Origin of the sequence: Sphingomonas folli (genome assembly GCF_019429525.1) — a bacterium.
In the GTDB taxonomy this organism is placed as follows: Bacteria; Pseudomonadota; Alphaproteobacteria; order Sphingomonadales; family Sphingomonadaceae; genus Sphingomonas; species Sphingomonas folii.
Genome location: NZ_JAHXZL010000002.1, coordinates 221,859 through 441,977 on the forward strand (window position 1 = coordinate 221,859; position 220,119 = coordinate 441,977).

Annotated in this window: 228 protein-coding genes, 5 tRNA genes and 2 riboswitches (2 of these 235 running past the window's edge); of the genes, 116 read left to right on the forward strand and 117 right to left on the reverse strand. The window is 71.9% G+C overall.

All coding sequences use genetic code 11. From position 1 onward, the window contains the following. On the reverse strand, window positions 1-258 hold the 5' portion of the coding sequence (locus KZ813_RS03575; protein ID WP_219753597.1) for a CvpA family protein. Its footprint begins 303 nt before the window's first position; only the first 258 of its 561 coding nucleotides appear in the window; its start codon is at window positions 256-258; its stop codon lies off the left edge, out of view. Between the two features lie 300 nt (window positions 259-558). Continuing rightward, window positions 559-1,935 (reverse strand): DNA repair protein RadA, encoded by a 1,377-nt coding sequence (gene radA, locus KZ813_RS03580; RefSeq protein ID WP_219753598.1) that lies wholly within the window; start codon window positions 1,933-1,935, stop codon window positions 559-561. Between the two features lie 160 nt (window positions 1,936-2,095). Between radA and KZ813_RS03585 the strand changes: the two genes are divergently transcribed. Further along, window positions 2,096-2,845 carry a hypothetical protein gene (locus KZ813_RS03585; RefSeq protein ID WP_219753599.1) on the forward strand — a complete coding sequence of 250 codons (750 nt, stop codon included), beginning with the start codon at window positions 2,096-2,098 and terminating at the stop codon, window positions 2,843-2,845. Window positions 2,846-3,057: 212 nt separating this feature from the next. On the opposite strand, the gene KZ813_RS03590 is transcribed toward KZ813_RS03585, so the two are convergent. Beyond that, window positions 3,058-4,665: a phosphoenolpyruvate carboxykinase gene (locus KZ813_RS03590; protein WP_219753600.1), complete on the reverse strand. Its 1,608-nt coding sequence runs from the start codon at window positions 4,663-4,665 to the stop codon at window positions 3,058-3,060. 177 nt (window positions 4,666-4,842) lie between these two features. On the opposite strand from KZ813_RS03590, the gene KZ813_RS03595 reads away from it, so the two are divergent. From KZ813_RS03595 to KZ813_RS03625, 7 genes are read left to right on the forward strand one after another with little or no spacing between them, the layout of a single operon-like run. Next, a complete protein-coding gene (locus KZ813_RS03595) occupies window positions 4,843-5,547 on the forward strand; it encodes a response regulator transcription factor (protein ID WP_219753601.1) in 705 nt (234 codons plus the stop codon). After that, complete coding sequence (locus tag KZ813_RS03600) at window positions 5,516-7,093, forward strand: sensor histidine kinase (protein ID WP_219753602.1); 1,578 nt, start codon at window positions 5,516-5,518, stop codon at window positions 7,091-7,093. The genes KZ813_RS03595 and KZ813_RS03600 overlap by 32 nt, the downstream gene beginning before the upstream one ends. Next, entirely contained in the window at window positions 7,090-7,518 is a 429-nt protein-coding gene (locus KZ813_RS03605) for an HPr kinase/phosphorylase (RefSeq protein ID WP_219753603.1), read from the forward strand. The genes KZ813_RS03600 and KZ813_RS03605 overlap by 4 nt, the downstream gene beginning before the upstream one ends. Further along, the gene (gene rapZ / locus KZ813_RS03610; RefSeq protein ID WP_219753604.1) at window positions 7,482-8,414 is read left to right on the forward strand and encodes an RNase adapter RapZ; all 933 of its coding nucleotides are present in this window, start codon (window positions 7,482-7,484) and stop codon (window positions 8,412-8,414) included. Before KZ813_RS03605 ends, rapZ begins: the two co-directional genes overlap by 37 nt. A 29-nt stretch (window positions 8,415-8,443) precedes the next feature. Then, complete coding sequence (locus tag KZ813_RS03615) at window positions 8,444-8,851, forward strand: PTS sugar transporter subunit IIA (protein ID WP_183921381.1); 408 nt, start codon at window positions 8,444-8,446, stop codon at window positions 8,849-8,851. Further along, window positions 8,848-9,117, forward strand: coding sequence for an HPr family phosphocarrier protein (locus KZ813_RS03620; protein WP_219753605.1), 270 nt, complete (start codon window positions 8,848-8,850; stop codon window positions 9,115-9,117). Before KZ813_RS03615 ends, KZ813_RS03620 begins: the two co-directional genes overlap by 4 nt. A gap of 21 nt (window positions 9,118-9,138) precedes the next feature. After that, window positions 9,139-9,939 (forward strand): TrmH family RNA methyltransferase, encoded by an 801-nt coding sequence (locus tag KZ813_RS03625; protein WP_219753606.1) that lies wholly within the window; start codon window positions 9,139-9,141, stop codon window positions 9,937-9,939. Between the two features lie 328 nt (window positions 9,940-10,267). Here KZ813_RS03625 and KZ813_RS03630 read toward each other — a convergent pair whose 3' ends face one another. From KZ813_RS03630 to recR, 5 genes are all read right to left on the reverse strand, one after another. Further along, entirely contained in the window at window positions 10,268-10,681 is a 414-nt protein-coding gene (locus KZ813_RS03630; RefSeq protein ID WP_219753607.1) for a putative quinol monooxygenase, read from the reverse strand. A 33-nt stretch (window positions 10,682-10,714) separates the two neighbouring features. Beyond that, a complete protein-coding gene (locus KZ813_RS03635; RefSeq protein WP_219753608.1) occupies window positions 10,715-11,521 on the reverse strand; it encodes an APH(3')-I family aminoglycoside O-phosphotransferase in 807 nt (268 codons plus the stop codon). A gap of 8 nt (window positions 11,522-11,529) precedes the next feature. Further along, complete coding sequence (locus tag KZ813_RS03640) at window positions 11,530-12,939, reverse strand: DNA recombination protein RmuC (RefSeq protein ID WP_219753609.1); 1,410 nt, start codon at window positions 12,937-12,939, stop codon at window positions 11,530-11,532. A gap of 157 nt (window positions 12,940-13,096) precedes the next feature. Beyond that, a complete protein-coding gene (gene def, locus KZ813_RS03645; RefSeq protein WP_219753610.1) occupies window positions 13,097-13,630 on the reverse strand; it encodes a peptide deformylase in 534 nt (177 codons plus the stop codon). 45 nt (window positions 13,631-13,675) lie between these two features. Then, the gene (gene recR, locus KZ813_RS03650; protein WP_219753840.1) at window positions 13,676-14,272 is read right to left on the reverse strand and encodes a recombination mediator RecR; all 597 of its coding nucleotides are present in this window, start codon (window positions 14,270-14,272) and stop codon (window positions 13,676-13,678) included. A gap of 55 nt (window positions 14,273-14,327) precedes the next feature. Here recR and fmt point away from each other — a divergent pair, with 55 nt between their 5' ends. After that, window positions 14,328-15,233 carry a methionyl-tRNA formyltransferase gene (gene fmt, locus KZ813_RS03655; RefSeq protein ID WP_219753611.1) on the forward strand — a complete coding sequence of 302 codons (906 nt, stop codon included), beginning with the start codon at window positions 14,328-14,330 and terminating at the stop codon, window positions 15,231-15,233. 31 nt (window positions 15,234-15,264) lie between these two features. Then, on the forward strand, window positions 15,265-16,014 hold the full coding sequence (gene truA, locus KZ813_RS03660) for a tRNA pseudouridine(38-40) synthase TruA (protein ID WP_219753612.1): 750 nt from the start codon (window positions 15,265-15,267) through the stop codon (window positions 16,012-16,014). A gap of 486 nt (window positions 16,015-16,500) precedes the next feature. On the opposite strand, the gene KZ813_RS03665 is transcribed toward truA, so the two are convergent. The 9 genes from KZ813_RS03665 to dapA form a co-directional block, all read right to left on the reverse strand. Then, window positions 16,501-17,676 carry a class I SAM-dependent RNA methyltransferase gene (locus KZ813_RS03665; RefSeq protein WP_219753613.1) on the reverse strand — a complete coding sequence of 392 codons (1,176 nt, stop codon included), beginning with the start codon at window positions 17,674-17,676 and terminating at the stop codon, window positions 16,501-16,503. Beyond that, on the reverse strand, window positions 17,673-19,073 hold the full coding sequence (locus tag KZ813_RS03670; protein ID WP_219753614.1) for an NAD(P)H-hydrate dehydratase: 1,401 nt from the start codon (window positions 19,071-19,073) through the stop codon (window positions 17,673-17,675). The genes KZ813_RS03665 and KZ813_RS03670 overlap by 4 nt, the downstream gene beginning before the upstream one ends. Window positions 19,074-19,497: 424 nt before the next feature. Then, window positions 19,498-21,219: a dihydroxy-acid dehydratase gene (gene ilvD, locus KZ813_RS03675; protein ID WP_219753615.1), complete on the reverse strand. Its 1,722-nt coding sequence runs from the start codon at window positions 21,217-21,219 to the stop codon at window positions 19,498-19,500. Window positions 21,220-21,492: 273 nt separating this feature from the next. After that, the gene (locus KZ813_RS03680) at window positions 21,493-21,840 is read right to left on the reverse strand and encodes a response regulator (RefSeq protein ID WP_219753616.1); all 348 of its coding nucleotides are present in this window, start codon (window positions 21,838-21,840) and stop codon (window positions 21,493-21,495) included. A gap of 51 nt (window positions 21,841-21,891) precedes the next feature. Next, entirely contained in the window at window positions 21,892-24,306 is a 2,415-nt protein-coding gene (locus KZ813_RS03685) for an ATP-binding protein (RefSeq protein ID WP_219753617.1), read from the reverse strand. 10 nt (window positions 24,307-24,316) lie between these two features. Beyond that, entirely contained in the window at window positions 24,317-26,371 is a 2,055-nt protein-coding gene (locus KZ813_RS03690) for a M13 family metallopeptidase (protein WP_219753618.1), read from the reverse strand. 86 nt (window positions 26,372-26,457) lie between these two features. Beyond that, complete coding sequence (locus KZ813_RS03695; RefSeq protein WP_219753841.1) at window positions 26,458-27,009, reverse strand: DUF2062 domain-containing protein; 552 nt, start codon at window positions 27,007-27,009, stop codon at window positions 26,458-26,460. A gap of 15 nt (window positions 27,010-27,024) precedes the next feature. Continuing rightward, a complete protein-coding gene (gene smpB / locus KZ813_RS03700) occupies window positions 27,025-27,507 on the reverse strand; it encodes an SsrA-binding protein SmpB (RefSeq protein ID WP_183919879.1) in 483 nt (160 codons plus the stop codon). Between the two features lie 344 nt (window positions 27,508-27,851). Continuing rightward, complete coding sequence (gene dapA, locus KZ813_RS03705) at window positions 27,852-28,733, reverse strand: 4-hydroxy-tetrahydrodipicolinate synthase (protein WP_219753619.1); 882 nt, start codon at window positions 28,731-28,733, stop codon at window positions 27,852-27,854. 230 nt (window positions 28,734-28,963) lie between these two features. Here dapA and KZ813_RS03710 point away from each other — a divergent pair, with 230 nt between their 5' ends. After that, window positions 28,964-30,808, forward strand: coding sequence for a lytic transglycosylase domain-containing protein (locus tag KZ813_RS03710; protein WP_219753842.1), 1,845 nt, complete (start codon window positions 28,964-28,966; stop codon window positions 30,806-30,808). 45 nt (window positions 30,809-30,853) lie between these two features. On the opposite strand, the gene KZ813_RS03715 is transcribed toward KZ813_RS03710, so the two are convergent. The 5 genes from KZ813_RS03715 to ettA form a co-directional block, all read right to left on the reverse strand. Beyond that, window positions 30,854-32,494, reverse strand: coding sequence for a M28 family peptidase (locus KZ813_RS03715; protein ID WP_308461772.1), 1,641 nt, complete (start codon window positions 32,492-32,494; stop codon window positions 30,854-30,856). A 4-nt stretch (window positions 32,495-32,498) separates the two neighbouring features. Further along, window positions 32,499-33,272, reverse strand: coding sequence for an NYN domain-containing protein (locus KZ813_RS03720; RefSeq protein WP_219753621.1), 774 nt, complete (start codon window positions 33,270-33,272; stop codon window positions 32,499-32,501). 169 nt (window positions 33,273-33,441) lie between these two features. Further along, on the reverse strand, window positions 33,442-33,675 hold the full coding sequence (locus KZ813_RS03725) for a hypothetical protein (RefSeq protein WP_219753622.1): 234 nt from the start codon (window positions 33,673-33,675) through the stop codon (window positions 33,442-33,444). Between the two features lie 50 nt (window positions 33,676-33,725). Further along, window positions 33,726-34,208: a transcription elongation factor GreB gene (greB, locus tag KZ813_RS03730; RefSeq protein ID WP_219753623.1), complete on the reverse strand. Its 483-nt coding sequence runs from the start codon at window positions 34,206-34,208 to the stop codon at window positions 33,726-33,728. A 92-nt stretch (window positions 34,209-34,300) separates the two neighbouring features. Further along, window positions 34,301-35,980 (reverse strand): energy-dependent translational throttle protein EttA, encoded by a 1,680-nt coding sequence (gene ettA / locus KZ813_RS03735; protein WP_219753624.1) that lies wholly within the window; start codon window positions 35,978-35,980, stop codon window positions 34,301-34,303. A gap of 106 nt (window positions 35,981-36,086) precedes the next feature. On the opposite strand from ettA, the gene KZ813_RS03740 reads away from it, so the two are divergent. The 4 genes from KZ813_RS03740 to KZ813_RS03755 all read left to right on the forward strand — a co-directional run bounded on the left by KZ813_RS03740 (window position 36,087) and on the right by KZ813_RS03755 (window position 38,405). Continuing rightward, window positions 36,087-37,511 (forward strand): M20/M25/M40 family metallo-hydrolase, encoded by a 1,425-nt coding sequence (locus KZ813_RS03740; protein ID WP_219753625.1) that lies wholly within the window; start codon window positions 36,087-36,089, stop codon window positions 37,509-37,511. 154 nt (window positions 37,512-37,665) lie between these two features. Then, on the forward strand, window positions 37,666-37,929 hold the full coding sequence (locus tag KZ813_RS03745; protein ID WP_219753626.1) for a hypothetical protein: 264 nt from the start codon (window positions 37,666-37,668) through the stop codon (window positions 37,927-37,929). Between the two features lie 23 nt (window positions 37,930-37,952). After that, entirely contained in the window at window positions 37,953-38,216 is a 264-nt protein-coding gene (locus KZ813_RS03750) for a hypothetical protein (protein WP_219753627.1), read from the forward strand. A gap of 112 nt (window positions 38,217-38,328) precedes the next feature. Next, window positions 38,329-38,405, forward strand: a tRNA-Pro gene (locus tag KZ813_RS03755). 68 nt (window positions 38,406-38,473) lie between these two features. On the opposite strand, the gene KZ813_RS03760 is transcribed toward KZ813_RS03755, so the two are convergent. The 3 genes from KZ813_RS03760 to KZ813_RS03770 all read right to left on the reverse strand — a co-directional run bounded on the left by KZ813_RS03760 (window position 38,474) and on the right by KZ813_RS03770 (window position 41,835). Further along, window positions 38,474-39,871, reverse strand: coding sequence for an L-serine ammonia-lyase (locus KZ813_RS03760; RefSeq protein WP_219753628.1), 1,398 nt, complete (start codon window positions 39,869-39,871; stop codon window positions 38,474-38,476). Window positions 39,872-39,975: 104 nt separating this feature from the next. Further along, window positions 39,976-40,063, reverse strand: a riboswitch (glycine riboswitch). 65 nt (window positions 40,064-40,128) lie between these two features. Further along, window positions 40,129-41,145, reverse strand: a complete 1,017-nt coding sequence (locus KZ813_RS03765) for an LLM class flavin-dependent oxidoreductase (RefSeq protein ID WP_219753629.1) — start codon at window positions 41,143-41,145, stop codon at window positions 40,129-40,131. Window positions 41,146-41,235: 90 nt separating this feature from the next. Next, the gene (locus tag KZ813_RS03770) at window positions 41,236-41,835 is read right to left on the reverse strand and encodes a biliverdin-producing heme oxygenase (RefSeq protein ID WP_219753630.1); all 600 of its coding nucleotides are present in this window, start codon (window positions 41,833-41,835) and stop codon (window positions 41,236-41,238) included. 100 nt (window positions 41,836-41,935) lie between these two features. On the opposite strand from KZ813_RS03770, the gene KZ813_RS03775 reads away from it, so the two are divergent. After that, complete coding sequence (locus KZ813_RS03775; protein ID WP_219753631.1) at window positions 41,936-43,156, forward strand: NAD(P)/FAD-dependent oxidoreductase; 1,221 nt, start codon at window positions 41,936-41,938, stop codon at window positions 43,154-43,156. 174 nt (window positions 43,157-43,330) lie between these two features. Here the strand turns inward: KZ813_RS03775 and KZ813_RS03780 are convergent, their stop codons facing one another. Next, complete coding sequence (locus KZ813_RS03780) at window positions 43,331-43,681, reverse strand: tetratricopeptide repeat protein (RefSeq protein ID WP_219753632.1); 351 nt, start codon at window positions 43,679-43,681, stop codon at window positions 43,331-43,333. 280 nt (window positions 43,682-43,961) lie between these two features. Between KZ813_RS03780 and KZ813_RS03785 the strand changes: the two genes are divergently transcribed. Further along, window positions 43,962-44,132, forward strand: a complete 171-nt coding sequence (locus tag KZ813_RS03785) for a hypothetical protein (protein WP_219753633.1) — start codon at window positions 43,962-43,964, stop codon at window positions 44,130-44,132. Between the two features lie 112 nt (window positions 44,133-44,244). Here the strand turns inward: KZ813_RS03785 and KZ813_RS03790 are convergent, their stop codons facing one another. The 4 genes from KZ813_RS03790 to KZ813_RS03805 all read right to left on the reverse strand — a co-directional run bounded on the left by KZ813_RS03790 (window position 44,245) and on the right by KZ813_RS03805 (window position 46,817). Beyond that, window positions 44,245-44,673: an ExbD/TolR family protein gene (locus KZ813_RS03790; protein WP_219753634.1), complete on the reverse strand. Its 429-nt coding sequence runs from the start codon at window positions 44,671-44,673 to the stop codon at window positions 44,245-44,247. Between the two features lie 24 nt (window positions 44,674-44,697). Continuing rightward, window positions 44,698-45,171 carry an ExbD/TolR family protein gene (locus tag KZ813_RS03795; RefSeq protein WP_219753635.1) on the reverse strand — a complete coding sequence of 158 codons (474 nt, stop codon included), beginning with the start codon at window positions 45,169-45,171 and terminating at the stop codon, window positions 44,698-44,700. Window positions 45,172-45,283: 112 nt separating this feature from the next. Then, window positions 45,284-46,081, reverse strand: a complete 798-nt coding sequence (locus tag KZ813_RS03800; RefSeq protein ID WP_219753636.1) for a MotA/TolQ/ExbB proton channel family protein — start codon at window positions 46,079-46,081, stop codon at window positions 45,284-45,286. Between the two features lie 64 nt (window positions 46,082-46,145). After that, the gene (locus KZ813_RS03805) at window positions 46,146-46,817 is read right to left on the reverse strand and encodes an energy transducer TonB (protein ID WP_219753637.1); all 672 of its coding nucleotides are present in this window, start codon (window positions 46,815-46,817) and stop codon (window positions 46,146-46,148) included. 224 nt (window positions 46,818-47,041) lie between these two features. Between KZ813_RS03805 and KZ813_RS03810 the strand changes: the two genes are divergently transcribed. Further along, window positions 47,042-47,947, forward strand: coding sequence for a hypothetical protein (locus KZ813_RS03810; protein ID WP_258046381.1), 906 nt, complete (start codon window positions 47,042-47,044; stop codon window positions 47,945-47,947). Here the strand turns inward: KZ813_RS03810 and KZ813_RS03815 are convergent. Then, window positions 47,922-48,296 (reverse strand): dihydroneopterin aldolase, encoded by a 375-nt coding sequence (locus KZ813_RS03815; RefSeq protein WP_219753638.1) that lies wholly within the window; start codon window positions 48,294-48,296, stop codon window positions 47,922-47,924. The two genes, KZ813_RS03810 and KZ813_RS03815, sit on opposite strands and share 26 nt — an antisense overlap. A 198-nt stretch (window positions 48,297-48,494) precedes the next feature. Here KZ813_RS03815 and KZ813_RS03820 point away from each other — a divergent pair, with 198 nt between their 5' ends. The 4 genes from KZ813_RS03820 to KZ813_RS03835 are packed head-to-tail and all read left to right on the forward strand — an operon-like array spanning window position 48,495 to window position 51,371. Next, a complete protein-coding gene (locus KZ813_RS03820) occupies window positions 48,495-49,001 on the forward strand; it encodes a GNAT family N-acetyltransferase (protein WP_373369243.1) in 507 nt (168 codons plus the stop codon). 38 nt (window positions 49,002-49,039) lie between these two features. Next, window positions 49,040-49,603 carry a DUF1285 domain-containing protein gene (locus KZ813_RS03825; RefSeq protein ID WP_219753639.1) on the forward strand — a complete coding sequence of 188 codons (564 nt, stop codon included), beginning with the start codon at window positions 49,040-49,042 and terminating at the stop codon, window positions 49,601-49,603. Further along, window positions 49,600-50,187, forward strand: a complete 588-nt coding sequence (locus KZ813_RS03830; protein WP_219753640.1) for a CoA pyrophosphatase — start codon at window positions 49,600-49,602, stop codon at window positions 50,185-50,187. The genes KZ813_RS03825 and KZ813_RS03830 overlap by 4 nt, the downstream gene beginning before the upstream one ends. Then, window positions 50,175-51,371, forward strand: a complete 1,197-nt coding sequence (locus tag KZ813_RS03835; RefSeq protein WP_219753641.1) for a CCA tRNA nucleotidyltransferase — start codon at window positions 50,175-50,177, stop codon at window positions 51,369-51,371. Before KZ813_RS03830 ends, KZ813_RS03835 begins: the two co-directional genes overlap by 13 nt. On the opposite strand, the gene KZ813_RS03840 is transcribed toward KZ813_RS03835, so the two are convergent. The 3 genes from KZ813_RS03840 to gcvA all read right to left on the reverse strand — a co-directional run bounded on the left by KZ813_RS03840 (window position 51,341) and on the right by gcvA (window position 56,394). Then, window positions 51,341-53,038 (reverse strand): putative bifunctional diguanylate cyclase/phosphodiesterase, encoded by a 1,698-nt coding sequence (locus KZ813_RS03840; protein WP_219753642.1) that lies wholly within the window; start codon window positions 53,036-53,038, stop codon window positions 51,341-51,343. The two genes, KZ813_RS03835 and KZ813_RS03840, sit on opposite strands and share 31 nt — an antisense overlap. Before the next feature lie 130 nt (window positions 53,039-53,168). Then, on the reverse strand, window positions 53,169-55,430 hold the full coding sequence (gene parC / locus KZ813_RS03845) for a DNA topoisomerase IV subunit A (protein ID WP_219753643.1): 2,262 nt from the start codon (window positions 55,428-55,430) through the stop codon (window positions 53,169-53,171). 64 nt (window positions 55,431-55,494) lie between these two features. Further along, window positions 55,495-56,394, reverse strand: a complete 900-nt coding sequence (gene gcvA, locus KZ813_RS03850; RefSeq protein WP_219753644.1) for a transcriptional regulator GcvA — start codon at window positions 56,392-56,394, stop codon at window positions 55,495-55,497. A gap of 100 nt (window positions 56,395-56,494) precedes the next feature. On the opposite strand from gcvA, the gene KZ813_RS03855 reads away from it, so the two are divergent. The 6 genes from KZ813_RS03855 to purQ all read left to right on the forward strand — a co-directional run bounded on the left by KZ813_RS03855 (window position 56,495) and on the right by purQ (window position 60,721). After that, window positions 56,495-56,653, forward strand: a complete 159-nt coding sequence (locus KZ813_RS03855) for a hypothetical protein (RefSeq protein ID WP_219753645.1) — start codon at window positions 56,495-56,497, stop codon at window positions 56,651-56,653. A gap of 132 nt (window positions 56,654-56,785) precedes the next feature. Further along, window positions 56,786-57,988, forward strand: coding sequence for an OpgC family protein (locus tag KZ813_RS03860; RefSeq protein ID WP_219753646.1), 1,203 nt, complete (start codon window positions 56,786-56,788; stop codon window positions 57,986-57,988). Between the two features lie 50 nt (window positions 57,989-58,038). Then, complete coding sequence (locus tag KZ813_RS03865; RefSeq protein ID WP_219753647.1) at window positions 58,039-58,884, forward strand: alpha/beta hydrolase; 846 nt, start codon at window positions 58,039-58,041, stop codon at window positions 58,882-58,884. A 100-nt stretch (window positions 58,885-58,984) separates the two neighbouring features. Next, window positions 58,985-59,764, forward strand: a complete 780-nt coding sequence (purC, locus tag KZ813_RS03870) for a phosphoribosylaminoimidazolesuccinocarboxamide synthase (protein ID WP_132907417.1) — start codon at window positions 58,985-58,987, stop codon at window positions 59,762-59,764. Window positions 59,765-59,825: 61 nt separating this feature from the next. Beyond that, window positions 59,826-60,056: a phosphoribosylformylglycinamidine synthase subunit PurS gene (gene purS / locus KZ813_RS03875; RefSeq protein WP_219753648.1), complete on the forward strand. Its 231-nt coding sequence runs from the start codon at window positions 59,826-59,828 to the stop codon at window positions 60,054-60,056. Then, window positions 60,053-60,721, forward strand: a complete 669-nt coding sequence (gene purQ / locus KZ813_RS03880) for a phosphoribosylformylglycinamidine synthase subunit PurQ (RefSeq protein WP_219753649.1) — start codon at window positions 60,053-60,055, stop codon at window positions 60,719-60,721. The genes purS and purQ overlap by 4 nt, the downstream gene beginning before the upstream one ends. A 42-nt stretch (window positions 60,722-60,763) precedes the next feature. Here the strand turns inward: purQ and KZ813_RS03885 are convergent, their stop codons facing one another. Next, window positions 60,764-61,510, reverse strand: coding sequence for a queuosine precursor transporter (locus tag KZ813_RS03885; protein WP_219753845.1), 747 nt, complete (start codon window positions 61,508-61,510; stop codon window positions 60,764-60,766). Between the two features lie 58 nt (window positions 61,511-61,568). Here KZ813_RS03885 and KZ813_RS03890 point away from each other — a divergent pair. From KZ813_RS03890 to KZ813_RS03900, 3 genes are all read left to right on the forward strand, one after another. Beyond that, a tRNA-Arg gene (locus tag KZ813_RS03890) sits at window positions 61,569-61,645 on the forward strand. A gap of 322 nt (window positions 61,646-61,967) precedes the next feature. Then, window positions 61,968-63,398 (forward strand): methyl-accepting chemotaxis protein, encoded by a 1,431-nt coding sequence (locus tag KZ813_RS03895; RefSeq protein WP_219753650.1) that lies wholly within the window; start codon window positions 61,968-61,970, stop codon window positions 63,396-63,398. An 82-nt stretch (window positions 63,399-63,480) separates the two neighbouring features. Continuing rightward, window positions 63,481-63,699 carry a hypothetical protein gene (locus KZ813_RS03900; protein WP_219753651.1) on the forward strand — a complete coding sequence of 73 codons (219 nt, stop codon included), beginning with the start codon at window positions 63,481-63,483 and terminating at the stop codon, window positions 63,697-63,699. Between the two features lie 784 nt (window positions 63,700-64,483). Here KZ813_RS03900 and KZ813_RS03905 read toward each other — a convergent pair. The 3 genes from KZ813_RS03905 to KZ813_RS03915 form a co-directional block, all read right to left on the reverse strand. Next, on the reverse strand, window positions 64,484-66,334 hold the full coding sequence (locus KZ813_RS03905) for a methyl-accepting chemotaxis protein (RefSeq protein WP_258046382.1): 1,851 nt from the start codon (window positions 66,332-66,334) through the stop codon (window positions 64,484-64,486). Between the two features lie 109 nt (window positions 66,335-66,443). After that, window positions 66,444-69,014, reverse strand: a complete 2,571-nt coding sequence (locus KZ813_RS03910; RefSeq protein WP_219753652.1) for a TonB-dependent receptor domain-containing protein — start codon at window positions 69,012-69,014, stop codon at window positions 66,444-66,446. Between the two features lie 188 nt (window positions 69,015-69,202). After that, the gene (locus tag KZ813_RS03915; RefSeq protein WP_258046383.1) at window positions 69,203-70,207 is read right to left on the reverse strand and encodes a DUF2332 domain-containing protein; all 1,005 of its coding nucleotides are present in this window, start codon (window positions 70,205-70,207) and stop codon (window positions 69,203-69,205) included. Window positions 70,208-70,584: 377 nt separating this feature from the next. Between KZ813_RS03915 and KZ813_RS03920 the strand changes: the two genes are divergently transcribed. The 9 genes from KZ813_RS03920 to KZ813_RS03960 are packed head-to-tail and all read left to right on the forward strand — an operon-like array spanning window position 70,585 to window position 77,735. Beyond that, window positions 70,585-70,845, forward strand: a complete 261-nt coding sequence (locus KZ813_RS03920) for an STAS domain-containing protein (protein WP_219753654.1) — start codon at window positions 70,585-70,587, stop codon at window positions 70,843-70,845. A gap of 33 nt (window positions 70,846-70,878) precedes the next feature. After that, complete coding sequence (locus KZ813_RS03925) at window positions 70,879-73,074, forward strand: chemotaxis protein CheA (protein ID WP_219753655.1); 2,196 nt, start codon at window positions 70,879-70,881, stop codon at window positions 73,072-73,074. Continuing rightward, window positions 73,071-73,940 carry a CheR family methyltransferase gene (locus tag KZ813_RS03930; protein ID WP_219753656.1) on the forward strand — a complete coding sequence of 290 codons (870 nt, stop codon included), beginning with the start codon at window positions 73,071-73,073 and terminating at the stop codon, window positions 73,938-73,940. The genes KZ813_RS03925 and KZ813_RS03930 overlap by 4 nt, the downstream gene beginning before the upstream one ends. Beyond that, window positions 73,937-74,956: a protein-glutamate methylesterase/protein-glutamine glutaminase gene (locus KZ813_RS03935; protein ID WP_219753657.1), complete on the forward strand. Its 1,020-nt coding sequence runs from the start codon at window positions 73,937-73,939 to the stop codon at window positions 74,954-74,956. The genes KZ813_RS03930 and KZ813_RS03935 overlap by 4 nt, the downstream gene beginning before the upstream one ends. Beyond that, window positions 74,953-75,507 carry a chemotaxis protein CheD gene (locus tag KZ813_RS03940; RefSeq protein WP_219753658.1) on the forward strand — a complete coding sequence of 185 codons (555 nt, stop codon included), beginning with the start codon at window positions 74,953-74,955 and terminating at the stop codon, window positions 75,505-75,507. The genes KZ813_RS03935 and KZ813_RS03940 overlap by 4 nt, the downstream gene beginning before the upstream one ends. Window positions 75,508-75,536: 29 nt before the next feature. Then, window positions 75,537-75,911, forward strand: a complete 375-nt coding sequence (locus tag KZ813_RS03945) for a response regulator (RefSeq protein WP_219753659.1) — start codon at window positions 75,537-75,539, stop codon at window positions 75,909-75,911. Between the two features lie 38 nt (window positions 75,912-75,949). Further along, window positions 75,950-76,390 carry a chemotaxis protein CheW gene (locus KZ813_RS03950; RefSeq protein WP_183943207.1) on the forward strand — a complete coding sequence of 147 codons (441 nt, stop codon included), beginning with the start codon at window positions 75,950-75,952 and terminating at the stop codon, window positions 76,388-76,390. A 47-nt stretch (window positions 76,391-76,437) separates the two neighbouring features. Next, entirely contained in the window at window positions 76,438-77,439 is a 1,002-nt protein-coding gene (locus KZ813_RS03955) for a chemotaxis protein CheB (RefSeq protein WP_219753660.1), read from the forward strand. Next, entirely contained in the window at window positions 77,436-77,735 is a 300-nt protein-coding gene (locus tag KZ813_RS03960) for a hypothetical protein (RefSeq protein WP_219753661.1), read from the forward strand. The genes KZ813_RS03955 and KZ813_RS03960 overlap by 4 nt, the downstream gene beginning before the upstream one ends. A gap of 149 nt (window positions 77,736-77,884) precedes the next feature. On the opposite strand, the gene KZ813_RS03965 is transcribed toward KZ813_RS03960, so the two are convergent. Genes KZ813_RS03965 through modA form a run of 3 tightly spaced genes read right to left on the reverse strand, consistent with a single transcriptional unit; the run spans window position 77,885 to window position 79,927 of the window. After that, complete coding sequence (locus tag KZ813_RS03965) at window positions 77,885-78,490, reverse strand: ATP-binding cassette domain-containing protein (protein ID WP_219753662.1); 606 nt, start codon at window positions 78,488-78,490, stop codon at window positions 77,885-77,887. Beyond that, window positions 78,480-79,163, reverse strand: coding sequence for a molybdate ABC transporter permease subunit (gene modB / locus KZ813_RS03970; RefSeq protein WP_219753663.1), 684 nt, complete (start codon window positions 79,161-79,163; stop codon window positions 78,480-78,482). The genes KZ813_RS03965 and modB overlap by 11 nt, the downstream gene beginning before the upstream one ends. After that, window positions 79,160-79,927: a molybdate ABC transporter substrate-binding protein gene (gene modA, locus KZ813_RS03975; RefSeq protein ID WP_219753664.1), complete on the reverse strand. Its 768-nt coding sequence runs from the start codon at window positions 79,925-79,927 to the stop codon at window positions 79,160-79,162. The genes modB and modA overlap by 4 nt, the downstream gene beginning before the upstream one ends. Window positions 79,928-80,044: 117 nt before the next feature. Between modA and KZ813_RS03980 the strand changes: the two genes are divergently transcribed. Continuing rightward, entirely contained in the window at window positions 80,045-80,293 is a 249-nt protein-coding gene (locus KZ813_RS03980) for a KTSC domain-containing protein (RefSeq protein ID WP_219753665.1), read from the forward strand. Window positions 80,294-80,296: 3 nt separating this feature from the next. Here KZ813_RS03980 and lepA read toward each other — a convergent pair whose 3' ends face one another. From lepA to pnuC, 3 genes are all read right to left on the reverse strand, one after another. Then, a complete protein-coding gene (gene lepA / locus KZ813_RS03985; protein ID WP_219753666.1) occupies window positions 80,297-82,108 on the reverse strand; it encodes a translation elongation factor 4 in 1,812 nt (603 codons plus the stop codon). Between the two features lie 63 nt (window positions 82,109-82,171). After that, entirely contained in the window at window positions 82,172-82,687 is a 516-nt protein-coding gene (locus tag KZ813_RS03990; protein ID WP_219753667.1) for an AAA family ATPase, read from the reverse strand. Then, complete coding sequence (pnuC, locus tag KZ813_RS03995) at window positions 82,684-83,265, reverse strand: nicotinamide riboside transporter PnuC (protein WP_219753668.1); 582 nt, start codon at window positions 83,263-83,265, stop codon at window positions 82,684-82,686. The genes KZ813_RS03990 and pnuC overlap by 4 nt, the downstream gene beginning before the upstream one ends. A gap of 158 nt (window positions 83,266-83,423) precedes the next feature. On the opposite strand from pnuC, the gene KZ813_RS04000 reads away from it, so the two are divergent. The 4 genes from KZ813_RS04000 (at window position 83,424) to KZ813_RS04010 (ending at window position 85,547) form a co-directional block, all read left to right on the forward strand. Then, window positions 83,424-83,500, forward strand: a tRNA-Pro gene (locus KZ813_RS04000). A gap of 118 nt (window positions 83,501-83,618) precedes the next feature. Next, the gene (locus tag KZ813_RS20020) at window positions 83,619-83,753 is read left to right on the forward strand and encodes a hypothetical protein (protein WP_258046384.1); all 135 of its coding nucleotides are present in this window, start codon (window positions 83,619-83,621) and stop codon (window positions 83,751-83,753) included. Window positions 83,754-83,983: 230 nt separating this feature from the next. Beyond that, window positions 83,984-84,121 (forward strand): hypothetical protein, encoded by a 138-nt coding sequence (locus KZ813_RS04005; RefSeq protein WP_219753669.1) that lies wholly within the window; start codon window positions 83,984-83,986, stop codon window positions 84,119-84,121. A gap of 304 nt (window positions 84,122-84,425) precedes the next feature. Next, a complete protein-coding gene (locus KZ813_RS04010; protein ID WP_219753670.1) occupies window positions 84,426-85,547 on the forward strand; it encodes an NADH:flavin oxidoreductase/NADH oxidase in 1,122 nt (373 codons plus the stop codon). A 189-nt stretch (window positions 85,548-85,736) separates the two neighbouring features. On the opposite strand, the gene KZ813_RS04015 is transcribed toward KZ813_RS04010, so the two are convergent. The 8 genes from KZ813_RS04015 to KZ813_RS04050 all read right to left on the reverse strand — a co-directional run bounded on the left by KZ813_RS04015 (window position 85,737) and on the right by KZ813_RS04050 (window position 92,562). Continuing rightward, window positions 85,737-86,741: a Gfo/Idh/MocA family protein gene (locus KZ813_RS04015; RefSeq protein WP_258046385.1), complete on the reverse strand. Its 1,005-nt coding sequence runs from the start codon at window positions 86,739-86,741 to the stop codon at window positions 85,737-85,739. Then, complete coding sequence (locus KZ813_RS04020; RefSeq protein ID WP_308461774.1) at window positions 86,734-87,678, reverse strand: MDR/zinc-dependent alcohol dehydrogenase-like family protein; 945 nt, start codon at window positions 87,676-87,678, stop codon at window positions 86,734-86,736. The genes KZ813_RS04015 and KZ813_RS04020 overlap by 8 nt, the downstream gene beginning before the upstream one ends. A gap of 23 nt (window positions 87,679-87,701) precedes the next feature. Then, window positions 87,702-88,625 carry a glycosyl hydrolase gene (locus tag KZ813_RS04025; RefSeq protein ID WP_219753671.1) on the reverse strand — a complete coding sequence of 308 codons (924 nt, stop codon included), beginning with the start codon at window positions 88,623-88,625 and terminating at the stop codon, window positions 87,702-87,704. A 30-nt stretch (window positions 88,626-88,655) separates the two neighbouring features. After that, window positions 88,656-89,444 carry a TIGR04290 family methyltransferase gene (locus KZ813_RS04030; protein ID WP_219753672.1) on the reverse strand — a complete coding sequence of 263 codons (789 nt, stop codon included), beginning with the start codon at window positions 89,442-89,444 and terminating at the stop codon, window positions 88,656-88,658. A 56-nt stretch (window positions 89,445-89,500) separates the two neighbouring features. After that, window positions 89,501-90,682, reverse strand: coding sequence for a tetratricopeptide repeat protein (locus KZ813_RS04035; RefSeq protein WP_219753673.1), 1,182 nt, complete (start codon window positions 90,680-90,682; stop codon window positions 89,501-89,503). Continuing rightward, window positions 90,679-91,041 (reverse strand): hypothetical protein, encoded by a 363-nt coding sequence (locus tag KZ813_RS04040; protein ID WP_258046386.1) that lies wholly within the window; start codon window positions 91,039-91,041, stop codon window positions 90,679-90,681. Before KZ813_RS04040 ends, KZ813_RS04035 begins: the two co-directional genes overlap by 4 nt. A 17-nt stretch (window positions 91,042-91,058) precedes the next feature. After that, window positions 91,059-91,769 (reverse strand): AAA family ATPase, encoded by a 711-nt coding sequence (locus KZ813_RS04045; RefSeq protein WP_219753675.1) that lies wholly within the window; start codon window positions 91,767-91,769, stop codon window positions 91,059-91,061. Window positions 91,770-91,899: 130 nt separating this feature from the next. Then, window positions 91,900-92,562 carry an epoxyqueuosine reductase QueH gene (locus KZ813_RS04050; protein WP_219753676.1) on the reverse strand — a complete coding sequence of 221 codons (663 nt, stop codon included), beginning with the start codon at window positions 92,560-92,562 and terminating at the stop codon, window positions 91,900-91,902. A 71-nt stretch (window positions 92,563-92,633) separates the two neighbouring features. On the opposite strand from KZ813_RS04050, the gene dinB reads away from it, so the two are divergent. Beyond that, entirely contained in the window at window positions 92,634-93,710 is a 1,077-nt protein-coding gene (gene dinB / locus KZ813_RS04055; RefSeq protein WP_308461775.1) for a DNA polymerase IV, read from the forward strand. 190 nt (window positions 93,711-93,900) lie between these two features. Beyond that, on the forward strand, window positions 93,901-94,710 hold the full coding sequence (locus tag KZ813_RS04060) for a shikimate 5-dehydrogenase (RefSeq protein WP_219753677.1): 810 nt from the start codon (window positions 93,901-93,903) through the stop codon (window positions 94,708-94,710). Window positions 94,711-94,791: 81 nt separating this feature from the next. Here the strand turns inward: KZ813_RS04060 and KZ813_RS04065 are convergent, their stop codons facing one another. Together KZ813_RS04065 and KZ813_RS04070 are read right to left on the reverse strand one after the other, a co-directional pair. Further along, window positions 94,792-95,706, reverse strand: a complete 915-nt coding sequence (locus tag KZ813_RS04065) for an ROK family protein (protein ID WP_219753678.1) — start codon at window positions 95,704-95,706, stop codon at window positions 94,792-94,794. Further along, the gene (locus KZ813_RS04070; protein ID WP_219753679.1) at window positions 95,707-96,150 is read right to left on the reverse strand and encodes a MarR family winged helix-turn-helix transcriptional regulator; all 444 of its coding nucleotides are present in this window, start codon (window positions 96,148-96,150) and stop codon (window positions 95,707-95,709) included. A 135-nt stretch (window positions 96,151-96,285) separates the two neighbouring features. Between KZ813_RS04070 and KZ813_RS04075 the strand changes: the two genes are divergently transcribed. Together KZ813_RS04075 and KZ813_RS04080 are read left to right on the forward strand one after the other, a co-directional pair. Continuing rightward, window positions 96,286-97,194, forward strand: a complete 909-nt coding sequence (locus KZ813_RS04075; protein WP_219753680.1) for an alpha/beta fold hydrolase — start codon at window positions 96,286-96,288, stop codon at window positions 97,192-97,194. A 43-nt stretch (window positions 97,195-97,237) separates the two neighbouring features. Further along, window positions 97,238-98,443, forward strand: coding sequence for a winged helix-turn-helix domain-containing protein (locus tag KZ813_RS04080; protein WP_219753681.1), 1,206 nt, complete (start codon window positions 97,238-97,240; stop codon window positions 98,441-98,443). Window positions 98,444-98,766: 323 nt separating this feature from the next. Here KZ813_RS04080 and glmS read toward each other — a convergent pair whose 3' ends face one another. Together glmS and glmU are read right to left on the reverse strand one after the other, a co-directional pair. Next, window positions 98,767-100,590, reverse strand: a complete 1,824-nt coding sequence (gene glmS / locus KZ813_RS04085; protein ID WP_219753682.1) for a glutamine--fructose-6-phosphate transaminase (isomerizing) — start codon at window positions 100,588-100,590, stop codon at window positions 98,767-98,769. A gap of 1 nt (window position 100,591) precedes the next feature. After that, window positions 100,592-101,965: a bifunctional UDP-N-acetylglucosamine diphosphorylase/glucosamine-1-phosphate N-acetyltransferase GlmU gene (glmU, locus tag KZ813_RS04090; RefSeq protein ID WP_219753683.1), complete on the reverse strand. Its 1,374-nt coding sequence runs from the start codon at window positions 101,963-101,965 to the stop codon at window positions 100,592-100,594. A 61-nt stretch (window positions 101,966-102,026) separates the two neighbouring features. Between glmU and KZ813_RS04095 the strand changes: the two genes are divergently transcribed. The 12 genes from KZ813_RS04095 (at window position 102,027) to KZ813_RS04150 (ending at window position 113,190) form a co-directional block, all read left to right on the forward strand. Next, the gene (locus tag KZ813_RS04095; protein ID WP_219753684.1) at window positions 102,027-102,695 is read left to right on the forward strand and encodes an HAD-IA family hydrolase; all 669 of its coding nucleotides are present in this window, start codon (window positions 102,027-102,029) and stop codon (window positions 102,693-102,695) included. Next, complete coding sequence (locus KZ813_RS04100; RefSeq protein WP_258046387.1) at window positions 102,692-103,099, forward strand: VanZ family protein; 408 nt, start codon at window positions 102,692-102,694, stop codon at window positions 103,097-103,099. The genes KZ813_RS04095 and KZ813_RS04100 overlap by 4 nt, the downstream gene beginning before the upstream one ends. After that, complete coding sequence (locus KZ813_RS04105) at window positions 103,096-104,295, forward strand: sensor histidine kinase (protein ID WP_219753685.1); 1,200 nt, start codon at window positions 103,096-103,098, stop codon at window positions 104,293-104,295. Before KZ813_RS04100 ends, KZ813_RS04105 begins: the two co-directional genes overlap by 4 nt. 155 nt (window positions 104,296-104,450) lie before the next feature. After that, window positions 104,451-105,509 (forward strand): substrate-binding domain-containing protein, encoded by a 1,059-nt coding sequence (locus KZ813_RS04110; RefSeq protein ID WP_373369254.1) that lies wholly within the window; start codon window positions 104,451-104,453, stop codon window positions 105,507-105,509. Further along, window positions 105,509-106,885, forward strand: coding sequence for a phosphate ABC transporter permease subunit PstC (gene pstC / locus KZ813_RS04115; RefSeq protein ID WP_219753687.1), 1,377 nt, complete (start codon window positions 105,509-105,511; stop codon window positions 106,883-106,885). The genes KZ813_RS04110 and pstC overlap by 1 nt, the downstream gene beginning before the upstream one ends. Then, window positions 106,882-108,177 carry a phosphate ABC transporter permease PstA gene (gene pstA / locus KZ813_RS04120; RefSeq protein WP_308461776.1) on the forward strand — a complete coding sequence of 432 codons (1,296 nt, stop codon included), beginning with the start codon at window positions 106,882-106,884 and terminating at the stop codon, window positions 108,175-108,177. Before pstC ends, pstA begins: the two co-directional genes overlap by 4 nt. Beyond that, window positions 108,177-108,944, forward strand: coding sequence for a phosphate ABC transporter ATP-binding protein PstB (gene pstB, locus KZ813_RS04125; RefSeq protein WP_219753688.1), 768 nt, complete (start codon window positions 108,177-108,179; stop codon window positions 108,942-108,944). The genes pstA and pstB overlap by 1 nt, the downstream gene beginning before the upstream one ends. A 17-nt stretch (window positions 108,945-108,961) precedes the next feature. Beyond that, window positions 108,962-109,660 (forward strand): phosphate signaling complex protein PhoU, encoded by a 699-nt coding sequence (gene phoU / locus KZ813_RS04130; protein ID WP_219753689.1) that lies wholly within the window; start codon window positions 108,962-108,964, stop codon window positions 109,658-109,660. After that, complete coding sequence (gene phoB / locus KZ813_RS04135; RefSeq protein ID WP_183943664.1) at window positions 109,660-110,352, forward strand: phosphate regulon transcriptional regulator PhoB; 693 nt, start codon at window positions 109,660-109,662, stop codon at window positions 110,350-110,352. Before phoU ends, phoB begins: the two co-directional genes overlap by 1 nt. A gap of 248 nt (window positions 110,353-110,600) precedes the next feature. Further along, a complete protein-coding gene (locus KZ813_RS04140; RefSeq protein ID WP_219753690.1) occupies window positions 110,601-111,119 on the forward strand; it encodes a hypothetical protein in 519 nt (172 codons plus the stop codon). Window positions 111,120-111,198: 79 nt separating this feature from the next. After that, window positions 111,199-112,098, forward strand: coding sequence for an SDR family NAD(P)-dependent oxidoreductase (locus KZ813_RS04145; RefSeq protein ID WP_219753691.1), 900 nt, complete (start codon window positions 111,199-111,201; stop codon window positions 112,096-112,098). A gap of 66 nt (window positions 112,099-112,164) precedes the next feature. Beyond that, window positions 112,165-113,190: a hypothetical protein gene (locus KZ813_RS04150; protein WP_219753692.1), complete on the forward strand. Its 1,026-nt coding sequence runs from the start codon at window positions 112,165-112,167 to the stop codon at window positions 113,188-113,190. Between the two features lie 26 nt (window positions 113,191-113,216). Here the strand turns inward: KZ813_RS04150 and KZ813_RS04155 are convergent, their stop codons facing one another. Together KZ813_RS04155 and epsC are read right to left on the reverse strand one after the other, a co-directional pair. Continuing rightward, window positions 113,217-113,558, reverse strand: a complete 342-nt coding sequence (locus KZ813_RS04155; RefSeq protein ID WP_219753693.1) for a DUF2794 domain-containing protein — start codon at window positions 113,556-113,558, stop codon at window positions 113,217-113,219. Then, a complete protein-coding gene (gene epsC, locus KZ813_RS04160) occupies window positions 113,558-114,244 on the reverse strand; it encodes a serine O-acetyltransferase EpsC (RefSeq protein ID WP_219753694.1) in 687 nt (228 codons plus the stop codon). The genes KZ813_RS04155 and epsC overlap by 1 nt, the downstream gene beginning before the upstream one ends. 197 nt (window positions 114,245-114,441) lie before the next feature. Between epsC and KZ813_RS04165 the strand changes: the two genes are divergently transcribed. Next, window positions 114,442-115,212: a sulfite exporter TauE/SafE family protein gene (locus KZ813_RS04165; protein WP_219753695.1), complete on the forward strand. Its 771-nt coding sequence runs from the start codon at window positions 114,442-114,444 to the stop codon at window positions 115,210-115,212. A 38-nt stretch (window positions 115,213-115,250) separates the two neighbouring features. Here the strand turns inward: KZ813_RS04165 and ahpD are convergent, their stop codons facing one another. Further along, window positions 115,251-115,772: an alkylhydroperoxidase, AhpD family gene (gene ahpD, locus KZ813_RS04170; RefSeq protein WP_219753696.1), complete on the reverse strand. Its 522-nt coding sequence runs from the start codon at window positions 115,770-115,772 to the stop codon at window positions 115,251-115,253. 126 nt (window positions 115,773-115,898) lie between these two features. After that, window positions 115,899-116,444 (reverse strand): peroxiredoxin, encoded by a 546-nt coding sequence (locus tag KZ813_RS04175; protein ID WP_219753697.1) that lies wholly within the window; start codon window positions 116,442-116,444, stop codon window positions 115,899-115,901. Between the two features lie 141 nt (window positions 116,445-116,585). On the opposite strand from KZ813_RS04175, the gene KZ813_RS04180 reads away from it, so the two are divergent. Both KZ813_RS04180 and KZ813_RS04185 read left to right on the forward strand, forming a co-directional pair. Then, window positions 116,586-117,488 (forward strand): hydrogen peroxide-inducible genes activator, encoded by a 903-nt coding sequence (locus tag KZ813_RS04180; RefSeq protein ID WP_219753698.1) that lies wholly within the window; start codon window positions 116,586-116,588, stop codon window positions 117,486-117,488. 289 nt (window positions 117,489-117,777) lie between these two features. Beyond that, window positions 117,778-118,449, forward strand: coding sequence for an energy transducer TonB (locus KZ813_RS04185; RefSeq protein ID WP_219753699.1), 672 nt, complete (start codon window positions 117,778-117,780; stop codon window positions 118,447-118,449). A gap of 135 nt (window positions 118,450-118,584) precedes the next feature. Here the strand turns inward: KZ813_RS04185 and KZ813_RS04190 are convergent, their stop codons facing one another. Genes KZ813_RS04190 through pgsA form a run of 3 tightly spaced genes read right to left on the reverse strand, consistent with a single transcriptional unit; the run spans window position 118,585 to window position 119,836 of the window. Then, window positions 118,585-119,016 carry a molybdenum cofactor biosynthesis protein MoaE gene (locus KZ813_RS04190; RefSeq protein WP_219753700.1) on the reverse strand — a complete coding sequence of 144 codons (432 nt, stop codon included), beginning with the start codon at window positions 119,014-119,016 and terminating at the stop codon, window positions 118,585-118,587. Next, complete coding sequence (gene moaD, locus KZ813_RS04195; RefSeq protein WP_219753701.1) at window positions 119,013-119,264, reverse strand: molybdopterin converting factor subunit 1; 252 nt, start codon at window positions 119,262-119,264, stop codon at window positions 119,013-119,015. The genes KZ813_RS04190 and moaD overlap by 4 nt, the downstream gene beginning before the upstream one ends. Window positions 119,265-119,269: 5 nt before the next feature. Next, on the reverse strand, window positions 119,270-119,836 hold the full coding sequence (gene pgsA, locus KZ813_RS04200; protein WP_183921418.1) for a CDP-diacylglycerol--glycerol-3-phosphate 3-phosphatidyltransferase: 567 nt from the start codon (window positions 119,834-119,836) through the stop codon (window positions 119,270-119,272). A 130-nt stretch (window positions 119,837-119,966) separates the two neighbouring features. On the opposite strand from pgsA, the gene KZ813_RS04205 reads away from it, so the two are divergent. Beyond that, window positions 119,967-121,262 (forward strand): MFS transporter, encoded by a 1,296-nt coding sequence (locus tag KZ813_RS04205; RefSeq protein WP_219753702.1) that lies wholly within the window; start codon window positions 119,967-119,969, stop codon window positions 121,260-121,262. Window positions 121,263-121,736: 474 nt separating this feature from the next. Here KZ813_RS04205 and KZ813_RS04210 read toward each other — a convergent pair whose 3' ends face one another. Continuing rightward, window positions 121,737-121,910, reverse strand: a complete 174-nt coding sequence (locus KZ813_RS04210) for a hypothetical protein (protein WP_219753703.1) — start codon at window positions 121,908-121,910, stop codon at window positions 121,737-121,739. Between the two features lie 95 nt (window positions 121,911-122,005). On the opposite strand from KZ813_RS04210, the gene KZ813_RS04215 reads away from it, so the two are divergent. Next, window positions 122,006-122,530, forward strand: a complete 525-nt coding sequence (locus KZ813_RS04215; protein WP_219753704.1) for a gamma carbonic anhydrase family protein — start codon at window positions 122,006-122,008, stop codon at window positions 122,528-122,530. 283 nt (window positions 122,531-122,813) lie between these two features. After that, window positions 122,814-123,785, forward strand: coding sequence for an NAD(P)H-dependent flavin oxidoreductase (locus KZ813_RS04220; RefSeq protein ID WP_219753705.1), 972 nt, complete (start codon window positions 122,814-122,816; stop codon window positions 123,783-123,785). A 177-nt stretch (window positions 123,786-123,962) separates the two neighbouring features. On the opposite strand, the gene KZ813_RS04225 is transcribed toward KZ813_RS04220, so the two are convergent. Continuing rightward, on the reverse strand, window positions 123,963-124,424 hold the full coding sequence (locus tag KZ813_RS04225) for a DUF1465 family protein (RefSeq protein WP_258046388.1): 462 nt from the start codon (window positions 124,422-124,424) through the stop codon (window positions 123,963-123,965). A gap of 70 nt (window positions 124,425-124,494) precedes the next feature. Next, the gene (locus tag KZ813_RS04230) at window positions 124,495-124,704 is read right to left on the reverse strand and encodes a YdcH family protein (protein WP_219753706.1); all 210 of its coding nucleotides are present in this window, start codon (window positions 124,702-124,704) and stop codon (window positions 124,495-124,497) included. Between the two features lie 124 nt (window positions 124,705-124,828). On the opposite strand from KZ813_RS04230, the gene KZ813_RS04235 reads away from it, so the two are divergent. Further along, the gene (locus tag KZ813_RS04235; RefSeq protein ID WP_373369246.1) at window positions 124,829-125,059 is read left to right on the forward strand and encodes a YdcH family protein; all 231 of its coding nucleotides are present in this window, start codon (window positions 124,829-124,831) and stop codon (window positions 125,057-125,059) included. Window positions 125,060-125,137: 78 nt separating this feature from the next. Here KZ813_RS04235 and KZ813_RS04240 read toward each other — a convergent pair whose 3' ends face one another. Both KZ813_RS04240 and KZ813_RS04245 read right to left on the reverse strand, forming a co-directional pair. After that, on the reverse strand, window positions 125,138-125,596 hold the full coding sequence (locus tag KZ813_RS04240; protein ID WP_219753707.1) for a hypothetical protein: 459 nt from the start codon (window positions 125,594-125,596) through the stop codon (window positions 125,138-125,140). Beyond that, window positions 125,593-126,345: a prepilin peptidase gene (locus KZ813_RS04245; RefSeq protein WP_219753708.1), complete on the reverse strand. Its 753-nt coding sequence runs from the start codon at window positions 126,343-126,345 to the stop codon at window positions 125,593-125,595. The genes KZ813_RS04240 and KZ813_RS04245 overlap by 4 nt, the downstream gene beginning before the upstream one ends. 287 nt (window positions 126,346-126,632) lie before the next feature. On the opposite strand from KZ813_RS04245, the gene KZ813_RS04250 reads away from it, so the two are divergent. Beyond that, window positions 126,633-127,820, forward strand: a complete 1,188-nt coding sequence (locus KZ813_RS04250) for a thiolase family protein (protein WP_219753709.1) — start codon at window positions 126,633-126,635, stop codon at window positions 127,818-127,820. Between the two features lie 175 nt (window positions 127,821-127,995). Here KZ813_RS04250 and KZ813_RS04255 read toward each other — a convergent pair whose 3' ends face one another. The 18 genes from KZ813_RS04255 to KZ813_RS04340 form a co-directional block, all read right to left on the reverse strand. Continuing rightward, the gene (locus tag KZ813_RS04255; protein ID WP_308461777.1) at window positions 127,996-128,415 is read right to left on the reverse strand and encodes a Dabb family protein; all 420 of its coding nucleotides are present in this window, start codon (window positions 128,413-128,415) and stop codon (window positions 127,996-127,998) included. A gap of 247 nt (window positions 128,416-128,662) precedes the next feature. Beyond that, complete coding sequence (locus KZ813_RS04260; protein ID WP_219753710.1) at window positions 128,663-130,747, reverse strand: prolyl oligopeptidase family serine peptidase; 2,085 nt, start codon at window positions 130,745-130,747, stop codon at window positions 128,663-128,665. 235 nt (window positions 130,748-130,982) lie between these two features. Continuing rightward, window positions 130,983-131,981, reverse strand: coding sequence for a quinolinate synthase NadA (gene nadA, locus KZ813_RS04265; protein ID WP_219753711.1), 999 nt, complete (start codon window positions 131,979-131,981; stop codon window positions 130,983-130,985). A gap of 37 nt (window positions 131,982-132,018) precedes the next feature. Beyond that, complete coding sequence (locus tag KZ813_RS04270; protein ID WP_219753712.1) at window positions 132,019-132,726, reverse strand: DUF4230 domain-containing protein; 708 nt, start codon at window positions 132,724-132,726, stop codon at window positions 132,019-132,021. Continuing rightward, window positions 132,711-133,571: an MBL fold metallo-hydrolase gene (locus KZ813_RS04275; RefSeq protein ID WP_219753713.1), complete on the reverse strand. Its 861-nt coding sequence runs from the start codon at window positions 133,569-133,571 to the stop codon at window positions 132,711-132,713. The genes KZ813_RS04270 and KZ813_RS04275 overlap by 16 nt, the downstream gene beginning before the upstream one ends. 90 nt (window positions 133,572-133,661) lie before the next feature. Beyond that, window positions 133,662-135,206 carry a M56 family metallopeptidase gene (locus tag KZ813_RS04280; RefSeq protein WP_219753714.1) on the reverse strand — a complete coding sequence of 515 codons (1,545 nt, stop codon included), beginning with the start codon at window positions 135,204-135,206 and terminating at the stop codon, window positions 133,662-133,664. After that, window positions 135,203-135,571, reverse strand: coding sequence for a BlaI/MecI/CopY family transcriptional regulator (locus KZ813_RS04285; RefSeq protein ID WP_219753715.1), 369 nt, complete (start codon window positions 135,569-135,571; stop codon window positions 135,203-135,205). The genes KZ813_RS04280 and KZ813_RS04285 overlap by 4 nt, the downstream gene beginning before the upstream one ends. Before the next feature lie 671 nt (window positions 135,572-136,242). Further along, window positions 136,243-136,581, reverse strand: coding sequence for a Grx4 family monothiol glutaredoxin (gene grxD, locus KZ813_RS04290; RefSeq protein ID WP_219753716.1), 339 nt, complete (start codon window positions 136,579-136,581; stop codon window positions 136,243-136,245). A 24-nt stretch (window positions 136,582-136,605) separates the two neighbouring features. Then, window positions 136,606-136,839, reverse strand: a complete 234-nt coding sequence (locus KZ813_RS04295; protein ID WP_219753717.1) for a BolA family protein — start codon at window positions 136,837-136,839, stop codon at window positions 136,606-136,608. A gap of 5 nt (window positions 136,840-136,844) precedes the next feature. After that, on the reverse strand, window positions 136,845-137,168 hold the full coding sequence (locus KZ813_RS04300) for a DUF1476 domain-containing protein (protein ID WP_219753718.1): 324 nt from the start codon (window positions 137,166-137,168) through the stop codon (window positions 136,845-136,847). 165 nt (window positions 137,169-137,333) lie between these two features. Then, window positions 137,334-138,335 carry an NADPH:quinone oxidoreductase family protein gene (locus KZ813_RS04305; protein WP_219753854.1) on the reverse strand — a complete coding sequence of 334 codons (1,002 nt, stop codon included), beginning with the start codon at window positions 138,333-138,335 and terminating at the stop codon, window positions 137,334-137,336. Beyond that, window positions 138,298-138,927, reverse strand: a complete 630-nt coding sequence (gene leuD / locus KZ813_RS04310; protein WP_219753719.1) for a 3-isopropylmalate dehydratase small subunit — start codon at window positions 138,925-138,927, stop codon at window positions 138,298-138,300. The genes KZ813_RS04305 and leuD overlap by 38 nt, the downstream gene beginning before the upstream one ends. A gap of 136 nt (window positions 138,928-139,063) precedes the next feature. Further along, window positions 139,064-140,494: a 3-isopropylmalate dehydratase large subunit gene (gene leuC / locus KZ813_RS04315; RefSeq protein ID WP_219753855.1), complete on the reverse strand. Its 1,431-nt coding sequence runs from the start codon at window positions 140,492-140,494 to the stop codon at window positions 139,064-139,066. Between the two features lie 269 nt (window positions 140,495-140,763). Then, a complete protein-coding gene (locus KZ813_RS04320) occupies window positions 140,764-141,453 on the reverse strand; it encodes a glutathione S-transferase family protein (protein ID WP_219753720.1) in 690 nt (229 codons plus the stop codon). A 4-nt stretch (window positions 141,454-141,457) separates the two neighbouring features. Next, entirely contained in the window at window positions 141,458-142,093 is a 636-nt protein-coding gene (locus tag KZ813_RS04325; protein ID WP_219753721.1) for a 3-oxoacid CoA-transferase subunit B, read from the reverse strand. Further along, window positions 142,090-143,058, reverse strand: a complete 969-nt coding sequence (locus tag KZ813_RS04330; RefSeq protein WP_308461778.1) for an HAD family acid phosphatase — start codon at window positions 143,056-143,058, stop codon at window positions 142,090-142,092. Before KZ813_RS04330 ends, KZ813_RS04325 begins: the two co-directional genes overlap by 4 nt. After that, complete coding sequence (locus tag KZ813_RS04335) at window positions 143,055-143,771, reverse strand: CoA transferase subunit A (RefSeq protein ID WP_219753722.1); 717 nt, start codon at window positions 143,769-143,771, stop codon at window positions 143,055-143,057. The genes KZ813_RS04330 and KZ813_RS04335 overlap by 4 nt, the downstream gene beginning before the upstream one ends. A gap of 15 nt (window positions 143,772-143,786) precedes the next feature. Beyond that, window positions 143,787-144,428, reverse strand: a complete 642-nt coding sequence (locus KZ813_RS04340) for an HAD-IA family hydrolase (protein WP_219753723.1) — start codon at window positions 144,426-144,428, stop codon at window positions 143,787-143,789. A 181-nt stretch (window positions 144,429-144,609) separates the two neighbouring features. Between KZ813_RS04340 and KZ813_RS04345 the strand changes: the two genes are divergently transcribed. Further along, entirely contained in the window at window positions 144,610-146,256 is a 1,647-nt protein-coding gene (locus KZ813_RS04345) for a thiamine pyrophosphate-binding protein (protein ID WP_219753724.1), read from the forward strand. A gap of 213 nt (window positions 146,257-146,469) precedes the next feature. On the opposite strand, the gene KZ813_RS04350 is transcribed toward KZ813_RS04345, so the two are convergent. Continuing rightward, a complete protein-coding gene (locus KZ813_RS04350) occupies window positions 146,470-146,670 on the reverse strand; it encodes a CsbD family protein (RefSeq protein ID WP_219753725.1) in 201 nt (66 codons plus the stop codon). 98 nt (window positions 146,671-146,768) lie between these two features. Next, window positions 146,769-147,776 carry a sulfur carrier protein ThiS gene (thiS, locus tag KZ813_RS04355; protein ID WP_183920578.1) on the reverse strand — a complete coding sequence of 336 codons (1,008 nt, stop codon included), beginning with the start codon at window positions 147,774-147,776 and terminating at the stop codon, window positions 146,769-146,771. 100 nt (window positions 147,777-147,876) lie between these two features. Here thiS and aroQ point away from each other — a divergent pair, with 100 nt between their 5' ends. The 10 genes from aroQ (at window position 147,877) to KZ813_RS04400 (ending at window position 158,774) form a co-directional block, all read left to right on the forward strand. Further along, window positions 147,877-148,311 (forward strand): type II 3-dehydroquinate dehydratase, encoded by a 435-nt coding sequence (gene aroQ, locus KZ813_RS04360; RefSeq protein ID WP_219753726.1) that lies wholly within the window; start codon window positions 147,877-147,879, stop codon window positions 148,309-148,311. Between the two features lie 36 nt (window positions 148,312-148,347). Next, the gene (gene accB / locus KZ813_RS04365) at window positions 148,348-148,830 is read left to right on the forward strand and encodes an acetyl-CoA carboxylase biotin carboxyl carrier protein (RefSeq protein ID WP_219753727.1); all 483 of its coding nucleotides are present in this window, start codon (window positions 148,348-148,350) and stop codon (window positions 148,828-148,830) included. Between the two features lie 5 nt (window positions 148,831-148,835). Next, a complete protein-coding gene (gene accC, locus KZ813_RS04370) occupies window positions 148,836-150,188 on the forward strand; it encodes an acetyl-CoA carboxylase biotin carboxylase subunit (protein ID WP_219753728.1) in 1,353 nt (450 codons plus the stop codon). After that, the gene (locus KZ813_RS04375; protein WP_308461779.1) at window positions 150,185-150,526 is read left to right on the forward strand and encodes an ArsC/Spx/MgsR family protein; all 342 of its coding nucleotides are present in this window, start codon (window positions 150,185-150,187) and stop codon (window positions 150,524-150,526) included. Before accC ends, KZ813_RS04375 begins: the two co-directional genes overlap by 4 nt. Then, the gene (locus tag KZ813_RS04380; protein ID WP_219753729.1) at window positions 150,523-151,947 is read left to right on the forward strand and encodes a phospholipase D-like domain-containing protein; all 1,425 of its coding nucleotides are present in this window, start codon (window positions 150,523-150,525) and stop codon (window positions 151,945-151,947) included. The genes KZ813_RS04375 and KZ813_RS04380 overlap by 4 nt, the downstream gene beginning before the upstream one ends. Before the next feature lie 295 nt (window positions 151,948-152,242). Further along, window positions 152,243-154,459, forward strand: a complete 2,217-nt coding sequence (gene purL / locus KZ813_RS04385) for a phosphoribosylformylglycinamidine synthase subunit PurL (RefSeq protein WP_219753730.1) — start codon at window positions 152,243-152,245, stop codon at window positions 154,457-154,459. A gap of 221 nt (window positions 154,460-154,680) precedes the next feature. Then, window positions 154,681-155,868 carry a DUF418 domain-containing protein gene (locus tag KZ813_RS04390; RefSeq protein ID WP_219753731.1) on the forward strand — a complete coding sequence of 396 codons (1,188 nt, stop codon included), beginning with the start codon at window positions 154,681-154,683 and terminating at the stop codon, window positions 155,866-155,868. 76 nt (window positions 155,869-155,944) lie between these two features. Next, window positions 155,945-156,115: a (2Fe-2S)-binding protein gene (locus KZ813_RS20025; protein WP_258046391.1), complete on the forward strand. Its 171-nt coding sequence runs from the start codon at window positions 155,945-155,947 to the stop codon at window positions 156,113-156,115. Between the two features lie 100 nt (window positions 156,116-156,215). Further along, window positions 156,216-156,731: a bacterioferritin gene (gene bfr, locus KZ813_RS04395; protein WP_219753732.1), complete on the forward strand. Its 516-nt coding sequence runs from the start codon at window positions 156,216-156,218 to the stop codon at window positions 156,729-156,731. Between the two features lie 378 nt (window positions 156,732-157,109). Beyond that, complete coding sequence (locus KZ813_RS04400; protein ID WP_219753733.1) at window positions 157,110-158,774, forward strand: methyl-accepting chemotaxis protein; 1,665 nt, start codon at window positions 157,110-157,112, stop codon at window positions 158,772-158,774. A gap of 130 nt (window positions 158,775-158,904) precedes the next feature. On the opposite strand, the gene KZ813_RS04405 is transcribed toward KZ813_RS04400, so the two are convergent. The 11 genes from KZ813_RS04405 to KZ813_RS04455 form a co-directional block, all read right to left on the reverse strand. After that, window positions 158,905-159,318, reverse strand: coding sequence for an Hpt domain-containing protein (locus KZ813_RS04405; RefSeq protein ID WP_219753734.1), 414 nt, complete (start codon window positions 159,316-159,318; stop codon window positions 158,905-158,907). A gap of 68 nt (window positions 159,319-159,386) precedes the next feature. Further along, complete coding sequence (gene der, locus KZ813_RS04410) at window positions 159,387-160,751, reverse strand: ribosome biogenesis GTPase Der (RefSeq protein WP_219753735.1); 1,365 nt, start codon at window positions 160,749-160,751, stop codon at window positions 159,387-159,389. Between the two features lie 244 nt (window positions 160,752-160,995). Next, complete coding sequence (locus KZ813_RS04415; RefSeq protein ID WP_219753736.1) at window positions 160,996-162,318, reverse strand: PQQ-like beta-propeller repeat protein; 1,323 nt, start codon at window positions 162,316-162,318, stop codon at window positions 160,996-160,998. Continuing rightward, on the reverse strand, window positions 162,315-163,025 hold the full coding sequence (locus KZ813_RS04420) for a tetratricopeptide repeat protein (RefSeq protein WP_219753737.1): 711 nt from the start codon (window positions 163,023-163,025) through the stop codon (window positions 162,315-162,317). Before KZ813_RS04420 ends, KZ813_RS04415 begins: the two co-directional genes overlap by 4 nt. Before the next feature lie 87 nt (window positions 163,026-163,112). Further along, window positions 163,113-163,991 carry a 3-methyl-2-oxobutanoate hydroxymethyltransferase gene (panB, locus tag KZ813_RS04425; RefSeq protein WP_219753738.1) on the reverse strand — a complete coding sequence of 293 codons (879 nt, stop codon included), beginning with the start codon at window positions 163,989-163,991 and terminating at the stop codon, window positions 163,113-163,115. Between the two features lie 22 nt (window positions 163,992-164,013). Continuing rightward, complete coding sequence (locus KZ813_RS04430) at window positions 164,014-164,436, reverse strand: hypothetical protein (RefSeq protein ID WP_219753739.1); 423 nt, start codon at window positions 164,434-164,436, stop codon at window positions 164,014-164,016. Then, window positions 164,433-164,780: an ArsC family reductase gene (locus KZ813_RS04435; protein ID WP_219753740.1), complete on the reverse strand. Its 348-nt coding sequence runs from the start codon at window positions 164,778-164,780 to the stop codon at window positions 164,433-164,435. The genes KZ813_RS04430 and KZ813_RS04435 overlap by 4 nt, the downstream gene beginning before the upstream one ends. An 8-nt stretch (window positions 164,781-164,788) precedes the next feature. Next, entirely contained in the window at window positions 164,789-165,541 is a 753-nt protein-coding gene (locus KZ813_RS04440; RefSeq protein WP_219753741.1) for an aspartate/glutamate racemase family protein, read from the reverse strand. A gap of 236 nt (window positions 165,542-165,777) precedes the next feature. Further along, window positions 165,778-166,824, reverse strand: a complete 1,047-nt coding sequence (locus KZ813_RS04445; RefSeq protein WP_308461780.1) for an acyltransferase — start codon at window positions 166,822-166,824, stop codon at window positions 165,778-165,780. Window positions 166,825-167,292: 468 nt separating this feature from the next. Next, the gene (locus KZ813_RS04450; protein WP_219753743.1) at window positions 167,293-168,633 is read right to left on the reverse strand and encodes a hypothetical protein; all 1,341 of its coding nucleotides are present in this window, start codon (window positions 168,631-168,633) and stop codon (window positions 167,293-167,295) included. Between the two features lie 629 nt (window positions 168,634-169,262). Next, window positions 169,263-169,339: transfer RNA gene (locus tag KZ813_RS04455), tRNA-Pro, on the reverse strand. A gap of 181 nt (window positions 169,340-169,520) precedes the next feature. On the opposite strand from KZ813_RS04455, the gene yajC reads away from it, so the two are divergent. From yajC to cobJ, 11 genes are all read left to right on the forward strand, one after another. Continuing rightward, window positions 169,521-169,859 (forward strand): preprotein translocase subunit YajC, encoded by a 339-nt coding sequence (gene yajC, locus KZ813_RS04460; RefSeq protein ID WP_219753744.1) that lies wholly within the window; start codon window positions 169,521-169,523, stop codon window positions 169,857-169,859. Window position 169,860: 1 nt separating this feature from the next. After that, window positions 169,861-171,462, forward strand: coding sequence for a protein translocase subunit SecD (secD, locus tag KZ813_RS04465; RefSeq protein ID WP_219753745.1), 1,602 nt, complete (start codon window positions 169,861-169,863; stop codon window positions 171,460-171,462). A 195-nt stretch (window positions 171,463-171,657) separates the two neighbouring features. Beyond that, the gene (secF, locus tag KZ813_RS04470) at window positions 171,658-172,629 is read left to right on the forward strand and encodes a protein translocase subunit SecF (protein ID WP_219753746.1); all 972 of its coding nucleotides are present in this window, start codon (window positions 171,658-171,660) and stop codon (window positions 172,627-172,629) included. Further along, window positions 172,629-173,015 (forward strand): Mth938-like domain-containing protein, encoded by a 387-nt coding sequence (locus KZ813_RS04475; protein WP_219753747.1) that lies wholly within the window; start codon window positions 172,629-172,631, stop codon window positions 173,013-173,015. The genes secF and KZ813_RS04475 overlap by 1 nt, the downstream gene beginning before the upstream one ends. A gap of 152 nt (window positions 173,016-173,167) precedes the next feature. Next, window positions 173,168-173,617, forward strand: a complete 450-nt coding sequence (locus tag KZ813_RS04480) for a DUF4126 family protein (protein WP_219753748.1) — start codon at window positions 173,168-173,170, stop codon at window positions 173,615-173,617. Between the two features lie 58 nt (window positions 173,618-173,675). Further along, window positions 173,676-173,904: riboswitch (cobalamin riboswitch) on the forward strand. 172 nt (window positions 173,905-174,076) lie between these two features. Further along, on the forward strand, window positions 174,077-175,114 hold the full coding sequence (gene cobW, locus KZ813_RS04485; RefSeq protein WP_219753749.1) for a cobalamin biosynthesis protein CobW: 1,038 nt from the start codon (window positions 174,077-174,079) through the stop codon (window positions 175,112-175,114). A 7-nt stretch (window positions 175,115-175,121) separates the two neighbouring features. Further along, window positions 175,122-178,553 (forward strand): cobaltochelatase subunit CobN, encoded by a 3,432-nt coding sequence (gene cobN / locus KZ813_RS04490; RefSeq protein WP_219753750.1) that lies wholly within the window; start codon window positions 175,122-175,124, stop codon window positions 178,551-178,553. Then, window positions 178,550-179,797, forward strand: coding sequence for a ferredoxin-like domain-containing protein (locus tag KZ813_RS20030; protein WP_308461781.1), 1,248 nt, complete (start codon window positions 178,550-178,552; stop codon window positions 179,795-179,797). The genes cobN and KZ813_RS20030 overlap by 4 nt, the downstream gene beginning before the upstream one ends. Beyond that, complete coding sequence (locus tag KZ813_RS04500; RefSeq protein WP_219753751.1) at window positions 179,798-180,427, forward strand: precorrin-8X methylmutase; 630 nt, start codon at window positions 179,798-179,800, stop codon at window positions 180,425-180,427. It abuts the gene before it with no gap. Next, window positions 180,424-181,149, forward strand: coding sequence for a precorrin-2 C(20)-methyltransferase (gene cobI, locus KZ813_RS04505; protein ID WP_219753752.1), 726 nt, complete (start codon window positions 180,424-180,426; stop codon window positions 181,147-181,149). Before KZ813_RS04500 ends, cobI begins: the two co-directional genes overlap by 4 nt. Next, window positions 181,146-181,934: a precorrin-3B C(17)-methyltransferase gene (cobJ, locus tag KZ813_RS04510; RefSeq protein WP_258046393.1), complete on the forward strand. Its 789-nt coding sequence runs from the start codon at window positions 181,146-181,148 to the stop codon at window positions 181,932-181,934. The genes cobI and cobJ overlap by 4 nt, the downstream gene beginning before the upstream one ends. Here cobJ and KZ813_RS04515 read toward each other — a convergent pair. Beyond that, entirely contained in the window at window positions 181,910-182,659 is a 750-nt protein-coding gene (locus KZ813_RS04515) for a cobalt-precorrin-6A reductase (protein ID WP_219753753.1), read from the reverse strand. The genes cobJ and KZ813_RS04515 overlap by 25 nt on opposite strands. Here KZ813_RS04515 and cbiE point away from each other — a divergent pair. Genes cbiE through cobF form a run of 5 tightly spaced genes read left to right on the forward strand, consistent with a single transcriptional unit; the run spans window position 182,658 to window position 187,054 of the window. Beyond that, the gene (gene cbiE / locus KZ813_RS04520) at window positions 182,658-183,860 is read left to right on the forward strand and encodes a precorrin-6y C5,15-methyltransferase (decarboxylating) subunit CbiE (protein WP_219753754.1); all 1,203 of its coding nucleotides are present in this window, start codon (window positions 182,658-182,660) and stop codon (window positions 183,858-183,860) included. The genes KZ813_RS04515 and cbiE overlap by 2 nt on opposite strands. Continuing rightward, a complete protein-coding gene (locus KZ813_RS04525; protein ID WP_308461782.1) occupies window positions 183,842-184,216 on the forward strand; it encodes a cobalamin biosynthesis protein in 375 nt (124 codons plus the stop codon). Before cbiE ends, KZ813_RS04525 begins: the two co-directional genes overlap by 19 nt. Further along, entirely contained in the window at window positions 184,213-184,980 is a 768-nt protein-coding gene (gene cobM / locus KZ813_RS04530; RefSeq protein ID WP_219753755.1) for a precorrin-4 C(11)-methyltransferase, read from the forward strand. Before KZ813_RS04525 ends, cobM begins: the two co-directional genes overlap by 4 nt. Window positions 184,981-184,991: 11 nt before the next feature. Then, the gene (locus KZ813_RS04535; RefSeq protein WP_219753860.1) at window positions 184,992-186,281 is read left to right on the forward strand and encodes a cobyrinic acid a,c-diamide synthase CobB; all 1,290 of its coding nucleotides are present in this window, start codon (window positions 184,992-184,994) and stop codon (window positions 186,279-186,281) included. Next, complete coding sequence (gene cobF, locus KZ813_RS04540) at window positions 186,278-187,054, forward strand: precorrin-6A synthase (deacetylating) (RefSeq protein ID WP_219753756.1); 777 nt, start codon at window positions 186,278-186,280, stop codon at window positions 187,052-187,054. Before KZ813_RS04535 ends, cobF begins: the two co-directional genes overlap by 4 nt. On the opposite strand, the gene KZ813_RS04545 is transcribed toward cobF, so the two are convergent. After that, window positions 186,996-187,571 carry a histidine phosphatase family protein gene (locus KZ813_RS04545; protein WP_219753757.1) on the reverse strand — a complete coding sequence of 192 codons (576 nt, stop codon included), beginning with the start codon at window positions 187,569-187,571 and terminating at the stop codon, window positions 186,996-186,998. The two genes, cobF and KZ813_RS04545, sit on opposite strands and share 59 nt — an antisense overlap. A gap of 197 nt (window positions 187,572-187,768) precedes the next feature. Between KZ813_RS04545 and KZ813_RS04550 the strand changes: the two genes are divergently transcribed. Genes KZ813_RS04550 through cobS form a run of 7 tightly spaced genes read left to right on the forward strand, consistent with a single transcriptional unit; the run spans window position 187,769 to window position 192,014 of the window. Beyond that, the gene (locus tag KZ813_RS04550) at window positions 187,769-187,996 is read left to right on the forward strand and encodes a CbtB domain-containing protein (protein WP_219753758.1); all 228 of its coding nucleotides are present in this window, start codon (window positions 187,769-187,771) and stop codon (window positions 187,994-187,996) included. A 15-nt stretch (window positions 187,997-188,011) separates the two neighbouring features. Continuing rightward, a complete protein-coding gene (locus tag KZ813_RS04555; protein WP_219753759.1) occupies window positions 188,012-188,722 on the forward strand; it encodes a CbtA family protein in 711 nt (236 codons plus the stop codon). Continuing rightward, window positions 188,719-189,321 (forward strand): cob(I)yrinic acid a,c-diamide adenosyltransferase, encoded by a 603-nt coding sequence (cobO, locus tag KZ813_RS04560; protein WP_219753760.1) that lies wholly within the window; start codon window positions 188,719-188,721, stop codon window positions 189,319-189,321. Before KZ813_RS04555 ends, cobO begins: the two co-directional genes overlap by 4 nt. Beyond that, a complete protein-coding gene (locus tag KZ813_RS04565; protein WP_219753761.1) occupies window positions 189,321-189,734 on the forward strand; it encodes a DUF1636 domain-containing protein in 414 nt (137 codons plus the stop codon). Before cobO ends, KZ813_RS04565 begins: the two co-directional genes overlap by 1 nt. Further along, the gene (gene cobT, locus KZ813_RS04570; protein WP_219753762.1) at window positions 189,731-190,744 is read left to right on the forward strand and encodes a nicotinate-nucleotide--dimethylbenzimidazole phosphoribosyltransferase; all 1,014 of its coding nucleotides are present in this window, start codon (window positions 189,731-189,733) and stop codon (window positions 190,742-190,744) included. The genes KZ813_RS04565 and cobT overlap by 4 nt, the downstream gene beginning before the upstream one ends. Further along, window positions 190,741-191,307, forward strand: a complete 567-nt coding sequence (locus KZ813_RS04575; protein ID WP_308461783.1) for a histidine phosphatase family protein — start codon at window positions 190,741-190,743, stop codon at window positions 191,305-191,307. The genes cobT and KZ813_RS04575 overlap by 4 nt, the downstream gene beginning before the upstream one ends. Beyond that, on the forward strand, window positions 191,307-192,014 hold the full coding sequence (gene cobS, locus KZ813_RS04580; RefSeq protein ID WP_219753862.1) for an adenosylcobinamide-GDP ribazoletransferase: 708 nt from the start codon (window positions 191,307-191,309) through the stop codon (window positions 192,012-192,014). The genes KZ813_RS04575 and cobS overlap by 1 nt, the downstream gene beginning before the upstream one ends. 18 nt (window positions 192,015-192,032) lie before the next feature. Here cobS and KZ813_RS04585 read toward each other — a convergent pair whose 3' ends face one another. The 3 genes from KZ813_RS04585 to KZ813_RS04595 all read right to left on the reverse strand — a co-directional run bounded on the left by KZ813_RS04585 (window position 192,033) and on the right by KZ813_RS04595 (window position 195,773). Continuing rightward, the gene (locus tag KZ813_RS04585) at window positions 192,033-193,496 is read right to left on the reverse strand and encodes a cobyric acid synthase (RefSeq protein WP_219753763.1); all 1,464 of its coding nucleotides are present in this window, start codon (window positions 193,494-193,496) and stop codon (window positions 192,033-192,035) included. Further along, window positions 193,484-194,311: an adenosylcobinamide-phosphate synthase CbiB gene (gene cbiB, locus KZ813_RS04590; protein WP_308461789.1), complete on the reverse strand. Its 828-nt coding sequence runs from the start codon at window positions 194,309-194,311 to the stop codon at window positions 193,484-193,486. The genes KZ813_RS04585 and cbiB overlap by 13 nt, the downstream gene beginning before the upstream one ends. A 442-nt stretch (window positions 194,312-194,753) precedes the next feature. Beyond that, entirely contained in the window at window positions 194,754-195,773 is a 1,020-nt protein-coding gene (locus KZ813_RS04595) for an aminotransferase class I/II-fold pyridoxal phosphate-dependent enzyme (protein WP_219753764.1), read from the reverse strand. Window positions 195,774-195,825: 52 nt separating this feature from the next. Between KZ813_RS04595 and cobU the strand changes: the two genes are divergently transcribed. Further along, on the forward strand, window positions 195,826-196,341 hold the full coding sequence (gene cobU, locus KZ813_RS04600) for a bifunctional adenosylcobinamide kinase/adenosylcobinamide-phosphate guanylyltransferase (protein WP_219753765.1): 516 nt from the start codon (window positions 195,826-195,828) through the stop codon (window positions 196,339-196,341). 172 nt (window positions 196,342-196,513) lie between these two features. Here the strand turns inward: cobU and KZ813_RS04605 are convergent, their stop codons facing one another. Further along, window positions 196,514-198,001, reverse strand: a complete 1,488-nt coding sequence (locus tag KZ813_RS04605; protein ID WP_219753766.1) for a replicative DNA helicase — start codon at window positions 197,999-198,001, stop codon at window positions 196,514-196,516. Window positions 198,002-198,107: 106 nt separating this feature from the next. On the opposite strand from KZ813_RS04605, the gene KZ813_RS04610 reads away from it, so the two are divergent. The 3 genes from KZ813_RS04610 to KZ813_RS04620 are packed head-to-tail and all read left to right on the forward strand — an operon-like array spanning window position 198,108 to window position 199,734. Continuing rightward, window positions 198,108-198,590: a UPF0262 family protein gene (locus KZ813_RS04610; protein ID WP_219753767.1), complete on the forward strand. Its 483-nt coding sequence runs from the start codon at window positions 198,108-198,110 to the stop codon at window positions 198,588-198,590. A 32-nt stretch (window positions 198,591-198,622) separates the two neighbouring features. Beyond that, window positions 198,623-199,276: a glycoside hydrolase family 25 protein gene (locus KZ813_RS04615; RefSeq protein ID WP_219753768.1), complete on the forward strand. Its 654-nt coding sequence runs from the start codon at window positions 198,623-198,625 to the stop codon at window positions 199,274-199,276. Next, the gene (locus KZ813_RS04620; protein WP_219753769.1) at window positions 199,273-199,734 is read left to right on the forward strand and encodes a cytidine deaminase; all 462 of its coding nucleotides are present in this window, start codon (window positions 199,273-199,275) and stop codon (window positions 199,732-199,734) included. Before KZ813_RS04615 ends, KZ813_RS04620 begins: the two co-directional genes overlap by 4 nt. Before the next feature lie 154 nt (window positions 199,735-199,888). On the opposite strand, the gene cyoD is transcribed toward KZ813_RS04620, so the two are convergent. The 7 genes from cyoD to KZ813_RS04655 form a co-directional block, all read right to left on the reverse strand. Beyond that, window positions 199,889-200,263: a cytochrome o ubiquinol oxidase subunit IV gene (gene cyoD, locus KZ813_RS04625; protein ID WP_219753770.1), complete on the reverse strand. Its 375-nt coding sequence runs from the start codon at window positions 200,261-200,263 to the stop codon at window positions 199,889-199,891. Beyond that, the gene (gene cyoC / locus KZ813_RS04630) at window positions 200,260-200,907 is read right to left on the reverse strand and encodes a cytochrome o ubiquinol oxidase subunit III (protein WP_219753771.1); all 648 of its coding nucleotides are present in this window, start codon (window positions 200,905-200,907) and stop codon (window positions 200,260-200,262) included. Before cyoC ends, cyoD begins: the two co-directional genes overlap by 4 nt. Continuing rightward, entirely contained in the window at window positions 200,904-202,859 is a 1,956-nt protein-coding gene (cyoB, locus tag KZ813_RS04635; RefSeq protein ID WP_219753772.1) for a cytochrome o ubiquinol oxidase subunit I, read from the reverse strand. The genes cyoC and cyoB overlap by 4 nt, the downstream gene beginning before the upstream one ends. Then, window positions 202,856-203,737 (reverse strand): ubiquinol oxidase subunit II, encoded by an 882-nt coding sequence (gene cyoA / locus KZ813_RS04640; protein ID WP_219753773.1) that lies wholly within the window; start codon window positions 203,735-203,737, stop codon window positions 202,856-202,858. Before cyoA ends, cyoB begins: the two co-directional genes overlap by 4 nt. Then, window positions 203,734-203,949 (reverse strand): DUF5818 domain-containing protein, encoded by a 216-nt coding sequence (locus KZ813_RS04645; protein ID WP_258046394.1) that lies wholly within the window; start codon window positions 203,947-203,949, stop codon window positions 203,734-203,736. The genes cyoA and KZ813_RS04645 overlap by 4 nt, the downstream gene beginning before the upstream one ends. Before the next feature lie 82 nt (window positions 203,950-204,031). After that, a tRNA-Ile gene (locus KZ813_RS04650) sits at window positions 204,032-204,107 on the reverse strand. 53 nt (window positions 204,108-204,160) lie between these two features. Continuing rightward, window positions 204,161-205,819: a histidine kinase dimerization/phospho-acceptor domain-containing protein gene (locus KZ813_RS04655; RefSeq protein ID WP_219753774.1), complete on the reverse strand. Its 1,659-nt coding sequence runs from the start codon at window positions 205,817-205,819 to the stop codon at window positions 204,161-204,163. 210 nt (window positions 205,820-206,029) lie between these two features. On the opposite strand from KZ813_RS04655, the gene KZ813_RS04660 reads away from it, so the two are divergent. After that, window positions 206,030-206,491, forward strand: a complete 462-nt coding sequence (locus KZ813_RS04660; protein ID WP_219753775.1) for an Lrp/AsnC family transcriptional regulator — start codon at window positions 206,030-206,032, stop codon at window positions 206,489-206,491. Window positions 206,492-206,770: 279 nt separating this feature from the next. On the opposite strand, the gene KZ813_RS04665 is transcribed toward KZ813_RS04660, so the two are convergent. Further along, a complete protein-coding gene (locus KZ813_RS04665) occupies window positions 206,771-208,045 on the reverse strand; it encodes a hypothetical protein (RefSeq protein WP_219753776.1) in 1,275 nt (424 codons plus the stop codon). Between the two features lie 174 nt (window positions 208,046-208,219). On the opposite strand from KZ813_RS04665, the gene yaaA reads away from it, so the two are divergent. From yaaA to KZ813_RS04685, 4 genes are all read left to right on the forward strand, one after another. Beyond that, the gene (gene yaaA / locus KZ813_RS04670; RefSeq protein WP_219753777.1) at window positions 208,220-208,966 is read left to right on the forward strand and encodes a peroxide stress protein YaaA; all 747 of its coding nucleotides are present in this window, start codon (window positions 208,220-208,222) and stop codon (window positions 208,964-208,966) included. Next, on the forward strand, window positions 208,963-209,622 hold the full coding sequence (locus tag KZ813_RS04675; protein WP_219753778.1) for an SDR family oxidoreductase: 660 nt from the start codon (window positions 208,963-208,965) through the stop codon (window positions 209,620-209,622). Before yaaA ends, KZ813_RS04675 begins: the two co-directional genes overlap by 4 nt. Before the next feature lie 260 nt (window positions 209,623-209,882). Next, the gene (gene gyrA, locus KZ813_RS04680; RefSeq protein WP_219753779.1) at window positions 209,883-212,699 is read left to right on the forward strand and encodes a DNA gyrase subunit A; all 2,817 of its coding nucleotides are present in this window, start codon (window positions 209,883-209,885) and stop codon (window positions 212,697-212,699) included. Further along, entirely contained in the window at window positions 212,699-213,055 is a 357-nt protein-coding gene (locus tag KZ813_RS04685; protein ID WP_219753780.1) for a DUF952 domain-containing protein, read from the forward strand. Before gyrA ends, KZ813_RS04685 begins: the two co-directional genes overlap by 1 nt. 322 nt (window positions 213,056-213,377) lie before the next feature. On the opposite strand, the gene KZ813_RS04690 is transcribed toward KZ813_RS04685, so the two are convergent. Beyond that, complete coding sequence (locus tag KZ813_RS04690; protein WP_219753781.1) at window positions 213,378-213,809, reverse strand: DUF488 domain-containing protein; 432 nt, start codon at window positions 213,807-213,809, stop codon at window positions 213,378-213,380. 59 nt (window positions 213,810-213,868) lie between these two features. Between KZ813_RS04690 and trmFO the strand changes: the two genes are divergently transcribed. Then, complete coding sequence (gene trmFO, locus KZ813_RS04695; RefSeq protein ID WP_219753782.1) at window positions 213,869-215,179, forward strand: methylenetetrahydrofolate--tRNA-(uracil(54)-C(5))-methyltransferase (FADH(2)-oxidizing) TrmFO; 1,311 nt, start codon at window positions 213,869-213,871, stop codon at window positions 215,177-215,179. 73 nt (window positions 215,180-215,252) lie between these two features. Here trmFO and KZ813_RS04700 read toward each other — a convergent pair whose 3' ends face one another. Continuing rightward, window positions 215,253-215,711 carry an EF-hand domain-containing protein gene (locus KZ813_RS04700; protein ID WP_219753783.1) on the reverse strand — a complete coding sequence of 153 codons (459 nt, stop codon included), beginning with the start codon at window positions 215,709-215,711 and terminating at the stop codon, window positions 215,253-215,255. Window positions 215,712-215,777: 66 nt separating this feature from the next. Continuing rightward, complete coding sequence (locus KZ813_RS04705; protein WP_308461784.1) at window positions 215,778-216,458, reverse strand: squalene/phytoene synthase family protein; 681 nt, start codon at window positions 216,456-216,458, stop codon at window positions 215,778-215,780. Window positions 216,459-216,510: 52 nt separating this feature from the next. Between KZ813_RS04705 and KZ813_RS04710 the strand changes: the two genes are divergently transcribed. Genes KZ813_RS04710 through KZ813_RS04720 form a run of 3 tightly spaced genes read left to right on the forward strand, consistent with a single transcriptional unit; the run spans window position 216,511 to window position 219,652 of the window. Then, entirely contained in the window at window positions 216,511-218,427 is a 1,917-nt protein-coding gene (locus KZ813_RS04710; RefSeq protein WP_373369247.1) for a pilus assembly protein TadG-related protein, read from the forward strand. Next, window positions 218,424-219,002, forward strand: coding sequence for a TadE/TadG family type IV pilus assembly protein (locus tag KZ813_RS04715; RefSeq protein ID WP_219753785.1), 579 nt, complete (start codon window positions 218,424-218,426; stop codon window positions 219,000-219,002). Before KZ813_RS04710 ends, KZ813_RS04715 begins: the two co-directional genes overlap by 4 nt. After that, window positions 218,999-219,652, forward strand: a complete 654-nt coding sequence (locus KZ813_RS04720) for a TadE/TadG family type IV pilus assembly protein (protein WP_308461785.1) — start codon at window positions 218,999-219,001, stop codon at window positions 219,650-219,652. Before KZ813_RS04715 ends, KZ813_RS04720 begins: the two co-directional genes overlap by 4 nt. Before the next feature lie 111 nt (window positions 219,653-219,763). Here the strand turns inward: KZ813_RS04720 and KZ813_RS04725 are convergent, their stop codons facing one another. After that, on the reverse strand, window positions 219,764-220,119 hold the 3' end of the coding sequence (locus KZ813_RS04725) for a pyruvate dehydrogenase complex E1 component subunit beta (protein WP_219753787.1). It continues 1,084 nt past the right edge of the window; only the last 356 of its 1,440 coding nucleotides appear in the window; the start codon falls outside the window, past its right edge; it ends in the stop codon at window positions 219,764-219,766.

The window sequence follows — 220,119 nt, forward strand, 5'->3', positions numbered from 1 at the left end:
CGCGTTGACCACGATCTTGCTGAGGAAATAGGTGCCGGCGGTGAGGATCACGAACGCCAGCACCGCCGCGCCCGAGGCACTGCCGACGGTGCCCGCGAGCGCGCGCGCCAGCGGCAGGTGGAAGATCTTGAGCGCGAACACCATCGCCACCCAGGCGAACAGTGCCAGCACCTCGCCGACGAAGCCGCGCCGAAGCCCACCGAGCGCGGTCAGCGCCACCGCGGCGAGCACGGCGATGTCGAGCCCCTGAAAGTCCATGCGCGCATCCATATGGCGCCGCGGCGGCGGGGGCCAGCGCGAGTTGCGGCGCGGATGGGCGCGTCGGGATCCGGACGGGTACCCGGGATGGTGAGTTGGAGCGGGACTTCGGTCACACGCCGATCCTCCCCGGAACGGGGAGGGGGACCACCCGCAGGCTGGTGGAGGGGGCTCGCCGCGGTGGCCACGCTGCGAGAGGCTCACGATCGTCGGTGTCGCGCAGCGCGGGAAGCCCCTTCCACCGCCCGGCGGCCCCCCTCCCCACGCCGCGTAGGATCGAGGTCGTACAATGAGGGTCCCTCACCCTCTCCCCAGCAGGTGGTCGACGAATTGGCCCAGTGTCCGGAAGCCCGAGCGCCGCATCGTCTCGCCTTCCGCCGCCGCCGCGCTGTCGGGCAGCAGCGCGCGCTCGAAGCCGAGCTTGGCCGCCTCCTTGAGCCGCAGCGGCGCATGCGCGACCGGGCGCAGCTCGCCCGACAGCGCGATCTCGCCGAACGCCACCGCGTGCGCGGGCACCGGCCGCTCGCTCAGTGCCGAGACCAACGCCGCCGCGACCGCCAGGTCCGCCGCCGGGTCCTGCACGCGATAGCCGCCCGCGACGTTCAGATAGACCTCGCAGGTCGAGAAGCTGAGCCCGCAGCGCGCCTCCAGCACCGCCAGGATCATCGCCAGCCGCCCCGAGTCCCAGCCGACCACCGCGCGCCGCGGCGTCGCGCCGCTGGCGAGCCGCACCACCAGCGCCTGGATCTCCACCAGCACCGGCCGCGTCCCCTCCAGCGCGGGGAAGACGGTGGCGCCCGTCACGCCCTCGTCGCGCTGGGTCAGGAACAGGGCCGAGGGGTTGGACACCTCCGCCAGCCCGCCGCCGGCCATGGCGAAGACGCCGATCTCGTCGGTGCCGCCGAAGCGGTTCTTGAGGCTGCGCAGGATACGATATTGGTGGCTGCGCTCGCCCTCGAAGCTCAGCACCGTGTCGACCATATGCTCGAGCACGCGCGGCCCGGCGATCGTGCCGTCCTTGGTGACGTGGCCGACCAGCACGACGGCGGTGCCGCGCTCCTTGGCGAAGCGGATCAGCTCCTGCGCGCTCGCGCGCACCTGGCTCACCGTGCCGGGGGCGCCCTCGATGAGGTCGGAGTGCATCGTCTGGATCGAGTCGATCACCAGCAGCGCGGGCGGGCGGTCCTGCGACAGCGTCGTCAGGATGTCGCGCGTCGACGTCGCGGCGGCGAGCTTCACCGGCGCGTCGCCCAGGCCGAGCCGACGCGCGCGCAGTCGCACCTGGTCGGCCGCCTCCTCGCCGGAGACATAGGCGACCTCGTGCCCGCGCCGTGCCAGCGCCGCCGCGGCCTGGAGCAATAGCGTCGACTTGCCGATACCGGGATCACCGCCGATCAGCGTCGCCGAACCCGCCACCAGCCCGCCGCCGAGCGCGCGGTCGAGCTCGGCGATGCCGAAGGGCGTGCGCGGCGGCAGCGCCACCTCGGAGTCGAGCCCGACCAGCGCGATCGTGCGCCCCCCGCCCTGCAGGTTATGCTTGGCGTGGAACGGCGTGGCCGCGACCGGCGCCTCCTCCACCAGCGTGTTCCACTCGGAACAGTCGGCGCATTGCCCCTGCCAGCGGTGAGTCACCGATCCGCACGCCTGGCAGACATATCTCTTGTGCATCTTGGCCATGTTTCCTCCCTAGCGCGCACGGAACAGGAAGGGAACGACTGTTCGATGAACGAGCGGTTCACCGCACGTGCAGGGCGAGTCGCGCATCACCGGGAACCCTGTTTGAGACGCGATCGTTTCAACTTCGTCATTTTCTCGTAAACGACCATAGGAGTTTCTCGTGAAGCACTTCGCCGTTTTCGCTCTCGCTTCCGCCGCCGCCCTTCCCGGGACCGCGCTGGCGCAAGCGGCGGCGCCGGCCCAGGCGCCTGCCACGGGTGGCGCCACCGTCGCCACCGGCGCCACCGTCTATGACACGTCGGGCGGCGTCGTCGGCACGGTGGAGAGCACCGATGGGACCAACGCGGTCGTCAACACCGGCACGGTCAAGGCAGCGATCCCGCTGACGTCGCTGGGCAAGGGCGCCCAAGGCCCGGTGCTGGCGATGACCAAGGCCCAGCTCGAGGCCGCCGCCGGCCAGCAGCAGGCGCAGGCCTCGGCCGACTTCAAGGCCAAGCTGGTCCCCGGCGCGACCGTCTACGGCACCGGCGGGACGCAGCTCGGCACGATCAAGTCGGTCGACGCCAGCGGCGTGACGCTGACCACCACGGACGGTCCGGTGGTGCTGCCGACGAACGGCTTCGGTCCCGGGCCGCAGGGCATCGTGCTCGGCATGACCGCGGCGCAGCTCAAGGCGGCGATGACCGCCGCGGGCGGCGGCAGCGCGGGTGGGTCGAGCGCGACCACCACCGATAGCGGCAGCGCGGACGCGACGACGTCGTCGGCGACCACCGCGGGCGACATGGCCGCTGGCACGACCGCGGCGACCGGAACCGAGAGCGCCTCGACCCCGGGCACCACCGCGGCCTCGTCGACGACGGCGCCGGGTGCCACCAGCACCACGACCAAGAGCAAGCGCAAGCCGCGCTGACCTAACATCGCGGTGAAGAAGAGAGCGCCGCCCGCGTCGATGGACACGGGCGGCGCTTCTCTTTTCGAGTGTCGGGATGGGGTGGAGGAGAGACGGCTTCCTGGCGGAGCCTAGCGGCTCGACCCTCGCTCTCCTCCCGACCGGGCGCCCGCCCCGGGGAACAGACAGATGCCCCCGCGCTAGGGCTTTTGGCCCATCGCGGGGCGCAGCCGTCACACCGCCGCGACCGCCCGCGGCGCGGCATCGCGCACGCCCTGGTCGACGTGCTCGGCGAACTGCGCGAAATTGTCGTTGAACAGGTCGACCAGTCGCGCCGCGGCGGCGTCATAGGCGCCCTTGTCGGCCCAGGTCGCGCGCGGGTCGAGGATGGCGCTGTCGACGCCCGGCACCGCCACGGGCACCTTGAACCCGAAATTCGGGTCGGTGCGGAACTCGGCATGATTGAGGCTGCCGTCGAGCGCGGCGTCGAGCAGCGCGCGGGTCGCCTTGATCGGCATGCGGTGGCCGACGCCGTACTTCCCACCGGTCCAGCCGGTGTTGACCAGCCAGCAGTCCACCCCGCCGCGCGCGATCCGCTCCTTCAACAGGTTGCCGTAGACCGACGGGTGGCGCGGCATGAACGGCGCGCCGAAGCAGGTCGAGAAGGTCGCGTCGGGCTCGGTCACGCCCATCTCGGTGCCCGCGACGCGCGCGGTATAGCCCGACAGGAAGTGGTACATCGCCTGATCCGGCGTCAGCTTGGCGATGGGCGGCAGGATGCCATAGGCATCCGCGGTCAGCATCACGATGCTGCGCGGCGTACCGCCCATGTTGCGCTCGGACGTGTTGGGGATGAAGTCGATCGGATAGGCGCCGCGGCTGTTCTCGGCGAGCGAGTTGTCGTGGAGGTCGAGCTGCCGCGTCACCTCGTCCATCACGACATTCTCGAGGACCGTGCCGAAGCGCTTGGTCGTCGCGAAGATCTCGGGCTCGGCCTCGGGCGAGAGGCGGATCATCTTGGCATAGCAGCCGCCCTCGAAGTTGAAGACCGCGTCGTCCGACCAGCCGTGCTCGTCGTCGCCGATCAGCGTGCGCTTGGGATCGGCCGACAGCGTCGTCTTGCCCGTGCCCGACAGGCCGAAGAACACCGCGGTGCGCCCGTCGTCGCCCATGTTGGCGGAGCAGTGCATCGGCATCACGCCGGTCGGCGGCAGCAGATAGTTGAGGATGCCGAACACCGACTTCTTCATCTCGCCGGCGTAGCGGGTACCGCCGATCAGCACGAGCTTCTCGCTCATGTTGACCGCGATCACGGTCTCGCTGCGGCAGCCGTGGCGCGCCGGGTCGGCGCGGAAGCTCGGCAGGTCGATGATCGTATAGTCGGCGACGAAGCCCTTCAGCTCGCGCTCCTCCGGGCGCACCAGCATGGTGCGGATGAAGAGATTGTGCCACGCCAGCTCGTTGATCACGCGGACGCGGACGCGATGGCCGGGCTGCGAGCCGCCGTACAGGTCCTGCACGAACAGGTCGCTCTTGGCGCGCAGCGCGGTGAGGAAATCCTCCTTGAGCGCGGCGAACTGGTCGGGCGTCATCGCCTTGTTCGACTTACCCCACCAGACGCTCGACTCGGTCTCGGCGTCGCGCACGATGAACTTGTCCTGCGCCGAGCGGCCGGTGTGCTGCCCGGTCTCGACGACCAGCGGCCCGTCGGCGGAGAGCTTGCCCTCGTTGCGCGCCACCGCGGCCTCGACCAGCCGTGCGGTGACCAAGTTCCAGTGAAGCGTGGCGCGAGTCTCGATGCCCTGCGCCTCGAGCCCGGCGTCCGGAATACGATCGCTCAATGGTCCATCCTCTTCTTCGCCGCCGCGCCCTCGCCGGACGGCCTGTGCTAAACATGTTTTACGCATGGCATCGGCGCGCGTCAAACATGTTAAACATCCGCTGTTCCGTGCCTGTCGTGTGCCATTGAGCGCGCGCGCGCTTTGGACTACCCCGCTGGCTATGACCCGGACCTCTCGATGACCGCCACGATCGCGCTGGTCGACGACGACCGCAACATTCTCACCTCGGTATCGATCGCGCTCCAGGCCGAGGGCTTTCTGACGCGGGTCTATTCGGACGGCGAGGCCGCGCTGAAGGCGCTCACCGACAACCCACCCGATCTCGCCATCTTCGACATCAAGATGCCGCGGATGGACGGGCTGGAGCTGCTGCGCCGGCTGCGCGAGAAGAGCCGCGTGCCGGTGATCTTCCTCACCAGCAAGGACGACGAGCTCGACGAGGCGCTCGGACTGGCGATGGGGGCGGACGATTACATCGCCAAGCCGTTCAGCCAGCGGCTGCTGATCGCGCGGATCCGTGCCATCCTGCGCCGTACCGAGGGCAGCGCCGCGCCCGGCGGCGAGGATGCCGCGGCACAGGGGCCGATCGAGCGCGGACGGCTGGTGATGGACCCGGCGCGCCATCGCGTCAGCTGGGGCGGCCACGCGGTCACGCTGACCGTCACCGAGTTCCTCATCCTGGAGACGCTGGCGCAGCGGCCCGGCATCGTGAAGACGCGCAACCAGCTGATGGACGCGGCCTATCAGGACGACATCTACGTCGACGACCGCACCATCGACAGCCACATCAAGCGGGTCCGCCGCAAGTTCCGCGAGGTCGACCCCGGCTTCGACTCGATCGAGACGCTGTATGGCGCCGGCTACCGCTTTTCCGAGGAGTGACGCTGCCGAGCAGGCGCGCTCCTGGTCCGGCAAGGTCTCGCTCACCCCGCGCATCCTCGCGGTCAACATCCTGGCGCTGCTCCTGCTGGCAGGCGGCTTCTTCTACCTCGACACGTTCCGGAGCCGCATCCTTGACGAGCGCGCGGCGCAGGCCTCGCGCGAGGCGCGGCTGATGGCGGAGGCGCTCACCGCCATCCCCGACGCGCGACGCGACTGGCTGGTGGCGCGGCTCGCCACCGACACGGGGACGCGACTGCGGCTGTACGACGCCGGCGGCGCGGCGAGCACCGACTCGCGCGCGCTCGGCGTCGCCAATTTCCGGCTCGACGATCCCGACGACGACACACTCGCCAAGCGCAGCGCGCGTTTCCTCGACGCGGCGATCGACCGGATCGTCCGCGCCCCGCTCGCCCCTGGCTATCGCGAGCGCGCCGACGGGCGGCGGTGGCCCGACGTGCGCGCGGTGCTCGCCGGCGCGCCCGGCGCGGTGACGGTGTGGCGCGCGCCCGACCGAACGCCCGTGATCACCGCCGCCGCGCCGCTGCCCGGCGGCCGCGCCCTGCTCTCCGCGGTCAACGCGCGCGACATCACCGAGCGCGTGCGGCTCGAGCGGTTCCGGCTGAGCGTGGTGCTGCTGGTGGTGGCGGCGATCTCGATCGGCCTGTCGCTGTTCCTCGCGCGCACCATCGTCGAGCCGCTGCGCCGGCTGGCGCGCGCCGCGGTGCGGGTACGGCTCGGCCGCGCGCGCGAGGTGGTGGTGCCGCGCTTGCCCGAGCGGCGCGACGAGATCGGCATGCTCGCGCGCGCGCTCAGCGACATGAGCCTGGCGCTGCGCGCGCGGATCGACGCCACCGAGGCCTTCGCCGCCGACGTCACGCACGAGCTCAAGAACCCGCTGGCGTCGCTGCGCTCGGCGGTGGACGCGCTCGGCCATGTCCGTGACCAGGCCGCGCAGGCGCAGCTGCTCGCCATCGTCGGGGACGACGTCCACCGGCTCGACCGGCTGATCGGCGACATATCCGACGCGTCGCGGCTCGACGCCCAGCTCAGCCGCGCGACCTTCGAACCGGTCGACGTCGAGGCGATGCTCGTCGCGATGGTGGCGCAGCGCGAGACGCGCGGCGTGGCGCGCGGCGTGCGCGTATGGCTCGACGCGCGCGATCACGGTGAGCTCCGCGTGCTCGGCGAGGGCGCGCGGCTTGAGCGGGTCTTCGCCAACCTCATCGACAACGCCATCTCCTTCTCGCCCGACCGCGGTGTCGTCAGCGTCGCGGTGCGGCGCGATCGCTCGATGCTGGAGGTGCGGGTCGAGGACGAGGGCCCCGGCGTGCCCGAGGAGGCGCGCGACGCGATCTTCCAGCGCTTCCACTCGGTGCGCCCGACGCAGGAGGGGTTCGGTGAGCATAGCGGGCTGGGTCTCGCGATCGCGCGCACCATCGTCGACGCGCACCAGGGCCAGATCGGCGTCGAGTCGCGCGATGACCGGCTCAGCGGCGCGCGCTTCGTCGTGCGCCTGCCGCTCGCCGAGCGGGTCGCGGCGGCGTGACCGCGCCGGTGACGCTCCACGCCACCGCGGTGGCGCTCGGCGGGCGCGGGGTGCTGCTCACCGGTCCCTCGGGCGCGGGCAAGTCCGATCTGGCGCTGCGGCTGATCGACCGCGGCGCCGAGCTGGTGGCGGACGATTACACGATGCTGGTGCACGACGGCGCCTCGCTGGTGGCGGGCTCGCCCGCGACGATCGCGGGGCAGATGGAGGTCCGCGGGCTCGGCATCGTCGACCGGCCGTACCGGCCGGTGGCGCCGGTCGCCCTCGTGGTGACGCTCGGCGAGGAGGGCGAGCGCATGCCCGAGCCGCGCTGGATCGAGCTGGCCGGGGTCGCCCTGCCCGAGATCGTGATCGACCCGCGCTGGCCCTCGGCACCGATCAAGGTGGAATGGGCGTTGGCACGGCTGAAGGAGATGCCGTCGTGACCGAGGTGCTGCTGATCACCGGCATGGCCGGGGCGGGCGTGACCACCGTGCTCAAGACGCTGGAGGACCTCGGCTGGGAGACGGTGGACAGCGTGCCCTTGTCGCTGCTCACCCGCGTCGTCGCGCTGCCGCCCGACAGCGGCGAGACCCCCCGCCCGCTCGCCTTCGGCTTCGGCACGCGCACGCGCAACTTCGACCCCGCCGCGGTGCTGCGCCGCTTCGAGCAACTGCGCGAGGAGCCCGGGGTCGAGGTCGGCATGCTGTTCCTCGACTGTTCGGAGGGCGAGCTGGCGCGCCGCTTCGCCGAGACGCGCCGGCGCCACCCGCTCGCGGACGACCGCCCCGCCGCCGAGGGGATCGCGCTGGAGCGGCGGCTGCTCGAGCCGCTGCGCGCGCGCGCCAACCGGCTGATCGACACCACGCGGCTGACCAGCAACCAGCTGGCGCAGGAGATCCGCCGCACCTTCCGCCGCGACGGCACCGTCGGCACGACGCTGACGATCGAGTCGTTCGGCTTCGCGCGCGGCGTGCCCGCCGGCGTCGACCTCGTCTTCGACATGCGCTTCCTGCGCAATCCGCACTGGGTGCCCGAGCTGAGACCGCGCACCGGGCTGGACCCCGAGGTGGCCGCCTATGTCGCGGCGGATCCGGCCTATGATGAGGCAGTCGGCCGGATCGAGGAGTTGCTCCTGCTGCTCGTCCCGCGCTATCACGCCGAGGGCAAGCCCTACGTCACCGTCGCCTTCGGGTGCACCGGCGGCAAGCACCGCTCGGTGCACGTCGCCGAGCGGGTCGGTCGTCGGTTGCGCGAGGCGGGCTTTTGTCCCACCATCACGCATCGTGACCTGGCGGCGGCACCGCAGGATGCGCTCGAAGGACGACCATCGCGTCAATGAACGAAGTATCGAAGCCCATGCTCGGACCCGTGATCGGTCTCGTGCTCGTCACCCACGGCCGCCTCGCGGACGAGTTCGTGACGGCGATGGAACATGTCGTCGGCCCGCAGGGACAGGTGCGCACGGTCGCGATCGGCCCCGACGACGACATGGAGGCGCGCCGCGCCGACATCGCCGGCGCGATCGCCGAGGTCGATTCCGGGCGCGGCGTGATCGTGCTGACCGACCTGTTCGGCGGGACCCCCTCCAACCTCGCCATCTCGCTGATGGAGCGCGGGCGGATCGAGGTGATCGCGGGGATCAACCTGCCGATGCTGATCCGGCTCGAGTCGGCGCGCAAGGCGATGACGGTCACCGCCGCGGTCGCCGCGGCGCGCGAGGCCGGTCGCAAGTACATCTCGGTGGCGTCGGAAGTGCTCGGCGAGGCGGCGGCGTGACGGTCTCGCGTACCGTGGAGGTGACCAACCGCCGCGGCCTGCACGCGCGCGCCAGCGCCAAGTTCGTCACGCTCGCCTCGGGCCAGCCCGCGCCGGTGAAGGTCGCCAAGGGCGACTCGGAGGTGGTCGGCACCTCGATCATGGGGCTGATGATGCTCGGCGCGGCCAAGGGCGACCAGATCACGATCAGCGCCGAGGGCGATTCGGCAGAGCACGTCGTCGCGACCATGTGCGCCTTGGTCGAGGGCAAGTTCGGCGAGGACTGAGGTCCGCGCCGCCGCCCGCTCATGCCCCGCACCGTCACCGCTTACTCCAACCCGCTCGTCAAGCGAGTCCAGGGCCTTCGCGACAAGCGCCATCGCCGCGAGGAGGGGCTGTTCCTCGCCGAGGGGCTGCGCATCCTCACCGAGGCGCGCGAGACCGGGCGCGTGCCGCGCTACCTCTTCTTCGCCGCGGCGAGCGCGCGCCACCCGCTGGTGGTCGCGCTGGTCGAGGCGGTCGAGGCGCGCGGCGGCGAGGCGATCGAGACCATCCCCGACATCCTCTCCAAACTGTCTGGCAAGGACAATCCGCAGGCGGTGGTGGGCGTGTTCGAGACGTTCGAGACGCCGCTCGCCGCGCTCGACCGCCACGCCGCACCGATCTGGCTGGTGGCCGAGCGGCTGCGCGACCCGGGCAATCTCGGCACGATCCTGCGCACCGGCGACGCGGTCGGCGCGGGCGGGCTGATCCTGGTCGACGAGTGCGTCGACCCCTTCTCCACCGAGGCGGTGCGCGCCAGCATGGGGGCGCTGTTCACGGTGCCGATCGCGCGCGCACCCTGGGGCGACTTCCTCGCGTGGCTGCGCGGCGGCGCGGGGCAGCTGGTCGGGCTGAGCCTCCAGACCGAGCACGGCTACCGCGACGCGCGCTACGCCGCGCCGACCTTCCTGCTCACCGGCAACGAGGCGCAGGGGCTGCCCGAGGCCTACGAGGCCGAGTGCGACCTGCTGGTCAAGCTGCCGATGCGGGGCAAGGCCGACAGCCTCAACGCCGCGGTCGCCACCGCGGTGATGGCCTATGAGGTGCTGTCGCAGCAGCGCGGGTGACCGACGCGGCCTCGGCGCGCGCGCGGGCGTCGAGTGGCCGACGCGGGTGCGGGCAGGCGTGTCCGGCGCGCCGTTCCGGCGGACCGCAGGGGACGGACGATGGGTCGACTCCCGCGCCAATGTTGCGAATGTTGAGTCGCTGGCGCGGATCGCGGCAGGGACGCAGGTCGGACCGGCCCCGCGGCGGGCCGCCACGCCGCCGATCAAGGCGGGATCGCGGCGGGCCGGTCGTCGTGCGCGGCGGAGGGTGAGCGGCGGCGAGCCCATGCCGGTGCGATACCCGCTCCGAGGCAGCGTAGGACAGGTGTCGGGCGGCTCGCCCACGCCCTCACAGGCAGGTGACCGGGCCGCCCTCCGCGCCCCTCGACTTGGCGCAGAGCAGGATCGGCCGCGTCTCCACCAGCCGCAGCGACCGTACCATCCGCTCGGTCGAGCTCTTGTATCGCAGGAAATGCGGCGAGCGGATATGTGCCTCATAGGCGGCGCGGCTGGCATAGACCTCGAGCAGCCGCACCGCGGTCGGCCGCTCCGCCAGCGCGACCGAGTGGAGCATCAGCACGCCCGGCTCGAGCCGCACCGACGCCTCCTGCTCCTCGGCGAGGATGCGCTTGTACGAGTCGAGCTGCGCCGGATCGATCTCGAGCTCGGCGATCCGCACCATCGGGGCCGCCTCGGGCGCCGCGACGGCGGCGGTCAGCGCGGCGGCAAGCGAGGCGGTCGCGGCGAGGACAGTCAGGCTCATCGGCTTACTCCGGACATCGCGCGGTGCTCCGCTTCAGAACAGTTCGTCCAGCAGCAGGTGAAAGTCGAGCCGCTGTTCATCGAGCGGACGCGCGTCATAGCGATCGAGGAAGCGGTCGCGCAGCGAATGGTCGAACTCGCCGAGGCAGTTCCACATGATCGCGACGTCTTGGTAGCGGTCGGCGACACCGACGCGACCGAGATCGATGCAGCCCGTCACCGCACCATCGCGGAGCAGGAGATTGTCGAGCGAATAGTCGCCGTGCGTCACCACCGGCTCGGGCGCGACAGGCTGGAGCGCACCGAGCGCGGCCCAGACCTGCTCGGCGCTCCAGCCCGCGCGCGCCGGGTCGAATTCCTCTTCCTCGACCAGACCGGCGTCGATCCGCGCGCGGGCATGTCGGAGGCGGAGGCGATGGTCGGCGACGAAGGGACAGTCCGCGGCCGGGATCGCGTGCAACTGCCGGAGAAAGTCGGCCAGCGCGTCCACGACGGCGCCACGCTGCCCCGGCGCCCGCTCCAGCAACTGATAGGCGGTCTCCCCCTCCAGCATGCCGGTGACGAGCCATGCCGAGGCCGCGTCGCGAACGAAATGGATGAGCGGCGGCACCGCGATGCGGGGCGACAGCCAGACCAGCCGAGCCATCTCGTCGGTGACGTCGTCCGCGACCGCGCCGACACCGTGCTTGAGGTACAGGTCGGGGCCGCCGGCGCCACCGCGGAGGTGATAGACCGCCCCGCCCGACTCACCGACGGTGTCGCGCGCCCAGCGATAGCCCTCGAGCGCCTCGGCGAGCGAAGGCGGTAGCGCCGCGGGCGCACACGGGACCTCGCGCTCCATCGGCTCGGCTACTCCGCCGCGTCCTCGAGCGCGTCACCCAGCAGCGCCTCGGGCGCGCTCGTCGCCAGCTTGGTGAGCGGGCGCGCCGCCTGCTCGCCGACCGGCAGCGGCTCGATCGTCTTGTTGCCCGTGTCCACGTTGAGCGCCTCGAAGCGTCGCGCGCTGGTCAGCACCTGGCTCTCGAGACTGCCCACGAAGCTATTATAGGCGCCCATCGCGGTGTCGAGGTTCTTGCCGAGCCGCGCCACATGCGTCCCCATCGTCGCCAGCCGCGCGTAGAGTTCCTTGCCCAGCGCGCCGATCTCCTGCGCCTCGCGCGCGAGTTTCTCCTGCCGCCACACCGCCGAGACGGTGCGCGCGATCGCGATCAGGTTGGTGGGTGTCGCGAGCAGCACGCGCCGATCGAAGGCGAAGTCCCACAGGGTCGGGTCGTGCTCCAGCGCGGCGGAGAGGAAATGCTCGCCGGGCACGAACATCACGACATATTCGGGCGCGTCGCTGAACTGGGTCCAATAGGCCTTCGCGCCGAGCGCGCTGACGTGCGCGCGCATCGACTGGGCGTGCGCCGCGAGCCCGAGCTGGCGCTCCGCCTCGTCGACCGCGCCGAACGCGTCCTGATAGGCGTTGAGCGAGACCTTGGCGTCGACGATCAGCGACTTGCCGCCGGGCACGCGGACGATCGCGTCGGGGCGCAGTCGAGCGCCGTCCTCGCCCGCGACGCTGACCTCCATCTGGAAGTCGGTATGCTCGGCGAGCCCGCACGACTCGAGCACGTTGCGCAGCTGCTGCTCGCCCCAGCGCCCGCGCGCCTTGGGGGCGTTGCGCAGCGCGTTGACCAGTTTCGCCGCCTCGCCCGAGACGCGCTCCTGGCCGAGCCGCATCTGCTCGATCTGCCCCTTCAGGTTGCTGAAGGAATCGCGCCGCTCGGCCTCGATCTTGGCGACCCCCTCCTCGTAGCGCTGGAGCCGGTCGTTGACCGGCTGGAGCAGCGCCTTGAGCCCCTGCCCGGCCTGCTCCTCGGACTGGCGCAGCCGCGCCTCGGCGCGCTCGAGGAACGCCTTCTGCGCGTCGGTGAGCGCGGTCTGCGCGGCGTCGCGGAAGCGCGCGCTGAGCTCGTCGGCGGCGAGCCTGAGGTCGGCGATGCGCTGCTCGGCGGCGCGCCCCTCCGCGGTGAGGCGCGCCACCTCCAGCCGCGCCGCCTCGCGCTCGTCGCGTGCCTGGACGAGCTCGGCGCGGAGCGGCTCGGCCGCGCGCGCGCGCTCCTCCGCGGCGGCGAGGTCGGCGATGGCGCGGCGGAACAGCTCGGCCTGGGCGTCGCGCTCGGCGCGCAGCCGCTCGGCCGCGGCGCGGGTCAGCAGCCAGCCGGCGAGACCGCCGAGCGCGAGCGCGATCAGCGCGACGGGAAGAAGGTCGGTCATGGTCGGAACATAGATCGAACGTGGGCGCGGTCGCAAGCGGCAGGTGCCGGGCGCGCGACATCGGCCACGGCGCTGCTCTCACGCACGCGGGGGTCCAGGGCGGCGCCAGCGGTGATGCGGCGCGCCGCACACCGATCGGCCGGCCCACCCGGGCACGTCACCCCCCTCGGCGCAGCTTATCCAGCTTCTTCAGCAGCATGCCCCGCTTCAGCCGCGAGATATGGTCGATGAACAGCACGCCGTTGAGATGGTCGATCTCATGCTGCATGCAGGTCGACATCAGGCCCTCGAACTCGGCCTCGTGGCGCTCGCCCGCGGTGTCGAGCCAGGTCACGCGACAGCGCTCGGGGCGGGTCACCTCGGCATATTGCTCGGGGATCGACAGGCAGCCCTCGTTGTAGCTCGACTCTTCCTCGCTCACCCAACTGATCTCGGGGTTGATGAAGGCCTGGGGCGCGCGGGCGGCCTCGGGCGGCTCGCCCTCCTCCAGCTCGCGCTCCTGCAGGTCGATCACGACGATGCGCCGCAGGATGCCGACCTGGATCGCGGCGAGCCCGATGCCGCGCGCGTCATACATCGTGTCGAACATGTCGGCGACGATGCCGCGCACCTCGTCGTTGACCTCGGCGACGGGCGCGCAGGTCTCGCGCAGCCGCGCGTCGGGTACCTCTACGATCGGGAGAATGGCCATGCGCGCGAGCTAGGGGCGCGCCCGGGAGGCGTCAAGCGAGCGCGCTCACCCCACGGGGCGACGCGCGCGCAGCGCCTGCGCCAGCGTGCCCTCGTCGAGATAGTCGAGCTCGCCGCCGACCGGCAGGCCGTGCGCCAGCTGGGTCAGCCGCACTGGGAAGCGCTCGAGCCGCTCGGCGAGATAATGCGCCGTCGTCTGGCCCTCCAGCGTGGCGTTCATCGCCAGCACCACCTCGTCCACCCCGCCGCCGGCGACGCGCGCGAGCAGCGGCTCGATCGCGAGGTCCTCCGGCCGCACCCCCTCCAGCGCGGAGAGCCGCCCACCGAGCACGTGGAAGCGCCCCGGGAACAGCCGCGAGCGCTCCAGCGCCCAAAGGTCGGCGACGTCCTCCACCACGCACAGCGAGCGGTCGTCGCGGCGCGGGTCGGCGCAGATCGCGCACGGGTCGGTGGTGTCGACGTTCCCGCAGGTCGAGCAGGTCGACAGCCGCTCCTCCACGGCCACCAGCGCCGAGCGCAGCGGTGCCAGCGCGCCCTCGCGCTTCTTGACGAGGTGCAGCACCGCGCGCCGCGCCGAGCGCGGGCCGAAACCGGGGAGGCGCGCCAGCGCGTTGGTCAGCGCCTCGATCTCGGGGGATGCCATGCGGAACAGATAGGGGGTTGCGTCGCGCCGCGCCAGCGTGTCGAGAGCTGGCGCCATGCGGATCATCTTCATGGGAACCCCCGAGTTCGCGGTGCCGACGCTCGACTCGCTGGTGGCCGCGGGGCACGAGGTCGTCGCGGTCTATAGTCAGCCGCCGCGGCCGGGCGGGCGGCGCGGGCGCGAGCTGGTGCCCTCCCCGGTGCAGCGGCGCGGCGAGGCGCTCGGGCTGGCGGTGCGCACGCCGGTGACGCTGCGCGACGCGGGCGCGCAGGCCGCGTTCGCGGCGCTCGGCGCGGACGTCGCGGTGGTCGCCGCCTACGGCCTGATCCTGCCGCGCGCGGTGCTGGAGGCGCCGCGGCTGGGCTGCCTCAACGTCCACGGCTCGCTGCTGCCGCGCTGGCGCGGCGCCGCGCCCGTGCAGCGCGCGATCCTCGCCGGCGACGCCGAGACCGGGGTCGGCATCATGCAGATGGAAGCGGGGCTCGACACCGGCCCGGTGCGACGGGAGGGTCGGACCGCCTGCGCCGGCAAGAGCGCGGGCGCGCTCACCGCCGAGCTCGCCGCGATGGGCGCGCGGCTGATGGTGGAGGTGCTCGCCGATCCCGACCGTCACCCGCCGCGACCGCAGCCCGAGGAGGGCGTCACCTACGCCGCCAAGATCAGCAAGGAGGAGGCGCGGCTCGACTTCACCGCCACCGCCGCGCAGGTCGAGCGCCAAGTGCTCGCCTTCGACCCCGCGCCAGGCGCGTTCCTCGAACATGCCGGCGAGCGGATCAAGGTGCGCGCCGCGCGCGCCGAGCATGGTGCGGGGCCGCCGGGCGCGGTACTCGACGACTCGCTGCTGGTGGCGTGCGGCGCCGGCGCGATCCGGCTGCTCCGGGTGCAGCGCGCCGGGCGCGGCGAGATGGAGGCGGGCGAGCTGCTGCGCGGCTTCGCGCTGCCGCCGGGCACGATGCTGTGACTCGGGTCCCGCCGCCGCGGGGCGCGCCGCGGTGACCCGCTTCGCGCTCACGGTCGAGTTCGACGGGCGGCCGTTCATGGGTTGGCAGCGCCAGGCGCACGGGCCGAGCGTGCAGCAGGCGATCGAGGAGGCGGCGCACGCGGTCACCGGCGAGACCGTCGCGGTCCACGCCGCCGGCCGCACCGACGCGGGGGTTCACGCCACCGCGATGCGCGCGCACCTCGATGTCGCCAAGCCGCTCACCGCCTTCCGCCTCGGCGAGGCGCTCAACGCGCGCCTGCGCCCCGCGCCGGTGGCGATCATCGCGTGCGAGGTCGTCGCGGACGACTGGCACGCGCGCTTCTCCTGCCTTGGGCGCTCCTACACCTATCGCATCGTCAACCGCCGCGCTCCCCTGACCGTGGAGCGCGGGCTGGCGTGGCATGTCGCGCAGCCGCTCGACGTCGCGGCGATGCACGCGGCGGCGCAGCTCCTGGTCGGGCGACACGACTTCACCACCTTCCGCTCGGCCCATTGCCAGTCCGCCAGCCCGGTGAAGACGATCGACTCGATCGCGGTGCGGCGCGACGGCGACCGGCTCGCGGTGGACGTCGCGGCGCGGTCGTTCCTCCACCATCAGGTGCGCTCGATGGTGGGCTGCCTCGCGCTCGTCGGGCTCGGGCGCTGGGACGCGGACGACCTCGCCGACGCGCTGCGCGCCGCCGATCGCGCGCGGCTCGGGCTCAACGCGCCGCCGGACGGCCTGTACTTCGTCGGGGCGCGCTACCCGGCGGCAGGATAGTTCACACGAGGACGCGGCGACGCGAAGGGCGGCGAAGTCGGTCAGGCTCCCTCGCCTGCGTCGGGGGTGCCATCCGAAAGGCGCCAGACGAGTCGATCACGCGGAGGCGCGGAGGCGCGGAGCGCTCCAGGGTCTGATCCACCTCTATCGATCCGTGCTCAGGCGAACGCCGGAGCCCAGAGCCGCAGGCGTGACGCTCGTGGCTCTGTGAGCTCATACGCCCGCAGGAGCACCCCGCCGTTTCACATCAGGTGGATCAGCCTCTCACGCTTTGTCCCCGGACATCGAGTGGCGGAAGCCTCTGACAGACTTCCGTGCGCTGGCCGAAGAGCGCGTCGAGGAGTGGCCCGTCGGGTCCTCGCGTCCTCGCGCGAACGATCCTCTCACGACCGCCGACCGCGACAGGCAACCTATACGACGCCGGCACCCTCTCTGCGCCTCCGCGCCTCCGCGTGAACCATCACGCCCCGGCGAGAGGGAAGGCCGTCACCCGGCGCGCGACAGCCTCGCCGCCAGCTCGACATGCGTCGACCAGCGGAACTGCCCCACCGGCTGCACCCAGTCGAGCCGGTAGCCGGCCTCCACCATCTCCTTAGCATCACGCGCGAAGCTGCTGGGATTGCACGATATGTAAGCGATCACTGGCACCTTGCTGGCGGCCAGCTGCGCGGCCTGCTCGCGCGCGCCGGCGCGCGGCGGGTCGAGCACCACCGCGTCGAACCGGTCGAGCTCGGCCGCGGTGAGCGGGCGGCGGTACAGGTCGCGATGCTCGGTGAACACCGGCCGCCCCGCCCTTCCCGCTGCCGCCTTGAGCGCGAGCAGCGCGTCGCGCCCGCCCTCGGCGGCGTAGACCCGCCCCGGCATCGCCAGCGCGAAGGTGCCGAGCCCGGCGAACAGGTCGGCGACGGTGCCCGGTGCGCCGACCGCCTCGCGCGCCGCCGCGACCAGCGCCGCCTCGCCCTCGCGCGTCGCCTGGAGGAAGGCGCCGGGGGGCAGCGGCACCGCGACGCCGCCGAGCGTCACCGTGGCCGGCTCGGGCTCCCAGCGCGTCTCGGCGCCGAGTCCGTCGTCGAACGCCACGCGCGCCACGCCGTGCGCCTGGGCGAAGGCGGTGATCGAGTCGTGGTGCTGCAATCCCTCGGGCGCGACACCGGTGACGAGCACGTCGGGTCCCTGATCGGCGAGCGCGAGATGGACGTCGAGCCGGCGCCGCGCCCTGAACGAGGCGAGCAGCCGCTTGAGCGGTCTGACCAGCGCGAACAGCTCGGGCGCGAGCACGTGGCATTCCTGCAGGTCGACGAGCTGGTGGCTCTTCTCCGCGCTGAAGCCGAGCCGCCCCGCCGGCTCGAAGTGGAGCGTCGCGCGGCGCCGCGTGCGCGGCGGCGACAGCAGCGGCGCGCGGATCGGCGCGGCGAGCCCCTGTGCCGCCAGCGCCGACCCGATCCGCTCGGTGATGAAGCCGGCCCAGGCCGGATCGTCGAGATGCTGGAGCTGGCACCCCCCGCACGCCGGAAAGTGGCGGCACGGCGGCACCTGATGGTGCGGGCCGGGCAGCACGCGGCCGTCGTCGGCGAGCGTGTCGCCGGGCGCGGCGAAGGCGGCGTAGCGGCCGTCCGCGGTGACGCCGTCGCCGCCGCCGGCGACCTTGACGATCAGGCTCACGCGCGAGTCTCCCGGATCACCGCGGCGAGCGCCGGCGCCAGCGCCTCGGCGAGGTCGTCGGCCAGGAAGGCCGCGCCGAGCCGCCGCGCCGCGGCGGCGTGGAGCCACACCCCGGCACCGGCCGCGTCGAGCGGGTCGCCGCCGCCCGCGAGTCGCGCCGCGATGGCGCCGGCGAGCACGTCGCCGCTGCCCGCGGTGGAGAGCCAGCTGCTCGCCTCGCCCGCGAGCAGCGCGCGACCGTCGGGCGCGGCGATCACCGTGTCGGGCCCCTTGTAGACGACGACCGCGCCGGCGCGCTCGGCCGCGGCGCGCGCGGCGACGAGCTTCGACCCGCCGGTCGCCCCGAACAGCGCGCGGAACTCGCCCGCGTGCGGCGTGAGCACGATCGTGCCGCCGCGCGCACGCAGCCGCTCGGGGGTGACGAGGTGGAGCGCGTCGCCGTCGATCAGCAGCGCGCGGTCGCTCGCCAGTGTGCGCTCGAGCAGGTCGCGCGCGTGATCGTCGCGGCCGAGCCCGGGGCCGACCACGAGCGCGCCGATCCGCGCGTCGGCGAGCGGATCGTCGCGCTCGTGCGAGCGGCGCACCAGCGCGTGCGGCGGCTGCGGGATGGTCGCGCCGAGCAGCGTCACATAGCCCGCGCCCGCGCGCATCGCGGCGCGCGCGGCGAGCTCGCCCGCTCCCGCCATCCGGCCCTTCACCACCGCGACCATCCCGCGGCTGAACTTGTGGCTGTCGACCGGGGGCGCGGCGAGGGCCGGCGCCGCCAGCGCGCGCGCGTCTCCGCTCAGCCCGAGGTCGAGCGGCAGCACGCGCACCGCGCCGCAGCGCGCCGCGGCGGGCTGGAGCAGATGCGCCGGCTTGGCCGCGCCGAGCGCGAGCGTGACATGGTAGCGCGGCACCGCGCCGAGCAGCGCGCCGTCGTCGCTGGCGACGCCGCTGGGCAGGTCGACCGCGATCGCCAGCGCCGCGCCGGCGACGAGCCGCGCCAGCGCCGCCGCCTCGCCGGCCGCGAGCCCGCGGCTGAGCCCGGTGCCGTAGAGCGAGTCGACCAGCACGGGCGCGGGCTCGGCCGCGGCGAGCGGCTCGACCGCCGCGCCCCAGGCGTCGCGCGCGGCGATCGCGGCGGCGCCGCGCGGTTCGGCCGCGGCGGCGACGCGGACGGTGCGGCCGAGCGCGCGCAGTCGCGCCGCGGCGAGATAGCCGTCGCCGCCGTTGTTGCCCGGGCCGCAGACCACCAGCACCGCGTGCGGCCCAGCGAGGCGGTGGACCGAGTCGCCGACCGCGCGGCCGGCGCGCTGCATCAGCGACCCGATGCTGGTCCCCGCGGCGATCGCCGCCTCCTCGGCGGCGCGCATCGCCGCGGCGTCGAGCACGATCGTGCCGTCGAGCGGCGTCATGGCGTCCATTTCCTCATGTCACGGCGCGGGCGCGGTCGGCGCGGGCGCGAGCGGCACGTCAGAGCCGCATGGCGACGCGCGTGTCAATGCGGGGTGATGCTGCGGACCGATAATGCGGGTTATGCGGGCGCTTAGCGGGCGTCGCCGCGACTGGCTTCGATCACCCGTCGATGGCGTCGGACAGTCGCAGGAGGCAAGCCGCGCCTTTTACACCTTCCGTCATCCCGCGCTTGATCCGGGATCTAGGCTTCCATCGGAGCAACGGCTTCCGACTACGCGCCCGCATGGATCCCGGACCAAGTCCGGGATGACGGAAGGAAGTGACGCGGCTGGCTTCCTGAGCCGGGTGACGGCACCTCCGCCCCTTTGCCCCTCAGGGCCGTGACACTGACGGTGGCGGCGCAGTCGGCGCAGGGCGCTCCCCTCAGATGTCCGCGAACACGTGGCGCTCGGCCCTGGCACCCGGGTGAGTCACCGCGCCCTGGTACGCCGGCCCGACCGTGCGCGCGTAGCGCCACAGCGCGCCGGCGCCATAAGCGTTCTCGCGCGCCTGCCAGCGCGCGCCGCGTTCCGCCAGCACCGCGTCGTCGACGAGCAGGTCGATCGTCCCCGCCTCGGCGTCGATGCGGATCGGATCGCCGTCCTCCACCAGCGCGATCGGGCCACCCTCGGCCGCCTCGGGGCCGACATGGCCGATGCAGAAGCCGCGCGTGCCGCCCGAGAAGCGACCGTCGGTGATCAGCGCCACCTTCTCGCCCATGCCGAGGCCGTAGAGCGCCGCGGTGGTCGACAGCATCTCGCGCATGCCGGGGCCACCCTTGGGCCCCTCGTAGCGGATCACGACCACCTCGCCCTCCGCGATCGCGCGCGCCTCGACCGCGGCGAAGGCGTCCTCCTCGCAGTCGAAGCAGCGCGCCGGCCCCTCGAACTGCAGCCGGTGCATCCCCGCGACCTTGACGATCGCGCCGTCGGGCGCGAGCGAGCCGCGCAGGCCGACCACGCCGCCGGTCGGCGTGATCGGGGTGCGGACGTCGTAGATCACCTTCTGCTCGGGGTTCCACGTCACCTGATCGATGTTCTCGCCGAGCGTGCGCCCGGTCACCGTCAGGCAGTCGCCGTCGAGCAGCCCGCCCGCGAGCATCGTCTTCATCAGCATGTAGACGCCGCCCGCCTCGTACATGTCCTTGGCGACATACTTTCCGCCAGGCTTAAGGTCCGCGATGTAAGGTGTTGTTTTGAAAGCCTCAGCAACGTCGAACAGGTCGAAGTCGATGCCCGCCTCGTTCGCCATGGCCGGGAGGTGAAGCGCGGCGTTGGTCGAGCCGCCGGTCGCCGCCACGACGCGCGCGGCGTTGACGAAGGCGGCGCGGGTGCAGATGTCGCGCGGGCGCAGCTGGCGGGCCACCAGCTCCATCACCTGCGCCCCCGCGGCGACCGCGATCTGCTCGCGCGTGGTATAGGGCGCGGGCACCATGTTGCTGTTGGGCAGGCTGAGCCCGATCGCCTCGCCGACACAGGCCATCGTGTTGGCGGTGAACTGACCGCCGCACGCGCCATGGCCCGGGCAGGCGACCTTCTCGAGCTCGTGCACCTCGGACAGCGGGCAGGCGCCCGCGGCGTATTTGCCCACCACCTCGAACACATCGACCACGGTGACGTCGCGGTCGTGGAAGCGACCCGGCAGGATCGAGCCGCCGTAGACGAAGATCGAGGGCACGTTGAGCCGCAGCATCGCCATCATCATGCCGGGCAGCGACTTGTCGCACCCCGCGAAGCCGACCAGCGCGTCGTAGCAATGACCGCGCACGCTGAGCTCGACCGAGTCCGCGATCACCTCGCGGCTGACCAGCGAGGCCTTCATGCCCTGGTGCCCCATCGCGATGCCGTCGGTGACGGTGATGGTGTTGAAGCGGCGCGGCATGCCGCCGCCCTGCTCGACCCCGCGCCGCGCCGCATCGGCCTGGGCGTCGAGCGTGGTGTTGCAGGGGGCGCTGTCGTTGCCGGCCGAGGCGAGCGCCACGAAGGGGCGCGCGATCTCCTCCTCGCCGAGGCCCATGGCATAGTAATAGCTGCGGTGCGGCGCGCGCTCGGGGCCGACCGACACGTGGCGGCTCGGCAGGCGGGACTTGTCGAAGGTCTGGGTCATGTCGCGCACGCCTATGTCGCGGGAGGGGGCGTTCGCGCAAGTATGTTGTGGCGGAGAGGGTGATCGGACGGTCGGTCACGCAAGGAGCGTGTGCACGGGCGTCTCTCTGCGCCCGTCATCCCCGCGGAGGCGGAATCCAGACACTCGGGGTGGCGCTGACGAGGAAACGCTGCGAGGCGAGGAGCCTGATCGACGGGATGTCTGAGAGCATTGGAGGGAACCACGAGCATCGCTCAGCCCCCGCCGCGGCACGCCGCCGACTGGCGCCCATCCTCACCCCAGATCGGCGAGCGCCTTCTCGACATTGTCCATCGTGAACGGCTTGGCCAGCCGCGGCCGCTCGCGATGCGCGGGCGCGATCTCGTCCCCGCCGCCGCCGGTGGCGAAGACGAACGGGATGTCGCGCTCGGCCAGCGCGTCGGCGATGGCGAAGCTCTTCTCGCCGCCGCGCAGGTTGACGTCGAGGATCGCGGCGTCGAAGCCGCCGGCCTCCACCAGCGGCAGCGCCGCCTCCACGCTGTCGGCGGTGCCGGCATGGCCCTTGTCGAGCGCGTCGAGGAAGTCCTCGAGCATCATCGCGATGAGGGGTTCGTCTTCGACCAGGAGCACGCGCATCGTCATGCCGCGTGCCATAGCGTGCTCGCGCGCGCGTGCAACAGCGCGTTGGCCCCGTTATGATCCGCCGCGGGCCTCCTGCGCCACCAGCACGTCGCGCGTCGCCTCGGCGAGCTGCTGGACCGAGAAGGGCTTGGGCAGGAAGGCCACGTTGTCGAGGTCGATCGAGCGGCGCAGCTGCTCCTCGGCATAGCCCGACATGAACAGGATCGGGATGTTGGCGTGGACCTGGCGCAGCTGGCGCGCCAGCGTCGGCCCGTCCATCACCGGCATCATCACGTCCGAGATCACCAGCGTCGGCCGGTCGACCCCCTGCATCAGCTCCAGCGCGGCCTCGCCGTTCTCGGCGGCGAGCACCGTATAGCCCTGGCGCGCCAGCGCGCGCTCGGCCACGGCGCGGACCATGTCCTCGTCCTCGACCAGCAGGATCGTGCCGCTGCCCCACAGGTCGCCCGAGCGCTGCCGCGAGGTCGGCTTGCTCGCCGCGGGGGCCGCGCCCGCCTCGGCGGCGCCCGCGGCATAGACCGGCAGGTAGATGGTGAAGGTGGCGCCCTGCCCCGGCTTGGAGTCGGCGAAGATGAAGCCGCCCGACTGTTTCACGATGCCGTAGACGGTCGACAGCCCCAGCCCGGTGCCCTTGCCGACGTCCTTGGTGGTGAAGAAGGGCTCGAAGATCTTGGGCAGCACCTCGGGCGGGATGCCCGTGCCGGTGTCGGACACGTCGAGCGCGGTATAGTCGCCGATCGGCACGATGTCGCTGCCGCGGCGGCGGATCTCGGCGATCGGGACGGAGCGCGTCTGGATCGTCAGCTTGCCGCCGCTACCCTTGCTCAGCATCGCGTCGCGCGCGTTGACCGCCAGGTTGACCACCACCTGCTCGAGCTGGCCGGGGTCGGCGCGCACCGGCCCCAGGTCGCGGCCGTGCTTGACCTCCAGCGTCACCGTCTCGCCCATCAGCCGGCGCAGCAGGTTGGACACCTCCGAGACGACGTCGGGCAGCTGCAGCACCTGCGGGCGCAGGGTCTGCTGGCGCGAGAAGGCGAGCAGCTGACGCGTCAGGCTGGCGGCGCGGTTCGAGTTGGCGCGGATCTGCTGGATGTCGTCATAGTCGCTGTCACCGGGCGAGTGACGCATCAGCATGAGGTCGCAATGGCCGATGATCGCGGTGAGGATGTTGTTGAAATCATGCGCGACGCCGCCGGCGAGCTGGCCCACCGCCTGCATCTTGGTGGCCTGTGCCACCTCGCGCTTGAGCCGGTTCTCCTCGCCATTGTCCTTGAGGCTGAGCAGCACCGCGGCGTCGCCCAGCCCGCGCGCGGCGGCGATCGAGAGCGCGACCGGCTCGTCGGGATGGTCCTTGAGGCGCACCGCCAGGTCCATCGGGCGCCCGCCGCCGCTGGCGCGGCGGATCGCGTCGGCCACCGCGGCCTTGTCCTCGCGCACCACCAGGTCGCCCGGGTAGGTCGGGGTCGCGCCGGGCTCGACGCTGGCGGCGCGCGCGAAGGCGCGGTTCATCTGGGTGAACCGCCCCTCGCGATCGACCAGCGCGACGCCGAACGGCATCAGCATCAGCAGACCCTCGAGGTCCTCCGCCGCGCCGCCCCCGGCGATGTTGCTGTCGGCGTCGACCATGGCCACCAGGATCGGCGCGTCGCTGTCCTCGCCGAGCGGGATCTGGAGCAGCCGCATCGGCGTCGCGCTCGCCCCCTCGGCGAGGAAGCGGACGGTGCCGCCCGGGTCCTCGCTGAGGAAGCGCGCGAGGTCCTCGTCGACGATCGTGCCGTCGGCCGTGCCGGTCGCGCGCGTGCGCAGCACCGCGTTGGCGGAGAGGACATGGCCGTTGGCGGTGATCAGCGCCGCCATCACCCCGGCCGCGCCGAGCTGGTGGCCGAGCCCGCCGTCGATCGATTCGAGCAGCCGCGCCACCTGTCCGGTGGGCGCGGCGGCGCCGAGGAAGCGCCAGATCAGGAAATCCTGCTGCTGCCCGGTGCGCGCGATCACCGCGTCGATCGCGCCCGCGGCACCGCGCAGCCCCGCGCGCGCGCTGCCGTCACGCCACGCCGCGCGCCCCGCCACCGCGAGCTGCCCGGCGCCGTCGCCGACCAGCGGCAGCGCGGGCGGCGTGGGGAAGCCGCCGAACAGCTGCTCGTAGCGGTCGTTGGCGCAGACCAGTTTGCCGCCGCGATCGGTGATCGCGACCGCGTCGTCGCTCGACTCGGCGAGCGAGCGGACCAGCTCCCAGTCGTGCTCCACCGCGGGCCCGGCCACCTCGGGCGCGCGCAGCCGCATCGCCGCGACCGCGACGCCGACGAGCACCAACGCGGCGGCGACGAAGCCGCACGCCACCGCCATGTCGCCGATCAGCCACAGCACCAGCGCCGCGGCCACCGCGCCGGCGAGGAGCGCGATGCCGAGCGCGCCGCGCTGGCCGCGCCACCAGCCGCGCGAGTCGAGCGAGGCGAGCGGGATCATCGCGCCGCGCTCACCAGATCGTCACGCGCGCGTCGGGCGCGAGGTACAGCTTCTGCCCCGGGGTCGCGCCGAACGCTTGGTACCAGGGCGCCATGTTGCGGACGATCCAGGCGCGCTGCTCGGACGGCGCGTGCGGGTCGGTGAGCAGCCGCTGCGCCAGATTGGCCTCGCGATAGGTGCGGCGCCATACCTGCGCCCAGCCGAGATAGAAGCGCTGGTCGCCGCTGAAGCCGTCCAGCACCGGCGCGGGCCTGCCATCGAGCGAGGCGAGATAGGCGTCATGCGCGGCGGCGAGGCCGGCGAGGTCGGCGGAGTTCTCGCCGAGCGTGAGCGCGCCCTTCACGTGGCGGCCGGGGAGCGGCTCATAGGCGTCATACTGCGCCACCAACCGGTCGCTCAGCGCCTTGAACCGCTGCACGTCGGGGTCGGTCCACCATTGCGTCAGCCGGCCGCCGGCGTCGTACTTCGCACCCTGGTCGTCGAAATGATGGCTCATCTCGTGGCCGATCACCGCGCCGATCCCGCCGTAGTTCACCGCCGGGTCGGCGGCGGGGTCGAAGAAGGGCGGCTGTAGGATCGCGGCGGGGAAGGTGATCGCGACCAGCCCGAAATTGGCCTGGGCGTTGACCGTCATCGGCGCCATGCCCCATTCCCAGCGCCGGATCGGCGTACCGAGCTTGGCGCGATCGTCGTCGTGGCGCCACTGGTTGGCGCGCAGCGCGTTGCCGAAGGCGTCGCCGGCGCGCACCTGCAACCCCGAATAATCGTGCCAGCGCTCGGGATAGCCGATCCGCGGGGTGAAAGCGGCGAGCTTGGCATGCGCCTTGACCTTGGTCTCGGGGGCCATCCAGGCGAGCGAGTCGATGCGGCGGTTCATCGCGGCGATGATGTTGCGCACCATCGCGTCGGCCGCGGCCTTGGTCGCCGGCGGGAAGTAGCGCGCGACATAGACCTTGCTGACCTCGTCGGTGAGCGCGGTGCTGGTGAAGGCGACCGCGCGCTTCCAGCGCTCCTGCTGCTGCGGCGTGCCGTTGAGCACCGTGCCCTGGAAGGCGAAGCTCTCTTGGTCGATCGCGCGCGGCAGCACGTCGGCATAGGTGTCGAGGCTGCGCACCAGCAGCTGGTCCCGCAGCACCGCTACCGGGGTCGCGGCGAGCAGCCGGGCGATGCCGGTGATCGCGCTCGGCTGCGCGACGATCAGCGTGTCGGTCGCGGCGCGGTCGGCCTTGAGGAAGCCGGCGACGTCGAACCCGGGCGCGGCGCGCTGCACGTCGGCGAGCGCCATCTTGTTGTAGGTCTTGTCGGCGTCGCGGCTGTCGACGCGGGTCCAGTGCGCGCGCGCGACCTCGGTCTCGAACGCGACCAGCGCCGCGGCGCGCGGCTCGGCGTCGGGCTCGCCCGCGAGCGTCAGCAGCCTGGCGCAATGCGCCTGATAGGCCGCCTTCGCCTCGATCAGCCTGGCGTCGTCGCTGAGATAATAGTCGCGGTCGGGCATCCCCAGCCCGGACTGGACCAGGGTGACGGCGTAGACGTCGGGCCGCTTGTCATCCTGCCCGACCGCGACGCCGATCGGCGTATCGACTCCGGCGCGGTCCGCCTCGGCGAGCAGCGCGGGATAGGTGGATCGGTCGACCGCTTTGATCCGCGCCAGCCAGGGTTGGATCGGCGCGAGCCCGGCCTGCTCGATCGCGTCGGTGTCGAGATAGGCGGCATAGGCGCGCCCGATCGCCGAGTTCGGGTCGCGCCGCGCCTGCTCGAGGATGCCGCGGGTGCGCTCGCGCGACAGGTCCTGCAGCACGTTGAACGCGCCATAGTTCGACTCGTCGGCGGGGATGGCGGTGGCCTTGGCCCAGGCGCCGTTGGCGAAGGCGTAGAAATCGTCGCCGGGCGCGACCGAGCGGTCCATGCCCGCGCTGTCGAAGCCGAAGCTGCCGTAGCGCGGTGCGTGCGCGGTCGGCGTGGGGGACGTCGTCGCGCCGTCAGGGCTCGGAGGCACCGCCTGGGCGAGCAGCGCGGCGGGGAGGAGAGCGAGCAGCGACGTCGCGGCCGCGGCGGTCAAACGCATGTACGTGGCACCCTCTCGTCTGTCGCAGATGGGATGCGCGCTCTCTTAACCACGCGGGGGGCGCGGCGCCAGCGTCGCGAGCGGGCTCAATGGCAGCCGCCTTGGCGCGGCGGGTCGCGGCGATGCCGCCACTTGCGCGCGATCCACAGCCGCCAGCCGAGCGCGGCCAGCGCGTAGCCGAGCGCGGCGGCCACCGCGGTGAGCACCAGCAGGCCGAGCACCAGCGGCGGCCCCGCATCCCACAGCCATTGCAGCCAGCCGGTCGCCGCCTCCGCCACCGGCTGCGCCACCGCGGGCGCGTTGGAGCGCAGCAGCCACGCCCCGATCTGATAGGCGGCGAACAGGATGAAGGGCGTGGTGAAGGGGTTGGTGATGAAGGTCACCAGCGCCGCGACGGGGACGTTGGCGCGGAACGGCAGCGCGATCAGCGCCGCGATCGCGATCTGCGCCACGGGGAAGAGGATCCCCGCCACCATGCCCAGCGCCACCCCGCGCGGCACCGAGCGGCGCGTGAAGCGCCACAGCTCGGGCGCGAGCACGCGATGCGCCACCGGGCGGAGCAGCCGGCTCCGCTCCATCGACTCGCGCGTCGGCAGGTTGCGGCGGCTCCACGCCGCGATCCGGTCCCACGCGGTCATCGGTCGCGTCGGCACTCAGCTATGCTCACGCAGCACGCGCCCCGCCTCGCGCTTCCACTCGCGCTCCTTGATATGCTCGCGCTTGTCGTGCGCCTTGCGGCCCTTGGCGAGCGCAAGCTCGACCTTGGCGCGGCCCTTGCCGTTGAAATAGACGGTCAGCGGCACGAGCGTCATGCCGTCGCGCGCCACCGCGCCGTGCAGCTTGTTGATCTCGCGCTCGTGGAGCAGCAGCTTGCGCGGGCGCTTGGGCTCGTGGTTGAAGCGGTTGCCGTGGCTGAACTCGGGGATGTTCGAGTTGACCAGCCAGACCTCGTCGCCCTTCACCTCGGCGTAGCTCTCCGCGATCGATCCCTCGCCGAAGCGCAGGCTCTTCACCTCGGTGCCGCTGAGGACGATCCCCGCCTCATAGGTGGTGTCGATCGCATAATCGAAACGCGCGCGGCGGTTCTCGGCGACGATCTTCTTCTTGTCGAAGGTGGCGGGCTTGGGACGCGACATGCGCGCGATGTAGGCGCAGCCGCGCGCCAGGGCAAAGGGGACGTGCAGGCTGGTCGAAACGGGGTGGGACGATCACCTGAGCCGCGAGATTTTCCGGCCGCGTCCCGTCGTCATCGCGCGACGGCGTCCGTTCCCCTTCGTACGTCATCGCCTCATTGATACGTCATCCCCGCGCGGGCGGGGATCCAGACGCGCGGACCGTTCCGCTCCATCGCTGACGTCGGCGTTTCTGGATCCCCGCCTTCGCGGGGATGACGGAAGAGGGACGCGGGATGGCGTAAGAGGGGCGCGGGGATGACGTAAGAGGGGCGCGGGCGACGAGAGAGGACGCCTCCCCTCGCGTCTCACAACCCCGCGTGGGACAGTGCCGCGTCGACCGCCGCCCGGCTCGCCTCGCCCGGCCAGATCATCGGCAGCCGCAGTCCGGCGGGGAAGCCCGGCCGCACCCGAGTCATCGCATATTTCACCGGGCCGGGCGAGGCGTCGCTGAACAGCGCGGCGTGGAGCGGGAAGAGCCGGTCGTGCAGCGTCAGCGCGCGCGCCATGTCCTTCTCCGCACAGGCACGCTGGAAGTCGGCGCTGAGCCGCGGCGCGACGTTGGCGGTGACCGAGATACACCCCACCCCGCCGGTCGCGTTATAGGCGAGCGCGAGATCGTCGTTGCCCGAGAGCTGGCAGAAGTCCGCCCCCAGCGCGGCGCGGTGCAGCGACACGCGCTGGAGCACGCCCGACGCGTCCTTCACCGCGACGAACACCCGCGGGAACGCGGCGACGATCCGGGCGAGCGTCTCGGGCAGGATATCGGTCACGGTGCGCGCGGGCACGTTGTACAGCACGATCGGCAGCGGCGTGTCCTGCGCCAGCGCCTCGAAGTGGCGGAAGATGCCCTCCTGCGACGGACGGTTGTAATAAGGGGGAACCATCAGCGCGGCGTCGGCGCCGGCCTCCCGCGCGGCGCGCAGGTTGGCGGCGGCGACGCGGGTGTCGTTCGAGCCCGCGCCCGCGATCACGGGGACGCGCCCGCGCGCCTGGTCGACGCAGACCCGCACGATCGCGAACTGCTCCTGCTGGGTCAGCGTCGCGGCCTCGCCGGTGGTGCCGCACGGGACGAGCGCCGACGAGCCCTCGGCGACCTGCCACTCGATCAGCTCGCGATAGGCGCGCTCGTCGAACGCGCCGGCCGGGTCGAACGGGGTCACCAAAGCGGGGATGGAACCGGAGAACATGAGGTGAATTTGCTCCTGCGACCGATTTGGGGGCGCCGTTCAGCGCAGATACGGCTAGGGTCGCTAGTCTGTCCACCGGTCGCGTCGGTCAGAGAGTGAAGGCAGGTTCGTTGATCTTCGTCGTAGCAGCAGCAGGCGCCGCGGTCCTCGCGGCGGGACAATATGGTAGCGTCTCGGTGCCGCAGGGTGCACCGGCCCCGGCACCCGGCCCGGCCGCACCCCTCCCCGGCATGGCGCAGCCGCTGGCGCAGTGGAAGGTGCTCCAGCAGACCGACGCGCTGCCGTTCGACAGCTATGTCAGCTTCCTCACCGCACACCCCGGCTGGCCCGGCGAGGCGGCGATGCGCCGGGCGGTGGAGCGCAAGGCGTCCGACCCGAACGTCGCGCCCGCGGGCGTGGCGGCCTATTGCCGCCGCTGGGCGCCGCTGACCGCCGCCGGCTGGGTCGCCTGCGCGCGCGCCTATATGGCGGGCGGCGCGAGCGCCCAGGCGCAGGAGGCGGCGCGCACCGCGTGGCGGCTCGGCTCGCTCTCGGCGCAGGACGAGGCGGCGGTGCTCGGCCAGTTCGGCGCGGCGCTCACCTCCTCCGACCACGACCGCCGCTTCGACGCGCTGCTGTGGCAGGGCAACGTCTCGGCCGCCGCGCGCGTGCTGCCCTACACCAGCGCGGCGGCGCGACCGCTGTTCACCGCGCGGCTCGCCTTCCGCAGCGACTCGCCCGAGGCCTCGTCGCTGGCCGCGGGCGGCGACTCGATCGGCGCGCGCGACCCGGGTTACATCGCGGACAAGGCGACGTGGCTGCGCGACGCGGGCGCTTCGCCCAGCGCGCGCTCCTGGCTGGCGCGGAGCCGCAGCGGCATGGCGCTCCCGGGCAACGTCGAGAAATTCTACGAGGTGCTGCTGGTCAACGCGCGCGCCGCGGCGGCCGACAACCAGTGGCAGACCGCCTATGACATCGCGCGCCAGATCGACGACGCCTACCCGCCGGGCACCGACGTCTCGACCAAGGGCTATGGCGAGCGCGACGATTACACCTCGCTGGCGTGGCTCGCCGGCCAGGCCGCGACCCGGCTCAACCGCGCCGCGGACGCGCGCGCGATGTTCGAGCGCTACGGTCGCGCCAGCCAGGCGCCGCAGACGCGCGCCAAGGGCTTCTACTGGGCGGCACGCGCCGCCGAGAAGGCGCGGCAGCCCGACACCGAGGCGCTGTTCGAGCGGGCCGCGGGCTACCGCGACCAATATCACGGCCAGCTGGCGATCGAGCATCTCGGGCGCCGCCTCACCGCCCCGCCCGCGCCGCCCACGCCCGCGATCGACCCGGCCGCGCGCCAGGCCTTCTACGCGCGCGAGATCGTCCGCGCCGCGCAGTTCCTCGGCCAGACCGGGCAGTATCAGGACCAGACCGCGTTCGTGAAGCAGATCGCGGCGGTCGCGAAGGGCGACACCGACCATTATCTCGCCGACGAGCTGTCGCGCCAGCTACGCCGCCCCGATCTCGGCGTGCTGGTCGGGCGCAGCGCGATGCAGAACGGGCTGACCGAATATAGCGCCAACGGCTTCCCCACCGTGGCGGTGCCGGGCGGCTACGAGGACCAGTGGACGATGATCCACGCGGTGGCGCGGCAGGAGAGCCAGTTCGACCGCACCGCGCGCAGCCCCGTCGGCGCATCCGGGCTGATGCAGCTGATGCCCGCCACCGCGCGCGAGCAGGCGGGCAAGCTCGGCCTGTCCTACGACGCCGGGCGGCTGGTCACCGACACGGGCTATAACATCCAGCTCGGCTCCAGCTATTTCCAGCGCATCTTCGGGCTGTACGGCAGCTACCCGCTGGCGATCGCGGCCTATAACGCGGGACCGGGCAACGTGAACAAATGGCTTCGCGCCAACGGCGACCCGCGCACCGGCGGGGTCGACATGGTCGACTGGGTCGAGGCGATCCCGTACTCGGAGACGCGCAACTACGTGCAGCGCGTGCTCGAGAACGCGGTGGTGTACGACCTGATGAACCCGCCGCGGGCGCGCAGCCGCGGGCCCAACAACCTGAGCTGGTACCTGGGGCGCAGCCGCGGCGGCTGAGGTGCCACCCGACCCGCCGGCGGCGGGTCGGACGGGGCGCGCCGATCACTTGCGCGCGGCGGCGCTCTTATCGCGGGTGGCGGCGAACTCGCTGCCCGCGCTCCAGCTCGGCCAGACGCCGGGCCGCGCCAGCCGCGACCCGACCGCGTGGAAGAGGTCGACGTCCATCGCCGCGCCGCGCAAGTCCCAGCGCGCATCCCAGCTGTCGCAGGTCTTGTGGTAGCAGGCCATATACTCGTCGAGCCACGTCTGCCCGGCGGTCCGACCGCCCTGCGCCAGGTCGGGCGCGCCGCCCAGCGCCATCAGCAGCAGCGCGGGCACGCCGCGCCGCACCGTGGAGAAATGGTCGGCACGATAGAACAGGCCGCGCTCGCTGAACGTCTCGGGCGTGATCGTCCGCCCCTGCGCGCGCGCCGCCGCGGCCAGCAGCGGGTCGAGCGTCGACTGGCCGGGGCCGACCAGCACCACGTCCTTGGCCGGCCCCGCGGTCTGCAGGATGTCGAGCGTCAGGTTGGCCGCGGTGGTGGCGAGCGGCATGGTCGGGTGAGTCGCGTAATATTCGGAGCCGAGCAGCCCGCGCTCCTCGCCGGTCCATAGTGCGAAGACGAGCGAGCGCTCGGGCGCGGGCCCCGCCTTGAACAGTCGCGCCAATTCGACCACCCCGGCGGTGCCGAGCGCGTCGTCGTTGGCGCCGGGGCGGAGCGTGCGCCCGCTCGCGTCGGGCGGCCCGTCGCCATAGGCGTCCCAGTGCGCCGCGAACATCACCGACTCGCCGGGGCGGGTGCGGCCGGGGATCTTGGCGAGCACGTTGGCGCTGGTGATCCGCTCCACCTTCACCGTCGCGGCGGCGGAGAAGCTCCTGCCCATCGCCACCGGGCGGAACGACGACGAGCGTGCCTTCACCCGCAGCGCGGCGAGGTCGAGCCCGGCGGCGGCGAAGAGGCGCTCGGCGGCGTCATGCTCGATCCAGCCCTGCAGCGGCACGCGCGGGTCGTTCGCGCCGCGGACGATGTCGTAATTCTCGCCGTTGGAGGCGTTGACCGTCGACCAGGGGTAGCCCGCGCCGGCGGTGTCGTGGATGATCAGCGCCGCGGCGGCGCCCTGCCGCGCGGCCTCCTCGAACTTGTAGGTCCAGCGCCCGTAATAGGTCATCCGGCGATCGCCGAACCGGCCCTTGGCGTCGTCGCTGGGCTGCGCCTCGAAGTCGGGATCGTTGACGAGGAAGACCAGCGTCTTGCCGCGCAGGTCCATCCCCTTGAAGTCGTCCCATCCGGCCTCGGGCGCGCGCACGCCATAGCCGACGAAGACCAGCGGGGAGTCCTTGATCGCGATGGTCTCGGCGGGGCGCACGCTGGTGACCGCCACTTCCTTGCCCTGCGTCAGCGTCATGTTACCGACGCGCATCGCGGCCGCGGGCGCGACGCGAGTGTGGATCAGCGGCACCCGCTGGAGGTATTGGCCGTCGGGTCCTGCCGGCGCGAGCCCGAGCGCCTTGAAGCGCGCGACGAGCCAGCCGAGCGTCCGCTGCTCGCCCGGGGTCCCCGGCGCGCGGCCGCCGAAGTCGGGCGCAGCGAGGGTGTGCACGTCGGCGGAGAGGCGCTTCGGGTCGGCCTTGGGCGCGGTCTGCGCGTGCGCGGGCGCCGCGACCAGGGCGAGCGCGGCGAGGGAGGCGAGGCGTCGGGTCACGAGATCAGTCCTTCCAGCGCACGTAGACGTGGTTCTCCCGGCGATCGACGTCGATCGAGGGGATCGCGTCGACCAGGTCGGAGAGCCGCTTGTACCCATAGTTGCGCACGTCGAAGCTCGAGCGGTTGGCGGCGCGCTGCCCCAGCGCGGAGAGGCCGACGAAGCCGTCCTTGTCCTGCTTGAGCGACTCATAGGCGTCGTGGAGCAGGTGGAGCAGCTCGGGATCGTCGACCGTGCCGTTCGAGCGCGCGGCCGAGGCGGCGCCGATCGCGGGCGGCACCGACTGGTCGAACGGCACCTCGACGCGCCGCGCGCGCTTGGGCTTGGTCGTCTCGAGCAGCGCGTTGACGTCGATGAAGCGCGTGCAGGCGTTGCGAAAGCCCTCGGGCGTGTTGCTGTTGCCGAAGCCGTAGACGTCCAGCCCGTCCTGCCGGATCCGCGTGGCGAGCGGCATGAAGTCGCTGTCCGACGACATGATCCCGAAGGCGTCGACGCGACCGCGGTGGAGCAGGTCCATCGCGTCGATCGTCATCTTCATGTCGGTGGCGTTCTTGCCCCGCGTGAGGTCGAACTGCTGCTGCGGCTCGATCCCATGTTTGACGGTCATGTCGCGCCAGCCCTTGAGCGCCTCCTTGACCCAATTGCCGTAGACGCGGCGGACGTTGACGCTGCCGAACTCGGCGAGCGCGGTGAGCACCGGGTCGAGCGCGTGCCAGGACGCGTTGTCGGCGTCGATCAGCAGCGCGATGTTGCGGGTGGGGAGGTCGTCGGCGGCCATGGCGCTGCATCGGCGGTGCGGCGACGCAGGTCAACGGTTATGAGGGTCCGACGTCTCGTCCGTCGCGATCGCGCCAACACCTTTTAGAGACGCGTCGGGCCGCGCGCCCCTCCGCGATCAAGCGGCGGCGCGCGACGCGGGACCGACCCGACCTAGCCCGGAACCCGGCTCACTCCCTGTCGCTGCGAGACGCCACGCCGGCGTCGATATCGTCCTGCTTGGTCGCGCGTACCTTGCCGTCGGGATCGTCGACCTGGCCGAGGTCCGCGGCGCTGCCGACCTCGCGCGCCAGCGCCCCGCCGCCGCTGCTCGGCACCGCGGCGCCGCCGGGGATCATGCCCTCGATCACGGGCTTGTCGTCATGGTCGCGCGCGCTCTCGGTGCGCGGGTTCTCGCTCGCCATCGTCACTCTCCTTGCTTCAGGATCAACGGCGTAGCGAGGGGGACCGTTCCTCAGCCGGGGGGATAGGAGACCGCCACGATCTCATAGTCGCGCTCGCCCGCGGGCAGATGGACGCGGCGCAGGTCGCCCACCGCGGCGCCGCGCAGCGCGCGCGCCAGCGGCGCGTTCCAGCCGACGCGGCCCGCCCCGGCATCGGCCTCGTCGTCGCCGACGAGCGTGAGCACGCGCTCGCGGTCGTCCTCGTCGACGATCGTCACGGTGGCGCCGAACCAGACGCGCGCGCGGTCGGGCTGCCGCGCCGGGTCGACCACCTTGGCCGCCTTCATCCGTTTCGACAGCCAGCCGAGCCGCCGGTCGATCTCGCGCAGCCGCTTGCGGCCGTAGATATAGTCGCCGTTCTCGGAGCGGTCGCCGTTGCCCGCGGCCCAGGCGATCGTCTCGACCAGCGCGGGGCGCTCGGTGGCGAAGAGCTGGTCGTACTCGGCGCGCAGCGCGGCATAGCCGGCCGGTGTGATGTAATTGGGGCGGTCCATCCGCGCAGCGCTAGGGCATGCGCGGCGGGAAGGGGAAGAGGGAGAGCGGCGCGACGATGCGGCGAGCACCGCCCCGCGCCGCTCCCCTGCCCTCAGCGGGTCAGCTTCTTGTACGCGAGCCGCGTCGGCCGGTCGGCGGCCTCGCCCATGCGGCGGCGCTTGTCCTCCTCGTAGCTCTCGTAATTGCCCTCGAACCACTCGACGTGGCTGTTGCCCTCGAAGGCGAGGATGTGGGTGCAGAGGCGGTCGAGGAAGAAGCGGTCGTGGCTGATCACCACCGCGCAGCCCGCGAAGGTCTCCAGTGCCTCCTCCAGCGCGCGCAGCGTCTCGACGTCCAGGTCGTTGGTCGGCTCGTCGAGCAGCAGGACGTTGCCGCCTTCCTTGAGCATCTTGGCCATGTGGACGCGGTTGCGCTCACCGCCCGAGAGCTGGCCGACCTTCTTCTGCTGATCGGGCCCGCGGAAGTTGAACGCGCCGACATAGGCGCGGGTGCCCAGCTCCTGCTTGCCGAAGCGGAAGACCTCCAGCTCGTCCGAGATCTCCTGCCAGACATTCTTGTCGGGATCGAGGTCGTCTCGGCTCTGGTCGACATAGCCGAGCTTCACCGTCGAGCCGACCTCGATCGTGCCGGCGTCGGGCTGCTCCTGCCCGGTGATCAGCTTGAACAGGGTCGACTTGCCCGCGCCGTTGGGCCCGATGACGCCGACGATCCCGCCCGGCGGCAGCATGAAGTCGAGGTTCTCGAACAGCAGGCGGTCGCCGTAGGACTTGCTCAGCCCCTTGGCCTCGATCACCTTGCCGCCGAGCCGCTCGGGCAGCTGGATCAGGATCTGCGCCTTGCCGGCGACGCGGTTCTCCTGCTTCGCCATCAGCTCGTCGAAGGCGCGGATACGCGCCTTGCTCTTGGTCTGGCGGGCCTTGGGGGTCTGGCGCATCCAGGCGAGCTCGTCGGCGATCGCCTTCTGCTTGCCCGCCTCCTCGCGCTCCTCCTGCTCGAGCCGCTTGGCCTTCTTCTCGAGATAGCCCGAGTAGTTGCTCTCATAGGTGTAGTAGCGCCCGCGGTCGAGCTCGAGCACCCAGTTGACGACATTGTCGAGGAAGTAGCGGTCGTGGGTGACGAGGATGACGTTGCCCGCATATTCCTTGAGGAAGTTCTCGAGCCACGACACGCTCTCGGCGTCGAGGTGGTTGGTCGGCTCGTCGAGCAGCAGGATGTCGGGCTTCTCGAGCAGCAGCCGGCAGAGCGCGACGCGGCGACGCTCGCCCCCCGACAGCTTGGTGACGTCGGCGTCCCCCGGCGGGCAGCGCAGTGCCTCCATCGCTACCTCGAGCTGGTTGTCGAGCGTCCAGCCGTCGACCGCGTCGATCTTGCCCTGGAGCTCGCCCATCTCCTCCATCAGCGCGTCGAAGTCGGTGTCGTCCTGGGGATCGCCCATCTCGGCCGAGATGGCGTTGAAGCGATCGACCAGGTCCGCGATCGGGCGGACGCCGTCCTTGACGTTGCCGATCACGTCCTTGCTGGGATCGAGCTGCGGCTCCTGCGCGAGATAGCCGACGCGCACGCCCTCGGCGGCCCAGGCCTCGCCGGTGAAGTCCGGGTCCATCCCCGCCATGATCTTCATCAGGGTCGATTTGCCGGCACCGTTGGGGCCGATGATCGCGATCTTCGCCGAAGGGATGAACTGCAGATGGATGTTGTTGAGCACGGGCTTGTTCGCGCCCGGGAAGGTCTTGGTCAGACCTTTCATGACATAGGTGTACTGGACGGCCATCTGGCGCGCTGCTCCATGGGCTGGGTGCGACGGAAATAAGGTGGCGCGCATGTAAGCGCGCGGCGACGCGTTGGCAAATTGCGCGCGCTTGATTACGCCGCGGTCCATGAACCGTCTCCCGCTCCGGATCGCCGCGCTCGCCTCGAGCGCCCTCGCCACCCTGGCCGCCCTCGCCGCGCCGGCCGCGGCGCAGCATGCGGTGCCGCGCGCGCCCGCGCCGGTGGCGCCCGAGGTGGCGGCGCTGCGCGACGCCGCGCTGAAGGACGATCTCGCCTATGATCTGGTCGAGGGGCTCACCACCGAGGTCGGCCAACGCCTCGCCGCGACCGACGCCGAGGCGCGCGCGCGCGACTGGGCGGTGAGACGACTGACCGCCCTCGGCTTCAGCAACGTCCGCGCGGAGCCCTTCACCATGCCCCTGTGGCTGCGCGGCGAGGAGGAGGCCGAGATCGTCGCGCCCTTCCCGCAGAAGCTGAAGCTGGTCGCGCTCGGCCACTCCGCCGCGACGCCGCCCAAGGGGATGACCGCCGAGCTGGTGGTGTTCCCCAGCTACGGCGACCTGGCGGCCGCGCCGGCGGGCTCGCTCAAGGGCAAGATCGCCTATGTCGGCAACAGCATGCAGCCGACGCAGGACGGCTCGGGCTATGGCGCCAACGGCGTGGCGCGCTTCAACGGACCCGGCGTGGCGGCGAGCAAGGGCGCGGCGGCGATCGTGATCCGCTCGATCGGCACCGACATGCACCGCCTGCCGCATACCGGCACCACCGACTTCCCCGAGGGCGTGCGGCCGATCCCCGCCGCGGCGCTGTCGGTGCCCGACGCCACGCTGATCGAGCGCATGGCGAAGCGCGGCCAGCCGATCCGGATGCACCTGCTGCTCACCCCGCGCTCGCCCGGGCCGAGCCAGTCGGGCAACGTCATCGCGGAGGTGCCCGGCACCGATCCGGGCGCGGGGATCGTGCTGGTCGGCGGGCATCTCGACAGCTGGGACCTCGCCACCGGCGCGATCGACGACGCCAGCGGGGTCGCGATCACCGCCGCCGCGGCCAAGCGGATCCTGGACAGCGGTCACCGGCCACGCCGCACGATCCGCGTGGTGTGGTTCGGCGCGGAGGAGGTCGGCGGGCTCGGCGGTGCAGCCTATGCCGAGCGCCACGGCAAGGAGCGCCACGCCATCGCGGCGGAGAGCGACTTCGGCGCCGACCGCGTGTGGCGGTTCGAGACGACGCTGCCCGAGAGCGCGGCGGCGGTGGGTGACCGGCTCGCCAGCGCGCTCGCGCCGCTCGGCATCGTGCGCGGCGCCGGCAAGGCGGGCGACGGCACCGACATCGCGGCGACGATCGCCACCGGTGTCGCCGGGGTCGACCTCAACCAGTCGGGCCTGCGCTATTTCGACACGCACCACACGCCCGACGACACGCTCGAGCGGGTCGACCCCGAGCAGCTGCGCCAGAATGTCGCGGCCTGGACGACGATGCTCGCCGTCGTCGCCGACGCGCCGGAGGAGATCGGCGCGGTGCCGCGGCCGTGAGCGCCAGGGGCAGCGGCGGGCATCACCGTTCGTCGCAACCTTTCGGAGAGATGAATTTTGCTTATTGACCCCCCGCGGCGGTAGGGTATGGCGGGCGTTCGCGACGGCGTTGGGGTCGGCCGCGAATGGTTTTATGATGCTTGGGAGCATTCAGATGAAGAAGATCCTGCTCGTCGCCGCCGCCGCGTCGCTGATGTCGGTCGCCGCCTGCTCGAAGTCGCCGGAGGCCGCCGCGGTCGAGAACAACGCCGACATGATGGCGGACAACATGGACGCGCTCGCGAGCAACGTCGCCGACATGTCGAACACCACCGCCAACCCGTTCGCCGAGGACAATGCCGAGGCCGTCGCCGAGAACATCCACTCGGCCGCCGACAACGTCCGCGACGCCGGCGAGGACGCCACGCACAACATGTGATCGGGCGGGTCGGGTTCGGGAGGATGAGGCGCTCGCTGCTTCCGCTGCTCGCCGCCGTCGCGCCGCTCGGCGCCACCGCGTGCGACCGCAGCCCCGAACCCGCCTCGATCGGGAACAATGCCGAGATGATGGCCGACGCGCTCGAGCGCCGCGCCGACAATCTCGAGGCGATGGCCGAGGCCGCCGCCAACGACAGTGCCGCGGCGATGCTGGCGGGTGCTGAGACGAACTTCGGCGACGATGCTGGCGATACCGGCAACGTCGCGGCCGAACCGGCGACGCGCTGAGCGCGGGAGCCTGTGAGGCGACGGGATCGGCCAGGGGCACCCGCGGGTGCCCCTTCGCTTGTCCGGCCGCGCTTGCGCCGCCGCATCGCGGCGACTAGGCCGGCAGCCGCGTCGGGGAGTGGCGCAGTCTGGTAGCGCGCCTGCTTTGGGAGCAGGATGTCGCAGGTTCGAATCCTGTCTCCCCGACCACCTTCTCCGCCATTTCCGCGAGAGCCCGTGGAGCGGTTCGCCTCCCGGTTTACACCACGGTCACCCGCTCAGCACTCCACCACGTTGACCGCGAGGCCGCCGAGGCTGGTCTCCTTATACTGGCTGCGCATGTCCTCGCCGGTCTGGCGCATCGTCTCGATCACCGCGTCGAGGCTGACGACATGGCTGCCGTCACCGCGCAGCGCGAGATAGGCCGCGTTGATCGCCTTCACCGCGCCCATCGTGTTGCGCTCGATGCACGGGATCTGGACGAGCCCCGCGATCGGGTCGCAGGTGAGCCCGAGATTGTGCTCCATCCCGATCTCGGCGGCATTCTCGACCTGCCGGTCGGTGCCGCCCAGCACCGAGGCGAGCGCGCCCGCCGCCATCGAGCAGGCCACCCCCACCTCCCCCTGGCAGCCCATCTCGGCGGCCGAGATCGAGGCACGTTTCTTGTACAACATGCCGATCGCCGCGGCGGTGTAGAGGAAGTGGCGCGCGCCCGCGCGCGTCGCGCCGGGCACCAGCACCTCGTAGAAGCGCAGCACCGCGGGCAGCACCCCCGCCGCGCCGTTGGTGGGCGCGGTGACGACGCGGCCGCCCGCCGCATTCTCCTCGTTCACCGCGATCGCCCACAGGCTGACCCACTCGAACACCGCGGCCGGACGATGCTCGGGCCCGCAGCGCGACAGCGACTCGTGCAGCGCGCGCGCGCGACGGCGCACGCGCAGCCCGCCCGGCAGCACGCCCTCCTGCGCGATGCCGCGATCGATGCACGCGCTCATCGCGTCGCGCACCGAGTCGAGGAAGGCGTCGCTCTCCGCGGGGGAGCGCCACGCCTCCTCGTTGGCGCGGACGAGCGCGCCGATGCTGAGCCCCGCCTCGTCGCAGCGCGCGAGCAGCTCGGCCGCCGAGGAGAAGGGATGGGCCACCGCCACATTGTGCGTCGTCGGCGGCGCGTCGAGCCGGAGGATCGCCCCGCCGCCGATCGAGAAATAGGTCTCCTCCAGCGTCGCGCCGTCGTCATAGGTCGCGGTGAACCGCAGGCCGTTGGGGTGCTGCGGCAGGAAGGTGCGCGGGTGGAAGACGAGGTCGGCGTCGGCGTCGAAGCCGATCGCGCGCGCGCCGCCGAGCCGCAGCCGCCGGGTCTCCCGCACCGAGGCGACGATCGTCGGCGCGGCGTCCGGGTCGAGCCGCTCGGGCAGCCAGCCGGCGAGCCCCAGCAGCGTGGCAGTGTCGGTGGCATGGCCGCGCCCGGTCAGCGCGAGCGAGCCGTACAGGTCGCAGCGCACGTGGCACGGCGCGCGTTCGCCCGCGATCGCGCGCTCGGCGAAATCGTGCGCGGCGCGCATCGGCCCGACCGTGTGCGAGCTCGACGGGCCGACGCCGATCGTGAACAGCTCCGCCACGCTGATCGGGCGGGTCGCGCCGCGATCCAGCGGCACTATCTCGGGATCGATCGGCACGCACTCTCCCCGGCCGCTCCGCGCGGCCTCGTGCCCCTCTGTCCCTTGCGCCTGAGATCGCTATCCCGTCGGCGGGCGCGTGGGCGCGCCTCTCTCCAGATGTTGGCGTCGGCGGGTCCTGGTACCTGAGAGTTTCCGGGGCGGTTGCTCCTTCGGTGCCGGGTCTGCCCCGGTCTCTCCCACGTCGACCCTGACGCTATCCCGCACCGCGCCGTGCCGGTCAAGCCGGCGCGGTGCGAGCGGCTCGCCGCGGCGGGTCAGCGCCAGCCGAGTGCCGGCGCGACATGGGTCATGATCGCCTCGAGCACGTGCGCGTTATAGTCGACGCCGAGCTGGTTGGGGACGGTCAGCAGCAGCGTGTCCGCCGCGGCGATCGCCTCGTCGGCGCGCAGCTGCTCGACCAGCCGGTCGGGCTCGGCGGCGTAGGAGCGCCCGAACACCGCGCGCATCGAGTCGATCACGCCGACCTGGTCCTCACCGTCGGACCGCCCGAAATAGGCGCGGTCGCGATCGTCGACGAGCGCGAAGATCGAGCGCGAGACGGATACGCGCGGCGCCCAGTCGTGCCCGGCCTCGGCCCAGGCCGCGCGATAGGCGCGGATCTGCCGCGCCTGCTGGACGTGGAAGGGCTCGCCGCCCTCGTCCTTCTTCAGCGTCGAGCTCTGCAGGTTCATCCCCTGCCGCGCCGCCCAGACCGCGGTCGAGTCGGAGGCCGAGCCCCACCAGATCCGCCGCCGCAGCCCGGGCGCGTGCGGCTCGAGCCGCAGCAGGCCCGGCGGGTTGGGGAACATCGGCCGCGGGTTGGGCTGGGCGAAGCCCTCGCCCGCGAGCAGCTCGAGATAGACCTCGGCGTGGCGGCGCCCCATGTCGGCGTCACTCTCGCCCTCCGCCGGCGCGTAGCCGAAATGACGCCAGCCCTCGATCACCTGCTCGGGCGAGCCCCGGCTGATGCCGAGCTGGAGCCGTCCGCCCGCGATCAGGTCGGCCGCACCCGAATCCTCGGCCATGTAGAAAGGGTTCTCGTAGCGCATGTCGATCACGCCGGTGCCGATCTCGATCCGCCTCGTGCGCGCACCCACCGCGGCGAGCAGCGGGAACGGCGAGGCGAGCTGACGCGCGAAATGGTGCACGCGATAGTACGCACCATCGACGCCGAGCTGCTCGGCGGCCTCGGCGAGCTCGATCGACTGGAGCAGCACGTCGCTGGCCGAGCGCGTCGCCGACTGCGCCGTCGGCGACCAGTGGCCGAACGACAGGAAACCGATCTTCTTCATGTGCTTCTCCCGCGCCGCTGGCGCATCGCTTCCGGCTCGAGGTGGCGGCGCGAGTGGGTGCTGGCAAGCGCGGCGGACGGAAACGCTGCGTTACTTCGAATGGTGTCGGACCAGCGCGGCGACCGTGTCGAACGCCTCGCGCGCGCCCGCGACGGCGCGTGCCTCCTCGTCGGGCGAGAGCGCGACGTTGTCCACCGCGGCGGTGAAGCTGCGCCAGTGGCGCGCGCGCCCGTCGGCGTGGCCGGCGAGGTGGCGCGCGCCGAAGCTCGGCCCCAACCCCAGCATCATCGCGGCCTTGAGCAGGATCGCGGCGCCGAGATTGGACCCCTCGGCGACGTAGAGCCAGCCGAGCGCCGTGCCGCGGTCGGGCACGTCGGCGACGAAGCGCGGGGCGGGCGCCGGGGCGAGCGGCACGTGGAGATCGGCCGCGTCCTGCTCCACCGCCGTCAGCCGCGCGCGCTCGGCGAGCTCGGGGATCAGCGCGGCGAGGCTCGGCGCGGCGTAGAGCGGCGCGACCAGCGCGTGGAAGTCGCGGTGGATCGCGAGCAGCCGCGCGTAGCGGCCGCGGTCGCCGAACGGGTCGAGCGCCATCACCGACTCGTCGAGCCGTCGATGCGCGACGTCGGTGGCGGCGCGGAGCCGCTGCGTGCGCGTCGGGATCGGGTCGGGCGATGGTCGGGGCGTGGTCACCCGCCGCGGCTAGCACCCGGGCGGCGCGGCGCGCAACGCGCGCTTGCCACGCGCGCGCGCGATCGCGCATGCGGGGCGGCGGCGAGCGAGGAGGCGGTACGTGGATGGGAGCGAGCGGTACGACGTGGTGATCGTCGGCGCCGGACACGGCGGCGCGGCCGCGGCCGCGGCGCTGCGCCAGCGCGGCTACGCGGGCAGCATCGCCCTGGTCGGCACGGAGCCCGAGCTGCCCTACGAGCGCCCGCCGCTCTCCAAGGAATATCTCGCGGGCGAGCGCGCGTTCGAGCGGATGCTGCTCCGCCCGGCCGCGTTCTGGCGCGAGCGCGACGTGACGCTGCTGCTCGGACGGACGGTGGTGGCGGTCGAGCCGCAGGCCCATCAGGTGACGTTCGGAGACGGTCGCGCGATCGGCTACGCGCGGCTGATCTGGGCGGCGGGCGGCGACGCGCGCCGGCTCGCCTGCCAGGGTCACGATCTGGGCGGCGTCCACACCGTGCGCTGCCGCGCCGACGTCGACCGCATGGTCGCCGAGCTGCCGCGCGTGGGGCGAGTCGCGGTGGTCGGCGGCGGCTATGTCGGGCTGGAGGCGGCGGCGGTGCTGACCGGGCTCGGCCGCCACGTCACCGTGATCGAGGCGCGGGGGCGACTGCTCGCGCGCGTCGCCGGCGCCCCGCTCGCCGACTTCTATGCCGCCGAGCATCGCGCGCGGGGAGTCGACGTGCGGCTCGGCGTGGAGGTGGACTCGATCGTGGCGGATGACGGCAGGGCCGCGGGGGTGCGGCTCGGCGACGGCGGCCACGTCGCGGCGGAGATGGTGATCGTCGGCATCGGCATCGTGCCCGCGGTGGCCCCGCTGCTCGCCGCTGGGGCAGAGGGCGGCGACGGCGTCACCGTCGACGCGCTCTGCCGCACCAGCCTGCCCGACGTCTACGCCGTCGGCGACTGCGCCGCGCACCACAACCCTTTCGCGGAGGACGCGCTGGTGCGGATCGAGTCGGTGCAGAACGCCACCGATCAGGCCACGACCGTGGCCAAGCATCTCACCGGCGCCGACGAGCCCTATGCCGCGGTACCGTGGTTCTGGTCGAACCAGTACGACCTGCGCCTACAGACCGTCGGCCTCTCGGCCGGCCACGACGAGGCGATCGTGCGGGGCGCGCCCGCGACCCGCCGCTTCAGTGTCGTCTACCGCCGCGCGGGCCGCGTGATCGCGCTCGACTGCGTCAATGCCGCGCGCGATTTCGTGCGCGGGCGCGCGCTGGTCACCGCGGGCGCGACCACCGACGCGGGGATCCTGGCGGACACCGACACACCGCTGTGACGAATGCCCGCCACGGGGGCCGGCACGCGGGGCACCCACCTCCCGCATCGATCGTCCGGCGGACCACGGTGTCTCGAGACGGCGACCCGCCGGCATCCGGCAACACCGTCGACTGTGGCAACGATATTACTGCCGTTACCATCGAGCCACAGTCGCGAGCCGTGGACGTGCGCGTCAGCGCGATGCCATCGTCGCCTGGAGACGCGAGAGGCCGCGCTGCGCCAACAGGTGCGACGACTGCACGCTGCCGTCTGCCAGATCCATCGTGACAGGCGCCTGGTCGAGCACTCGGCTGTATAGCGAGCGCGCCTGGCTGGCACGCCCTGTGCGCGCGTAGACCGCCGCGAGATTGAGCATCAGTTCCGGGCGGTTGGGGAAGATAACGCGTTCCGCGTCGATCGTCTGCTCCGCCTGAGCGAGGCTGCCCGACGAGATCGCCTGATAACCGACGCGATCCTTGGCCGCCGCGGGCGCCGCCGCGATCGTCGTCAGTGCCAAGGCGATCGTCCATCCCGAGATGCGCATGACCTTCCTCCTACTCTGCCCCAGCGTAACGTTTAGGTTACGCTTTTGTGACGTAAGGATGTCACTTTTCTGACATATGCGCAACGGGCAGCGTGAAGGGTTGGGCTCTCCGCAGAGATCGCGATGATGGGTCAGCCGATCCCGATGATCACCGTCAGACCGCCCGCGCGACCTGATCGGTCAAACCGGTGGTGGGCCGGCCGAGCTCGTCGCCGCGATCTCGCGCGCGTCGCGAGAGCAGTCGATCGGACTGCAGCAGGTCAACGACGCGGTCGCGGAGATGGGTGGGACCACGCCGGATAATGTCGCGACGGCGCAGGAGACGACCGAGGCGGTGGGGCGGCTCGACTGCGTGGTGCGCACGATGACCGAGCGCGTCGACCGCTTCCGCCTCGACGAGCCGGCCGCTGCCCCGTCGCGCGAGCTCGTCGCGGTGCGCCGCTCGGCCTGATCGGCCGTCTCTCACCCCCCGGCGCCTGGTGCCCCCCCCGCTACGAATAGAAAGGGCGGCCCCGCGGGACCGCCCTATCACGTCTGCGCTGTCACTTCTGCCGGCGTCTGGCTCAGAACTCTTTGTAGAACTGCTCGTTGCCGACGAAACCCAGCTTGGTGATGTTCGAGCGCTTGATGTCGGCCAGCGTCTGGTCGACCACCGAGTAGCGTGTCGCCGGGTCGGGCTGGAACTGCAGCTCGGGCTCCGGGGTCATCGCCGCCGACTGGTCGAGATACTGGCGCAGCACCGTCGCGTTCACCGGCGTACCGTTCCAGGTGACGTTGCCCGCCGCGTCGATCGCGATCTTGTTCTTGACCGGGTCGACCGGGGGCTTGCGCTGGTTGGGGTCGTTGACCGGCAGGTCGACCTTCACCGCGTGCGTCGGAACCGGGAGGGTGATGATGAACATGATGAGGAGCACGAGCATGACGTCGATCAGCGGCGTCGTGTTCATCTCCATCATCGGCTCGCCGTCGTCGCGGCCTGCACTCATTGCCATGTCAGCTACTCCTGTCCCTCGGCCTCAGCCGGCATCGCCGGTCTTGGGCTGCGAGATGAACCCGACCTTCGCGAAGCCGGCCATCTGCATGTTGTAGATCGTCCCCGCCACACAGCGCCAGTCCGTGTTGACGTCCGCGCGCACGTGCGCCTCGGGGAGCTCGAGGTCGGGGTTGCCCGCCCCGCCCTGCCGATCGATCTCGGTCTTCAGCTTGGCCACGGCGCGATCGAGCAGCTCCTGGTGGGTCACCGGGGTCACGCCCCAATAGACCTTGCAGGCGCCGTCCGCCGTGGTGACCGACAGCGAGACGTTCTCTGGCTTGGTCGTGGTCGGGTCGAACCGGACGTTGGGGAGCTTGATGCCCTTGACCGTCTGGATCGCGACCGGGACCGCGATCAGGAAGATGATGAGGAGCACCAGCATGACGTCCACGAGGGGCGTCGTGTTGATGTCCGACATCGGTTTTTCAGCGGAGTCCCCGCCAACGCTCATCGCCATCAGGCTATCCTATTCTCTCGTTCCGCCGCGACAAGCCGCTTGGCGCGACGTCGATGCGGCGGCAGGTGATCGACGAGGCCGCCGCAGCGGCGGCCTCGCTTATCCCTCCGCCTTACGGGCGGGTCTGCACGCCACCGGTCTGCCCGGCGGTCGTGGTCGCCGCAGTCGGCTTGACCGGCGCCTTGGCGGTGGCGGTCGTCGCGCCGATCGACGGGCGAACCGCGCCGTTCGAGGCCAGGAAGCCGAGCACGTCGTTCGAGAAGGCCGACAGGTCCTCCGAGATCGACTTGTTGCGGCGCTGCAGCCAGTTGTACGCCAGCACCGCCGGCACGGCGACGACGAGGCCGAGTGCCGTCATGATGAGCGCCTCACCGACCGGACCCGCGACCTTGTCGATCGAGGGATCGCCCGACGCGCCGATCTTGATGAGCGCGCGGTAGATGCCGACGACGGTACCGAACAGACCGATGAACGGCGACGTCGCGCCCACGGTCGCCAGGAACGCCAGACCGCCGCCGAGCTTCGAGTTGATCGCGGCCTCCGAACGCGCCAGCGAGCCGTGCAGCCAGTCGTGCGCCTCGATCGGATCGGTCAGCTTCGAGTGCTGCTCCTGCGCGGCCAGGCCGTCGTCGACCAGCTGCTTGTAAGCCGAGTTCTTGTCGAGCTTGGCCGAACCCTCGCGCAGCGAGTTGCTGGTCCAGAAGTTCGAGCGCACGCGCTTCGCCTGGTTGATGATCTTCTGCTGCTCGAACAGCTTGGAGAACAGGATGTAGAAGGACACCACCGACATGATCACCAGGATGGTGAACACCGACTGCGAGATGATGCCGCCTTCCTTGAGCGCCTGCTGCAGGCCGAACTGGTTCTCGGCTGCCGCGGTCCCACCCGCGGCGAGGATGTTGATGATCATTCTTCGTCTTCCTTAAGCCAAAATGTTGTCGGCAGACGCGTCCGCGCCGCCATCTTCACGCGGATCAATTCTCCGGAAGCACCCAGCGCACCGGAAGGGTGTAGCTGGACGCGATCGGGTTGCCGGCAGCATCTTGCGCGGGCGAGAAACGCACGCGGGCCTTGGCAATACGGCAGGTCGCCTGATCGAGCGCCGAGGAGTTGCTCGACGTCGTCACCGCACAGTCGCTCACTCGACCGTCCGTGCCGACCGTCAGCTTGGCGACGACACGCCCCTGCTCACCGGCGCGGATCGCCGAGGGCGGGTAGTTGTCGGCGCCGAAGAACTGGCCGGGGTTACCCTTCAGACCGGCCGCCTTGCTCACCGCCGGCGCCGGGGGCGCGGGCGGCGCCGGGGGCGCGGGCGGCGCGACGACCGTCGTCGGCACGTAGACCGGCGGCGGAGTCGGGACCGTCGCGACCGTCACGGGCGGCGGGTTCGGGTTCTGCACGATCGGCGGCGGCGACACCACCGGCGGCGGCGTCATCGGCACGTCGGGCGGCGGGGGCGGCGGCTCGTCCGGCGGCGGGGGCGGTGGCTCCTCGACGTCGAACGTGTTCAGCTTCTCAACCTGCTTCTTGACGAAATTTGTCGCGAGGCCGGTAACGAAGGCATAGCCGAGAGCGATGTGGATCAGCGCGACGATCACCAGCGCGCCGATCTTACCTCCGCTCATCTTCTGGTCAGAATAGGCCATTCAGCAACGAAACTCCCTCATCCTGCGGCCCTTGGGTGGCCGGAGCGGATCCGGCCCGGGTTGTTAACCGTTCCGTAGCATCCCCGGGGGCAGGCCACAGACCGTCGAGTCCTATCGCGCCCCTTTTGGGGACGCAAACGCTTTGTCGGGCGCAACAAACGTACAATCGAACGGCGACAGATTTATTTCTGTATCGTTCAGACAGGTTCACGTACCCAGCGACCATGATCCTACGCCAGAATCGACCCGCGAGGCGAGCCCCCTTTGCGCTGCTCGCCGCCGCGCTCGTCCTCCCCGCGCTGGCGCCCTCGTCGCTGGCCGCTCAGGCGCCCGCGCCGGCCGCGGCGGCGGTCGCGGTCGACTATGCCGCGCTCGCCGACCTGGTGGTGCAGAGCCCGCTGATCATCGACGCGACGATTCGCTCGGCGTCGAAGATCAAGGGCGACGAGGCTGCCGGTCTGGCGCCCGGGCACACGCGCTTCTACGTCGAGGCCGATGTCGGCACGCTCGTGCGCGGTACCGTCGCGATCCCGCAGCGCGTGGGCTGGGTGGTCGACGCCGCGCCCGATTGGCGCGGCCGCGCGCCCAACCTGAAGAAGCGCCGGGTGCTCGCCTTCGCCCGCCCGGTCGCCGGGCGCCCCGATCAGGTCCAGCTCGTCACGCCCGAGGCGCAGCGCGACTGGAGCCCCGCGATCGACTCGCTCGCGCGCCAGATCGCCCGGGAGGCCACCGCGCCCGACGCGCCGCCGATCATCACCGGGGTGCGCAGCGCCTTCCACGTGCCGGGCGCGCTGCCCGGCGAGGGTGAGACGCAGATCTTCCTGACCACCGAGGACAATCGCCCCGCGGCGCTGTCGGTCCTGCGCCGCCCGGGCGAGCAGCCGCGCTACTCGGTCGCGCTCACCGAGATCATCGACGATGCCGCCGCGACACCGCGACGCGACACATTGCTGTGGTATCGGCTCGCCTGCGCGCTGCCCGCGGCGCTTCCCGAGCGGGCCACCGCCTCGCTCGAGCCCGACGACGCCACCCAAGCGGAGGCGGACTATCGCTTCGTCGTCGAGCAGCTCGGCCCGTGCCGAAATGGGACGAATGCGACCTCGATCAGCCCCGGTGCCGGACCAGGGTGATCCCGATCGACTCGCCGGCCTCGGCGATGGCGAGCTTGACGATCTTCACCTTCACCCGGCGCACGCGCCGATCCTGCAGGAACAGGGTCTCGGCGATATGGTCGGCCACCGCCTCGATGAGGGTGAAGTGACCCGCGGTGGCGAGCGCGTCGGTCGCGGCGTGGCGCAGGTCGAGGTAGTTCTTCGACGCGCCCAGCGGCGTGTCCGGGGCGTAGCGCGCCGCGGCGTCGAGCAGCACGGTGAGCGAGATCCGGAGCGGCTGCGGCAGGTGCGTCTCCTCCGAGTAGATGCCGGTGAGCACCTGCGCCACCAGGTCGTGCACCTCCAGCTCCAGCGTGTCGTCGTCCATCCTCGGGCTCCCGCGCTCGGCCGCGCCGCGGCCGCCCATGCCAGCGGCGCAGGTGGACGCGGTCGTCGCTGATGTCCAGCGCGGCACCGCCCGGCGACCGATCGTGACGCTCGCGGGTCGATCGCGGTTGCGTTCGGGCGCGGTCCGGCTAAAGCGCCCGCGCCCGCGCCTCCCCGTCGGGCGTCGAGGAAGCGCGCTGTGGCCGAGATGGTGGCGATCGAGAGGGTGGCAGCGGCGGACGTGGAAGCGCTGCTCGACCGCGCCTTCGGCGCCGACCGCCGCGCGCGCACCGCCTACCGGCTGCGCGCCGGCACCGCGCCGCTCAGCGAGCTGAGCTTCGCGCTCGTGGAAGGCGAGACGCTGCTCGGCACGATCCAATGCTGGCCGGTGCGCTTCGTCGGCGATGACGGCGGTGAGGTGCCCCTGGTGCTGGTCGGCCCCGTCGCGGTCGCGCCTGAGCGGCAGCAGGCCGGGTTCGGGCGCCGGCTGACCGCCGCGGCGCTCGCCGCGGCCGACTCGCGCGGGCTGAACCTCATGCTGATCGGCGACCCGGACTATTACGGCCGCTTCTTCGGCTTCAGCGCGGCGGCGACGGGCGGCTGGCGGCTGCCCGGCCCGGTCGAGCGCCACCGCCTGCTCGCGCGCGGCGCCGGCGTGCCGTGCGGCACGGGCGCGATCGCGCCGCGGGTCAGCGCCGCGGCCTAAACCTTTACCGCCGCGCCCGCGCGCCCTAACTGGCGCGCATGCCGATGGCGCCCCCACCCGATTTCAGCACTTTGTCGGTCGCCGACATCGCGCGCCTGGCCGAGAGCGATCAACTGCCCCCGGTCGAGCGCTGGAACCCGACCCATTGTGGCGACAGCGAGATGCGCATCGCGCGCGATGGCACCTGGTACCATCAGGGCAGCCCGATCACGCGCCCCGCGATGGTGCGCGCATTCAGCCGCATCCTGCGCCGCGAACCCGACGGCGGGCACGTCCTCGTCACCCCGGTGGAGAAGCTCGACATCGCGGTGGAGGACGCACCCTTCGTCGCGGTCGAGCTCAAGGCCGAGGGGGACGGCCGCGACTCGACGCTGGCCTTCCGGCTCAACACCGGTGACGTGGTGACCGCCTCGGCAGACCACCCGCTGCGCTTCGTCGAGCGCGACGACGGCCCCCGCCCCTATCTGCTGGTGCGCGGCGGGCTGGAGGCGCTGGTGGCGCGCCCGCTCTACTATGAGCTCGCGGAGCGCGCGCTCGCCGGCGACGACTCGCCGCCCGGCATATGGAGCGCGGGCGCCTTCTTCGCGCTTCAGCCGCGATGACCCTGGCCGAGCGGCTCTCCGCCGCCCTGGTGTCCGACGAGGCCACCGCGCTGATCGCGGGTGACGACGGCGACCTCTCGGGCGGCGCGGCGCTGACCGAGGCGGCGGTACTGGTCGCGGTCACCGACCGCGCCCGCCCCGGCGTGATCCTGACGCAGCGGACCGAGACCTTGCGCCGCCACGCCGGCCAGGTCGCCTTCCCCGGCGGCCGGCTCGATCCCGGCGAGGACGCGGTCGCCGCGGCGCTGCGCGAGGCCGAGGAGGAGATCGCGCTGCCGCGCGCGGCGGTGGAGGTGATCGGCACCTCCGACCGCTATCGCACCGGCACCGGCTATCGCGTCACCCCCGTGATCGGCGTGGTGCCGCCCGACCTGCCGCTGGTCGCGAGCGAGGCCGAGGTGGCGGCGGTGTTCGAGGTGCCGCTCGACTTCCTCCTCGACGCGGCGAACCATCGCCCCCGCACCGCCACCTTCCAGGGGCGCGAGCGCGCCTATGTCGAGCTGCTGTGGGGCGAGCGCCGCATCTGGGGCGCGACCGCGGGGATGATCGTCAACCTGTCGCGGCGGCTGCGATGGGCGGCGTGACGCTGCCCGACGCGGCGTGGCGGTCCCGCCCCGGGCTCGCCGCGCTGGAGCAGGCGCTCGACGCCGCGGGCGGGCACGCGCGCTACGTCGGCGGCGCGGTGCGCGACACCCTGCTGGGGCTCGATGTCGCCGACATCGACCTCGCCACGCCCTATGTGCCTGAGGAGGTAGTGCGTCGGCTCGAGGGCGCGGGCATTCGCGCGGTGCCCACCGGGATCGCGCACGGCACCGTCACCGCGGTGAGCCAGGGCACCGTGGTCGAGGTGACGACGCTGCGCCGCGACGTCGCGACCGACGGTCGCCACGCGGTCGTCGCCTTCGCCGAGGACTGGCGCGAGGACGCGGCGCGGCGCGACTTCACGATCAACGCGCTCTACGCCGACCCGGTCAGCGGCGCGATCGTCGATCATTTCGGCGGGCTCGACGATCTCGCGGCGCGGCGCGTCCGCTTCATCGGCGAACCGCACCGGCGGATCGCGGAGGACCATCTCCGTATCCTCCGCTTCTTCCGCTTCCACGCGCGCTTCGGGGACACGATCGACGCCGCGGGTCTCGCCGCCTGTGTCGACCGTGCCAACGATCTGATGGCGCTGAGCCGCGAACGCGTGGCCGCCGAGCTGCTCAAGCTGCTGGTCGCGCCGGGGGCGGTGGCTGTCGTGCGACTGATGCACGACCGCGGCATCTTCCGCCCGGTGCTGCCCGAGATCGACCGCGACGGCGTGGCGCGGCTCGCCGCGCTGGCCGATCGCGAGCGCGACGCGGGCGTGGCGCCCGACCCGGTGCGTCGCCTCGCCGCGCTGCTGCCCCGCGCGGCGGCGGAGGGGGTCGGCGCGCGGCTCAAGCTCTCGAACGCGGATCGCAGGCGGCTGGTGCAGGCGGGCGCGGGCGCGGGCGACGAGGGCGCGCGCGCGCTCGGCTACCGGGTCGGCACCGCCAGTGCGCTCGACCGGCTGCTGCTCGCCGGTGCCGACCCGGCGCCGCTGAGCGCGTGGACGCCGCCCGCTCTGCCGATCGGCGGCGGTACGCTGGTGGCGCGCGGGCTGACGCGCGGGCCGGAGGTGGCGCGCGTGCTCAGGCGAGTCGAGGATCGCTGGATCGCCGAGGATTTCCCCGACGCCGCGCGCGCCGAGGCGATCGCCGACGAGGAAGTCGCTCAGGCGTTGCGCGCGACCAGGAAGTCGTAGGCGGCGTCCGCGTCGAGCGGGCGGGCATAGGCATAGCCCTGGCCATAGGTGCAGCCGAGCGCGCCGAGCGTCTGGCCGAGCTCGACCGTCTCGATCCCCTCCGCCACCGTGTCCATGCCGAGCGCCTTGGAGAGGCCCAGGATCGCGCGCACGATCGCGAGCTGGTCGCGGTCGGTCAGCATGCCGGTGACGAAGCTGCGGTCGATCTTGAGCAAGTCGATCGGCAGCGTGTGGAGCGAGGCGAGGTTGGAGAAGCCGGTGCCGAAATCGTCCATCGCGATCACGGTGCCCAGCTCCTTGAGCGCCATCAGCACGCCCGCGATGCGATCGGGGTCGGCGATGATCGCGCTCTCGGTCAGCTCGAGCTTGAGCCGCGCGCCGCCGAGTCCCGCGGCACCGAGCGCGCGCTCGACCATGCCGGGGATCGAGTCGCGCTGGAGCTGGATCGGCGAGACGTTGACCGCCACTGCCGCGCCACAGCCCCCGCCCCAGCGCCGATCCCAGCCCGCCAGCGTCTGCATCGCGGTGTCGACCGCCCAGCGGCCGAGCGGGACGATCAGTCCCGATTCCTCCGCCACCGGGATGAAGCGCACCGGCGGCACCTGCGTCCCCTGCTCGTCGGTCCAGCGCGCCAGCGCCTCGAAGCTGCTGACCTTGCCCGAGGTGAGGTCGAGGATAGGCTGATAGACGAGGTGGAGCTGCTCGTTCTCGATCGCGCGGCGCAGCGCGGTCTCCATCGCGAACTCCTCGCGCGCGCTGTCGAGCGCGCGGGTCTGATAGGCCTCGGCGCTCTTCGTCGCCTTGGAGCGCTTCATCGCCACCTGCGCGTGGCGGATCACGTCCTCGGCGTCGTCGGTGACCGAGTCGCCGTAGGCGATCCCGATCGCGCACGACACGCGCAGCTCGAAGTCGCTCAGTCGGAACGGTGTCGCCAGCGCCTCGCGGATACGCCGCGCGACATGGTCCGCCTCCTGGTCGTCCTGGTCGATCGTCAGCAGCACGCCGAACTCGTCGCCGCCGGTGCGCGCCAGCACGTCGCGGCTGCGCAGTGCGCCCTTGATCCGGCGCGCCACCGTGATCAGCAGCTCGTCCCCGGTCAGCGAGCCGAGGCAGGCGTTGAAGCGGCTGAACCGCTCCAGGTCGATCATCAGCACCGCCCAGCGCGACGCGCCCTCCTCGATCATCGCCTCCAGCGCGTCGGTGAAGCCGCCGCGATTGGACAGACCGGTGAGGCTGTCGGTCGTCATCTCGCGCCGCAGCGTCTCCTCGGTGCGCACCTCCGCGGTCTGATCGACGAAGGACACCACCGCGGTGGGCTCGGGCCGGTTAGGGATCAGCGCGAAGCTGAGGCGGTAGTGGCGCCGCTCGACGGTCTCGCCGGTCGACCAGTTGATCTCGGCCTCCTCGTGGCCGGTGCGCAGGAAGGAGGCGATCAACGGGTCGATCGCGCGCTCGTGCTGCAGGCCAACGCGGGCGAAAGCGCGGTTGCTGTTCTCATGATCGATCCGCCCGGCGCGCAGCCGCGCGATCAGGAGCGGGATCGGCACGAGCTCGAGCGACCCCTGCGTCGCGGTCAGTCCCAGCCCGGGCGCGACCGCGGTGCGGGCATGCGCGGCGGAGGTCGACTCGGTCGACTCCGTCGCCAGCAGGGGAGAACGCGTTGCCATCGGGTTCTGCCCTAGATCGCAACGGTTAAGACGGGCTTACGGAAATCAAATTGGGCCGTAACGGTTGTATTTACCTGCCGAGACGACGTGTCGGAACGGGACGCTCCGCCAGCGCTCCAGCGAGCGGACGTCAGAACCGATTGTCGCGCGGGAAGCCGTTGGGGGGCATACGTCCCGCCGCCCCGCGCGCGGTGCGCCACGCCGACAGGTCGGTCTCGGTGCGCACGCGTCCGCTACCCCCGCCCATCGCCCAGCTCAGCCCCTCGGCGAACACCAACGTGCGCGCGTCGGCGAGACCGCCCTCGCGGTAGCGCTGCAGCTGCACCCCCTGCCCGCGCGTCATCTCGGGCAGGTCGGCCATCGGGAAGAGCGCCAGCTTGCGATTGTCGCCGATCACCGCGACGAAATCGTCCGCGGGCGCGACGCGATAGACGACGACCAGCCGTGCGCCCGGCCGCGGCGTCATCACCGTCTTACCCTTGCGCGTCTCGGCGATCACCTCGGCGCCCGGCACGACGAAGCCGCGCCCGTCGCTGGCCGCGATGAGCAGCCGCTCGGCCGCGCCGGCGCGGAGCAGCGCCACGATCGGCACGCTGCCGTCGAGGTCGATCGAGGCGCGCACCGGCTCGCCGAAGCCGCGGCCGCCGGGCAGCTTGTCCGCGGCGAGCGTGAAGAAGCGCCCGTTCCCCGCCGCCAGCAGCAATTTATCGGTGGTGTGCGCGTGGAAGGCGAAGGCGGGGCCGTCACCCTCCTTGAACTTCATCGTCTCGGGCGCGGAGAGGTCGACATGGCCCTTCATCGCGCGGATCCAGCCGCGCTCGGACAGGATCACCGAGATCGGCTCGCGCTCGATCATCGCCTCCAGCGGGATCTCGCGCGCGGCGGCCTGCTCCTCGATCGTGGTGCGGCGCGCGCCCAGCTTCGTCTCGACGCCGTAGCGGTCGCGCACCTTGGCGAAGTCGCGCTTCAGCCGCGTGCGCTGGCGCGCCTCCGAGCCGAGCAGCTGGGTGAGCGTCTCCTGCTCCTTCGTCAGCGTGTCGCGCTCGCGCCGCAGCTCCATCTCCTCGAGCCGGCGCAGCGAGCGCAGCCGCATGTTGAGGATCGCCTCGGCCTGACGGTCGGAGAGCGCGAACTCCGCCATCATCACCGCCTTGGGCTCGTCCTCGGTGCGGATGATCTCGATCACCCGATCGAGGTTGAGGAAGGCGATGAGATAGCCGCCGAGCAGCTCGAGCCGGTCGGCGATCTTGCCGAGCCGGTGCTCGGTCCGCCGGCGCAGCACGACGAACTGATGCTCGACCCAGGCCGCGAGCGCCTCGCGCAGCGACATCACGCGCGGCGTGCGGTCCTTGTCGAGCACGTTGAGGTTGAGCGGGATGCGCGTCTCCAGGTCGGAGAGGCGGAACAGCCCGTCCATCAGCACCTGCGGGTCGACGGTGCGGCTGCGCGGTTCCAGCACCAGCCGGATATCGGCGTCGCTCTCGTCGCGCACGTCGGCGAGGATCGGCAGCTTGCGATCGTTGATCAAGGCGGCGACCTGCTCGATCAGCTTGCCCTTCTGCACGCCATAGGGGATCTCACTGACGACGATCGTCCACGCCCCGCCTTTCTCGCGCTCGACCGCCCAGCGCGCGCGGACGCGGAAGGCGCCGCGCCCGGTGGCATAGGCCTCGGCGATGACCGCGGGCGCGTCCACCAGCAGCCCGCCCGTGGGAAAGTCCGGACCGCGGACGTGGGCGAGGATCGCCGCGTCGTCGGCGTCGGGTGTGTCGACCAGCAGGATCGCCGCCTCGAGCAGTTCGGCAGCATTGTGCGGCGGCACGCTGGTCGCCATCCCCACCGCGATCCCCGCGGCGCCGTTGGCGAGCAGGTTGGGGAAGGCGCCCGGGAAGAGCTCGGGTTCCTGCTCCTCGCCGTTGTAGGTCGGGCGGAACTCGGCGGCGTCCTCGTCGAGCCCGTCCATCAGGTCGATCGCGACCTGGGTCAACCGCGCCTCGGTGTAGCGGTAGGCGGCGGCGTTATCGCCGTCGATGTTGCCGAAATTGCCCTGGCCGTCGACGAGCGGGTAGCGCAGCGCGAAATCCTGCGCGAGCCGCACCATCGCGTCGTAGACCGACTGGTCGCCGTGCGGGTGATATTTGCCGATCACGTCGCCGACGACGCGCGCGCACTTCTTGTAGCCCGAGGCGGGATCGAGCCGCAGCAGCCGCATCGCCCAGAGCAGGCGGCGGTGCACCGGCTTGAGCCCGTCGCGCACGTCGGGCAGCGAGCGCGCGGTGATCGTCGACAGCGCGTAGACGAGATAGCGCTCCGACAGCGCGCTGTCGAAGGGCGCGTCGAGCACGCCGACGGGCGGGTTGTCGGGGGGGAGAGCGGTCGCGTCGGTCGCCATGGATCAGGCTGCTAGCAGCGCGCGGCCCCGTTCCACAACCGTTCCGCGCGCGGTGCGGCCCGGCTCAGCCCCCCGCGGCGGCGCGGTCGCGTCCCAGCGCCTCGCTCAGCCACTCGCGGAAACGCCGGATCTTGAGCACCTTGGCGCGCGCCTCCGGGTAGACCAGCCAATAGGCCTCGCCCATCGAGGACAGCTGCGCGAACGGGCGCACCAGCCGCCCCGACGCGAGGTCATTGTGCCAGAAGAAGGGCGTCAGCATCGCCACGCCCTGCCCCGCGATCGCGGCATGGCCCTCGTGCGCCTGCGAGTCGAGCCGCATCCCCGTCCGCCGCGCCCCGACCGCGTCCAGCCCGGCCTCGCGCAGCCAGTGCGCCCACCACGGGTCCTGCGCGCTGATCAGCGGCAGCTCCAGCAGGTCGACCGGCGCGAGCCGCCCGCCGTGCGCGGCGAGGAAGCCGGGCGAGCACATCGGGGTGAAGTCGAGCGGCAGCAGAGCGTGCTGCGCCAGCCCCGGCCAGCCGCCCGGCCCCGAGCGGATCGCGACGTCCACCTCGTCGGCGGCGAAGTCGACGAGCCCGTCGCTGGTCCACAGCCGTACCGCCGTGGACGGGTGCGCGAGGTGAAAGCCGCCGAGCCGCCACGCCAGCCAGGTGTTGGCGAAGGTGTTGGTGACCGAGACGGTCAGCACCGCCTCGTCCTCGGCGCGCAGGCCGGCGAAGGCCGCGTCGATCGAGTCGAAGGCCGCCGCGAGCTGCGCGCCGACGCGGCGCCCCGCCTCGGTGAGCGCCACGCGGCGACGCTCGCGGCGGAAGAGCGGCACGCCGAGCCGCTCCTCCAGCAGCCGGATCTGATAGCTCACGGCCGCCTGGGTCATCCCCAGCTCGCCAGCCGCCGCGGTGAAATTCTCGTGCCGCGCGGCGGCCTCGAACACGCGGACGGCGGCGAGCGGCGGGAGCTGGCGCATGCTCGGAGCATAAGCGGGCCTTATCAACTTGGGCCAGCTCTTTGTTGGTGTGCTGCGCCTGCGAGGCCTATCTCGGCGCCTCCAGCGATGGAGGACCGTCATGAACATGGATTTCGAGAGCGAAGCCTTTGCCCGCCATCACGACACGCTGTCGGGCGGCATCCACACCTTCGTCGAATCGCTGCTGGCGGGGATCGCGGCCTTGCAGCGACGGCGCTTCGCTGCGCCCTGGCGCACGGCGGCGCGGCGCGCGCGCTGAGCGATCACCGCCGCGCTTTCCGCGACGAGCGGAGCCGCGGCGGTATCGATCGGGCGCGGTCCTGCGCTACACGCGGGTGCGCCGGTGTGCCTAGCGCCGCCGCGCATCCACGCCACGCACGGGAGCCGCTGTTTGCCACGCTACGGGATGATCGACGGGCTGCGCGGCTTCTTCCTGGTGTTCATGCTGATCAACCACCTCGTCTTCCAGGGCGAGCTGTGGCTGCAGCGGATCAATCACAACCAGTTCGCCTATGTCGAGGACGCGCAGGGCTTCGTCTCCCTGTCGGGCCTGATGATCGGGCTGGTGTACGGCCGCAAGATGCTCAGGCTGGGTGCACCCGCGGCGAGCCGGCTGGTCTGGGCGCGCGCCTTCGAGCTGTATCGCTACGCGATGGGGATCGTCGTCGCGGTGTTGCTCGCGCGGCTGGTGCTGCCCGACGCGGCGCGGCTGTGGGGCAATTGGCTCGGCCACACCAGCCTGACCGGCGAGCCACTGCGGCTGTTCGCCATCGCCACCTTCGTGTTCCAGCCGACCGTCATGGACATCCTGCCGCAATATGTCCTGTACATGCTCGTCGCGCCGCCGATCCTGAAGCTGTGCCTCGACGGGCGCGTCGCGCTGGTGGCGACCGTCTCGGGGCTGCTGTGGTTGGCGGGGCAGCTCGGCTTCCAGCACGCGCTGACCGACCCGCTCGGGCGCTGGTTCACCGCCTCGGACGGGCAGGGCCTGCGCGCGGGCTTCAACCTGCTGGGCTGGCAGATCGTCTTCTTCTCGGGGATGATCGCTGGCGCGCTGACCGCCTCGGGGCGGATCGACTGGCATCGGCTGTTCCGTCCCGAGGCGAGCGGCGTCGCCAGGATCGCGCTGGCGGTGTGCCTGTTCTTCCTGCCGATCCGGCTGCTCACCGCACGCGGCATCCTACCCGACGTGGCGATCAGGCGCATCGAGCTGCTCGAGGTCCGCGCCGACTTCAGCCTGGTCTATCTGGTCAACTTCGCCGCGGTAGCGATCGGGCTGGCGTGGCTGATGATCGCGGGGCCGCGGCACGCGCGCGGCTGGGTGCGGCAGGCGGCGGGCGTGGTGCGCGGGCTGTTCTCGGTGCCGTTCCTGCGGCTGCTCGGCCGGCACTCGCTCTACGTCTATGTGTGGCACGTCGCGATCGTCTACGGCGTCTATTACGTCGACCAGCGCTACGGCCCCTTCCCCGTCTGGGTGCGCACGCTGTGCGCGGTGGCAGGGGTGGCGCTGCTCACCCTGCCCGCGCTGTGGCGCGAGCGCGGCAGGCGCCCCGCCGCCGAGCCGGGCCGTACCCCGAGCGAGGCCTCGTCGTGACTCGCGCGGCGCTTGCCGTCGCGCTGCTGCTGGCCTCATGCTCGCCGGCGATGACCGCCCCGACCGCGCCGCACCGCCCGCTGACCTGGGCCGACCTGACCGCGCGCCCGCGCCCGGCGCCCGATCGCACGCTCTCCTACGGCGACGACGCGATGCAGAAGGTGGACGTGTGGCTGCCGCGTGGCGCGCGACCCTATCGTACCGTGCTGATGGTGCACGGCGGCTGCTGGCAGACCGGGATCGCCGACCGGCGGCTGATGGACTGGGTCGCGGACGACCTGCGCCGCGCCGGCTATGCGGTGTGGAACATCGACTATCGCGGGGTCGACCGCGCCGGCGGCGGCTATCCCGGCACCTTCGCCGACGCCGCCGCGGCCACCGACCTGATCCGCGCGGAGGGGCCGGCGCTCGGGCTCGACCTGCGCCATATCGTCGCGATCGGCCATTCCGCCGGCGGCCATCTCGCGCTGTGGCTCGCCGGGCGCGCGCGACTCCCCGGCGACAGCCCGCTGCGCCGCGCCGACCCGCTCCCGATCGCGCGCGTCATCAGCCTCGGCGGCCTGCCCGACCTGGCGGCGACCGCGGCGAGCCCCGACAATGGCTGCGGCACCGAGGTGGTGGCGCGGCTGGTCGGCGGCGACCGCGCCGACCCCTATGCCGACACGTCGGTGCCGCGGCTGCTGCCGCTCGGCGTGCCGCAGGACCTGGTCAACGGTCGCGAGGATCGGATCATCCCTTACCGTCTCGCCACCGACTATGTCGCGCGCGCGCTCGCCGCCGGCGACCGCGCCGCGCTCCACACGGTGCCGGCGACCGGCCATGTCGAGCTGATCGCGCCCGAGAGCGCTGCGTGGGCGGAGACGAAGCGGCTGCTGGCGCGCGCCTTCGCCCGCTGAGCTGATTTGCAGCGCCTCCCCCCTTCCCCTATACGGCGGCTGATTCCCGCCCCGGCCGCGCGACTGCTCCGCCGGGGCGTTCCTTTTCCGAGGGTGAGCGATGGCACGGCGGCGGCAGATCTACGAGGGCAAGGCGAAGATCCTCTACGAGGGTCCGGAGCCGGGCACGCTGATCCAATATTTCAAGGACGACGCCACCGCCTTCAACGCCCAGAAGAAGGGGACGATCAACGGCAAGGGCGTGCTCAACAACCGCATCAGCGAGCACATCTTCACGCTGCTCGACCATATCGGCGTGCCGACGCACTTCATCCGCCGCCTCAACATGCGCGAGCAGCTGATCCGCCAGGTCGAGATCGTGCCGATCGAGGTGGTGGTGCGCAACGTCGCCGCCGGCTCGCTGTCGAAGCGGCTCGGCATCGAGGAGGGCGTGAAGCTGCCGCGCACCATCCTCGAATATTATTACAAGGACGACGCGCTCGGCGACCCGATGATCTCGGACGAGCATATCGCCGCCTTCGGCTGGGCCAGCCAGGACGAGATGCACGACATCGCCGACCTGGCGATCCGCGTGAACGACTTCCTCAGCGGCCTGTTCGCCGGGGTCGGGATCCGGCTGGTCGACTTCAAGCTCGAGTTCGGCCGCATCTGGGACAATGACTATAGCCGGATCATCCTGGCGGACGAGATCAGCCCCGACGGCTGCCGGCTGTGGGACATGGAGTCGAACGAGAAGCTCGACAAGGACCGCTTCCGCCGCGACCTCGGCGGCGAGGTCGAGGCCTATCAGGAAGTCGCGCGCCGGCTCGGCCTGTTCCCCGAGGGCGGCGAGACCGCGGTGCTCGACATGGAGAGCCACCGCAAGCGCCGCGGCAAGTGATCACGCCCGCGCCGCGGTGGGAGGTTGCCCCGCGCGGCGCGGCGCGGCATAGCGCGCGGCCATGAGACTGCGCATCCATGTCACACTGAAGCCCGGCGTGCTCGACCCCCAGGGCAAGGCGATCGAGCACGCGCTCGCGGGACTCGGCTTCCAGGGCGTCACCGACGCGCGGGTCGGCAAGCTGATCGAGCTCGAGGTCGCCGAGGGCACGTCCGACGCCGACGTCGACTCGATGTGCCGCCAGCTGCTCGCCAACACCGTGATCGAGAATTACCGGATCGAGCGCGCGTGAGGGCCGCGGTCATCGTCTTCCCGGGCTCGAACTGCGATCGCGACATCGCGGTCGCGCTGGAGCAGGTGACCGGGCGCGCGCCGACGATGGTGTGGCATCGCGACACCGAGCTGCCCGACGGCGTCGGCCTGGTCGCGGTACCGGGCGGCTTCTCCTACGGCGACTATCTCCGCTCGGGCGCGATGGCCGCGCGCTCGCCGATCATGCGCGCGGTGGCGAGCGGGGCCGAGCGCGGCCTGCCCGTGCTGGGCGTGTGCAACGGCTTCCAGGTGCTCACCGAGGCGGGGCTGCTGCCGGGCGCGCTGATGCGCAACGCCGGTCTGAACTTCGTCTGCCGCGACGTCACGCTGTCGGTGGACAACGCGCAGACGGCCTTCACCAGCCGCTATGCCGCGGGGGAGCGGGTCGTCTTCCCGGTCGCGCACCATGACGGCAATTATGTCGCCGACGCCGAGACGCTCGACCGGATCGAGGGCGAGGGCCGCGTCGCCTTCCGCTACGCCGAGCCGGTGAACGGCAGCGCGCGCGACATCGCGGGCGTGCTCAACGCGGCGGGCAACGTGCTCGGACTGATGCCGCACCCCGAGCGGCGCGTGGAATCGGCGCACGGCGGCGACGACGGCCGGCGGCTGTTCGAGGGGTTGCTGGAGACGGTCGGCGCCTGAGCGACGCGGTCGAGTCGCGCTTCTCTCCCAGCCTGCTTCGCCTCACACCCGCGCGCGGAACGGCGTGAAATCGGTGTCGCGGTCGTAGACGTCCACTCCCTCGACCCGCTTGAGCCAGCCGACCACCAGATAGGTCAGCGGCGTCAGCGCCGCCTCCCAGCCCGTCTTGAGCGCCCATTGCGTGAACAGGACGACCACCACCAGGTGCGGCGTCCATCCCGGCGCGCCGAGGAAGGCGAGCGGGTAGAAGATCAGGCTGTCCACCCCCTGCCCCGCGACCGTCGAGCCGATCGTGCGCATCCACAGGTGGCGCCCCTCGGTGAGGACCTTCATCCGCGCGAGCACGTAGGAGTTGACGAACTCGCCGGCCCAGAAGGCGCACATGCTCGCGAAGACGATGCGCGGCACCTGGCCGAACACCGCCTCGTACGCCGCCTGGTTGCCCCAGTCGGGCGCGGGCGGCAGCGCCACCACCACCCAGGCCATCGCCGCCATGAAGACGGTCGCGGCGAAACCGACCCAGATCACGCGGCGCGCGTGCGCGTAGCCGTATACCTCGGTCAGCACGTCGCCGATGATATAGCTCACCGGGAAGAACAGGATGCCCGCGCCGAACGGCCAGTCGCCGATGCCGGGCAGCGCCACGCGCGCGACCTTGCCGGCGCCGAGCACGTTCGACAGCAGCAGGATCGCCACGAACGCGGCCATCACCAGGTCATAGTAGCGGAAATGCGTGGCGTCGACGCGCGCGGCGTCGGTCGGCGGCGGGGTGCGCGAGGGCTCGGCCATGCGCGCGATCATGCCGGCCATTCCTTCCGGCTTCAATCCGCGCTACGCGCGTCAGCGGGCGCCCGTAGCTCAGCTGGATAGAGCAAGGAGCTTCTACCTCCTTGGCCGGGGGTTCGAGTCCCTCCGGGCGCGCCACCGTCACCCATGATCGATGCCAATGAATTTGCGTGGTTTCTTCCGGAGTAACCACCCCAAATACTTGGCGCTCCAAGCTTATCCTGAGATCAGGCGGCAGCGACCGGGCGCGGCCGGTCGCTATCGCGCGCGATGTACTCATCGCCGCGACAGCGAACGCCCGACTATATTTCCCGGATCGAGACAGAACGTTCGGCGCATGGCCGCGCGATCTCAGGTTTGACCGCGATATTTACATAAGTTTAGCGGGTCGCGGTATACGACCCCGACCATCGAAGCGGCCCGTGTCGCGGACCGACCAGGGAAGGTGGGAAGGAAGGCAATGATTCGCTGGTTCAAGGCGCAGGCGCCGATCCGAACGAAGTTCACCGCGCTGCTGATCGTCTACACGGCGCTGGGCGCGGTGCCGGTGGCGACCACCGCGGAAGCGACGTCCGACCCGACCCTGGTCGGCGTCGCCGCTGCGGCCTTGGCCGCGCTCGTGATCGTGACGCTCATCGCCCGCAAGCTGGTGTGCGATCCCTATGTCGACACGGTCGTGCGGATGGAGGGACTCGCCAAGGGCGACTTCGCCACGCCGATCCGGTACACCGACCATGGCGACTGCGTCGGCCGCATGACCAAGGCGATGGACGTCTTCCGTCGCAACGGTATCGCGCTCGAGGAATCGTCGGCGGCGCAGCGCGTGGTGGTCACCTCGCTCGGCACCGGGTTGGAGCGGCTCGCCGCCAACGACCTGACCTATCGCATCGAGAATGCCTTCTACGCGGACTATGACAGGCTCCGCCTCGACTTCAATCGCGCGATGGACGCGATGTCGGACGTCCTCGGCGCGGTGACGAACGCCAGCCAGGGGATCGACACCGGCGCCGCCGACATCCGCGCCGCCTCGGACGACCTGTCGCAGCGCACCGAGCAGCAGGCCGCCAGCCTGGAGGAGACCGCCGCGGCGATGGAGCAGATCACCTCGACCGTGCGCGAGACCGCCGACGGCGCCGAGCGCGCCCACCGCGTCGTCACCGACGCGCGCACGGAGGCCGAGCATTCCGGTGCCATCGTCCGCCGCGCGGTCGAGGCGATGGGTGGGATCGAGCGCGCCTCGAACGAGATCAGCGAGATCATCAGCGTGATCGACGGCATCGCCTTCCAGACCAACCTGCTGGCGCTCAACGCGGGCGTCGAGGCGGCGCGCGCGGGCGACGCCGGCCGCGGCTTCGCGGTGGTCGCCTCCGAGGTGCGCGCGCTGGCGCAGCGCTCCGCCGACGCCGCGCGCGACGTGAAGGCCAAGATCACCGCCTCGACCGATCAGGTCGATGCCGGGGTCGGTCTCGTCAGCGAGACCGGCAGCGCCCTCGAGCGCATCATTGGGCGCATCGCCGAGATCAGCACCTTGGTCGCGACGATCGCCAACTCGGCCAAGCACCAGGCCACGGGGTTGCAGCAGATCAACACCGCGGTCGGCGAGATGGACGGCGTGACCCAGCAGAACGCCGCCATGGTCGAGGAAGCCACCGCCGCCGCCCGCAGCCTCGCCGACGAGGCCGCGCAGCTGGCGACGCAGGTCGCCCGCTTCCGCCTGTCCAAGAGCCGACCGACCACCGCGATCGTCCCCGCGGCCTCGCCGGTGCACGAGTTGCAGTCGCGCGCGGCGAGCGCGGGCCGCGAGATCGCGCGCGGCGCCCGCCAGCGCAGCGTGGCGGGCACCAACGGCGCCGCGCTGGCGGTGGCACAGGACGACTGGTCGGAGTTCTGATCCGACCGTCGTCGCACCCTAGCGTCTGATCCACCTCCATTGATCCGTGCTCCGGCGAACGCCGGCGCCCAGGGCCGCAGGCGTGACGCTCGTGGCTCTGGGCTCCGGCGTCACCGACACGCTCGCGCACCTCGACTTTCCCCGCGATCGACGCGCGCACGCCGCACTCGATCGATCGGACGAACGGGCCCGCGCGCCGCGCGCCGCGGCGGCGACCGGCTCGCCCGCGGCGGTGGATCACCTCCGGGCCATGCAGCCGAGCATGGCATGCCTCGGTGCCGCTCGCCGACGAACCGGGTGAGCCGCACGAGGCGCGCGCTACCCGGATCGGCAGGGTCCACGCGCATCGGCCTCTATCCTAGCTCGTACGTGAGCAGCGACGCACCCGCGCCTGCCCCGCTGCTGCCCGCGCGGACGATGCTGGTCGCCGCCGCGGCCGCTCGCGCGATAGGCGGCCGCCGCCGTCTAGCTAGATCACGGCGCCGTCTCAGGGGCAAGCGCGGCGACGAGCCCGTCGCTCGCCGCGTGACGGCATAGTGTCGCCTCGTCGTCGCGGCTCTAACCGCACTGCCGACCCACACGCGCTGCGCCGATGCGGGCGTGGTGGCGGCGATGACCCGACCCGGCTCCGATCGCGTCGCTGCGCCAGTGGGAGCGGTGACGCGATGATCCTCGACACCGTCGCCACAGGCGCGGTCGACCGCGCTGGCCGCCGCGTGACCGACCGCTCGACCGGCCGATCGTGAACCGAGGTGCGGCCGTGCGTCCCCCGACGTGGACCGATGCCGCACCGAGCCGCCTCGGCCGATCAAGGGCGCGGGTGTTGGCCGAGGCGTCGCGGCGTTGGGTCGGCGCGACCGGCTCGTCGCATGAGGCGGCCGAGCCGCACCGGCCCACCGATGGCGCCGATAGGAGGCGCGCCGAGCGTGGCCGGACGTTGTCCGGCGCCCCTCCGTCACGCGTCGGCCGCGTCGCCGATGGGTGGCGTGCGGCCTAGGGTCGCGGCACGTCACACGCCGCGAGAGACTCACGGGGCCGCACGGGGCGTGCGCGTGGCAACGCCCGGCGCGGCGCGCATCCCCCGCTCAGAAGGACGACCAATCGTCCTCCTTGGACACCGCCGCGCTCTTCCCGACCAGCCGGATCGGCCCGCGCGTCGGTCGTGCCGCGGCGGCCTGACGCGGCGCCGGCACGGACGCGCTCGCCACCTTCGCGACCCGCGGGGCGGGTGCGGGTGCCGCCTGCTCGACCGTGAAGATCGCCACCGCGCCCGCCAGCTGCTCGGCCTCGTGCGCGAGCATCTGCGACGCCGCGGTCGATTCCTCGACCATCGCGGCATTCTGCTGGGTCACCGAGTCCATCTCGCCGATCGCGATATTGACTTGGCCGAGGCTCTGCGCCTGATCGTCGGCCGATCGGGCGATCGTGCCCATGATCGTGCTGACGCTGACCACACGCTCGATGATCCGGTCGAGCGCCTTGCCCGTCGCGTCGACCAGTTCGACCCCCGACTGGACGTGCTCGATCGCCGAGAGGATCCGCGACTTCACGTCCGATGCCGCCTCGGCGGAGCGCTGCGCCAGCGCGCGTACCTCGGAGGCGACCACGGCGAAGCCCCGGCCCGCGTCCCCCGCGCGCGCCGCCTCGACCCCGGCGTTCAGCGCCAGCAGGTTCGTCTGGAAGGCGATGCCGTCGATCACGCTGATGATGTCGGCGATCTCGCGGCTGGCCTGATCGATCCCGTTCATCGCCTGGACCGACTTGCGCACCACCGCCCCGCCCTGTTCGGCCTCGACGCGCGCGTCGGCCATGGCGCTGTTGGCGTTGGCGGCGTTGGTCGCGCCGGTGCGGACCGTCGCGGTGATCTCGTCCATCGCCGCCGCGGTCTCGCGCAGGCTCGCGGCCTGCTGCTCGCTGCGCCCGGAGAGCGCGCGCGCCGACTGGCTGATCTCGTCGGCGTTGCGCTTGATCGTGTGCACGCTGCCGCGAACGTTCCTGGTGAGATCGGAGAGCTTGCCGACCGCATCGTTGAAATCATGCGCGATCTGCCCGAACGAGCGCGGCACGTCGGTCAGCCGCACGGTCAGGTCGGCGTCGGCGAGCCGGCGCAGGCCCTCGCCGATCGCCGCCATCGCCTGCTCGCGCTCGGTGTCGGCGGTCAGCTTGGCCTGCGCCGCGTCGCGGAACACGATCACCGCGCGCGCCATGTCGCCGAGCTCGTCGCGGCGATCGGCGGGCACGGTGATGTCGAGCCTGCCGTTGGCCAGATCGGCCATGCGACGGGTCAGCGACGTGATGGGGCGCGCGATGCTGCGGCTCAACATCACCGCCAGCATCACCGCCACCGCGATCAGCAGCAGCCCGCCGATCACGAGCGCGACCGTCGCGCTGGTGATCGCTTTCTCCTGGCGCGCGGCGTTGCGCTGCATCGCCTCGGTCTCGCGGTCGCGGACGTCACGCAGCGGCAGGATCGCGGCGCTGGTCAGCACCGCCTTGCCGGCGTCGCGCACCGCCTGCTCGGCCGCCTCGCGTTTCCTCGCCTTGACCATCGCGACCAGCCGGTCGCTCCAGTCGCGCCGCCACTTCATCGCCTCGCCGCGCCCGGTCTCCAGCAGCCGGTGCTCGGTCGAGTCGGTCAGCATCGGGCCGAGTTCGGCCGCGGCGCGGTCATAGTCGGTGCGCGCCTCGTCGTAGGATTTGAGGTAGCTCTTGTCGCCGGTCACCAGATAGCCGCGCAGCTGGCTGTTCTCGCGCAGCAGCGAGGTCTCGAGCGTCAGCGCCTTGGCGTAGATCGTCTGCGCGCGGTTGTTGCCCTCGGTCGCGTCGCGGATCATCCAGACGTTGGTGAAGAAGACCGCCAGCATGATCGCGGCGAAGCCGATGATGACGAAGAACGACACCGCCAGCTTGCGCGGAATGCTCATCCCCGAGATCATGATGCGGTTCCTTCGTCCTTTCGGCGGTGATCCGTCACGCGGATGTCCCCTTAAGTATCACGTGAAACGTGGGTTACCGCACCCGTGCCGGGCGGGTAACCCGATGTGGTTAGAAGTCGAGCCGCAGCGTCGCCGAGATCGTCCGACCCGTGAGCGGACGGCCGCGAACGAAGCTGATGATCGTCCCGTCCGGGGAGGTCGGGTTGTCGATCCCCTCGAACGCCAGCCTATTGAACAGGTTGTTCGCGTTGACCGTCACCTTGAGCCGCTCGGTCGCACGCCATTGGGCGAACGCGTTGGTGGTCACGAAGCCCGGCGCGACCAGCCTGTTCTCGTCCTGCGCGAAGCTCTGGGTCGATCCGATGAAGACCGCGCCGAGCGCGACGCGGTCGGTGACGATCTCAGGGGTCGCCTGGAAGATGAGCTTCGGCTGAAACCGCGGACGGTTGCCGTCCAGCGAGGGATCGAGATAGTCGTGCCGGATCGTCGCCCGGGTATAGGTCGCCCCGCCGTTGAGGCCGAGCACGCCGAGCCGCACGCCGCCCTCGAACTCCAACCCCTTGGCCTCATAGTCGCGCAGGATCGAGCGCGCGCGGATGGCGTCGAAGTTCGTATCCGTGGTCGTCGCCCAGAAGCCCGTGAGGTTGAGCGTCAGCCGGTCCGTGCGATATTTCGCGCCGGCCTCGGCCTGCCGCACCGCGTTCACCGCCGGGTCGATCGCCTTGCCCCCGCTGCGCCGCAGCATGCTTCCCCGCACGATGCTGCCGTCGCTCGTGCTGATCGCGGGCGTGAACAGCAGCCGATCCGCGCCCGTGCGCGCGCCCTTGCTGTAGCGCGCGAAGACGGCCAGCGGCTCCGCCGGGCGATAGGTGACGCCGGCGGAATAGGACAGGTAATGATAGGTGTAATCCACCGGCGCCGGACGATCATAGGCCGTCAGCTCGACGACGCGCTCAGGCCCCGAGATCGTCCCGTCCCCGTTCACGTCGACCTGCCCCAAGCCGACCCGACCGCCGCCTAGATCGCTGCCCCACATCTGTCCTCGCGCGCCGCCGACATCATAGCGAAGGCTCCCGCCGATCGAGAGCTGACCGACGTGGTAATTGAGAGAGGCGAACGGAGCGTTAATGGCATTGTCGGTCACGACGGAGCGACGCAGGCGACCGGGACGACCGTTGCCGAAATAAGAGGCGACATTGCCATAGGCCAGCACGCCCCGCTCCGTCAGCGGCGTGCCGTCCGCGGCGAAGACGTCCACCGCCGCCGATCGACCGTCGCCGCGAAGGTCGGTGCTGACGAGGACCCAGGCCAAATCACGGTCGACCCGCTGCCGCGCGGCGTAGAGACCGGCGGTGGTCGTCAACTCGCCGGCGCCGAGGTCGAACACCCGGCTGACCCGTACCTCATTGGTCACGTCGCCATAATCGTTGACGGGCATGTCGAGCAGCGACATCGCGCGGATCAGCCCGTTGCCGTTCAACGGCGCGGCGCTCACCAGCGGGATCGCGGCGCCCGCCGACGGGCCGTTCGCGTAGGCGAGCGTGGCACCCGCGCCGCCCAGCCCGACGGCGGCGAACCGCGGCAGGCCGAACAAGGTGTTGAACGGCGAGGTCAGTCCGCCCGAGATTGCGGCGTAGCGGAGCCGCTCAATCACGGTCCAGCCGCTCACCTCGAACGACGTCTCGATCCCCAGCGAGCTCTCCCGGACATGCTGTCCGTCCGCGAGGTCGACCGTCATCGGGCGGTTGCTACGATCCAGGAACGTGAACGTGCGAAGGTAGCGCGAGCCGAGCGAGTCGTGCAGCTCGTCGAAGCCGCCGATGCCGGTGAAACGCGGTGCCGCATTGGTCCCGCCGAACCAGAACGGCACGGCGTCATAGTAAGGCGTGCGGTCGCTGAGATACTTGCCGTATACGCGGACGTAGCCGGTCGTGAGGTCCCTGGTGACGTTGAGCCGAACCTGGCCGCCCTTCTGCGCGTCATAGCCGGTCCGACGCGGCCCCTCGCCCTGGCGATAGAAGCCGCCGAGCTGGAAGCGCAAGCTGTCGCTCAGATGGCCGCCGTAGGTGAAATCGGCGCGGGAGCTGTCATAGTCGAGACCCGCGGTGAAGGCGACCGAGCCGCCCTCGACCTCGCCCGTCTTCGTACGAAAGTTGACCACGCCGCCCGGCGAGTTGGAGGCGAAGGTGGAGGCCGAGCCCCCGCGGATGACCTCGACCTGCGAGAGCATGAGATCGGGACGGACCAGCCCGTCCCCGCTCAGCCCGATCATGTCGCCGAATTCCAGGACGGGGAGCCCGTCCTCCTGGATCTGGATGAACTTGGCGCCGCTCGAGGCGAGCGGCAGGCCGCGCACGGTCAGGCTGTTATACCCCTCACCCGCACCAGCGGTGGAGCGGAGCCCGGGGACGTCACGGAGCAGGTCGCCGACCCCGCGCGCGCCGAGCCGCTCGATCTCGTCCTCGCGCAGCACACTGGTCGAGGTGGCGCTGTCGAGCCGGTCACGCGCGCGCGCCACGCCGGTGCTCACCGTGTCGTCGCCCGCGGCGCGCGTCGTGTCGGCGGGGGGCAAGTCCGCGGGGGGCATGTCGGCGGCCGGTGGGGTCATGCCACCCGCGACGGCGGGGGCGCTCAGCGCCGAGACGGCGGACGCGATCAACAACGATCTGAACAACTTCATTATATTCTCCCTATCCGGTGAATGACGCGGCATCACGTGCCGCGGCAGGGACAAGGAAAATTAGGCGAGGCGCTTGACGCTACGCCGTATATCGATGTGGTTTCACTTACCCGATTTGCCTGGGTCCGATCGTATCCTTCACGGACCCCGTCGATCTACTTGACGTCGGAACGTTAGTCGGCCCGCCCTCAGCCGAGCCACTTGATCGCCGCGCCATAGGGATGGCATTCCGCCAGCACGCGCGTGTCGCCGCCGGGGAAGCAGGTCAGGCGCAGCTGCACGGCGGAGCGATCCGCGGTCCATTCGAAGCCGACACGCGCCAGCGGCTGCCGCGGCGTCGCCGCCTGCCCGGCCGCGGCGACGACCGAGTCGAGCCGCGCCCGCGCCGAAGCGCCGAGATATTGCGTCACCATCGAGTGCACCAGCACGCGGCAGCGCCCCTCGACCGGCGCTTCGGCCAGCCGCTCGGCGAGCCAGGCGACCGCGTCGCCGCGCTCGACCCGCGGCGGCCAGCGATGCGCGAGCGCGAGCGCGCGCTCGAGCCGACGCGACCGCGCCGGCTGGTCGGCGAAGACGAACGCCATCAACCGCTCGCAGGTCGACGGATCGCGCGGGTCGAGCGGCGCCAGATCGACGCCGCGCGCCGCTACCACCTCCACCGCGGTGTCGGGTGGGGCAGCGCCTTCCCAGTCGGGCGCGATCAGCACGGGCGACTCGGCCTCCCCCGCCACCGACCCGCCCAGCCGATAGGCGTAGCGATGGAGATTGAGGTTGAGGCCGGCACTCGCGCCGATCTCGAGCAGCTCGACCGGCATGTCGAAGCGCGCGCGCACCACCTTCAGCGCGGCGAGGATCGCCGCGGCACGGCCCACCTCATTGGTCTGCGGGGTCTGCTCCATCCAGTCGGCGATGAACGAGTCGTACTGGGTGAGCGCCGCGCCGACCGCCGCGTCGACGTCGTCATGCTCGCCGCGGTACAAGGCGCCGAGCCGCGCCGGTGTGTCGCGCCGCGCGAGCGCGTGGAGCGCGGCGTTGAAGCGCATCGCCAGGGCCGCCTCGGCCCGGTCGCGGGTCCAGCGCGCGAACACCGCCGACGTGAGCGGCGCGCGCGCCAGCTGGCGCGCGCCCGAGTCGAGCAGCGCGGCGACGAACGGCGAGCCGATCGCGCGGGCGACCTGGGCCTGGCGCCGCAACTCACCCGTCGCTCCGTCGAAATCAAGAGATCGTTCAAACACTCGACAGTTTATCCGCTGGAGCGATAGCGCCGCACGCCGGCGCCGGCAGTGGCGGAAAGTGCTTTCCATCCGCTTAACCGCGCCGATCTCTTGCGTGACCGCGGCGCGACGTGCCAGCTCTGTCGTATCGGCGCAATCTTTCTCGTCGCATCCGTGATTAACGTCATTTTAGGACGGCACCTCCAAGAGGAAGTTAGGCGCGACGGCACCGGGCAGGACCGACCCGGTCACCCGACGCGCCTATATTGGGGGATGGGAATGGGTGATGGCCGCTCCCCGCCGCGGCGGAGGATCGGCATCCCTCACCTGCCCGCTCGACTGATCAGGATCCCGCGATGGTGTACGTGCTCCCTCCCCGTCTCGACACCGCCGCCGCACCGCCGCTGCGCGTCGCGTTGAAGAAGCTGGTCGAACAGGCGCAGCCGCTCGCGGTCGACGGCAGCGCGGTGGAGCAGATCGGCCAGGCCTGCCTGCAGGTGCTGATCGCCGCGCGCGCCGCCGCGACCGCGCAGGGGCAGAGCTTCGCGCTGACCGCGGTGAGCATCCCCTTCGCCGACGCCGCCGCGCTCGCCGCGGTCGACCTCTCCGCCGCCTAAGCGCACCCCGCCCGGTTCACAGGAGCAGACGTCTTGGACCTCGACGCAATCCAGCAGATCTTCTTCCAGGAATGCGAGGAAGGCCTGGCCGGCATGGAGGGCGCCTTCGCCGCGCTCCGGTCCGAAAACTACGACGCCGAGACGATCAACGGCATCTTCCGCGCGGTCCACTCGATCAAGGGCGGCGCTGGCGCGTTCGGGCACGAGCGGCTCCAGGCCTATACTCACCAATATGAGACGCTGCTCGACCTGCTGCGGAGCGGCGCGCTGACGCTCACCCCGGCGCTGACCAACCTGATCGTCGCCGCCTTCGACATGCTCGCCGACCATGTCGCCGCGGCGCGCGACTCGGGTGAGTCGCCCGACGACGCGGTGATGCTCGCTCGCCTGATCGCGGCCGCCAGCGGCGACGAGGCGCCCGCGGCCGAGCCCGTCGCGCGTCCGGCCGGCGCGGAGGACATCGCCTTCACGCCCGCCCCGATCAGCCTGGGCGACGATCTCGACGATCTCATGGCGATGCTCGGCGACGTCGCCCCCGCCGCCGACACGGCGGTCGACGACGGCTCCGCGGCGGACGCACCGCACGACTGGCTGGTCACGTTCAAGCCCACCCCGAACGCGCTCGACAACGGCGGCGAGCCGCTGCTGCTGCTGCGCGAGCTGGTGCGGATGGGCGGCCGCGTGCTGTCATGTGACACGTCGGCGCTGCTGCCGCTGGCATCGATCGACCCCGAGGTCTCCTATCTCGCCTGGACGATCGCGGTGCCCGCGAGCGTCGACGAGGACGACATCCGCTCGGTCTTCGAGTTCACCGACGGCTGCGCGGTGACGCTCGCGCGCGCGGCCGCCGCACCCGCCCCCGTCGCGGTGCCCGAGCCGGTCGCGGCCGCGCCCTCGCCCGCGAGCGCCGCGGCCCCGGCGGCGCCCGTCGCGGCGGCCACGCCCGCGCCCAGTCCGGCGCCCGCCACCGCGACGCCGGCGCCCAGGCCCGCACCGCCCGCGCCGGTCGTCGCCTCGGTGGTGGCGCCGGCGCCGACCGCGGTGGCGCAGACGATCCGAGTCGACCTCGACAAGCTCGACCGCCTCGTCAATCTCGTCGGCGAGCTGGTGATCACCCAGGCGATGCTCGCGCAGCGCCTGTCCGAGAACAACATGGCCGGCATCTCCGAGCTGACCGATCTCGATCACCTGACGCGCGAGCTGCAGGAATCGACCATGGCGATCCGTGCCCAGCCCATGAAGACGGTGTTCAGCCGCGTGCCGCGCATCATCCGCGAGCTCGAGGGCGAGACCGGCAAGCGCGTCCGTCTCGACATCGAGGGCGAGATGACCGAGGTCGACAAGACCGTGGTCGAGCGGATCGGCGAGCCGCTGACGCACCTCATCCGCAACGCGGTCGACCATGGGCTGGAGACGCCCGAGGAGCGGGTCGCGGCGGGCAAGCCCGCCGAGGGCGTGGTCACGCTGTCGGCGGCGCACCACTCGGGCCGCATCGTCATCACCGTCAGCGACGACGGGCGCGGCATCGACCGCGCGCGCGTCCGCGCCAAGGCGATCGAGCGCGGCATCATCCTGCCCGACGCGGTGCTGAGCGACGAGGAGGTCGACAACCTCATCTTCGCCCCGGGCTTCTCGACCGCGGCGACGGTCTCGAACATCTCGGGGCGCGGCGTCGGCATGGACGTGGTGCGCAAGAACGTCCAGGCGCTCGGCGGCCGCATCGGCATCCAGTCGAAGTTCGGCTCGGGGTCGAGCTTCTCGCTCAGCCTGCCGCTGACGCTCGCGGTGGTCGACGGCATGATCGTCACCGTCGGCGACCAGACCTTCGTGATCCCGCTCAGCCACATCGTCGAGAGCCTGCGCCCGACCGACGGCGCGGTGACCGCGATCGGCGTCGATGGGTCCGTGCTCGACGTGCGCGGCTCCTACGTGCCGATCTACCCGGTGGCCGAACAGCTCGGCCTGGGCGGCGGCGAGCGCGACCCCGCCAGCGCGGTGCTGATCGTGGTCGAGGCCGACCACGGCCAGGCCGCGCTGCTGGTCGACTCGATCCAGGACCAGCGCCAGGTCGTGGTGAAGAGCCTCGAGGCCAATTACCAGGCGATCAACGGGCTGGCCGGCGCGACGATCCTCGGCGACGGCCGCGTCGCGCTGATCATCGACGTCGACGCGCTCACCGCGCATCGCGTCCGCGCGCCGCGACCGGCGGTGCTGGCCCACGCGGCATGAACCCGGCGGTCGCCCTCCCCAGCGAGTCGTCGCTCAAGCGCGAGTTCCACTTCGTGCCGGCGGACCATCAGGCGATCGCGCGGCTGGTGTACGACGAGCTCGGGATCCTGCTGCCCGACGGCAAGGCGCAGCTGGTGTACGGCCGGGTCGCGCCCCGCGTTCGCGCGTGCGGGCTCGACAGCGTCGGCGCCTATATCCGGCTGATCGAGCAGGACGCCGACGAGCGGCTGCGCATGTTCGACGCGATCACCACCAACCACACCGCCTTCTTCCGCGAGGCCCACCACTTCGAGGATTTCGTCGCGCGGCTATGGCCCAAGCTGTCGCAGCGCGTGCTCGGCGGCGGGCGCGTGCGGCTGTGGTCGGCGGCCTGCTCCAGCGGCGAGGAACCGTACAGCTGGCTGATGGCGAGCTTCGGCACCGACCGCGGGCTGGCGCAGCGCGTGCTGCGCGCCGACTTCAAGCTGCTCGCCACCGACGTCTCGCCCAGCGTGCTCGCCACCGCGCGCGCCGGCACCTATCCGGCGGCGACGCTGCGCACGGTCCCCGCGGCGCTGCGCGGCACCTGGCTGAGCGGCACGAGCGAGCGCCAGACGGTCGACCCGCTGCTGCGCGACGCGATCGCCTTCCGCCCGCTCAACCTGCTCGGCAACTGGCCGATGCGCGGCCGGTTCGACGCGATCTGCTGCCGCAACGTGATGATCTACTTCGACGAACCAACCAAAGCGCGGCTGCAAGCACGGCTCGCTGACCATCTGGAGACGGGGGGCATGCTCTACATCGGCCATTCCGAGCGGCTCGCCGACGAGGTCGCGCACCGCTTCGAGAGCGTGGGGCGCACCGCCTATCTGAAGGTGGCGGCATGAGCGTCCGCACCCTCGTCGTCGACGACTCGCTCACGATGCAGGCGCTGATCCGGCGCACCTTGTCGGTCGACCCCGCGATCGAGGTCGTCGGCACCGCCGCGAGCGCCGACGAGGCGCGCGCCAAGATCAAGGAGCTCGACCCCGACGTCGTCACGCTCGACATCGAGATGCCGGGGATGAACGGGCTCGACTTCCTCGAGCGGCTGATGCGGCTGCGCCCGACCCCGGTGGTGATGCTGTCGACGCTCACTTCCGACGGCGCCGAGGCGAGCATCGCCGCGCTGGAGCTCGGCGCGTTCGAGTGTTTCGACAAGCTCGCGCTGCGTCGCGAGGGCGAGGCGATCCGGCTGCCCGCGCTGGTGCGCGCCGCCTCGGGCACGCGCCGGCGCCTCGCCCCGCTACCGCCGAAGAGCGAGCCGGTCGACGGTGACTATCGCCCGCGCGACAACACGATGATCGCGGTCGGCGCGTCGACCGGCGGGGTCGAGGCGCTGATCGAGCTGCTCACCGGCTTCCCGGCCAACTGCCCGCCGACCGTGATCGTGCAGCACATGCCGGCGAGCTTCACCGCCAGCTTCGCGGCGCGGCTCGACCGGCTGTGCCGCCCGAGCGTGGAGGAGGCGCGCGCGGGCGCGCCGCTCCAGGTCGGCAAGGTCTATCTCGCGCCCGGCGGCGACCGCCACCTCGAGGTCGCGGGCAGCGGCGGCAAGCGCCACTGCCGCCTGCTCCAGGGACCCAAGGTGAGCGGCCACCAGCCCTCGGTCGACACCCTGTTCCACTCGGTGGCGCGCTGCGCCGGGGCGGACGCGGTGGGCGCGCTGCTCACCGGCATGGGCGCCGACGGGGCCGAGGGCATGCTGGCGATGCGCGCCACCGGCTCGGTCACGATCGGCCAGGACGAGGCCACCAGCGTCGTCTACGGCATGCCCGCGGTGGCGCACCGCATCGGCGCGGTGGTACAACAGCTGCCGCTGCGCCGCATCGCGCCGCGATTGCTCCAGGAATGTCGCGCATGAACAGCATCACGCTCCGCGACGGCTTCCGCCGGCTCACCGTGGCGCAGGGCGAGACCAAGGTCAGCGACCAGGAGGACGTGGTGCTGACCACCGTCCTGGGTAGCTGCGTCGCCGCCTGCTTCTACGATCCGGTCGCGAAGGTGGGAGGCCTTAACCATTACCTGTTAGCCGAGGGGAATGTGTCCGACGCCGCCTCGATGCAGCGCTATGGTGTGTACGCCATGGAAGTGCTGATCAACGCCATGCTCTCGATGGGCGCGGTGCGGTCGCGCATGAAGGCGCGCATCTTCGGCGGCGCGACGATGCGCTCGGGCTTCCGCGACATCGGCGGCGACAATATCGCCTTCGCGCGCCGCTTCCTGCGTGACGAGCGGATCCCGCTCGTCGGCGAGGACGTCGGCGGCAATGGCGCGCGGCGGGTCGAGTTCCGCGCCGCGCTCGGCCTGGCGCGCTGCCGCGTCGTCACCGAGGGCGCGCCGCCGCCGGTGATCCGCGCCACCCCCGCCCCTGCCGCCGCGATCGCCGCCGTCGGCGACGTCGAATTCTTCTGATTTCCAGCCTTTCCCAGGAGCCCCTTCCCGTGACCAAGACGATCATGACCGTGGACGACTCGCCCAGCATGCGGATGCTGCTGCGCGCGGCGCTGACCGATCTCGGCTACAATGTCGTCGAGGCGGAGGACGGGGTGCACGCGCTCGAGACGCTCCAGAATTTCGAGCCCGAGGAGGAGCCCGACCTGCTCATCACCGACATCAACATGCCGCGCATGGACGGTTTCGGTCTGATCGAGCAGGTCCGCGCCGACGGCCGCCGCACGCTGCCGATCCTGGTGCTCACCACCGAGAGCTCCGACGAGAAGAAGCAGCGCGCGCGCGACGCCGGCGCCACCGGCTGGATCGTCAAGCCCTTCCACCCTGAGAAGCTCGCCGCCGCGATCCGGCGCGTGCTGCACTGATCCCGCCGACCGCCATCAGCCTTCCGAGGAACCAGTCCATGTCCCGTCAGCTCATCACCTTCCAGCTCGGCGACCAGCATCTGGGCGTCGACATCATGGCCATCCGTGAGATCCGCGCCTGGTCGCCCGCCACGCCGCTGCCCAACGTACCCAGCCACGTGCGCGGCGTCGTCAACCTGCGGGGTGTCGTCCTGCCGGTGCTCGACCTGCGCCATCGGCTGGGCTGGGGCGTCACCGATCCGACCGCGCGCCACGTGATCATCGTCGTGCGCATCGGCGAGCAGCTCCAGGGCATCATCGTCGACGCGGTCAACGACATCGTCACGGTGCAGACCGAGGACATGCAGCCGCTCCCCGACATGGGCGATGCCGCGGCGGCGCAGTTCCTCGACGGTCTGGCGACGATCGACCAGCGGCTGATCCTGGTGCTCGCGCTCGAGCGGCTGGTCGAGCGCAGCGCCATGGCGGACGCCGCCTGATCCAAGTGATAAAAGTTACGTTTACGCTTATCGTCTAGGACGGGGTCATGGCTGGAACGAGAGTATTGGTGGTCGACGATTCGTTGACCATGCGCGCCCTGATCTCCGGCGCGCTGGAGCGCATCCCCGGGGTGGAAGTCGTCGGCATGGCCGACGGTGCGGCCGAGGCGCGCGCGCTGGTCGCCTCGACCTGGCCCGACGTGATGACGCTCGACGTCGAGATGCCGGGCATGAGCGGCCTCGAGTATCTCGCCGAGATCATGGACACCAAGCCGATGCCGGTGATCATGTTCTCGACCCGGACGCAGGACGGCGCGGCCGAGTCGATCGAGGCGCTGCGGCTCGGCGCGATCGACTGTTTCCCCAAGCCGCGCGTCGCCGCCCCGGCCGAGCTGGACGCGATCATCGCCAAGCTCGCCAAGCGCCTCAAGGCGGCCAAGAAGGCCGACATCAAGCCCAAGGCCCCGCCCAAGACCGCCAAGGCGCCGCCGATCGACTGGAACGGCCGCCTGCTGCTCGTCGGCGGCGACGCGTCGAGCACCAAGTCGATCTTCGACCTCTTCTCGAACTTTCCCGCCAACTGCCCGCCGACGGTGGTGGTCCAGCACCTCGGTCCCGGGCTGGTCGAGAGCATGGCGGAGAAGCTCGCCGAGCAGGTCGCGCCCAAGGTGGTGGTCGCGGCGGACGGGATGAAGCCCGATCAGGGCACGATCTATCTCGCTCCCCACGGCGACGCGCATCTGGTGATCGACAGCTGGCCCAATGGTACGCTGCGCCTGCTGCCGCGCGATCCGATCGCGGGCGAGCGGCCGTCGATCTCGCTGCTGTTCGCCTCGGCCGCCAAGGCGGCGGCGAGCAACGCGGTGGGCGTGCTGCTGCTCGACTCGAACGAGGACGGCGCCGGCGGGCTCAAGGCGCTCAATTCCGCGGGCGGCTACGCCTTCTCGCCGTCGGACGAGGGCGGTTACACGCTGGCGCGCGGGATGGTGTCGCAGCCGGTGGCGAGCGACGCGCTGGTCGCGGGCGTCCTCAAGATGTGTTCGAAATGACCGAGGCAGCGCTGCCGCGCGCGCTCGCTCTCGCGCTGGCCGAGGAGCTGGTGTTCGCCTCGAACATGCTGAACGACCTCGCCTATGATCTCGGCAGCAACGGCGAGACGCTGCGCCGCCACATGGCGAGCATCCAGCGGATCGACTATGTCACCCAGATCCAGCTGGCGGTCGCCGGGCTGCTCCGGGTCGAGGGCGCGTCGGACGCCGACATCGGCACGGTGACGCTGCAGGACATGGCCGACCGGCTGCGCTCGACGCTCGCCTCGCTGGAAGAGCGGTCCGCCGCGGCCTGAGGGTGGTGCCAGCGAGGGGCGGGCATGACTGATCCGGCCTGAACCGTGCTCCGGCGACGCGGGAGGCCGCGGCCGCCGCGGCAGCGCGCGCGACCCTGGGCTCCACCCTGCGCGGGAGCACGCTGACGGCTGACCGGGGTCCCTGCGCGTCAGCCGATCGCGATCACGCGGTCGCCCAGCCGCTCGGCCTCGCCGCGATCGTGCGTGACCATCAGGATCGGCACCGCGCGCGCGTCGCGCACGCGCTCGATCGCGCGCGTCGCCTCCTCGCGCCGCGCCGGGTCGAGCGACGACAGCGGCTCGTCGAGCAGCAGGAAGGCGGCGTCGCTCAGCAGCGCTCGGCCGATCGCCACCCGGCGCGCCTCGCCGCCCGAGAGCGTGCGCGGCCAGCGCTCCAGCAGGTGCGACACGTCGAGCATCGCCGCCACCTCCGCCAGCCGCGCCGCGTCGGGCGCACCGTACAACAGGTTGGCGCGCACCCGCCGGTGGGGGAACAGTCGCATGTCCTGGAAGACATAGCCGGCGCGGCGGCGCTCCGGCGGCAGGTCGATACCCGATGCGGAGTCGTACAGCGTCCGACCGCCGACCCGGACATGGCCGCGCGATGGTCGCAGCAGCCCGGCGATCATGTCGAGCAGGCTCGTCTTGCCCGCGCCCGAGGGGCCGACCAGGACGGTGAGCCCCTCCCCCACCGCGAAGCGCGCGCCCACGCTGGCGTCGCCGCGCGCGGCGCTCACGTCGACGTCAAAGGACACGGACGCCCCGCCCCGCGCGCCGCACCAGCCACTCCGCCGCCACCAAGGCGGCGAGCGACAGCGCGACCGACGCCGCGGCGAGCCGCCACACCGACGCCTCGCCGCCGGGTGTCTGGAGCGCGGCGTAGATCGCGAGCGGCAGCGTCTGCGTCTCCCCTGGCACGTTCGAGACGAAGGTGATCGTCGCGCCGAACTCGCCGATCGAGCGGGCGAAACCGAGCACCGCGCCGGCCGCGATCCCCGGCGCGGCGAGCGGCAAGGTCACCGTCGCGTAGCTGCGCCACCGCCCCGCGCCGAGCGTGCGCGCGGCCTGCTCGAGCCGCCGGTCGACCGCCTCCAGCGACAGCCGGATCGCGCGCACCATCAGTGGCAGCGCCATCACGCCCGCGGCGATCGCCGCGCCGGTCCAGCGGAACAGCACCGAGACGCCGAGCCAGCGCTCCAGCGCGCCGCCGATCGGGCCCGCGGGCGCGAAGGCCAGCAGCAGCAGCCAGCCCGTGACCACCGGGGGCACCACCAGCGGCAGGTGGATCAGCCCGTCGACCAGCACCTTGCCCGGGAACTGCCAGCGCGCCAGCGCCCAGGCGAGCGCGAAGGCGAGCGGCAGCGTCGCCAGCGTCGCGGTGCCGCCGACCAGCAAGGTGAGCCGCACGATCGCGGCGAGCTCGCTCACCGCGGCGCGAAGCCCCGCCGCGCCAGGATCGCCTGACCCGCGCGCGACAGCAGGAAGCGCCGGAAGCCCTCCGCCTCGCGCGCCGCCGGGCCGTCGGTGAGCCGCGCGACGGGATAGACGATCGGCGGATGACTGGCGCGCGGGAAGACGCCGGCGATCCGCACCGCCGCCGAGGCGCGCGCGTCGGTGGCGTAGACGATGCCGTAGGGCGCGGCGCCGCGCTCCACCAGCGCCAGCGCGGCGCGGACATTCTCCGCGCGCACGACGCGGCCGCTCACCGACTCCCAGGCGCCGAGCTCGCGCAGCGCGGCCTCGCCATATTTGCCCGCGGGCACCGCCGCCGGGTCGGCCATCGCCAGCGGCGCGGCGCCGAGCCGGCGCGCCAGCACGCCGCCGCGCGTGGCGCTCACGTCGGCTGTGCCGGGGCGCGCGACCACGACCAGCCGGTTGTGCGCGAGCACGGCGCGCGTGCCGGGGACGATCCGGCCGCGGCGCTCGACCTCGTCCATCCAGTCGGTGTCGGCCGAGGCGAACAGGTCGGCGCGGCCGCCGGCGGTGATCTGCCGCGCGAGCGCCGATGACGCCGCGAAGGAGAGCACCGGCCGGGCGTGGCCCTGCCGCGCCCAGGCGTCGGCGGCGTCGCTCATCGCCTCCTGCAGGCTGGCGGCGGCGAGCACGAGCGGCGCCGCCGACGCCTGGGCGCGCTCCTGCGCCAGGGCGGGGCCGGCGAACAGGAGCAGGAGCAGCGAGAGGAGGACACGCATGACGGTGCCATCGCACCGTATCCGCGCGGATACAATAAGCGGACTCGCGCCGCCGCGGCTCGGATTCGATTCGTCGCGCTCGCGGGAACGCCGGGGGGCGACCAGCGCTGACGGATCATGCGCGCGCATCGCCCCGCCTCGTCGCTGATCGAGCATCTCGCCTACGACGATGAGGCGCGCACGCTGCACGTCACCTTCCGCGCCGGGCGACGCTACCGGTACAGCGAGGTCCCGCGCGCGACCTATGACGCGCTGGTCGCCGCGCCGTCCGCCGGTCGTTATTTCAACGCGGAGGTGCGCGATCGCTTCGACGGCGCGCCCGCGGACGGACGGCGGCGCTACCCGCTTGACGGGCGCGCCGCCTGACGGTCAGTTCTCGTCGCCCATCCGCAGCGCCGCGATGAAGGCCTCCTGGGGGATGCTGACGCTGCCGTACTCGCGCATCTTCAGCTTACCCTTCTTCTGCTTCTCCAGCAGCTTGCGCTTACGCGTCGCGTCGCCGCCGTAGCATTTGGCGGTGACGTCCTTGCGCATCGCGCTGATCGTCTCGCGTGCGATCACCTTGCCGCCGATCGCCGCCTGGATCGGGATCTTGAAGAGATGCCGCGGGATCAGCTCCTTGAGTCGCTCGCACATGCCGCGCCCGCGCACCTCGGCGGTGCCGCGGTGGACGATCATGCTGAGCGCGTCGACCGGCTCCTCGTTGACCAGGATCGACATCTTGACGAGGTCGCCCTCGCGGTACCCGATCTGGTGATAGTCGAAGCTGGCATAGCCCTTCGACAGCGACTTGAGCCGGTCGTAGAAGTCGAACACCACCTCGTTGAGCGGCAGCTCGTAGGTCGCCTGCGCGCGCCCGCCGACATAGGTCAGGTTCTTCTGGATGCCGCGGCGGTCCTGGCACAGCTTCAGGATCGAGCCGAGATACTCGTCGGGGACGTAGATCACCGCCTCGATCCACGGCTCGCTGATGCTCTCGATCTTGTTGGGATCGGGCATGTCCGCCGGGTTGTGAAGCTCGATGTGCCCGCCGCCGTGGGACAGCTCGATCTGATAGACCACCGAGGGTGCGGTGGTGATCAGGTCGAGGTCATACTCGCGGGTGAGCCGCTCCTGGATGATCTCGAGGTGCAGCAGCCCGAGGAAGCCGCAGCGGAAGCCGAAGCCGAGCGCGGCGCTGGTCTCCATCTCGAAGCTGAACGAGGCGTCGTTGAGCCGCAGCTTCGAGATGCTCTCGCGCAATTTCTCGAAGTCGTTGGCGTCGACGGGGAACAGCCCGCAGAAGACGACCGGCTGGACCTCCTTGAAGCCCGGCAGCGCCTCGGCCGCGGGGCGTTTGGCGTCGGTCAGCGTGTCGCCGACCCGCGCCATGGCGACGTCCTTGATCTGCGCGGTGATGAAGCCGATCTCGCCGGGGCCGAGGTCGGTCAGCTGCTCGATCTTGGGGCGAAAGCAGCCGACGCGGTCGACCAGATGCTGCGTCCCGGCCTGCATGAAGGTGACCTGCTGGCCCTTCCTGAGCGTACCGTCGATCACGCGCACCAGGATGACCACGCCGAGGTACGGATCGTACCAGCTGTCGACCAGCATCGCCTTGAGCGGCGCGTCGGCGTCGCCCTTGGGCGGCGGGATCTTGCGCACGATCGCCTCGAGGATGTCGGCGATGCCGATCCCCGACTTGGCGCTGGCGAGCACCGCCTCGGAGGCGTCGAGGCCGATCACGTCCTCGATCTCCCGGCGCACCTGCTCGGGCTCGGCGGCGGGCAGGTCGATCTTGTTGATCACGGGCACGATCTCATGGTCGTGCTCGATCGACTGATAGACGTTGGCGAGCGTCTGCGCCTCGACGCCCTGCGCCGCGTCCACGACCAGCAGCGCGCCCTCGCAGGCGGCGAGGCTGCGGCTGACCTCATAGGCGAAGTCGACGTGGCCGGGCGTGTCCATCAGGTTCAGCGTGTACGTCTCGCCGTCCTGCGCCTTGTAGGAGAGGCGCACGGTCTGCGCCTTGATCGTGATGCCGCGCTCCTTCTCGATCTCCATGTTGTCGAGCACCTGCTCGCTCATCTCGCGGTCCGAGAGGCCGCCGGTGGCCTGGATCAGGCGGTCGGCGAGGGTCGACTTGCCGTGGTCGATATGGGCGATGATCGAGAAATTGCGGATCGTGTCGAGGGGGGTGGCCATGATCCGCGGGTGCCTAGCGCAGCGTGACCGGCCGCGCCAGCCATTCGGCGGGCGTGACCCGTCTCACGCCGCGGCGTGGATGGCGTCGAGCGCGTTGAGATAGCGGCGGCTACCCTCGCCGCTCACCAGCGCCCAGCGCACCCCGCGGCGCTCCAGCTCGCGCCGCGACAGGTCGAAGAAGCGCTGCCGCGCCGCGCGATTGCCGAACAGCCGCGTGCCGTCGGGCTGCCAGGGCAGGTCGATGTCGAACAGCAGATACAGGTCGGCGACGTTGTTCCAGCGCGCGAACCAGGGATCGCGGCGGCCGAACATCATATCGGCCCATACCGCGCTCATCAGCGGATCGGTGTCGAGGATCACGGGGTGCGCGCCCGAGTCGACCGCCTTGCGCGCCTTCATGTCCTGCGTGTGCGCGATCACCACCAGATCGGCCATCGTGAGGTCGGTGCCGTAGCGCTCGCAATAGGTCCGCCCGAACTCGGCGACGCTCACCGAGTCGAACTGGCGGGCGAGCCGCGGCGCCATCGTCGACTTGCCCGTGCTCTCGGGCCCGTGGAGGCAGATCGTGCGCAGCGTCACGCCGGCACCGCCAGCGCCGGCGCGGCCGCGCGGGCGCGTCGCCACTCGACCAGCCCGATCACCGCGAGCGCGAGATACACCAGGTAGAGCGCGGCGAAGAGATACAGCTGCTTGGCGAGGTAGAGCGGCACCGAGGCGATATCGACCGCGATCCACAGCCACCAATTCTCGAGCTTGCGCCGCGCCATGAGCAGCTGCGCCGCGACGCTGGCGGCGGCGATGCCCGCGTCCCACCAGGGATAGGCCGCGTCGGTGAGCCAGTGCATCGCGGCGCCCCACAGCAGCGCCGCGATGACGATCGCGGCCGCCCAGCCGCGCCGCGCCGACGGGCCGAGCCGCTCCACCCTGACCTCGCCGAGGGAACGGCGCGCGCGCTGCCATGTCGCCCAGCCGTAGAGGTTAGCGACGACGAAGAAGGCCTGGAGCAAGGCGTCGGAGTAGAGCCGCTGCGCGAACACCACCGCGCCGAGCAGCGTCACCGAGCCGATCGCGGTCGGGAAGGTCCACACGCTGCGCCGCGCCGCGAGCGCGACACAGGCGATACCCAGCAGCGTGGCGACCCACTCGATCAGCGACATGATGCCGCTCTTTCCACGCCCGCGCGGCGCCGCCAAGGGGGGTTGCGCGGGGGCCCGTCCAGCAATCGTCACGGGCGCGCGAATAGCCGCTTGCGCACGATCGAACCGCTGATATAAGCCGCGCCCTGTCGCCGGCTCTGGCCGGACGGCACCCTGGTCGGGGAATAGCTCAGCCTGGTAGAGCACTGTGTTCGGGACGCAGGGGCCGGAGGTTCGAATCCTCTTTCCCCGACCAATCATCCTCCGCGCGAGGTCAGCCAAAATCCAGGTCGATGGTGGGGCGAGGCCCCGCGCGATGTCGCGCGACCTTCCCGCGCGCGGCGCGTTGTCGTCGTTCCCGCAGGAGGACGACCATGGACGACCGCGACCCCGCCGAGGCGCCACCGAGCGACGTGAGAGAGACCCGTGCCGATCCGGACGGCGCGCCCGCCGCCGTACCGCTCGAGCACACTCCCGACGTACAGGAAGCCGAGGCACACCCGAGCTGAGCGTCGGCGTTCCTTCCCGTGCGTCTCGTCCCATCGCCTGAAGTACGCGTACTCCCAGGGACGCGGCGATCCAGGCCCATTCCAGCGCAGCGCCGTGACCTAGATCCCTGCGTGCGCCGAGGCACATCGGCCCCGCTCCACTTCCGTGAACGCCGGGAACAAAGCGGGATTGCCCCGGTTCTGGCTCCCATGACGAGCGACAGATGTCCTGTCCCGTTGTGAGGTTAGTCATGAAGAGCACGACCCTGAGCCTGTTCCGCACCAAGCCCGCCGCGAGCGCGACCAAGCGCGTCAACGACGACCCCCGCGCGGGGCTCACCCCGGTCGAGGCGGCGATGCTGGAGCGGACGGGGCACGGGCGCGCCTGAGCAACGCTTTCCCATCAGACAACCGCGGCCGCGCCACCGATCAGGTGGCGCGGCCGTGTCGCGTCAGGCGAAAGCGCGCGCGGGGCGACTCCGCATCCGCCAGCAGGTGCGTGCCACCGCCATGAGCGTGAAGCCGAAACCGATGGCATAGCCGGCAGCGATGATCATCCCGCGATCCTCCGTCATGTCCGAGTGCGTCGACACAGTTAATCTCACGTCAGGGTAAATTTTCTCTCTCCGCCGCGCGCGGCACCGACGGGCGCCTGATGCGTATCCCTGACCTACCCCTATCGAGGAACGTCGCGTGAGCGGACCCAAGCTATTCGAGCCTCTCCAGGTCGGCGGCGTGTCGCTGGCCAACCGGATCGTCATCGCGCCGATGTGCCAATATTCGGCCGAGGACGGGTGCATGACAGACTGGCACCTGATCCATCTCGGCCAGCTCGCGCTCTCCGGCGCGGCGCTGCTGACGATCGAGGCCACCGCGGTCGAGCCCGAGGGGCGCATCACCTACGCCGACGTCGGCTTGTGGGACGACGCCACCGAGGCGGCGATGGCGCGCGTGCTCGAGTCGGTGCGCCGCCACTCGGACATGCCGATCGCGATCCAGCTCGCCCACGCTGGGCGCAAGGCGTCGACCGACCTGCCGTGGAAGGGCGGCAAGCAGCTCGCACCCGGTCACGCCGACGGATGGCAGACGCTCGCCCCCTCGCCGCTCGCCTTCGCCGAGGGGGAGAACCCGCCCGCGGCGCTCGACCGCGACGGGCTGGCGCGGGTGCGCGACGCCTTCGCCGCCGCGGCGCGGCGCGCGGCGCGGCTCGGGATCGACGCGGTGCAGCTGCATGGCGCGCACGGCTACCTGCTGCACCAGTTCCTGTCGCCGCTGTCGAACCGGCGCGACGACGATTATGGTGGCAGCCTCGAGAACCGGCTGCGCTTCCCGCTCGAGGTGTTCGACGCGGTGCGCGGCGCCTTCCCCGCGGATCGCGCGGTGACGATGCGGGTGTCGGGCAGCGACTGGGTCGAGGGCGGCTGGGACGCGGAGCAGACGATCGCCTTCGCCGAGGCGCTGGAGGCGCGCGGCTGCGCCGCGATCCACGTCTCGAGCGGCGGGCTCGACCCGCGCCAGGACATTCCGGTCGGCCCTAGCTACCAGGTGCCGCTGGCGCGCGCGGTGAAGCAGGCGGTGTCGATCCCCGTGGTCGCGGTCGGCCTGATCACCGACTATGAGCAGGCCGAGGCGATCGTGGGCACGGGCGACGCCGACCTGATCGCGCTGGCACGGACGATCCTCTACGACCCGCGCTGGCCGTGGCACGCGGCGGCGCATCTGGGTGGGCGGGTGAAGGCGCCCGACCAATATCTGCGCTCGCAGCCGCGGCAATATCGCTCGCTGTTCGAGGTCGAGGGCAGCGCGGAGAGCTGAGGCGCGTGCCTCATCTCACCTCGTCGTCCGCGCGAGACGGGATCCTCACGCGACCACCTCGGTGAGGGGGCCGGTACGTCAGCCCTGATGGCTCCCGGCCTGCCCGAGAGGGCGGGATGACGACGGCGTGGAGCGTCTCGTCCTGGCTAATGTCGAGCAGGACAGCGGCGCCCCCTTCCCGCCCCGCTGTCAGGCACGCTCCCGCGCCCGCGCGTAGATCGAGTCGAGCAGCGCGGCGGTGCGCACGAACCGCTCCGCGCTCTCGTCGAAGCGCGCGCCCGCGGCGAGCCGCTCGGCCCAGTCGACCGCGGCGCGGCCGCCCCAGTCGTCCGGCGGGAGCGCCAGGGTCTCGCGCGCGGTGCCGCGGAAATGCTCGGCGGTGAAGTCGTAGAACGACCCGCCGACGTTGCGCAGCGCCGCGCCGCCCTCGGCGCCGTAGAAGGCCGCCTCGATCACCGCGTCCTGCCCGGCGTGCAGCCGCCAGGAACAGGCCAGGCGCAGCGTCACGCCGTCACCCAGCCGCACCGTGGCGACCGCGTAATCCTCGACCGAACCCTCGCCCAGCGCCGCGCCACCCGCGTAGAGCGCGGCGTCGGTCACCTCGGCCGCGGGGAAGTCGGTGAGCCACAGCGCGAGGTCGGCGAGGTGGATGCCGAGGTCCATCACGCAGCCGCCGCCCGACTGGGCGCGATCGTAGAACCAGGGCTTGTCCGGGCCATAGGCATTGTGGAAGGTGAGATCGATCGCGAACAGCCGGCCGAGCGCGTCGCGCGCGAGCAGCTCGCCGATCTGTCGGACGCCTTCCGTGAAACGGTACGATAGGTCGAGCCCGAGCAGCCGGTCGGCCGCGCGCGCCGCCGCGACGACCGCGGCCGCCTCGCCCGCGTCGCGCCCCAGCGGCTTCTGGCAGAACACCGCCGCGCGCGCCTCGAGCGCCTGGATCGACTGAGCGGCATGGAGCGCGCTGGGGGTCGCGATCACCACCCCGTCCAGCCCGAGCGCGAGCAGCGCCTCGGGCGACTCGGCGGCGCGCAGCCCGGGGGCGAGCGCGAGCGCCTCGCGGAGGTTGTCGGCGCCGGGCTCGCAGACCGCGACCGGCTCGACACAGCCGCTCGCGATCATCGCCGCCATGCGGTGGCGGCCGATCCAGCCCGCACCGAGGAAGCCGACGCGCGGCTTGGCCGCCCTACCCAAGATCGATCACCGCCTTGACGAAGCCGTGCGGCTTGTCGCGCGTCGCCGCGATCGCGGCGTCGAGCTCACCGAGCGGGTAATGGTGCGTCAGCAGCGGCGCGAGATCGATCCGACCGCCCGCCACCGCCTCGACCGCCTGCTCCAGCCCACGAAGGTTGACGCGCGGGTCGCGCTCATGCGCGTTGATCACGTCGATGCCCTTCCAGTTCCAGTCCTGCATGTTGACCTGACGCGGGCCGTCCTGGTGATAGCCCGCCACCACCAGTCGCCCGCCGAAGCCGGTGATCGCCGAGGCGAGATCGAGCGGCCATTGCTTGCCGACCGCCTCGATCACGCGCTCACACAGCGCCTCGCCGGTGAGCCGCTTGACCCGCTCGATGATCGCCCAGTGATCGTCCATCGCGATCGTCTCGGCCGCGCCGTAGCGGGTCGCCAGTGCGAGCGACTCGGGCCGCCGCGAGATCGCGATCACCCGCGCGCCCGCCTCGCTCGCCAGCCGGGTGAGGACGGCGCCGAGGAAACCGATGCCGACGATCGCGACGGTCTGACCAGGCTCGATCGCGCTGCGGCGGAAGATGTTCATCGCGCAGGCGAGCGGCTCGCCTGGGAAGGCGCGACCGTCGAGCGCGGCGGGCAGCTTCACCAGCTGGTCGACCCGAGTCACGTCATAGCCCGCGAAGCTGTTGGTCGACAGCATCGTGACGCGGTCGCCCGGTGCCACCGCGGTGACGCCCGCGCCGACCGCGTCGACCACGCCCCAACCCTCGTGGCCCATGCCGCCGGGCCCGCCGGGATAGGTCGACCAGGGCTGCCCCTCCCACGGCTCGACGTTCGAGGCGCAGACGCCGCAACCCTCGAGCCGCACCCGCACCTCGTCGGCGCCGGGCTCCGGCACCGGCGCGGTCTCGAGCTCCATCCGCCGCGGCGCAACCAGCACCGCGGCCGTCATCGTCGCTGGACTCACGCGAGCGCCGCCACCGTGGGGAGCGCGCTCCGCGCGGGGGCGTAGCGGTCGATCATCCAGGCGCAGAAATCCGCGAAGGCCTGGGGGTCGCGCGCCGCCGAGGTGTGGTGCGGCTGGATGCCGAGATGCTCGGGCGTGAAGCAGAAGGTGACCGTGACGTCGAAGTCGGCGAGCGCCTCCATCTGGCGGTCGAACCAGTCGATCGCGTCCGGCCGGAAGCTGTCCGCCCAGGAGAGACCGGTGCGCAGCTTGCGCGTGCCGAGCCGCTTCATCCACGCCACCGCGTCGTCGAGCCGCGGGTCCTGATAATGGAACCACTGCATCAGCCCCATCTCGCTCGCCACCTTGGCATAGCTGTCGAGCGAGGGCTTGGGCGTGCCGTCGGCGCGGATCAGCCCCATGTAGAAATGGCGGTAATAGCTCGATCCCTCGGCCTCGCGGTGGCGCGTGGTGGCGCCCCATTCCTGCGGCAGGTCGAACAGCGAGTACCAGTAGATCCGGGGCACGCGCCCGATCAGCAGCTCGGCGGTCTTCTCGACGCCGAACACCTGCACCTCCTCCGCGCCGAAGGAGCCGACGCCGACCTCGGTGACCCACACCGGCTTGTCGGTGACCGCCTCGATCTCGGCGACCTTGGCGGGCCAGTCGTGGATCGACCACAGGTTCCAGTCGAGCGGGAAGCCGTGCACCGCGAGCACGTCGACCGCGTCGAGGCAGCCGTGCGCCTCGAGCCGCCGCACCCACAGCGGGTCGATCGGCGACATCCCGCCGAGCACGCGGGTCACGTCGGGGTTGACCGAGGCGATCGCCGCGCCGGCGCGTGAGACCGTGTCGGCGAACTTGCTCCAGTCGGGGTCGACCTCCGGGTCCCAATGCGATTTGTTGTTGGGCTCGTTCCAGATCATCGCGGCTTCGATCACGCGCTCATTCCCCTCACGCTCGTGGCTTCCTCAGGCTCGTGGCTGGGCCGGATAGACGGCGGCGGGCCCATGCTGCGTATAGGGCACGTCGGCGACGCGGCAGAGATAGACGTCGTCCTGCGGGTGCGCCAGCACCGCGAACCCCGAGGCGCGCAGCATCGCCTCCGAGCCGGCGCGGTTGGGTGCCCACCAGTTCGTCCAGTCGCCCGCGAACTTGCGCTCGATGAAGTGCATCTTCGGATAGGCCGGATCGTCGAAATAGGGGGGCGGCGTGTAGGTGCCGGGCAGGAAGAAGGGATGGTCCTCGGGCACGTCGCTCAACCCGGTCGAGCCCTGCTGCATCGTCTGGAACAGCATCAGGTCGCGCGCGACATGCTCGCGGATGAGGTCGAGCGCGAGCAGAGGGTGGCGAAGGTGGTAGAGCACGCCCATGAAGATCACGAGGTCGAAGCGCTCGCCCAGCGCGGCCACGTCATAGACCGACAGCTGCCGGAACTCGACGCTGTCGCCGAAGCCGAGCGTCTCGGTGGCGAGCCGCGCCTGCGCGAGATAGCGTTCGTCCCAGTCGATCCCGACGACGCGCGCCGCCCCGCGACGCTTCATCTCGACCGAGTAGAAACCGGCGTTGCAGCCGATGTCGAGGACCGACTTGCCGGTGAGATCGTCGGGCACGCAGCTGGCGAAGGCGGCGAACTTCTCGCGCGGATAGTCGCCGAGGAAGTGATCGGGGGCGGTGGTCAACCCGTCGCCGAGATCGATGTTGTGAAACCATGGCGCGAGCGCGTCGACCCGCTCGCGCAGCCCCTCGGCAGATGGCATCCGATCCCCTTCGCCCCGTTCGTTACGCCAACGAACGATTAGAGAAGGCGTTCCATCTACTTAGCCGCGAGACGCAGGCCTGCTCGCCACGGCGCCGGGCGATCCCCCGCGGCCAGCCGCACGAAGCAGCGACCGCCGCGCGCGCGATAGCCGCGGCACAGCTGGATCGCGTCGCCGCGCGCCACGCCGCCGACCGAGAGTCGATACAGAGTCGTGCTCCTGTCCGCCGGTATGCCGGTGGGGCGGAGCCGGCCGAGCATGGGCCAGCGCCGCAGCGCGCCGCGCCAACCGTCGCGCGCCACCGCGGCATTCTCATAGGCGCCGAGCTGGATGACATAGCCGACGGGTGTCAGCGGCCTCGGACGAGTCGCCGCGGCGCGCGCCGGGGCCGGCTCGGCGACGGGCGGTACCGGTCGCGACACCAGCGGCGGTGCCGCGGGCGGGACGATCTGCGACACGAAAGCGGGCGGCGGCGGGGCGTCGACCGCGACCGCGGCGGCCGCCGGCGCCACGAGCGCGAGCGCGATCGGCAGCCCGGGGTCGCTCGTCGGCGTGATGCCGAGCAGCGCGGCGACCTGGTCCGACGCCGCGCGCGGCTGCGCCAGTGCCGCCCAGGCGGCGAGCCGGCGGTCGACCGCGTCGGCGGGCAGGTCATAGGCGGCCAGCGCGCGCGCCTGCGGCCACTGGCCCGCGAGCGCTAGGGTGAAGGCGAGGTTCTGCCGCGTCTTGGCGTCCGCCTGCGGGCCGCGCGCGGCGGGCATCAGCACCTGGAGCGCGCCCGGCAGGTCGCCGGCGAGCGCGAGCGCCAGCCCGCGATCGGCCGCGGCGATGCCTTCGGCATGCGCGTCGAGCGTGGCGCGCGCGCGGTCCCACCGGCCGAGCGCGACCTGCGCCAGCGCGAGGTCGAGCGCGGCGGCATGGTCGTCGTGGCGCAGCGTCAGCGCGTCCTCGAACGAGCGCGCCGCCGAGGCGAACCGCCCGGCGCGCAGATAGGCGATCCCGAGCAGCCGGCGGTGCTCGCCGTCCGCGGGCGCGTCCGCGACCGCGACCTCGCTCTCGCGCACCGCGCGATCCCAGCGGCGCTTGGCGAGCGCCGCGCGCGCGCGCCCGGCGTGGCGCGCGGCGTCCGCGGCGCGCGCGCTGCCGTCGCTCGTCGCAGCGGCGGGCACGACGACCTCGGCGAGGCCCGCGCCCAGCAGCACGAGGCTGAGCGCGCCGATCACCGCGACGCGCCTCACGCCGCGTCCGCCGCGTAGCGGTCGAGCGCCTCGGTCAGCAGCACCTGCGCCGAGACGCCCCGCGCCGCCGCGGCCTGGCGCAGCCACCCGTGCCGCGCCCCGTCGAGCCGGAGCGTGAAGGCGACGCGCTTGCCCGGCGCCAGCGCGACCGCACGCGGCGCAGCCGCCGGCCCCAGCTCCGCGGCGAGCCGCTCGCGCGCGGCGAGCACCGGCGGCAGCGCGGCGGGCGTCCCCTCCCCCATGTCGTTCCAGCCCAGATCGTCGCCCGCGCTCGCCAGCGCGGCGAGCGTGTCGGCGCGACGCATCGCGGGACGCGCCTGACCCTTGCGCGCGAGCAATCCGGCGCTGAGCGCGGCCATCGGCTTCGTCCCGAACATCAGGCCACCACGCGACGGCCGAAGCCCGCCCCCTGCGGCCGCGTCGGCGTCGTGCCCGGCTTGGGCGCGGCGAAGACGGTGCGGCGGAAGTTCTTCTCCAGCCGATCGGAGACATAGCTCCACAGCTCGGCGATCTCCGCGGCGGAACGGCCCCTGGGATCGACCTCCATCACGGTGCGCCCATCGATCATCGAGGCGGCGAAGTCGGTGCGCTGGTGCACCGTGATCGGCGCCACCGTGCCGTGCTGCGACAGCGCGATCGCGGCGTCCGAGGTGATCCGCGCCTTCGGCGTCGCGGCGTTGACGACGAACAGCAGCGGCTTGCCCGAGCGCTCGCACAGGTCGACGGTGGCGCCGACCGCGCGCAGGTCGTGCGGGCTCGGGCGCGTCGGGATCACGATCAGCTCGGCGACCTGGACGACGCTCTGGATCGCCATGGTGATGGCCGGCGGCGTGTCGATCACCGCCAGCTTGAAGCCCTGCGCGCGCAGCGCCTCCAGGTCGGCGGCGAGGCGCGACACGCTGGTCTGGGCGAAAGCGGGGAACTCGTCCTGCCGCTCGTTCCACCAGTCCGCGAGCGAGCCCTGCGGGTCGATGTCGATCAGCACCACCGGCCCGGCGCCGGCGAGCTGCGCCTGCACCGCCAGATGCCCCGAGAGCGTGGTCTTGCCCGATCCGCCCTTCTGCGATGCCATCGCGAGTACGCGCATGTCGCCGCCGTGTCCCCCGTTGTTCCGTCGCCGGGCATGCCAGCACGGGATGGATGAAGCGTTAATGATGGTCGCGAACTAGTCGGAGGGCGGCACTTATTCCTCCCCGCCATGCGGGGAGGATCGTCGATCATCCCTTCGGCTCGTCGCCGTAATAGAGCTCGCCGATGCGGATCTCCTCGCGTCCCTGCGAGACGCGGTGCGCGTTGGTGTCGCGCAGCGAGTAGACGCAGCCGCAATATTCCTGCTGGTAGAAATGCTCGCGCTTGCTGATCTCGATCATCCGCGCCGCGCCGCCGCCCTTGCGCCAGTTGAAGGTCCAGTAACTGACCCCGGGGTAATGCGCCGCCGCGCGCTCGCCGCAGTCGTTGATCTGCGCCATGTTCTTCCAGCGCGAGATGCCGAGCGACGAGGTGATGACCGGGAAGCCGTGCTCGTGCGCGTACAGCGCGGTGCGCTCGAAGCGCATGTCGAAGCACATCGTGCAGCGGATCCCGCGCTCGGGCTCCTGCTCCATCCCGCGCGCGCGCTTGAACCAATTGGCGGTGTCATAGTCGGCGTCGACGAAGGGCACGCCGTGGGTCTCGGCGAAGCGGATATTCTCCTCCTTACGGAGCAGATATTCCTCTTTGGGGTGGATGTTGGGATTGTAGAAGAAGATGGTATAGTCGATCCCGCTCGCAGTCATCGCCTCCATGACCTCACCCGAGCAGGGCGCGCAGCAGGAGTGGAGCAGTACCTTCTGCGCATCGTCCGGGGGCGTGAGGATCGGTCGCTGGAGCTCGCTGGTCATGCCGCGCCCCCTAGCCGATCGCGCCGCGAAAGTCATCGCGTCACGGCCACCTGCCACCCTATATCGCGCGCGTGACCGCGTCCGGGACCCGCAAGATCATCCATATCGACATGGACGCCTTCTACGCGTCGGTCGAGCAGCGCGACGCGCCCGAGCTGCGCGGGCGCCCGGTCGCGGTGGGCGGCGCGCGCGCGCGCGGGGTCGTGGCAGCGGCGAGCTACGAGGCGCGCGCCTTCGGGGTGCGCTCGGCGATGCCATCGGTCATCGCGCTGCGACGCTGCCCCAACCTGGTGTTCGTGCCGCCGCGCTTCGACGTCTATCGCGCGGTCAGCCAGCAGATCCACGCGATCTTCGGTGACTATACCGACCTGATCGAGCCGCTCTCGCTCGACGAGGCCTATCTCGACGTCACCGAGGACGTGCGCCGACTCGGCTCGGCGAGCGCGATCGCCGAGCAGATCCGCGCGCGCATCGCCGCCGAGACCCAGCTCACCGCCTCGGCCGGGGTGAGCTACAACAAGTTCATCGCCAAGCTCGCCTCGGACCAGAACAAGCCGGACGGACTGTGCGTGATCCCGCCGGGGCGCGGCGCGGCCTTCGTCGCCTCGCTGCCGGTGAAGCGCTTCCACGGCGTCGGGCCGGTGACCGCGGCGAAGATGGCCCGACTGGGCATCGAGACCGGCGCCGACCTGCGCGAGCGCGACATCGCGTTCCTCCGCGCGCATTTCGGCAGTTACGCCGACTATCTCCACGGCGCCGCGCGCGGGATCGACGATCGCCCGGTGCGCGCGCACCGCGAGGCCAAGTCGGTGGGCGCCGAGCGCACCTTCGAGACCAACCTGTCCGAGACGCCCGCGATCGAGGAGGCGCTCGAGCGCGTCGCCGACGCGGCCTGGGCGCGGATCGAGCGCGCGGCGGCGCGCGGCCGCACCGTCACGCTCAAGCTGCGCCGCGCCGACTTCGCGACGATCACGCGCGCTCGCTCGCTGGCCGCGCCGGTGGAGAGCCGCGCGCAGATGGTGACGATCGGGCGCGCGCTGCTGGCACCCCTGTTGCCAGTGGACGGCGGGATCAGGCTGCTAGGGCTGACGCTCTCGGGGCTGCAGCGCGACGAGGCGCCGGCACAGGCGGCGCTGCCGTTGGCCTGAGCCGTGTTCCGGCGGCCGCCGGAGCACGCCGAAGCTGAGAGGAGAGGCATCGCCGCGGCTCGGTGCGAACGACCCTCGCCGCGCCCTCCCGTCGTCGCTCGACCTGCCTTGGCCTCCTCGGACAGGACGAGTCGATTCGGCCTATGCCGCGCGCATCGGCTATCGCCGCCGCAGACGAGGAGAATCACCGATGAAGCCACCGATCGGCCCGACCACCCGCCTGTGCATGTCGCTGGCCGCGCGACCCGGCACGTTCGGCTCGCGCTTCCACAACCATCTCTACGATTCGCTCGGCCTCGACTATGTGTACAAGGCTTTCTCCACCACCGACCTGGAAGGAGCGGTGCGCGGCATCCGCGCGCTCGACATCCGCGGCTGCGCGGTATCGATGCCGTTCAAGGAGGACGTGATCCCGCTGCTCGACGGGCTGCGCGACTCCGCCGCGGCGATCGACAGCGTCAACACCATCGTCAACGACGAGGGCACGCTGCTGGGCTACAACACCGATTACAGCGCGGTGCGCGCGCTGGTCGAGCCGCTCGCGCGCGCGTGCTTCGTGCTGCGCGGCAGCGGCGGCATGGCCAAGGCGACCGCGACCGCGCTGGTCGACGCCGGCTTCACCGAGGGCGTGATCGTCGCGCGCAACGCCGCCAAGGGGCGCGCGCTGGCGGACGCGCTCGGCTGCGACTGGCGGGCCGAGGGCGAGTCGCTCCGCGCGCCGGTGCTGGTCAACGTCACCCCGTTGGGCATGACCGGCCGCGACGCCGAGGCGCTCGCCTTCACGCGCGCGCAGGTGGAGGCGGCCGAGATCGTGATCGACGTCGTCGCCAGGCCGGTCGAGACGCCGCTGCTGACGCTCGCCCGGGCGCTCGGCAAGCGCGTGGTGACCGGCGCCGAGATCGCCAAGCTCCAGGCGCTGGAGCAGTTCGTGCTCTACACCGGGGTGCGGCCGAGCGAGGCGCAGGTCGCGGCGGCGGAGGCCTACGCGCTCGCGGCGTAGAGGCGCCCCCGCGCTCCCGCGGCACGGCAAGCGCGCGGTGTCACGACAGGGACGACAGAGTGCCGCGGCCGCTACTCGGCCCTATCGCGCCACCGCCGCACCGATCCGGTCCTCCACCGCGAGCGCGCCGAGCAGTACCGCGCCGAGCGGGCCGGCGTTGCCGCCGAGCGCGGCGGGGACGATGAACGTGTCCATGTCGGTCACCTCGGGCAGCGCGACATAGCCGTTGAGGTTCGCCGCGGTCGCCGCGCGCAGCCGCGGCAGCAGCCAGGGATTGCCCACCATCACCCCGCCGCCCAGCACGATCCGGCGCGGCACGCCGGTGAGTGTCAGCGTCGCGAACAAGGTCGACAGCGCGCCCACCACGGTCTCCCACGCCGGGTGATCGGCGCCGAGGTCCTCGCCCTTGATCCCCGTCCGCGCGGCGATCGCGGGCCCCGCGGCCAGCCCCTCGACGCAGGCGCCGTGATAGGGGCAGGCGCCGACCCAGTCGTCGCCCGCGAGGCGCGGGGGGCGGATATGGCCGAACTCGGAGTGGGTCAGCCCGTCGACCGGGCGCCCGTGCGCGATCATGCCCGCGCCCACGCCGGTCCCCACGGTGACATAAGCGAGGTCGGGCAGCCCCTGCCCCGCGCCCCAGCGCGCCTCCGCCAGCGCCGCGCCGACGACGTCGCTGTGGAAACCGACCGGCACGCCGTAGCGCGCGCCCAGCCGCCGGGCGACGTCGGTGTTGGCCCAGTGCGGCTTGGGCGTCGAGGTGATCTTGCCATAGTCGCCCGAGTGCGGGTCGATCGAGACCGGGCCGAAGCTCGCCACGCCGATCGCCGCGAAGCCGCGCCATTGGTCGAGGGCCGCCTCCAGCGCGGGCAGCGTCTCATCGGGGCGGGTGGTGGGGACGCGCACTTCCTCCAGGATCGCGTCGGGACCGCGCGACAGCACCGCGATGCACTTCGTCCCGCCGAGTTCAACGCCCGCGATCAGCGGCATCTCCGCCATTCAACTCTCCTCCTGTACCGCGGCGTCGATCCGCCGCAGCATGTCCGTGAACTGCTCGAGCTCGGCCGCGGTGAAACGGCCGAAGATGCGCCGCTCCAGCGCCTTGGCCTCGGGCGCGACCTGGGCGTAGAGCGCCTCGCCCGCCGCGGTCAGCCGCAGGTGGTGCGAGCGGCGGTCGGCATCGTTGGGGCTGCGCTCGAGCAGGCCGCGGCCGGTCAGTGCGATCGCGGCGCGGCTCACCGTCACTTTGTCCATCCGGCTGCGCTCGCCGAGCTCGACCTGGGTGACGGGCGCATGCTCCGCGATCAGCGTGACGAGCCGCCACTCCGGGATCGATAGCCCGAACAGCGCGTCATAGGCGCGCGCGATGCGGTCGCTCACCCGGTTGGAGGTGACCGACAGCAGATAGGGCAGGAAGCGATCGAGGTGGAGGCGGTCGGCCATGGGATCGCTGCGCTAACACGGGACAAGGTCGAGCGGAACCGGAATGGAAATGTTGCATTCACGTGACGTTGGTATGACGTCTATAAGTAAGACTGGTAGCGACGCCACGGGAGGTGCGCGACGACGGAGTGAGCGATGACGCTGGTACGGGCGAACGGGATCGAGATCGACGTGGAAGAGAGCGGGCCGCGCGACGGGCCGGCGATCCTGCTGATCATGGGCCTGGGTGCGCAGCTGGTGCGCTGGCCGCCGGCGATGGTCGAGGCGCTCGCCGCGCTGGGCTATCGCGTCATCCGCTTCGACAACCGCGACGTGGGCCTGTCCACCAAGTTCGACCGAGAGGGCGTGCCGAGCATCGTCTGGACGGTGATGCAGAAGCAGTTCGGCCGCGTCCCCCCGGTCCCGTACACGCTCACCGACATGGCGGCCGACGCGGTCGGCGTGCTCGACGCGCTGGGCGTGGAACGCGCGCATCTCGTCGGCGCCTCGATGGGCGGGATGATCGCGCAGCTGGTCGCCGCCGGCTGGCCCGAGCGCGCCGCCTCGCTCACCTCGATCATGTCGACGACGGGTCATCCCGGCTGCTCGCGCCCGTCGATGCGCGCCACCGCCCTGCTGCTGCGCCACCCGCGCAGCGACGACATCGAGGCCATCGTCGCGCACGGCACCATGGCGGGACGCGCGGTGAGCGGGCGCTTCCCGATGGAGGACGCGATGATGGCCGAGCGGATCCGCGCCGAGACGCTGCGCAACCGCTGCCCGACCGGCTTCCTCCGGCAGATGGCGGCGATCGTCGCGGACGGTGACCGCACCGAGCGGCTGCGCGCGATCCAGGCGCCGACGCTGGTGGTCCACGGCAGCGACGATCCCCTGGTGCCGCCCGCCGGCGGGCGCGAGACGGCACGCGCGATCCCCGGCGCGCGGCTGCTCGAGATCGATGGCATGGGGCACACGCTGCCGCCGGAGCTGATCGAGCCGATCGTCGCCGCGATCCACGACCATTTCCGCGCCGGCGCGGCGCCACGGGTGGCGCGCGCGGCCTGACCACGGTTGACGCCGCGCCGCGCCGAGCGGCAAGGGCGGCGCCATGACGCTGAACCTCTCGTCGACCGAGGCGCGCCGAATCGCGCTGGCGGCGCAGGGCTTCGGGCGCCGGCTGCCGCTCAACCCCGGCGCGGCGCAGCTGCGCGCGCTCGCCGAGCGGCTCGGCCTCTTCCAGATCGACAGCGTCAACGTGCTGACCCGCGCGCATTATCTGCCCGCCTTCGCGCGGCTCGGCCATTATGACCGCGCGCTGCTCGAGCGCGACGCCTGGGGGCCAGCTCGGCACCGGCGACTGTTCGAATATTGGGCGCACGAGGCGTCGCTGCTGCCGCTCGACCTCCACCCGCTGCTGCGCTGGCGCATGGCGCGCGCCGAGCGCGGCGAGACCGGCTACCGGCGACTGCGCCGCTTCGCCGGGGAGGAGCGGCCGCAGGCGATGGCGGTGCTCGAGCGCATCGCCGCCGAGGGTCCCCTCACCGCCGCCGACTTCGAGAACGGCGCGAGCCGCAGCGGCTGGTGGGAGTGGAGCGACACCAAGCACGCGCTGGAATGGCTGTTGTGGTCGGGTCGGATCACCACCGCGACGCGGCGCGGCAGCTTCGCGCGGGTCTACGACCTGCCCGAGCGCGTGCTGCCCGCGGCGCTGCTGGCGCTGCCGACCCCCGCGCCCGACGCCGCGCAGGCCGGGCTGGTGGAGCGCGCCGCGCGCGCGCTCGGCGTCGCCACCGCGGCGGACCTGCGCGACTATTACCGGCTACGCCCGGGCGAGGGAGACCCTGCCATCGCGGCGCTGGCGGAGGCCGGCGTGCTGCTGCCGGTGCGCGTGGAGGGCTGGTCGCAGCGCGCCTGGCTCCACCGCGACGCCGCGCCGCCGCGCCGGGTGCGCGGCGCGGCGCTGCTGGCGCCGTTCGACCCGCTGGTGTGGGAGCGCGGGCGGACCGAGCGGCTGTTCGGCTTCCGCTACCGGATCGAGATCTACGTGCCCGCCGAGCGGCGGCAGCACGGCTATTACGTCCTGCCCTTCCTGCTCGACGAGGCGCTGGTGGCGCGGGTCGATCTCAAGGCAGAGCGCGCGATCGGGGTGCTGGCGGCGCGGCGGGTCACGCTGGAGCCGGGCGCGCCCGCCGACACGATGCCGCGGCTGCTCGCCGAGCTGGAGCGGATGGCGGCCTGGCTGGGGCTGGAGCGGGTCGTGCTGGGAGAGGTGGTGGACGGGGGCGAGTTGCCGGTCGCATCTTACCCCACCTAGCGTCATCCTGAGCTTGTCTCAGGATCCACCGTCCCGCGAGCGCATCAGCACCTCAGGGTGCGGCGCCGTGGGTGCCGAGACCGCCTCAGGACAACGCCGGTGGGTGGACTAGTGGCTGATCCATCTGGGGATGCTCTTGCAGACGCAGAGCCCAGAGCGTCACGCCCGCGGCCCTAAGCTCCGGCGTTCGCAGGAGCACGGATCAATGGAAGTGGATCAGACTTTAGGATGTCGCGCCGAACGCCCGCGTGCTCGTGCGCACGGGAAAGTCCAGGATCACGGCCGACCTCGCCCGGACGACGGCGTCCGCTGGAGCACCCGCCTCACTCCACCGTGACGCTCTTCGCCAGGTTGCGCGGCTGGTCGACGTCGGTGCCCTTCGCCACCGCGACGTGATAGGCGAGCAGCTGCACCGGCACCGCATAGACCAGCGGCGCGATCAGCGGGTGGACCTTGGGCATGGTGATGGTCGCGACGCAGCCCTCGCCCGCCGCCTCGACGCCGTCATAGTCGCTGATCAGCAACACCTTGCCGCCGCGCGCCTGGACCTCCTGCATGTTGCTGACGGTCTTCTCGAACAGCGGCCCCGAGGGCGCGATCACCACCACCGGCACGTGCTCGTCGATCAGCGCGATCGGGCCGTGCTTCATCTCGCCCGCGGCATAGCCCTCGGCGTGGATGTAGCTGATCTCCTTGAGCTTCAGCGCGCCCTCGAGCGCCAACGGATAGTCCGTCCCGCGGCCCAGATAGAGCACGTCGCGCGCGCCCGCGACGGTCCCCGCGATGGCCTCGATCGACTCGTCATAGGCGAGCGCGCCGTTGATCGCGGCGGGCGCCTCGGCGAGCTGGCGGACGATGTTGCGCTCCTCCGCCTCGGTCAGCCGCCCCTTGGCCTTGGCGAGGTTGGCGGCGAGCGCGGCGAGCACCGCGAGCTGGCAGGTGAAGGCCTTGGTCGAGGCGACGCCGATCTCGGGCCCGGCGTGGGTCGGCAGCAGCAGGTCGGCCTCGCGCGCCATCGTGCTGGTCGGCACGTTGACGACGACCGCGATCGTCTGCTTCTCGGCGCGCGCGTGGCGCAGCGCGGCGAGCGTGTCCGCGGTCTCGCCCGACTGGCTGATGAAGAGCGCCAGGCCGCCCTCCTCCATCACCGGCGCGCGATAGCGGAACTCGCTCGCGACATCGAGGTCGACGGGTACGCGCGCGAACTGCTCGAACCAATATTTGGCGACCATCCCCGCGTAGAAGCTGGTGCCGCACGCCACGATCGTGACGCGACGGATGCCGGACAGGTCGAAGTCGGGGATCGGCAGCACGATCCGCCCCTCGAAGCGCTGCAGGTAGCTGCGCAGCGTCTGGGCGACCACGATCGGCTGCTCGTAGATCTCCTTCTGCATGAAGTGCCGGTGATTGCCCTTGTCGATCAGCGCGCCGGTCACGCCCGAGATCGTCACCGGCCGCTCGACCGGGTTGTTCTCGCGGTCATAGACCTGCGCGCCGTCGCGCGTGCAGACCACCCAGTCGCCCTCGTCGAGATAGGCGATGCGCTGGGTCAGCGGCGCCAGCGCGAGCGCGTCCGAGCCGAGATAGGTCTCGCCGTCGCCGTGGCCGACCACCAGCGGCGAGCCGAGCCGCGCGCCGATCAGCAGCTCGGGGTGGCTGCGGAACAGGATCGCCAGCGCGAACGCGCCGTGGAGCCGCGGCAGCACCTCGCGCACCGCCTGCTCGGGCGCGGCGCCGGCCTCGACCTTCTCGCTGATGAGGTGCGCGACCACCTCGGTGTCGGTCTCGCTGGTGAAGACACGGCCGCGCGCGATCAGTTCGTCGCGCAGCGCCTTGAAATTCTCGATGATGCCGTTGTGCACCACCGCCACCTCGTCGGTGGCGTGCGGGTGCGCGTTGTTGGTGGTCGGGCCGCCGTGCGTCGCCCAGCGCGTGTGCGCGATCCCGGTATGGCCGGGCAGCGGCTCGGCGGCGAGTGCGCGCTGGAGGTTGATCAGCTTGCCCGAGGCGCGCCGACGCGCGATCGCGCCGTCGACCACCGTGGCGATGCCGGCCGAGTCATAGCCGCGATATTCGAGCCGCTTGAGCCCGTCGAGCAGGCGATCCGCCACGTCGTCGTGGCCGAGGATACCGACGATACCGCACATGCTATTGGCCGCCCTTCTTCGCCTTCATCGACGCGCGGAAGCGCGCCGCCCAACCCGCGCGCTCTTCCTGCCGACCTCGCGCCAAGGCAAGTGAATCCTCCGTAACATCCCGGACAATAACGGATCCTGCGGCGACGATGGCACCGTCGCCGATCGTCACCGGCGCCACTAGCGCCGAGTTGGAGCCGACGAACGCGCCCGCGCCGATCACCGTCCGGTTCTTGAGATAGCCGTTGTAGTTGCAGGTGATCGTGCCGGCGCCGATATTGGCCTTGGCCCCTACCTCGGCGTCACCGATGTAGCTGAGGTGGTTGGCCTTGGCGCCCGCGTGCAGCACCGCGTTCTTCACCTCGACGAAATTGCCGACCTTGGCGCCCGCCTCCAGCACCGCGCCCGGGCGTAGCCGCGCGTAGGGGCCGACCTCGACCCCGCCCGCCACGGTCGCGCCCTCGATGTGGCTGAAGGCGTGGATCGTCGCGCCGTCCGCCACCGTGACGCCGGGGCCGAAGACGACGTTCTGCGCGATCGTCACGTCGCGGCCGACCACGGTATCGTGCGCGAACCACACCGTCTCAGGCGCCAGCAACGTCGCGCCCTCCGCCATGGCGCGCGCGCGGCGCGCCCGCTGCCACGTCGCCTCGACCGCGGCGAGCTCGGCGCGGCTGTTGACGCCGGCGACCTCGTCCGCCGCGGCCTCGATCACCGCGGCGCGGCCCGACAGCTCCACGACGTCGGTGAGGTAATATTCGCCCGCAGCGTTGGCGTTGCCGAGCCGCGCGAGCAGCCCGAACAGCCGCTCGCCGCGCACCGCCATCAGCCCGGTGTTGCACAGGTCGACCGCACGCTCGGCGGCGCTGGCGTCCTTATACTCGACGATCTTCTCGAGCCGGTCGCCGCCGGGCGCGACGATCAGCCGGCCATAGGCGCCCGGGTCGGCGGGGCGGAAGCCGAGCACCACCACCTCGGGTGTGTCGGCGGCGTGGAGCCGGTCGAGCATCGCGCGCATCGTCGCCGCGTCCACCAGCGGCACGTCGCCGTAGAGGATCAGCACGTCGCCGTCGAAGCCCGCCAGCGCGGCCTCGGCCTGCCGCACCGCGTGACCCGTGCCGAGCTGCTCCGCCTGGTGCGCGGTGGCGGCGCCGAGCGGCACCACCGCCGCCTCGACCTGCTCGCGCCCGGCGCCGACCACCACCACGGTGCGCTCGGGCGCGAGCGTCGCGGCACTGGCGAGCAGGTGGAGCAGCATCGGCCGTCCCGCGATGGGATGCAGCACCTTGTGCAGATCGGACTTCATCCGCGTGCCCTTGCCCGCGGCGAGGACGACGATGGCGACGGGGGCGGCGGGGGCGGCGGCGACGGGCGGCTGGCTCGACATGGGGGTGCCCTGCCACCCTTTGCTTGCCAATTCCAGTGCGAGGCGGCAACGCGACGCGCGCATGACCTCCTTCCCCTTCCCGATCGTCGGCTTCGACCTCGACGGCACGCTGCTCGACACCTCGGGCGATCTCACCGACGCGGTGAACCACGCGCTGGCCTCGGTGGGTCGGCCGACGCTGACCGTCGCGCAGGTCAAGCCGATGATCGGGGGCGGCGCTCGCCACATGCTCGCGCAGGGCATGGCGGCGACCGGCGGCTGCTCGGAGGAGGAGCTGGCGGTGCTGCACCGCCGGCTGCTCGACCATTATGAGGCACATCTCACCGTCCACACCCGACCCTACCCGCACGTGATCGGGGCGCTCGACGCGCTCGAGACGCGGGGCGTGCGGGTGGCGGTGGTGACCAACAAGCTCGAGCATCTCGCACGCCGGGTGCTCGACCAGCTCGGCCTGATCGATCGCTTCGTGACGATCATCGGCGGCGACACGATGGGGCCGGGCAACGGCAAGCCCTCGCGCCTGCCGATCGACGCGATGGTCGAGCGCTGCGGCGGCGGCCGCGCGGCCTTCGTCGGCGACTCGATCTACGACGTCCAGGCCGCGCACGCCGCGGGGCTGCCGGCGGTGGCGTGCAGCTTCGGCTTCCTGATGCAGCCGGTCGAGGAGCTCGGCGCGGACGCGATCATCCACGGCTTCGACGACCTCATCCCCACCCTGGAGCGGCTATGACCGAGACCACGCTGGCGCAGGTGCGCCCGCTGTTCCTGTGCGCACTGATCGTGGCGACGGTCGGGGCGGTGACGCTGGCGCTGATGCCGCACCCGCCGCACGTCGCCGACGTGAGCGACAAGTGGCAGCACATGTTCGCCTTCGGCACGCTGACGATCCTGTCGGTGCTGGCCTTCCCGGCGACCTCGCTGCTGCGGATCGGCGAGCGGATGTCGTTCCTCGGCGCGCTCATCGAGGTCTTCCAGTCGATCCCCTCGCTCCATCGCGACTGCGACGTGATGGACTGGCTCGCCGACACGCTGATCATCGTCGCGGTGCTGGCCGTGATCGTCGTGGCGCGCCGCGTGTCCGCGCGCGCGCCCGCTGCCCAGCCGCGACGATCTGCGCTACACCGGCGCGCGTGATCGACGAGATCCCGCTCCGCACCTGGCTCGCGGCCACGATCGCGGCCGCGACCGCCGCGGTCGTGCTCGTGCTCTCGGGCGACTATCAGACCGCGCTCGCCGCGCTGGCGGGCGGCGCCGCGCTGGTGGTGATCATCGCCACCATCCCCGACGAGCTGCCCGCCGACGCCGTGCCCGAGCCGGCCCGCGCCGAGGTGCCCTACGAGGCCGCGTTGGAGGCGATCGCCGAGCCCGTGCTGGTGCTGCGCGCCGGTCGCGTGGTGGTCGCCAACGCCGCGGCGCGCGCGCTGCTCGGCCAGCATATCCTGGGCGAGGACGCGCGAGTCGCGATCCGCCATCCCGGCGCGGCCGAACATCTCGCCGAGGGCGCCGAGCATCCCGTCGACCTGGTCGGCATCGGCACGCTCGACCAGCGCTGGCAGATGCGCACCGCCGCGCTGGGGCCCGAGCTGCGGCTGGTCCATCTCGTCGACCAGACCGGGCAGTATGCCGCCGAGCGGATGCGCGTCGACTTCGTCGCCAACGCGAGCCACGAGCTGCGCACACCGTTGGCCTCCATCCTCGGCTATGTCGAGACGCTCGCCGACGCCGCCGGGGAGGACCCGGGGCTGCGGCAGCGCTTCCTCGGCATCGTGTTCGACGAGGCGCGACGGATGGAGCGACTGGTCGAGGACCTGATGAGCCTGTCGCGGATCGAGGCGGAGAAGTTCCGCCTGCCGCGCGCCGAGGTCGACCTCGCCGAGCTCGTGCAGGACGCGTGCGACACACTCTACACCACCCATGGCAACCGCGGCGACGATATCCGGCTGGAGCTGGCCGACGACGTGCCGCGCGTAATCGGTGATCAGGCGCAACTATCGCAGCTGGTCCACAATCTCGTCGGCAACGCGATGAAATACGGTCGTGCCGGCACGCCGGTGGCGGTGGCGCTCAGCGGCATCGACCGCAACGTCTGCCTCGTCGTCGCGGACCAGGGCGAAGGGATCGCGCCCGAGCATCTGCCGCGCCTGACCGAGCGCTTCTACCGCGTCGACCCCGGCCGCAGCCGCTCGCTCGGCGGCACGGGTCTGGGGCTCGCGATCGTCAAGCATATCGTCGAGCGGCACCGCGGGCGGCTCGACATCACCAGCCAGGTCGGCGCCGGCACGCGCGTGGCGGTGACGCTGCCCGCCGCCGCGTCCGTGCCACTGGCCTGAGGTCGGCACCGGCGCCGCTGGTCCTAGGTCGCGCCGGCCGCGGCTGTCATGAAGACGTAACTCACGTGTCACATTGGCGGCGCCATCGGGGCCGCCGTGTCGGCCGCCCGCTCGGGGGAATGATGTCGCGCCTCGTCCACGCGCTCGCGGCCAGGATGCCGGCGACGCTGCCGCACGCCGTGCTGGCGGCGACGGCGCTCGGCGCGCTGGGCGGGTGCGTCGACCAGGCCGCGGGCGGCGGCGCGGGCTCGCGCGACCAGATCCGCATCGTCGGCTCCTCCACCGTCTATCCCTTCACCACGCTGGTCGCCGAGCAGTTCCTCGCCAACACGCCCGGCGCCAAGCCGCCGGTGATCGAGTCGACCGGCACGGGCGCGGGGATGAAGCTCTTCTGCGCCGGCATCGGCGCGGCGCACCCCGACATCGAGGACGCGTCGCGGCGAATGCACCGCTCCGAATATGAGGCGTGCGCGCGCCACGGGGTCGACGGCGTACTCGAGGTGCAGGTCGGCATCGACGGGATCGCGCTGGCCGAGTCGCTGCGCGGCCCCGGCATGGCGCTGACCGCGACCGACCTCTATCGCGCGCTCGCCGCCGCGCCCGGCGGGCGCCGCAACAGCGCGCGGCTGTGGCGCGACGTCGACCCGGCGCTGCCCGCGATCCCGATCCAGGTCTACGGGCCGCCGGCGACGAGCGGGACGCGCGACTCCTTCGTCGAGCTGATCATGGCGCCGGGCTGCGAGGCGGTCGAACCCGACACGCGCGCGCTGCGCGAGCGCGCGCCCGAGCTGTTCGCCGCGCGTTGCCACCGGCTGCGCGACGACGGCGCCTATATCGACGCGGGCGAGAACGACAATCTGATCGTCCAGAAGCTGCGCGCCAACCCCGACGCGATCGGCATCTTCGGCTACGCCTATCTCGAGGAGAATGCGGGGGCGGTGCGCGGCGTGACGCTCGGCGGGGTCGCGCCCAGCTACGCGACCATCGCCGACGGCAGCTATCCCGGCGCCCGGCCGCTCTACCTCTACGTGAAGAAGGCACACCTGCGCGCCATCCCCGGGCTGCGCGCCTTCCTGCACCAATATGCCGCTTTGTGGGACCGGCAGGGACCGCTGGTGCGCCGCGGGCTGATCGCCTCGCCGGAGCCGGTGCAGCGCCGCGCGGCCGCGGTGATCGCGAACGAGGTCGCGCTCGACCCGGCGGCGCTGCACTGATGTCGCCGCTCGCGCTCGCCTTCGTCATCTGCGCGCTGGCGCTGATCGGCTGGGTGACCGCGCGCGCGCGTGCCGCGCGTTTCCGCCGCGCCACCGCGCGCCGCTTCAGCTCGCTGCCGCAGCACCACGGCTGGTTCGTCGCGATGGGCACGCTGCTGCCCGCGCTGCTGTTCCTCGTGATATGGCACCTCACCTCGCCGGCGCTGGTCACCGAGGCGGTGCTCGCGACCCCCGGCGCCGCGACGCTGCCCCCGCCCGGGCTCGACCGCGCCGCGATCCTGGCCGAGGCACGCAATCTCGCGGCGGGGCGCGGCTACGGCGCCTTCCACCCGCTGTCCGAGCGGCTCGCCCCGGCCTATGCCGCGGCGCAGGCGCGCTACGATTGGATCGCCACCTCGGCCGCGCTGCTGCTCGCCTTCGCCGGCGGGGCGCTGTCGTTCCTGCGGGTCCGCCCCGGCTTCTCGGCGCGCACGCACGTCGAGCGAGTCATCATGGGCGCGCTGCTCGGCGCGTCGCTGATCGCGATCGTCACCACCATCGGCATCGTCGTCTCGCTGCTGCTCGAGAGCGCGCGCTTCTTCCGCGTCGTGCCGATCACCGACTTCCTGCTCGGCACGCATTGGAGCCCGCAGGTGATCGACCCGCGCGACCCCGGCGCGACGCTCGGCGCGGTGCCGCTGTTCTGGGGCACCTTCTTCGTCGGCGCGATCATCGCGATGGCGGTGGCGATCCCGTTCGGGCTGATGAGCGCGATCTACCTGACGCAATATGCCCGGCCGGCGACGCGCCGCTGGGTGAAACCGCTGCTCGAGATCCTCGCCGGGGTGCCCACCGTGGTCTACGGCTATTTCGCCGCGCTGACGGTGGCGCCGGCGGTGCGCGACCTGGGCGTCGCGCTGGGGGTGAGCTGGGCCTCGTCGGAGAGCGCACTCGCCGCGGGCGCGGTGATGGGGGTTATGATCATCCCCTTCGTCTCCTCGATGGCGGACGATTCGCTCAGTGCCGTGCCCGCGTCGATGCGCGACGGCAGCCTGGCGATGGGTGCGACCAGCTCGGAGACGATCAGGAAGGTATTGGTTCCCGCCGCGCTGCCCGGCGTGGTCGGCGGCGTGCTGCTGGCGGTGAGCCGCGCGATCGGCGAGACGATGATCGTGGTGATGGCCGCCTCCGGCGTGGCGACGCTGACGCTGAACCCCTTCGCCAGCACCACCACCGTGACCAAGCAGATCGTCGACCTGCTCACCGGCGAGGCGGCGTTCGATTCCGCCAAGACGCTCGCCGCCTTCGCGCTGGGGTTGACGCTGTTCGTCATCACCCTGCTGCTCAACGTCGTCGCGCTGATCGTGGTGCGGCGCTATCGCGAGGCCTATGAGTGAGTGACTCGCTCGTCCCCGGGGCGCCGGTGAGCGCCGCCGCGCCCGCCGAGCGGCGCCCGACGGACTGGCGCACCGCCGCGATGGAGCGGCGCGTGCGCCAGCGCTACGCCGCCGAGCGGCGCTTCCGGCTGCTCGGGCTCGCCGCGGTGGTCGCCTCGGCGGCGTTCCTGCTGTTCCTGCTCGCCTCGATGGTGGCGCGCGGCGCAGGCGGCTTCGTGGAGACGCGGATCGCGCTGCCGATCGACCTCGCCCGCGCCGGGCTCGGCGTGACGCCGGCGCAGCTGCGCGGCCCGCGCGCCGACCTCGCGCTCGCCGGTGCCGGGCTGGAGGCAGCGGTCGACTCCGCCGCCGCGGGCGCTTTCCCGCGGTCCGGCGGCCCGGCGCTGCTCTCGGACGCGGCGTGGCTGCGCGTGCGCGAGGCGGTGAAGCGCGACCCCAGCCTGCTCGTCCGCCGCGCCACGATCGACGTGCCGGTCGTCTCCCGCCTCGACATCGCCTTCAAGGGCGGCGGCACGCGCGCCGACCGCGCGGTGGCACGGTCGCTCGCGCCGCGGCTCTCGCGCGGGCTCAATCTCGATTTCCTCGCCGGTGCGGACTCGACCGACCCGACCCGCGCCGGCATCTGGGGCGCGCTCAAGGGCTCGCTGCTGACCATGGTGGTGACCCTGCTGCTCGCCTTCCCTATCGGGGTGCTCTCGGCGCTGTACCTCGAGGAATATGCGCCGCGGAACCGCTGGACCGACCTGATCGAGGTGTCGATCAACAACCTCGCCGCGGTGCCCTCGATCATCTTCGGGCTGCTCGGGCTGGCGGTGTTCCTCGGCACCTTCCACATGCCGCGCTCGGCCGCGGTGGTGGGCGGGCTCACGCTCGCGCTGATGACCACGCCCGTGATCGTGATCGCGGCGCGCCACGCGATCGGCGCGGTGCCGCCCTCGATCCGCGACGCCGCGCGCGCGCTCGGCGCGTCGCCCGTGCAGGTGGTGTTCCATCACGTGCTGCCGCTGGCGCTCCCTGGTATCCTGACCGGCACGATCATCGGCATGGCGCGCGCGCTCGGCGAGACCGCGCCGCTGCTGATGATCGGCATGCGCGCCTTCATCGCCGCCCCGCCCGAGCGGCTGACCGACCCGGCGACCGTGCTGCCGGTGCAGATCTTCCTGTGGTCCGACGACGTGCAGACCGGCTTCATCGAGAAGACCTCGGCCGCGATCATCGTGCTGCTGGTCTTCCTGCTGGCGATGAACGGCCTCGCCATCTACCTCCGCAACCGCTTCGAGACCCGCTGGTGATGAGCAACGCCCCGCCCAAGATGACCGCGAGCGGTGTCGACGTCTTCTACGGCGCCAAGCAGGCGATCCGCAACGTCAGCATCGACGTGCGCCAGGAGGACGTCACCGCCTTCATCGGCCCGTCGGGCTGCGGCAAGTCGACTTTCCTGCGCACGCTCAACCGCATGAACGACACGATCCCCGGCGCGCGCGTGTCCGGCGAGATCCGGCTCGACGGCGAGGACGTCTATGCCAAGGCGATGGACGTGGTGCAGCTGCGCGCGCGGGTCGGCATGGTGTTCCAGAAGCCGAACCCCTTCCCCAAGTCGATCTTCGAGAACGTCGCCTATGGGCCGCGCATCCACGGCCTGGCGCGCTCCAAGGCGGACCTGGCGCAGATCGTCGAGCGCTCGCTCACCCGCGCCGGGCTGTGGAACGAGGTGAAGGACCGGCTCGGCGACTCGGGCACCGCGCTCTCGGGCGGGCAGCAGCAGCGACTCTGCATCGCGCGCGCGATCGCGGTCGATCCCGAGGTGATCCTGATGGACGAGCCGTGCAGCGCGCTCGACCCCGTCGCCACCGCGCGGATCGAGGAGCTGATCCACGACCTGCGCGGGCGCTACGCGATCGTGATCGTCACCCACAACATGCAGCAGGCGGCACGGGTGAGCCAGCGCACCGCCTTCTTCCACCTCGGCCAGCTGGTCGAGTACGGCGACACGTCCGATATCTTCACCAACCCGCGCGAGGAACGGACGAAGGACTATATCACCGGGCGCTACGGCTGAGGGACGGGACGGGACGCATGGCGAACAGCCAGGAACATACGGTGAAGGCCTTCGACCAGGACATCGGCCAGCTGCGCGGGCTGATCTCGCAGATGGGCGGGCTGGCGGAGAGCGCGATCGCCGAGGCGATGGTGGCGCTGCAGCGCGGCGACGCCGACCACGCCGCGCGCGTCGCCGCGGGGGACCGCAAGATCGACGCGATCGAGGCCGAGGTAGAACGCACCGCGGTGCGGATCATCGCGCTGCGCGCGCCGATGGCGGACGACCTGCGCGAGGTGGTCGCCGCGCTCAAGATCGCGGGCGTGGTCGAGCGTATCGCCGACTATGCCAAGAACATTGCGCGGCGTGTGCCGCAGATCGAGAGCGAGCACCGCATCGATCCGATCTCCACCCTTCCCGCCATGGCCAAGATGGCGTCCGAGATGGTGCACAACGTGCTCGACGCCTTCGCCGCGCGCGATCCCGCGCGCGCGCTGGCGGTGTGCGAGAGCGACCGCGCGCTCGACGACTTCTACGACAGCATCTTCCGCACGCTCGTGACCTATATGGTCGAGAACCCAAAGACGATCAGCCAGTGCGCGCACCTGCTGTTCGTCGCCAAGAACCTAGAGCGGATCGGGGATCACGCCACCAACGTGGCGGAGATGGTCTATTTCGCGGCGACGGGGACGCGGCTGACCGAGCGCGACAAGCTTCATCACGGGGGTGAGATCTGATGGCCAAGGCCCGCATGCTGCTGGTGGAGGACGACGCCAGCCTCGCCGAACTGCTCGTATGGCATTTCACGCGCGAGCATTTCGCCGTCCAGCACACGATCGACGGCGAGGAGGCGCTGCTGATGGCGAAGGAGACCCCGCCCGACATCGTGCTGCTCGACTGGATGGTCGAGGGCATCTCGGGGATCGAGGTGTGCCGCCGCCTGCGCCGCGCACCCGAGACGCAGAACGTGCCGATCATCATGCTCACCGCGCGCGGCGAGGAAGAGGACCGCGTCCGCGGGCTCGAGACGGGCGCCGACGATTATGTCACCAAGCCCTTCTCGCCGCGCGAGCTGGTCGCGCGAGTCGGCGCGGTGCTGCGCCGCGTCCGTCCCGCGCTCGCCGGCGAGCAGCTCACCTACGCTGACCTCGAGATGGACACGGTCGGTCACAAGGTGCGCCGCGGCGGCGAGGTGGTGGCGCTCGGGCCGACCGAGTTCCGCCTGCTCAAGCATTTCCTCGAGCATCCCGGCCATGTCTTCTCGCGCGAGCGCCTGCTCGACAGCGTGTGGGGGCATGACAGCGACATCGAGAGCCGCACCGTCGACGTCCATATCCGCCGGCTGCGCAAGGCGATCAACGAGGGCGGCCGCCCCGACATCATCCGCACCGTCCGCTCCGCCGGCTACGCGCTCGACACGGGGCATTGAACCCCGATCACAGCTAGTTACTGCGGAAATGTTCGTGCTCGCGCGAGCGCGGGTGCCCGGGAAGCGGGACGGATGCGCCGCTGCCCCTGAGCTCCGGCACGCGCGGGGACACGAGACCTTAGCACGTGTCGCCGATGCCTCTTCTTCGGTGCGCCCGCGCAACGAGGGACCTTTTCTCGCCGCCGGATCGTTGCCCGACCCGCGTGACTTTACGCGTTTCTGATCGAACGCACGGCAGGAGAGAGAACATGAAGACGATCCTTCTGGCAGCAGCCGCCGTCATCGCCGTCCCGGCGATGGCGATCGCGCAGGACACCCCGCAGCAGACGCCGCAGACCGGCACGATGCAGCCCGACACCACCACCGCGCCCGATTCCACCGCGCCCGCGGACGCCGCCCCCGCCCCCTCGGCCGACACCACCGCCGATCCCGCGATGAGCCAGCAGCAGGCGCCGATGCAGACCGCGCCCTCGACCGGTGACGCCGCGATGCCGCCGTCGACCACCCCCGCCTCGCCGCAGCCGGCCGCCGGCGGCGCGATGGGCACCGAGACCGCCGGCGGCTACCAGCCCTCGCAGCCGGCGCTGTCGGGGACGCCGCAGCCGGGCGCGACCGTCCGTTTCCAGCCCGCCCCCTCGCCCGATCAGGCCTATCCGGCGCCCGCGCCCGAGGCCAACTACCCGGTCTGCAAGAAGGGCCAGTATGACGGCTGCATGCAGGCGAGCGACGCCGGCGGCAAGAAGCGCATGCGCGCGCGCCGTCGCTGATGCCGCGCCGGGGCGGGCTTCTCGCCCGCCCCGCACCTGACTAGGAAGGCGCTCCATCATCAGAGGGGGCGCCTTTTCCATGTCCATCCGCTTCGACGGCCGCGTCGCCATCGTCACCGGCGCCGGCGGAGGGCTGGGCCGCCACTATGCGATCGAGCTCGCGCGGCGCGGGGCGCGCGTCGTCGTCAACGATCTCGGCGCCGACCGGTCGGGCAACGGCGGCTCCGACGCGGCGCAGGCGGTGGTCGAGGAGATCCGAGCCCTCGGCGGCGAGGCGATGGCGAACGGCGCCAGCGTGACCGACTCCGCGCAGATGGACGAGATGGTCGCGCGCGCGGTAGAAGCATGGGGCGGCGTGCACGTCCTCATCAACAACGCGGGCGTGCTGCGCGACCGCACGTTCGCCAAGATGTCGCCGGAGGACTTCGCCTTCGTCGTCGGCGTCCATCTGATCGGCTCGGCCAACGCCACCAAGGCGTGCTGGGAGACGTTCCGCGCGCAGAATTACGGTCGCGTGCTGATGACCGCCTCCTCTTCCGGCCTGTTCGGCAATTTCGGCCAGGCCAATTACGGCGCGGCCAAGCTCGGGCTGGTCGGGCTGGCGCGCACGCTCCACCTCGAGGGCGCGCGGCACGGCATCCGCGTCAACACCGTCGCGCCCGTCGCCGGCACGCGCATGACCGAGGAACTGTTCCCCGCCGACGCCTACGCCGCCTTCGCGCCCGAGAAGGTCGCGCCCGCGGCGCTGTTCCTGGTCAGCGAGGAGGCCCCGAGCAACCAGATCGTCGGCGCCGGCGCGGGCGTGTTCCAGGTGAGCCAGATCACGCTGACGTCGGGCGTTCTGCTCGAGGGCGAGGCGCTGTCGCCCGAGGGCGTCGCGGCGCACTGGGCGGCGATCACCGACCGTGCCGGGGAGATCGTACCCGAATCCGGCGCGGCGCAGGCGATGCTGATCGGCGCGGCGCTCCGGCGCGGCTGAGGTGGCGACCCGCCTGGGTCACGCGCCGGGTTGCGCGCCACCAGCGTCGCGGCGACAGTCGCGCGCATGTACAGCGACAGCGACCTCGACCAGGCGGTGACCGCGGGCGTGATGCCCCCGCAGATCGCCGCCGCTTTCCGCGACCATGTCGCCGCCCTGCGCGCGACCCCGGCGGTGGACGAGGAGCATTTCCGTTTCCTCACCGGCTTCAACGACATCTTCGTCACCATCGCGATCACTCTGCTGCTGGTGGCGGTGGCGCAGATCGGCGGCGTGGTCGCCGACTGGGCAGGGGGTGCGGCGGTCGCGGCGACGTCCTGGGCGCTGGCACTCTACTTCACCGCGCGGCGACGCATGGCGCTGCCGAGCATCGTGCTGCTGCTCACCTTCGTCGGCGGCGTCGCCGCGGCGGTGCTGATGGCGGCGGACTCGCGCACGATCTTCGCCGGTGACCGGACCGGCGCGATGACCGGCAGCGCGGCGGCGGGGCTGGCGGCGATCGGCGCCTGGGCGCATTGGCGCCGCTTCCACGTGCCGATCACCCCCGCCGCCGGCGCGGCGGCCGGGGTGGGCCTGGTCATCAGCTTGATCCTCGCGGCGCTGCCTGCCGCCGAGCATTTCACCTGGGCGATGCTGCTCGTCGGCGGCGTCGCGGTGTTCGGCTATGCGATGCGCTGGGACATGAGCGACCCGCGACGCGAGACCCGCCGCGCTGACGTCGCCTTCTGGCTCCACCTCGTCGCGGCGCCGATGATCGCTCACCCGGTGTTCCGGCTGCTCGGCGTGTTCGAGGACCAGCTCGCGCTCGGGACCGCGCTGATCGTCCTGCTGCTCTACCTGCTCTCCGCGCTGGTCGCGCTGGCGGTGGACCGGCGCGCGCTGCTCGTCTCGAGCCTCATCTACGTGCTCTACGCCCTGTCGACGCTGATCCGCACGAGCGGCGCGGTCGAACTCTCCGCCGCGCTGACCGCGCTGGTGATCGGGGCGGCGCTGCTGTCGCTCTCGGCCTTCTGGCAGACGATCCGCGCCGCGCTGGTCCAGCGACTCGGCGCGGCGGCGCACCGGCTGCCCCCCGTCCATCACGCGGGGTGACGGGCATTGCGCCGGACGCGCGCTCGCTATTCCTCCACCAGTTTCATCAGCCGCCGCTCGACCGGGGCGAGCACCGGGCCGAGTTCATGCCCGCGGCGGATCACCTGCCCCGCCTCGCCGACGAGCGCCCACATCCCCTGGCGCTGACGCAGCGCGGGTCGCTTCTCGATGCGGAACTCGGGGCGCTCGGCGGTGCGGCGGAAGGCGCTGAACACCGCGGCCTCGCGGCCGAGATCGATGGCATAGTCGCGCCAATGGCCCGCCGCGACCATCCGGCCGTACAGGTCGAGGATGCGGTTGAGCTCGAGGCGGTCGAAGCCGACCTGGTCGGGCCGCGCCGCGCCGGGAAAGGGCGTGACGCTCCCCATCAGGCGCGATCGCGCTCCGGTCGCTCGCCCTGCTCGGCGAGGAGCGCGTCCAGCCGCTTCTTCATCGCCTCGAGCTCGCAGCGCAGGATCTCCACCTTCTGCGTGGCGGGATCGAACACCTCGCTGCACGGCGTACCATAAGGCACGAAGCGCGGCTCTGGCGCGGCGCCCCCCTCCACCATCGTCGGGCGCGCCGGGATGCCGACCATCACCGCGCCGGCGGGCACGTCGCGCGTCACCACCGCGTTGGCACCGACGCGGGCGCGCGGGCCGACCAGGATCGGGCCGAGCACCTGCGCGCCCGAGCCGATGATCGCGCCGTCCGCGATCGTGGGGTGGCGCTTGCCCGCGACGCCGTTGTCGGGGCTGGTGCCGCCCAGCGTGACGCACTGGTAGATCGTGACGTCGTCGCCGATCTCGGCGGTCTCGCCGATCACGACGAAGCCGTGGTCGATGAAGAAGCGCCGGCCGATCCTGGCGCCCGGATGGATGTCGATCGCGGTCAGCATCCGCGAGACATGGTTCACCACGCGCGCGCCGAGGAACCAGCGGCGGCGATACAGCCGATGCGCGACGCGGTGGAAGGCGAGCGCCCAGACGCCCGGATAGGTGAGTATCTCAAGCCGCGAGTGCGGGGCGGGATCGCGCGCGCGGATCGAGTCGAGATAATCGTTCAGTCGCGCCATCCGTGTCCCCGCCGGCTCCCCTGATGCGCCGGCGGCGCCGACGGTCGAGCATGATTGTCGGCCACAGATAAGGCGAACGCGCGGCGGTTTCCATAAGCAGCGCTTGGCCGCGCGAAACTCGAATTTCCTATCGCGGTTGTGGACGATAGACCAAGCCCCTAGCATCGCGGCCGCGGCGGGCGCGATCAGGAAGGTGCATGCAGACACTCACTCAGTTGGACATCGCCGGCCTCCTTCCGTTCATCGCCGTCGGTTTCGGTGCCCAGCTCGTCGACGGCGCGCTCGGCATGGCGTTCGGCGTGATCTGCAACACGCTGCTGGTGGCGGTGATGGGGGTGGCGCCGGCGCGCGCCTCGGCCAACGTCCATATCGTCGAAACCTTCACCACCGCGGTGTCGGGGATCAGTCACGCCTTCCACGGCAACATCGATCGGCGGCTGTTCCTGCGGCTGCTGATCCCCGGTGTGATCGGCGGGGTCACCGGCGCCTATCTGCTCACCAACCTCGACGGCAACACGGTCAAGCCGTTCGTGCTCGGCTACCTCATCGCGGTCGGCGTCTACCTGCTGATCCGCGGGCTGATGTTCCCGCCGGCGGTGAGCAAGCCCAAGGTGGTCGAGCCGCTCGGGCTGATCGGCGGCTTCATGGACGCGGCGGGCGGCGGCGGCTGGGGACCGATCGTCACCTCCAACCTGCTGGTCCAGGGCGTCGAGCCGCGCAAGGTGGTCGGCACAGTGAGCGCGGTGGAGTTCTTCCTGACCTCGGTCGTGTCGGCGACCTTCATCTATCATCTCGGCGTGAAGGATTTCGCCACCGCCACGATCGGCCTGCTGATCGGGGGCGTCGCCGCCGCGCCGCTCGGCGCCCTGTTCGCCAAGCGCATCCCGATGAAGGTGATGCTGGTGCTGGTCGGCACCGTGCTGACGATCACCAGCACCTACGGCTTCGTGCGCGCGGTGCTGATGTGATCTCGTCGCCCGGCGCGTGCGACGCGCCGGGCGACGCTTCAGGCGCTGACCGCGTGGACCGTGGCGACCGCCTTCATCACCGAGGCGACTCGCACCGCGGACTGGATCACCTCGGCGGTGATACCCGCCTTCTTGAGCACCTGCTCGTGGCTGTCGATGCACATGCCGCAGCCGTTCATCGCGCTGACCGCGAGGCTGAACAGCTCGAAGTCGACCTTGTCGATCCCCGGCGCCGCGATCACGTTCATGCGCAGCTTCGCGGGCATGCGCTGATATTCGTCGTTCCCGGCGAGATGGGTGAAGCGATAATAGACGTTGTTCATCGCCATCACCGCCGCGGCGGCGCGCGCCGCGTTGGCCGCCTCGGGCGACAGCTTCCCGGCCACCTCGGCCTCGGTCGCCTCGACCAGCGGCTTGTGCCCCGAACCGTGCGCGCAGGCGAGCAGCAGCCCGTATTTGCGCTGGTCGTTGAGCACCGTCTCGTTGAGCAGCGAACCGACGTTGAGCCGGATGTCCTTGGCGAAGTCGGGCAAGGTGCCCGCGAAGTCCTTGAGGGCCATGTTTCTCTTTCTCGGACGTCAATCGCCCCGGCGCGACCGTCCCCGCGCGCGCGCGAGGGATCAGCCGCCGCCGGGGCGACGGGGTAGTTGACGGAGGCGGGACGCCGGGCCCCGCCCCCGGATCGATCAGGCCGCGACCTGGAGGACGTCGTCGCCCTTGTTCCAGTTGCACGGGCACAGCTCGTCGGTCTGCAGCGCGTCGAGCACGCGCAGCGTCTCGGCCGGGTTGCGGCCGACGTTGAGGCCGTTGACCTGCACCGCCTGGATCACATTGTCCGGATCGACGATGAAGGTGGCGCGGAACGCGACATGCTCGTCCCTGTCGAGGATGCCGAGCGCGTCGGCCAGCTTGGCGCCGTTGTCCGCCAGCCAGGGGAAGTCGGCCGCGGCAAGGTCCGGATCCGACTTGCGCCACGCCAGGTGGACGTGCGCGGTGTCGGTCGAGGCGCCGATCAGCACCGCGTCGCGGTCCTCGAAGTCGCCCTTGATCTGGCTGTAGCCGACGATCTCGGTCGGGCACACGAAGGTGAAGTCCTTCGGCCAGTAGAACAGCACCTTCCACTTGCCGGGGTAGGCGGTGGTGAGGTCGAGCGTCTCGCCGGCGGGGAGCGCGCCGGTGCCCTGCTGGACGGGGACGGTGATGGCGGGGAACTGGTCGCCGATGGTCAGCATGGAAGCCTCCTGATGGAATATGGGCTTCAGCCATCCTCTCGGGGGCGGGCGGTGGACCGCCTCTCTTGCGGCGGCACTAAAAGGGTTCGCTTGATCGATCAAGTCGGTTATTGCTTCGACCTTGATCGATAGAGGCGATAAATGGCGGCGATCTACCTACCCACGCTGAAGCAGCTGCAATATCTCGTGGCGCTCAAGGACCACGGCCATTTCGGCCGCGCCGCGGAGGCGTGTTTCGTGACCCAGTCGACGCTGTCGGCGGGGCTGCGCGAGCTGGAGACGCTGATCGGCGTGACGCTGGTCGAGCGCACCCGCCGCGTGGTCCGCTTCACCCCGCTGGGCGAGCAGATCGCGACCAAGGCGCGCACCGTGCTGCGCGAGGCGGAGGAGCTGGGCGACATGGCGCGCGCCGCCGGGCGGCCGCTGTCCGGCGAGATGCGGATGAGCGTGATCCCGACGATCGCGCCCTTCCTGCTCCCGCGCGTGCTGCCGCGGCTCCGCCGCGACTATCCCGATCTCAAGCTGTTCCTCCGCGAGGAGCCGAGCGGCCCGGCGTGCGAGGCGCTCCACAACGGCCGCACCGACTGCGTGCTGCTGGCCCTGCCCTACGCGTGCGGCGAGGTGACGACGCTGCCGCTGTTCGACGACCATCTGTTCCTCGCGTTCCCGGAGGGCGAGATGCCCGCCACGCGCGCGGCGGTGAGCCCGGCCGAGATCGACGAGACGCGGCTGCTCCTGCTCGAGGACGGCCACTGCCTCAAGGACCACGCGCTGGCGGCGTGCAACCGCGCCGAGCTGCGCGCCGAGGCGACGATGCTGGGCACCTCGCTGCACACGATGGTGCAGATGGTCGACAACGGCCTGGGCGTGACGATGCTGCCCAAGATCGCGCTCGACGCGGGCATCCTGGACCATACCAACGTCGCCGCGCGCCCGCTCGACGCGGCTTATCCGGTGCGGACGCTGGCCCTGGTCTGGCGCCGCGCCTCGCCGCGCGAGCGCGATTTCCAGCTGCTCGGCGAGGTGCTCAAGGCGGCGGGGTGAGCGGCGGCGGGGGGGCACACGCCCTCGCCCGCGTCATCCTGAGCTTGTCTCAGGATTCACCGTTCGGCGAACGCTTCGGCTGCTGGGTGTGCGGCACAGTGTATCCTGAAACGCATCCAGGATGACGCCGCGCGGAGGGGGCGGCGGCCCGCCTGTCCCACTTCACGACCATAACGGGGCGAACCCCGGCTTGACCGCCCAGCGGCCGGGGCGCAGCCTCCTCGGTCCGGAGCTCGCCGATGGTCGGGCAAGATCGCCGCCACGGCACTCCAGGATGGAGGGTTGTCGCATGGCTTATGCAGACCGGGTCCCGAGTTCGAGACGCCTCACCACCTTTGCCGCGGTCGCCGCGATCCATGGCCTGATCGGCTATGTGTTCGTCAGCGGCATGGCGGCGAGCTTCGTGACGAGCGTGACCACCGAGCTGATCACGCACAACGTGCCGCTCGATACCCCGCCCCCGCCCGATCCCGCGCCGCAGCCCAAGCAGATGGCGCCGAAGCTACAGCCGACCGAGACGGTGGTCACACCCGAGCCGATCGTGCCGATCACGGCAGACAAGCCCTTCACGGTCGAGCCCGCCCCGCCGATCATCCCGATCACGCCCGCGACCGGCGGCGGGAGCGGCATCGTGGAGATCACCCCGCCCCCGCCGCCGCTGAGCAAGGCGGTCGGCGTGCGCGCGCGCGGCGACCGCAACGCCTGGATCACCACCGAGGACTATCCGCCCTCGTCGATCCGCGCGGGCGAGCAGGGCGTGGTCGCGATCGCGCTCCAGGTCGACGCCACCGGCAAGGTCAGCGACTGCAGCGTCACCGCGTCGAGCGGCCATGTCGCGCTCGACCAGGCGACGTGCCGGCTCTACCAGCGCCGCGGTCGCTTCACCGCCGCGCTCGACGACGCGGGGACGCCCGTCGCGGCGACCTACGTCGATCGCGTCCGCTGGGTGCTGCCCCGCTGAGGCGGGCGAACGAGCCTCACAAGACTGTTCCCCGGCGCAGGCCGGGGTCCAGTTGGGACGGCGCACATGGGTCTTCACCGGCGTCACCCGACCGGGCTCCGGCCTTCACCGGGGAACGGCAGCGGGCGATCGCGTCTACTGCCAGCGTGCCGCCGCCGCGTCGTCGCCGTCGCGCGCCTCGACCCAGCGCGCCGCGCCGCCGACCGTCTCGCGCTTCCAGAACGGCGCGTCGGTCTTGAGCCGGTCGATCAGATAGGCGCAGGCCTCGAGCGCCGCGCCGCGGTGCGGCGCGCAGGTCCCGACGAACACGATCCGCTCGCCCGGTGCCATCGGCCCGACCCGGTGGACGATCGTCGCCGCGGTGAGCGACCAGCGCGCGCGCGCGGCCTCCGCCAGCCGGACCAGCGCGGCCTCGGTCGCGCCCGGGTAATGCTCCAGCTCCAGCGTCGCGACGCCGTCGTCGCCGCGCACCAGGCCGGTGAAGCTCGCCACCGCGCCGTCGCGCTCGATCGCCGCGAGCTCGGCCGCGACGTCGATCGCGACGGGCGAGACCAGCACGCGGATCACCCGCCCGTCACCGGCGGGAAGATCGCCACCTCGCGCGCGCCCGCCAGCGGCGCCTCAAGCGGCACGAACACCTGGTCCACCGCGGCACGCAGCCGCGCCGGCTCGGCGAAAGCGGCGGCGTGGCGCTCGCTCGCGGCGGCGAGCCACGCGACCAGATCGGCCACCGTCGTCACCTCCGGAGGCGGCGTCACCTCCTCCTCACCGACGCCGACCCGCTCGCGCACCCAGGCGAAATACAGCAGCCGCACCGCGCTCAGTCCATGTGCCGCAGGCCGACGCGGAGATAGTCCCACCCCGTCACGATCGTCAGCGCCGCCGCGCCCCACAGGCTGGCGAGACCGACCTGGTGGACCCACACCGCCGCGGGCACCGCGCCCGACAGGATCAAGGCGCCCAGCGACACCAGCTGGAGCGTCGTCTTCCATTTGGCCAGGCGCGACACGGGCAGTGACACCTGCAGCCCGGCGAGGAACTCGCGCAGCCCGCTCACCGCGATCTCGCGCAGCAGGATTACCAGCGCGGCGATGATATGCACCCCGGTGATCACCGCGACGTCGTCGTGGCGCGTGCCCACCAGCATGAGGATCACCGCCGCGACCATGATCTTGTCCGCGATGGGATCGAGGAAGACGCCCAGTTTCGAGACGGTGCCCTGCGCGCGCGCCAGGTAGCCGTCGAAATAGTCGGTGATGCCCATGAGGCAGTAGAGGCAGAAGGCGATCGCGAAACCGGCCTGCCAGCTCGGCCACCACAGGAAGGCGACCAGCAGCGGCACCATGACGATCCGCGACAGGGTCAGGAGGTTGGGCAGCGACAGCATCGCCCGCCGACGTGGACCGCGCACGCCCGCGGCGCAACCCGCGCCCGCGAAAAACAGCGTTTGGAACGCGCGCGCCCAGGGGCTATGGCCGCGACAAGTACCAACTATCCGAAGGGCACGGGCCCGCGTCATGATCAATGCCCTCGGGCTGCTCAAGCGGCGGCGCTTCCTGCCGCTGTTCACCACCCAATTCCTCGGCGCCTTCAACGACAATCTGTTCAAGACCTCGATGGTGCTGTTCGCCACCTATGAGATCTTCGCCGACGAGACGCAGGAGAGCTTCTTCAACGCGCTCAGCGCGGCGCTCTTCATCCTGCCCTTCTTCCTCCTCTCGGCGCTGGCGGGGCAACTCGCCGACACGATGGACAAGGCGCGCATCATCCGCATCGTTAAGACGGTGGAGATCGCGATCATGGCGGTCGGCACCGCCGGGCTGATGCTGGCGCGCACCGGCGCGGTGACGCTGCCGCTGGTGCTGATGCTCGCCGCGGTGACAGGGCTGGGCGTCCACTCGACCTTCTTCGGGCCGATCAAATATGCCATCCTGCCGCAGCATCTCGACGAGGACGACGTGCTCGGCGGCACCGGCCTGGTCGAGGCCGGCACCTACCTCTCGATCCTGCTCGGCACGATCGTGGCGGGCTTCGTCTATCGCTCGACCACGCTGGTGGCGGCGCTGACGATCGCGGTCGCGCTGCTCGGCTGGGCCACCGCGCGCGCGGTGCCGCCGGCGCCGCGGCTCGGGCCGAAGCTGGCGGTCGACCTCAACCCGTTCCGCGCCTCGTGGCGGCTGATCGCGGGGACGATGCACATCCCGCGGCTGTTCCTGGCGATCTGCGCGATCAGCTTCTTCTGGACGATCGGCTCGGTGCTGATCATCGTCTTCCCGCCGCTGGTGAAGAACGTGCTGACCGCGGACGCGAGCGTCGCCAGCCTGGTGCTGGCGGTCTTCTCGGTCGGCGTCGCGATCGGCTCGGTGGTGATCAACCTGCTGCTGCGCGGCCAGATCTCGGCGCGCTTCTCGCCCGCGTCGGTGATCGCGATGGGCCTGGCGGTGCTCGGCTTCTGGTGGGTCGTCGGGCTGTGGACACCGGCGCCGCGCGGGCATCTGTTCGACATGACCGGCTTCCTGCACCAGCCGCACGCCGCGCTCGTGCTGCTGGCGCTGCTCGGCGTCGCGATCTTCGGCGGCATGTTCGTGGTGCCGCTCTACGCCTTCCTGACGACCACCGTGACCAAGGACCATACGGCGCGCACCGTGGCGGCGAACAACGTCGTCAACGCCGGCGCGATGACGATCGGTTCGGTGGTGGTCGCCGCGATCACCGCGCTGGGCGTGACGCCGTCGCAGCTGCTGCTGGTGGTGGTGGGCATGTGCGTCGTCTCCGCCTGGATCGCGCAGCGGCTTCACCGCGCCTGCGACTGAGGCGGCGCCGCCGTGGCTCGACCGTCGCGCAGGTTGCGAGGCGGCGCGCGGTTCGCCTCGCAGCACCCTGTCCTCGTTCGAGAAATTCCGTACGAGGGCCGGCGCGGCCCGGTGTCGTCGATCGCGCGAATGTTGCGAATGTTGAGTCGCTGGCGGGGATCGCGCCAACGTTGAGTCGCCCGCGGCCGAAGGGGACCGTCACCGGCGTGAGTCGTCGCGCACGACCGCAAGCGATGAGAAAGAGCGCGGCTGCGTGACGTGGCAGAGCGCGCGCGTGTAGGACAGCGCGTGATCGAGCGCGGGCTCGGCTCGCGGGCCGCGCGACGCAGCCCCGGCTTGGCCGTCAACCCTGAGAAGAGTTCAGGATGGCGCCGAGGGCATGCGGCCAATCGCCCACCGCCGAGCTCCCCCGTGGCGACCGCGACAGGCGAGACGCGCCATATCGCGCCACGAGGCGTCGCCCGTACGTCGCGTTCAGGCGATCAGCGTGTAGAAACAGGTGAAGAAGGCGGAGAAGCTCAGCAGGAACAGCTTCGCGTCCTCGCGGCCGCGCGCGCTGGCGGCGGCGACGAGCGGCGGGGGCGGCGGCAGCAGCCGGCGGAAGGGGTGGCGAGCGCCTTCATTGGTGAGGACGAGTCTGCGTTCCATGACTATGCTTTAACGCGATATTTACGTTTGAGACCACGACCCTCGTGCCGCGCGCGCTTCCCGCCGCGGGACAGCGGCGACAGGAGAGACGAACGATGCCGCTCTACGCCTTCAAGGGACAGCGGCCGACGCTCGCCGCAGGCGCCTGGGTGGCGCCCAGTGCCGACGTGATCGGCGCGGTGCGGCTGGGCGAGGACGTCGGCGTCTGGTTCGGCGCGACAGTCCGCGGCGACAACACCGACATCGTCGTGGGGGCGCGGAGCAACGTGCAGGAGGGCTGCACGCTCCACTCCGATCCCGGCGCGCCGCTGATCGTCGGCGCCGACTGCACGATCGGCCATCGCGCGATCCTGCACGGTTGCACGCTGGGGGACCGCGTGCTGATCGGCATGGGCGCGATCGTGCTCAACCGCGCCGCGATCGGCGACGACTGCCTCGTCGGCGCGGGCGCGCTGGTGACCGAGGGCAAGATCTTCCCGCCGCGCAGCCTCATCATCGGCAGCCCGGCGCGCGCGGTGCGCGCCCTCGACGACGCCGCGGTGGCGGCGCTGCGCCTCTCGGCGGCGCATTATGTCGAGAACGCGCGCGCCGCCGCGGCGACGCTGGAGCGATTGGATTAGAGGTAACCTGGCCGGCTTGTCCTCACCATCCGCCCGCACGCCCCTCGGCGACAGCGTCCCCGACGCTCGCCGTCGGACTGCTTTCCCGCGACCGCGCGAACCCAGGGCCGGGCAGAACGGCGGCGCGCGACGCTCGGGGCTGCTGGACGCCCGCGCGCGCGGGAGCACGACGCGCGCTCGCGGCGCGATCCTCCCGGCGGCGGAGGATGGCCGACGCGAGCGCGGCGGAGTTGACGCGGCGTCAGCCTTGCCAGCGCCGGGCGGCCTCCACATAACCGCGACCATGTCGATCCCGCCGCTCCTGTCCCGCCTCCGGCTGCCGATCATCGGCTCGCCGATGTTCATCATATCGGGTCCGGAGCTGGTGATCGCGCAGTGCAAGGCGGGAATCGTCGGTTCCTTCCCCGCGCTCAACGCGCGACCCGAGTCGCTGCTCGACGAGTGGCTGCATCGCATCACCGAGGAGCTGGCGGCGCACGATCGCGCGCACCCCGAGCACCCGGCGGCGCCGTTCGCGGTCAACCAGATCGTCCATCGCTCCAACGACCGGCTCGAGCGCGACCTCGCCGCCTGCGCCAAGTGGAAGGTGCCGATCACGATCACCTCGCTCGGCGCGCGCGAGGACCTCAACCGGGCGGTCCACGCCTGGGGCGGGATCACGCTGCACGACGTCATCGACGACCGCTACGCGCGCAAGGCGATCGAGAAGGGCGCCGACGGGCTGATCGCCGTCGCCGCCGGCGCGGGCGGCCACGCGGGCAAGCTCTCGCCCTTCGCGCTGGTGCAGGAGATCCGCGCATGGTTCGACGGGCCGCTGGCGCTGTCAGGCGCGATCGCCACCGGCAGTGCGGTGCTGGCAGCGCAGGCGATGGGGGCGGACTTCGCCTATATCGGCTCGGCCTTCATCGCCACCGCCGAGGCCAACGCCGACGCGCGCTACAAGCAGGGCATCGTCGACGGCGCGGCGGCGGACATCGTCTACACCGACCTCTTCACCGGGGTGCACGGCAACTACCTGCGCGGCTCGATCGTAGCCGCGGGGCTCGACCCCGACGACCTGCCGCGCGGCGACTATCGCACGATGGACTTCGGCTCGGCCGCGGGCAGCGAGGGCGGCGCGAAGGCCAAGGCGTGGCGCGACATCTGGGGCTCGGGCCAGGGCATCGGCGCGGTCGACCGGGTCGAGCCGGTGGCCGAGCGGGTGGAGCGGATCGCGCGCGACTATGCCGCGGCGCGCGCGCGGATCGGGGCGTGAGGGCAGCGTCGGGGTAGCGCGGGCGAGTATGCGAGTCACGGGTGCGCGTCGATGGTGCGAGAGGCCTGGCCGCATCCCTCTCGTCCGTCATCCCCGCGGAGGCGAGGATGACGGCCGGGGAAAGGAGCCGTCACTACAAGAGCGGGATTGGCCCTCCGACGCTCTCGGAACGCGCCCTCAGAACGCCGTGGCGAGCCGGTCGAGCATCGAGCGCGCCGGGCTCGCCGCGGGCAGCTCCGCCAGCTGGGCGACGTCGAGCCGCGACACGCGACGGTGCAGGTCGCTGCTCGCCGCGATCATCGCGCGCGCGCGCTCGGGCAGCGACTCGACCTCGCCCAGCTCGGTCGCGGGCGCCGCGCCGAGCCGGCGCGCCGGGTCGATCGCCTGGCCCGGCGTCAGCTCGCCCGCGATCACCGCGCGCTGGGTGAGCAGCCAGGCGATCACGTGCATCAGCCGCGTCGTCACCTTGAGCGACTCGCAGCTGAACGTCACCCGCTCGATCGGGGTGAGCGACTCGCGCTCGGCGCGACCGCCCTCGTCGAAATAATGGCGCGCCTCGTCGGCGAGCACCATCGCCTCCATGTAGAAGGTGTCGATCAGCCGCCGCTGCATCCGCTCGGCGTCGAGTAGCTGTGCCATGTGATTGATTCTGCCACGGACCGCCCGGCGCCGCCAAGCGCGTTGACCATCTTTCGCGCGGGCGATGCGCTCAGGCGATGATATCGGGGATGATCTGGTCCTCGAGCAGCGCGATCTCGTCGCGCAGCCGCAGCTTGCGCTTCTTCAGCCGCATCAGCTGGAGCTGATCGGCGGTGCCGCCCTCGTTCAGCGCCGCGATGGCGGCGTCGAGGTCGCGGTGCTCGACGCGCAGCGTGCTCAGCCGCGCCGCGATCTCCGCCTCGTCCGCGTCCGCCTGCATCTGTTGCCACCCCTCTTCTCGTGCGCCACCGTCCCTAGCAGCGCCCCCCGCCCCCGCCCTAGCGATATCCGCGCGTGCCGCACGAGTCGTCGCATCACCGCCGCGGGCGGTCGATCGTCATCAAATGACACGCGACTCCCGCGGCGATTCGTGGTTCTATCGCGAGTCCCGTTCAACCAAGATGGAGGCTACTGCCATGCAGACCGCTCACCTCTCGGCCCTGGAAGCGAAGCACGCGACGCTCGAGCAGCGCATCGCCAGCGAGTCGCAGCGACCGGCGCCGGACACGATCGTGATCGCGGACCTGAAGAAGCAGAAGCTCAGGCTGAAAGAGGAGATCGACTCGCTGCACTGACGCGCGCGCGTCGCCGGCACGAGCCGAGACGAGGGGCCCGGCGGACACGTTCCGCCGGGCCTTTCTCATGGCAACGCGCTAATGCGGCGCGGCGCCCGCGCCGGGCGCGCAGCCGACCAGCCCGGCGAGCGGCACCACCACCGTGTCCTGCCCCACGCGATCGAGCCGCAGCGTCGCGCTCGGCACCGCCGCGCCGTTGTTGAGATTGGGGCGCGACTCGATCGTGAGCTGCACCGTCGCGGTCACCTCGCCGCCGCGATAGACCGATTCGGCGTTGAGGCCGAGCGAGACGGTGCCCGCCGCGCCCGCGCGCGCGAGGTCCCGCACCGTGCCGTCGAGCGCGATCCGCAGCGTCGCTGGGTCTCCGGTGACCATCGCGGCGAGCCCGCGCACCTGGCCGGTCGAGAAGAGATAAGCGGCGCAGCCGCGCGCGGGCAGTTCCTGGCGCGGCAGCGTGCCGAGCGGCAGGCCGTCGATCGAGTCGGGCGGGAGCGCGGGCGCGGCCTGGGCCAGCGCGAGCAGGAGGGCGAGCGTCATCGCGTCGAGCTTACCATGACCAGCCACGCCGGATAAGCCGCGATCGCCAGCAGCGTCCCGAGCGGCAGCGCGTCGTCGCGCGCCAGCCCGCGCCCGCGCAGGTGCTGGAAGGCGACCCAGCCGAGCCCGACCAGCCCCGCGACCAGCAGCACCGCGGGCAGCAGCCGCCAGCCGAGCCACAGGCCGATCGCGCCGAGCAGCTTGGGGTCGCCCCCGCCCAGCCCGTCGCGCCCGCGCCAGCGTCGATAGCCCGCCGCGACCAGCCACAGCAGCGCGAAGCCGGCCGCGCCGCCGATCACCCGCTCGGCGAGCGCGGGTGGGCACCACCAGGCGCTTCCCGCGCCGCCCAGCGCGAGCGCGGCGACCAGCTCGTCGGGCAGCCAGAAGTCGCTCGCGTCGAGCAGCGCGAGCACCAGCAGCAGCCAGCCGAACACCGCCCCCGCCGCCGCCTCCCACCCGGGAGCGGCGAGCCCGGCGGCGACGCCGACCGCGGCGCAGCCCGCCTCGACGAGCAGGTGGCGCTGGTCGATCGCGGCGCCGCAGCCGCGACACCTGCCGCGCGCCACCGCGCCGCTGACGAGCGGCACCAGCTCGTGCGCGGCGAGCGTGCGGCCGCACGAGTCGCACGCCGAGCGGCCGGTCAGGACCGAGCGCCCCGCCGGCCAGCGCACCGCGATCGTGGCGAGGAAGCTGCCGACGATCGCGCCGAGCACGCCGAGCAGCGCGGGCCAGACGAGCGGGTCAGCCATAAGCGGGGCGTCGCGACGTCGACCGACCGATGTTCGTCATCCCGGACGCCGGCGTCCCGTCGGGAAGGCGATAGCGACCCTTACCCAGCGCGCCCCACCTCGGCCCCGTATTCCGCCGCGGCGACGGCGAGGGTGAGGCCGATGCGCGCGAAGCGAGGTTCGGTCTCGCCGTCCTGTCCCGCCCGCCCGCTGCCGTCCCGCTGGTCACGCGCGCGACCTAGCGGTTTGTAAAGCGCCGGGCGAGCGATTAGATGCGGCGCAACATATCGAACGAGAGGAACCCCGCCATGGCCACCGATCCCGTCGTCATCCTGTCCTACGCGCGCACGCCGATGGGCTCGATGCAGGGCAGCCTGGCGGCGCTGAGCGCGAGCGAGCTCGGCGCGGCGGCGGTGAAGGCCGCGGTCGAGCGCGGCGGGGTGGACGCCGCGGCGGTGGAGCGGATCTACATGGGCAACGTGCTCTCCGCCGGTGTCGGCCAGGCGCCCGCGCGCCAGGCCGCGATCCGCGCCGGGCTGGGCGAGCATGTCGAGGCCACCACGCTCAACAAGGTGTGCGGCTCGGGCATGCAGGCGGCGATCCTCGGCAGCGACGCGCTCGCCGCCGGGTCGGTCGACCTCGTCGTCGCGGGCGGGATGGAGAGCATGACCAACGCGCCCTATCTCTCCAAGGCGCATCGCGGCGGCGCGCGGATCGGGCACGACCGGCTGTTCGACCATATGTTCCTCGACGGGCTCGAGGACGCCTATGAGCCGGGCAAGGCGATGGGCATCTTCGCCGAGGACACCGCGCAGGAATATCAGTTCACGCGCCAGGCGCAGGACGATTTCGCGATCGCCTCGCTCCGGCGCGCGCAGGCGGCGCAGCAGAGCGGCGCGTTCGACCGCGAGATCGTCAGCGTCGACGTGGTCGGGCGCAAGGGCACCACCACCGTCAGCGTCGACGAGCAGCCGAGCAAGGGGGACGTCGCCAAGATCCCGACGCTCAAGGCCGCCTTCGCTAAGGAGGGCACGATCACCGCGGCCAACGCCTCGTCGATCTCGGACGGCGCCGCCGCGCTGGTGCTCACCCGCCTGTCGGTCGCCGAGAAGCTGGGGATCAAGCCGGTGGCGCAGATCGTCGCGCACGCCGGCCACGCGCATCGTCCCGCGCGCTTCACCACCGCGCCGGTGCCGGCGATGCGGAAGGTGCTGGAGAAGGCGGGCTGGAGCAAGGACGAGGTCGACCTGTGGGAGGTCAACGAGGCCTTCGCCTGCGTCGCGATGGTGGCGATGCAGGAGCTCGCGCTCGATCACGAGGTGGTGAACGTCAACGGCGGCGCCTGTGCGCTGGGTCACCCGATCGGCGCCTCGGGCGCGCGCATCCTGACGACGCTGCTCGCGGCTTTGGAGAATCGCGGCGCGCGCCGCGGCGTGGGCTCGCTGTGCATCGGTGGCGGCGAGGCCGTGGCGATGGCGGTCGAGCTGATGAACTGAGGGGTTCGATCGAGCGGCGGCGCGCTTCTCTGACGTCCACCCCGGCGCAAGCCGGGGTCCAGGTGGGGGACGCTCGTGGACCTCACGTCGGCCTTCCCACCTGGGCCCCGGCGTTCGCCGGGGCGGTTACCTTGCGGTGCTAGGCCGGTGTTCCCTGACCCATCGCCCCCTCACCTCACGCGCTGAGCACGTCGTACACCGTCACCTTGCGCCACAGCGGCTCGCAGGCGGCGACGAAGGCGCGGTGGATCGGATGGTCCTGATAGGCCTTCTGGTCCGCGACATCGTCGAAGAACATCAGCTCGGACACGTCCCAGCTCGAGTCGATCACGTCGCGCTGCTCGGTCGGCGCGGGCACGCCGATGTGGAGCCCGCGCAGCGCCGGGATCCCCGCGAGCGTGCGCAGGCCCGCGATCAGCTTGGCCCGGTCGTCCGCCGAGCCCGGGTTCTTGAGCCAGAAGAAGACGTGGTGGACGACCTTGGCGGGGATCGCGGGCGCCGCCGCCTCGGCCTCGCCCGCCCCGCCGGTGACGGCCGCCGCGCCGGCGCCGCCCAGCGCCATCATCATCATCAGGTCCCGCCGGCTGCTCTCCACGCGTTCGCTCCCGTAAGTGTCTAGGATGGCGCTCTTGTCCGTAGGCGGAGGGGGCTGAGTCAAGGCTTAAGGGGTTGAGGATCGAGCGACGTCGACCCTCACCGTTCCCCGGCGGAGGCCGGGGCCCAGGTGGGAAGGCCGGGGCAGGACTCACGAGCGTCTCCCGACTGGACGCCGGCGTGCGCCGGGGTGGAAGCCTCGCGGCCACGGTCACGGTCTTCGTCAGCGAAGCAACTTCCGCCTCGTCCTATTTCCCCATCAGCGCGCGCCGCAGGAAGGCGTCGAGCAGCGCGGCGCGGTTGGCGTCCTCGGCGTGATCGGCGCCGACGGCGTGGCCGCCCTCGAGATATTCGTGGAAATAGACCGGGTTGCCCTTGGCCTTCAGCAGCGCCGCGAGCTTGCGCGCGTGGCCGGGATGGACGCGATCGTCCTTCGTCGAGAGATAGAAGAAGGCGGGCGGGTAGCGCACGCCGTCGCGCACGTTCTGATAGGGCGAGTAGCGGCGGATGAAGGCCCAGTCGGCGGGCTTGTCGGGGTCGCCGAACTCGTCGACCCACGAGGCGCCGGCGGACAGGTGCGAGTAGCGACGCATGTCCTCCAGCGGCGAGCCAGCGATGATCGCGCCGTACAGGTCGGGCCGCTGCGTCAGCGCCACGCCCACCAGCAGCCCGCCGTTGGAGCGCCCCGACACGGCGATCTTCTTCTTGGCCGACACGCCGGTGCGCACCAGGCCCTCGGCGACCGCGTGGAGATCGTCGTAGACGTTCTGCCGCTTCTCGCGCAGCCCGGCCTGGTGCCAGCGCGGGCCGTACTCGCCCCCGCCGCGCAGGTTGGCGAGCACATAGGCGCCGCCCTGCTCGACCCAGAACAGCGCCAGCGGCCCGGCGCGATAGGGCTGGCCGGTGAGATAGGTCGGCGTCTGCGCCAGCTTGAACCCGCCGTAGGCGTGGATCAACGCGGGCGCGGGCGCCGCGGCGCCCTTCTTGGTGACGAGGAAATAGGGCACGCGCGTGCCGTCGCGGGAGGTGGCGAAGCGCTGCGTCACCGCGAACCGACTGGCGTCGAACCGCGCCGGCAGCGACTGGACGACGCGCGGCGCACCCCGCTCGCCCGCGACGTAGAGCGTCGGCGGCGTCAGCATGCCCTCGACCGAGACGAAGGTCTCGTCGCTGGCACCGACCTGGGTCGACAGATGCACCGTGCTGTTCCCCGGCAGCGACACCGCGCGCGGCGCCCACGTGCCGTCCACGCCGCGGCGCAGCGCGAGCAGCTTGCCCGAGACGTCGTCGAGCAATTTGACCCAGAGCACGCGGTCGCTCGCGCCCGCCTCCTCGATCGCCTGATGCTCGGTCGGCGCCAGCACCAGCTCGGGCGTGGCGCGGCGGCCCGCGGCGATGTCGGCGAGCGACCAGGCGACCAGCGCACCAGCGGGGAAGCCCAGCGCGGGCTGGCTCAGCCGCGCGACGACGCGGCCGTCGATCACGTCCATGACGTCGGCGTTCCTGGGCAGGCCGAGCGGGACGAAGCGCCCGTCGTCGGTGCCGAGCAGCATCGCGCGATCGAAGAAGCTGCGCCCGACGCTGATCATCGGCCAGCGCCGCGTCGCGTCGACGAAGGCGAGCGGGGTCACCTCCACCGCGGTGACCGGCGACTCATGGACCTGCCGCGCCGCGGCGAGCGGGGTACCGCGCTTCCACCTCTTGACGATGCGCGGGTAGCCCGACTCGGTCAGCGAGCCCGCGCCCCAGTCGGTCGCCACCAGCAGCGTGTCCCGGTCGACCCAGGCGGCGTCGTTCTTGGCCTCGGGCACGACGAAGCCGCCCTCCACGAAGCGACCCGTGCCGGTGTCGAACTCACGCACCACCTGCGCGTCGGTGCCGCCGTTGCTCAGCTTGACGAGGCAGCGCGTATAGGCCGGCTCGAGGCAGGAGGCGCCGTGCCACACCCAGCTCTTGCCCTCCGCCTTGCCGAGCGCGTCGACGTCGATCAGCGTGCGCCACTGTGGCTTGCCCGCGCGATAGTCGGCGAGCGGCGAGACCCGCCACAGCCCGCGCGGGTTGCGGGCGTCGCGCCACAGGTTGGTGACCTGCTGGCCGAGCACCGCGTCGGGATCCGCGATCTGCGCCTCGTCGTCGAGGATCTCGCGCGCGCGGGCGCGGTCCTGCTGGAAGCGCGGGTCCCTGGTGAGCGCGGCCTCGGTCTCGGCGTTCCACGCCTTCACCTGGTCGAGCGCACGCGCGCCCTCGATGTCCTCGAGCCAGGCATAGGGATCGGCGGCGGGCGCGGCGGCGGCGATCAGCGGCAGGAGCGCGAGCGGGAGGAAGGTCTTCATCGCCGCCCTGCGTAACGGCGGCGGCGGCGGAGGGGAAGCGGGCGGGTGACGGGGGATGGTGGCGCGACGGTGGGAGTGAGCCACTCCCGCGCACCCGCGTCATCCCGGACTTGTTCCGGGATCCACCGTCCCGCGCGCCCAGCGGCCGGCGAGAACGTGGACGGGTGGATCCCGGAACAAGTCCGGGATGACGGAAAGAGAGCAGAAGAACGAGAGAGGGCGCGGCGCGACCCTCTCAGTCCCCCGTCACCCTCACCTTGCCGAGGTCGCCCTGCCCCACCGTCGCGCCGGCCATGCTCATCATCGCGTCGAGGCTCTTCTTCGCCTGGAGCCGCAGCCCCTCCTCGATCTCGATCCGCGGGGTGAGGTCGCGCAGCGCGAGGTACAGCTTCTCCATCGTGTTGAGCGCCATGTACGGGCAGATGTTGCAGTTGCAGTTGCCGTCCGCGCCGGGCGCGCCGATGAAGCGCTTGTTCGGCAGCGCCTTCTCCATCTGGTGGATGATGTGCGGCTCGGTGGCGACGATCAGCGTGTCGCCCGGCATCGCCATCGCGTACTCGAGGATGCCGCGGGTCGAGCCGACATAATCGGCGTGGTCGAGGATCACCGCGGGGCATTCCGGATGCGCCACCACCGGCGCGCCGGGGTGCTGGGCCTTGAGCTTGAGCAGCTCGGTCTCGCTGAACGCCTCGTGGACGATGCACACGCCCGGCCACAGGATCAGGTCGCGCCCGGTCTTGCGCGCGAGATAGCCGCCGAGGTTGCGGTCGGGGCCGAAGATGATCTTCTGCTCGGGCGGGATCTTGGCGAGGATCGTCTCGGCCGAGGAGGAGGTGACGATCACATCGCTCAGCGCCTTCACCGCGGTCGAGCAGTTGATGTAGGTCAGCGCGATCGCGTCGGGGTGCCGCGCGCGGAAGGCGGCGAACTGGTCGGGCGGGCAGCTGTCCTCGAGCGAGCAGCCAGCGTCCATGTCGGGCAGCACCACGGTCTTCTGCGGCGACAGGATCTTGGCGGTCTCCGCCATGAAGCGCACGCCGCAGAAGGCGATCACGTCGGCGTCGGTCGCCTGCGCCTTGCGGCTGAGGTCGAGGCTGTCGCCGACGAAATCGGCCAGGTCCTGGATCTCGGGCTTCTGGTAGTAATGCGCGAGGATCACGGCGTTGCGCTCCGTGCGGAGGCGGTCGATCTCGGCGCGCAGGTCGAGCCCGGCGAGGCTGGTCGGCTGGTCCATGCACGCGCAGATGGCCCGGCCGCGCCGCCGGATCAAGTCAGCTGCCGTTGCCGAGCACTTCCTCGAGCGAGCGGGTGAGGTCCCAGCGCTCGCTGCTGCCGGTCCGCGGCTCGCCGGCGAAACGCACCGTGACGGTCACCGGCAGGCCCGCGGCGTCGAGGCTGCCCGCGAACAGCCGCTCCAGCGCGGCGCGGCCGTTGTCGCGCGCCTGGCGCATGTTCTCGGGCTCGCGCGCCTTGGCGGCGACCACCGTGGTCGCCTTGGCGGAGACCATTTTCTGCAGCTCCGCCATCGCGCCGCGCGGCGGCAGGAAGCCGGTGGTGGTGTCGAGCGTGACGCGGCTCTCGTCGACGTTGGGGTTGCCCACGACGACGTCGGGCACCTCGACCAGCAGCGAGCGCCGCCGCGCGTCGTAGCGGAAGTCGCGCGGCCCGAGCGCGCCGAGGTCGACGAAATAGTCGACGTCATAGGGCGCCTTGATCAGCCGGACGTAGCGCAGCCAGCCGAACATCCGGGTGGTGGCCGCGGTCGACTGCACCGTCCCCGCGAGATGGCTGACGCGTAGCTCGCTGCTGCCGTACAGCCGCCCGGCGACGACTCGCGCCACCGCGACGCCATCGTCGTCGGTCGTCACCGCGTAGCGCTCGGTGTAATAGCGATAGCCGACGAAGGTCGCGACCAGGATCGCGGTGGCGATCGCCAGCGACACCAGCAGCTTGCCCAGCCCGGTCAGATGATCCGCCACGCGTCCTCCTCCCGCGTCGCCGCGCCGCGCCGCTCCAGATCGATCAGATGCGCCAGCACCGAGCGCGCCGCCGCCCCCGCCAGCCGCGGGTCGAGCCCGACGTACATGCGCTCGACCAGCGCGGCGACGGTGCGCGGCGCGGCGGCGAGCAGCCGGAGGATCTGCCCCTCGCGCTGTCGGCGATGCCCGAGCATGCCGCGCACCAGCCGGTGCGGCCGCTCCACCGCCTCGCCGTGGCCGGGATAATAGACGCGGTCGTCGCGCCCGAGCAGCATCTCCAGGCTCGCCAGATACTCGCCCATGTCCCCGTCGGGCGGCGAGATCACGCTGGTGGCCCAGCCCATCACATGGTCGCCCGAGAACAGCGCTCCGCTCTCCCCCAGCGCGTAGGCGAGATGCTGGCTGGTGTGGCCCGGCGTCGCGAGCGCGGTGAGCGTCCAGCCGTCGCCGTCGACGCGCTCGCCGTCGGCGAGGACGCGGTCGGGGGCATAGTCGCGATCGAAGGCGGCGTCGCTCGAGCCGGGGTCGTCCTCGCCGCGCACCGTGGCGGCGCCGCCGACGATCGGCGCGCCGGTGGCGCGGGCGAGCGCGCGCGCGGCGGGGGAATGGTCGCGGTGATGGTGGGTGATCAGGATCGCGCGCACCGGGCGCCCAGCGATCGCGACGCCCAGCGCGGCGAGATGCGCGGCGTCGTCGGGGCCGGGATCGATCACCGCGACATCGTCACGCCCGACGATATGGGTCTGCGTACCCGTATATGTGTAGGCCGAGGCGTTGGGGGCGAGCACGCGGGTGACGAGCGGCTCGAGCGGCACGGCCAGGCCGGTAGGAGGAGGCTTCGCCATCGCGCCACCAGATGGCGGCTGCGCGACGGCGAAGCAAGCGGGGGCGAAGCAAGCGGGGCGAAGCGGGCGGCGACGAAGCGGGTGGGCGGCTCAGTCGTCGTCGCGCTGCGCCATCTCGTCGCGCACCTCGCGCATCGCCTGTTCGACGTCGCGGACCGCGTCGCGGCGCGCCTCGGCGGGCATGTCGCGACTGGCGGCGAGCTGCGAGCGGGTCTGCTCGAGGCTGGCGAGCGCGGTGCGCATCGCGGCGTCGCGCTGGCCGCGCGCGTCCGCCGCGGCGCGGCCCGCCTCGCGCGCGGCGCGCTCGACATGGTCGGTGCAGATCACGGTGACGCGCTGGCCGTTCTCGGTCGCGCTCATCACGAAGCGCGTGGGCGCGCCGCCGCAGCGGCGGCTGGCCACCGGCGGCACCGGCGGGACGGGCGGGACCGAGGCGAAGGCGGGCACCGGCGGCAGCGGCGCGACCGGGGGGACCGGCGGGGTCGGCACCGGGGGCGCAGCGACAGCGTCGGCCGCCTCCTCGCCCTCGTAGGTCGCGGTCTCACCGTCGCGCACGATCGTCACGCGCCGGTCGTGGCGGCCGGCCGCGGGCACCTCGGGCACGCTCGGCACCGCAGGGGCAGCGGGCGTGTCGGGGAAGGAGGCCAGCAGCGGCAGCACGTCGTCGAAGGCGTGGGCGTCGATCCCGACCGCCTCCTCGACGCCGCCGCGCATCCGCTCGGCCGCCTGGGTGCCCGAAGCGGTGAGCCCGAGCGCGCCGAGCGCGATCGCCGCGGTGGCGAGGCCGCCGAGCGCCGTACGGGCGCGCGAGGCGCGAGTCTTGCCCAGCATGCGCAGTCTCCCTTTCAGGTCCTTGACGGTGTGGAGGTGGCAGGTCGCGGTGACGGCGCGGCCGTGCGCCGCCTTGACGATCGCGCAGCCATAAGCGTGGCGCGAGGCGCCGCCGAGCCGCGCGAGCACGCCCGCGTCGTTCGCCATCTCCTGGTCGGCGCGGAAGGCGCGGAAGGCGAACCAGGCCAACGGGTTGAACCAGTGGAGCGCGAGCACCGCCAGCGCGACCCAGTTGGCGACGAGGTCGCCGCGGCGGTGGTGGCCGAGCTCATGCTCGAGCGCGAGCGCGCGCTCCTCGGCGTCGAAGCGCGCGGCGAAGTCGCGCGGGAACGCGACGACCTTGTCGAACACGCCGAACGCGACTGGCCCGCTCGCCGCCTCGCTCTGCACGATGGTGACGGCGCCGATCTGGTCCAGCGCGAGGCCGTGGCGCAGCAGGCGGTAGCGGAAGCGCCAGTAATCGGCGACCTGCCACAGCAGCAGCGCGATCGCGCCGGCGGCCCAGGTGCCGAGCACCACCGCGGGCAGCAGCGACGCGGTGACCGGCGCGAGCGCGGGCAGCGCGCCGACCGGCCCGAGCGCCTGCGCGATCGGCGCGGCCGCGGGCAGCGAGGCGAGCGTCGGCAGCGCCTCGGCGTGCCAGCCCGCGGGGAGCGGGGGCAGCAGGAGCCGCAGCGCCGGGATCGCCCAGAGCGCGTAGGCGACCGGCGCCCCGAAGGCGCGGCGTACCGGCGCACGCAGCGCCAGCACCGCCAGCATCAGCAGCGCCGACGCGAGCAGCGCTTCCATGGCCCAGGCGATCATTGCTTCAACTCCCGCAGAAGTGCCTCGATCTCGGTGATGTCCTGCTCGGTGAGCGCGTCGCGCTCGGCGAGATGCGCGACAAGCGGGGTGAGCCGGCCGCCGAACAGCCGGTCGATCAGCCGACGCGACTCGCCGTCGACATAATCCTCGCGCTGGACGGCGGGGCTGTAGAGGTAGCGGCGGCCGTCGACCTCGTGGCGCACCGCCTCCTTGGCGAGCAGCCGGCCCAGCAGCGTCTTCACCGTCGCGGCGCTCCAGCCGCGCGCGGGGTCGACCCGCTCGGCCACGTCCTGCGCGGTGAGCGGGCTGTCGTCCCACAGCACCTCCATCACCGCATGCTCGGCATCGCTGATCCGATCGGCCACGACTCGCTCCTCACTGACTACGGCTGTAATCGTATCGATTACGACTGTAGTCAATAGTCGGGAAGCGCCCGTGGGTGTCGGTTTTCCTTACACTCGGCGGGAGACAGGATCGGCGGTTAACCAGCGTGTGGCGCCGGAAAGGCGCTCGCGCCGCGACTGGCACGGGCGCTGCTACGGAGGGAGCGTAGTGCGTGACAGCGCTTCAGCCGGGCGGGGCGTCGCTCCTTCGATCTCGCGACCCCCGCCCGCACCCGCGGCGCCCGATGCCGTCGTCAGCTTCGCCGTGTCGCTGCGTGATCGGGCGCAAGCACGCTCAGGGGATAGAGTCCCGTGATGGCTGGATGCGCGGGAGCACGTACGCTCGCCGTTCAGCCTGAGGAACGCGACCGAGCGGTCCCATCGGCGGCGCGCCGGCGAGGGCCGCGGGACCTTTCCACCGTCATCCCGGACTTGTTCCGAGGTGCCCTAAGCCACAAGCCTCAAGCCGTGTCGCTCTCGGACAAGTGGATCCCGGAACACGTCCGGGGTGACGGAATGTCGAGTGCGTTCCGCGACGGTCGCGAAGTCCCGCGATGCCTATGGTTTAAGTTGGCGAATGTGCGGACGACTCGCGACGGCTCACCACCTGCCCACCCCTGGCGCGGCCCGAGGTTACGAGGTGCCCCCTGCCCTTACTTGGCCTCGGCCGCCGCGGCGCCGGCGTTCTGGAACAGGTCGGCCAACTCGCCCGACTCGTACATCTCCATCATGATGTCCGAGCCGCCGACGAACTCGCCGCCGACATAGAGCTGGGGGATCGTCGGCCAGTCCGAATAGCCCTTGATGCCCTGGCGGATCGCCTGGTCCTGCAGCACGTCAACGCTCTCGAACGTCACGCCGAGCCGCTCCAGGATCGCCACTGCGCGGCTGGAGAAGCCGCACTGCGGGAACAGCGGCGTGCCCTTCATGAACAGCACCACCGGATTGTTCTTCACCACCGCGTCGATGCGGGCGTTCGTGTCGTCGGTCATCGCTTCAACCCTCTTGTACCGCGCTTATTTCGGGACGGCGGTGGTCAACTGCAAGGCGTGCAGCACGCCACCCATGCGCCCCCCCAGGGCGGCATAGACCGCCTGGTGCTGCTTGACCCGCGGCAGGCCCGCGAACGACGGCGCCACGACGCGCGCGGCCCAGTGGTCGCCGTCGCCGGCGAGATCGGTCATCTCCACCTCGGCGTCGGGGATGCCCGCCCTGATCAGCGCCGCGATCTCCGCTCCCTCCATCGGCATCCGCCTTACTCCGACTGCAGCAGCTGGCGCCGCGCCTCGACCATCTTCTCCTCGAGCGCGCGGCGGACCACGGACTCGTCGACGTCGACGTTGGCGGCGGTGAGGTCGCCGTAGACCTTGCGCACCACGTCCTCGTCGCCGGCCTCCTCGAAGTCGGCCTGGACCACCGCCTTGGCGTAGGCGTCGGTCTCGGCGGGGGTGAGCTGCATCAGCTCGGCGGCCCATTGCCCGACGAGCCGGTTGCGGCGCGCGACGATGCGGAACGCCAGCTCCTCGTCGCGCGCGAACTTGGCCTCGAACGCGCGTTGGCGGTCCTCGAAGGTGGTCATGCTGGTTCCCCGCGGTGTAGCACACCGGGATAGTGCGCGCGGGGGCGCGGCGCAACGGGCGGACGGTTTGTCGGAGACGCGCTCCTCACACCCCTAGCGATCCCGGACTCGTCCCGGGATCCACTGAGCCGCGCACTCAGGTCCCGGCGGCGCAGACAGCGGAACCTACGCCCCCACCCGCACCACCAGCTTGCCGACCGCCTCGCGCGCCGCCATGCGCGCGATCGCCTCGCCGCCCCGCTCGAAGGGGAAGATTTCGGTGACGCGCGGCGCGATCCGGCCCTCGGCCCACAGCTCGAACAGCCGCGCGATATGCGCGCGGTTGCGGTCGGGATGACGCGCCGCGAACGCGCCCCAGAACACGCCGCGCACGTCGCAGCTCTTCAGCAGCGTCAGGTTGAGCGGCAGCCGAGGGATGCCCGCGGGGAAGCCGACGACGAGGTAGCGCCCCTCCCAGCCGAGCGCGCGCAGCGCGGGCTCGGCATAGTCCCCGCCGACGGGATCGTAGACCAGGTCGAAGCCGTCCGGCCCCGCCGCCGCCTTGAGACGGTCCGCCAGCGCCCTGCTCTGCGCCTTGTCGAACGGCGCGCGCTCGTAGACCAGCACCTCGTCGGCGCCGGCGTCGCGCACCGCCGCGGCCTTGGCCTCGCTCGACACCGCGCCGACGACATGCGCGCCGAGCGCCTTGCCCAGCTCGACCGCGGCGAGCCCGACCCCGCCCGCGGCGCCGAGCACCAGCAGCCGCTCCCCCGCGGCGATGTGCCCGCGATCGACCAGCGCGTGGATCGTCGTGGCGTAGGTGAGCAGCAGCGCCGACGCGTCCTCGAAGCTGCGCCCTTCCGGCACCGCGTGGACCGAGTCCGCCGCGAAGCGCAGCCGCTCGCTCAGCCCACCCATCATCGTGTTGCCCATGACGCGGTCGCCCACCTGCCAGCGGGTGACGCCCTCCCCCACCGCGTCGACCACGCCCGCGATCTCGCCGCCCGGCGCGAACGGGCGCGGCGGGCGCATCTGGTAGCGATCCTCGATCACCAGCACGTCGGGGTAGTTGATCGCGCAGGCCTTGACCGCGACCACCACCTCGCCAGCGCCCGCGACGGGATCGGGCAGCTCGCCGATCTCCAGCGTGTCAGGCCCGCCCGGCACCCTCGACAGCAAGGCCCGCATCATCCGCTCTCCCGCCGATCCAGGGCCGCTCGACGCCGAGCCGCTCCTCGAAATTCGAAATCACGGTATCCTTTGCCAGCGTGAGGCCGACCTCGTCCAGCCCCTCCATCAGACAGCGCCGGCGGAAGGGGTCGAGCTCGAACGTGTAGCGATCCTGGTACGGCGTGGTGACCGTCATCGTCTCGAGGTCGACGGTGACCGGGCTCGTCCTCGCCACCTCCACCAGCCGATCGACCGCCTCCTGCGGCAGCACGACGGTGACGATGCCGTTCTTGAACGCGTTGCCCGAGAAGATGTCGGAGAAGCTCGGCGCGATCACCGCGCGCACCCCCATGTCGACGAGCGCCCAGGCGGCATGCTCGCGGCTCGACCCGCAGCCGAAATTGTCCCCCGCGATCAGGATCGGCGCGCCGGCGTAGCGCGGGTCGTCGAAGATGTTGCCGGGCTGCGCGCGCACCGTCTCGAACGCGCCGCGGCCGAGCCCCGAGCGCGTGATCGTCTTGAGCCAGTGCGCCGGGATGATGACGTCGGTGTCGACGTTCTCGGCGCCCCAGGGGTAAGCGGTGCCGCCGACGCGCGTGACGGCCTCCATCAGCGCGCCGGGTTGCTCGGCGGGATCGCGGGCTTGGCGATCGCCGCATAGGCCGCCACGCCGCTCAGCACCGAGCCGGCGATCAGGAACATGAGCACTTTCTTCATGGACTATCCCCTCGATTGACGCGCGTCGTTCACCCCATCAGCTCGCGCACGTCGGCGAGCCGCCCGGTCACCGCCGCCGCCGCCGCCATCGCCGGCGATAACAGGTGGGTGCGCGAGCCAGGTCCTTGTCGTCCCACGAAATTCCGGTTCGACGTCGAGGCGCAGCGCTCCCCCGCCGGCACCTTGTCGGGGTTCATCGCGAGGCACATCGAGCAGCCCGGCTCGCGCCACTCGAAGCCCGCGGCGGTGAAGATGCGGTCGAGCCCCTCCGCCTCGGCCTGGCGCTTGACCAACCCCGAGCCGGGAACCACCAGCGCGCGCACGCCATCGGCGACGCGGCGACCGTTCGCCACCGAGGCGGCGGCGCGCAGGTCCTCGATGCGGCTGTTGGTGCAGCTGCCGATGAAGACGTGCTGGACGGGCACGTCCTGCATCCGCGTGCCGGGGGTCAGCCCCATATAGTCGAGCGACTTCTGCGCGGCGGCGCGCTTGGACGCGTCGGCGAAGCTGTCGGGCGCGGGGACGGTGCCGGTGATCGGCACGACGTCCTCGGGGCTGGTGCCCCAGGTGAGCGCGGGCGCGATGTCGCTCGCCTCGAGACGCACGACGCGGTCGTAGCGCGCGCCCGCGTCGCTCGGCAGCGTGCGCCACCAGTCGGTCGCGCGCGCCCAGTCCTCGCCCCGCGGCGCCATCGGGCGGCCCTTGAGATAGGCGAAGGTGGTCTCGTCGGGCGCGATCATGCCCGCGCGCGCGCCGCCCTCGATCGACATGTTGGCGATCGTCAGCCGGCCCTCGACGGAGAGGGCGCGGATCACCTCGCCGGTGAACTCGATGACATGGCCGGTGCCCCCCGCGGCGCCGATCTTGCCGATGATCGCGAGCACCACGTCCTTGGCACTGACGCCGTAGCCGAGCGCCCCATCGACGCGCACCTCCATCGTCCGGGAGGGCGAGAGGATCAGCGTCTGCGTGGCGAGCACGTGCTCGACCTCGCTGGTGCCGATCCCGAAGGCGAGCGCGCCCAGCGCGCCGTGCGCCGAGGTATGGCTGTCGCCGCACACCATCGTGGTGCCGGGCAGGGTGAAGCCCTGCTCCGGCCCGACGACATGGACGATCCCCTGCCGTGCCGACAGCGCGTCGATATAGGGCACGCCGAAGTCGGCGACGTTGCGGCGGAGCGCGGCGAGCTGCTCGGCGCTGTCGCGGTCGGCGATCGGCAGCTCCCCGCCCGCCGCGTCGACGCGCGCGGTGGTGGGGAGGTTGTGGTCGGGCACCGCGAGCGTGAGGTCGGGTCGGCGCACGCGGCGGCCCGCGACGCGCAGGCCCTCGAAGGCCTGGGGGCTGGTCACCTCGTGGAGGAGGTGGCGGTCGATGTAGATCAGACAGGAGCCGTCGTCTCGGCGCTCGACGACGTGAGCGTCCCAGACCTTCTCGTACAAGGTGCGCGGGGTGGACATGATCCGCGGCTGTTAACCGAAAAGGCGTGCGCGTCCAAGGCAGAGCGATAGGAAATGTCGTGCGTTGCGCGCGGTGACCGGCAGAATGGGTCAGTGCGTGAGCGCCGCGCGAGGCGGGGTAAGCGTGCCTGACATCGCCTCACCGGCTTGGGGGAGCTGGCCCCTCCCCCGCCACACGCCTCGTGGCGCTGCGCACGCGAACCCAGGGCCACAAGCGTCGGGCTCTGTTACCCTGGGATCCTGCGTGCGCAGGAACACTCGATGCGACCCGCTCACGCCGTGGCGCGATGGTCCTCCGTCACCTCGCCATATTCGGCGACCTCGGCCTCATGCCCTTCCTCGCGGAACGTCTCGGCCAGCGCCGCCGCCTCCCACGCGCGCGTCGCGGGATGCGCCAGCAGCGTCTCGACCCAGCGCGCGCCCGCGGCGCCGACGTCGATCCCCCAGCCGCGCACGCGGAACGCGACCGGCGCGTAGAAGGCGTCGACCGCGGTGAAGCGCTCGCCCGCCAGCCACGGCCCGCCGAAGCGCGCCAACCCCTCGCCCCACAGCTCGGCGATCCGCGCGACGTCGCGCGCCAGCGCGGGCGAGCCGCGCGTCGGGGTGACGCGCTGCCCCACCGTCATCGTCCGCTCGCGCCGCAGCGCGCCGAAGCCGCCGTGCATCTCCGCTACCGCGCAGACCGCCCAGGCGCGCGCCGCCTCGTCCGCGGGCCACACGCCGTCGTGGCGCTCGGCGAGGTAGAGCGCGATACCGAGCGAGTCCCACACCGTACGCTCGCCGTCGACCAGCACCGGCACCTGCCCGGTCGGCGAGAAGGCGCGGAACGCCTCATGATTGTCCAGCGACATGAACGGCTCGAAGCGGTCCTCGAAGGGAATATCGAGCGCGTGCATCAGCAGCCACGGCCGCAGCGACCAGCTCGAATAGTTCCGGTTGGCGGTGATCAGCGTGTACGCCATCGTCTCAGACCTCGTAGTGCGCGCTCGTCTTGGCGGCGACCTCGTCCGCCGTCACCCCCGGCGCCAACTCGACCAGGCGAAAGGCGCTGCGATGGTCGGGGCGCTGGAACACCGCCAGGTCGGTGACGATCATGTCGACCACGTCGCGCCCGGTCAGCGGCAGCGTGCACGACGGGATGAACTTGGGCGCGCCGTCCTTGGCGACATGCTCCATCACGACGATGATCTTCCTGACCCCCGCGACGAGATCCATCGCACCGCCCATCCCCTTGATCATCTTGCCGGGGATCATCCAATTGGCGATGTCGCCGCGCTCGGACACCTCCATCGCGCCGAGCACGGTGAGGTCGATATGCCCGCCGCGGATCATCGCGAAGCTCTGCTCGCTACCGAAATAGGCCGATTGCGGCAGCTCGCTGATCGTCTGCTTGCCCGCGTTGATCAGGTCGGGATCGACCGCGTCGTCATAGGGAAACGGGCCGATGCCGAGCATGCCGTTCTCGCTCTGCAGCGTGACGGTGATGCCGTCGGGGATGTTGTTCGCCACCAGCGTCGGGATGCCGATGCCCAGGTTGACGTAATAGCCGTCGCGCAGCTCGCGCGCGGCGCGCGCCGCCATGCCGTTGCGGTCCCAGCTCATCGTGTCGCTCCTTCGGCCGGGGCGTCGCCCCAGCGCTTGTCCTGCGGGAAGGTCTCGTCCCAGCCGGTGCCGAGCCCGGTGCCGTAGACGGGGTTGGGCAGCACGAACCAGCCCTGCCCCCAGCGCGCCTGGATCGGCCCCACTCCGGCGAGCGCGCGGCGGCCGAGCGCGGGCGCGGGCCCGGGCGGGTTGAACAGGTCGGCGAAATCGCCGAGCTGGTCGCCGACGAGGGCCAACACGCAATAATGTCTGGCGATCTCGAGCCGGCGCCCGTCCTTGCCCGAGCGGCCGTCGACGTCGCCCTTCAGGTAGAGCGTGTCGCCGTGGCGGAACTCGCCCAGCCCCGCCGCGCGCAACGCCGCGGCGGTGGCGCCCGCATGGTCGGCCGAGCGGTTGGTGTTGATCACCATCGTCACCCCGAGCGCGCGCAGCTGGCGGAAGGCGGCGACCGCGCCGGGCACCGCGACGACCTTGTCGGCGCCCGTCCGCTCCCAGCGGCCCCAGCGCCCGGCGTCATAGGCCGCGCCGGTGCGCGCGTCGTTATACTCATAGCCGAGGTTGAGCACCGCGGTCTCGTCCATGTCGAGCACCACCGCGGGGGGCAGCGCGCTGCACGGGATCGTCTCGGCGCTCGCCGCGGTGGCGCCGGGGACCAGCACCGCCGACCGCGGCCAGCGCGGGAGCGTGCCGGCGCGGCGCTCGGTCGGCAGCCGCCCGCGACGGTCGCGCGACCGCTCGATCACGCCGCGGACATAAGCGGTGAGCGCGTTATAGGTCTGCTCGCTCAGCGCCGCGGCCTCGGCCGAGCCGTAGAGATAGGCCATCGCCGCCGGGGGCAGCGCGGCGGGCGCGGGCGGCTCGGCGGCGACGCTCACCGCGCGCGGCGCCGGCCGCTCGGGGCGCGCGCCCGCGCAGCCGGCGAGCAGCGCCGCGGCCGCCGCCGTCACCAGCAGCCGCGACGTCACGCCGCGGCCGCCTCCGCGCGCGGGCGCGTGGTGCGGAACTCGATCTTCTTGTCGTAGGGCGCGCCGACGATCATCCGCTTCACGTAGATGCCGGGCAGGTGGATGTGATCGGGGTCGAGCGCGCCGACCGGCACCACCTCCTCCACCTCGGCGACGCAGATCTTGCCAGCGGTCGCCATCGGCTGGTTGAAGTTGCGCGCGGTCTTGCGGAACACGAGGTTGCCGCTGGTGTCCGCCTTCCAGCCCTTGATGATCGAGAGATCGGCCCGGATCCCGCGTTCCAGGATATAGTCCTCGCCGTCGAACGCCTTCACTTCCTTGCCCTCGGCCACCAGCGTGCCGACCCCGGTCTTGGTGTAGAAGCCCGGGATACCGGCGCCGCCGGCGCGGCAGCGCTCCGCCAGCGTGCCCTGCGGGCAGAATTCCACCTCCAGCTCGCCGCTGAGATACTGGCGCTCGAACTCCTTGTTCTCGCCGACATAGCTCGAGATCATCTTGGCGATCTGGCGCGTCCGCAGCAGCTTGCCGAGGCCCTCGCCGTCGATCCCGGCGTTGTTGCTCGCCACCGTCAGCCCGGTGACGCCCGCGGCCTGGATCGCGTCGATCAGCCGCTCGGGGATGCCGCACAGGCCGAAGCCGCCGGCGCAGATCGTCATGCCGTCGAACAGCAGCCCGTCGAGCGCCGCCGCGGCGCTGTCGTAGAGCTTGTCCACCACCCGCTGTCTCCCTCAGAAATGTCCCGGCGCGACGCCGAGCGCCGCGCACAGATCGTCGAGCGCCTGCCCCTCGCCGGTCACCTTGATCGCCGTCATGCCGAGCTGCGCGGCGGCCTTGCAGTTCACCCCCAGGTCGTCGAGGTAGACGCACTGGTCGGGGCGTTTGCTGAGCGTCTCGCACATCATCAGATAGATGCGCGGGTCGGGCTTGCGGATGCCGACCTTGCTGCTCTCCACCACGTGATCGAAGCGCGCCAGCACCTCCGCGACCGCGGCGACGGCATGCGGGTCGCGCGGCGTGTCGCCGGCGGGGACGTTGTTGGTGATGCAGCCGATGTGGAAGCCCTCGCGCCTGAGCCAGTCGAGCGCGTGCACCATCCGCGGCCGGATCTCGCCGTAGAGCAGCGCGAGCACGTCGCGCCCGCGCAGCTCGTGGCCGAGCGCGCGCGCCTCGGCGGCGAAGTCGCGATCGAAGGCGCCGGCGTCGATCTCGGCGCGCTCGAAGCGCGCCCAGGCGTTGCTGTCGGGATCGGTGGCGTTGACGCGGCGGATCAGGTCGAGCGGCAGCCCGCGCGCGCGCTCCAGCCGGTTGAACGCGGCGAACGGCGATGACGTGATCACCCCACCGAAGTCGAAGATCACCGTGTCCCGCATGCGCGTGATCCTTAGCGGTCGGCGCGGCGAAGGCAATCGGGGTGTGCGGTGGATCTGGGACGGTGGCGTGCGGACGAGATGACCGGCACGTCGTACCCTGCGCGGCAGGGCGGAGACGGTCCCGCCGGATAGGAACGAATACCTCTATTGCCTTACCCTTATGCGCGGCTAGGCTCGCCGCATGACCCAGAACCGCACCGGTGGACGCCTGCTCGTCGACCAGCTCGTCGCCCAGGGCTGCGACCGTCTCTTCACCGTGCCGGGAGAGAGTTTCCTCGCGGTGCTCGACGCGCTCCACGACACGCCCGCGATCGAGGTGGTGACGTGCCGGCAGGAGGGCGGCGTGGCCTTCATGGCCTGCGCCGACGGCGCGCTGACGCACCGCCCCGGCATCGCCTTCGTCACGCGCGGCCCCGGCGCGACCAACGCCGCGATCGGCGTGCACGTGGCGATGCAGGACTCGCAGCCGATGATCCTGTTCGTCGGCGACGTCGACCGGTCGACGCGCGACCGCGAGGCGTTCCAGGAGATCGACTTCCAGGCGATGTTCGCGCCGATGGCCAAATGGGCGGCGCGGATCGACGACGCCGCGCGGATCCCCGAATATGTCGCGCGCGCCTACGCCACCGCGATCAACGGCCGCCCCGGCCCGGTGGTGCTGGCGCTGCCCGAGGACATGCTGCTCGACACGGTGAGCGTGCCCGACCGCGCGCGTGTCGAGCGCGTCGCCCAGGCGGTGGACGAGGACTCGATCGAGCATCTCCGCGACCTGCTCGCCACCGCCGAGAACCCGCTCGCGATCGTCGGGGGCGCCGGCTGGGACGTCGCCGCCGCGGCGGCGATGGCGGACTGGGCGACGCGCACCGGCGTGCCGCTCGCCGCCGCCTTCCGCCGCCAAGACGCGATCGCCAACGACTGCCCGGCCTATGCCGGCAATCTCGGCTACGGTCCCAGCCCCGCGCTGGTCGAGCGCGTGCGCGGCGCCGACCTGCTGATCGTGGTCGGCGCGCGGCTCGGCGAGGCCACGACCGACGGCTATCAGCTGGTCACCCCCGACCATCCCGGCCAGCGGCTGGTCCACGTCCACCCCGATCCCGAGGAGCTGGGGCGCACCTACGCCACCGACCTCGCGATCTGCGCCGGCATGGCCGAGTTCGCCGAGGCGCTGGTGCCGCTCGACGGCGGCGTCCACCCGCACGCCGCCGAGGCGCGCGCCGCCTATGAGGCGTGGAGCACGCCGCGCGCGCGCGACGCGGTCGCGCTCGACCTCGGCCCGTGCGTGGCGGCGATGCGCGAGCGGTTGCCCGCGGACACGATCATCTGCAACGGCGCGGGCAATTTCTCCGGCTGGTGGCACCGCTACTGGCGCTACGCCGGGCCGGGGACGCAGCTGGCGCCGACCGCGGGGGCGATGGGCTATGGCGTGCCCGCCGCGGTGGCGGCGTCGCTGCGCCGGCCCGGGCGCAGCGTGGTCGCGCTGGCGGGCGACGGCGACTTCCTGATGAACGGCCAGGAGCTCGCCACCGCGGTCCAGCACGGCGCCGACCTGCTCGTCATCCTCGTCGACAACGGCGCGTATGGCACGATCCGGATGCACCAGGAGCGCGAATATCCCGGTCGCCCGTCGGCGACGCGGCTGGTCAACCCCGATTTCGCCGCGCTGGCGCGCGCCTATGGCGGCTGGGCCGAGACGGTGGAGCGCACTGCGGACTTCGCGCCCGCGCTCGATCGCGCGCTGGCCGAGCGCGGTGTGCGGCTGATCCACTGCCGCACCGACGTCGAGCAGATCACCGCGGGGCTGACGCTGAGCGAGCTGCGGCCGGGCTGAGGATCGCCACCACCCTTGCCTGGCGTCTTCCTGAACTCGCTTCGGGATCCACGGTCGGGCGGATCCCGACGAGTCTGAGTGTGCCGCACCGTGGATCCTGAGACGAGCTCAGGATGACGCCGGTGCGGGGAGAAGCGCCGCCGCCTGCTCCCGCCAGCGACGAAGGGCCGCCGCGGTCTCCCGCGACGGCCCTTCCTCAGCGAGACGGGACGATCAGATATCGTCGCCGAGCGCGCCCTTCACCTTGCCGACCACCTGCTGGCCCTTGCCCTTGGTCTCCTGCGCGGCGCCCTCGGCGGCCATGCGGTCGTCGGCGGCGGTGCGGTCCGCGGGATCCTTGTCGGCCATCGCCTGCTTGGCCTTGCCGACCAGCTCGTTGACGTTGCCTTTGATCTTGTCGGTGAGTTCGCCCATCGTTCGTCTCCTGTCTCGTAACCCGGTGACCTAACAACGGACCCGAAACGGCGATGTTCCGACGCGCGGTTGACTCAAGTCAGTCGCCGGCCGAACGCTCAGATCAGGCCGGACAACGGGCTCGACGGGTCGGCGTAGCGGCGCTTGCCCATGCGGCCGGCGCGGTAGCTCATCCGCCCCGCCTCCACCGCCGCGCGCATCGCCGCCGCCATCAGGATCGGGTCCTTCGCCTCGGCGATCGCGGTGTTCATCAGCACACCGTCGCAGCCCAGCTCCATGGCGACCGCGGCGTCGCTCGCCTGGCCGACACCGGCGTCGACCAGCACCGGCACGCCCGCGCCCTCGACGATCAGCCGGATCGTCACCTGGTTCTGGATGCCCAGCCCCGAGCCGATCGGCGCGCCCAGCGGCATGATCGCCACGGCGCCCGCCTCTTCCAATTGCTTCGCCGCGATCGGGTCGTCGGTGCAATAGACCATCGGCTTGAAGCCCTCGCGCACCAGCACCTCGGTCGCCTTCAGCGTCTCGCGCATATTGGGGTAGAGCGTGCGCGCCTCGCCGAGCACCTCGAGCTTGACGAGGTCCCAGCCGCCGGCCTCGCGCGCCAGCCGCAGCGTGCGGATCGCGTCCTCGGCGGTGAAGCAGCCCGCGGTGTTGGGCAGATAGGTCACGCGCTTCGGGTCGATGAAGTCGGTCAGCATCGGCGCGCTGGGGTCGCTGACGTTGACGCGGCGCACCGCCACCGTGACGATCTCCGCGCCCGACGCCTCCAGCGCGGCGGCGTTCTGCGCGAAGTCCTTGTACTTGCCGGTGCCGACGATCAGCCGCGAGCGGAACGTGCGCCCCGCGACCGTCCATGTGTCGTCGGTGAGCGGTGCGGCATGGTCGCCGCCGCCGACGAAGTGGACGATCTCCAGCTCGTCGCCGTCCTCCACCTGCACCTCGCCCAGCGTCGACCGCGGCACCACCTCGAGGTTGCGCTCGACCGCGAGCTTCTCGGGCACCAGCCCGAGCGACTCCGCGAGGCCCGCGATCGAGAGCCCGGCGGGGACTCGCTTGTGCTCGCCGTTGAGGGTGATGGTGATGGTGCCGTCGGAATGTGCCATGCGCGCCATCTAGGCCCGCGGCGGCGCAGGGGCAACGTTGCGCCGCGCCGCGTCGGATGCGATGACGCGTGCACGACGGGCAGCAGTCCCAGGGAAAAGCATGACCGACACCGTCTTCGTCCTCAACGGCCCGAACCTGAACCTGCTCGGCACGCGCGAGCCGGAGATCTACGGGCACGACACGCTCGACGACATCGCGGGCCAGCTCGAGGATCGCGCGCGCGCGCTCGACCTGTTGATCGACATGCGCCAGTCCAACCACGAGGGTCATCTGGTCGAGTGGCTGCACGAGGCGCAGGCGGTCGGCGCGCGCGCGGTGCTGCTCAACGCCGCCGCCTACACGCACACGTCGGTGGCGCTGCACGACGCGATCAAGGGCATCAGGACGCCCGTGATCGAGGTGCATCTCTCCAACCCGCACGCGCGCGAGCCCTTCCGCCACGTCTCGCTGGTGGGCAGCGCCGCGAAGGGAACCATCGCCGGCTTCGGCGCGATGTCGTACATGCTCGCGCTTGAAGCCGCGGCCCGCTTCTGACAGGAGGCGCGCCCTATCTAGGGGAAACAGGGTTGCATGGCTGACATCTCTCACAACGGCGGCGCGATGCAGGTCGACGTCGATCTGGTCCGCCAGCTCGCCGAGCTGCTCGACACCACCCAGCTGACCGAGATCGAGGTCGAGGACGGCGAGCGCAAGATCCGCGTCGCGCGCAAGGCCGCCGCGGTCGCCGCGCCGGCGATGCATTACGCCCCCGCGCCCGCCGCACCGGCCGCGGGCGCGCCGCCGCAGGTCGATACCGCCGGCCCCTCCGCGCCGTCGCACGCCAACGCGGTGCGCTCGCCGATGGTCGGCACCGTCTATCTCGCCGCGGAGCCGGGCGCCAAGCCGTTCGCCGGCGTGGGCCAGAGCGTCGCCGCCGGCGACACGCTGCTGATCGTCGAGGCGATGAAGGTGATGAACCCGATCACCGCGCCGAGCGCGGGGGTGGTCAAGGCGGTGCTGGTCGAGAACGGCCAGCCGGTCGAGTTCGACCAGCCGCTCGTGGTGGTCGAGTAACGGCCTTGCCCCAGATCAAGAAGCTGCTGATCGCCAACCGCGGCGAGATCGCGCTGCGGATCCACCGCGCCTGCCACGAGATGGGCATCAAGACGGTGGCGGTTCACTCCACCGCCGACGCCGACGCGATGCACGTCCGCCTCGCCGACGAGGCGATCTGCATCGGGCCGCCGGCGGCGACCGACAGCTACCTCAACATCCCCAACATCATCTCCGCCGCCGAGATCTCGGGCGCGGACGCGATCCACCCCGGCTACGGCTTCCTCAGCGAGAACGCCAAGTTCGCCGAGATCGTCGAGTTGCATAACCTGATCTTCGTCGGCCCCAAGCCCGAGCATATCCGGGTGATGGGCGACAAGGTCGAGGCCAAGCGCACCGCGGGCGCCCTGGGCCTGCCGCTGGTGCCGGGGTCGGACGGGGCGATCCACGACGTCGCCGAGGCGCAGGCGCTGGCCGAGCAGATCGGCTATCCCGTCATCATCAAGGCCGCGAGCGGCGGCGGCGGGCGGGGCATGAAGGTGTGCCAGTCGCCCGACCAGCTCGAGACGCTGATGCAGCAGGCCGGGACCGAGGCGAAGGCGGCGTTCGGCGACGCCACCGTCTACATGGAGAAGTATCTCGGCAACCCGCGCCACATCGAGTTCCAGGTGTTCGGCGACGGCAACGGCCAGGCGATCCACCTCGGCGAGCGCGACTGCTCGCTCCAGCGCCGCCACCAGAAGGTGCTGGAGGAGGCGCCTTCCCCGGTCATCTCCGCGGCGGAGCGCGAGCGGATGGGCGGCATCGTCGCCAAAGCGATGGCCGACATGGGCTATCGCGGCGCGGGGACGATCGAGTTCCTGTGGGAGAACGGCGAGTTCTACTTCATCGAGATGAACACCCGGCTGCAGGTGGAGCATCCCGTGACCGAGGCGATCACCGGGCTGGACCTGGTACGCGAGCAGATCCGCGTCGCCGAGGGCCACCCGCTCACGCTGCGCCAGGAGGACGTCGTCTTCCGCGGCCACGCGATCGAGTGCCGCATCAACGCCGAGGACCCGCGCACCTTCGCCCCCTCGCCGGGGCGCGTGACGCAATATCACGCGCCGGGCGGGATGCACGTGCGCGTCGATTCGGGGCTGTACGCGGGCTATACCGTGCCACCTTATTACGACAGCATGATCGCCAAGCTGATCGTCTACGGCACCACCCGGCAGGGCGCGCTGCGTCGCCTCCGCCGCGCGCTGGAGGAGTTCGTGATCGAGGGCATGAAGACCACGATCCCGCTCCACCAGGCGCTGCTCGACGACCCGGAGTTCCAGCAGGGGAGCTACACGATCAAGTGGCTGGAGGAGTGGCTGGCGCGCCAGGACGCGTGACGGTGGCGAGCGGCGCGGCCAAGGCCACGATCTACCACAACCCGCGCTGCGCCAAGTCGCGCCAGGCGCTCGCCCTCTTGCAGGAGTCCGGCGCCGACGTGACCGTCATCGAGTATCTCAAGACGCCGCCCGCGCGCGACACGCTCGCCGCGCTCCTCGCGCGCGGCGGGATCGCGCCGCGCCACGCGCTCCGTCCCGACGCCCCGGAGGTCGCCGACGACGCCGCCGCGCTCGACCTGATGGCGCGCGATCCCGCCACGATCGAGCGGCCGCTGGTCGAGACCGACAAGGGCGTGCGGCTGGCGCGCCCGCCCGAGCTGGTGCGAGAGATCCTGTGATCCTTCCCGAGGACACGCGCTGGCGCGTCGCGCGCGCCACCCAGGCCGCCGTCGTGATCGACGCCGACGCCTATTTCCGCGCGGCGCGCCAGGCGATGTTGCGCGCGCAGCACCAGATCCTGCTGGTCGGCTGGGACTTCGACGCGCGGATCAACCTCGCCTATGACGACGACCATCCCGAGGCGCCGACCGAGGTGGGCGATTTCATCACCTGGCTGATCGAGCGCACGCCGGGGCTGCAGGTCCACATCCTGCGCTGGGACAAAGGCGCGCTCAAGACGCTGGGTCGCGGTAAGACGCTGTGGACCCTGCTCAAGTGGCGCTACCGCCAGCCCAATATCCACCTGCTGCTCGACGGCCATCACCCCGTCGCCGCCTCGCAGCACCAGAAGATCGTGGTGATCGACGACTGCCTCGCCTTCTGCGGCGGGATCGACATGACCGACGAGCGCTGGGACACGCGCGCGCACGTCGACGACGACCCGCGCCGCACCTCGCCCAGCGGCAAGCCGTACAAGCCGTGGCACGACGCCACCACCGCGCTGCAAGGTCCCGTCGCGGGGGCGCTGGGCGAGCTGTGCCGCACGCGCTGGGCGATCGCGGGCGGCGGCGAGATCGCGCCGCCCCCGCCGCGCGAGGGCGGCTGCTGGCCCGAGTCGCTCAGCCCCGTCTTCGCCGACGTCGACGTCGCGGTGTCGCGCTCGCAGCCCGACCATGACGGACAGCAGGAGATCCTCGAGATCGAGCGGCTGTATCTCGCACTGATCGCCGCCGCCAAGAGGCGCATCTACGCGGAGAGCCAGTATTTCGCCTCGCGCCGCATCGCCGAGGCGATCGCCGCTCGGCTGGTGGAGGACGACCCGCCCGAGATCGTCGTGATCAACCCGGTGAAGGCACAGGGCTGGCTCGAGCCGGTCGCGATGGACACCGCGCGGGCGCGGCTCGTCACCGAGCTGCGCCGGCGCGACCATCGCGGCCGCTTCCGCATGTACCACCCGGTCAACGAGAAGGGCACGCCGATCTACTGCCACGCCAAGGTGACGGTGATCGACGACCAGGCGATCCGGATCGGCTCCTCCAACTTCAACAACCGCTCGCTGCGGCTCGACACCGAGTGCGACGTCACGATCACCGACGGCGCGGCGACGATCACGGCGATCCGCGACGACCTGCTCGCCGAGCATCTCGGGGTCGACGCGGCGGTGGTGCGCGAGCGGGTCGAGCGCGACGGGCTGATCGCGACGATCGAGGCGCTGCGCGGGGGCGGGCGGACCTTGGTGCCCTATGAGGTGGACGACCTGAACTCGGTCGAGAAGTGGCTCGCGGACAACGAGGTGCTCGATCCCGAGGGGCCGGGCGAGATGTTCGAGGCGTTCGAGAAGCGCGGGCTGCTGCGGCGGCTGAGAAGAAAACGCCGCTGAGCCCACCCCGTCAGGCCGGACGCGACCCGGCATCCATGGCCCCGCGAGCGCCACGCACGTCACGGGCTCGGCACCACGGCCTCCGGATAAGTCCGGAGTGACGAGCGACCGCCGTGCTCCTGCGCGCGCGCGAGCCCAGAGCCGCGAGCGCGCCGCCTGATCGCGCCGCCTGATCGCGCCGCCTCATCACCCGGGCCTCCTGCCTGCGCAGGAGCACCGCGGCGCCGGTCTCGTCCGGCCTTCGCGCCCCGCACCGTCTGGCCACCGCCGCGCACAGTCGCTATGCGCCGCGGCCATGACCGCGATCACGCCCGAGACCGTCGCCGAGCACGGCCTGTCCCCCGATGAATATGAGCGCGTGCTCAAGGCGCTGGGCCGCGAGCCCAACCTCGTCGAGCTCGGCATCTTCTCGGTGATGTGGTCGGAGCATTGCAGCTACAAGTCGAGCCGTATCCACCTCAAGAAGCTGCCCACCGAGGGGCCGCAGGTGATCTGCGGCCCGGGCGAGAACGCCGGCGTGGTCAACATCGGTGACGGCCAGGCGGTCATCTTCAAGATGGAGAGCCACAACCACCCCTCGTACATCGAGCCCTATCAGGGCGCGGCGACGGGGGTCGGCGGCATCCTGCGCGACGTCTTCACCATGGGCGCGCGCCCGATCGCCAACCTCAACGCGCTGCGCTTCGGCCGGCCCGACCACCCGAAGATGCGCCACCTGATCTCGGGCGTGGTCCATGGCATCGGCGGCTACGGCAATTGCGTCGGCGTGCCGACGGTCGGCGGCGAGGTCAACTTCCACCCCGCCTATGACGGCAACATCCTGGTCAACGCGATGACCGTGGGCGTCGCCGACACCGACAAGATCTTCTACTCGGCCGCGTCGGGCGTGGGCAATCCGATCGTCTATGTCGGGAGCAAGACCGGGCGCGACGGGATCCACGGCGCGACCATGGCCTCGGCCGATTTCGGCGAGGACTCGGACGAGAAGCGCCCCACCGTCCAGGTCGGCGACCCCTTCACCGAGAAACTGCTGATCGAGGCGTGTCTCGAGCTGATGGCGTCGGACGCGATCGTCGCGATCCAGGACATGGGCGCGGCGGGCCTCACCTCCTCCTCGGTCGAGATGGCGAGCAAGGGCGGCGTCGGGATCGAGCTGGTGATGGACGACGTGCCCCAGCGCGAGACCGGCATGACGCCCTACGAGATGATGCTCTCCGAGTCGCAGGAGCGCATGCTGATGGTGCTCAAGCCCGGCCGCGAGGACTTCGCGCGCGCGATCTTCGAGAAATGGGAGCTCGACTTCGCGGTGATCGGCCATGTCACCGACACCGGGCGGATGGTGCTGAAGTGGCGCGGCGAGACCGTGTGCGACATCCCGCTCGCCCCGCTCGCCGACGACGCGCCGCTGTACGACCGCCCGCACGTCCCCACCCCGCCGGCCAGGGCGCTGGTGAACATCCCCGACTGCAAGGACCCGGCGGCCGACCTGCTGGCGCTGATGGCCTCGCCCGACATCGCCAGCCGCCGCTGGATCTGGGAGCAGTATGACCACATGGTCGGCGCCGACACGGTGCAGCGCCCCGGCGGCGACGCCGCGGTGGTTCGCGTCCACGGCAGCGACAAGGCGCTGGCGATGACGACCGACTGCACCCCGCGCTACTGCTTCGCCGACCCGGTCGAGGGCGGCAAGCAGGCGGTGGCCGAGGCGTGGCGTAACCTCACCGCGGTGGGCGCGACCCCGCTCGCGATCACCAACTGCCTCAACTTCGCCAACCCGCAGCGCCCCGAGATCATGGGGCAGATCACCGGCTGCCTCGACGGCATGGCGCAGGCGTGCCGCGCGCTCGACTTCCCGATCGTGAGCGGCAACGTCAGCCTCTACAACGAGAGCAAGGCGACCGGCGGCGGCTCGGCGATCCTGCCCACCCCCGCGATCGGCGGCGTCGGGCTGCTCAAGGACTGGCAGAAGAGCGCGACCATCGCCTTCAAGCAGACCGGCGACGTGATCGTGGTGATCGGTACGCGCCGCGGCGACCTCGGCCAGTCGCTGTGGCTGCGCGAGCTGCACGGGCGCGAGGAAGGCCCGCCGCCGCGCGTCGACCTCGAGGCGGAGCGCCGCACCGGCGACTTCATCCGCGCGCAGATCGCCGCGGAGCACCTCGGCGCGGTGCACGACGTCGCCGACGGCGGGATCGCGGTGGCGATCGCGGAGATGGCGCTCGCCGGCAATATCGGCGCGATGATCGACCGCGCTCTGCCCTTCGACACCGCCGCGGCGCTCTTCGCCGAGGAGCAGGGCGTCTATATCGCGACGGTGCACGACCACGCGCTGCTCGACTTCCTCCAGGCCGCGCTCGACGCCGGCGTGGAGGCCGAGCCGCTCGGCCGCACGATCGGCACGCGCGTGATCTTCGAGCTGCGCGAGGGCGATTACTGCGTGCCGCTCGACACGCTGCGCGCGGCGCACGAGGGGTTCTTCCCCGAGCTGATGGCGGGCGAGGCGGCGCTCTGAGAGCGCGAGGCCGCTGAGGGCGAAGAGGCTCCATCCTCCCCGGCACAGGGAGGGGGACCAGCCGCAGGCTGGTGGAGGGGGCTGCCGCAGACGAGCCGCTGCGCGGAGAGCCCCCCCACCCCCGGCCTGCGGCCGGCTGTCGCCTCCCCGTACCGGGACGGGGACGTCACATTCACCCTATCGTTGCCAGCCCGGCGCCGCGGGCCTAGCACGCCGTCGCCATGACCGCCGCCAACCGCCTCGTCGCGCTCGATATCCTGCGCGGCGTCGCGGTGATCGGCATCACGGTCGCCAACCTGCCCGGCTTCGCGCTGCCGCAGGCAGCCTATTTCTCGCCGCTCGCCGCCGGCGGCACCGCACCGGCCGATCTGGCCGCCTGGGCGCTGACCTTCGTGCTCGTCGAGGGCAAGATGCGCGGGCTGTTCGCGGCGCTGTTCGGCGCCTCGCTGCTGCTGGTGGTGGAGCGCGCCGACGCCGCGGGAGAGAACGGCGCCGCGGTCCACCTGCGCCGCATGGGCGTGCTCTACCTGATCGGCGCCGCGCACCTGTACCTCTTGTGGTACGGCGACATCCTCCACCATTACGCGCTGGTCGGCGTGGCGGCGCTGCTGTTCGTCCACGCCCCGGTGCGGCTGCTGCTGCTCGCCGCGGCGGCCGCGCTGCTGGTGGCGACGATCGGCGGGGTGGGACTGGTCGCGGCGGCGGCGCCCGCCACCCGCGCGGCGCTGGAGCAGAGCTTTGGGCGCCCGCCCGCCGCCCTGCTGCTGAGCGAGATCGCCGCCCTGCGCGGCCCGCTCGCCGCCGGCATCGCGTGGCGCTGGGGCCACGACGCCGGGCCGCTCGCCGGCCTGTTCGCCAACGGGCCCGAGACGCTCGGCTACATGTTGCTCGGCATGGCGGCCTATCGCACCGGCTTCGCCACCGGCGCCTGGCCGCGCGCGCGCTATGCATGGGTGGCGGCGGCCACGCTGCCGGTCGGACTCGTGATCGAGGCGGCGCTCGCTGCCCACACCGTGGCGCGGGGGTTCGCGGTGCCCGCGGTCGTGACCGCCTCCTTCGCGCTCGGGCCGCTGGTGCACGCCCCGATGGTGGCGGGCTGTGCCGCGCTGCTGCTCGCCGTGCTGCCGGGCACGCGCGCGGGTGAGCGGCTCGCCGCGCTGGGCCGCACCGCCCTGAGCAACTATCTGCTGTCCAGCCTGATGCTGGCGGCCGTCTTCTACGGCTGGGGCGCCGGCCAGTTCGCGCGCTGGGGTCGCGCCGAGACGTACCTGCTGCTGCCGCCATCATGGGCGCTGCTGCTGCTCTGGTCGCCCGCCTGGCTGGCGCGCTTCCACTACGGGCCGGCCGAGTGGCTGTGGCGCTCGCTGGCCCGCGGCCGACCGCAGCCGCTGCTCCGCTCGCCGAGGTAGATGCGAACGCGTCGCATTTCGCTTGCGAGTGGTTCGCAACTCCTATAGGCCGAGTCGCATCCGAGAGGGAGGCCGCATGGTCGTCTGCGTGTGCAATGCGATACGGGAGTGCCAGGTGCGCGAGGCCGCGCGATCCGGTGCTGCCACCCCCTGCCAAGCCTATCGCTGCCTCGGGCGCTCGCCCAAGTGCGGCCAATGTGTTCAATTCGCGCGGGCAATCATCGAGGACGAGCGTGCGGCTGCGTAGCGGTCGCACCAAGTAGTCGCCGTAACGCGAGGGACTTTCAGCTTTCTTCCCGCCCCGTTCGGGGCTATTCGCCGTGCCGTTCCGAACTGTGGAGACTGGCATGAAGGGCGACCCGAAGGTCATCGACTTCCTCAACGAGTCGTTGAAGAACGAGCTGACCGCGATCAACCAATATTGGCTGCACTATCGTCTGTTCGATCACTGGGGCGTCTACAAGCTCGCCGCGTTCGAGCGGCACGAGTCGATCGACGAGATGAAGCACGCCGATTGGCTGGCGGAGCGCATCCTGTTCCTCGACGGGCTGCCCAATTTCCAGCTGCTCGGCCGGCTGCGCATCGGTGAGACCGTCGAGGAGGCGCTCAAGGCCGATCTCGCGATGGAGATCGAGGCGGTGGCGCAGCTCAAGGCCGCGATCGCTTATTGCGAGGAGGTCAAGGACTTCGTCAGCCGCGAGCTGTTCGCCAACATCCTCGCCAGCGAGGAGGAGCACGTCGACACGCTCGAGCGCCAGTTCGAGATGATCGAGCGGATGGGCATCCACAATTACATCCAGCTCAACTCCGTCAGCGAGCACGACAAGCCCGAGAGCGGCGCCGCGCCCTATCTGAAGGGCTGAGGCCCCGATCCACGCCACGACGCGGCAGGTGCGGCCTGCCGCGTCGTGGCCCCTTCGCCTCATCGCCGCGCCCGCGTCGCGGCCCTGTCGAGGGCGATCCGCCCCTGCCGAGCCCGGCGGCAGGGCTGACCCCCGCCCCGCCCGCGCCGCGCGGGGGCCGGCGCCGCTTCAACCTACCCGCTCGCTGGCCCAGATTGCGGACCGGAGCGGCGCATCGCCGCCGCGCGCGGCAGGTGCCGGACAATCTCTTCTATAAGGAGCTTGCGCAACGCGGCTCCCTGCCGCCGCCCCGGACCGAGAAGAGACGGGGCGCTGCATTCGAGGCCACGATGCGGCGCGTTCACGTGTCCCTGTGTGTAGCCGCGAGCGGAAGCCGGAATGAAGATCTCGACCCGTCTCTTTCTCTTACTCGCTCTGGCCGTCCTGTCCCTGTCAGGGTTGAGCGCGTTCACGTTGAGCCGGATCCAGACGGTCTACTCCTCCGCCTCCAACGCGAGGAACGTCATCCTGCCCAAGACCGTGATGCTCTATAATATCCGCTTCACGCTCCTGCGCTATCATACCACGACGTTGCGCAAGATCGTCGCCACCGAGGCGGCGGAGCAGGCCGGCCTGGACGGCGAGTTCGTCGAGATGGACGCGGCCTTCCCGCGTCTGCTGAGCGCCTATCGCGCGACGATCGGCTCGGCGGCGGAGGCGGCGGCCTTCGCGAGCCTCCTCCGGCGGTGGGACGATTATCTCGCCGCGCGATCGGCGATCGTCGCCGCGCTGGCACGCGACGACCATGCCGCCGCGGTCGCCGCGGTGCCGCCCGCGCGCGAGGCGCTGGTGGGCGCCTTCGCCGCGCTCGCCAAGGTCACCGCGATCCAGGAACAGGCCGCGGACGACGACGCGCGCCGGGCGAGCGACGCCTATGACACGGCCTGGTTCGTCACGCTCGTGATCGGGCTCGCGGCGGGCGTGGTGATGCTGGCGGTCGGGCTGTGGACGCTGCGCAGCATCACCGTGCCCGTCCGCGCCAAGATCGTCGTGATGCGGCAGCTGGCGCAGGGCGATCTCGCGATCGCGGTCGACGGCACCGCGGGCACCGACGAGATCGGCGAGCTCGCCCGGGCGCTCGACCGCGTCGTCGTCAACCTCAACGCCACCGCCGACGTCGCGCGCGCGGTGGCGACGGGCGACCTCTCGATCGCGACCGCGCCGCTGTCCGATCGGGACCGGCTGGGCATCGCGCTGCAGACGATGGTCTCGCGGCTGCGCGCCATCGTGGGCGAGACGATCGCGACCACCGACCAGGTCTCGGTCGGGAGCCGCCAGCTCGCGATCGCGGCGCAGCAGCTCGCCGACGGCTCGGCCGAGCAGGCCGCCGCCAGCGAGGAAGCCTCGGCGTCCACGGAGCAGATCGCGGCCAAGGTGAAGCAGACCGCCTTCGACGCGGCGGAGACCGAGACCATCGCGCGCCGGGCGGCCGAGGAGGCGGCGGCGAGCGGCGCCGCGGTCGAGCGCGCGGTCACGGCGATGACGACGATCGCGCGCGAGATCTCGATCGTGCAGGACCTCGCCCGCCAGACCGACCTGCTCGCGATCAACGCGGCGATCGAGGCGGCGCGCGCGGGAGAGCACGGCCGCGGCTTCGCGGTGGTGGCGGCCGAGGTCCGCAAGCTGGCCGAACGCTCGCGCGTGGCGGCGGACGAGATCGGCCGGCTGTCGGGGGAGACCGTGACCGCCGCGATCGACGCCGGGGCGACGCTCTCGCGGCTGGTGCCCGCTATCCGGCGCACCGCCGAACTGGTCGATCGGATCACCGCCGCCTGCCGCGAGCAGGACATCGGCACCGGGCAGATCAACCAGGCGATCACCCAGCTCGACCTCGTGGCGCAGCAGACCGCCGCGGGCGCGGGACAGATCGCGGCGACCGCGCAGGGGCTGATGCTCCAGGCCGAGCGCCTGCAGGCCGCGATCGCCTTCTTCAAGATCGGCGCGGAGAACCCCGCGGCGGACACGCTGTGGCAGCATGACGGCCAGGCTCGCCGGCTGGCCTAGGCCGACCTGCTCCCGTCGCGGTCGGACGGCCATTCGCTGGGGCCACGACGTACTCCGGCGCGCCGCGGCGATCGCCGCCGCTCAGCCGCGACGCGGACGAAACGATGGAGAACGCGCGCGGCCGGTCGGCTCAGGCCACGCGTCGCCCGAAGCCGCCGGGGCGGCGCACCGCGGCGGGAGCGGCGCCCTCGCCGTCCAGCAGCGCCAGCGTGCGCAGGAACAGCGGGCGCAGCGCCACGACGTCCTCGATCGCGTCCTGCGGCGACTCGTGATGCTCGACGCAGGCGCGCGCGTGGTCCTCGATCTTCTCCGCCAGCGCGGCGAGGACGTTGGCGCCGAACTGGCGCGCCTCGCCCTTGAGCGTGTGCGCCGGGATCACCATCGCCGCGGCATTGCCCTTGCGCATCGCGTCCTCGAGCGCGCTCAGCGACTTGACGCCGTCCTCGCGGAAATAACCGAGGATCCGCGCGAAGCCGGCACCCAGCTCGGCGCGCGCACGAGCCAGCGCCGCCCGGTCCACCAACTCCACCGCCTCGTCCGCCACGCGCCGCCTCCTCTTTTGCGCGCAAGCACTTAGCGTCGCAGAGGTAAAGAGGACGTAACCGCGTCCGGTCAGTTGCCGCCGAACGGGTTCTTGGGCGCGCGCAGCATCAGCCGCACCGGCACCGCGCCGAACCCCAGATCGCGGCGGATGCCGTTGATGAGATAGCGCTGGTAGCTCACCGGCAGCTCGTCGACCCGGGTGCCGAACAGCACGAAACCGGGCGGTCGGGTCTTGGCCTGGGTGAGATAGCGCAGCTTGATGCGCTTGCCGCCCGGCGCCGGCGGCGGGTTGGCCTCGATCGCGCGCTCGAACCAGCGGTTGAGCTCGCCGGTGCCGACGCGGCGCGACCAGGCCTCGCGCGTGGCGAAGGCGGCGCCGATCAGCTGGTCGATCCCCTTGCCCGTCGCCGCCGACACCGCCAGCAGGGGCACGCCGCGCACCTGCGCCAGCCCCTCGTCGAGCGCGGTGCGGACGCCGTTGAACAGCTTGGACGGGTCCTCGGCGACGTCCCATTTGTTGAGCGCGATCACCAGCGCGCGCCCCTCCTCGAGGACGCGGTCGGCGATTCGCAGGTCCTGCGACTCCAGCCCCAGCGTCGCGTCGAGCAGCAGCACCACCACCTCGGCGAAATCGACCGCGTGGAGCGCGTCGGCGACCGAGAGCTTCTCCAGCTTGTCCTGCACCTTGGCGCGCTTGCGCATGCCCGCGGTGTCGATCAGCCGGACGTCGCGCGCGCCGTCGGGGCCGTGCCACACCCAGTCGATCGCGATCGAGTCGCGCGTGATCCCCGCCTCGGGGCCGGTGATCATCCGGTCCTCGCCGAGGATGCGGTTGACCAAGGTCGACTTCCCCGCGTTGGGGCGGCCGACGATGGCGAGCTTGAGCGGCGCGTCGGGGCTCTCGCCATCGTCGTCGTCCGCCTCGAGCCCGAGCGGTTCGAGGTGTGGCAGCAGCGCCTCGAACAGGTCGGCGACGCCCTCGCCATGCTCGGCGGAGAAGCCCACCGGGTCGCCGAAGCCCAGCGACAGCGCCTCGATCAGCCCTGCCTCGGCGGCGCGCCCCTCGGCCTTGTTGCCGACCAGCACGATCGGGGTGGAGGCGCCGCGGAGCCAGCGCGCGATCTCCTCGTCGAGCGGGACGATGCCGGCGCGCGCGTCGACCATGAAGAGCGCGACGTCGGCGGCGTCGACCGCGGCCTGGGTCTGGCGTCGCATGCGGCCGGGGAGCGTGTCGGGGTCCTCGTCCTCATAGCCGGCGGTGTCGATGACGCGGAAGTCGAGCCCGAGCAGGTGCGCGTCGCCCTCGCGCCGGTCGCGCGTGACGCCGGGGCGATCGTCCACCAGCGCCAGCTTCTTGCCGACCAGGCGGTTGAACAGCGTCGACTTGCCGACGTTGGGGCGACCGACGATCGCGACGGTGGGGAGACGGGACATGTGCGTGGGACCTAGCGCTTCGAGCGAGAGTGCCCTTCCCCTTCGGGGGACGGGTTGGGGTGGGGCGCTTCCTCGGGTGATATGCTCGCGGCGACGCTCCACCCCCCCTACCCTGAAGGGAAGGAGAGTTGAGGTCGCTCTACCCGCATTCGCCCCGCGACGATAGCAGCGCCTTGACACCGCGCGGGCGGGGTCAACAGGCCTATGACACCGCGCAGGCGGGGCCAACAGGCCTGTCCCCCGCTCACCGCCAGGCGGTGATCACGCCCTTCTCGTCGAGCGTGTAGAGCGTCTGGTTGGCGACGATCGGCGGCAGCGAGAAGCTGTCCCCCGCCGCGATCGTGGTCTGCACCTTGCCGTCGGCGACCGACAGCGCCACCAGCTCGCCGCGCGAGTTGGTCAGCCACAGTCTCTCGCCCGCCAGCACCGGCCCGAACCAATTGTACGGGTCCGAGCGCTTCTCCTCGTTCTTGTAGGCGCGCAGCTGGCTGATCCAGCGGATCTTGCCGTTGCCACGCGACAGGCACACCAGCCGCGCGTCGTCGGTGACGACGAAGATCCACTCGCCCGCGATCCACGGCGTCGAGATGCCCGCGAGATTCTGCTCCCACAGCCGCTGGCCGGTGGCCAGCTCGAGCGCGATCATGCGACCGCCCTGCCCGATCGAGTAGACGCGGCCGTCCTCGATCACCGGGTCGGCGTCGATGTCGGCGAGGCTCGACACCGAGGTGGTGATCGAGGTGCGCGACAGCGCGTCCTGCCACAGCGAGCGGCCGTTCTCGTAGCGATAGGCGTTGAGCTCGCCGCTCGAGAAGCCCGCCACGACCGTGCCAGAGCTGGCCGCGGGCGCCGCGACGCCGAACACGCCCTGTGTCTCGAGGCTGGCGGTCTGGGTCCACACCACCTTCCCGTCGGCCTGGTTGAGCGCGACGATCTGATTGTCCTGGCTCAGCACATACACCTGGCCGTTGGCGATCGTCGGCGCGCCGCGCAGCGGACCGCCGGGCTTGGCGCGCCACAGCACCGCGCCGTCGGCGGCGTTGGCGGCGATCACGTCGCCCAGCCCGTCGGTCGCATAGACCTTGGCGTCGTCGTAGCTCACGCCGCCGCCGAAGCGCGCCGCGCGGTTCTCGTCGCCCTCGGTGATCGCGCGGGTCCACAGCTTGGCGCCGGTATCGGCGGCGAAGGCGTTGATCACGCCGTCGACGTCCACCACGAACAATTTGTTCTCGGCGATCACCGGCATCGCGGCGAGTCGCGCGCGGTTGCTCCCGCCGTCGATCTGCGCGCTGAAGCGCTTCGCCGGGGTTGCGGCGAGCAGCAGGTGCCCCATCGACTTGGCGGCGTTGCCGCCGGGCTGGGTCCAGCCGTCGTTGGCGGCCGGGGTCGGCAGCGTCACCTGAACGTCGGCCATCCCCTTGTCGATCTCGGCCGGGTTCTCCGACACGAGGATCGGCACCCGCTGACCCACGGTCGGCGTCTTCTTGGGCGCGCTCTTGAAGATGCCGCAGCCGCTCAGCCCCACCAGCGCGGCGATCGCCACGCCGGTCGCGAACCTCGTCCTCATCGCTTGCTCACACCTTCATTCTTGGCCGGCGCGGCGGGCGCCTTGGTCTCCAGTACGCCCGCCATCTGAACCGCACGTTGACGCAGCGAACTGGGCACGCCCGGGTCGGCGGCGACGCGCGCGAAGGTCTGCGACGCCAGGTCGCGCCGCCCCTCGCGCAGATAGGCTGCCGCCATCAGCTCGCCCGCGCTGCCCAGCCACGCCCCGCCCGTCACCGCGAGGGGACGCATCCGCTCGACGATCACCTGCGGCCGGAGCTGGTCGAACTCGGCGCTGGTCTGGCGGATCGTCGCGAGGTCGCGGAACGGCTGCGCCAGCGAGGTGTCGCCCGCGATCTTGGCGAAGGCCGCCGCGGCGCCGCGCAGGTCGTCCTTCTGCAGCAGCACGTCGGCCTGGGTGAAGCGCGCGGCGGCGCGATAGCCGTCGCGCGACGAGTCGCTCAGCGCGGCGAGCGGCGCGGACGCGGCCTTGGTGTCCTGCGCGGCCAGCGAGTCGAACACCTGCTGCAGCTGCTCGCCCTCGCGCTCGGCCGCGACTGTCCGGCGGTGCTGCCAGAACAGGAAGGCGGCGAGCGCGGCGAGCGCCAGCACCACGGCGGCGATGATCGCCCGGCCATAGCGCTTCCACACGTGGATCGCCTGGTCGCGACGGAGCTCGTCGTCGACCTCGCGCAGGAACGCTTCATTGTTTTGCGGCGTCAGAGCCACCGATCACTCCGGGCTGATGGGGAACCGCAGCGCTGTAGCGACTCGGCCGGCGAGATGAAAGGGCGGCGACGAGCGCCTCGTCCCGGCTCAGTCCCTCGGCGCGTAGACCTGGTCCGCGCCGGGGAAAGCGCGCGCGCGCACCTCCTCGGCATAGGTCGCGACGCGCTCGGCGACATAGCCCGCCAGGTCGCCGTAGCGCTTCACGAAGCGCGGCGTGCGCTCGAACAGCCCGAGCATGTCCTCGGCGACGAGCACCTGGCCGTCGCACTCGGCCGAGGCGCCGATGCCGATCGTGGGCACCGCGACGCTCGCCGTGATCTCGACCGCGATCGGCTCGACCACGCCCTCGATCACCAGCGCGAAGGCGCCCGCCTCGGCGACCGCGCGCGCGTCGCCCACGATCTTGGCCGCCTCCGCCGCGCTGCGCCCGCGCGCGCCGTAGCCGCCGAGCGCGTTGACCGCCTGCGGGGTGAGCCCGACATGACCCATCACGGGCACGCCGCGCTCGGCGAGGAAGGCGACGGTGGGTGCCATCGCGGTGCCGCCCTCCAGCTTCACCGCCGCCGCGCCGCTCTCCTTGAGCAGTCGCGCCGCGCTCTCGAAGGCCTGCTGCGGCGACGCCTCGTAGCTGCCGAACGGCATGTCGACGACCACCAGCGCGTGATAGCTGCCGCGCACCACCGCGGCGGCGTGCGCGGCCATCATCTCCAGCGTGACCGGCACGGTCGAGGGCAGGCCGTAGATCACCTGGCCCAGGCTGTCGCCCACCAGCAGCATGTCGCATTGCGGGTCCATCAGCTGCGCCATCCGCACGGTGTAGGCGGTGAGCATCACCAGCGGCGCGCCCTCCCCCTCGGCGATGGCGGCCTTGCGCTGGCGGATCGCGGGCACGGTGAGGCGCTTCATCGGCGCGGCGACGGGCGTGGCGCGGCTGGTGGCGGCGTCGATCGTGAAGGTGGTGGACATGCGCCCTGCTACTCCCGCGCGCTCAACCGATCCAGCCGCGCCGCGCGGCAAGATGCGCGAGCTGCAGCGCGATGGCGCCGACGAGCAGGATGATCAGCGGGAAGAACAGCGTCCCCGCGCCGCGCCGCGCGAGCAGGTCGGTGGTCGCGAACAGCCAGCCGAACTGAATCAGCGCCGCCAGCAGCGACACGGTCAGCGTGGGCACCGCGAGGCGGCGCCGCAGCAGCAGCGCGAGCGCGCCGACGAGAAGCCCCAGGCTCGCCACCGCATAGTCTAGCCAGTACCAGCCCGGCAGCGACGCGAGCAGCGCGCGGTCCGCCGGGTCGGCCGCCCCGCCCGCGCCCGCGCTCAGCTGCGCGACGCAGGCATAGGCCGAGAGCGCCGCCCAGAGCAGCAGCGCGCCGATCAGCAGCCGATACCAGCGAGGGGCGCGCACACGGCTCATTCGAACAGGGCGCCATATCGCTCGGGCCTGAAGCCCACCTCGACGGTGCCGTCGTGCACCAGCACGGGCCGTCGGATCATCGCGGGCTGCGCCAGCATCAGCGCCGCGGCGCGCGCGCGGTCGAGCCCGGTGCGCTGCTCCTCCGGCAACTTGCGGAAGGTGGTGCCCGCACGGTTGAGCAACATCTCCCAGCCGAGCCGGTCGAGCCAGGCGTCGAGCAGCGCCGGGTCGAGCCCGTCCTTGCGGAAGTCGTGGAAGCGGTGCGCGACCGCGTGATCGGCGAGCCAGGTGCGCGCCTTCTTCACCGTGTCACAATTGGGGATGCCGTAGATCATGGTCGCCATGGCGTCCGTCATTCTCCTTCGCGGGCGCGATAGCCGGGTCGCGCCGCCGATGGCACCCTGTCCTCCGCTCCGCCGAGGGCCCGGTCGATCGCCGCCTCGGCATGGATCGCCGTGGTGTCGAACAGCGGGACGGCGCTGTCCTCCGGGCGCACCAGCAGCATGATCTCGGTGCAGCCGAGCACGATCGCCTCCGCCCCCGCCTCCACCATCCGAGCGATAATCGCGCGATATGCCGCGCGCGAGGCGGGTGCGACCGTGCCGGCGACCAGTTCCTCGTAGATCACCCGGTGCACCGTCGCGCGGTCGGTCGCGTCGGGGACGATCACCTCGAGGCCATGCCGCTCGCTCAGTCGCCCCCTGTAGAAGTCCTGTTCCATCGTGAACGCGGTGCCGAGCAGGCCGACGGTGCGCAGTCCCGCCGCGCGGATCCGCTCGGCGGTGGGATCGGCGATATGGAGCAGCGGGATCGACACGGCGGACGTGATGGCGGGCGCGACTCGATGCATCGTGTTGGTGCAGAGCAGCAGCATGTCGGCGCCGGCCCCCTCGAGCCGCCGCGCCGCCTGGACCAGCATCGCCGCGAGACCGTCCCAGTCACCGCGGTGCTGCAGGGCCTCGATCTCGGCGAAGTCGAAGGACCAGAGCAGACAGGAGGCCGAGGCGGTGGGGCCGCGCCGAGCGCGGATGCCCTGGTTGATCAGGCGGTAATATTCCGCCGAACTCTCCCAGCTCATCCCACCGATCAGGCCGATCGTCCGCATCATATCCCCCGCACCGAACACGATCGGCTCTCGCCTGTCATCCTGCCGCGCGCGCTCGCGCGGTCAAGCAGCGCCGGTGCGGCAGGCGGAGGCCAGGTGCAAGTCGCGCAACGGCTATCTGGTCGAGGCTGGCCCCACGATCACGATCATGCCATCGCCGCTACCGCCTCGACGTCGATGCACGGCTTGTCCATTCGGTCGCGGCCGAACGCGCGCTGGACGAGCCGCCGCCGCCATCAAGCGCCGACAAGCTGACGGCTGTGATGCTTGGCGACGAGCTGCACCACCCACACGATCGCTAACGAGATCGCGGTGACGGCGAGTGCGGCGAAGACGAACGCGAGCACACCGCTGAGCCGAGCGAGAGGGATCTTGTCCTGAACTTTCTCGAGCGCCGCGATCACATATTGATGAACAAAGAACACGCCGAAGCTCATATCACCTAGGCGGCCGACGACCGGCGGCAGATCTCGGATCGATCGGTAAAGCAACCCAAGTACCGCCAGGCAGAAAATAAGCTTGGAGATGAGATAAATCCCCTCGCTTCCGAAGCCGCCCATATCGACCAGCAGAGGCAGGAAGATCGCTGTCGCCAGTAAAGGATACCAACGCGCGAGAAGCGGCATCACCCACTCGCGGAAATGCCCTACGCACATACCGCTGAGGTACACGGGCAGGTAGAACACGGCATTGTGGATCGGTGACACGTCTCCCGGCGACCGGGACAATACGAACGAGAGCGTGAACAAGAGCGGCAGAGCAAGGTAGAGGCGCGGCCGTCTGTCAACGGCAAGGAACAAGGGAGAGAAGATGTAGAATATGACCATCACCGGGATAAACCAATATGGTGTCAGGTGATTGCCAGTGAAAATCAGGAACAGCGCGATCTCTGTCGCAGAGTCCACGAAGGCAGGCGCGCCCGTCTCGCTGATGTCTTTCATGCCCGATAGAAACATGAAAAGCGCGGGGATGGAGCATATCAGGTAAGGCACAACTACGTTGCGAGCCTTGCTTCTCAGGTAACTCGGATAGTGAAAACTTGCCGATAGATACTGAAATAGGAAACCGGAGATGAAAATGAAGATCAGATTTATACTGCGCAGGATCACGAGCATCGCAGGTGACCAGACGGCGTCACTCGGCGGAAATAGAAACCGCGTATGCGAAAGGACGACGAGAAAGATCGCCACCACTCGCGCCGCCTGAATATACTGGAGACGCTCACGCCGGGACCGCGGCATGTTATCAGTCCTGTCGCCCGACGACGCTTGACGCTCAACCATAAGGCATGCCCCCCGGCCTGCGTCTTGAGAGAGGCTATCGCTCGGCAAGTGTCAATAACGACGCTTCATGATCTAAGTGAGTCGAAGCCATTATGGAGCATCCTAGAATGGTGACTGGCGCGGGCGGTACCCGGTCCAGCTGCCCGGTCGATCCGCGATCAGCGACGCGCGAGGCACGGCCAGAGCGATGGGCCGAGTCGGCACGCCAGGGTGCTCCCCACGAAGCCGGTGATGATCGTGTCCCGTGAGTGCGACGATAGCCGCCGTGATATAGCGGTGCGCCCAGCACGTGTTCCGACGAGAACGGAGGACGCCGCTGCCGCGGCGCACCGCCGCCTCGAGGCCTTTGCGCCAGCCTGTACCACCCTGGTAGCGCGGATCGGGTTCCTCAGCCGCGCGAGGCGCCTCGCGCCGAGACATCCGACGAGGCGCCGCGGGCGGTGAGTAGCCGTCACCTGACAGTGAAGGTCATATGCCGGCCTGGGCGGACGCCATCTCGTCGGAGCGGCCTCGGTGTGCCCGGCGCCGCCTGACCTGCTTGGCCGTACGCGGCGGCTGCCTCGCTATGGCAAGGCCGAGAACCATCATCGCGAACACGCTCTCGACGACGTTCGAGGCGGCTCCGATGCCGAGCATCGCGATGATCATGGCGAAGTCTCTGCGCCCGCTGCGATCGGACTGGATCGCGCGCTGCCCGCCTCGAAAGATGAAGAAGGCTATCAGGACGGCGCCGAGGCCGAAGATAACGAAGAGATAGATAGCGAGGTTGTCGGCCGGATTATACCGATCCACCTCCGCGATCGTCTGAGGGCCGCCGATGCCGCCGAGGCCACGGCCGACGACCCAGCTGATCGGATCGCGCCAGTTGACGAGCGCGAGCGCATCCGGCCATGTCGTCAGAACCCGATCGGCGAGGGAGCTATAGCTCGGCCCGACGCCGGGACCGCGAGGGAACAGCTGTCGGCCATAACTCACTGCCATGAGCGGACCCGCGAAGATCAGAGCGATCCAGAACGCCATGTGGATGTTGGCAATCAGCTTGCGCCTAGGGGCTCCGGTGCCTTTCAGACGCCCAAGAAGGAAATACGTCCCAGGCAGGAGGATCATCGCGAGTTCCGGCGCCTTGGACGTCGTCAGATGGATGGCAACCAGCCCGAGGACCCAGAAAAGAGCCTTCATCGCGAACGTCTTGAGCCGAGCCTCCGCCGCGCAATAGCCGATGAGAATGCATGCGGCGGCGAAGTAGCTGGCGCGACTGAACCCTGCGAGGCGCTTGACGCCGCCGGCGGTCCACTCTCGGGCAGCGCCCTGCTGGGTTCCCATCACCTCGAACGACGCGTCCTTCCAGGGGAAGTCGATGAAAACATTCAGGAGGACGCCGATAACCGACACGTAGAACATCGGCACCATAGCCGCGATGATGCGCTCATGCATGCCGCGCTGGGTCGCGGCCATCATGACCAGCCCGGCTAGGAAGACGTAGAGCTGATAGGCGATAGCGCTCGTCGCACGGCCCAGAAGCTTGGCGATGACGATCTCTATCGCGAGAAAGACGAGCACGGCGATCGTAGGCGTGGACGTCCTGGGATCGCCCACTCTCACGAGCGTGTTGGCCAAGAGAGCGGGGATCGCGATCAAAGCAGGTAGGTAGATGAGCGGCGCGGCAATCGGCCCGAGCACACCTCGAACGATGCCGCCGATCGAGGTGAATACCACGAAGAGTACACCGGCGGCCACGAGGCCGAGCCCCGCCCACTTGTCGACGACGCCCTGTGAGCTGAGCTCGCCCGGCCGCGTCTGCGGCGACATCGTCCTGCTGATAGCGTCTGCTAGACCCAAGAGAACTTCCTATCCATGGCCGGGCGACAACGCGGCAGCGGAATAGGCTATCGCATATCGGGGTGCAACGCGGCACCCGACATCTCGCCGATCCTCACCGCGCGCAGCGCTGATTCGGGACGCGGCCCGCCGTCCAGTCTATGCCTTGGGGAGATGGCGTAGGATCCGCACGTCAGTGATCGACGAGAGGCGATACCTTGGTCGCTCGAACGTGGCGTGCGGTCACCGAACCGTTCCAGTACGCTCCTGACGCTCGCCATTCGCCACTATAAGGCGCTGCCGCACGGATCGAGGTGCGCTGAGATCCACCTCCAGGTGGCGGCAATCGAGGCGAGCTAGGCGCCAGGGCGCCCGTCTGCCTCGCGCCTACACTCGCGAGTGCTATTCACTGGATGCCGGTTGACCCATCAGGCGATTTCAGCCCCGGGCTTCGTGAACGTGCCATCGCCGTCCGAGCAGTTGAGCGGCTTGTCGATGCCGCCCGATCGACGGGCATCACGCTCGGGTAAGTCGGGCGTGGCTCAGCGGCGCGTCGCGAGTAGCTCACGCCGAGCGCCGGCTGCCAGCACGGCGAGCTAATCGATGTTACGCTTATCTCTTGGTCGGGGCGACAGGATTCGAACCTGCGACCCCCACACCCCCAGTGTGATGCGCTACCAGGCTGCGCTACGCCCCGACCGAGGGGGCGCCTCTACGCGCGGTCGCCGGGCAATGCAAGCGGCTCGCCGCCCTGCTGTCGTGGACCGGCGCGGACCGCGACCGGGCGAGCCCATGTTGCGCCAGCGCGCCGGCGATGATAGCGGCAGCGGCTTCGTGCGGCCGGGCTTCGGCCGCCCCAATGTCATGCACGGAATCCGATGCTCATTCCTCCCGCTTACGCGCAGACGGCCGGTGGCGCCGCCCAGGGCGGCGGTCTCGCCGGCTTCATCAGCCTGGCGCCGCTCCTCCTGGTGTTCGTCGTCTTCTATTTCCTGATGATCCGCCCGCAGCAGAGCCGCATGAAGGCGCTCCAGGGCGCGATCGCCGCGGTCAAGAAGGGTGACTCGGTAGTCACCGCCGGCGGCCTGGTCGGCCGCGTCACGAAGGTGGAGGACGGCTTCGTCGAGCTCGAGATCGCGCCCAACACGCGGGTCCGCGTCGTCAAGGCGACGCTGGCGGAAGTGACGCCGCTCGGCGGCAAGCCGGCGAACGACTGACATGCTGGACTTTCCCCGCTGGAAAGTGACCGCCATCTGGCTCGTACTGGCGGTGCTGGTGTCGCTCTCGCTGCCCAGCTTCCTCCCCGATCGGGTCACCCAGGGGCTCGGCTTCAAGCCGCCGCAGATCAACCTCGGGCTCGATCTCGCCGGCGGCAGCTACCTGCTGCTGGAGGCCGACACCAACGGGCTCGCCGCGGCGCGGATCGAGGCGATGCGCGAGCAGGTGCAGACCGAGATGCGCCGCCAGACGCCGCGCATCGACATCGGCGAGATCTCCAGCCGCAACGGCCAGCTCTCCTTCCTGCTGCGCGACCCCAGCCAGGTCGACGCCGCGCGCGAGCGGCTGCTCCAGATCACCGGCACCGGCGCGGGCATGACCGGGCAGCGCCAGTGGGACATCCAGGTGGTCGACACCAGCCGATTCGTGCTGACGCCCACGAGGGCGGGGCTTGACCAGGCGATCAAGACCGCAATGAGCGACACGGTCGAGGTGGTGCGCAAGCGCATCGACGCGCTCGGCACGCGCGAGCCCACGATCATCGGCCAGGGCACCAACCGCATCGTCGTCCAGGTCCCCGGCCTGCAGGACCCGCAGCAGCTCAAGGCGCTGGTCGGCAAGACCGCCAAGCTCGAGTTCAAGCTGGTCGACATCAACGCCGACCCCCAGGCGCTGGTGAAGGGCCAGGCGCCCGCCGGCGACCAGATCCTGCCCTATCCCGGCAACCCGCAGGGGGTGCCGCTGATCGCGGTGAAGCGTCAGGCGATCATCACCGGCGACATGCTCAGCGACGCGCGGCAGGAGTTCGCGCCAGAGACCAACGCGCCGCAGGTGGCGATCACCTTCGACAGCCAGGGTGGCCGCCGCTTCGCGCAGGCGACCAGGGAGAATGTCGGCCGTCCGTTCGCGATCGTGATCGACAATCAGGTGATCTCGGCGCCCAACATCAACGAGCCGATCCTGGGCGGCCGCGCCTCGATCAGCGGCGGCTTCACCGTGGACAGCGCCAATGAGCTGGCGATCGCGCTGCGCTCGGGCAAGCTCGCGGTCGATCTCAAGGTGGTGGAGGAATCGACCGTCGGCCCCGATCTCGGCATCGACTCGGTCCGCGCCGGCATCCTCGCCTCCGCGGTGGCGGTGGCGCTGGTGGTGGCGTTCATGCTCGTCACCTACGGCCGCTTCGGTTTCTACGCGAACCTCGCGGTGGTCATCAACGTGTTCGTCATCCTCGGCGTGCTCGCGCTGATCAACGGCACGCTGACGCTCCCGGGCATCGCCGGCTTCGTGCTGACGATCGGCACCGCGGTGGACGCCAACGTGCTGATCAACGAGCGCATCCGCGAGGAGCGCCACCGCGGGCGCGGGGTCGTCCAGGCGGTCGAGCTGGGCTATAAGGAGGCCAGCCGCACGATCTTCGAGGCGAACGTGACCCACGCCATCTCGGGCATCATCATGTTCCTGCTGGGCTCGGGCCCGGTGAAGGGCTTCGCCGTGGTGCTGCTGATCGGCATCGCCACCAGCGTGTTCACCGCGGTGACCTTCACGCGCATGCTCGTCGCCGGCTGGCTGCGCCGCAACAAGCCCAAGACGATCAACATATGATCTCGTACAGCTTCGCCCTCACGCGGGGGCCCCTTCTCCCCGCACCACCCCGCCGCACGCCGGGGTCCAGTGGGGAAGGCCTTCGTGGCACGACCGCGACGTCGCCCACCTGGACCCCGGCGTTCGCCGGGACGGCAGGGTGGCACGGTGATCGAACACTCGCACGGCACCCGCGACAGGCGGTGACGAGGTAATATGAAACTGCTCAAGCTCGTCCCCGACGACACCAACATCGACTTCGTCCGGCTGCGCGGCATCGCCTTCGCGCTGACGCTGCTGCTCAGCGTGCTCGCGGTCGGCCTCACCGTCTATCGCGGCCTCAACTTCGGCGTCGACTTCGAGGGCGGGCTGATGATCGAGGAGAAGTTCGCGCAGCCGCCCGCGATCGACGCGGTGCGCGCGCTGGTCGATTCGCAGCGGCTCGGCGAGGCCAACATCCAGCCGATCGGCGACGGCAAGACGCTGACGATCCGCCTGCCCGTCCAGAAGGGCGGCGACGAGGGCGCCACCAACGCCGCGGTGCGCAAGGTGGAGAGCGCGCTCGCCGCGAAATTCCCTGGCAGCACCTTCCTCCGCTACTCGACCGTCTCGGGGAAGGTGTCGGACGAGCTCATCCAGAAGGGCGTGCTCGCGGTGGTGCTGGCGATCCTGGGCATCGGCCTGTTCGCGATCTTCCGCTTCGAGTGGCAGTTCGGCGTCTCGACGATCGTCGCGATCGTCCACGACCTGCTGATGACGCTCGGCTTCTTCGCCATCACGCGGTTCGAGTTCGATCTCAACATCGTCGCCGCGGTGCTGACGATCATCGGTTACTCGATCAACGACAAGATCGTGATCGACGACCGTATCCGCGAGAACATGCGCCGCTATCGCAAGATGGACATGCGCGAGATCATCAACCTGTCGGTCAACGAGACGCTGCCCCGGACGGTGATGACCTCGGTGACGATCCTGCTCGCGCTGCTGGCGCTGCTCTTCCTGGGCGGCCACGTGCTGCGCGGCTTCACCGCGGCGATGATCCTGGGCATCGTGGTGGGCACCTATTCCTCGATCTACGTCTCGTCGTCGCTGCTGATCTCGCTCGGCCTGCGCGCCGAGCCCGAGGGCGGCGCGACGCCGAAGCGCGGCGGGATCGAGAACGCCGAGCGCGTCGGGCCGCGCAGCTGATGCGGATGGACCGCGAGCGGCCGGCGCCCGGGCCGCTCGTCCGCGGCTTCGGCGCGGGCGGCTATCGCGTCGACGCGCCCGACGGCACAATGGGCGTCTATCCCGCGCTGCTGCTCACCGCGACCCGCGCCGACAGCTGGACGCCGCCCGCGCTCGAGGCGCTCGACGAGGAGGTGCTGGCGCCGCTGCTCGGCACGCCGGTCGAGTTCGTGCTGCTCGGCACCGGCGCGACGCTGCGCCGCGCGCCCAAGGCGCTGGTCACGGCGCTGGACTCGCGCGGGATCGGCGTGGAGGCGATGGACAGCCGCGCCGCGGCGCGCGCCTGGGGCGTGCTGCGCGCCGAGGAGCGCCAGATCGCGGCGGCACTGTACCCGCTGGATTATTGAGGCCTGGTCGCGCTCCTGCGAAGGCGGGAGCCCAGGGCAACATGCGCGGCGTCGGTGGCCCTGGGTTCCCGCGGGCGCAGGAACACCGCGCTCCCGTTGAACTCTCCCGCGCCCCGCCGGTTGTCGCCGCACCGCAACGGAGACCACCCGCCATGCTCGCCTCGCTGTTGATCGCCGCCGTCTCGGGCATGCGCGCGATGACCCCGCTCGCCACCGTCGCCAACGCCGCGCGCGCGGGCGAGCTGCCGCGCGACAACGACGCCCCCGCCCTGCTCGCGCACCCGCTCGTCTCCGCCGGCACGCTGGCACTCGCCGCGGGCGAGCTCGCCGGGGACAAGATGAAGACCGCGCCCGATCGCATCATCCTCCCCGGCATGGTCGCGCGCGTCGCCACCGGCGCCTTCGCCGCCGCCAGTCTCGCGCCCAGGAAACGGCGCGCGCTCGCCGCGCTACTCGGTGCCGGCGTCGCGGCGGGCGCATCGTACCTCACCTTCCACGCGCGCATGGCGGCGCTGCGTCGCTACGGCCAGACCGCGACCGGGGCGGTGGAGGACGCGGTCGCGCTCGGCACCGCCGCTCTCGCGGTGCGCGTCGCGCGCTGACGCGCTTGGCAGCCGCGCGGTGATCGGCTAGGCCGCGCGGCGGGGCCGGTTGCCGGCCCCACGATCGCGCCGGTGCCCCGACGAGGGGCTCAAATGGGAATGCGGTGAGGGGATCACTCCCCGACTCCGCGGCTGTCCCTGCAACTGTGAGCGGCGAGCGAGCGGCACGTGCCTCCTGTTCCAACAGGGGGCGGTCACTGGAGCGCGGGGTTCGCCCCGTCCCGGGAAGGCCGTGCCGGGAGCGACGACCCGCGAGCCAGGATACCTGCCGGCGCAGGGTCGCTCTTGCCTTTGGTCCAGGGGATGGCCGGGCACGGTGTTCCGTCTGAGCGACGAAGCCATGCGGCCGGGGCCGCAGCGGCGCGTGGCACGGGCGACGGCGGGCGCCCGTCCGTGGTGCGCGCCGGCCGACCTTCGGCCCCGGTCCACGCACCGTCGCGGCGCCCCGAAGGAACATCATTGCGCGACCTTTCCAAGGTTCCCGTCACCGTCGTCACGGGCTTCCTCGGCGCGGGCAAGACCACGCTGATCAGCCACCTCATCCGCCACGCCGGCGGGCGGCGGCTCGCCGTCGTCGTCAACGAGTTCGGCACGCTGGGCGTCGACGGCGCGATCCTCGAGCATTGCGCCATCCCCGACTGCCCGGCGGAGAATATCGTCGAGCTCGCCAACGGCTGCATCTGCTGCACCGTGGCGGACGATTTCATCCCGACGATCGAGCGTCTGCTCGCGCTCGAGCCGCGCGCCGACCATATCCTGATCGAGACCTCGGGGCTGGCGCTGCCCAAGCCACTACTAAAGGCGTTCGACTGGCCCGCGATCCGCTCGCGCGTGACGGTCGACGGCGTGATCGCGCTGGCCGACGCCGAGGCGGTCGCCGCCGGCCGCTTCGCGCCCGATCCCGCGGCGGTCGCCGCCCAGCGCGCCGCCGACGCCGAGGTGGACCATGACACGCCGCTCGCCGAGGTGTTCGAGGACCAGCTCGCCTGCGCCGACGTGGTGCTGCTCACCAAGGCCGATCTCGCCGGCGCGGACGCGGTGGCGGCGGCGCGCGCGATCGTGCTCGCGGAGGCGCCGCGGCCGGTGCCAGTGGTCGCGCTGGTCGACGGCGCGATCGACCCCGGCGTGATCCTCGGGCTCGGCGCCGCGGCGGAGGACGATCTCGCCGCGCGACCGTCGCATCACGATGGCTTCGACGACCATGAGCACGACGACTTCGACAGCCTCGTCCACGAGCTGGGCGAGATCGACGATCCCGCGGCGCTCGCCGACCGCGTCGCTCATTTCGCGCGCGACCGCGACGTGCTGCGCGTCAAAGGCTATGCCGCGGTGCGCGGCAAGCCGATGCGGCTGCTGGTGCAGGCGGTCGGCGCGCGGGTGCGCACCAGCTACGATCGGGCGTGGCGCGCCGACGAACCCCGTCGTACCCGGCTGGTGGTGATCGCCGAGCGCGGAAGGGTCGACGCCGCGGCCGTCGGGGCAGCGCTCGCCGGCTGAGCGCGCGATGCACGTCCTCTTCCGCGAGACGCACGCGCTGGACGGCGCGGCGGCACCGCGCGACCTCGCGCAGTCGCCGGCCGACCTCGTCGTCCTGTCCTTCTCGGACAGCGACCTGCAGGCCTTCGCCACAGGCTGGCACGCCGCCGCGGCGAGCGGCGCGGCGCTGCCGTCGCTGCGGCTCGCCAACCTCGCCGAGCTGACGCACCCGCTCTCGGTCGACACCTATGTCGAGGCCACGCTGGCGCACGCGCGCGCGATCCTGGTGCGGCTGATCGGCGGGCGCTCCTATTGGAGCTATGGGTTGCAGCAGCTCACGCGGGTGGCGATGGAGCGCGGGATCGCGCTGGCGGTGCTGACCGCCGACGGACGCGACGACGCGGCGCTCGACGGCGCCTCGACGCTGCCGCTGGGCGAGCTGCGCGCGCTGGCCCGCCAGTGCGACGCGGGCGGCGCCGAGGCGGCGCGGCGCGCGCTGGCACTGCTGGCGCGCGCCGCGGGGCTCGCCGCCGCGCTGCCCGAGGAGACGCCGCCGCTCGCCGCGGTCGGCGGCTGGAGCGCGGGGACGGCGCCGGCCTGCCCCGCCGCGCTCGCCTTCGCGGTGGAGCCCCCCCGCGCGCTGATCGTCTTCTATCGCTCCTACCGGCTCGCCGGCGACGTCGCGCCCGTGGCGGCGCTGCAGGAGGCGCTCGGCGCGCGCGGCCTGCCGACGGCGGCGCTATTCGTGCCCTCGCTCAAGGAGCCCGAGGCGCGCGGCTGGCTGCGCCGCTGGGTCGCCGCGCTGGCCCCGGAGGCGATCGTCGGCGCCACCGCCTTCGCCGCCGGCGACGGCGACGATCCCTCACCGCTCGACGCCGCGGGGGCGCCGGTCTTCCAGGTGGCGCTGGCGACGTCTGAGCGACGCGACTGGGCCGCGGCGGTACGCGGCCTATCGCCGGCGGACCTCGCGATGCACGTCGTGCTGCCCGAGCTGGACGGGCGCGTGTTCGCCGGCGTGGCGAGTTTCAAGGACTCCGGCGCGCGCGACCCGGCGCTGGAGTTCGCGCGCCGCGCGCACCGACCCGACCTGGCGCGGGTCGCGGCAATCGCGGACCGGGTCGCCGGCTGGGTCGCGCTCGCGCGGAGGCCGCGCCGCGAGCGGCGGGTCGCGCTGGTGCTCTCGACCTATCCGGGCAAGGCCTATCAGCGGGCGCACGCGGTCGGGCTCGACCCGCTCGCCTCCGCCGAGGCGATGCTGCGCGATCTGGCCGACGCGGGCTATGCCGTGGAGCCGGGCGGGGTCGAGGCGCTGTGTGAGGTGGGAGACATCGCCGACTCCGCCTTCGTTCCCCGGCGCAGGCCGGGGCCCAGCTGGGAAGGCCGCGGTGATCTTCCTGCGACGTTCCCCGACTGGGCCCCCGCCTTCGCCGGAGAACAGGTAGAGAATGGGGCCGAATCCGCCGCTCCGGACGCTCCCCCCGCGACCTCCCTCACCTACCCCCTGGTCGCTTACGAAGACGCGCTCGCCACCCTCCCCGCCGCCCTCCGCGAGTCGCTCGCCGCCACCTGGGGCGCGCCCGCCGGCGACCCCGCCGTCGCGGACGGTCACTTCCACTTCGCGGCGGTCGAGCGCGGCCACGCCCTCGTCGCGCTCCAGCCCGAGCGCGGCGACCCGCGGACGAGGGGCGACGACTATCACGACGTCGCGCGCGTGCCGTGCCACGCCTATGTCGCTTTCTACCTCTGGCTACGCGCGCGCGGCACCGACGCGATCGTCCATGTCGGCGCGCACGGCACGCTCGAGTGGCTGCCCGGCAAGGCGGTGGCGCTGTCGGACGAATGCTGGCCCGAGGCGCTGATCGGCGCGATCCCGCTGATCTATCCCTTCATCGTCAACGATCCCGGCGAGGCGGCGCAGGCCAAGCGCCGCGCCGCCGCGGTGACGCTCGGCCACCTGCCCCCGCCGCTGGTCGTCGCCGAGGACAGTGCCGGGCTCGCCCGGCTCGAACTGCTGCTGGATGAATTCTCCGCCGCCGACGGGCTCGACCCGGCGCGGCGCGCGCGGCTGGTCGCCGACATCGCCGACGAGGCCCGGGCGACCGGGCTCGCCGCCGAGCTCGACCTCGCCGGCTGCGGCGGTGACGCGGAGCGGGTCACCCGGATCGACGCCTTCGTCTGCGACGTGAAGGACTCGCGCTTCGGCGACGGGCTCCATGTCTACGGTCGCGGCGAGAGCGGTAAGGCCGAGCGCGGGGGACTGCTCACGGCGCTGGACGGGCGTCGCGTCGCCGCCGGGCCGGCGGGCTCGCCCGCGCGCGGCGCCGCGGTGCTGCCGACCGGACGCAACCTCTACGCCGTCGATCCCCGCGCCACGCCGTCGCGCGCCGCGCATCGCCAGGGCGTCGCGCTCGCCGAGGAGCTGCTGCGCCGCCACCTCCAGGACGAGGGTGAGTATCCGCGCGCGCTGGTCGTCGACCTGTGGGGCTCGGCGACGATGCGCACCGCCGGCGAGGAGTTCGCGATGGCGCTCCACCTGCTCGGCGCCGCGCCGCTGTGGGATGACGGCTCGGACCGAGTCACCGGGATCGAGATCCTGCCGCTCGCGCTGCTCGACCGGCCGCGCGTCGACGTGACGCTGCGGATCTCGGGCCTGTTCCGCGACACCTTCCCGACGCTCTGCGCGCTGTTCGGCCAAGCGGTGCGCGCGCTCCACGCGCGCGACGAGCCGCCCGCGCTCAACCCCTTCGCCGGCACCACCGCCGAGCCGCGGGTCTATGGCCCGGCGCCCGGCGGCTACGGCGTCGGGCTGGGCGACAGCGTCGAGCGCTACGACGCGGCGGGGCGCGCCGCCGCCGGCGAGAAGTGGTTCGCCGCCTCGTCGCACGCGTACGACGACGCGGTGAGCACGCCCGCGGGCCACGGCGACGTCACCGGGCTGCGGCGCCGCGTCGCCGCCGCGGGGGCGCTGGTCCACCCGCACGACCTGCCCGAGAGCGACCTGCTCACCGCCGCCGACGTCGCCGCGCATGTCGGGGGCTTCGCCGCGGCCAAAACGGCGCTGGGCGGCGCGGCGCGGCTGCTCCACCTCGATAGCCGGGACCCGACGCGGCCGCGCGCGCGCCCGATCGGCGAGGAGATCGCGCGGGTGATGCGCGCGCGCGCCGGCAACCCGCGCTGGCTCGCCGGTATGATGCGCCACGGCTATCGCGGCGCGGCAGAGATAGCGGCGACGCTCGATCATCTCGCCGCCTTCGCGCATCTCGCGCGCGCGGTGCCGCCCGCGCTGCTCGACCTCTACCATGACGCGACGCTGGGAGACCCGGCGGTGCGCGACTTCCTCGCCGCGGCCAACCCGGCGGCGCTGGCGGCGATGGAGGCACGCTTCCGCGCACTGCACCGCTCGGGCCTGTGGCCCACGCGGCGGAACGCGATCGTCGCCGCCCTGGCGGACGCGACGTGAGCGCGGTGCGCGGCTGGTGCCCGAGCGCGTGGCGACCGATGGCGGCGGGCGATGGCCTGCTGCTACGGGTGCGCCCCCCGCTGGCGCGGCTCACGCGCGCGCAGGCGCTGTTGGTGGCGGAGTTGGCGGCGACGGGCGGCAACGGCGCGATCGACCTCACCCGCCGCGCCGCGCTCCAGCTGCGCGGGTTCGACGCGGCGGGCTGGCGGCAGGCGACCGAGCGGCTCGTGGCGGCGGGTCTGGTCGATCCCGACCCCGCGATCGAGGCGGTGGCGCTGACGGTCGCACCCGACTGGCGCGAGGGCGACGACACCCACCGCGTCGCTCGGGCGCTGATGGCGCGACGCGGCGCGCTGCCGTCGCTGCCGCCGAAGTTCGGGATCGCCGTCGACGCGGGGACTCGCGCGGTGCTGGGTGACACGCCGGCGGACCTGCGTGTGGAGCGCGCCGGCGACGGCGGGCTGATCCTGCGCGCGGACGGGCGCGGCGTGGGGGTGCATCTGGCGCCAGGGCGTGAAGGTGACGCGGTGGTGGCACTCGCGCGCTGGTTCGTCGCGAGCGGCGGCGCGGCGGCAGGGCGGATGGCGCGCCACGCGGCGGCGCTGCCGGACTGGGCGGTCGGGGAGACCAGGCCGCTCACCGGCCAGTCACCGGGCGCGCAGGTGGCGCCGCGCTTCGGCCGGATGACCGGCGCGGAACTGGCAGCGCTCGCCGATGGCGCCGAGGCGCTGCGGGTGACGCCGTGGCGGTCGCTGCTGGTGGAGCGCGGCGACGTCGCTTCGCGCGCCGGCATATGTCGTCCCGAGATCTTCCCCTGCCAGGAGAGTGGGCAGGCCGAGGGGCTGACGGAGGGGTCTCGCCTCCACCAGCCTGCGGCTGGTCTCCCTCCCCTCGCATGGGAGGATGGCGCTCGGTGCGGCGACCAGACTTATCACCGTGACGACCGGTCGAAAGACACCGCGGCAGACACGTTCTCGCTCGACGCCTGCGTCGGCGCGCCGGCCTGCCCGCAGGCGAGCGTCGCCACCCGCGCGCTCGCCGATCGGCTCGCCGACGCGCGCGTCGCCGGCCCGATCCACGTCTCGGGCTGCGCCAAGGGCTGCGCGCGCGGCGCGCCCGCCGCGCTCACGATCGTCGGGCGCGACGGCCGCTACGACCTCGTCCGCGACGGCCGCGCCGACTCGCCCCCCCGCCTCCGCGGCCTCACCGCCGCCGCGCTGCTCGCCCATCTGGGAGCCGACTGAATGCGACCTGCCCATGAGACCGACGGCGCGGCGATCTACCGCCAGTCGTTCGCGATCATCCGCGCCGAGGCCGATCTCGCGCGCTTCTCCGCCGCGGAGGAGCCCGTCGCGGTGCGGATGATCCACGCCGCCGGCCTGGTCGCGCTCGCCCGCGACATCCGCTTCTCGCCCGGCTTCGCGGCCGTCGCGCGTGCCGCGCTGGCGGCGGGCGCGCCGATCCTGTGCGACGCGCGCATGGTGAGCGAGGGGGTCACGCGCGCGCGCCTGCCCGCCGACAATGCGGTGGTCTGCACGCTCCACGACCCCACCGTCCCCACGCTCGCCGCCGCGCTCCGCACCACGCGCTCCGCCGCCGCGCTCGAGCTGTGGCGCCCGCACCTCGCCGGCGCGCTGGTGGCGATCGGCAACGCGCCCACCGCCCTGTTCCACCTGCTCGCGATGCTCGACGATCCGGCCTGCCCGAGGCCCGCGGCGATCATCGGCTGCCCGGTCGGCTTCGTCGGCGCGGCCGAGTCGAAGGACGCGCTCTGGGCCGAGGCGCCGGTGCCCTGCGCGATCGTGACCGGGCGGCTCGGCGGCAGCGCGATCACGGTCGCGGCGATCAACGCGCTCGCGGGCGCGGCCGAGTGAACGCGGGGACGATCCACGGCGTCGGACTCGGGCCGGGCGCGGCGGACCTGATGAGCGTCCGCGCCGACCGGCTGGTGCGCGGCGCGCGCCACCTCGCCTTCTTCCGCAAGCGCGGGCGACCCGGCCACGCGCGCCGCCTGGTCGAGGGCATGCTGCGCGCGGACGCGGTCGAATATGCGATGGAATATCCGGTCACGACCGAGCTGGCGGTGAGCGACCCGGCCTATAACGCCGCGCTCGCCGCCTTCTACGCCGAGAGCGCCGCGCATCTCGCCGCGCTCGCCCGCGCGGGGGAGGAAGTGGTGGTGCTGTGCGAGGGCGACCCGTTCTTCTACGGCTCGTTCATGCACCTGCACGCGCGGCTGGCAGGCGCGGTGCCGGTGGCGGTGGTGCCCGGCGTCACCGGCATGTCGGGCGCCTGGACCGCGAGCGGCGCGCCGATCACCTGGGGCGACGACGTCCTCACCGTCGCCACCGCGACGCTGCCCGAGGCCGAGCTGACCCGCCGCGTGCGCGACACCGACGCGCTGGTGGTGATGAAGGTCGGCCGCCACCTGCCCAAGCTGCGCCGCGCGCTCGCCGCGGCGGGACGCGAGCGCGCGGCGTGGCTGATCGAGCACGCCGCGATGCCCGAGCAGCGCGTCGTGCCGCTCGTCGAGGCGGGGGAGACCGCGCCCTATTTCGCGATCGTGCTGGTCCACGGCCGGGGGCGGCGCCCATGACCGCGCCCACGACCGCGCTCATGCCGGCGCCACCGCCCGCGGGCTGGCTCGCGATCGCGGGTCTCGGGCCGGGTGACGCGGCGCTCGTCACGCCCGAGGTGAGCGCGGCGCTCGCCGCGGCGACCGACGTGATCGGCTATGTCCCCTACGTCCGCCGAGTCGAACCGCGCGCCGGGCTGACCCGCCATGAGTCGGACAATCGAGTCGAGCTCGACCGCGCGCGCCACGCGCTCGGGCTGGCGGCGGCAGGCGCACGGGTCGTCGTCGTCTCGTCGGGCGACCCCGGCGTGTTCGCGATGGCGGCGGCGGTGTTCGAGGCGATCGAGCACGGCGAGCCGGGCTGGCGCACCCTCGACGTGCGCGTCCTCCCGGGGATCACCGCGATGCTCGCCGCGAGCGCGCGCGCGGGGGCGCCGCTCGGGCACGACTTCTGCGCGATCAATCTCTCCGACAACCTCAAGCCCGCCGCCCTCATCGAGCGTCGGCTACGGCTGGCGGCGGAAGCCGATTTCGCGATCGCGCTCTACAACCCGCGCTCGCTCGCGCGCCCCGACGGCCTCGACCGCGCGCTGGCGGTGCTGCGCTGCGCCTGCGCCGACCCGCGCCCGGTGCTGTTCGCGCGCGCGGTGACGACCCCCGCGGAGTCGCTGCGGGTCGTGCCGCTGACCGAGGCGAGCGGCGACATGGCCGACATGCGGACGCTGGTGATCGTCGGCTCGAGCCGCACGCGGCTGATCGAGCGCGGCGGCGCCCCCTGGCTCTACACGCCGCGGTCGGTCGAGTGAGCGAGCCAGTCGAGCACCGCGGCGACGCTGTCGCTTGTCCGCCGCTCGGGCAGCGCGGGACGGTCGATCATCAGCACCGGCACGCCGAGCCCGCGCGCCGCCGTCAGCTTGGCCGCGGCGCCCTCGCCGCCCGCGTTCTTGCACACGATCAGCTCGGTGCCGTGTTCCACGAGCAGCCGCCGGTCGCCCGTCTCGGTGAACGGTCCGCGATCGATCACCAGCCGGTGGTGCGGCAGCGCGGGAGCGTGCTCGGGCCGGTCGACGAAGCGGAGCAGGTAATCGTGCTGCGGGCGCGCGGCGAAGCGCTCGACGTGCATCCGCCCGAGCGCGAGCATGACGCGCCGCGGCGGCCCGTCGAGCGCGGCGACCGCGGCGTCGAGGTCGGCGACATGGGTCCATCGATCGCCCGACCGCGCGCGCCACGCCGGCCGGGTGAGCGCCATCAGCGGCACGCCCGCGCACCGCGCCGCGGCGACCGCGTTGGCGCTGATCCGCGCGGCGAAGGGATGGGTGGCGTCGACCACGTGCGTCACCCGCTCGGCGCGCAGCCAGGCGGCGAGCCCCTCCGCCCCACCGAAGCCGCCGACGCGTACCGGGACGGGCTGCGGGCGCGGCCGAGCGGTGCGGCCGGCGTAGCTCAACGTCGCGCGCAGGCCCCGCGCCGCGACCGCGGCGGCGAGCGCGCTCGCCTCGGTGGTGCCGCCGAGGATCAGGAGGTGCGGCATGGCTGAGCGGGGTCCGTGGCTGACGATCGTCGGGATCGGCGAGGATGGACCCGCCGGGCTGTGCGCCGCAAGCCGCGCCGCGCTCGACGCCGCCGCGCACGTGATCGGCGCGACGCGCCAACTCGCGCTGCTGCCGCCGCTGGACGCGACGCGGGAGGAGTGGCCGGTGCCCTTCGCCAGGGGAGTCGACCGATTGCTGGCGCGGCGCGGCGTGCCCACGGTGATGCTCGCCTCGGGCGACCCCTTCTGGTTCGGCGCGGGCGGCACGGTCACCGCGCTGCTCGGCCGCGACGAGTGGGTCGCTCATCCCGCGCGCTCCACGTTCGCGCTGGCGGCGGCTCGGCTCGGCTGGCGGCTGGAGGAGACGGCCTGCCTGGGGCTGCACGCCGCACCGCTCGCCCGGCTGCGCCCGCTGCTCGCGCCGGGGCAGAAGGCGATCGTGCTGGTGCGCGACGGTGACGCCGCGGCGGAGGCGGCGCGCTATCTCACCGCGCAGGGCTTCGGCGCGAGCGCGGTGACGGCGCTGGAGGCGCTCGGCGGCGCACGCGAGCGGGTGCGCACGACCGGGGCGGCGGGGTGGGACCTAAACGACGTCGCGCACCCTGTCGCGCTCGCGATCGCGGTGGCGGGTGACGGCCGCGTGCTACCGCGCGCGAGCGGGGTCGCCGACGATTGGTTCGCGCACGACGGCCAGCTCACGAGACGGCCGCAGCGCGCGCTGGCGCTGTCCGCGCTCGCGCCGCGGGCGGGCGAGCTGCTGTGGGACGTGGGCGCCGGCTCGGGCTCGATCGCGATCGAGTGGCTGCTCGCGCACGCGCACAACGCGGCGGTCGCGATCGAGCGCGATCCCGTCCGCGCCGCGCGCGCGCGCGCCAACGCCGACGCGCTCGGGGTAGACCGCCTTCGGCTGGTCGAGGGCGCGGCACCCGGCGCGCTCGTCGACCTGCCGCGGCCCGACGCGGTGTTCGTCGGCGGCGGGCTGTCCGGCGCGCTGCTCGACCGGCTGTCCGCGACGTTGCCCGCCGGCACGCGACTGGTCGCGCACGCGGTGACGCTCGAGTCCGAGGCGCTGCTCGCCGCGCGCCACGCCGCGCAGGGCGGCGCGCTGCTGCGCGTCGAGCTCGCCGAGGCGGCCCCGCTGGGCACGCGCCGCGGCTGGCGCGCGAGCTACCCGATTGTGCAGTGGAGCGTGACGCTGTGATCGTCGCCGGCTTCGGCTGCCGCGCGGGCGCCACCGTCGAGTCGCTCGCCGCCGCGCTCGCCGCCGCGGCCGAGGGGCGGCGGATCGACCGGCTCGCCGCGCCCGCCGACCGGGTCGCGCTGCTCGCGCCGCTCGCGCGCGCGCTCGACCTCCCCGCCGTCACGGTCGCCGACGCGGCACTCGCGGCGGTAGTCACGCCGACCCGCTCCCGCGCCAGCCTCGCCGCGCGCGGGACCGGCAGCGTCGCCGAGGCCGCCGCGCTCCACGCCGCCGGGCCGGGCGCGCGGCTGCTCGTCGCGCGCCGCGTCTCCCCCGACCGCCGCGCCACCTGCGCGCTCGCCCAAGGAACCCCATGACCGTCCATTTTATCGGCGCCGGCCCCGGCGCGCCCGACCTGCTGACGCTGCGCGGCCGCGACCTGATCGCGACCTCGCCGGTGTGCCTCTACGCCGGCTCGCTCGTCCCCGCCGCGGTGCTGCGCCACTGCCCGGCGGGCGCGCGGATCGTCGACACCGCCCCGCTGTCGCTCGACGACATCGTCGGCGAGATCCTCGCCGCGCACGCCGCGGGGCAGGACGTGGCGCGACTCCACTCGGGCGACCTGTCGATCTGGTCGGCGATGGGCGAGCAGGTGCGCCGGCTGCGCGCGCTCGGCGTCCCCGTCACCGTGACGCCGGGCGTGCCCGCCTTCGCCGCCGCGGCCGCCGCGCTGGAGAGCGAGCTGACCTTGCCTGGCGTGGCACAGTCGGTGGTGCTCACGCGCACGCCGGGGCGCGCCAGCGCGATGCCGCCAACGGAGACGCTCGCCGCCTTCGCCGCGACGGGCGCGACGCTGGCGATCCACCTGTCGATCCACCGCCTCGCCGAGGTAGTCGAGGCGCTGCTACCGACCCATGGCGGCGACTGCCCCGCCGCGGTGGTCTGGCGCGCGAGCTGGCCCGACGAGCGCGTGGCGCGCGCGACGCTGGCGACCTTGGTCGACGCCGCCGCCGGCGGCCCGGAGCGGACCGCCCTGATCCTGGTCGGCCGCGTGCTCGGCGCCGAGCATTTCGACGAGAGCCGGCTCTACGCGCCCGACTATGATCGCCGCTTCCGTCCCGCCGCGGGCGCGAGGGCGTGACGCCGGGGCTGATGATCGCCGCGCCCGCCTCGGGCAGCGGCAAGACGACGGTGATGCTGGGACTGCTCCGCGCGCTGTCGGAGGGTGGCGTCGCGGTGCAGCCGTACAAGAGCGGGCCCGACTATATCGATCCCGCCTTCCACCGCGCCGCCTGCGGGCGCGACTCGTACAATCTCGATGGCTGGGCGATGCCGGGCGCGCTGCTCGACTCGCTCGCCGGCCACGCCGAAGGCGCCGAGCTGGCGCTGGCCGAGGCGTCGATGGGGCTGTTCGACGGCGTCGCGACGCCGGGGCAGAGCGGCAACGGTGCGGGGTCGGAGATCGCGCGCCGCTTCGGCTGGCCGGTGGTGCTGGTGCTCGACGTGAGCGGCCAGGCGCAGTCCGCCGCCGCCACCGCGCTCGGTTTCGCCGCGCTCGACCCTGCCGTGAGGATCGCCGGCGTGATCCTCAACCGGGTCGCGAGCGCGCGGCACGAGCGGCTCGCGCGCGCGGGCATGGCGGCGGCGGGGATCGCGGTGCTCGGCGCGCTGCCGCGCGACCCCGCGCTGCGCCTGCCCGAACGCCACCTCGGCCTCGTACAAGCGGGCGAGCACGCGGATCTGGAGCAGCGGATCGCCGCGCACGCCGCCTTCGTCCGCGCGCACCTCGACGTGGCCGCGCTGCGCGGGCTCGCCGCGGGTGGGATCGGCGGCGGCGCGGCGGCGGCGATCGCCCCGCCGGCGCAGCGGATCGCGCTGGCGAGCGATGCCGCTTTCTCCTTCACCTACCCGCACCTGCTCGCCGGCTGGCGCGCGGCGGGGGCGACCCTGCTCCCGTTCTCGCCGCTCGCCGACGAGCCGCCCGCCGCCGACGCCGACCTCGTCTGGCTGCCCGGCGGATATCCGGAGCTGCACGCCGGCCGCGTCGCCGCGGCGGGGCGCTTCCTCGCCGGGCTGCGCGCGCACGCCCAGACTCGCCCGATCCACGGCGAGTGCGGCGGCTATATGGTGCTCGGCGAGACGCTGGTCGACGCCGACGGCACGCCCCATCGCATGGCCGGGCTGCTCGGGCTGGTGACCAGCTACGCGACGCGGCGGCTCCATCTCGGCTATCGCCGCGCCACGCTGGCGCGGCCGCTCGGCGCCATCGCGCGCGACACGGTGCTGTTCGGCCACGAGTTCCATTATTCCTCGGTCCTCGCCCAGCCCGACGCGCCGCTCGCCGCGGTGACCGACGCCGACGGCGCCGCGGTGGCGGAGAGTGGCTCGAGCCGCGGGAGCGTCACGGGCAGCTTCTTTCACCTGATCGCGGCGGCGCGATGATCGCGCTCAGCCTCATCGGGATCGGCACGGGCAACCCCGACCATCTCACCCGCGCGGCCGAGGCCGCGATGCGCGCCGCCGACCTGATCCTGCTGCCCCGCAAGCGCGCCGAGACCGCCGAGCTGCTCGACCTGCGCGCCACGATCTGCGCCGCGGTGGTCGGCGCGACGGCACGCACCGCCACCTTCGACGTACCCGAACGCGACCCGGGGCCGCCCTATCTCGACGGCGTCGAGGCGTGGCACGACGCCATCGCCGCGGCGTGGCGCGACTCGATCGCGCGTCACCTGCCCGACGGCGGACGTGTCGCGCTGCTCGTCTGGGGCGACCCGTCGCTCTACGACAGCAGCCTGCGCATCGCCGCGCGACTCGGCGCGGGCGCGCAGAGGGTGACGGTCGGGGTGGTGCCCGGGATCACCAGCCTCCAGGCGCTCGCCGCGGCACATGCCGTCCCGCTCACCGCGCTCGGCGCGCCGCTGCTCGTTACCACCGGGCGGCGGCTCGCGGCGGAGGGCTGGCCCGCCGGTGTCGAGACGGTCGCGGTGATGCTCGACTCGGGCTGCGCGTTCGAGCGGCTGGACCCGTCGGGCACGATGGTCTGGTGGGGCGCCTATCTCGGCATGGCGCAGCAGTCGCTGCTCGCCGGTCCGCTCGCCGAGCTCGCGCCCACGATCCGCGACGAGCGCACCCTGCTGCGCGCCCGCCACGGCTGGATCATGGACTGCTATCTGCTCCGCCGCGACGCAGCTCACGCAGCCGCCAGCGGTCGCTGAACGACAGCGCGACGGTGGCGAGCGGCGCGACGTCGATCGCCAGCGTCCCCGCGACCGGCAGCCCCAGCGCGTGGGCCAGCGCGGCGCGGATCACCGCCGCGTGGGTCACCGCGAGCCATCGCCCCTCGCCCGCCCGCGCGAGCGAGTCGAGCCACGCGCCGACCCGCGCGCGCACCTGGTCGAGCGACTCGCCCGACGGCGCACCGCGCTCGGGCGCCGCGCCCCACGCCGCCAGCTCGGCGGGCGGCAGCGTCGCGAGCCCGCGACCGCGCCACGCGCCGGCGTCCTGGTCCGCGAGCCGCGGTTCCTCCGAGGCGGACAGACCCAGTGCCGCGACCGTCTCGCGCGTCGAGCGCTCGGGCGCCGTCACGCAGCGCCACGACGCCGCCGCGCCGAGCCGCAGCGCTTGTACCTTGGCGAGTCCGGCGGGATCGAGCGCGTCGTCGGGCGCGGCGAAGCGCGCGGCACGCGTCGCCTCGGTGGCGCCGGCGCAGAGCAGCAGCAGGCGAATGGTCACGATGGGGTTCCTGCTCGGTTGACGCGGTGCCGCGCAGCCGCCACAGCTGCGTCCCTCAGCACCGGGCGGGAAGCCGGTGAGACTCCGGCGCGGTCGCGCCACTGTGATCGACGGCCCACGGGCTGTCGAGAGTCAGACCCCGCCCGGCGCGTCAACCCGCTATTCCGGGCGCGCTTCCCCGGACTGGAGCCGAACCGATGACCAGCCGCGTCGCCGTGCGCCCGCTCGCCGCCCCTACACCCGCTCCCACCGGTGCGATCCCGCTCGCCGAGATCGCGCCGTGGGCAGTCTTCGCCGCGGTCGTGGCGCTGATCCTGCTCTATCTCGTCAGCACCGAACAGGGCGCCTTCGCGCTGTTCAAGGGCATGTACGTCCATGAGTTCGTCCATGACGGGCGACACCTGCTCGGCTTCCCCTGCCACTAAGCGCGGTACCGGATCATGACAAGGCTGCTGCTCTGGCGAGGGATGCTCGCCGGGCTCGCTGGCGCGTTCGTCGCCGCCACTTTCGCGCTGCTCGTCGCCGAGCCGCACGTCGACGCCGCGATTGCCTTCGAGGCGCGCCACGCCCTCCATCACGGCCAGGTCGAGCTGGTGTCGCGCGCGACGCAGAAGACGCTGGGGCTGTACACCGCGATGCTGCTCTACGGCACCGCGCTGGGCGGGCTGCTCGCCATCGTGGTGGCGGCGTGCCATGGGCGGGTCGGCGCGGTCCCGCCCCGCGCGCTGGCGCTGCTGCTCGCCGCGCTCGCCTGCGTGGTGCTCGTGCTCGCCCCCGCGCTCAAATACCCGCCGACGCCGCCCGCGGTGGGACTGCACGAGACGGTCCGGCTGCGCACCGGCGCCTTCCTCGCGATGCTGGCGGGCTCGCTCCTCGCCGCGCTGGGAGGGGCGCGGGTGGCGCAGCGGCTCGGCCCCACGCTGACGCCACTCGACCGCTGGCTGGCGGGCGGCTTCGTCTATGTCGCGTCGGTGACGCTGGTGGCCGCGCTGCTGCCGCGCGTCGACGAGGTGCCCACCGACTTCCCGGCCTCGCTGCTGTGGCAGTACCGCGTCGCCGCGATCGCGGCGCAGCTGATCTTCTGGCTCGTCACGGCCGAGCTGTTCGGCCGGCTCGCCCAGCCGCTGCTCGCCCCGCGGGTGGCGCGATGACCGTCACCGAGCAGCGCCACGCCGAGAAGATGCGCCGGGTGCAGGCGAGCCGGCGCGCGATGATGGCGACCAAGACGCAGGAGAAGGGCCTGCTGATCGTCCACACCGGCGCGGGCAAGGGCAAGAGCACCGCCGCCTTCGGCATGGCGGTGCGCACGATCGGGCACGGCATGCGCGTCGGCATCGTCCAGTTCGTCAAGGGCGCGATGGCCACGGGCGAGCGCGCGGTGTTCGACGCCTTCCCCGACCTCGTCACCTTCCGCGCGATGGGCGAGGGCTTCACCTGGGACACGCAAGACCGTGCGCGCGACGTCGAGTTGGCGCGCGCCGCCCTGGACGAGGTGGCGCGGATGATCGCCGACCCGTCCTACGCGATGGTGATCGCCGACGAGCTCAACATCGTGCTGCGCTACGATTACCTGCCGCTCGACGAGGTGCTGGCGGTCGCCGCGGCGCGGCCGGCGATGACCCATCTCGTCGTCACCGGGCGCAACGCCCCCGCCGCGCTGATCGAGGCGGCGGACCTCGTCACCGAGATGACCCAGGTCAAACACCCGTTCCGCGGCGGGGTGAAGGCGCAGCCGGGAGTGGAATTCTGATGGTCACGCTCCGCGCGGTCGCCGCCGGCGCCTCGGTGGTGGCGTGCAACACCTGCCGTCACAGTGCCGAGGCGCGCGACGACGCAGACGGGACGCGCGGCGGCGCGCGGCTCGCCGCCGCGCTCCGCGCGCTCCAGGCGAGCGACCCCGCCTATGCCGCGGTCGCGGTGCAGGAGATGCCGTGCCTCTTCGCGTGCGGCGATCACTGCACCGTCCACCTGCGCGCGCCGGGCAAGGTCGGCTACGTGCTCGGCCGCTTCGAACCCGGCGAGGACGCCGCGCGCGCGATCCTCGACTATGCCGCGCGCTACGCCGACAGCGCGACCGGCCAGGTCCCCTTCCGCGAGTGGCCCGCCGGGGTGAAGGGGCATTTCCTCACGCGCACCCCGCCCGAAGGATATCTGGTCGAATGATCCGCCTCGACACGCCCGCGGCGCTCGACGCCGCGGTGCGCACCCTCCCCGCCGCCGACATGGCCGCGCGCGCCGCCGCCGCGGCACGGCAGGCGCAGCTCACCAAGCCGCGCGGCTCGCTCGGCCGGCTCGAGGAAATCGCGCTGTTCATGGCGGGCTGGCAGGGTCGCGCGATCCCGCGGCTGGAGCACGGCCGGGTCGCGATCTTCGCGGGCAACCACGGCGTCGCCGCGCGCGGGGTGAGCGCCTTCCCGCCCGAGGTCACCGCGCAGATGGTGGCGAACTTCGCCGCGGGCGGCGCCGCGATCAACGCGCTCGCCGCAGCGGCAGGTCTCGACCTCACCGTCACCGCGCTCGACCTCGACCGGCCGACCGGCGACATCGCCGAGACCGCGGCGATGAGCGAGGCCGAGTGCGGGGAGGCGCTGATGGCGGGCGCCGCCGCGGTCGCGCCCGGGTTGGACCTGCTCGTGCCCGGCGAGATGGGGATCGCCAATTCCACCGTCGCCGCCGCGCTGTGCGCCGCGACGCTGGGCGGCGACGCGACGGACTGGGTGGGGCCCGGCAGCGGGGTCAGCGGTGCGGCGGCGACCGCCAAGCTCGACGCGGTCGCGCGCGCGCTGACGCTCCATCGCGCGCGCGCCAACACGCCCTTCGAGGCGCTGCGACGGCTCGGCGGGCGCGAGCTCGCCGCGATCGCGGGGGCGGTGGTCGCGGCGCGCCACGCGGGCGTGCCGGTACTGCTCGACGGCTTCATCGCCACCGCGCCGCTCGCGCCGCTCGCGGTCGCCGCGCCGGCGATCACCGACCATTGCCTCGCCGGTCATCAGTCGACCGAGCCGGGGCACGCGCGGCTGCTCGCGGGGCTCGGGCTGCGTCCGCTGCTGGCACTCGACCTGCGGCTGGGCGAGGCGAGCGGGGGCGCGGTCGCGTCCGGGCTGGTCCGCGCCGCGCTGGCCGCGCACGAGCAGATGGCCACCTTCGCCGAGGCGGGGGTGAGCGCGGGGTGAGCGCCCCGGTCACGCTCCACCTGATGCGCCACGGCGCGACCGCCCACGACGGTCGGCTCAACGGCCGCAGCGACGTCGCCGTGACCGCCGTCGGGATCGCGACCTGCGTCGCCGCCGCCGCACCGCTCAGGTTCGCGCGGGTGGTCACCTCGGACCTGGCGCGCGCGCGCGACTGCGGCGCGGCGATCGCGCGCAGGGCCGAGGTGACGGTCAGCGCCGACGCGCGCTGGCGCGAGCTCGACTTCGGCGACTGGGACGGGTGTCACCCCGAGGCACTCGACCCCGACCGGCTCGCCGCCTTCTGGGCCGATCCCGACACCGCCGCACCGCCCGGGGGCGAGCGCTGGTCGTCGCTGCTCGCGCGCGTGGGAGCGGCACTCGACTCGCTCACCGCCGACACGCTCGTCGTCGCCCACGCCGGCGCGATCCGCGCCGCGCTGGCGGCGGCGTGCGGCTTCGACTCGCGCCAGGTCTGGGCGTTCGACCTGCCCTACGGCGCGACCGTGACGCTGCGGCAGTGGCGCGGGGTCGCGCCGGCGGCACAGATCACGGCGCTGCGGTGATCCGGCCGCTGATCGTCGCGCTCGGCTTCCTCACGCGCCTGCCGCTGCCGCGCGTCGAGGCGAGCGGGGGCGTGTGGGCCGCCTCGATCCGCTGCTACCCGCTCGCGGGGCTGATCCTGGGCGCGATCGTCGCCGCGGTCGGCGCGGGTGTCGGCGCGCGCGACCCGTGGCTGGGGGCGCTGGCGGCGCTGGTCGCCTGGGTGGCACTGACCGGCGCGCTCCACCTCGACGGGCTGAGCGACCTCGCCGACGCGCTCGGCGCCGCGCACGGCGATCGCGCGCGGCTGCTGCGCGTGCTCGCCGAGCCGCAGGTGGGGAGCTTCGGCGTCGTCGCGATCGCACTCCAGCTGCTCGCCAAGCTGGTGCTGCTCCACGCGCTGCCGCCGGGCGGCTGGTGGGCGCTGCCGCTGATCGCCGCGGCGGCGCGCGCGGGGCCGCTCGCCTGGGCGTGCTGGCTGCCGCCGCTCAAGCCCGGCCTCGGCGCGACGCTGGCCGAGGCGGTGCGCGGGCGCGACCTCGCCGGCTGGGGCGCGCTGCTGCTCGCCGGGGCGGCGCTCCAGCCGGCGCTGCTGGCCGCGCTGCCGCTGATCGCGCTGTACGGCTGGTGGCTGCGGCGACGGCTCGGCGGCGTCAACGGCGACGCGCACGGCGCCGGGATCGAGCTGATCGAGACCGGGCTGCTCGCGACGATCGTCGCGCTGGGCTGAGCGCGCGGGCGGCTGACCTCACACCCGCCCCGCCTCCCCGGCTAGCGCTAGCAGCGCGTCCAGGTCGAGGTGCCGCTCCAGTGTCGCCGCGATCGAGTCGAGCGCCGCCTCCACGTCGGCGCGATGGTCCGGCCCGTTCCCGGCGACACCCAGCGGCGCGAGCCAGGCGCGGCGCTGCCCGGCGAGCGCGAACAAGCCGTGGACATAGGTCCCCGCCACCAGCCCGTCGCGCGAGGTCGCGCCGTCCGCGCGCCCATCGTCGAACCGCACCGGCGCACGCGCGGTATCGGCGCCCGCGGTGGTGCCGAGGTGCATCTCATAGCCCTCGAACCGCGCGCCGCGCGCCGCACCGGCGACCGCGACCAGCCGCTTGTCGCCGCCCAGCACGGTGGTGACGTCGAGCAGCCCGAGTCCCTCCACCGTCTCGGCGGGTCCCTCGATCCCGCCCGGATCGGCGACGCTGCGACCGAGCATCTGATAGCCGCCGCACAGCCCCAGCACCGGCCGCCCGCGGCGGACATGCGCGCGCACGTCGACGTCCCAGCCCTCGCGGCGCAGCGCGCGCAGGTCGGCGATCGTCGCCTTCGAGCCGGCGAGCACGATCAGCGCCGCCTCGGCCGGGATCGGTTCGCCCGGCGGCACCATCACCAGCTCGACCTCGGGTTCCAGCCGAAGCGGGTCGAGGTCGTCGAAATTGGCGATGTGCGGCGTGATCGGGCAGGCCACCTTGATCCGCCCGCCGTGCCCCATCGGGGCGCGCTGGAGCACGACCGCGTCCTCGCTCGGCAGCCGCCGCGCCTCGGCCAGCCAGGGGACGACGCCGTAGCCGCGCCAGCCGCTGCGCTGCTCGATCGCGCGATAGCCGTCCTCGAACAGCGCGGGATCGCCGCGGAACTTGTTGACGAGGAAGCCGCGCACCATCGCCGCGTCGGCGGCGTCGATCACCGCGCGGGTGCCGACGAGCGAGGCGATCACGCCGCCGCGGTCGATGTCGCCGACCAGCACCACCGGCACCTCGGCGGCGCGCGCGAAGCCCATGTTGGCGATGTCGCCCGCGCGTAGGTTGATCTCCGCGGGCGAGCCGGCGCCCTCGACCATCACGAGGTCGGCGGCGCGCGCGAGCCGGCGGTAGCTCGCCAGCACCTCGTCGAGCAGCCCCTCGCGGCCCTGGCGCCACTCGCTCGCGCGCAGTACGCCGCGGACGCGGCCGGCGACGACCAGCTGCGAGGTGCGGTCGCCCTGCGGCTTGAGCAGCACCGGGTTCATGTCGCTGTGCGGCGCGACGCGCGCGGCGAGCGCCTGGGTCGCCTGCGCGCGCCCGATCTCGCCGCCGTCCGCGGTGACCGCGGCGTTGGTCGACATGTTCTGCGGCTTGAACGGGCGCACCGCCAGGCCGCGGTCGGCGAAGGCGCGGCACAGGCCCGCGACCAGCACCGACTTGCCGACGTCCGACCCGGTTCCCTGGAGCATCAGCGCACCCATGCGATCGCCCCCGCCAGGCACCACAGCAGCAGGCAGCCGCGGCGGTAGACCGCGAGCGCGCGGCGGATGTCGCGCGCGTCGAGCGCGGCGCGACCGTCCCCGATCCACGGCTTGTCCGCGACCGTGCCGTCATAGGCGACCGGGCCGGCGAGCCGCACGCCGAGCGCGCCCGCCATCGCCGCCTCGGTCCAGCCCGCGTTGGGCGAGGCGTGGCGCCGCGAGTCGCGCCACAGCACGCGCCAGCCGCGCCCGCCGGCGAGACACAGCAGCGCGCCGCCGAGCCGCGCGGGCAGCCAATTGGCGAGATCGTCCGAGCGCGCCGCCGCCCAGCCGAAGGCGCGCCAGCGCGGCTCACGATGGCCGATCAGGCTGTCGGCGGTGTTGATCGCCTTGTACCCCCACAGGCCGGCGGGGCCGAGCAGCAGCAGCCAGACGAGCGGCGCGGCGACGGCGTCGCAGAAGCTCTCGGCGAGGCTCTCGACCGCCGCGCGCGCCACGCCCGCGGCGTCGAGCGCCCCCGTGTCGCGCCCGACGATGCGCGCGACCGCTGTGCGCGCGGCGATGAGGTCGCCGCGATCGAGCGCGGCGGCGACGGGGCGGACGTGATCGTCGAGGCTGCGCTGCGCGAGCCCCGGCCAGGCGAGCAGCGCGGCGGCGAGCCAGCCGAGACCGCCTAGCAGCGCGCGCAGGCCGCGCTCCGCCAGCCAGGCGGTGCCGGCGGCGACGGCGACAGCGGCAAGCAGGGTGACGGCGCCGAACAGGCGCCGGCGACGACGTTGCGCGGGGGTGAGATGGTCGGGTCGCTGGTCGGGGATCGTCGCGCGCGCTCCGAGCACGGCTTCGGCGGCGGACGCGGCTTGACCGCCGCCCCCTCCACCACCGTCAGCCCGGCGGCGGCGGGACCTTCGCGGAAGGGGGTCTACGATCCGTCGGACCGGCCGTTTTCCCGCGAACGCGGGAACCCAGGGCCAAGCAGGACGACGTGCGGCGCTTGGGACACCTGGGCTCCCGCATGCGCGGGAGAACAGGGAGAGTGCCGGCGACGTCCCGCCAAGGCCCGGGTCGGTCAGAAGAGGAGGCGAGCCAGGCTCACCCCGCGCCCGCTCGCCGGCGGGAGCAAGCACATCCGGGTTCCATCGCCGCTCCCCCGCCGCGATGACGCGCGCGATCCCGCCGACCGGGTGGCCGACTCGCGCGTAGAGCCACGCCGGCCAGCCCAGCGCGGCGTCGAGCGCGAGCGCCACCAGGGCCACGGGCTCAGCGATCGCGCAGCGCCGCGTCGAGCCGGGCGAGCGCCGCGGCGTCGCCGGGCAATCCGAGGCGCAGCCGCGCGGGCGACTCGTCGAACGGTCGCACCAGGATGCCCGCGCGCGCGAGCCGCTCGAACAGCAGCGGCGCGTCGACGTGCTCGACCAGCCGGAACAGCGGGCACGCGCCCAGCGGCACCAGCCCGTGCGCGGTCAGCACCCCGTCCAGCGATGCCGCCGCCGCCGCGAGCCGCTCGCGCGTCGCCGCGATCCACGCCGCGTCGCGATAGGCCGCGGTGCCGATCCGCAGCGCCGCGGTCGAGACCGGCCAGCTGCCGAGTCGCGCCGCCAGCGCGCCGACCAGCTCGGCCCCGCCCAGCGCGAAGCCGAGCCGCACGCCGGCCAGCCCGAAGAACTTGCCGAACGAGCGGAACACCAGCACGCGATCGTCCCGCGCGAGATAGGGCAGCGCGCTCGCGCCCGGCACCGCGTCGGCGAAGGCCTCGTCGATCACCAGCACGCCGCCCCGCTCACCGATCGCCCGCGCCAGCTCCAGCAGCCGCGCCGCGGGCCAGCAGCGGCCATCGGGGTTGTTGGGGTTGGCGAGCAGCAGCGTGCCGCCGCCGCGCGCGACCGCCTCCGCCACCGCGGCCTCTATCGTCGCCGCGCCGGGCAGCGCGGCGGCATGGGTGCGGTAGCTCGGCGCGACGACGTGCCACGGCCGCGGCAGCCCCAGCCCGGCGAGCGCGTGCAGCCCGATCTCGCTGCCGGGCAGCGCGGTGATGGCGGCGTCGCGCGCCTCGAAGGCCGCCGCGGCGGCGCGGTGGAGCTCGGCCAACTCGGCGGGCGACGGCAGGGCGCGCAGCGCGGCGAGCGGCACGTCCCCGCCCTCCCAGGCGAAGGGGTTGATCCCGGTGGAGAGATCGAGCCATGGCGCGGGCGCGTCGGGGTAGAGCCGCGCGGCGGCGTCGGCGCGCCCGCCGTGATAGGTCAGCGCCCCGGCGGGCTCGGAATGGGGGTCGATCAGCATCGGCCCGGTGTCTTTCGCCAGCCGCGCGGGCGAACACAAGGCGGGAGTGACGATGACGGACGCGCGCGTGACACTGGTGCTGGGCGGAGCGCGCTCGGGCAAGAGCCGCCACGCCCAGGCGCTCGCCGAGGCGGCCGGCGGCAGGCTCGTCTTCGTCGCGACCGCGCAGGCGCTCGACGACGAGATGCGCGCGCGCGTGGCGCGGCACCGTGCCGACCGCGACTCGCGCTGGCGCACGGTCGAGGCGCCGCTCGCGCTGGCCGGGACGATCGCGGCGGAGGGGACGGCCGGGTCGGTGCTGCTGGTCGACTGCCTGACGCTGTGGGCGTCGAACCTGCTGCTCGGCGAGGAGGACGAGGCGGTGTCGCTAGGGTCGCTGGACGCGGCACTGCGGGACACCGCCGCGCGGGTGGTGCTGGTGGCGAACGAGGTGGGGCTCGGGATCGTGCCCGACAACGCGCTGGCGCGGCGCTTCCGCGACCTGGCGGGGACGATCAACCAGCGCGTCGCCGCGCGCGCGGACCGGGTCGTGTTCGTCGCCGCCGGGCTATCGCTGGTGCTGAAATAGCGGGCGCCCCTCGCGGTCGCCTCCTCGGGGCGGGGAGACCCCGCCCCTCATCGACCTCACCCCGAGCTGGAGCCGGGATCCATGGCGTCCCGCGTTCGCGGGAAACAGCTCGCCGGTTGGCGCGGCCGACCAGTTCGCGGGGGCCGCGCTCCCGCAGGAGCGCGGCCCCTGTTCAATACCCCGCGTAATCCGAGAAGCGCGTGATCGTCGGGTCGAACTTCAGCACTACCTTGCCCGTCGCGCCGTGGCGCTGCTTGGCGACGATCAGCTCGGCGAGACCGTAGACGCGCTCCATGTCCGCCGCCCAGCGCGCGTGGTCCTCGAAGACGTTCGCCGAATCGCCCTCCATCGGTCGCTTGGGCTCGCGCTGCGCGGTGTAATAATCCTCGCGATAGACGAACCACACCATGTCGGCGTCCTGCTCGATCGACCCCGATTCGCGCAGATCGGAGAGCATCGGGCGCTTGTCCTCGCGCTGCTCCACCGCACGGCTGAGCTGCGACAGCGCCAGCACCGGCACATTCATGTCCTTGGCCAGCGTCTTGAGCCCGCGGCTGATCTCGGAAATCTCCTGGACGCGGTTGCCGTCGCCCTTGCCCGAGCCCGAGAGCAGCTGGAGGTAATCCACCACCACCAGCCCGATCTCGTTGTTGTGGCGGCGCTGGAGCCGGCGCACGCGGGTGTGCAGCGCGCCGATCGAGAGCCCGCCGGTATCGTCGATGAAGAAGGGCAGATTCTCCAGCTCGGCGGCCGCGGCGGCGAGCTGCTCGAACTCGGTCTTGCTGATCTTGCCCATGCGCAGCGCCTCCGAGCTGATCCGCGACTGCTCGGCGAGGATACGCGTGGCGAGCTGGTCGGCGCTCATCTCGAGGCTGAAGAAGGCCACTTTGGCGCCGACCGACTTCGACGGCGGGATGCCGTCGCGCATGTCGCGCATCCAGCGCTGCGCCGCGTTGAAGGCGATGTTGGTGGCGAGCGAGGTCTTGCCCATGCCCGGGCGACCGGCGAGGATCATCAGGTCCGAGTGATGCATGCCGCCGATCTTGGCGTTGACCGAGTCGAGCCCGGTGGTGACGCCCGAGAGGTTGCCGCCCCAGTTGAGCGCGCGCTCGGCCATCTTCACCGCCGCGGTGCTCGCCTGGGCGAAACTCTTTACCGCATTCTCGGTGCCGCCGTCGGCGGCGACGCGGAACAGCTCCTCCTCCGCGGCCTCGATCTGCGCGCGCGGGTTGACCTCCTCGCTGGTGTCCATCGCGCGGTCGACCATCGTGTGGCCGACCGAGACAAGCGCGCGGAGCAGCGCCAGGTCGTAGATCTGCTGCGCGAACTGGCGCGCGCCGATCAGCCCCGCCCCCGATCCAGTGAGCCCCGCGAGATAGCCGACCCCGCCCAGCTCCCTCATCCCCTCGTCCGCCTCGAACATCGGGCGCAGCGTCACCGGCGTGGCGAGCATGTCGGTGGCGCGCAGCGACTTGATCGCGGCGAACACGCGGCCGTGGACGGGCTCGTAGAAATGCTGCGGCTCGAGCCGGTCGACGATGTCGTCGGCGAGGCGATTGTCGATCATCATCGCGCCCAGCATCGCGGCCTCTGCCTCGACGTTGCGCGGCAGGTGGACGGGCTCGGGCGATGCCGGCGGTGCGAATGCGAGGGTGGCCATCCGCCGGCCTATACGCGCCCGACGCGGCGAGCGGAACGGCGCGGGCGGTGGAACCTGTGGATGACTCGATTGTGACGGCGGCGCATCGCCTCTATCGAGCGGGCGCATGGCCGATCCGCGGATCATCGACATCGAGCTGGACGAGCGCACCATCCTGTGGCGCTCGGCCGACATCGAGCAGGAGCGCCGGATCGCCATCTTCGACCTGATCGAGGGCAATCACTTCGCCCCGCAGCGCGCGCAGCCGGACGGCTACGACGGTCCCTACAAGGTGCGGCTGTCGGTCGAGGAGGGCCGGCTGGCGCTGGCGATCCGGCGCGCCGACGACACGCCGCTCGAGACCCTGGTGCTGGGGCTCGCGCGCTTCCGCCGGCCGATAAAAGATTACTTCGCGATCTGCGATAGTTACTATCAGGCGATCCGCCAGTCGACGCCGCAGCAGATCGAGACGGTGGACATGGCGCGCCGTGCCATCCACAATGATGCCGCCGACCTGCTGCGCGAGCGGCTCGACGGCAAGGTGGCGATCGACTTCGACACCGCGCGGCGTCTCTTCACGCTGATCTGCGTCCTTCATATCAAGGCATAAGTTTCATCATGTGGGGTTTGGGAAGGATCTTCTTGATTCTGGGTGCGATCGCGCTCGCGGGCGTGGCCGCGTGGCAGGTCGCGCTCCGCTGGCGGCCGGGGATCGAGCGCTACCCGGTGCAGGGCGTCGACGTGTCCGAGGCGACCGGCGACGTGATCTGGCCGGTGGTGAAGGGCGCGGGCGCCGATTTCGGCTATGCCGTGGCGACCGTCGGCGCGACCGCGCGCGACCGCGCTTTCCAGACCAACTGGGACGAGATGGCGCGCGCCGGTCTGCGACGCGGCGCGATCCACGTCTTCTCCTTCTGCCAGTCGCCGCGCGCCCAGGCGGACTCGTTCAACACCGTGGTGCCGCGCGACTCGCAGGCGCTGCCGGTGGCGATCTCGTTCCGCTACGCCGAGGACTGCGCCGATCGCCCGGAGCGCGCCGCGCTGGTCGCCGGCGTGGCGGACATGATCACGCGGATCGAGACTCACACCGGCAAGCCGGTGCTGCTCAAGGTGGCGCGCGAGGTCGAGCGCGACTATCGCCTAACTGAGGCGTTCGACCGGCCGCTCTGGGCGGTCGGCAATTTCCTCCGCCCCGGCTATGGCGCGCGCGTGTGGCGGATGTGGCGCGCGAGCGACCTGCGCCGCGTCGACGGGGTCGACGGACCGGTCAACTGGGACGTGGTGGAGCTGGGATGAGCGAGCGGGATCAGGATCAGGCGTGGCAGCTGATCGCGGCGGCGCGCGCGGCGGCGGTGCACGCGCACGCGCCCTACTCGCGCTTCGCGGTGGGCGCGGCGGTGCTGCTCGACGACGGCAGCGTGGTCACCGGCGCCAACGTCGAGAACGCCAGCTACGGCCTGTCACTCTGCGCCGAGACCGTGGCGATCGCGACCGTCTCCGCCTCCGGGCGGCTGCGCCGGGTGGTGGCGGTGGGCGTGATCGGCGGGGCGATGAACTCGGCCGGCCGCGCCACCGGCGACGCGCCGGTGCGGCCGTGCGGTCGCTGCCGGCAGGTGCTCAACGAGGCGGCGCAGCTGAGCGGACGCGACCTCGCGGTCCATTGCGCGGGCGCCGAGGGCGAGGCGGTGGCGAGCTATCGCCTGTCCGAGCTGCTGCCCGACGCCTTCGGGCCGAGCGACCTGGGCGTGCGCTGAGGGGCGCGGCGACCGTCGGAACACCACGGCGTCATCCTGAACTCGTTTCAGGATCCACGGTCCCGCAGGTGCCTCCGCGTATGAGTACGCGGCACGGTGGATCCTGAGACGAGCTCAGGATGACGCCGGAGGATGTAACGAAGGAGTGTCTATTTCACGGCTTCGCCATCGCCGCCATGGGCATCATATTGTGGTCGAGATGCGCCATGATCCACAAGGTGCCCCCGACTGTCAGCACCACGATCATCACGCCGAACGCCAGCGCCAGCGTGTTGTTGGTGTTCTCCGGCCCGCTGGTGATGTGGAGGAAGAAGACGAGATGCACCCCCATCTGCGCCACCGCCAGCACCGCGAGCAGGATCGGGATCGCCGGCGCCCAGACCGCGCCCGAGCCGACCAGCGCGAAAGACGCGACCGTCAGCAGCAGCGCCAGCCCCAGCCCCGCCGCATAAGTGGAGAACCGCGCCGCCCCCTCCTTGTGGCCGCCGGGGGCGTGGTCGAGGTGGCGATCGCCCTTCTGCTCGCTCATCCCATCACTCCGTACAGATAGACGACGGTGAACAGCGCGACCCAGATGATGTCGAGCGCGTGCCAGTAGAGGCCGAAGCACAGCAGCCTCCGCTGCACGGCGTCGGTGAAGCCCAGCGTCGCCACCTGCCCCATCATCACCGTCAACCATGCCAGCCCGGCGGCAACGTGCAGCCCGTGCGCGCCCACCAGCGTGAACAGCGCCGAGAGGAAGGCGCTGCGCGTCGGACCGGCTCCCTCCAGGACCAGGTGGGTGAGCTCGTACAGCTCGATCGCGAGGAAGCTCAGCCCGAGCAGCGCCGTCAGCCCCGCCCACAGATAGGTCGCGCCGGCGCGCTGCTTCACCGCCATGATCGACATCACCCCGCAGGTGAAGCTGGAGAACAGCAGGCACAGCGTCTCGACGAACACCAGCCGCAGCTCGAACAGCTCGCTCCCCGCCGGCCCGCCCGCGGTGTTCGGCGCGAGCACCGCGTAGGACGCGAACAGCCCCGAGAACATGATGATGTCGCTGAGCAGAAAGATCCAGAAGCCGAAGGCGACCGTCACCTGCTTGGGCGCGGGGCCACCCTCGCCGTGGCCGGGCGGATCGCCCTTCCCCCCGCTCCTGTCCTCGTGCCGCGGGTCGGCGATCTCGCCGCTCATGCCGCCGGCTCCAGCGCGCGCAGCTCCTCGACGCCGATCTCTCGCTCGCCGGGCTGGTACCAGGCGATCCACAAGGTCGTCGCGAAGCCGGCGAGCAGGCCGAGCACCACCAGCCACCAGATCTGCCACACCAGCGCGAAGCCCGTGATGTAGGTGAAGAAGGCGCCGACGAAGCCGTAGGCGCTGTTACGCGGCATCTCGATCGGCTCGAGCGGGTCGGGCGTCGCCTCGGCCTCGCCGCGCTTCATCAGCGCGAGCGCGTCGCGCCCCTCCACCTGGGGCAGTCGTGCGAAGTTCCAGGGCGGCGGGGGCGAGCGAGTCGCCCATTCCAGCGTCCGCCCGTCCCACGGGTCACCGCTCTCGTCGGCGAGCGAGCGGCGCTCGCGCACCGAGACATAGAGCTGCATCGCGAGGCTGGCGATCCCGCCGAGGATCAGCAGCGCGCCGAGCCAGGCGGCGATCAGCCACGGCTGCCACGCCGGATTGTCGTAATGCTGGAGCCGCCGCGTCATGCCCATCAGCCCGAGCGCGTAGAGCGGCATGAAGGCGAGATAGAAGCCGCTGACCCACAGCACCACCGCCGCTCTGCCCCAGCCGTCATGCAGGCGGAAGCCGAACGCCTTCGGGAACCAGTAGGTGTAGCCCGCGAAAGCGGCGAACAGCACCCCGCCGATGATCACGTTGTGGAAGTGCGCCACCAGGAAGACCGAGTTGTGGAGCACGAAATCGGCCGGGGGCACCGCCAGCAGCACGCCGGTCATGCCGCCGACGACGAAGGTGGGGATGAACGCCACCGCCCACAGCATCGGCACCTCGAAGCGCAGCCGCCCGCCGTACATGGTGAACAGCCAGTTGAAGACCTTCACGCCGGTGGGCACCGCGATGATCATCGTCATCACGCCGAACACGCCGTTGACGTCCGCCCCCGCGCCCATCGTGAAGAAATGGTGCAGCCACACCATGAAGGAGAGGATGCAGATCGCCAGCGTGGCGAGCACCATCGAGCGATAGCCGAACAGCGGCTTGCCGCTGAAGGTCGCGATCACCTCGCTGAACACGCCGAAGGCGGGCAGCACCAGGATGTACACCTCGGGGTGACCCCAGGCCCAGATGAGGTTGACGAACAGCATCTGGTTGCCGCCCGCCTCGTTGGTGAAGAAGTGGAAGCCGAGGTAGCGATCCAGCGTCAGCATCGCCAGCGTGGCGGTCAGGATCGGGAAGGCCGCGACGATCAGCAGGTTGCTCGCCAGCGCGGTCCAGCAGAAGATCGGCATCCGGGTGTAGCGCATGCCGGGCGCGCGCATCTTCAGGATCGTGGTGACCAGGTTGATCCCGCCCAGCAGCGTCCCCGCACCCGAGATCTGCAGCGCCCACAGATAGTAATCCACGCCCACCCCGGGGGAGAAGGCGCGCTCGCTCAGCGGCGGGTAGACCAGCCAGCCGGTGCGCGCGAACTCGCCGACGACGAGGCTGGTGTTGATCAGCAGCACGCCCGTGGCGGTGAGCCAGAAGCTGACCGAGTTGAGCGTCGGGAAGGCGACGTCGCGCACGCCCAGCTGGAGCGGCACCGCGAAGTTCATCAGCCCGATCATGAACGGCATCGCCACGAAGAAGATCATGATCGTGCCGTGCGCGCTGAAGATCTGGTCATAGTGGTCGGGCGGGAGGAAGCCCTTGCCGGCGCCCACCGCCATCGCCTGGTGCGAACGCATCATCAGCGCGTCGGCGAAACCGCGGATCAGCATCACGAGGGCGAGCAGGCAGTACATCACCCCGATCCGCTTGTGGTCGACCGAGGTGATCCACTCGCGCCAAAGATACGGCAGCCAGCCCTTGAGCAGGACCGTCGCGCCGGTGCCGAGCAGCACCACGAACAGCACGCCCGCGGTGACCATCACGATCGGCTCGTGCAGCGGGATCGCGTCCCAGCTCAGGCGCCCGAGCAGCGTCACTTGCCCGCCTCCGCGTCGGATTCGCCCTGGTTGCTGGCGTCGCGCGGGCGCTCGGCGGCGGGGGCGCGCTGCGCCACGATCGCGTCGAACAGTCGCGGCGGCGCGGTGCCGAACATCAGGGGTGCCGGCACGGTGCCGCGCCGCGCGAGCTGTCGGTAGCGCGCCTCGTCGAGCGGCGGCGCGGCGCGCGCCCGCGCCGCCCAGGCGGTGAACTGCGCCGCGGGCAGCGCGTCGACGGTGAAGGTCATGTCGGAGAAGCCCTTGCCGCTGTAATGCGCGGCGATCCCGGGATAGCGCCCGGGCCGGTCGGCGGCGAGGCGGAGCTGAGCCTCCATCCCCGCCATGGCGTAGATCTGGCTGCCGAGCTGCGGCACGAAGAAGCTGTTCATCACCGTCGCCGAGGTGAGCCGGAAATGGATCGGCGCGCCGGCGGGCACGACCAGGCGATTGACGGTGGCGACGCGCTGGTCGGGGTAGAGGAAAAGCCACTTCCAGTCGAGCGCGACCACCTGCACCTCGATCGGCGCGGCCGTCGCGGGGATGGGGCGGCGCGGGTCGAGCAGGTGCGCGCCGACCCAGCCGGTGCCGCCCAGGAACAGCACGATCATCGCGGGCACCGACCAGATCAGCAGCTCGAGCTTGCCCGAATAATCCCAGTCGGGCCGGTAGCGCGCGCGGCGGTTGCCGGCGCGGAACCACCAGGCGAACGCCACCGTCGCCAGCATCACCGGCACGACGATCAGCAGCATGGCCGCGACCGAGTCGAGCAGGATCTGCTTCTCGCCGCGCGCCACCGGTCCGCGCGGGTCGAGCACGCCGGCGCTGCACCCCGCCAGCGCGAGCGGCGCGAGCGTGAGCCAACGGCGCGCCGCGATCACGCCGCTGCCACTCCATCGACGCTGACGCGGGTCGCGTCGAGCAGCACGCCGCGCACGCGGACTCGCTTGGCGACATGGTCGACCGGCACTCGCCGCAGCTCGAGCACGAAGGTGCCGCCGCGGTCGCGCTGGAGGATGAAGGCGCCGCCCTCGCGGACCAACGTGCCGGTCTCGTCGACGGGGCTGCCCGGCATCGCCATGGTCGCGCCCATGCGCCCTCGCCCGCGCCGACGCAAGCGCCGGCGATCGGCCACGTGAGCGAGATCAGGAGAGCGGTCGGACCGACGCGAGCGGTGGTGGGCCCGGCAGGACTCGAACCCGCAACCTAGCCGTTATGAGCGGCCAGCTCTAACCGTTGAGCTACAGGCCCGCCCGCGTCGGTCCCGCCACGTAGCGGCACGCCGGGGCGGCTGGCAAGCCGGCTCAGCTGCCGCCCTGGGCATGGTCGCGCGCCGCGTCGCCGTCGCCCGGCGCGACCGCCGGCGCGGCACTCGGCAGCGCCAGCCGCAGCCGCTCCGGCAGGAAGTCGAGCCGGCCGCCCAGCTCGACCGCGAGGTTGCGCGCCAGCCGCAGCGCGAAGCCGATGCCGAGGAGCGGCGCGCCCTCGTCGTCGCTCACCGCCTCGTCGTCGAGCGCGAGCAGCGCGACCTCGTCGCGCCCGACCAGCGCGACGGGCAGCGCGATCGTCAGCGCGATCGTCAGCGCGACCGACTCGCCGAGCGGCTCGACCGCCACGCCGAGCAGTTCGCCGCGCGTCGCGGCGGCGAGCAACGTCGCGAACAGCCGCTGCACCAGCCGCTCGGCGGCGTGCGCGTCGGCGGCCCAGAGCGCGGCGCCGGGTTCGGGCAGCGCCAGCGCGCCGCCGCGCAGCGCGGCGAGCGGCGCGAGATCCTGCGCGACCCGCCCCAGCAGCGGCGCGATCGCGACCACGTCGTCGCGCAGATCGAGCGCCTTGCCCTCCAGCCGCGCGGCGAGGTCGAGATCGTCGATCGCGCCGATCAGCCCGGCGACATGGCGACGGATCGCGGCGGCGCGGTCGCGATAGCGCGGCGGTACCGGGCCGAGCAGTTCCTGCTCGATCAGCTCGGAGAAACCCGCGATCGCGTTGGTGGGCGTGCGCAGCTCGTGGACCAGCCGGCGCAGTCCCTCGGCCCCGGCGCCACCCGTCACCGAACGCGTCGCGCCGGCGCTCTCCTCGGCGCGCGGTCGCCGCGCGCGGCCGCGGAAGCCGACGAAGCTGCCGCTGGCGAGATCGAACATCGGCGCCCCCGAGATGCGCCAGTCGCCGCCCACCGCCGATTCGCCCGGCACGCGCAGCCGCGCGTCGGCGAAGGTGGCGCGCTTGCGGAACGCTCCCGCGGCGACGCCGTCGACGTGATGGTGCGACGGCACCAGCGCGGCATCATGGTTGAGCGACAGCCCGATCAGCGCGCCGCGCGGGCCGGTGTCGACCCAGCGGATGATCCCGACCGCGTCGGTCTCGAAGCGAAAGGCGTGCACGGTCGCGGGCGACGGCTCGGTCAGGCCGTACGCGGCGCCGCGCTGGCGCTGATAGGCCTCGATGCGGTGGACCAGGTCGGCCACCTCGAACCGCTCGCCCGCGCCGCTCACGCCGGCGGCCGCCGGCGTCGGCGCGGCCGCGGGCGGCGCGTCGGGCTCGGGCAGCGCGAAGTCGGTCGAGCCGAACGCCTCAAGCGCGCGGCTGACCGAGGGCGCGAGATCGCCGCGACGACGCAGCACGCTGCGGCCGTGCGGGCCGAGCTGCGGCAGCAGCACGTCCCATTCCTCGGGCGACAGCCGCGCGACGCGGAGCATCGTCGCCGCGATCTCGGGCGTGTCCTCGGCGAAGAAGGCGACGAGCGCGGCGGGCGGGTCGGCCAGCGCCAGCCCGCGCGCGGCGGCCGCACGCACCTCGGTGGGCACGGTCGGGCGCAGGTCGCGCAGCCGCGCCACCAGCGCCGGCTCGGCCGGCGCGCGGCCGCGCCCGATCAGGTCGACCAGCTGGCGGAAAGCCGCGCGCGCGCCGAACGCCGTGGAGACGTCGGCGGCGAGAACGGTCTTCAGACTGTCGTCGAACCGCACCGGTGGCTAGCCCTCTGCTGCTGATGAACGGCGCGCCGTCGGCTCGCCTGCGCCGTACATAGAGCGGGCCCGAAACGGTCGCTAACGCTCATTGCGGCGCAAAAAGCTGCCATGTCGCAGCTTGGCACAATTGCGCTGGCACGCAATTTTATTGTAGCGGGGCGTTCCGAAGCTATCGCGAAACTGCGCGATCAGCAGCTAAGAGGCGTCATGACCCTGGACCGTATCGACCGTCAGATCCTCGCGCTGCTGCAGGAGGACGGGCGCATGACCAACGTGGAGCTCGCCGAGCGCGTCGGGCTCACCGCGCCGCCGTGCCTGCGCCGGGTCCGCGCGCTGGAACAGGCGGGCGTGATCCGCGGCTATCACGCCGAGTGCGACCCGGCGCAGCTCGGCTTCCCGATCACCGTGTTCGCGATGGTCAGCCTGCGCAGCCAGGCCGAGCAGGACCTCGCCGCCTTCGAGAGCCATGTCGCCGCGATCCCCGAGGTGCGCGAATGCCACATGCTCAACGGCGAGATCGACTTCATCCTCAAGATCGTCGCCGCCGATCTGGAGAGCTTCCAGCGGATCCTGACGACCAAGCTCACGTCGGCGCCCAACGTGGCGAGCGTGAAATCGTCGCTGACGATCCGCAGCTCCAAGTCGCAGGTCGGCGTGCCGATCGCGTGAGACGGGAGGCCGCGAAGGCGCCCAGATCCTCCCCGGCACGGGGAGTGCGGGCGTTGGCTTGCCCCGGCAAGCCAAGATGGTGTCCGGAGACACCATCTCGCCCGCACTGGTAGCGCGACGCGCTGACGGAGGAGGCTCTTCGCGGGCGCCTCGCTGCGTGGCGTTCTAATCACTCGCGACGTGGGCGCGGAGAGCTCCCTCCACCATGCTGCGCAATGGTCCCCCTCCCCGCCGAGCGGGGAGGATCGGCCGTGCCCTTCTATGGGCGCGGCCGTCACCTCACGCCTGCGGCGGGTGGTCGAGGAACTCGATCCACCAGGCGGCGATGTCCGAGCGTGGGCTGCCCTGCACCGCCTGGAAGGCGGTCTTGGCGCCTGCGGTATCGCCCGAGTTCGCCAGCGCGATGCCGAGCCGCGTGTTCACCGTGTTGGCGTCCACGCCGCCCTTCTGCAGCGCGGTGCGGTACAGCGCGACCGACTTGGCCCACTCGCCGGTGCCCAGATACGCGTCCGCGGTGCTGGCGGCGAGCTTGCCGTCCGCCGCCTTCTGGGCGCGCGCCTCGACCGCGGCCATCGAGCCCTCGTTCGAGATCGACTTGTTCGACGCCGCGAGCAGGCTGTTGGCGTTGGCGCTGTCGGCCGGGATCTTGCCCGCGGCCTTGCCCTCGGTCAGCACCGCCTTCGACTCCCACGGCAGGCCCTGGTCGAAGGTCCACTGCGCGTAGATCTCATAGTCATACTGGTCCGCCAGCGCCTTGCCGGTGCGCAGCAGGCGGAACAGGTCGACCTTCTGGTTCTTGTCGAGCGTCGCCACCGCCTGGGTCTGGATGCCCCAGAACGTCAGCATGTCGCGCCAGTTCTTCTTGGTCGGATAGGCCGCCAGATAGCGGCGCATCCACGCCACCGTCTCGGCGTTGTTCTTCGCCTGGTTGTTCTTGGCGATGGCGTATTTGTAGATGTCCTCGCTCGGCTTGGTGCCGGCGGCGACCTGCTGGTCGACCATCTTGGCCAGCGCGGCCGAACCGCCCGCGACGTCGCCCGAGTCCATCTTCAGCTTGACCAGCTGCAGCGGCAGGTTGGGATCGTTGTAGCCCAGCTGCTGCGCCTGCTCGAAGAAGCGCGAGGCACCCGCCGGGTCCTTGGCGTTGGCGGCGATGACGCCGCGCTGATAGGCGTAGCGCGCCTTGTCCGCCGGCGGCGTGCGCGGGCTGGCGATCAGCGCGTCGAGCGGCGCGGTCAGGCCGGCCGAGCCGCCGCCGCTGTCCATCTTGATCGCCTCGAGGTTCAGCCGCAGCGCCGCCGCGATATACTTCTCGTCGTCGGTCTTGGCCGCGGCCTCGACCTGCGCCACCAGCGGCGTGGCCGTGGCGGTGTCCTTGGCGGCGAGCGCGGTCTGCGCCTGCGCCGCGGGCCCACGGACCTCGTTGCTGAGCTTCAGCTGCGAGCCCTGGTCCTTTTTGTCGTCTTTCTTCTGCGCCAGCGCGGGCTGCGCGAGCGCGACCGTGGCGCCCCCGGCGAGCAGCGCGGCCATGACGGCGTTCGAAAGCATCTTCATCGACATGTCTCTCCAGAATCTGCGCCAGCAAGTCGCGCCAGGAAAATCTCAGGCGAAACGCTCGCCCGCCGCTCTAGTGCCGGTCACGCGGCGGTTCAAGGAAGCGCGGGTGACATTGCGTGTCGCCGCTGAACCGCGATTGAACGCGCCCCGGGCGCGGCGTAGGGCGTCGCGATGATCGCCGTTCTGTCGCCAGCCAAGACGCTGGACCTCGAGACCCCGCCCCCCTTCCCCACCACGCCCGCGCGCTTCGCCGCCGAGGCAGCGACGCTGGCGCACGCCGCCGCGCACCTGACGCAGAAGAAGCTGGCCGAGCTGATGAAGATCTCGCCCGCGCTGGCCAAGCTCAATGCCGATCGCTTCCGCGACTTCGACGCCGCCGAGGAGCGCCCCGCGCTCTACACCTTCGCGGGCGACGTCTACGCCGGGTTCGAGGCGGCGACGCTCGACGAGGCGGCGGTGCGCTTCGCGCAGGACCATGTCCGGCTGCTCTCGGGGCTGTACGGCATCCTGCGCCCGCTCGACGGCATCCGCCCGTACCGGCTCGAGATGGGCACGCGCTGGGCGCCGCGGAAGAAGAAGCTGACCGACTGGTGGGGCGATCGCGTCGCGGGCGCGCTCGCCGAGGACCTGACGGCCGAGGGCTCCGGCGTGGTGCTCAACCTCGCGAGCCAGGAATATTGGGAGGTGGTCGCCGATCGGCTCCCCGACGATGTCCGCGTGCTCGCGGTCGACTTCCGCGAGGCCGACGGGCGCTTCGTCAGCTTCCACGCCAAGAAGGCGCGCGGGATGATGGCGCGCTACCTGGTCGAGCATCACGTCACCGACGTCGAGGGCATGAGGGCGTTCGACACCGCCGGCTACCGCTTCGCGCCCGAGCAGAGCGACGACGCGCGCTGGACCTTCGAGCGCGCGGCATGACCCGCGCGGTGGTGATCGGCGCGGGGGGCGGCATCGGCGCCGCGCTCGCCGAGGCGCTGGAGGAAGAGGGTCAGGACGTGCTGCGGCTCGCGCGCGGCGACCTCGACGTCACCGACGAGGCGTCGGTCGCGGCCGCCGCGGCGCGCGCGGGCGCGCCCGAGCTGGTGATCGTCGCGACCGGGCTGCTCCACGACGCCGAGCACGGGCCGGAGAAGGCGCTGCGCGATCTCGACCCGGTCTGGCTGGCGCGGCAATATGCGGTCAACGCGATCGGGCCCGCGCTGGTGGCCAAGCATTTCCTGCCGATCATGCCGCGCACGGGGAGGTCGGTCTTCGCGGCGCTGTCGGCGCGGGTGGGCAGCATCTCGGACAACCGGCTCGGCGGCTGGTACGGCTATCGCGCGAGCAAGGCCGCGCTCCACCAGCTGATCCGCACGCTCGCGATCGAGGACAAGCGCCGCAACGACCGGGGGCTCGTGGTGGCGCTGCACCCGGGCACGGTCGACACGCGCCTCTCCAAGCCGTTCCAGCAGCGCGGGCGCGACCTGTTCCAGCCCGGCCGCGCCGCGGTGCAGCTGCTCGACGTGCTGGACGGGCTGCGCCCGACCGACAGCGGCAAGATCTTCGCCTGGGACGGGGCGGAGATCGCGCCGTAGCCGCTCGGCGCAGCGCTCTCCTCGCCAGTGCCCCCCCCCGGCGGACGCCGGGGTCCAGTTGGGACGACCTCGGAGGCGTAAGCTGACGTCCCCCACCTGGACCCCGGCGTGCGCCGGGGTGGAGCTGATTGGGTGAGTTCCCGCCCACTCTACCCCCGCTCCGGGTAAGCCCCCCACGCGCACGCGCGCGTACGCGTGACTTTGTGGCCGCGCCGTCCTACACCCCCGCGCAGCAACGATCCGCAAAAGAAAGAAGCATCTTGGCCGACGACACCGTCCTCGCCGATCCGTCTGATATCGCCCCCATCTCCATCGTCGAGGAGATGAAGACCAGCTACCTGGACTACGCCATGAGCGTGATCGTCGCGCGCGCGCTGCCCGACGTGCGCGACGGCCTCAAGCCGGTCCACCGCCGCATCCTCTTCTCCGCGAGCGAGAGCGGGTTCCTCTACAACCGGCCGTACCGCAAGTCCGCGCGCATCGTCGGTGACGTGATCGGTAAATACCACCCGCACGGCGACACCGCGATCTACGACGCCCTGGCGCGCATGACGCAGGACTGGTCGATGCGGCTGCCGCTGATCGACGGCCAGGGCAATTTCGGCTCGATGGATCCCGATCCGCCCGCGGCGATGCGCTACACCGAGGCGCGTCTGGCCAAGGCGGCCAACTATCTGCTCGACGACCTCGACAAGGACACCGTCGACTTCCAGCCCAACTATGACGCGAGCGAGCGCGAGCCGCAGGTGCTGCCGGCGCGCTTCCCCAACCTGCTCGTCAACGGCGCCGGCGGCATCGCGGTCGGCATGGCCACCAACATCCCGCCGCACAATCTCGGCGAGGTGGTCGACGCCTGCCTCGCCTATCTCGACAACGGGGCGATCACGACCGAGGAGCTGATGGAGATCGTCCCCGGTCCGGACTTCCCGACCGGCGCGATCATCCTGGGCCGCGCCGGCGCGCGCTCGGCCTATGAGACCGGGCGCGGCTCGATCATCGTGCGCTCGCGCCACACAATCGAGACCGGGCGCGGCGACCGCACCTCGATCGTGCTGACCGAGATCCCGTTCCAGCAGGGCAAGAACGCGCTGGTCGAGAAGATCGCCGACGCCGCCAAGGAGAAGCGCGTCGAGGGCGTCAGCGACATCCGCGACGAGTCGAACCGCGAGGGCGTGCGGATCGTCATCGACCTCAAGCGCGACGCCACGCCCGAGGTGGTGCTCAACCAATTGTGGCGCCACACGCCGGCGCAGGGCTCCTTCCCGGCGAACATGCTCGCGATCCGCGGCGGCCGGCCCGAGCTGCTCAACCTGCGCGACATCATCGCCGCCTTCGTCACCTTCCGCGAGCAGGTGATCACGCGTCGCGCCAAGTTCGAGCTCAACAAGGCGCGCGATCGCGCGCATATCCTGCTCGGTCTCGTCATCGCGGTGACCAACCTCGACGAGGTGGTGAAGATCATCCGCGGCTCGTCGAGCCCGGCCGAGGCGCGCGCCAAGCTGCTGTCGCGCGACTGGCCGATCGCCGAGATCGCGCCCTATCTCCGCCTCGTCGAGGCGCTCGAGACCGACGTCGCCGGCGACACCTACCGCCTCACCGAGGTGCAGGTCCGCGCCATCCTCGACCTGCGGCTGCATCGCCTCACCGCACTCGGTCGCGACGAGATCGGCGACGAGCTCAAGACGCTGGCGGACTCGATCACCGAGCTGCTCGCGATCCTGTCCGATCGGGTGAAATTGTACGCCGTGATGCGCGAGGAATTCCGCGACGTGCGCGAGCAGTTCGCCACGCCGCGGCGCACCGAGATCGCCGCCGCGGCGGACGGGATCGACGACGAGGACCTGATCGAGCGCGAGGAGATGGTCGTCACCGTCACCATGGCGGGCTATATCAAGCGCACCCCGCTCGACGCCTTCCGCGCCCAGGCGCGCGGCGGCAAGGGCCGCAGCGCGATGGCGACGAAGGACGAGGACGTCGTCACCAAGCTGTTCGTCACCTCGACGCACACGCCGGTGCTGTTCTTCTCCACGCTGGGCCGCGTCTATCGCATGAAGGTGTGGAAGCTGCCCGAGGGCGGCCCCGCCACGCGCGGTCGGCCGATGATCAACCTGCTCCCGCTCGAGCAGGGCGAGACGATCTCCACCGTGCTGCCGCTGCCCGAGGACGAGGCGGAATGGGGCAAGCTGCACGTCATGTTCGCCACCGCGCGCGGATCGGTGCGGCGCAACAGCATGGATTCCTTCACCAACGTTCCCTCGAACGGCAAGATCGCGATGAAGTTCGAGGGCGAGGACGCCGAGGACCGGCTGATCGGCGTGGCGCTGCTCGACGAGGGCGACGACGTGCTGCTCGCGACCCGCGCGGGCAAGGCGATCCGCTTCGCGGCCGACGAGGTGCGCGAGTTCCAGAGCCGCAACTCGACCGGCGTGCGCGGCATCGCGCTGAAGGGCGACGACCAGGTGATCTCGCTCTCCGTGCTCCACCGCGCCGGCATCCGCGACCAGGAGGAGCGCGAGGATTACCTCCGCCACGCGCCGTGGAAGGCCGAGGACGCGGAGCGGACGCCGCGCGTCATGGACCAGCTGCGCTTCGAGGAGCTGCGCGCGCGCGAGCAGTTCGTGCTGACGGTCTGCGCCAACGGCTATGGCAAGCTCAGCTCGGCCTATGAGTATCGCCGCACCGGGCGGGGCGGCCAGGGCATCACCAACATCGACAATATCGCGCGCAACGGCGCGGTGGTGGCCAGCTTCGCGGCGAGCAAGGCCGAGCAGCTGATGCTGGTGACCGACCAGGCCAAGATGATCCGAATGCCGCTCGCCTCGCTGCGCGTGATCGGGCGCGGCTCGGCCGGCGTGCGGCTGTTCAACGTCGCGGCCGACGAGCATGTCGTCTCGGCGGCGCGGATCGACGAGGAGCCCGAGCCCGAGGACGCCGCCGAGGAGGCGGTCGCGGCCGAGCTCGACGAGGCGGCGCCCGCCGCGGCGAGCGACCGGCTGACGCTCGACGACGGTACCGGACCCGACACGCTGGGCGAGCAGGTCGACGAGAGCGACGACGAGGACGGGGAGCAGGCGTGATGGCGGAGGAAAGGCCGACCCTTGCCTATAAGGTGCTGACCGGCGAGCAGCTCGCCGCGCTGGAGCGCGACGGTCGCTTCGACGGCGCGCCGGTGGACCTTGCCGACGGTTACGTCCATCTCTCCACCGCGGCGCAGCTCACCGCGACGGTGGACAAGCATTTCGCCGGGCAGGACGATCTCCACGTCGCGGCGGTCGATCTCGCGGCCTATGGCGACCGGCTCCGCTGGGAGGAGGCGCGCGAGGGGCAGCTGTTCCCGCATGTGTACGAGCCGCTGCTGCTCGAGACGGTGGTGGCCTATGGCGCGCTCGAGCGGCTCGAGGACGGCACGGTGAAGCTGCCGGTAGCGGGGTGAGGTGATGCGGGGTGGAGGGCGTCGGGCTCCCCTGCCCCGCCCCCGTCGTGCTATCCGGTTCGGCATCCCTGACGCCACAAGCGGCTGCGCCACGCGGTCGTGGACGTCGCCGCTCGCCCCCCCGTCGCCCGGCCGTGTCCCCGGACCCATCGCCCGTGTCGTCAGCCGCCGCTGCGTCGGCGGCGAGGTGAATCTCGGACCAAGCCCTGATCACGGCGAGCGGGAAGATGGACGGGCCTCGACGAGAGGTGCTCCCGGCGGAGCCCGGAGCCACCGGCGCCGCGCCGACGGAGCCTGGGCTCCTGCGTCCGCAGGAGCACCCTCAGGCGTAAAGGTCGACCACCTCGCGCCCCTCACCCACCGCGCCGAGCAGCAACGTACGGTGGCAGTGGCAGGGGTCGCGCTCGAAGCACAGCAGAGCGCTCGGGCGCTCGTCCGCCAGCTCGAGCATCTGCGCCGCCGCCACCTGCGCCTCGGGCAGCGCGAGCTGCGCCGCGTAGACCGCGGTGAGTGTCGCCACGTCGCCCTTCTTGGCGGCGTCCCGCCCCGGCTTGGGCGTGCCGAGCGGCTTCAGATGAACGTAGTCGATGCCGACCTCCTTCAACGCCGCGGCGAGCGACGACTTGGAGAAACCCGGCCGCCGCGACAGCGGCAGCGCGCGCACGTCGATCACGCGCTCGACCCCCGCCGCGGTGAGCGCCGCCAGGAAGGCGTCGACCGTCGTTCCCTCATAGCCGATGGTGTAGATCGTCATCGCGCCACGCTGGCCGCGCGCACCTGACAAGGCAAGCGCGAGCCGCTATCGCGCCCCCGATGGAACATGACATTCACGTGATCGGCGGGGGACTTGCCGGGTCGGAGGCGGCGTGGCAGCTGGCCGAGGCCGGGTGGCGCGTCCGCCTCTCCGAGATGCGCGGCGGCGGCGACACCACCCCGGCACACCACGGCGACCAGCTCGCCGAGCTGGTCTGCTCGAACAGCTTCCGCTCCGACGATGCCGAGAACAACGCGGTCGGGCTGCTCCACCAGGAGATGCGCGCGCTCGGCTCGCTGATCCTGCGCGAGGGCGACCGCCACCGCGTCCCCGCGGGGTCGGCGCTGGCGATGGACCGCGACGGCTTCTCCGCCGGCGTCACCGCCGCGCTGGCGGCGCATCCCAGGGTGACGATCGTGCGCGAGCGGGTCGACGCGCTGCCCGAGACGCCCGCGATCGTCGCGACCGGCCCGCTCACCGCGCCGGCGCTCTCCGAGCGGATCGCGGGCGAGACCGGGCGCGACGCGCTCGCCTTCTTCGACGCGATCGCGCCGATCGTCCACCGCGACTCGATCGACCTCGACACCGCCTGGTTCCAGAGCCGCTGGAACAAGGGTGATGGCACCGATTACATCAACTGCCCGCTCGACAAGGACCAGTATCACGCGTTCGTCGAAGGCCTCCTGGCCGGCGAGAAGACCGAGTATCGCGAGTGGGAGAACGTGCCCTATTTCGAGGGCTGCATGCCGATCGAGGTGATGGCCGAGCGCGGGCCCGAGACGCTGCGCTTCGGGCCGATGAAGGGCGTCGGGCTCGACGAGCCGCGCACCGGTCGCTGGCCCTATGCGGCGGTGCAGCTGCGCCAGGACAATGCGCATGGGACGCTGTGGAACATCGTCGGCTTCCAGACCAAGCTGAAGCACGCCGAGCAGGTCCGGCTGTTCCGCACCATCCCGGGGCTGGAGAACGCCGAGTTCGCGCGACTGGGCGGGCTGCACCGCAACACCTTCATCCGCTCGCCCGAGCTGCTCGACCCGGTGCTGCGGCTGCGCTCGCGCCCCCACCTTCGCTTCGCGGGCCAGATCACCGGCTGCGAGGGCTATGTCGAGAGCGCCGCGATCGGGCTGCTCGCGGGGCGCTTCGCCGCCGCCGAGCTGCGCGGCGAGACGCCGGCCCCCCCGCCGGTCGAGACCGCGCTGGGCGCGCTGCTCGGCCATATCACGGGCGGCGCGGAGGCGGAGAGCTACCAGCCGATGAACGTCAACTTCGGCCTGTTCCCGCCCATCCCCGGTCGCACCAGGAAGGCGGAGCGCAAGAAGCTCTACACCGACCGCGCGCGCGCCGCGCTGGCGGCGTGGATGGCGGCCTGAGCCACCCCGGGGCGCTCGCCCGGCTGATCCCCGCGGGGTCGCGACGGGCCGTGATCCGACGCGGCCCCGGCGCCTACTCGTCGGCGTGCGACTGGTCGGAGCAGGGAGTCGTGCGGCGGGGCTTGTGCTTGGGCGCGGTCGCGGCGAACTCCTCGGCGTCGAGCGCGCCCGAACCGTCGCGATCGGCCGCTCCGAACCGGTCGACCGTGCGCGCCGCCCACTCATCGAAGCTGAGCTTGCCGTCACCGTCGCGATCCAGCTTGGCGAAGGCCTTGCGGCGCGGCTCGAGGAATTCCTCGCGGGTGACCTTGCCGTCGCGGTCGCGGTCGAACCGCTCGAAGCGCCGGCGCGCGCGCGTGGCGTCGCTCGCCTCGGGCAGGTCGGGCGCGGGCGTCGCCGGCGCCGCGGTGTCGCTCGGACGAGCCGGCGCCGCGCTGCTCGGCGCGCCCGTACGTGCCTGCCCGCTGATCATCAGCCAGCCGCCCGCCAGCAGCAGCAGCGCGGCCACGCCGCCCGCCAGATATCGCCACATGCGTCTTCTCCCCACCACTCGCGCCGAGGCTATCGGGCACCGCCGACCGGGCGCAAGCGCGCGCCGCTAGCGCCCGGAAAGGCGGTGCCAAAGCAGCCGCACCGCGCGGGCCGGGTGGCCCGCCGGCCGAGTCGGCCGGGTGAGATCGAGTCGCGCCAGCCATGCCAGCGCCCCCAGCGCGCGCGCGGGCGTGGGCCAGCGCCGGTCGAGCGCGGCGGCCAATCGCGACAGTGCGGCGTCGCGCGCCGCCGACGCCAGCGCGGGGTCGCTGAGATGCCGCGTGAGGTCGGCGAGCGCCCAGCCTTCCCCGGCGCTGACGATCGTCTCGTCCGCCGGGATGCCCGACAGCGTCGCTGCCGCACCGAACAGTGACCCGCCTCTCGCGGTCGCGTGCGCGCCCAGCGCCGCGATGGTCAGCGGCGCCTCCAGCAACGCCTCCCAACCCTCCACCTGCCGCGCCAGCGCGGCACCTGCCACGCGGCCGACGACGGTCGCACTCAGCGCCGCGAGCACCGGCTCGGCCGGCGCCGGCGCGCGGTCGAGCGCGTCCAAGGCCTCATACCACCAGGTCAGCCGCATCTGCCCCACCAGCGGCTCGCGCGTGGTACGCAGGATCGCGCCCAGCCGCTCGTCCAGCGCGAGCAGCGCCGCCAGGCCATCGCGCGAACCGGCGGGCGCGTAGCTGAGCACCAGCGCGCGCTCGGTCGCCGCGCCTGGCGACGTTGGCGAATTATCAACCTCGATCACGCTAACGCCTGCTCCACCACGTTCGCGCCCGGCGCGGCCCGGAAGGTACCAGATGCGCAGCCGATCCCGCTTGTTCCCCTCACTCCGCTCCCGCCTCGCGTCGCTGCCGCGCGACCGGCGCGGCTCGACCATCGGGATCATGGCCGCGGGGCTCGTCGTCGGCATCGGCTCGCTCGGCAGCGCGATCGACGCCGGGCGCATGTACATCGTCAAGTCGCAGCTGCAAGCCGGCGTCGACGCCGCCGCGCTGGCGGGCGCGCGCGCCTTCGGCGTCACCGACACCAGCGCCAACAGCCGCACCAAGCAGGTCGACTCCTACTTCGACGGCAATTTCCCGCGCTCGCCCTCCTACATGGGGACCACCAACGTGACCGTCACGCCGACCTTCGCGGTGGTCAACGGCGTCAACGTCACCACCGTCAACGCCGCGGCGACGCTCGACATGTCGTTCATGCGGCTGTTCGGCTTCCGCGACGTGACGATGCGCGCGACCGCCAAGGCCGAGCTGCAGCCGCGCACGCTCGAGGTGATGGTGGTGCTCGACAACACCGGGTCGATGAAAGACTATCTGTCGAACGGCAAGACGCGCATCACCGCGCTGAAGGAGGCGGCGAACAGCTTCGTCGATATCCTCTTCCAGGGTGGCACGCAGCGCAAGGATCTGGCGCTCGGGTTCGTACCCTATGACATCACCGTGAACGTCGGCAACCTGCTGCTCGCGCGCCGCTCCAACGCGGTGGCGCAGGTGCCGGGCTTCAACACCAGCGTCGAGGCGAGCGCCTATGGCACGTGGCCAGCCAACCCTTATTACTGGAAGGGCTGCGTCATGAACGACGCGACGGTGCGGGACCTCAGCAGCGACCGTACCGTCTCGGAGCCAAACGCGTGGGATGTCACCCGCACGCTCCCCGGCGAGGGCGGCAACCCCGCGGTGATGCCCTATTTCGTGCCGCCGATCTACGTGCCCAAGCTTGCCGCCGGCAACGCCGACGCCGCGGCCAAGGCCAACAAGGCCGGCGACTATTATAATATCAACGGCGGCGAAGCTAGCAACAACCTGTACCGTCTGGACACGACATCGTTCGGCGACAGTGGCGGCGATTACCTGGCAAATAGTGCAGCGTACCGCTCGTGGCTGTATGATTATTATATCGGACTGAACGATGGCGCCGCCAACAACAGCGACGACGTGGTCCGTCTCAAGGATCCAAAAGGCGGCTATTACAATCCCTCGTCAGGCGATCGAACGTCGACCACATGGTACATCGATTGGAAGAACATCCCGAACTATTACTCCACCGCTCACTGGGCCGCGACGCCCGGTAGTGCGCGCGTCAATCCGAATGGCGGTATCAACAACGACGGCTCGAAGAACACGACTCCGGGTAGGAACCCTAACTGGCAATGCCCGGAAGAAGCCATGCTGCCGCTCTACAATCGACAGAAGAGCGATTACACTAACTATATCCGCGACTCGAACGCCGCGATCTATCCGGCCAATGGTACGATCCACCACACCGGCCTTCTCTGGGCCTACAGGCTCTTGGTGCGCGACGACGTCTTCACGCGGCCGCGTCCGAGCGGGATCACGAACGAACAGCCTCGTCGTGCGATCGTCTTCATGACCGACGGCTTGAACGAGATCGGCGAGAATCAGAACGGTTATCTCAGCCGCACCTTCACCTGGTACGGTCGTTGGTCCGACAAGACGATCACGAGCTCGGACGACGGCAACGTCGCCGAGACCCAGATGTTGCGACGGTTCGAGAAGACGTGCGCCAATATCCAGAGAGAGGCCAACCCGCCGCAGGTCTATATCATCGCGCTGGTGGCGAACAGCAACGCGATCGACACCGCCTTCAACAATTGCGCACCCGGCCGCGTGTACCGCACCAGCAACGCCACTCAGCTCAACGCCGCCTTTCAGAACGTCGCGGCCGAGCTCGTCGACCTGCACCTGACGCAATGACGCGCGCGCGCTCCCTCCTTAGCGACCGGCGCGGCGCCACGGTGATCGAGTTCGCGCTGATCCTGCCGGTGCTGCTCAGCGCGGTCTGCGGCACGATCGAGCTCGGCCACATGCTGGTCGCGCGCATGGTGCTCGACGGCGCGGTGGTGGAGGCGGCGCGGGTCGCGACCGCCAGCGTCGACAACAGCCAGTCCGCGCGCGACACGGTGATGCGCCAGAGCATCACCGCGGCGATGAGCAGCTTCCCGCTCGCCGCGGGCCAGCAGATGTCGATCGACACGCGCGTCTTCGCCGACTTCAGCACCGCCTACCCCGAGGTCTATGCCGACGCCAACAGCAACGGCAAATACGACCTCGGCGAGACCTTCACCGATCGCAACAGGAACGGCAAATGGGATCCCGCGACGCCGATCACGGGCACGATGGGCGGCGCGGGGGACGTGCTGAGCATCACCGTGCGCTACCCCAAGAAGGTGCTGTTCGGCTTCCTCGGCACGCAATGGGCGATGGGGTCACTGATCAACCTGTCCGCCACCACGGTGGTGCGCAACGAAGCCGTGAGCCGCACCTCGTGATCGCCGCCGCCCTCCTTCGCCGGCTCGCGCGCGAGCGCCGCGGCATCGCGATGCTCGAGTTCGCGCTGGTGATGCCGCTGTTCCTCGGCTTCGTCCTGACCGGGCTGGAGTTCGCCAACTGGGTCATGGCGAACAATCGCGCGCAGCGGCTCGCCTCGATGACCGCCGACCTGGTGGCGCAGAGCGGGGTCGGCTCGGTCGGCGCGAGCGAGAAGCAGATCTACGACCTGTTCAGCGCGATCGACATCACCGCCCAGCCGTTCGACCTGCGCAACCACGGTCGCGTGGTGATCAGCAGCGTCAAGGGGACGGACAACGACTCCGACGGCGTCATCGAGAAGCGCTTCCTGTGGCAGCGGTTCGACGGCAATTACGTCGCCGCCTCGCCGCTGCTCGGCTGCGCCCAGTCCAGCGCGCTGGCGACTCTGCCGGCGAGCCGCGTGCTGCCGCTCGACGAGATCCTGTTCCACGTCCAGGTGACGTACGACTATCAGCCGCTGATCAGCCGCCGCCCGTTCGGCTGGCTCGATCTCGGGACCGCGATCACGCGCACCGCGACCTATCGCGCGCGCAGCACGCAGTTCCAGGCACCCTCGCCGGTCGATCAATTCCCCGCCAAGAGCAAGTGCACGACGGTGGACGGATTGTAGGGGGGCTCGTCCTCGTCCCATCTCGGACCGGCCGGAGAGCCACTCCTGCCGTCGTCACTTCCGGCAGCGATCGCCCCCTCTCCCCGCCGTAGGGGAGAGGGGGCGGCGCCCTCACTTCCGGTAGGTCACCTTCTTCACCGCGGCGACGATCTTGTCCGCGGAGATCAGCGCCAGCTTCTCGAGGTTGGCGGCATAGGGCAGCGGCACGTCCTCGTTGGTGACGCGCAGCACCGGCGCGTCGAGGTCGTCGAAACCCTCCTCCATCACCACCGCGGCGATCTCCGAGGCGATCGAGCAGGTCGGCCAGCCCTCTTCCACCACCACCAGGCGATTGGTCTTGGCGAGGCTCTTCAGCACCGTCTTGGTGTCGAGCGGGCGCAACGTCCGCAGGTCGATCACCTCGGCCTCGACCCCCTCGCCCGCCAGCTTCTCGGCGGCCTCGAGCGCGAGCCCGACGCCGATCGAGT

Excerpts from the sequence above, each read along its gene's own strand:
- KZ813_RS04430 (WP_219753739.1), bottom strand. The coding sequence starts at position 164,436 with ATGAGCCGTGTGCGCGCCCCTCGCTGGTATCGGCTGCTGATCGGCGCG.
- KZ813_RS04445 (WP_308461780.1), bottom strand. The coding sequence starts at position 166,824 with ATGGTTGAGCGTCAAGCGTCGTCGGGCGACAGGACTGATAACATGCCG.
- KZ813_RS04175 (WP_219753697.1), bottom strand. The coding sequence starts at position 116,444 with ATGCTGACCATCGGCGACCAGTTCCCCGCCATCACCGTCCCCGTCCAG.
- KZ813_RS03785 (WP_219753633.1), top strand. The coding sequence starts at position 43,962 with ATGGGTGGGACCACGCCGGATAATGTCGCGACGGCGCAGGAGACGACC.
- KZ813_RS20025 (WP_258046391.1), top strand. The coding sequence starts at position 155,945 with ATGGTCGTCTGCGTGTGCAATGCGATACGGGAGTGCCAGGTGCGCGAG.
- KZ813_RS03910 (WP_219753652.1), bottom strand. The coding sequence starts at position 69,014 with ATGAAGTTGTTCAGATCGTTGTTGATCGCGTCCGCCGTCTCGGCGCTG.
- def (WP_219753610.1), bottom strand. The coding sequence starts at position 13,630 with ATGGCCATTCTCCCGATCGTAGAGGTACCCGACGCGCGGCTGCGCGAG.
- rapZ (WP_219753604.1), top strand. The coding sequence starts at position 7,482 with ATGGGCGTTGGCACGGCTGAAGGAGATGCCGTCGTGACCGAGGTGCTG.
- KZ813_RS04605 (WP_219753766.1), bottom strand. The coding sequence starts at position 198,001 with ATGGCCACCCTCGCATTCGCACCGCCGGCATCGCCCGAGCCCGTCCAC.
- pnuC (WP_219753668.1), bottom strand. The coding sequence starts at position 83,265 with ATGTCGCTGATCGAGTGGGTCGCCACGCTGCTGGGTATCGCCTGTGTC.
- KZ813_RS04665 (WP_219753776.1), bottom strand. The coding sequence starts at position 208,045 with ATGAAGATGCTTTCGAACGCCGTCATGGCCGCGCTGCTCGCCGGGGGC.
- KZ813_RS03790 (WP_219753634.1), bottom strand. The coding sequence starts at position 44,673 with ATGGCAATGAGTGCAGGCCGCGACGACGGCGAGCCGATGATGGAGATG.
- KZ813_RS04345 (WP_219753724.1), top strand. The coding sequence starts at position 144,610 with ATGACCCAGAACCGCACCGGTGGACGCCTGCTCGTCGACCAGCTCGTC.
- KZ813_RS03905 (WP_258046382.1), bottom strand. The coding sequence starts at position 66,334 with ATGATCTCGGGGATGAGCATTCCGCGCAAGCTGGCGGTGTCGTTCTTC.
- KZ813_RS04165 (WP_219753695.1), top strand. The coding sequence starts at position 114,442 with ATGCAGACACTCACTCAGTTGGACATCGCCGGCCTCCTTCCGTTCATC.
- KZ813_RS20020 (WP_258046384.1), top strand. The coding sequence starts at position 83,619 with ATGGACGACCGCGACCCCGCCGAGGCGCCACCGAGCGACGTGAGAGAG.
- KZ813_RS04685 (WP_219753780.1), top strand. The coding sequence starts at position 212,699 with ATGGCGGAGGAAAGGCCGACCCTTGCCTATAAGGTGCTGACCGGCGAG.
- KZ813_RS03680 (WP_219753616.1), bottom strand. The coding sequence starts at position 21,840 with ATGACGATGCGCGTGCTCCTGGTCGAAGACGAACCCCTCATCGCGATG.
- KZ813_RS04710 (WP_373369247.1), top strand. The coding sequence starts at position 216,511 with ATGCGCAGCCGATCCCGCTTGTTCCCCTCACTCCGCTCCCGCCTCGCG.
- yaaA (WP_219753777.1), top strand. The coding sequence starts at position 208,220 with ATGATCGCCGTTCTGTCGCCAGCCAAGACGCTGGACCTCGAGACCCCG.
- KZ813_RS04260 (WP_219753710.1), bottom strand. The coding sequence starts at position 130,747 with ATGAAGACCTTCCTCCCGCTCGCGCTCCTGCCGCTGATCGCCGCCGCC.
- cyoC (WP_219753771.1), bottom strand. The coding sequence starts at position 200,907 with ATGAGCGGCGAGATCGCCGACCCGCGGCACGAGGACAGGAGCGGGGGG.
- KZ813_RS03810 (WP_258046381.1), top strand. The coding sequence starts at position 47,042 with ATGATCCTACGCCAGAATCGACCCGCGAGGCGAGCCCCCTTTGCGCTG.
- KZ813_RS04660 (WP_219753775.1), top strand. The coding sequence starts at position 206,030 with ATGACCCTGGACCGTATCGACCGTCAGATCCTCGCGCTGCTGCAGGAG.
- smpB (WP_183919879.1), bottom strand. The coding sequence starts at position 27,507 with ATGTCGCGTCCCAAGCCCGCCACCTTCGACAAGAAGAAGATCGTCGCC.
- KZ813_RS03690 (WP_219753618.1), bottom strand. The coding sequence starts at position 26,371 with ATGCGTTTGACCGCCGCGGCCGCGACGTCGCTGCTCGCTCTCCTCCCC.
- KZ813_RS04225 (WP_258046388.1), bottom strand. The coding sequence starts at position 124,424 with ATGGCACAGCTACTCGACGCCGAGCGGATGCAGCGGCGGCTGATCGAC.
- ettA (WP_219753624.1), bottom strand. The coding sequence starts at position 35,980 with ATGGCCGTCCAGTACACCTATGTCATGAAAGGTCTGACCAAGACCTTC.
- cobJ (WP_258046393.1), top strand. The coding sequence starts at position 181,146 with ATGACCGCGCCCACGACCGCGCTCATGCCGGCGCCACCGCCCGCGGGC.
- KZ813_RS03805 (WP_219753637.1), bottom strand. The coding sequence starts at position 46,817 with ATGGCCTATTCTGACCAGAAGATGAGCGGAGGTAAGATCGGCGCGCTG.
- panB (WP_219753738.1), bottom strand. The coding sequence starts at position 163,991 with ATGTCCACCACCTTCACGATCGACGCCGCCACCAGCCGCGCCACGCCC.
- KZ813_RS04110 (WP_373369254.1), top strand. The coding sequence starts at position 104,451 with ATGCCGGCGACGCTGCCGCACGCCGTGCTGGCGGCGACGGCGCTCGGC.
- KZ813_RS04610 (WP_219753767.1), top strand. The coding sequence starts at position 198,108 with ATGGCCGATCCGCGGATCATCGACATCGAGCTGGACGAGCGCACCATC.
- KZ813_RS04320 (WP_219753720.1), bottom strand. The coding sequence starts at position 141,453 with ATGGCGTACACGCTGATCACCGCCAACCGGAACTATTCGAGCTGGTCG.
- KZ813_RS03710 (WP_219753842.1), top strand. The coding sequence starts at position 28,964 with ATGGCGCAGCCGCTGGCGCAGTGGAAGGTGCTCCAGCAGACCGACGCG.
- lepA (WP_219753666.1), bottom strand. The coding sequence starts at position 82,108 with ATGGCCACCCCCCTCGACACGATCCGCAATTTCTCGATCATCGCCCAT.
- KZ813_RS04295 (WP_219753717.1), bottom strand. The coding sequence starts at position 136,839 with ATGCCGATGGAGGGAGCGGAGATCGCGGCGCTGATCAGGGCGGGCATC.
- modA (WP_219753664.1), bottom strand. The coding sequence starts at position 79,927 with ATGCGTGTCCTCCTCTCGCTGCTCCTGCTCCTGTTCGCCGGCCCCGCC.
- KZ813_RS04100 (WP_258046387.1), top strand. The coding sequence starts at position 102,692 with ATGACCGAGACCACGCTGGCGCAGGTGCGCCCGCTGTTCCTGTGCGCA.
- KZ813_RS04075 (WP_219753680.1), top strand. The coding sequence starts at position 96,286 with ATGACGCTGGTACGGGCGAACGGGATCGAGATCGACGTGGAAGAGAGC.
- KZ813_RS04440 (WP_219753741.1), bottom strand. The coding sequence starts at position 165,541 with ATGCGGACGATCGGCCTGATCGGTGGGATGAGCTGGGAGAGTTCGGCG.
- secF (WP_219753746.1), top strand. The coding sequence starts at position 171,658 with ATGAAACTGCTCAAGCTCGTCCCCGACGACACCAACATCGACTTCGTC.
- der (WP_219753735.1), bottom strand. The coding sequence starts at position 160,751 with ATGTCCCGTCTCCCCACCGTCGCGATCGTCGGTCGCCCCAACGTCGGC.
- KZ813_RS03950 (WP_183943207.1), top strand. The coding sequence starts at position 75,950 with ATGTCCCGTCAGCTCATCACCTTCCAGCTCGGCGACCAGCATCTGGGC.
- recR (WP_219753840.1), bottom strand. The coding sequence starts at position 14,272 with ATGGCATCCCCCGAGATCGAGGCGCTGACCAACGCGCTGGCGCGCCTC.
- KZ813_RS03865 (WP_219753647.1), top strand. The coding sequence starts at position 58,039 with ATGACCGCCCCGACCGCGCCGCACCGCCCGCTGACCTGGGCCGACCTG.
- pstB (WP_219753688.1), top strand. The coding sequence starts at position 108,177 with ATGAGCAACGCCCCGCCCAAGATGACCGCGAGCGGTGTCGACGTCTTC.
- KZ813_RS04515 (WP_219753753.1), bottom strand. The coding sequence starts at position 182,659 with ATGCCGCACCTCCTGATCCTCGGCGGCACCACCGAGGCGAGCGCGCTC.
- KZ813_RS03830 (WP_219753640.1), top strand. The coding sequence starts at position 49,600 with ATGACCCTGGCCGAGCGGCTCTCCGCCGCCCTGGTGTCCGACGAGGCC.
- KZ813_RS04565 (WP_219753761.1), top strand. The coding sequence starts at position 189,321 with ATGGTCACGCTCCGCGCGGTCGCCGCCGGCGCCTCGGTGGTGGCGTGC.
- phoB (WP_183943664.1), top strand. The coding sequence starts at position 109,660 with ATGGCCAAGGCCCGCATGCTGCTGGTGGAGGACGACGCCAGCCTCGCC.
- KZ813_RS03780 (WP_219753632.1), bottom strand. The coding sequence starts at position 43,681 with ATGCGCATCTCGGGATGGACGATCGCCTTGGCACTGACGACGATCGCG.
- KZ813_RS04350 (WP_219753725.1), bottom strand. The coding sequence starts at position 146,670 with ATGGGCGAACTCACCGACAAGATCAAAGGCAACGTCAACGAGCTGGTC.
- KZ813_RS04050 (WP_219753676.1), bottom strand. The coding sequence starts at position 92,562 with ATGACCAGCGAGCTCCAGCGACCGATCCTCACGCCCCCGGACGATGCG.
- KZ813_RS03765 (WP_219753629.1), bottom strand. The coding sequence starts at position 41,145 with ATGAAGAAGATCGGTTTCCTGTCGTTCGGCCACTGGTCGCCGACGGCG.
- KZ813_RS03800 (WP_219753636.1), bottom strand. The coding sequence starts at position 46,081 with ATGATCATCAACATCCTCGCCGCGGGTGGGACCGCGGCAGCCGAGAAC.
- grxD (WP_219753716.1), bottom strand. The coding sequence starts at position 136,581 with ATGACCGACGACACGAACGCCCGCATCGACGCGGTGGTGAAGAACAAT.
- KZ813_RS03725 (WP_219753622.1), bottom strand. The coding sequence starts at position 33,675 with ATGGCGAGCGAGAACCCGCGCACCGAGAGCGCGCGCGACCATGACGAC.
- KZ813_RS04535 (WP_219753860.1), top strand. The coding sequence starts at position 184,992 with ATGATCGCCGCGCCCGCCTCGGGCAGCGGCAAGACGACGGTGATGCTG.
- glmU (WP_219753683.1), bottom strand. The coding sequence starts at position 101,965 with ATGTCGAGCCAGCCGCCCGTCGCCGCCGCCCCCGCCGCCCCCGTCGCC.
- KZ813_RS03940 (WP_219753658.1), top strand. The coding sequence starts at position 74,953 with ATGAACAGCATCACGCTCCGCGACGGCTTCCGCCGGCTCACCGTGGCG.
- KZ813_RS03720 (WP_219753621.1), bottom strand. The coding sequence starts at position 33,272 with ATGGCCGCCGACGACCTCCCCACCCGCAACATCGCGCTGCTGATCGAC.
- KZ813_RS04250 (WP_219753709.1), top strand. The coding sequence starts at position 126,633 with ATGGCCACCGATCCCGTCGTCATCCTGTCCTACGCGCGCACGCCGATG.
- KZ813_RS04065 (WP_219753678.1), bottom strand. The coding sequence starts at position 95,706 with ATGGCGGAGATGCCGCTGATCGCGGGCGTTGAACTCGGCGGGACGAAG.
- KZ813_RS03625 (WP_219753606.1), top strand. The coding sequence starts at position 9,139 with ATGCCCCGCACCGTCACCGCTTACTCCAACCCGCTCGTCAAGCGAGTC.
- KZ813_RS04215 (WP_219753704.1), top strand. The coding sequence starts at position 122,006 with ATGCCGCTCTACGCCTTCAAGGGACAGCGGCCGACGCTCGCCGCAGGC.
- glmS (WP_219753682.1), bottom strand. The coding sequence starts at position 100,590 with ATGTGCGGTATCGTCGGTATCCTCGGCCACGACGACGTGGCGGATCGC.
- KZ813_RS04220 (WP_219753705.1), top strand. The coding sequence starts at position 122,814 with ATGTCGATCCCGCCGCTCCTGTCCCGCCTCCGGCTGCCGATCATCGGC.
- KZ813_RS04305 (WP_219753854.1), bottom strand. The coding sequence starts at position 138,335 with ATGCGGGCCTTGCTGTCGAGGGTGCCGGGCGGGCCTGACACGCTGGAG.
- KZ813_RS04480 (WP_219753748.1), top strand. The coding sequence starts at position 173,168 with ATGCTCGCCTCGCTGTTGATCGCCGCCGTCTCGGGCATGCGCGCGATG.
- KZ813_RS04040 (WP_258046386.1), bottom strand. The coding sequence starts at position 91,041 with ATGGCCGCGCTCAGCGCCGGATTGCTCGCGCGCAAGGGTCAGGCGCGT.
- accB (WP_219753727.1), top strand. The coding sequence starts at position 148,348 with ATGGCTGACATCTCTCACAACGGCGGCGCGATGCAGGTCGACGTCGAT.
- KZ813_RS03640 (WP_219753609.1), bottom strand. The coding sequence starts at position 12,939 with ATGACCGACCTTCTTCCCGTCGCGCTGATCGCGCTCGCGCTCGGCGGT.
- KZ813_RS04620 (WP_219753769.1), top strand. The coding sequence starts at position 199,273 with ATGAGCGAGCGGGATCAGGATCAGGCGTGGCAGCTGATCGCGGCGGCG.
- cobM (WP_219753755.1), top strand. The coding sequence starts at position 184,213 with ATGACCGTCCATTTTATCGGCGCCGGCCCCGGCGCGCCCGACCTGCTG.
- KZ813_RS03740 (WP_219753625.1), top strand. The coding sequence starts at position 36,087 with ATGAACCGTCTCCCGCTCCGGATCGCCGCGCTCGCCTCGAGCGCCCTC.
- secD (WP_219753745.1), top strand. The coding sequence starts at position 169,861 with ATGCTGGACTTTCCCCGCTGGAAAGTGACCGCCATCTGGCTCGTACTG.
- KZ813_RS03750 (WP_219753627.1), top strand. The coding sequence starts at position 37,953 with ATGAGGCGCTCGCTGCTTCCGCTGCTCGCCGCCGTCGCGCCGCTCGGC.
- KZ813_RS04415 (WP_219753736.1), bottom strand. The coding sequence starts at position 162,318 with ATGAGGACGAGGTTCGCGACCGGCGTGGCGATCGCCGCGCTGGTGGGG.
- KZ813_RS03835 (WP_219753641.1), top strand. The coding sequence starts at position 50,175 with ATGGGCGGCGTGACGCTGCCCGACGCGGCGTGGCGGTCCCGCCCCGGG.
- KZ813_RS04555 (WP_219753759.1), top strand. The coding sequence starts at position 188,012 with ATGACAAGGCTGCTGCTCTGGCGAGGGATGCTCGCCGGGCTCGCTGGC.
- KZ813_RS04280 (WP_219753714.1), bottom strand. The coding sequence starts at position 135,206 with ATGATCGCCTGGGCCATGGAAGCGCTGCTCGCGTCGGCGCTGCTGATG.
- KZ813_RS04030 (WP_219753672.1), bottom strand. The coding sequence starts at position 89,444 with ATGCCATCTGCCGAGGGGCTGCGCGAGCGGGTCGACGCGCTCGCGCCA.
- KZ813_RS04550 (WP_219753758.1), top strand. The coding sequence starts at position 187,769 with ATGACCAGCCGCGTCGCCGTGCGCCCGCTCGCCGCCCCTACACCCGCT.
- cobT (WP_219753762.1), top strand. The coding sequence starts at position 189,731 with ATGATCCGCCTCGACACGCCCGCGGCGCTCGACGCCGCGGTGCGCACC.
- KZ813_RS03895 (WP_219753650.1), top strand. The coding sequence starts at position 61,968 with ATGATTCGCTGGTTCAAGGCGCAGGCGCCGATCCGAACGAAGTTCACC.
- nadA (WP_219753711.1), bottom strand. The coding sequence starts at position 131,981 with ATGGACCAGCCGACCAGCCTCGCCGGGCTCGACCTGCGCGCCGAGATC.
- pstC (WP_219753687.1), top strand. The coding sequence starts at position 105,509 with ATGTCGCCGCTCGCGCTCGCCTTCGTCATCTGCGCGCTGGCGCTGATC.
- fmt (WP_219753611.1), top strand. The coding sequence starts at position 14,328 with ATGCGGATCATCTTCATGGGAACCCCCGAGTTCGCGGTGCCGACGCTC.
- KZ813_RS03960 (WP_219753661.1), top strand. The coding sequence starts at position 77,436 with ATGACCGAGGCAGCGCTGCCGCGCGCGCTCGCTCTCGCGCTGGCCGAG.
- KZ813_RS04095 (WP_219753684.1), top strand. The coding sequence starts at position 102,027 with ATGACCTCCTTCCCCTTCCCGATCGTCGGCTTCGACCTCGACGGCACG.
- KZ813_RS04500 (WP_219753751.1), top strand. The coding sequence starts at position 179,798 with ATGCGACCTGCCCATGAGACCGACGGCGCGGCGATCTACCGCCAGTCG.
- KZ813_RS04585 (WP_219753763.1), bottom strand. The coding sequence starts at position 193,496 with ATGGGTGCGCTGATGCTCCAGGGAACCGGGTCGGACGTCGGCAAGTCG.
- KZ813_RS04070 (WP_219753679.1), bottom strand. The coding sequence starts at position 96,150 with ATGGCCGACCGCCTCCACCTCGATCGCTTCCTGCCCTATCTGCTGTCG.
- cbiE (WP_219753754.1), top strand. The coding sequence starts at position 182,658 with ATGGCTGAGCGGGGTCCGTGGCTGACGATCGTCGGGATCGGCGAGGAT.
- pgsA (WP_183921418.1), bottom strand. The coding sequence starts at position 119,836 with ATGCTGTCGCTGCCCAACCTCCTGACCCTGTCGCGGATCGTCATGGTG.
- KZ813_RS03955 (WP_219753660.1), top strand. The coding sequence starts at position 76,438 with ATGGCTGGAACGAGAGTATTGGTGGTCGACGATTCGTTGACCATGCGC.
- KZ813_RS04240 (WP_219753707.1), bottom strand. The coding sequence starts at position 125,596 with ATGACGCTCGCCCTCCTGCTCGCGCTGGCCCAGGCCGCGCCCGCGCTC.
- KZ813_RS03815 (WP_219753638.1), bottom strand. The coding sequence starts at position 48,296 with ATGGACGACGACACGCTGGAGCTGGAGGTGCACGACCTGGTGGCGCAG.
- purC (WP_132907417.1), top strand. The coding sequence starts at position 58,985 with ATGGCACGGCGGCGGCAGATCTACGAGGGCAAGGCGAAGATCCTCTAC.
- cobU (WP_219753765.1), top strand. The coding sequence starts at position 195,826 with ATGACGGACGCGCGCGTGACACTGGTGCTGGGCGGAGCGCGCTCGGGC.
- trmFO (WP_219753782.1), top strand. The coding sequence starts at position 213,869 with ATGGAACATGACATTCACGTGATCGGCGGGGGACTTGCCGGGTCGGAG.
- KZ813_RS04475 (WP_219753747.1), top strand. The coding sequence starts at position 172,629 with ATGCGGATGGACCGCGAGCGGCCGGCGCCCGGGCCGCTCGTCCGCGGC.
- greB (WP_219753623.1), bottom strand. The coding sequence starts at position 34,208 with ATGGACCGCCCCAATTACATCACACCGGCCGGCTATGCCGCGCTGCGC.
- KZ813_RS04675 (WP_219753778.1), top strand. The coding sequence starts at position 208,963 with ATGACCCGCGCGGTGGTGATCGGCGCGGGGGGCGGCATCGGCGCCGCG.
- KZ813_RS03825 (WP_219753639.1), top strand. The coding sequence starts at position 49,040 with ATGCCGATGGCGCCCCCACCCGATTTCAGCACTTTGTCGGTCGCCGAC.
- KZ813_RS04150 (WP_219753692.1), top strand. The coding sequence starts at position 112,165 with ATGTACAGCGACAGCGACCTCGACCAGGCGGTGACCGCGGGCGTGATG.
- parC (WP_219753643.1), bottom strand. The coding sequence starts at position 55,430 with ATGGCGACCGACGCGACCGCTCTCCCCCCCGACAACCCGCCCGTCGGC.
- KZ813_RS04185 (WP_219753699.1), top strand. The coding sequence starts at position 117,778 with ATGGCTTATGCAGACCGGGTCCCGAGTTCGAGACGCCTCACCACCTTT.
- KZ813_RS04145 (WP_219753691.1), top strand. The coding sequence starts at position 111,199 with ATGTCCATCCGCTTCGACGGCCGCGTCGCCATCGTCACCGGCGCCGGC.
- ahpD (WP_219753696.1), bottom strand. The coding sequence starts at position 115,772 with ATGGCCCTCAAGGACTTCGCGGGCACCTTGCCCGACTTCGCCAAGGAC.
- KZ813_RS04180 (WP_219753698.1), top strand. The coding sequence starts at position 116,586 with ATGGCGGCGATCTACCTACCCACGCTGAAGCAGCTGCAATATCTCGTG.
- KZ813_RS03935 (WP_219753657.1), top strand. The coding sequence starts at position 73,937 with ATGAGCGTCCGCACCCTCGTCGTCGACGACTCGCTCACGATGCAGGCG.
- dapA (WP_219753619.1), bottom strand. The coding sequence starts at position 28,733 with ATGTTCTCCGGTTCCATCCCCGCTTTGGTGACCCCGTTCGACCCGGCC.
- KZ813_RS04045 (WP_219753675.1), bottom strand. The coding sequence starts at position 91,769 with ATGCGCGTACTCGCGATGGCATCGCAGAAGGGCGGATCGGGCAAGACC.
- KZ813_RS03695 (WP_219753841.1), bottom strand. The coding sequence starts at position 27,009 with ATGACCGCGTGGGACCGGATCGCGGCGTGGAGCCGCCGCAACCTGCCG.
- KZ813_RS04450 (WP_219753743.1), bottom strand. The coding sequence starts at position 168,633 with ATGTCGCCGCAGACGCGGCCGGGCGAGCTCAGCTCACAGGGCGTCGTC.
- KZ813_RS04060 (WP_219753677.1), top strand. The coding sequence starts at position 93,901 with ATGAAGCCACCGATCGGCCCGACCACCCGCCTGTGCATGTCGCTGGCC.
- KZ813_RS04715 (WP_219753785.1), top strand. The coding sequence starts at position 218,424 with ATGACGCGCGCGCGCTCCCTCCTTAGCGACCGGCGCGGCGCCACGGTG.
- KZ813_RS03795 (WP_219753635.1), bottom strand. The coding sequence starts at position 45,171 with ATGGCGATGAGCGTTGGCGGGGACTCCGCTGAAAAACCGATGTCGGAC.
- KZ813_RS04690 (WP_219753781.1), bottom strand. The coding sequence starts at position 213,809 with ATGACGATCTACACCATCGGCTATGAGGGAACGACGGTCGACGCCTTC.
- KZ813_RS04435 (WP_219753740.1), bottom strand. The coding sequence starts at position 164,780 with ATGGCGACCATGATCTACGGCATCCCCAATTGTGACACGGTGAAGAAG.
- KZ813_RS04140 (WP_219753690.1), top strand. The coding sequence starts at position 110,601 with ATGAAGACGATCCTTCTGGCAGCAGCCGCCGTCATCGCCGTCCCGGCG.
- yajC (WP_219753744.1), top strand. The coding sequence starts at position 169,521 with ATGCTCATTCCTCCCGCTTACGCGCAGACGGCCGGTGGCGCCGCCCAG.
- KZ813_RS03885 (WP_219753845.1), bottom strand. The coding sequence starts at position 61,510 with ATGGCCGAGCCCTCGCGCACCCCGCCGCCGACCGACGCCGCGCGCGTC.
- KZ813_RS04235 (WP_373369246.1), top strand. The coding sequence starts at position 124,829 with ATGACACGCGACTCCCGCGGCGATTCGTGGTTCTATCGCGAGTCCCGT.
- KZ813_RS04595 (WP_219753764.1), bottom strand. The coding sequence starts at position 195,773 with ATGCTGATCGACCCCCATTCCGAGCCCGCCGGGGCGCTGACCTATCAC.
- KZ813_RS03635 (WP_219753608.1), bottom strand. The coding sequence starts at position 11,521 with ATGGAGCGCGAGGTCCCGTGTGCGCCCGCGGCGCTACCGCCTTCGCTC.
- gcvA (WP_219753644.1), bottom strand. The coding sequence starts at position 56,394 with ATGCGCCAGCTCCCGCCGCTCGCCGCCGTCCGCGTGTTCGAGGCCGCC.
- epsC (WP_219753694.1), bottom strand. The coding sequence starts at position 114,244 with ATGGCGCGACTGAACGATTATCTCGACTCGATCCGCGCGCGCGATCCC.
- KZ813_RS03685 (WP_219753617.1), bottom strand. The coding sequence starts at position 24,306 with ATGATCCCGCTCGCCTCGCTCGACTCGCGCGGCTGGTGGCGCGGCCAG.
- KZ813_RS04275 (WP_219753713.1), bottom strand. The coding sequence starts at position 133,571 with ATGGCGAAGCCTCCTCCTACCGGCCTGGCCGTGCCGCTCGAGCCGCTC.
- cobN (WP_219753750.1), top strand. The coding sequence starts at position 175,122 with ATGCACGTCCTCTTCCGCGAGACGCACGCGCTGGACGGCGCGGCGGCA.
- leuD (WP_219753719.1), bottom strand. The coding sequence starts at position 138,927 with ATGGAGGCCGTCACGCGCGTCGGCGGCACCGCTTACCCCTGGGGCGCC.
- KZ813_RS04005 (WP_219753669.1), top strand. The coding sequence starts at position 83,984 with ATGAAGAGCACGACCCTGAGCCTGTTCCGCACCAAGCCCGCCGCGAGC.
- phoU (WP_219753689.1), top strand. The coding sequence starts at position 108,962 with ATGGCGAACAGCCAGGAACATACGGTGAAGGCCTTCGACCAGGACATC.
- ilvD (WP_219753615.1), bottom strand. The coding sequence starts at position 21,219 with ATGACCCAGACCTTCGACAAGTCCCGCCTGCCGAGCCGCCACGTGTCG.
- KZ813_RS04230 (WP_219753706.1), bottom strand. The coding sequence starts at position 124,704 with ATGCAGGCGGACGCGGACGAGGCGGAGATCGCGGCGCGGCTGAGCACG.
- cobO (WP_219753760.1), top strand. The coding sequence starts at position 188,719 with ATGACCGTCACCGAGCAGCGCCACGCCGAGAAGATGCGCCGGGTGCAG.
- KZ813_RS04700 (WP_219753783.1), bottom strand. The coding sequence starts at position 215,711 with ATGTGGCGATATCTGGCGGGCGGCGTGGCCGCGCTGCTGCTGCTGGCG.
- KZ813_RS04390 (WP_219753731.1), top strand. The coding sequence starts at position 154,681 with ATGACCGCCGCCAACCGCCTCGTCGCGCTCGATATCCTGCGCGGCGTC.
- KZ813_RS03595 (WP_219753601.1), top strand. The coding sequence starts at position 4,843 with ATGACCGCCACGATCGCGCTGGTCGACGACGACCGCAACATTCTCACC.
- KZ813_RS03840 (WP_219753642.1), bottom strand. The coding sequence starts at position 53,038 with ATGGCAACGCGTTCTCCCCTGCTGGCGACGGAGTCGACCGAGTCGACC.
- KZ813_RS04245 (WP_219753708.1), bottom strand. The coding sequence starts at position 126,345 with ATGGCTGACCCGCTCGTCTGGCCCGCGCTGCTCGGCGTGCTCGGCGCG.
- KZ813_RS04400 (WP_219753733.1), top strand. The coding sequence starts at position 157,110 with ATGAAGATCTCGACCCGTCTCTTTCTCTTACTCGCTCTGGCCGTCCTG.
- KZ813_RS04300 (WP_219753718.1), bottom strand. The coding sequence starts at position 137,168 with ATGACCACCTTCGAGGACCGCCAACGCGCGTTCGAGGCCAAGTTCGCG.
- KZ813_RS04645 (WP_258046394.1), bottom strand. The coding sequence starts at position 203,949 with ATGGGCGCGACCATGGCGATGCCGGGCAGCCCCGTCGACGAGACCGGC.
- purL (WP_219753730.1), top strand. The coding sequence starts at position 152,243 with ATGACCGCGATCACGCCCGAGACCGTCGCCGAGCACGGCCTGTCCCCC.
- KZ813_RS04155 (WP_219753693.1), bottom strand. The coding sequence starts at position 113,558 with ATGGGGAGCGTCACGCCCTTTCCCGGCGCGGCGCGGCCCGACCAGGTC.
- KZ813_RS03920 (WP_219753654.1), top strand. The coding sequence starts at position 70,585 with ATGGTGTACGTGCTCCCTCCCCGTCTCGACACCGCCGCCGCACCGCCG.
- KZ813_RS03630 (WP_219753607.1), bottom strand. The coding sequence starts at position 10,681 with ATGAGCCTGACTGTCCTCGCCGCGACCGCCTCGCTTGCCGCCGCGCTG.
- KZ813_RS04340 (WP_219753723.1), bottom strand. The coding sequence starts at position 144,428 with ATGCGGGACACGGTGATCTTCGACTTCGGTGGGGTGATCACGTCATCG.
- KZ813_RS04205 (WP_219753702.1), top strand. The coding sequence starts at position 119,967 with ATGATCAATGCCCTCGGGCTGCTCAAGCGGCGGCGCTTCCTGCCGCTG.
- cobF (WP_219753756.1), top strand. The coding sequence starts at position 186,278 with ATGATCGCGCTCAGCCTCATCGGGATCGGCACGGGCAACCCCGACCAT.
- KZ813_RS03855 (WP_219753645.1), top strand. The coding sequence starts at position 56,495 with ATGAACATGGATTTCGAGAGCGAAGCCTTTGCCCGCCATCACGACACG.
- KZ813_RS04325 (WP_219753721.1), bottom strand. The coding sequence starts at position 142,093 with ATGAGCTGGGACCGCAACGGCATGGCGGCGCGCGCCGCGCGCGAGCTG.
- KZ813_RS03980 (WP_219753665.1), top strand. The coding sequence starts at position 80,045 with ATGCGCGCGCATCGCCCCGCCTCGTCGCTGATCGAGCATCTCGCCTAC.
- aroQ (WP_219753726.1), top strand. The coding sequence starts at position 147,877 with ATGACCGACACCGTCTTCGTCCTCAACGGCCCGAACCTGAACCTGCTC.
- KZ813_RS04210 (WP_219753703.1), bottom strand. The coding sequence starts at position 121,910 with ATGGAACGCAGACTCGTCCTCACCAATGAAGGCGCTCGCCACCCCTTC.
- radA (WP_219753598.1), bottom strand. The coding sequence starts at position 1,935 with ATGGCCAAGATGCACAAGAGATATGTCTGCCAGGCGTGCGGATCGGTG.
- KZ813_RS04080 (WP_219753681.1), top strand. The coding sequence starts at position 97,238 with ATGACGCTGAACCTCTCGTCGACCGAGGCGCGCCGAATCGCGCTGGCG.
- KZ813_RS03930 (WP_219753656.1), top strand. The coding sequence starts at position 73,071 with ATGAACCCGGCGGTCGCCCTCCCCAGCGAGTCGTCGCTCAAGCGCGAG.
- KZ813_RS03600 (WP_219753602.1), top strand. The coding sequence starts at position 5,516 with ATGGCGCCGGCTACCGCTTTTCCGAGGAGTGACGCTGCCGAGCAGGCG.
- KZ813_RS03670 (WP_219753614.1), bottom strand. The coding sequence starts at position 19,073 with ATGACGCCGCTCGACGGCACGATCGTGCTCGACGCCGCGGCGATGCGC.
- purS (WP_219753648.1), top strand. The coding sequence starts at position 59,826 with ATGAGACTGCGCATCCATGTCACACTGAAGCCCGGCGTGCTCGACCCC.
- KZ813_RS03745 (WP_219753626.1), top strand. The coding sequence starts at position 37,666 with ATGAAGAAGATCCTGCTCGTCGCCGCCGCCGCGTCGCTGATGTCGGTC.
- bfr (WP_219753732.1), top strand. The coding sequence starts at position 156,216 with ATGAAGGGCGACCCGAAGGTCATCGACTTCCTCAACGAGTCGTTGAAG.
- cyoD (WP_219753770.1), bottom strand. The coding sequence starts at position 200,263 with ATGAGCGAGCAGAAGGGCGATCGCCACCTCGACCACGCCCCCGGCGGC.
- thiS (WP_183920578.1), bottom strand. The coding sequence starts at position 147,776 with ATGGCACATTCCGACGGCACCATCACCATCACCCTCAACGGCGAGCAC.